Origin of the sequence: Stenotrophomonas sp. 1278 (assembly GCF_029892765.1) — a bacterium.
In the GTDB taxonomy this organism is placed as follows: Bacteria; Pseudomonadota; Gammaproteobacteria; order Xanthomonadales; family Xanthomonadaceae; genus Stenotrophomonas; species Stenotrophomonas indicatrix.
Map to the genome: position 1 here is coordinate 1 of NZ_JARXWD010000005.1, position 217360 is coordinate 217360.

Below are 217360 nucleotides of genomic sequence, written 5' to 3' on the forward strand. Positions count from 1 at the left end.
CGGTGTGGGGCTGCAGGACCGTTGGCGCCATGGATGGCGCCATCGAGCCCCCATGGATGGGTTAACGGCGTGTCCTGCAGCCCCACACCGCCCCGCCAAACCCACAGAAATCCAGAGCCGCTGTTGCTGTTGCAGTTGCTGTTGCTTCCAGCGGGTGCAGGGCAGCAAGCCCTGCAGAAAAGCACAACTAGGTCACCCAGCCCGCGATCACCAGCAGGGCCAGCACCGCCAGCCACAGCAGCAGCATCCGCCACACCAGGCTCATCGCATCCCGCAGGTCCGGCAACCGCTGCCACACCGGCAGCAGGCCCGCTTCGGTGTAATCGTGAGCGTCCTCGCGCAGCTCGGCATTGACGCTGGCACGCGCCACCGCACCCAGGAAACCAATGCCGCCGGCCAAGCGCTCACCATGCGCCTGGCGCCATGCCTTCCAGGCCGTGTCGAAGTTGCCGACCAGGGCCATCGAGAACGCCATCAACTGCGCCACCGGCCACTCGATCCAGCCCAGCAGCCGCTGTGCCAGCGCCAGCGGCTCCACCGGCACGCGCGCGCGCATCGGGCTTTCCGCCATCAGTGCCAGCAGGCGATAACCGAGAGCCCCCACCGGGCCCAGCAGCAGGAACCAGAACAGCACCGCGAACCAGCGCCGCAGGGCGTTGAGCACGGTCGCCTCGACCAGTGAAGGAACATCCTCGCGCAGGCTGCCTCCGGCCGACTGCAGGTTGCGTACCGCCGCCTGCCGGGTCGGCGCATCGTCGGCATCGATGATCGACTCGATGTCGCGGTCCAGATCGCGCGGGCCCCAGCACCAGGCCAGCACGGCCACGCCCAGCAGCAGCGCCGGAAGGCCGAACAGCACCCCGCGCAGCAGCCAGGCGACCAGCGCCATCAGCAGCAGTGGCGGTACGATCGCCAGCGCCACGCCGGCGGCCCCCTGCCAGGCCCGACCACCGCGCGCGTCCAGCCAGCCCAGCCAGCGCCGGAAGCCGTCGAAACGGCGCAGCGACGCGGCAGCGGCCGGGGCGACATGGCCAAGGGCCAGTGCCACCAACACGGCGACCAGGGTGGTGAACATGGCAGGTCTCCCTACGAGCGAGCGTTCGGCGTCGCTACCTTACCTGTCGCAGCGTCGCCGTCAGCGGTGAACCGTACTGTAACCGGCAGCGTGTTCAGGTGGCGGCAATGCTGGCGCCGCCGGATGCCGGTTGCTGGCGATACCAATGCTCGATCAGGCCCCGCGAAATGGAAATCGGCGGTGACAGACGGATGCCTTCTCCATCGTCCTCGACGTCACGCGCGAGGGCCGCGCCAACTTCCTCGGCGCTGAACCAGCGCGCGTCTTCCAGCTCGCCATCCACGGTCGGCACGTCGTCGTGTGCCTGCGCGCGGAATCCGACCATCAATGCGCCGGGAAACGGCCAGGGCTGCGAGCCCAGGTACTGGCAGGCGGTCACCCGCACCTTGCTCTCTTCGTGCACTTCGCGCGCTAGGGTCTGCTCGAAGGTCTCGCCCGGCTCGACAAAGCCGGCCAGCACCGAATAGCGGCGCGGCGCCCAGTTGGACTGGCGGCCCAGCAACAGCCGGCCCTGGTTTTCCACCGCGACGATCACGGCCGGGTCGACGCGCGGATAGTGCTCGGTCGCGCACTGCGGGCAGCGGCCGACGAAGCCCCCCCGGGCGAACGTCACGGCACTGCCGCAGACACCGCAGAAGCGGGTACGCGATTGCCAGTAGGACATGCCACGGGCGTAGCTGAAGGCGGTCGCATCGGCCACGGTCCACAGCAGCGCGGCCTGGCGCAGATCGAGCCGGCGTGGCGCGGTGACCGTCACGCTGGCCGCTTCCACCGAGAACCACGCCTGCTCGCCACGCAGGCCGAGGAAGATCGCAACACCTGGCCCGCCACCGACATCGGCGCCGGTCAACGCCAGCGGCTGGTCGTCATCACCGGTGAAGGCGGTACCGTCCTGGTCCAGGACAAGAATGCGCGCATCGGGCCACAGGCGCGCCAGAGCATCGGCGTCTTCGCGCATGGCATCGGCGCGCTCCAACGGTTCACCCACGAAGGCAAAACCGGAAAGCGGCGAAGGAGAATTGAGCATCCAGCTAGCCTGCCGACAATCACGGCAAGTGGCAAGCCGCAGACTGTGCAGAAACCCGCCTGTGGTTGCAGGAAAGGCCATCCACGCATGGCGTGGATCTACCGAAGGCAGCGCGCGGGGTGCATGCCCCACGCCCTGCAATTACATGCTGAAACTGCTGCCGCAGCCGCAGGTGGTCTTGGCGTTCGGATTGCGGATCACGAACTGCGCACCGGTCAGGCTCTCGGTGTAATCCACTTCGGCACCCATCAGGTACTGCAGGCTGAGCGGATCGACCAGCAGGGTGACCCCGCTGGTCTGCACCGCCAGGTCATCGCCGGCACGGTTCTCGTCGAACTCGAACCCGTACTGGAAGCCCGAACAGCCGCCACCCTCGATGTACACACGCAATGACAGGTCGGGGTTGCCCTCGTCCTGGATCAGTTCCTTGACCTTGGCCGCAGCGGCCTCGGTGAAGTTCAGCGGCCGATCCAGCGACTGGTAGTCGGGCGCGGCGGCCGGCGTGGCGCCGGGGAGGGAGACGAGCGTGTTCATGGGCTCAGCATGGGGGCGCCGGCGCTGGCTTTCAAGCCATCGCCTCGGCCAGCTTGCGGCGGGCGGCGGTGTCGCCCTTGCCGTCAGCGGACGCTTCGCCTTCCGGCGCCGGCAGGGCCTGCATCGGGGCGCTGGCATGGATCAGCCGGCCGTTCAGCTGGGCACCCGCATTCATTTCCACCACCTGGTAGTGAACATTGCCGTTGACCCGCGCACTCGGGGTCAGTTCGACCTTCTCGGTGGCATGGACATCGCCGTCCAGGCGGCCACTGATGACCACCACCTGGGCGCGGATCTCGCCTTCGATCACGCCATGCTCGGCGAGGGTCAGGGTCGCCGCGCTGGCGCCCTCCTGGGCAATCACCTTGCCGTGGATGCGACCTTCCACGTACAGGCCACCACTGAATTCCACATCGCCACGGATCACCACCTGGTTGCCGATCAGGGCATCCACCACCAGTTGGCCATCACGGCTGGATTTGCTGCTTCCGAACATCTGCCTACTCCCCTTTGCTGGCCGGTGCGCCGGCCTGTTTCCAGTCGAATACCTGCGTGGTGCCCCCCGCACCACTCCCCAATGTCACCTTCACCCGTTGCGGGGTGAAGTCAGCCGGCAGCATCACGCTGCCGGTGAGCTGCTGGAAGTACCGGAACGAGTAATCCTGTCCCGGCACCTTGCTGCGCTGGTGCAGCTCGTCCCAGCTGATGGTGGCCAGCTTGCCGTTCTTCACGCCTTCCACCGTGAAACGCATCTGCCCTTGGCTGATCGCTCCGCGGTTGAGGTTCTGGGTCAGCACCACGCTGTACTGCCAGGTGCCGGCCGATTCCGGGCTGAATTCAATCGAATGGGTGTTCAGGCCCTTGCGCTGGCTGGTCGAGCCCACCAGGCGTTCGTAGAAGGCGACGTCAGCGCGCAGGCCGGCGATCTCTTCATCGCGCTCGGCCAGCGAAGACTGCACTTCGTTGTTGGCGGCGCGGCTGATGCGGTCCGACGCTTCCAGCGTGGCCTGCTTCTGGCGCAGTTCGGTCAGCTGCGTCTGCAGCGTATCGGCGCGCTTCTCGGCAGCCTGCACGCGCTGGCCCTGTTCACCGCGCGGCGTGCCCAGCCAGCAGCCACCCAGCACCGCAAGCACCAGGCTCAGCAGCCAGATGCCGGCGATCACCAGCAGGCGACGGCGGTCGGCGGGTGGTTGCGCGGCACCGGGAAGGCGGACCTGCACGCGCATGGGAGGGCGGTTGTTCATGGGTAGTCTCCGTGGCAGCGCCGAAGCGCCGCCAGTACGGCCCCTGGGGCAAACGACGGGCTAGTGTATGACAGGAACGGCAGGTTTCCCCGGTGCCGGCCGGTACCGGGCGGTGGCATTCAGCCACTCCATGGTCGATAGTGTGGCACCCCGCACAGTTCCGCCGCCGGAGCCCGCCATGACCGAAGCCCACCTGTTCGTGATCGGCATCCTGCTGGCCTGGCTGGCCGGCATCCGCGTTTACCTCACCGTATTCGGCGTCGGCATCGCCGGCCTGCTCGGCTGGGTCGACCTGCCACCGGCGCTGCAGGCCACCGAGTCGTGGTGGGTGCTCGGCACGTCGGCGGCGCTGGCCATTGCCGAATTCTTCGCCGACAAGATTCCCGGCGTGGATTCAGCCTGGGACCTGGTGCAGACCCTGGCGCGCGTGCCCGCCGGCGCCTTCCTCGCGGCAGCGACACTGTCGCCCGATGGCGACCTGGGCACCGGTGCACTGGTCGCCGGCGCGGGCGTTGCGCTGGCCAGCCATGGCCTGAAGGCCGGCACCCGCGCCCTGCTCAACACCTCACCGGAACCGGCCAGCAACTGGGTCGCCTCTGCGGCCGAAGATACCGTGGTGATCGGCGGCTTGGCGCTCGCGCTGGCGCATCCATGGATCGCGCTGGTGGTGGTGCTGGCCTGCAGCCTGGCCGGCGCATTGCTGGTCTGGCTGGTCTGGCGCACCCTGTGGAAAAGCGTGCGCTGGTTGGCACGTGGCGGCAGCGACGACGGACAACGGCAACCGCGTACCGGCTGATCGGCAGGCTTGTCGCATAATGGCCGCGAACACCAGGAGCATCGATGGCCGCAAACGAATCCGCCGCGGGCCCCCGCCCGGGACGCGCTGAAACCCCTCCGGCCGATCATTGGCAACGTTGGGCCGCCCCCTTGGCCGCGGCAACGCCTGCCGAAGCAGTACCGGCGGTGTCAGGGGCACCCGCCCTGTCGGTGCCCGGCGACGGCGCCCGACTGGCGGCTCCGCCGCCCCTGCCCTCGACCGCGGCACTGCCCGAGGCGGGCAACAGCGACATCCCGCCTGTCGATGCCGACTCGCCCTACCGCGTGCTGATCGTCGAAGACGATCGTGCCCAGGCCCTGTTCGCACAGAGCGTGCTGCATGGCGCCGGCATGCAGGCGATCGTGCTCGGCGATGCCGATGGCGTGCAGCAGGCCATCCGCGAGCAACGCCCTGACCTGATCCTGATGGATCTGCACCTGCCCGGGCTGGATGGCATGCGGCTGACCGCGATGATCCGCCAGCAGCCCGGCATGCAGCTGCTGCCGATCGTCTTCCTCAGCGGCGACCCGGATCCGGAGCGCCAGTTCGAAGTGCTCGACTGTGGTGCCGACGATTACCTGAGCAAGCCGATCCGGCCGCGCCACCTGATTGCCGCGGTGGCCAACCGTATCCGCCGCGCACGCGCGCAGGCAGCGACCCTGCCCGGTGCCAACGGTGCACCGGCCACCAGCAACCCCGAAACCGGGCTGCCCACGCGCCACCACGTGCTGCAGCAACTCAACGCGACGCTGGCGCAGCACGACCGCGGTGGCGTGTTCTTCGTGGAAATCTCCAGCGCGCTGGGCCTGCGCGAGCGCTATGGCTATGCGGCCTTCGAGCGGCTGATGGTGCAGGCCGGGCAACGCCTTGCCGAGGCTGGCCATCCGCACCTGCTGGCGCGCCTGAACGACAACAGCTTCCTGCTGCTGGCGCGCAACGCCGATGAGGACAGCCTGGAAGCGATCGCCGGCACCCTGCGTGAGCAGCTGTCCGCGCGCGCCTTCGTGATCCGCGACGACGAGTCGGTACACCTGCGTGGCGTGGTCGGCTACGCGCCGCTGTCGCCGGGTTTCGACGATGCCAGCAGCGCCCTGGAAGCGGTCGAACGTACCACCCTGCAGGCACGCCTGCTCAGCGCCGGCGTGGCCGGCCACGTGCATCGCCAGGTCACGACCGAGCAGGAGCACCTGGCGTTGCTGGAAGGCCAGCTCGAGCTCGCTTACCAGCCGATCGTCGCCGTCGCCGGCGGCAGCAGCGCGCAGTACCAGTTGCTGCTGCGCCTGCGCCGGACCGATGGCAGCGTACTGACCGCCGGCCAGGTGATTCCGGCAGCCGAGGCGGCCGGCCGCATCGCCGACCTCGACCAGCAGGTGCTGGAGCATGCGATGGGTCTGCTCGACCTGTATCGCCACGCCACCCAGCCGCTGAACCTGTTCGTCTCGCAGTCGCTGCGTACCCTGCAGCGCGATGCCTTCGCCGACTGGCTGCTGGAATCGCTGCAGCAACGCCGCCTGCCCGGCAGCGCGCTGGTGATCGACGTGCGCCTGCCCGACGCGCTGATCCACACCGTGCCGTTGCAGCAGTTCTGCCAGCGCATGGCCAGCGTCGGCGTGCGCTTCTGCCTGAGCCAGTTCGAACCGGGCAGCGAAGCCCTGGCCCTGCTCACCCAGCTGCCACTGTCGTTCGTGCGCATGGCCGCACGCTTTTCCAGCAGCCACTCCAACCCCGATACGCGCGAAGAACTGCGCCGATCGATCGAGCAGGCGCATGCAGCCGGCCTGCAGATCATCGGCCAGCAGATCGAGGACCCGCAGGCAGCGGCCGCGATGTGGGTCGGCGGTGTCGATTACATCCAGGGCAACATGGTGCAGTCGGCCGGCAGCGACCTGAACTTCGACTTCCACAACGCGGTGCTCTGAGTGTCACCGACGGTCGCGCTGTTGGCGGTACTGGCGCTGGCCATCGTCGCCCTGCTGGTACTGGGCCTGCGATTGCGTTCGCGCAATCGCGCGCTGGCGGCACTGCAGCGCGAACGCATCACCCTGACCAGTGAACGCGACCAGCTGCGGCGCACCACCGAGCGCCAGGGCCAGCTGGAACATCAGCTGCTGCAGGCCAAGCAGGCTGCAGAAGCAGCCGTGCTGGCCAAGGGCGAATTCCTGGCCACCATGAGCCATGAAATCCGCACGCCGCTCAACGGCATCCTGCCCATGCTGGAGCTGATTGCCCGCGGCCCGCTCGGCGAAGACCAGCGGCAGATGCTGGCCACCGCCTCGGCCAGCTCGCAGCAGCTGCTGCGCATCGTCGATGACATCCTCGATTACTCGCGCCTGGAAGCCCAGGCGCTGGAGCTGGAGATCACCAGCTTCAACCTGCGCGAACTGCTCGACGGCGTGGTGCAGCTGCTGCAGCGTGCCGCCGAAGCCAAGGGCCTGACGCTGAGCCTGCAACTGGATCCGGCCGTGCGCCTGCCGGTACGCGGCGACCCGGTGCGCCTGCGCCAGGTCCTGGGCAACCTGCTGGCCAATGCCATCAAGTTCACCGCACGCGGCCAGGTGCAGTTGCGCGTGCAGCGGCTGGGCGAAGGCCCCGCCCAGCACCAGCTGCGTTTCGAAGTGGTCGACACCGGCATCGGCATCGATGAGGCCCTGCAGGCGCGGCTGTTCCAGTCCTTCAGCCAGGCCGACGCGTCCACCACCCGCATCTACGGTGGCACCGGCCTGGGCCTGGCCATCTGCAAGCGCATCACCGACCTGATGCATGGCGACATCGGCGTGCATTCCACCCCAGGCCAGGGCGCAACCTTCTGGTTTGAAATACCGCTGCTGAAGGTTCCCGGCGACCTGCCGGCGCTGGCCCGCTCGCCGGCAGCGCTGCTGCTGTACACCGCCGATGCACAGCTGCAGCCACGCGTCGAACGCATCGCCGCGCACCACGGCCTGCAGGTGCAGCCGCTGGCCAGCATTGATGAGGCAATGGAACGCCTGCGCGCAGCACCACGCCCGGGCCAGAGCACACCGGCATGGTTGCTGGTCGACGCGCGCCACCGCCGCAATGGCGAGGTGGCCCTGCAGCGCGCCTTGGCCGAGCGCGGTGCCGACGACGCACTGCAGGTGCTGTGGCTGCAGGATGATCCGGTTGCAGCACGGCCGCGCCAGCAGCAGCTGCTCAGCACATTCAACGATGCCGACCTGCACGCCCTGCTGGCCCAGCCAACAGCCGCTGCACGCCCGGCAGCCCTGCTGGCCAACGCCGAAGACGCCAGGCCGGCCGCCGCGCTGCCACCGCTGGATCTGCATGTGCTGCTGGTCGAAGACAACACGGTCAACCGGATGGTGGCCGAGCACCTGCTGCGGGTCTTCCAGTGCCGGGTGCGCAATGCCGCCGACGGCGAGCAGGCCCTCGCACTGCTGCGCGAAGGTGGAATCGACGTGGTGCTGATGGATTGCCAGATGCCGGTGCTCGACGGCTACAGCGCGACACAGCGCTGGCGCAGGGAGGAAGCCGAAGCGGGGCGCACGCGGTTGCCGATCATCGCGATGACCGCCAACGCCATGGCCGGTGATCGCGAACGCTGCCTGCAGGCGGGCATGGACGACTACCTTTCCAAGCCGATCACGCGTGAAGCGCTGCATGCGCTGCTGCAGCGCTGGGGCCGGATTTCCGTGGATCGCGGACATGCACCGCTGCCGGAACCCGTGCAACCTGCCGCAACCCCGAGCGTGCCCGACGGCGAAAGCCTGGACGATGAACGAACGCGCGCGATCCCGATTCCACAGCCGGTGCTTGATCGCAGTGTGCTGGATGAACTGCAGGCAGTGATCGGCGATGCCGCCGCGCAGATCGTAACGGTGTTCCTGGAAGACGCACCGCAGCTGGTGCAGCAGCTGCAGCAGGCGGCGCAGGGCAACGACATCGAACGCCTGCAGGCGCTGTCGCACAGCCTGAAATCCTCCAGCGCCAACGTCGGCGCGCTGTCGCTGTCAGCGGTGGCGCGGCGGATCGAACTCGAAGCCCGCAGTGGCAGCCTGCAGCGCCCTGCCGTGGCAGTGGCGCTGCTGGTGGCGGAGTTCGCCCGCGCGCGCGTGGCGCTGACCGGCTACCTCGCCGGCCAGGCCCGTTGAATCACTCTTCGAGCTTGCTCAGCAGGTACTTCGGCTCACCGATGCGCTCGATCAGCTCCAGCTGGGTTTCCAGCCAATCGATGTGCTCTTCCTCGGAGTCGAGGATCTTCACGAACAGCTGGCGGCTGACATAGTCGCCGACCGAATCGGCATAGGCCACGGCCTCGCGCAGGGTGACCACGCCATCGCGTTCCAGCGACAGATCGCACTGCAGGATCTCGGTCGGGTTCTCACCGATGCGCAGCTTGCCCAGCGCCTGGAAGTTCGGCAGGCCTTCAAGGAACAGGATGCGATCGGCAAGCATGTCGGCATGCTTCATTTCCTCGATCGATTCCTTGTACTCGTGTTCGGCCAGTTCCTTGATGCCCCAGTTCTTGAGCATCTTGGCGTGCAGGAAGTACTGGTTGATCGCGGTCAGCTCGTTGTAGAGGACCTTGTTGAGGAATTCGATGACCTTGGTGTCGCCCTTCATGGGGATGCTCCTGCACGCTGAAATCGCGGGCACTGTAGCGCCTTGCGCGCGCGCGTGAAGGAACGCGAATCGTGCGCATTGGCCACTGCGGCCAACAATGAAGACCAGGAGAGCGCGGCGTCAACGCGCCGCGAAACGACTCAGGCGACCTGCGCCAGGCCCAATACCGGCAACGGCAGATCGTGGGTGGCACGCGCCTTGGCCAGCAGTTCGCCGGCCATGTCCAGACAGGAACCGCAGGTCGCGCCGCATCCGGTGCGCATGGTCAGCTCGGCCACCGACGTGACGCCATGGCTGGCGGCTTCGCGGATCTGGTGGTCGGTAACACCGTTGCAGATGCAGACGTACACGGGCGGGAACCAGGGCAGCAGGCCAGTAGCGGCCTGGTCGCTATTCCAATGGAAACGAGAATGGTTGTCAATCAGAGACCTGAACCATTCTCGATACGGTTCAGAGTACCGTCGAATCCACCCGGTACGAGGCGGCTACAGGGACAACAGCCCAAGTGCCAGCACCGGTGTACTGAAGAAGACGATCAGCCACTGCACACCACCACCTGCCGCTCTCAGCCGCAGCAGGTAGTCCGCCAGGAACAGCGCACCCGCACAGGTCACGAAGGCGAGGCAAACGCCCAGCGCAAGCGGCATCCATGCGATGCCGCCGAGGACCACCACGCTCAACAACAGCCAGGGGAGGCTTGCCAGACGGACAGCCAGTTGCTGCCGGAAATACCCGGCTGACGTGCGTTGCGACCGTTCGGCCCGCTCTTTGCGCAACCTGCCCGTCAAACGGCTCCCGGTTCACCCTTTGCTTTCCGCGGCCAGTACCCGCCGCGCATGGGCGTGCGCTTCCTGGGCCTGTCGTGGCCGGCCGCGTGGCCTGGCATCCAGGCCTCGGCAGCGCTCTTGGGCATGGCGCTGATGCCCTGCCCCGCCACCCCCTGGGCCAACGGCGCCAGATGTCGCAGGGCGCGCGCATAGACGCCACGCTTGAACACCACCACATGCTCCACCGGATACCAGAAGTCGACCCAGCGCCAATGATCGAACTCAGGCGAGTCGGTATGGTCCAGGCTGACGTGGGCTTCATCACCGGTCAGGCGCAGCAGGAACCAGACCTGCTTCTGGCCGATGCAGACCTGGCGTTCATTGCGGCGGATGGCACGCGCCGGCAGCTTGTAACGCAGCCAGCCCGGTGTCGCCCCAAGCACTTCAACGTGCTCCGGCAACAGCCCGGTCTCTTCCTGCAGTTCACGATACATGGCCTCGACAGGCGTCTCGTCGGTGTTCATGCCACCCTGCGGGAACTGCCAGCCATCCCGGCGCACACGTCGTGCCCAGAACACCTGCCCGTCCTGCCGCATCAGCACGATGCCGACGTTCGGTCGATAGCCGTCCGGATCGATCACGATGCGGACTCCTAAGAAAATCTACTGGTTGGGACTATCCCATGCCGTCTGTCGGGCCACAAGCACGATACAAAGGTGTTGACAGTCCTTGTACACATCAGCAGAATAGCGGGCTCACCAAGGCTATGTAGCTCAGCCGGTTAGAGCACAGCACTCATAATGCTGGGGTCGGTGGTTCGAGTCCACCCATAGCCACCACGTTGAAGTTGTTTTTCAACGTGAAAAGTGAGAAAATAGTTACACGTTACATTGCCCCTTAGCCAAGCGGTAAGGCACCTGACTCTGACTCAGGCATCGGTGGTTCGAATCCATCAGGGGCAGCCAAATTAAAAAGAAAAAGGCCTGATCGAAAGATCAGGCCTTTTTCTTTTTAATTTGGTCACGCATCCCACCTTATCCCCGCACCTGTCGGCGCGCCCCCTTGAACAACAAGGGGCTCTCCTCCAGACAGAGACCGGGGTCGGGCATACGGACCATGGGTAGTGCCGGCCGCTGGCCGGCAACCTTGAAATGCGCAGCCCCAGAACGACAAAAGCCCGGCCGAAGCCGGGCTTTTGCTTTTCCATCCAGCGGGCTCCCGAAGGAACCCAACCAGGCGCGGTAAATCAGCGCTTGGAGAACTGGGTGGCGCGGCGGGCCTTGTGCAGACCGACCTTCTTACGTTCGACTTCGCGGGCGTCGCGGGTCATGAAGCCAGCCTTGCGCAGCTCGGACTTCAGGGTTTCGTCGTACTCGACCAGAGCACGGGCGATGCCCAGACGGATCGCACCGGCCTGGCCGGTGGTGCCGCCGCCAGCGGCGGTGACCAGGATGTCGAAGCTCTCGGTGTTCTTGGTCAGCTCGAGCGGCTGGCGCACGATCATGCGAGCGGTCTCACGGCCGAAGAACTCGTCCAGCGGACGGCCATTGACGGTGATGTTGCCCGAACCCTTGCGCAGGAACACGCGAGCGGTGGAGGACTTGCGGCGGCCAGTGCCGTAGTTTTGAGTGATAGCCATGATTAGATATCCAGAACCTGCGGCTGCTGTGCGGCGTGCGGATGCTCAGTGCCGGCGTAGACCTTGAGCTTGCGGTACATCTGGCGACCCAGCGTGCCCTTCGGCAGCATGCCCTTGACGGCGGTCTCGATCACGCGCTCCGGGTGGCGCTCAAGCGCCTGGGCGAGGGATTCGGTCTTCAGGTTGCCGATGTAACCGGTGAAACGGTGATACATCTTGTCCTGCAGCTTCTTGCCGGTGACGACAATCTTTTCTGCATTGATGACGACCAGGTAGTCGCCGGTATCAACGTGCGGGGTGTAGACCGGCTTGTGCTTGCCACGCAGACGGCGGGCCAGCTCGGTGCAGAGACGGCCCAGGGTCTTGCCCTCGGCGTCGACGAGGTACCAGTCGCGCTGGACGGTCTCGTTCTTGGCAGTGAAAGTGCTCATGAAGAACTCTTGGTTAGGTCGGGCTCATTGCGGCGAAGGACTCGCCGGAACTCTGCCACGCGTTGTGAAAGGTGGAGCGTAAGGGGCGGCATTGTACGCAGCTTGGCTGGCGGCTGCAAGCCGGCGCCCGCCCCGGGTTGGCAGGGGACCGGGGCCGGGCGAGAATCGGGCTTCCCCCGCTCCACGCCGTGCCGCCATGACCGTGCTTCGCCACACCACCCCGCTGGACCACCTTCTGACCGAGGCGCAGCGCGCCCTGGACACGGTGTTCGGCAACCCGCCGGCCAGCCGCCCCTATCCGGCCACGGACACCGGCGAGCCCGGTATGGACAGCGCCCAGCGTCGCCACGCGGCCGGGCTGATGCGCATCAACCATGTCGGTGAGGTCTGCGCCCAGGGCCTGTACTTCGGCCAGGCCGCGGTGGCACGCGACCCGGCGACCCGCGAACATCTGCTGGAAGCGGCCCAGGAAGAGACCGATCACCTGGCCTGGTGCGCCACCCGCCTGGGCGAGCTGGACAGCCGCCCCAGCCTGTTCAATCCGCTCTGGTACGCCGGCAGCTACACCATCGGCACCCTGGCCGGGCTGCGCGGCGACGGCTGGAACCTGGGCTTCGTGGTCGAGACCGAGCGCCAGGTGGAAGCCCATCTGGACGAACACCTGGTCGACCTGCCGGCCGGCGACCTGCGCAGCCGCGCGGTCATCCGGGTGATGAAGGAAGACGAGGCCCGGCATGCCGAACATGCCGAGCAGGCCGGCGCGCGCCGCCTGCCGTTCCCGATTCCGGGCGCGATGGCGCTGGCCTCCAGGGTGATGAAGACCATTGCCTACCGGCTGTAACCCGCATGAGGGTAGTGCCGGCCGCTGGCCGGCAACCCCGCATGGGTCGCCGCAGGTCATGAGGTTGCCGGCCAGCGGCCGGCACTACCGGGATTAATTGGGTGACACCAGCTTCAGGCCGATCACGCCGGCCACGATCAGGCCCACGCAGGCCAGGCGTGCCGGCGAGGCGCTGTCGTTGAACAGGTAGATGCCCAGCACCGTCACGCCCATGGCGCCGATGCCGGTCCAGATCGCATAGGCCGTGCCGACCGGAATGTTCTTCATCGCCTGGCTCATCAAGTACAGGCTGATCAGCGCCGACACCACCGTCAGGGCGGTCGGCACGGGTTTGCTGAAACCTTCGGAGTACTTCATTCCAAGGGCGAATCCGATCTCGAACAGACCGGCCAGCAGCAGGTAGATCCAGGGCATGGGTGGGGGCTCCTTACCTTTTTGGGAAAAACGAAACGGCCCGGTGTTTTCACACCGGGCCGTAGGTCGGTACATCGCCGTGGAACTGAAGATTGCGCCAAGCGCAGGCTCCACGGGGCGGGGCGTCCCGCCTGGGTGGCGATGCCTGCCGGCATCGCACATGGGTCACTCAGCCAGGTTGCGGCCGTGGAACAGCTCTTCGATCTCACGACGCAGCAGCGCTTCGATCTTCATGCGTTCCTTGAACGAGATGTTCTTGGCCTTTTCCTCGAACAGGTACTGGTCCAGGTCGAAGTCCTTCAGGTGCATCTTCGTGTGGAAGATGTTTTCCTGGTAGACATTGACGTCGAACATCTCGTAACGCGACTTGATGTTCTTGGCCAGGAAGTTCTGGATCGAGTTGATCTTGTGATCGATGTAGTGCTTCTTGCCCTTCACATCACGCGTGAAGCCACGGACACGGTAGTCCATGATCACGATGTCCGATTCCAGGCTCTCGATCAGGTAGTTCAGTGCCTTCAACGGCGAAATGACGCCACAGGTAGCCACGTCGATATCGGCGCGGAAGGTGGCAATGCCTTCCTGCGGGTGCGTTTCCGGATAGGTGTGCACGGTGATGTGCGACTTGTCCATGTGCGCGACCACGGCATCGGAAATCAACTCCTTGCCGGCCTGCTTCTTGTCGATCACCGGCTCTTCGGAGATCAGGATCGTCACCGAGGCACCCTGCGGATCGTAATCCTGGCGCGCCACGTTGAGGATGTTGGCGCCGATGATCTCAGCGACATCGGTCAAGATTTGAGTAAGCCTGTCGGCGTTGTACTCTTCATCGATGTATTCAATGTAACGCTGACGCTCCTCTTCGGTGCGCGCGTAACACACGTCATAGATGTTGAAGCTCAGCGCCTTGGTGAGGTTGTTGAAACCCTGCAACCTCAGGCGAGGCAACGGCTTGACCACGGCGGTCGATTCCTGTGTAAGAAGGGAAAGGGGGAATTATGCGGCATAAGTGTCTCCAGGGGGAACGTGAAGACGCTCAGGTTCTGGCACACTGTTTGCCCTTAACAATTGCGCTGGTTAAGCTCCGCTATCGACCCCGTGAATCCGTTCATGCGCAGAGGGAGCGCCCCTATCGTGTCAACCGTGCGCCTAGCTAGCAGCCCATTGGCCTTGGACATCGCAACAATCGACCGCTTCCTGGCACACAGCCACAGGCGGCGCTATCCCACCCGTACCGACGTCTTCCGACCCGGTGACCCGGCGGGAACCCTGTATTACGTCATCAGCGGCTCGGTTTCGATCATGGCCGAGGAGGAGGAGGACCGCGAGCTGGTGCTGGGCTATTTCGGCGCCGGTGAGTTCGTCGGCGAGATGGGCCTGTTCGTGGAGTCGGACCGCCGCGAGGTGATCCTGCGCACCCGCACCGCCTGTGAGCTGGCCGAAATCAGCTACGAGCGCCTGCATCAGCTGTTCCTCGGCCCCCTGTCGGCCGATGCCCCACGCCTGCTGTACGCGCTGGGCCAGCAGATCTCCAAGCGCCTGCTGGACACCAGCCGCAAGGCCAGCCGCCTGGCGTTCCTGGATGTCACCGACCGTATCGTGCGCACCCTGCACGATCTGGCGCAGGAGCCGGAGTCGATGAGCCATCCGCAGGGCAGCCAGCTGCGCGTCTCACGCCAGGAACTGGCCCGCCTGGTCGGCTGCTCGCGCGAAATGGCCGGCCGGGTGCTGAAGAAGCTGCAGACCGACGGCCTGCTGCACGCCCGCGGCAAGACCGTGGTGCTGTACGGCACCCGTTGACCACCCGGTGTCCGCCGGGCATGGCCCGGCGCTACCACAAGACCTGCGCCGGGAGCGCCGGGACATGCCCGGCGGACCGCCGTACGTGCGACGTACCATCGCATGTCCCGCACACCCGCTTCCGCTAGGCTCGATCCATGGAACTGAGCAGCGAATTCTGGTGGTTCATCCTCATCGGCCTTGGCGCACAGCTGGTCGATGGTGCGCTGGGCATGGCATTCGGGCTGGTTTCTTCATCGGTGCTGCTCAGCATGGGGCTGCCTCCCGCACAGGTCAGCGCCAGCGTCCATACCGCTGAGGTGTTCACCACCGGCGCATCCGGTGTGTCGCATCTGGTTGCAGGAAATGTCGACAAACGCCTTTTCTTCCGCCTCGCCTTGCCCGGCGCACTGGGTGGTGCACTCGGCGCGTACGTCCTGACACAGGTCCCTGGCGACCTGATCCGCCCGCTGATCTACCTGTACCTGCTGGTGCTGGCCATCATCATCCTGGCCCGCGCGGCCGGCCGCTGGATGCCCAAGGGCGAGATCCGCCGGGTGCCGGTGCTGGGTTTCTTCGCTGGCCTGCTCGATGCCAGCGGCGGCGGCGGCTGGGGCCCGGTGGCCACCTCCACCCTGCTCGCCCGCGGTGGCCAGGCCAGGACCACCATCGGCACCGTCAACGCGGCCGAGTTCGTGGTCACCCTGACCATTTCGGCCACGTTCCTGCTGTCGATGGGGGTGCAGCACCTGCAGATCGTCGCCGGCCTGTTGATCGGCGGCATGATGGCCGCGCCGGTGGCGGCGGTCCTGGTGAAGCGAGTGAAGGAACGCTGGGTGCTGGTCGCAGTGGGCGTGCTGGTGCTGGGCATCAGCCTGTTCCAAGTGGGCCATGCGCTGTTCGGGTACCTGGGCCGCTGACCGCCCGCCGGGCGTGGCCCGGCGCTACCCGCGTGGGCTTCGGTAGTGCCGGCCGCTGGCCGGCAACCTGGCACGCGTTTCCGCAGTTCATGAGGTTGCCGGCCAGCGGCCGGCACTACCGGGTCCCTGCCCGGCGGGCAGGCGGGATCGATTACGCCTTGTCGCCGCCGCGGTCCACGCAGCCCCAGTTGAGGATGCGGGTGCCGGCCGGCAGCACGCGGCGGAAGAATTCCACCTTGGCCGGCTTCGGGTTGACCACCACCGGCGCTTTCGCCGCCAGCAGCAGCGGAAGATCGGCGGTGCTGTCGGAATAGGCGATGTCGATGTCGCCGTAGCCGCGCTCGCGCAGCATGCGCATCTTCTCTTCGTTGTGGCAGTGTCGGGTCGGCCCTACCCCGCCCAGACGCGGCCCCACTTCGGTGCCGATCACCGGCACGTCCTGGTGAGCGACAAAGGCCAGGATCGCACGGGCCAACTCCGGCGGCGCACCGGTGGCCACCACCACGCGGTCGCCCTTGGCACGATGCGCGGCGAACACCTCCAGCGCCTGTGGCAACAGCTTGGCGCGCATCTGCGCCTCGTTGCGCAGCACGTAGGCGTCGATCACCTTGTTGAACTCACGCGCGCGGTGCAGCCCGAAACTGCCGATCCAGACATAGACCGAGATACCGGCACGGCGGGTCGGCAGCATCGCCACCATCGGCCCGGCGATCGGGGTGACCAGCAGCGCCGCCAGCATCCGCAGCGGGTTGCGCTTGATCAGCGAGGCGAACAGGTGGGTGCCCGAATCGCCGTCATACAGGGTGTGGTCGAAGTCGAAGACCACCAGCGGCGCATCCTCGCGCGGCGTTGGATAGTGCGTTTTCATGCTGCGAAGAATAGCTGACGCAGACCCTCACCCGGCTCTTCCACGCGCATGAAGGCCTCGCCGACCAGGAACGAGTGGATGCCGGCATCGCGCATCAGCGCCACGTCCTGCGGGCCGAGAATGCCACTCTCGGTGACCAGCAGGCGATCGCGCGGCACGGCCAGGCGCATGTCCAGCGTGGTCTGCAGCGACACCTCGAAGGTGCGCAGGTTGCGGTTGTTGATGCCGATCATCGGCGCCGGCACCTGCAGCGCACGCTCCAGTTCGTCGATGTCGTGCACTTCCACCAGCACGTCCATGCCCAGCGACATCGCCAGCTCGGACAGCGTGGCCAGCTGCGTATCGTCCAGCGCGGCGACGATCAACAGGATGCAGTCGGCGCCGAGCACTCGGGCCTCGTACACCTGGTAGGCGTCGATCACGAAGTCCTTGCGCAGCACTGGCAGCGTGCAGGCGTCGCGGGCCTGCTGCAGGTAGACGTCGGCCCCCTGGAAGAAATCCACGTCGGTCAGCACCGACAGGCAGCTGGCGCCGCCGAACTCGTAGCTGACCGCGATGTCGGCCGGGCGGAAGTCGGGGCGGATCACGCCCTTGGACGGGCTGGCCTTCTTCACTTCGGCAATCACCGCCGGATCGCCATTGGCCACCGCGGCCTGCAGCGCGCGCACGAAACCGCGCACCGGTGGCGCATCGGCCAGCGCGGCCTGCAGCTCCTCAAGCGGCCGCTGGGCGCGGCGCTGGGCTACTTCTTCGGCCTTGCGGGCCAGGATCGTCTGCAGGATATCGCTCATCGTCGTCGGGTCGGTGCTGGGGCGGTGAGGACGACCATTATCGGCCATCGGGTGGGTCAGGCTGAACCGCGCGCTCAGGCAACCAGCGCGCGGGTGGTATCGACATACTGCTGCAGGCGGGCACGGGCGCTGCCATCGGCGATGACCGCGCGGGCGCGGGCCAGGCCGTCGCCGATATCGCTGGCTACGCCGGCCACGTACAACGCTGCGCCCGCATTCAGGGCGACGATGTCCAGCGCCGGGCCCGGCTCGTTGTCGAGCACCGCGCGCAGCATGGCAATGGATTGCTCCGGGCCGTCCACGCGCAGGTTGCGGCTGGCCGACATGGTGATGCCGAAGTCTTCCGGATGGATCTCGTACTCGCGCACCTTTCCGTCGCGCAGCTCACCCACCAGGGTGCCGGCGCCAAGCGAGATCTCGTCCATGTTGTCGCGGCCCCAGACCACCATCGCACGCTCGGTACCCAGCTCGCGCAGCACGCGCGCCTGGATGCCCACCAGGTCGGGATGGAACACGCCCATCAGCACCGACGGTGCGCTGGCCGGGTTGGTCAGCGGCCCGAGGATGTTGAAGATGGTGCGCACGCCCATCTCGCGACGCACCGGCGCCACCACCTTCATCGACGGATGGTGGATCGGCGCGAACATGAAACCGATGCCGGTCTGTTCGATGGCCGCCGCCACCTGCGCCGGCTGCAGCTCGATCGCCGCGCCCAATGCCTCGACCGCATCAGCGCTGCCGGACTTGGACGACACGCTGCGGTTGCCATGCTTGGCTACGCGCGCGCCGGCGGCAGCAGCAACGAACATCGCGCAGGTGGAGATGTTGAACGTATGCGAGCCATCGCCACCGGTGCCGACGATGTCGACCAGGTGGGTGGTATCGGCGACCGGCACGGCCAGCGCGAATTCGCGCATCACCGTCGCCGCAGCGGCGATCTCGTCGATGGTTTCCTTCTTCACGCGCAGGCCGGTGAGGATGGCGGCGGTCATCATCGGCGAGACATCGCCGCGCATGATCTGCCGCATCAGGTCGACCATTTCGTCGAAGAAGATCTCGCGGTGTTCGATGGTGCGTTGCAGGGCTTCCTGGGGGGAGAAGCTCATCGGAATACTCCTTGGATCAGGCAGCCGGGCGCTGCAGGAAATTGCGCAGCAGCGCGTGACCATGCTCGGTGAGGATCGATTCGGGATGGAACTGCACGCCCTCCACCGGGAACTGGCGGTGGCGCAGGCCCATGATCTCTTCGATCGAGCCATCCTCGTTCTCGGTCCACGCAGTCACTTCCAGCGCATCGGGCAGGCTGTTCTTGTCCACCACCAGCGAGTGGTAGCGGGTGGCCTGGTAACCGTCCGGCAGGCCGGCGAATACGCCCTTGCCCTCATGGCGGATCGGCGAGGTCTTGCCGTGCATGATGTTGCCGGCACGGATGACCGTGCCGCCGTAGACCTGGCCGATGCCCTGGTGGCCCAGGCACACGCCGAGGATCGGCGTGGTCGGCCCCAGGCGCTGGATCAGCTCCAGCGACACGCCCGCTTCGTTGGGCGTGCACGGGCCGGGCGAGATGACGATGCGTTCGGGGTTCTGCGCGGCGATCTCGTCCACGCTCATCGCATCGTTGCGCACCACCTTCACTTCGGCACCCAGCATCTGCAGGTACTGCACGAGGTTGTAGGTGAAGCTGTCGTAGTTGTCGATCATCCACAACATGGTCAGGTTCCGTCGCTTATCAGGAAAATGGCGTACACGTTTTCGGTGTAGGTGATGGGGCCGGCTTCGATGGATTCGCGCGCGCGCGAGCCGGTTGTCTCGATGCTAGTCTGTGCAGGAGCCGGCGGGCTGGGCGGTGTGACCATGTCACCGCTGCGGGGCCAGTTGCCTGCCTGCACGCCGTAGGCGAAGTTCGGGGCCACGTCGGAGATGCTGTAGAGGCCGGTGATGCGCGCGCCATAGGCCGTGGCAAGGTGCTTGGCGGAGGCGCGTGTCTGCGTTGCCGCTTCGGCCTTGAGTTCGCCACGCAGTGCGGCTTCCTTCGAGTAGCCAGGCCGCATGCTGCTGATCTGCAGGTCATCGCTGGCATCGACCGCGCGCAGGAAGGCCTGCAGGTCGCCGGTGGTGCCGAAGCTGCCTTTCAGGCGCCGGCTCACCCGTGTCCCCAAGTATTCCTGCTTGCCCTGCACGCTGTAGCGGTAGTCCGGCTGGATGGTCAGGTTGTCCGCCACCACGCTTGCCGGAAGTGCATGGTTGCGCTTGAACGCACCCAGCACCGCATCGACATTGCCCTGCACGCGCGAGCGCGCTGTATCCGGCTGAAGATCGGTGGATTTGACCAGCAGTTCGACGGTGAACCGGTCCGGCATCACCGTTCGCGCGCCCTCGCCCTTCACCAGCAGGTGCGGCTGCGAGGGAATGGTGTTGGCCTGCGCCCAGGCAGACGGGGCCATCGTGGCCAGCAGCGACGACCACAGCAATGCGCTCAGCAGCTTCATGCGGTACTCCTTGTCTTGAACGGAAACAGCGAGAGGTGCTGCGGCGCAGGCCACAGCACGGCGGAACTCACAGGCCCTTGGCGGCCTGGGCGACGGCGCGGAACAGCGCGCGGCCCTTGTTCATCGTCTCGTCCCATTCCTTGTCCGGGTCCGAGTCGTAGACGATGCCGGCGCCGGCCTGCACGTACAGGCGGCCGTCCTTGATCACGGCGGTGCGGATCGCGATCGCGGTATCGGCATCGCCGTGCCAGCCGATGTAACCGATGCTGCCGGCGTAGACATTGCGCTTGATCGGTTCCAGTTCGCGGATCACTTCCAGCGCGCGGATCTTCGGCGCACCGCTGACCGTACCGGCCGGGAAGGTGGCGCGCAGCACATCGGCGTAGCTCAGGCCCGGCTGCAGCTGCCCGGTCACTTCGCTGACGATGTGCATGACGTGGCTGTAGCGTTCGATCACGAACTGCTCGCCCACTTCCACGGTACCGGCTTTGGACACGCGGCCGGCGTCGTTGCGGCCCAGGTCGATCAGCATCAGGTGCTCGGCGCGTTCCTTCGGATCGGCCAGCAGCTCGACTTCCAGCGCCTGGTCCAGTTCCGGCGTGGCGCCGCGCGGGCGGGTGCCGGCGATCGGGCGCACGGTCACTTCACCGTCCTGCAGACGCACCAGGATTTCCGGCGAGGAGCCGACCACCTGCAGGTCGCCGACATCGAGGAAGTACATATAGGGCGAGGGATTCAGTGCCCGCAGCGCGCGGTACACATCCACCGGGCGTGCCTTGAACGGCACGCTCAGGCGCTGGCTGAGCACCACCTGGAAGATGTCGCCGGCACGGATGTACTCCTTGCTGCGCTGGACTGCATCGACGAAGCCTTCGCGGGTGAAACCGGAAACGAAATCGGACTCGTCCAGCACGTCGCTGGTGAGTGGTGCCGGATAGCCGGCACCCGGCGCGCGCAGCCTGGCCGCCAATGCGTCCAGGCGCGCCTGCGCCTGCTCGAAGGCGCCCGCTTGGCGCGGGTCGGCGTGCACGATCAGGTACAGCCGGCCCTTCAGGTTGTCGAACACCGCCAGCTCATCGGAGTGCAGCAGCAGGATGTCCGGAGTGCCCAGTTCGTCGCGGCCGGCCGGCGATGCCAGGCGCGGCTCGATGTAGCCGATGCACTCGAACCCGAACCAGCCGACCAGGCCACCGGTGAAGCCCGGCAGGCCTTCCAGCTTCGGCACCGAGTGAGCACTGCGCAGCGCCTCGACCTCGGCAAACGGATCGGCCACCTCGCGGGTTTCCACCACCTGGCCGTCCTCGCGCACCGTCAGGGTGTGGCCGTGGAAGGCGTACACGCGACGTGCCGGCAGGCCGATGATCGAGTAACGACCAAAGCGCTCGCCGCCTTCGACGGATTCAAACAGGTAGGTATTGGGGCCGTCGGCGAGCTTCAGATAGACCGAAAGCGGCGTGTCCAGGTCGGACAGCACTTCGCGGACAACGGGAATATGGGTGTGGCCTTCAGCGGCCTGCTGCTGAAACTGAGCGTGCGAGATCAAGACGACTTTCCTTCCGGGACACAGCGTTATGGGGACGGACGACGGCAACAGGCCACCATCGCCACCAACGGCGTGCGGAAGAAAGGGTATGCGGGGTCGTCAGGCTGGACACCCAATGACTGTATCGCAGCTTTGGCCGCAGGGAAACCCTTTGGCGACGGGCGGTTTGCGCCGCCCTAGCCCATCCGCCGTGCCTGTTCCTGGGTCTCGTGCACCTGCTGCTGGGCCAGCGACACCCCCTGCGCCTGCTCGCGAGTGGCATTGATCGCGTCCATCTGGGCGGTGCTCGCGCTCAACGGCTGGGCCATGCCCGCCGCCACTTCGACGTGGGCATGGCGACGGTGCGCGGCGTTCAGGTCGGGCGTATCCACCGCGAAGGCGCGGCTGTGGTCGTCGCTGAGCACCACGTGGGAAATGGACTCCAGCCCCTCGCGCCTGGCCTGCACGGCCAGTGCGCCGGCGAGCTGGTCGCTCTGCAGGTCAGGCACCCGGTTGTGGGCGCGGTCCAGCGCGTGGACCCCGGTCTGGGCACCCACAAACAGGGGGTTGCCGGCATGGGAGGGATGGTCGATGCCGATCGCCTGCGCCGAGGGTTCGGCGGCAGGCTGGACGTGCGGGGGCCGCTCGACCAGTTTCCGGGCGGCGGCCTCCTGCTTGATCAGTTCCGAGTCCAGGCTGGGGATGACCGTCGGATCCATGCCATGGCGGGCGGTCGCCTCACTGAAGGCCGGCATCATTCCGCGGATGACGCGTTCGGACTTGTCGAGGTTGTGCAGCTTCGCTGCGTCCAACGCCAGGTTGCCGGTCGGCAAGTGGGTCGCAGCAGCAGCCCCGATGCCCACCGCAGCACCACCTACCGCGGACAGGGTGATCGGCGCCTTGTCGGTAATGCCCTTCACATGGGAGGCCACCAGGTCATAGCCGCGGTCAACATGGGCGCCGGCGGTGGCGAACCCGTTCTGCAGCTTGCCAGCGACCCATTGGCCGTCGTGGTTGATGGCGGCGGCCACGCGCTCGCCCGCCGCGCGCGTGCCTGCGGCATCGGCAAGGGCCTGCTTCGTCGCATGCTGCGCATGTTGCTCGCCGTGGTCACGGACGTCTTCGGCCTGCCTGGCAAGCCTGCCGGCGACGTTGTCCGCGCCCACCCGGCCAGCGACCCACGATAGTGCGGAGAGGCCATGGGAGCGGGTCTGCGATTCGACGCGGTGCAGGGTGGATTCGATGCTTCCGGTCAGTTCGCGCCCCGAAGCAACCACCGTGCTCGTCGCCCGGGTACCCAACTGCAGGCTGGCCGAACCCATGTTCACTACCTGGCCGATGACCATGCCCTCGGTCTTCAGCACGCGCTCGACGCCATCGCCCGTTCTGTCCAGCACCTGGGCAGTGGCAGCGCCCGCCCGCTCGACCTGCTCGCCGGCCAGGCGACCGCTACGCATGCCGTAGGCCGTGGCGTGCAGCACAGTGGACAACGGCCCCGCCAGTTCCGCCACCTGGCTGGGCGGCGCCACGTGCGGGCGATCGACGAGCGCCCCTTGCGCATCGCGGGTCTTGGGATCAAGCAACAATTCCAGGCGCCCTGCCGCGAGCGGAATATCGCGCAGCGCCTGCTGGCCCGGTTGGCTCGCCAGTTGTTCGATGAACTGTGCGGCGGAGGTCTGCGCCCCCGGGGGCAGCATCTCGCGCAGCTTTTCACCGACGACCTTCTGCATGGCCGGATCCTTCAGCACCATGCCCAGCTCGTTGGCAAGCACGCCGTAGCCACGACGCTGCTGCTCGCTCAGGCGGTGCATGCCGTTCTGCACATCGTTCAGCACTTCACCGGTGGTCTGGTAGGTGTGCACGGTCTGCTGCGTATCGAAGGTCGGCAGGCCGTTGTCCTTGGCGAAACGCGCCGGGGTGGCCGGATGCAGGCCGGCGGCGTTGAACGTGGTGGCACGTGCGCCGGTGACTGCGGACGCGGCGGATGCCATGCCGCCACCGAGGGAGTGACCGGCGATTTCGAAGCCACCGGGCAGGCGTCTGTTCATGGCTACGGCAAGTTCCATCGCGCGATCGTAGTAATCGCTGCGCATGCCGATGCCCTGCTGGCCGTTGTTGAGGAAATCCTCGCCGCCGGATTCACGTTTTCCATCGGGCGCCAGAGGGTCAACAATCTCACCCGTAGATCCCTTGTAGACCACGACAGGTTTCGCATCCTCGCCAAAGACGCGCTTGTCCGGGATGTAGATTTCAGCACGGAACCCCGACCTCCTCGGCTGAAGCATTTCCTTGAGTTCGGCGTCCGAGATGTTGATACCGGCCTTACGGAGTGCGTCGGGATCACTACTTGCGCGCGTCCATCCTACCGGGGGCTCTCCCTCGTGCTTCGCCGACTTATACACGTCAGCAGCCAGTCCCGCCATTTCACGCGCATGGTAGGTTTCCTGCAGGCGCTCGGCCTCTTCTTCATTCCCACTTTCGCGCAACTTCTGTACGAGAAGATTCTGCTCGTTGACTGCGCGCGCACGCGTCTCGTTCTCCGAACCACTCATGGCAAGCTCCATTGCACTTTGAAGTGCCGCCTGTTTCGCAGCACCTATGGATTACCAGAACCTTTTGCTAGTGTCACCTCATCAGCGAATCGATAGGAAAAACATGACCGTCATTCTTCACAATATGACGACAAAATTCCTCGCAAGCGCGGCATGGATCACACTTCTGCTTGTGATGGGGTGCTCTGGAACGTCTGCACATGATGCCGAAAACTATTTCGAGGGTGCTGCGTTACGACTCGCCATCGCTGCTGAAGACGGCGACGCCAATGCTATACACCACCTCGTAAAGGAAGAAGGCGTCAACCCGGACAAAGCGTTTTCAACGCGGGATGGAATCCCTCTGATTGCATGGCCGCTGCGGACCCGCAACATCGAGGGACTCAAAGCACTGCTCGATGTCGGAGCAGACCCCAATGCGCGTGAATCGAAACAGATGCACGGAGAACTGATCAGGTTCGACAACGCCATGGTCTACGCAGCAAAGATGGACGACCCTCGGTTCCTGGAATTGCTGCTGAAGCACGGTGGAGATCCCAACACACGAAACGTCAACAATGAAACGCTTCTCTTCCAAGCCTTCATCAGCGGGAACCAGTGGAAGAATGTCCAGACCCTGGTCAATCACGGCGCAGACGTGAATGGATCCAACCGCAGAAGCCTGGGAGACGACACTGTTCTGAGCTGGTACACGGGAAGAGGCGGATTCGACTACGCCTACTGGTTGCTGGAGCACGGCGCAGACCCCACCATTCCCGAGCACGTATCGGAAAGTTCGGGCAAATCTGCTCGGCAATTGATGGTCGAAGACATCTACTGGGAAATCACCACGCCCGACAACCTGCCGTGGCAGAAGAAGTGCCAGCAATGGCTGGCTGAGCGCAACATCCCCCGCCCGCCGATGCCCGAACACATCCGCAGGAAGCGCGAGGCCTTCAAATTCCCGAGCAAGGAAGAAGACATTCCGCTGCTCTGATTCCTGTCTCAGCTGCCGGAAAGCAGCACGCAGTCATCCGGCAGATGCATCCGCACCCTGCCCGCCACGCAGTCGATGCGGAAGCGGCGTGCCTGCACCGGTTCGCCGTCCAGGTTCAACGTCAACGGCTGCGGTGCGTCGATCTGCAGCCACGGCAGCTGCGCGCGCGTGGCGACACGTTCCAGCGCCGCCTCCTTGCCGCCGGTCAGCATCTGCCCAAGGGTGGCTGCGACTTCACCCTCCAGCTCCGGCACCACGGTGACGTCCAGCAGGCCGTCATCGATCAGTGCCTGGGGGCACAGCTGCTGGCCGCCACCGGCTTGACGGCCGTTGCCGATACCCAGCGCGATGAACCCACCTTCCCACTGGAAGTCCGGCCCGCTCAGGCGTGCGGTGATGGGTTCGATGCGGCCGAGCTTGGCGATACCGGTGATGACATAGGCCAGGCCGCCGAGCATCTTCTTCAAGCCGGCATCGGTTTCCACCGTGACCTGGGTGCCGAAGCCACCGCTGGCGAGGTTGGCGCACCACCATGGCTTGCCGTCGGCATCGACGCGCAGCAGATCCATGGGGCGTGGGTGGCCGCTGGCAACCAGTGCGAAGGCCTCCTGCGGCTCCACCGGAATGCCCGCAGCGGTGGCGAAATCGTTGGCGGTACCCATCGGTACCAGCGCCAGCGAAGGCAGCGCCTCAGCCGGCTCGTCGCGATGGGCCAGCGTCTCGGCCACCGCGCTCAGCGTGCCGTCGCCACCGGCCGCCACGATCACGTCCACGCCGTGGTCGATGGCCTCGGCGACATAGCGCTCGGCATCACCGTCTTCCCAGGTCACCCGCACTTCCAGCTGCACGCCGCGTTCGCGCCAGTGGCCCACGGCCTCGCGCAGGTCATCGTTGCCTGCGGACTTGCCGTTGAGGATCAGGCGCCAGCGGGGGGTGCTCATGCGGTGCTTCCAGGGAAGGGCGGCACAGGCTAGCAACCGCGCGTTCGGGGCCAGTGAAAGGCAGCGGCCACCGTTCAGGTCAGGGCGCTGGGCTCGCCCGCGCGGCATGTCATGCAGGTGTCATCGGCCACCGGGAGAATGGAAGGCCATAGCAGGGACGACGGATGGAGGCAGGATCAGCCTCCCACGCATGCAGCAAGGCCACGCCAGTGTTTGGCGTGGCCTTTTTTTTGCTGCGCGGCGCTGCATATCGGCTTACAGGTAAGCCTCGATGGGACCGTGCAGGAGGCAGCTGTCGAAGGCATTGATGCTGCACAACATCGCTTCATCAATTGCGTACTCCTGCAACAGAAGGTCGAGCGCCGGAATTCCGGTTACGAACCTGCGTCCCACCCGCGTCTGCGCGTCCTGCATGGCGTAGTCGTAGTCGAAGCCATAGGCGGTCTCGGTGAAGCGTGCGGCATGGGTGATCATGCGCAGCTCGTAGGTGTCTTGTTCGCCAGGAATGACATGGGCGAAGCAGCGCAACCCGGTGTCCACCGAAGCCAGCTCCGCTGCCAGCGCCCATCCCTTTTCAAGCGCCGCGAATGGCCGCGGTGGCGGTGATGGGTGGCGGCGACGCCAAAGCATCATGGCGCGTTCCACGTCATGGCCAGCGGCCTGCAGCTCAATGGCGGCCTCGGCGACCCCCAACCCTGTGCGGTGCCCGTAATCGGCCACGAGCTGATCAACCACCAAGGCGTGCGCCTGTGACAGGTCACCGCCGGCAGCCTCCAGCGCCTGCCTGCAGACAGCAATCGAGGCCGGCAGCCGCTGGCGGAGTGCGGCAATGGCGTATTTCATCGGCACACCAGTCGCCAGGACTCGGCCTACCCGGCGAATGCCTTCAGCGCCTCACCTTCCAACCGGTACACCGTCCACTCGTCCTGCGGTCTGGCGCCGGCTGCGGTGTAGAAGTCGATGGCCGGCGTGTTCCAGTCCAGCACTGACCATTCGAAGCGACCACAACCTTCAGCTACCGCCTGGCGGGCGATGTACTTCAGCAGCGCTTTGCCCGCGCCGGAGCCGCGTTTTTCCGGGCTCACGTACAGGTCTTCCAGGTAGATGCCCTTGCGCCCCAGCCAAGTGGAATAGTTGTAGAAATACACCGCGTAGCCGATGGCTTCGCCGTTCGCCTCGCAGACCAGCGCGCGGGCGGTGGCGTCGGCGCCGAACAGGCTTTCGGCGATGCCGATCTCATCGGTCTGCACCGACTGCTCGGCCTTCTCGTAGATCGCCAGTTCGCGGATGAACCGAAGGATCAGGCCGGCGTCGGTGACGGTGGCCGGGCGGATGTTCAACAGTGTCATGGGCGAAGAGGGAATGGAGGGAATTGAACGAGCTTAATCCCCTCCGTCCCCTTTTTGTCAGCGCGCTGCAGCGACGTTGGCGCGCATCTGCGCGATCACGTCCTGGTAGCTGGTCTTGGCGTTGAAGATGGCCGAGCCGGCGACGAACGTGTCGGCGCCAGCGGCGGCGATCTCGCCGATGTTGTCGGCCTTCACGCCACCATCGATCTCCAGGCGGATGTCACGGCCGCTGGCATCGATCTTCTGGCGCACCACGCGCAGCTTGTCCAAGGCCGACGGAATGAAGGCCTGGCCGCCGAAGCCCGGGTTGACCGACATCAGCAGCACCAGGTCGAGGTCGTCCAGCACCCAGTCGAGGATGTCCACCGGGGTGGCCGGGTTGAGCACGATGCCCGGCTTGCAGCCCAGCGAGCGGATCAGCTGGATGGTGCGGTGCACGTGGCGGCTGGCCTCCGGGTGGAAGCTGATGTAGGTGGCACCGGCCTCGGCGAAGTCCGGGATGATGCGGTCGACCGGCTCGACCATCAGGTGCACGTCGATCGGCGCGGTGACGCCGTGCTTGCGCAGCGCCTGGCAGACCATCGGGCCGATGGTCAGGTTGGGCACGTAGTGGTTGTCCATCACATCGAAATGGACCCAGTCCGCACCTGCGGCCAGGACGTTGTCGACTTCCTCGCCCAGGCGGGCGAAGTTGGCCGAGAGGATGGAAGGAGCGATGAGGCAGTTGGACATGGCCGGGGCCTTCGGAACGGGGAAAGGGGTCTCCCGCCCGCAGGCGGGGCAATGGGGTCAGCGCTTGCGCAGGGTCTTGATTCGGTCGTAGGCGGCGTTGATGCGCCGCGACTTCTGCTCGGCCTGCTGCTGCAGCTCGGGGGCGGCGCCGCCCAGCTTGTCGGGGTGGTACTGGGAGATCAGCTTGCGGTAGGCGCGCTCGACCTCGGCATCGGTGGCCTCGGAGGTCAGCCCCAGCTCGCGGTACGGGTTCTCCTTGTTCAGGCGGAACCAGTCGCTGTCGAAGGCATGCCCCAGCAACAGGCCGACCACCGCGCCGAACAGCGGATTGGGCCGGAACAGCAGGGCGCCGGCGATGAATCCGAGCAGTTTTCCGTACCAGCGCATGGCGCTCCGGGGTCGGCCGACGAAATGGACGCTCATTTTACGTCACAGCGGGCCCGGACCGCTTTACACTAGGCCGCCCGCTGGTCAGCGGGCCCGCCGGGTCCGTTGGGCAGCCGTATCGACGAAGCCCCAGGAGTGCCCGTGCCAACCACGCTGTTGCAATCCGATCTCCCCGGCCTGCCCTTGCGCCACCGCGGCAAGGTGCGTGACGTGTTCGATATCCCGCGCGAGCGGCTGCCAGCCGGGACCCCACCGGGGGACTACCTCTTGATGGTCGCCACCGATCGCCTGTCGGCGTTCGATGTGGTCCTGCCCGACCCGATCCCGGGCAAGGGCGAGATGCTCTGCCAGGTCTCCAACTTCTGGTTCGCCAAGACCGCGCACCTGATGCCCAACCACCTGACCGGCATCGATGTGGCCAGCGTGCTGCCCGAGGGCGTGGACGCGGCCCTGTACGCCAAGCGTGCGGTGGTCACCCGCAAGCTGAAGCCGGTACCGGTGGAAGCCATCGCCCGTGGCTACCTGATCGGCAGCGGCTGGAAGGACTACCAGCGCACCGGCAAGGTCAGCGGCATCGACCTGCCCGATGGCCTGCGCCAGGCCGAACAGCTGCCCGAGCCGATCTTCACGCCCTCGACCAAGGCCGCCGTTGGCGACCATGACGAGAACATCGACTTCGACGCGATGGTGAAGACGGTCGGTGCGGAGATGGCCGAGCGGGTGCGCGACGCGACGCTGCGCATCTACAAGTTCGCGGCCGATTACGCACGCGAGCACGGCATCATCCTGGCCGACACCAAGTTCGAGTTCGGTACCGACGCCGACGGTCGCCTGTACATCATGGACGAGATGCTGACGCCGGATTCCTCGCGCTACTGGCCTGCCGACGAGTACGAAGTGGGCACCAGCCCGCCGAGCTACGACAAGCAGTTCGTGCGTGACTACCTGGAGACGCTGGACTGGGGCAAGACCGCCCCGGGCCCGAGCATCCCGGCGGAGATCATCGAGCGCACCCGCGCCAAGTACGCCGAGGCGCTGCAGCGTCTGGCCGGGATCAGCGTCGACTGATCCCCCTGCGCCCCCGGCCCGCGTGGCGGGGGCGTTCTGAGTGCGGTAGTGCCGGCCGCTGGCCAGCAACCCCGCGAACCTGCAGCCAGGCATGGCCTGGCTCTACTGACGGTTGGTAGTGCCGGCCGCTGGCCGGCAACCCCGGCGAAACTGCAGCCAGGCATGGCCTGGCTCTACTGGCGGTTGGCAGTGCCGGCCGCTGGCCGGCAACCCCGCGAACATGCAGCCAGGCATGGCCTGGCTCTACTGCCGGCCCCGGCCGGGGTATGCTGGCCGCATGCAGACCACCACCGAGCTTGCGCGGCCGATCGACCGCTATTTCGCCAGCTATTCCGACGACCACCGCAATGCCATCAACCAGCGCATCCACGTGGTGGCGGTGCCGGCGATCCTGTGGTCGGTGGTGGCCCTGTTGTGGTGCGTGCCGCCGCTGATCACCTGGTTCCAGTACGGCATCTGGTCGGCGTTCGCGATGTTCAGCGCGTGGTGCTTCTACAACAAGCTGTCGCGTCCGCTGGGCATCGGCATGCTCATCCAGTTCTTCGTGTTCGGCTGCCTGTGCCGACTGCTGGAAGCAGAAATCGGCCTGCACAACCTGCGCTCGCTGGCCATCGGCGTATTCGTCGTCGCCTGGATCGCGCAGTTCATCGGCCACAAGTTCGAAGGCCGCAAGCCCAGCTTCCTGACCGACCTGACCTACCTGCTGATCGGCCCGGCGTGGGTGATGGCCAAGGCCTATCGCAAGCTCGACTGGCGCTACTGACCAGCGTCGCCGCGTCGACGCCTTCGTTTCCTGAACGGGCAGATCCCGTCACCGACACTGCACGGCGCGCCTGCCAGCCTGCCGCGGTGACCTCCTCACCTTGCCCCGCCCAGCGGCGCCGGTCCCTGTGCGACAGGGGCTGCGCTGTCCCTGCGTGGGCGTAGGGTGGACCTGCCCACCGGGTCCTGATGGGTCATCCGCGCGGCATGCTGCATCGCAGAAAAAATGAATCAGCGCACGTTACATGCAATTGATCGCTGTTCAATGGGTTTCGGCGACATTTGGCAGCCTGTTATGCTCCCTGACCTGCTCGTGAATCATGGATTCCCTGCATGCTCCCCAGCCTGCCCCTGCTGCTGGCCCTGCCGTTCCTCATGGCAGTGGCTGTCGCAGCCTTCCCCCGTAGTTCGCGCTCGACTGCTGCCTGGCTGGCGGCGCTGGCGCCGTTGGGCGGGCTGGCGATTCTCGCCTGGCTGACCCCATCGGTGCTTGATGGCCAGGTGGTGCGCACGATGGTTCCGTGGCTGCCGCAGATCGGCCTGGACTTCACCCTGCGCCTGGATGGCCTGGCCTGGATGTTCGCGGGGCTGGTGCTGGGCATCGGCGCGCTGGTGGTGCTGTATGCGCGCTATTACCTCAGCAGCCAGGACAACGCGCACCGCTTCTATACCTACCTGTTGCTGTTCATGGGCGCCATGCTGGGCATGGTGCTGTCGGGCAACCTGTTGCTGCTGATGGTCTTCTGGGAAATGACCAGCATCAGCTCGTTCCTGCTGATCGGTTTCTGGTCGCACCGCCAGGACGCGCGCGAGGGCGCGCGGATGGCGCTGGTGATCACCGGTGGCGGCGGCCTGGCGCTGCTGGCCGGCGTGCTGCTGATCGGCCGCATCGTCGGCAGCTTCGACCTGGACGTGGTGCTGGCCGCCGGCGAGCAGATCCGCGCCAGCGCGCTGTACCCCTATGCCCTGTTCCTGGTGCTGGCGGGCATCTTCACCAAGAGCGCGCAGTTCCCGTTCCACTTCTGGCTGCCGCACGCGATGGCCGCCCCCACCCCGGTGTCGGCCTACCTGCACTCGGCCACCATGGTGAAGGCGGGCGTCTTCTTGCTGGCGCGCCTGCATCCGGCATTGGCCGGCAGCGATCTGTTCTTCTACACGGTCAGCGGCATCGGTGCGATCACCCTGCTGATCGGTGCCTGGAACGCGATCTTCCAGCATGACCTGAAGGGCCTGCTGGCCTATTCGACGATCTCGCACCTGGGCCTGATCACCCTGCTGTTCGGCCTGTCCACGCCGATGGCGGTGGTCGCCGGCGTGTTCCACATCATCAACCACGCCACCTTCAAGGCCTCGCTGTTCATGGCCGCCGGCATCATCGACCACGAGACCGGCACCCGTGACATGCGCAAGCTGGGTGGCCTGCGCAGGCTGATGCCGTTCACCAGCGCGCTGGCGATCATCGCCTCGCTGGCGATGGCCGGCATCCCGCTGCTCAACGGCTTCCTGTCCAAGGAAATGCTGTTCGCCGAAGCGCTCTCGGCGGGCGGCACCGACACCATGCGCACGGCGGTGTCGATCGCCGCGCTGCTGGCTGGTGTGTTCGGCGTGGCCTACAGCCTGCGCTTCGTGCACGACACGTTCTTCGGCAAGGGCCCGCATGGCCTGGACCGCGTGCCGCACGAGCCGCCGCGCTGGATGAAGGTACCGGTGGAAATCCTGGTGGTGATCTGCGTGGCGGTGGGTATCGCCCCGGCCGTGACCGTGGCCCCGGTACTGCACGCTGCAGCCGCCTCGATCCTCGGCAGCGCGATGCCCGAGTACAACCTGTCGATCTGGCATGGCTTCAACCTGCCGCTGGCGATGAGCGCCGCTGGCGTGGTCGGTGGCGTGGCCCTCTACTTCGGCCTGCGCAAGCTGATCGATCTGCACGCGGTAACCAACACCACGCCCGGACGCAACGTCTTCCACCACCAGCTGGACCTGCTGTCGGCCGGTGCGCAGCGGTTGACCGCCGGCATCGCCAACGGCAGCCTGCAGCGCATGCTGCTGGGCCTGGTGCTGGTGGCGATCGTGGTCGCCGCCGCGCCCTACATCGCCAACCCGGCCTCGCCGGAATGGACCAGACCGCAGCCGATACCGCTGCTGGGCTGGGCGTTGTGGCTGGTGATGATGTCCTGCGCGGTGGCGACCCTGCGCATGTACAAGCAGCGCCTGCTGGCCGTGCTGCTGGTCGGCGGCGTCGGCCTGATGGTGGCGCTGACCTTCGTGTTCCTGTCCGCACCGGACCTGGCGCTGACCCAGCTGCTGGTGGAGATGGTGACCCTGGTGCTGATGCTGCTGGGCATGAACTACCTGCCGGCACAGTCCGGCCCGGAGCGGCCGCGCTGGCGCAAGCGCCGTGATGCGCTGATCGCGATCGTGGCCGGTGCCGGCCTGGGCGCGCTGGCCTACAGCGCGATGACCCTGCCGCCGAACACCATGGCCGGCGAGCTGCTTGCCCGCGCCCTGCCCGAGGCGTACGGCCAGAACGTGGTCAACGTGATCCTGGTCGACTTCCGCGGCTTCGATACCTTCGGCGAGATCACCGTGTTCGGCATTGCCGCATTGGTCGTGCATGCACTGCTGCGTCGCACGCGGATGGCGCCGGAGCAGATCATGCCCGGTCCGCCGATCAAGCTGCCGGTGCCGGCCGATCTGGCCCAGATCATGTTCCCGCTGACCCTGACGGTCTCCATCTTCCTGTTCCTGCGCGGCCACAACGCGCCGGGCGGCGGCTTCATCGCCGGCCTGGTGCTGGCGGTGCCGCTGCTGATCCAGTACGTGATCCAGGGCACCGCCTCGGTGGAGTCACGCTTCGGCTTCGATTACATCCGCTGCATCGGCACCGGCCTGCTGATCGCCATCCTCAGTGGCGCCGCGTCGATGCTGTTCGGCGTGCCGTTCCTGACCAGCGGCCACCTGGACCTGCACCTGCCGTTGATCGGCGATGTACCGCTGGCCAGCGCGATTGGTTTTGATATCGGCGTGTACCTGGTGGTGTTCGGTGGCGCGATGCTGATGCTGTCGATGATGGCCACCGTCAAACCCTCGCGGACGCGCACCGCGCGCAAGGGCGAGATCGACCTGCAACGCCGCTCGGCACGAACGGGGGAGATGCACTGATGGAACTGGCCCTGGCCTCTGCGATCGGCGTGCTGACCGCCATCGGCATCTACCTGCTGCTGCGCGCGCGCAGCTTCGATGTGATCCTCGGCATGACCTTCCTGTCCTACGCCACCAACCTGCTGATCTTCGCCGGTGGCCGCGTGGTGCAGGGCAAGGCGCCGGTGCTGCAGGAAGGCGTGGAGAGCCACCTGGGCAACTACACCGATCCGCTGCCACAGGCGCTGGTGCTGACCGCCATCGTCATTGCCTTTGCGATGACCGCCGTCAGCATCGTGCTGGCCATGCGCAGCCGCAGCGACAACCACAGTGACCACGTGGACGCGCACGAGCCGGACGACGATGCACCGCCGCGCCGGGGCGAGGACCGCGCATGAATCATCTGGTGATCCTGCCGATCCTGGTACCGCTGCTCGGCGCTGCGCTGTCGCTGTTCGTCGAACACCGCCGCTATGGGCCGAAGGTGCAGCGCGCCGTGGCGTGGACCGCACTGGGCGCGCTGGCGGTGGTGGTCGGCCTGTTGTTCGCCGACACCGCTGGCGGCGACATCCGCGTGTACCTGCTGGGTGACTGGCCGTCGCGCCTGGGCATCGCACTGGTGGCCGACCGGCTGTCGGCGTGGATGCTGCTGACCACCCTGCTGCTGGCCATCCCCTGCCTGCTGCATGCGTGTTCGGGTTGGGACCGGCGCGCACCGCACTTCCATGCGCTGTTCCAGTTCCAGCTGGTCGGCCTCAACGGCGCCTTCCTGACCGGCGACATCTTCAACCTGTTTGTATTCTTCGAGGTGATGCTGATCGCCTCTTACGGCCTGCTGCTCAGTGGCGGCCGTGGCCTGCGCATGCGCATCGGCCTGCACTACGTGGTGTTCAACGTCACCGCCTCGACCCTGTTCCTGATCGCACTGGGCCTGCTGTACGCCTCGCTGGGTTCATTGAACATGGCCGAGCTGTCGCAGCGCATCGCCGAAGTGCCGCCTGCGCAGCTGACCCTGGTGAAGGCGACCATGGGCCTGTTGCTGCTGGTGTTCTGTGCCAAGGCCGCGCTGATGCCGCTGTACCTGTGGTTGCCCGAATCGTATGCGCGTGCGCCGGCGGCGGTGGCGGCGCTGTTTGCGATCATGACCAAAGTGGGCCTGTATGCCGTGCTGCGCATCCAGATGCTGTGGTTCGGCGAGGATGCGGGGGCGATGGCCGGCTACGGCCGCGACTGGCTGCTGTGGGCCGGCGTAGCGTCGCTGGTGCTGGGTGGCCTGGGCGCGTTGGCCGCCGCGCGCCTGCGCGTGCTGATTTCGTATCTGGTGATCGTCTCGGCGGCCACGTTGTTCATCGCCTTCTCGGTGGGCACGCCTGAGGTGCTGTCGGCCGGCCTGTACTACCTGCCGCACAGCAGCTTCGTCGCCGCCGCACTGTTCCTGGTCGCCGACCTGATCCGACGCCGCCGTGGCGGCGCCAGCGACCGCAAGGAAGTGATCGCACCGATGCCCGGCAAGGAGACCCCGGCCGTGCTGTTCCTGATTGCGGCGGTGTCGGTGGCCGGCCTGCCGCCGCTGTCCGGCTTCCTGGCCAAGGCCGCGCTGTTGGCCGGCATGCCGGCGCAGTACACCGGCGCGGTATGGACCGCAGTGCTGGTCAGCAGCCTGCTGGTCATCATGGGCCTGACCCGCGGCGGCATCCGCCTGTTCTGGCGCGTGCCGCTGCCCGATCCCGATGCACCGCCACCGCGCAAGGCACCACTGCGTCGTGTGGAGCTGTTTGCGGCCTGCATCCTGCTGGCGTACGGCATCGGCATGACCTTGTTCGCTGCCCCGCTGATGCAGCACACCGACGCCATCGCCACCCAGCTGCTGCAGCCGGGCGACTACGTGCAGCAGCTGCGCGCGACCACGCCGGAGATCCGCCAGCCATGACCGCCAAGCGTTCCCCGATCCGCCGCCTGCTGCCCTCGCCCGCGCTGAGCGTGATGGTGGTGGTGTTCTGGCTGTTGATGTCCGACAGCTTCACGCTTGGCCAGTTCCTGCTGGGCCTGCTGCTGGGCGTGGTCATTCCGCTGTTCGCCGCGCGCCTGGACCGCGAGTTCGCCCGCATCGGCACCCTGCGGCCGCTGCCGAAGCTGCTGTTCGTGACCCTGTTGGACATCCTGATGTCCAACATCCGCGTGGCCATCCAGGTGCTGGGCCCGGAAAAGAACATCCACCCTGGCTTCATCTGGCTGCCGCTGGACATCGCCAACATCCACGGCATCGCCGCGCTGACCAGCATGATCACCCTGACCCCCGGCACGGTGTCGGCCGCCCTCAGCGACGACCGCAAATTCCTGCTGGTGCACGTGCTGCACCTGGAAGACCCGCAGGAGCTGATCGACACGATCAAGCGCCGTTATGAAGCCCCGTTGATGGAGATCTTCCCATGACTGGATTCCAGATCATCCAGACCACCCTGGTGGTGTGCATGCACGTGGTCGGCCTGGCCATGCTGCTGGCCACCTGGCGCCTGCTGCGCGGGCCGACCGTGCCCGACCGCATCCTTGCACTGGATACGCTGTCGGTGACCGCCATCGCCGAGCTGATGCTGTTCGGCATGTACCTCAATTCGGCGATCTACTTCGAGGCGGCACTGATCATCGCCATGCTCGGCTTCGGCAGCACCGTGGTGCTGAGCAAGTTCGTGCTGCGCCGGGACATCGTCGAATGATCACCTTCATCCAGATCGCGCTGTCGATCCTGCTGCTGTTCGGCTGCTTCTTCATCCTGGTCGGCGCACTGGGCCTGGTGAAGCTGTCCACCTTCTTCAAGCGCCTGCACGCACCGACCAAGGCCAGCACGCTGGGCGTGGGCTGCGTGCTGGTGTGCTCGGTGTGCTACCACATCTTCCTGGGCCAGGACCCGCAGCCGCGCGAGCTGCTGATCACCGTGTTCCTGTTCATCACCGCACCGATCAGCGCGCACCTGATGGCCAAGGCCGCACTGTCGCTGCTGATGGAAACGCGCCCCAGCCTGCCGGGCAACGAGCGTGCCGAAGACGAGCAGCTGCCCCCGCCGGAACCGGAGCGGGAAGAGGAAACCACCGCGCGTTGACGGTGGGTGCCGACCGTTGGTCGGCACGACCCCGGATAACCGCCAGTAGAGCCAGGCCATGCCTGGCTGCGAGTTCGCCGAAGTTGCCGGGCAGCGGCCGGCACTACCTCAGACCGGTGTGACCAGCGCGATTTCCAGCCCCAGCCAGGCCACGAACGCGCCCAGCAGCACCGCACCTTCGATGCGGCTGATGCGCAGGTCGCCGCGCAGCATCGGGTACAGCACCAGTGCGAAGGCCAGCAGCGCCGGCAGTTCCAGGCGCACGAACGAGGCTGGCAACGCCAGCGGCTGCAGCAGCCCCATCGCACCGATCACCAGCATCAGGTTGACCACGCTGGAGCCGAGCACGTGGCCCAGCACCATGTCGCCGTGACCACGGCGTGCTGCCGCGACCGCGGCCGCCACCTCCGGCAACGCAGTGCCGATCGCCACCGGCAGCAGACCCACCAGCAGCGGCGTCCAGCCCAGCGCGGCGCCGAAATCAGCGGCGGCACCGACCACCAGGCGCGCGCCCCAATACAACGCCAGTGCGGCAACCAGCAGGCGCAGTACGTTCAACGGCAGGCTGGTGCGGCTCAGGGCTGACTCGGCAATGATCGCCTGTACCTCGGCGCTCTCATGGCGTCCGCGACGCAGCAGCAGGAACTGCACCACCACGAACCCGGCCACCAGCACGCCGGCCTCCCAGCGCAGCAGGCGGCCATCGAGCCCGAACACGATCAGCAGCAGGCCCGCGGCCAGCAGCCCCCACCACAGCACGGCCTGCAGGCGCGCGCGCAGCAGCAACGGCGCGACCATCGCGGCCACCGCCATGGTCAGGCCGAGATTGACCACGCTGCTGCCGACGGCATTGCCCAAGGCCAGCTCCGGCTGGCCCACCACCAGCGCGCGGGCGTTGACCGCCAGCTCCGGCAGCGAGGTGGTGATACCCAGCAACAGCAGGCCTGCGGTGAATGCACTGGCGCCGAAACGCTGCGCCAGGCCGGACACGGCTTTGACGATGGAGTCCCCACCCAGGGCCAGCAACAGCAGGCCGAGCAGGAACCAGGCAATGGCAATAGCGATCATCGGGCGCTCCCCAGCGGTCGTGGCGCGATTCTACGCTCGGCCCACCCGCGGCGGGTGAGCCGAGGATGGCCGATCAGCCGCAGCCTTCGGCGTAGTCCACCTGCGGGGTCCTGCCGACCCGCCAGGCGCCGACCTTGCCGTCAGCGCCGAGGGCGAAATCGATGATCGCCGCTCCGTCCTGCGCCGGGCGCACGCGCAGGTGCTGGGCCTTGTCGTCGTACTTGTCAGGACCGACGTCGGCGCGCTCGGGATAGAGCACCTGCAGCTCGCCCAAGGTCATGCCGACCCGGCCGCCACCGGGAGCGACGATGGACGGGCTGCGTACGTCGTAGCGGACCAGCTTGCGCGCCTCGAACATCAGGCGCGGGTCTTCGGCCCCCTGCGGGCGCAGGAAGTAGCAGCCTTCATTGGCATCGTCGGCAGGCAGCGGCTTGCCCGTGGCGTCGGTACCCAGACCCTGCAAGGGGGTGCCGAAGCCACTGCGGACCTCGGCGATGCCTGCGCCCAGCGTGGCGCCGCCGAAGCCATCCAGGCGTGCCGGGCTGTCGCTGCGCGGATCCACCGGCGAAGCGGTGGCCAGGTCGGCGTCGGCGGGAACGGAGGCATCCTTCGCCGGTGCGGTGGCCGCCGGCGGCGCTGCCGGTGCGGCGGTGTCGGGACTACGGTTGCAGGCGGCCAACGACAACAGCAGCAGGCCGGCCATCGGGAGATGCTTCATCGGTGCGGATCCTTGGCACAGGGTGGGTGCACGCTACCGCAGCCGGCGTGCAGGCGCTGCATTGTCATCGCGGTTTCATCGCCCTCATTCAGGCTGGGCGAGCACCGACTTGGCTGTCCTCCCCATGCAACCGCGCAAGACCGACCTCGCCCGAACCGCGCTGCAGGCCCACCGCGCACCGCTGGACATGCGCCAGCGACGCCTGCTGATCCTGTGTGATGGCCAGCGCAGCATCGCCGAGCTGACCGCACTGCTTGGGCAGGACGCGGCAGTCATGGTGATCCAGCTGATCCAGGGCGGCTACCTGGTGACCGCTGCGGACGCACCCGCCTCCACGCCACCTGCGCCGGTTGCGATGACGGCTCCGCTGGCGCCGTCAGTCACGCCAGCGTCTGCGGCGCCGGTCGAGCGCCGCCGCTCGTTGGTCGCCGCGCGCATCTATGTGCTGGGAATCCTGGAGATGCAGCGGCATCCCAACGCAGCGGCGCTGTTCCGCGACCTGCAGCAGGCGCGTGCCGAAGGCGAGGTACTGCGGGTGATGCAATCGGCGCTGCAGGTGCTGCCGGCGCTGACCTCGGAAGGATACTGCCAGCGCGTGCGGCAGCGGCTGATGGAGGCGCTGCCGGTGGAGCATTGCAGCGCGTTCACGGCCATTGCCTGAACCGGTGAACAGCATCCACGCATGGCGTGGATCTACTGGGAAGCGCGATAGCGCACCCGCACATGGCGCGGATCCATCCGTGTGCGTGGTGCAGTAGATCCACGCCATGCGTGGATGCAGACGATCAACGGAAATTGTTGCGCAGGCCGTTCCAGCACTGCTGGTAATCGCCCTGCCAGTGGCTTGCTGCCAGCGCCTGCGCGGTCGGGCGGATCACCCCGCGGGTCTCGAACATGAAGGCCATGGTGTCCTTGATCACATCCGGCTTGGACAGGTCCGCATTGGAGGCCTTGTCGAAGGTCGGGGCATCCGGACCGTGGCCGCTCATGCAGTTGTGCAGCGACGCACCGCCCGGCACGAAGCCTTCGGCCTTGGCGTCGTAGGCACCATGCACCAGGCCCATGAACTCGCTGGCGATGTTGCGGTGGAACCACGGCGGACGGAACGTGTTCTGCGCCACCAGCCAGCGCGGCGGGAAGATCGCAAAGTCCATGTTGCTGGTGCCCGGGGTATCGCTGGGCGAGTGCAGCACCAGGAAGATCGACGGATCCGGGTGGTCGTGGCTGATCGAGCCGATGGTGTTGAAGCGGCGCAGATCATAGCGGTACGGCGCGTAGTTGCCGTGCCAGGCGACCACGTCCAGAGGCGAATGATTGATCGGCGCACGCCACAGGCGGCCGTCGAACTTGGCAATCAGTTCGAAATCGCCGTCGACGTCTTCGAACGCGGCATGCGGGGTCTCGAAATCGCGCGGATTGGCCAGGCCGTTGGAACCGATCGGGCCCAGGTCGGGCAGCTTCAGCAGTGCGCCGAAGTTCTCGCAGATGTAGCCGCGGCTCGGGCCATCCGGCAGTTCGACGCGGAAGCGCACGCCGCGCGGAATCACCGCGATCTGCTGCGGTTCGATCTTGATCACGCCCAGCTCGGTCAGCAGGCGCAGGCTGCCCAGCTGCGGCACGATCAGCAGTTCGCCGTCGGCGTCGTAGAAGTAGCGGCCGACCATGTCACGGTTGGCCGCGTACAGATGGATGCCGACACCGGCATGCGCGTCGGGCGAACCGTTGCCGCCCATCGTGTACAGGCCTTCGACGAAATCGGTGGGCAGTTCCGGCAGCGGCAGCGGGCTCCAGCGCAGCTGGTTCGGCGAAGCCGGCTGTGCACTGAAATCGCACTGCAGCTGCGATTGCGCGAAGGGAGTGAACTCACCGTGGGTAACCGCCGGACGGATCCGGTACAGCCAGCTGCGGCGATTGCTGCCGCGCGGTGCGGTGAATGCGGTACCGGTCAGCTGCTCGGCATACAGGCCATGGGCCACCTTCTGCGGCGAGTTCTGGCCGACGGGCAGCGCACCGGGCACGGCCTCGCTGGCGAACTCGTTGCCGAAACCGGACTGGTAGCCGCGGGCGGTGATGGAGGAAGACATGGGGGTTCCTGGAAGCCTGGGGAAAGCCGCCGGGCATGGCCCGGCGCTACCGGTGGAGAAGGTGCCGTTGTGGAAACCTTACAGCACGCCGCGGCGGATCTGGTCGCGTTCGATGCTCTCGAACAGCGCGGTGAAGTTGCCTTCGCCGAAGCCTTCGTTGCCCTTGCGCTGGATGATCTCGAAGAAGATCGGGCCGATGCAGTTCTGGGTGAAGATCTGCAGCAGCTTGCGCTGGTGGGTTTCCGGGTCGGCATCGATCAGGATCTTGTTCTTCGCCAGGCGGGCGACGTCCTCACCGTGGTTCGGCACGCGCTGGTCGATCACATCGAAGTAGGTCTCCGGCGTGTCGAGGAAATCCACGCCCTGCGCGCGCATGGCTTCGACCGTTTCGTAGATGTTTTCGGTGAAGCAGGCGATGTGCTGGATGCCCTCGCCCTTGTACGCATCCAGGTACTCGTTGATCTGGCTCTTCGGGTCGGACGATTCGTTCAGCGGAATGCGCACGATGCCATCCGGCGCGGTCATCGCCTTGGACACCAGGCCGGTCTTCAGGCCCTTGATGTCGAAGTAGCGGATCTCGCGGAAGTTGAACAGGCGCTCGTAATAGTCCGACCACTGCTGCATGTTGCCGAAGTACAGGTTGTGGGTCAGGTGGTCGATGAAGGTCAGGCCGAAGCCCTTCGGGCGCAGCTCGGCGCCGGCGATCAGCTCGTAGTCGCCATCGAAGATGCTGCCGGCATCGCCGTAGCGGTCCACCAGGTACAGCATGCAGTCACCGATGCCCTTGATGACCGGGGCGTTGACCGCCTTGCTCTCCGGCTTGAAGGCGATGGCTTCGGCGCCGTTGCCCAGCGCGGTCTGGTAGACCTCCGCGCCCGGCTTCTTGAAGCGGATGGCGAAGCCGCAGGCGCACGGGCCGTGCTTTTCAGCGAAGTCGGCGGCGAACGAATCGGGGTCTTCATTGACCAGGAAGTTGACGTCGCCCTGGCGATAGACGGTAATCGGACGCTGCTTGTGCTTGAGCACCGCGCTGAAGCCCATCTTGCGGAAGTACTCGTGCAGCTCGGCACCACGGCCGGCCGGTGCGGCGAATTCGACGAACTCGAAGCCGTCGATGCCCATCGGGTTTTCGAAGGTGGTGACCTGCATGCCGGGGTTGGGATGCGAGGCGGACGGGACTGCGGTATTCATGGCGTGGCTCCGAATCGGTGCCGCATCGGCACAAACCAGGTGCGGGCGGGGTTGGACCCGGCGAGAATGCAGGGTACGGACCCAACACTTATAGTTACACTTGAAACCACCAGCAAGGTGCACCGCAACATGAGCCCCGCCGATCCCGTTTCCACCCGCCTGCGTGCCTCCCACGTCCTGCTCGACCTGGAACAGTTCCTGCCGTACCGGCTGAGCGTGCTGTCCAACCGGGTCAGCGGCAACATCGCCAAGCTGTACGGCGACCGCTATGGCCTGGCCATTCCAGAGTGGCGGGTGATCACCATCCTGGCGCTGTACCCCGGGTCGTCGGCCAGCGAGGTCTCCGACCGCACGGCGATGGACAAGGTCGCGGTCAGCCGCGCGGTGGCCCGCCTGCTGGAGCGCGGTTTCATCAAGCGTGAGACGCATGGCGATGACCGCCGCCGTTCGGTGTTGGCGCTGTCGGCGGCGGGGTTCGAGGTATACGAAACGATCGCGCCGATGGTGATCGAGATCACCCGCAAGCTGATGTCGGTGCTGAGCGAGGAAGAGGAGCAGGTGCTGGAGAAGCTGATCCTGCGCCTGGCCGGCGATGGCCTGGAGCGGATGGGCGAAGGGGTCTGACCCCGGGGCGGCGCCCCCCGCCGCCGCTCTTGGTAGGTGTCGACCTTGGTCGACACATGGATCCACGCCAGGCGTGGATGATGTCGCGGGCTGCGCTGTGAGGGATCCGGCGCAGGCCATTGATGACGTGCAACGCGCGGTGTTCATGGCCCGCCGACGAACGGTCTTTCGGCCGGGTTCGACTCGACATGTCGCGTTTACCACCTGATGTTTCGGCATCGGGCCGGTAGAGTCCTGACCGACAGAGCGGCTGTATCGACATTCGCGTATCGAGTGGCATTGCCTATTGGACGGCGGGCTGCACAAGCCTGAGGGTGGGAACGCAGCGGCGCTCCGCTGCCGGGGTTGAAAGCCCGTCACTCAAACGCGTAACGACGCTGCAGCCATGGTGCCCATCTTACGGTGGGCGCCATTCTGCAGCCGGGTCTGCCCTATGGCGGGCGGTGCGTGGGGCCTCGAGCCCACCGTTTTCGCGTTTGAGCGGTCTTTCAACCACGCATCGCCTGCCGCCTTCCCGGCGGCCCGCTACGGAGCTTCGCCATGACACGCCCCCATCACCCCACCACCGGGCCCATCGACCGCGATGCCGACCTGCAGCGCATCGATGAGGCCTTGGCCACACTGGAAACCGTCACCGAGGCCTGGCTTGAGCATCATCGCCTGAAGGCCTGCCAGCCAGGCCTGCTGCTGTCGTTGAACCGGCTGCTTGACCTGACCAGTCTCGCCAAGGGCTATGCCAGTGCGTTGCGGGTGATTGCCGAACCCTGAGAGGCGGATGGAGGAGCATCCACGCATGGCGTGGATCTACCGCATCACGCACACGGATGGATCCGCACCATATGTGGGTGCGCTATGGCGCTTCCCAGTAGATCCACGCCATGCGTGGATGACCCACTCGATCAGCTCAGATGCTTGCGCCGCGCATGGATCCACGGCACCGCAAGCGCGCCGATGGCGCCACCGGCAAAGCCCAGCGATGCGGCGACAGTGGCCGCTTCTACCGCCCCGGGCAACGCCAGTGCGGCAGTGACCAGCAGCAGCGACGGCAGGCCGACGAAGGTGCCCAGGAAGAACGGCCAGCGCGGCGACCAGGTGTTGAGCTGCAGCAGGCTGACCGGCTGCCACGCTTCGGACGAGGCATCTTCGGCGATCTTCGCCACCACTCTGCCCAGATCCACCTCCGGCAGCAGCTTGCCTGGACGCGCGGCGGCAATCGCCTCGGCCACGGCCTCGACGGGCGGGAAGCTGCCCGGCCACGCCACCGGTGCGGGCACGCCATAGGCGGTCAGCAGCGGCACGCTCAGCCATGGCGCCACCAGCGGACGCAGCCTGCGCCGCCCATGCACACACCAGATCTGTGGCTGGCCGTGTGCGGTCACGCTGTACAACGCCAGCTCGCTCGGCGGCGGGTAGCCCAGCATGGTCACCCGGGCCGCCAGGCTGTCCTGGTCCATCGCACGCAGGAAGCCGGGACGGCTGCGCCCTTCCTGCATCCAGGCCAGGCCAAGCGCGCCGACCAGATAAGCCTCGGCGACATCCTTGCTGCCCGCGTTGGCGCGGTCATCGCTGGCCAGGTACCAGGCCAGTGACTTCGGTTCGGGCACGTCGGCCAGGCCCCAGCGGCTGTCGTCGCCCAGCACATGGCGCACCGGCAGGCGGGCCGGTGCGGTTTCACCACGCTCAGCGGGCTGCAGGAACGGCAGCACGCCCTGCACAAAACTGGACAGGTCGATCGCACGCACGCCGTTGCCGTGCCATTCCGGCGGCAGCAGGCCGGGCAGCTGTCCTTCGGCGGCGAGTCGATCCAGCCGCGCCTTCTGTTCCACCAGCTTCTGCACCGCGCCTTTCAGCACCACGTTGTCGGGCAGGGCGATCTGCGGCAGCCGATGCCGCGGCGGTGCCAACTCCAGCGTGTCGTCGCCGGTGCCGGCGTCATCCAGCAGGGCTTCCTGCGCAGGCAGGCTCACGCCATCGGGTGCCTCTCCTTCGGCCAACGGGCTGGCAGGTTCGGGCAGGCGTTCGGCGTGGTCGCTGTGCATGGGCGCTCCGGTCGCGCCGGGTGGCGCAGTGAGGTCCTTGCCATTAACGGCCGAAGGGTAATGATCTGTAGATCCACGCCACGCGTGGATGGCCGGGCAGCGCACCGTGGGCCGCCGGGCACTGTCCAGCGCTACCGGTCAGGCGCCCACTGCTTGAGGAACGCCATCACGCGTGCGGTCTGCACGGCATTGCCCTTGCGCATTGCTTCGCTGGGCTGCGGTGCCAGCAGGGTGCCGTCGGCATCGATCACCAGCAGGTGCGGGTGCTCGCCTTCGAGCGGCGGAAACTGGCCGAGGAACGCCGCGTTCGGGTTCTCGGCGCTGTCGTTGACCTTCACCCACACGTAGTGGGCATCACGGAAGCGGCGCAGATCGCCATTGCCTTCCACGGCTTCATCCAGCGCATGGCAGGGCTCGCACGCGGCGTTGCCCACTTCCAGGATGATGCGCTTGTTGCCGCGCTGGGCCTCGACCTTGGCCGTTTCCAGGTCGGCAACGGGATTGCGGGCCGGGTCGAACTGCGCGCCAAGCCCGGCAATGGCGGCGATGTCGGCCGCCGCCGGGGTGTTGCCCGAGGCCACCGGTTCGCTGGGGTCAGCGACCGGTGGCTCGGTGGGGCGGGTGTCGAGGGGCTGCGTGGGCTCGGGGGCCGCGGGAGGTTGAGGCTGCGAACAGGCGCCGATCAGCGCCGCACACACCACTGCCACCACTGCACCACCGAACGTTGTACGCATGCCCACTACCCTCTCATTACTTCACGCCATGCATCAGCTTGTTGATCAGCGGCGCGACCAGGAACAGGACCACACCCGAACCGATCAAGGCCCAGAATCCGAAGGTATACCCCTTCAGGGCCGATTCGACCGTCATGCCGCCTTCACCGCTGACCGCACCGGCAAAGATGCCCGACAGGTTGTTGCCGATGCCGGTGGACAGGAACCAGCCGCCCATGCCGAAACCGACCAGGCGCACCGGGGCCAGCTTGGTCACCATCGACAGGCCGATCGGCGACAGGCACAGCTCACCGACGGACTGGATGACGTAGACCATGAACAGGGTCCAGAACGGGATCTTGCCGTCCACGACCATGGTCGACAGGGCGAACATCAGCAGGGCGAAGGCAGCGCCGTTGAACAGCAGGCCGAGGCCGAACTTGCGCGGGATGGACGGATTGGCGCGGCCCAGGGCCACCCAGATCCAGGCGATGATCGGCGCCAGGGTGATGATCGCCACCGAGTTGACCGACTGGAACCACGCGGTCGGGAAGGTCCAATCACCCAGCTGGCGGTTGACGATGTTCTCGGCCAGGAAGGTGAAGGAGCTGCCGGCCTGTTCGAAGAACATCCAGAACATGACGTTGAAGGCGAAGATGATCAGCATGGCGATCACGCGGTCGCGCTGCACCTTGCCCTCGCGGATGCCTTCCACCAGCAGCAGCACGGCCAAGGCAGCGAACATCACGCCGAGGATCCAGGCCAGCGCGGTGGCGCCGGTGGCGAGCAGGAAGTAGGCCACCGGAATGGCGAACAGCGAACCGACCAGCACCATGACGATGCGGCCGAAGCCTTCGGCACCGGCCGGCGGTGCGCCGATGCCCTTCAGGCCGGCACGACCGATGTAGAACCACACCAGCGAGATCAGCATGCCCACACCGGAAGCGATGAACACGACCTTGTAGGACGGCATTTCCGAGGTACCGAAGACCTTGCGGGCCAGGTACTCGGTCAGCACCGGGGCGATCATCGCGCCGATGTTGATGCCCATGTAGAAGATGGTGAAGCCCGAGTCGCGGCGTTCGTCCTTCAGGCCGTACAGCTTGCCGACCATGGTCGAGATGTTGGGCTTGAACAGACCGTTGCCGACGATGATCGTGGCCAGGCCGAGCTTGAAGATGTGCTCCTGCGGCAGCGAGATCATGAACAGGCCGACGGCCATGATGATCGCGCCGGTCAGGATCGAGCGCTGGTAACCCAGTACCCGGTCGGCCACGTAACCGCCGAAGATCGCTGCGGCGTACACCAGCGCCAGGTAGGCGCCGTAGATGCGGCTGGCGTCGCCTTCACCGGCGGCATTGCCGTTGTAGAACTGGGCAACGATGTACAGCACCAACGCCCAGCGGATGCCGTAGAACGCAAAGCGCTCCCAGAACTCGGTCATGAACAGCATCCACAACGGGCGCGGGTGGCCCATCGTGGTGTTGAAGTCCGGCAGCGCCGGCTCTGGGGTGTTCGCAGTGGCGTTTACGCTCATGCGGAATTCCTGGTTCGGTGGATGGAGGCACGTCCGATGTGCGGTGAAGCAACGCGCGAGGATCACCGACTTCTGGCGTTCACGTCAAATACACGCCGTTTGAGGCAGGTCGCAGCCTGCTCGCTGAACTTGCATCTGAAACGATCCAGCCAGCCGCGGGCGGCCAAGCTGAATGGGGATCAGGCCAGATCCGGCGGGGGCGCGGCCTGCAGGGTGGTGCGTACCTGGAACAATTCAGGGAAGAAGGTCAGTTCCAGCGCCTTGGCCAGGAAGCCCACGCCGGACGAGCCGCCGGTGCCGCGCTTGAAGCCGATCACCCGCATCACCGTGCGCATGTGGCGGAACCGCCACAGCTGGAAGGCGGTTTCCAGGTCCACCAGGTCTTCGCACAGCGCGTACTCGCGCCAGTAGCGGTCGGTGTCCTGGTAGATGCGTTCGAAGACCGGCTGCAGGCTGTCGTCGGCCACGTGCGGCTGGGTCCAGTCGTGCGCCTCGTACACCGCCGGTACGGCGTGGCCGAAGCGGGCCAGGTACTTCAGGAATTCCTCGTACAGGCTCGGCGCCTCCAGCACGGTGCGCAGTTGCGCCTGCCCGGCCGTGTCGTGCTCGAACACCTGCAGCATCTGCGCGTTCTTGTTGCCCAGCAGGAACTCGATGTAGCGGTACTGCAGCGACTGGAAGCCCGAGGACGGACCCAGCACGTCGCGGAAGCCCATGTACTCGGACGGGGTGAGCGTTTCCAGCACCGACCACTGCTCGGTCAGCTGGCGCAGCACCTGCTTGCTGCGCGCCAGCACCTTGCGGCACTGCCAGACCTCATCGCGCTGCAGGAAGCCGATCGCCGCACCCAGCTCGTGGCCCAGCAGCTTCAACCACAGCTCGGAGGTCTGGTGCTGGATGATGAAGAGCATCTCGTCGTGATGCGGCGGGTTGGACAGCGGCTGCTGCGCGCTGAGCAGCTGGTCCAGCCGCAGGTAGCCGCCGTAGGTCAGCCGCCCCTGCAGATCGGTGTGGATACCGGCTTCGAGATCGCGTTGGTTGTTGTCGACGGACATGGGCGGGACCAGATCGGGGGCGGCAAGGGTAGCGCGTTGCCGCCGCGCTGGCAGCCGCGATGACCGTACCGGGGCGTGCGGTAGGCCTGTGGAACGGTGGTTGCGCGTGGAACCGTTTGCGCCGTTCTACTGGCGCTCAGCCCAGCGTCGTTTGTGATGCTTTGCAGCAATGGCTGAATACGTTGAAGTTATTGGCATCATGCGCCCGGAAGGGGGTACAAAGGCCGGTGGGCTGTGCTGCGCCGCAGGACGGCTTTTTCGTACGCATTCCTTAACATGGCGATTCATATCATTTGTAACTTCTCTGTCGAAGGTGCAGTACGCAATGACGGTTGCCGCTGAGTTCAAGATCGAATACCTGCAGTATCTGGACACGGACGGCACGCTCGTCCGCGATGACCTGCCCGAAGCCCTGCGCGACCCACGCGCGTTGCTGCCGATGTTCAAGCAGATGCTGTTCGTGCGCGTGTTCGACGGCAAGTCGATCGCGCTGCAGCGCACCGGCAAGCTGGGCACCTACGCGGCCTGCCTCGGCCACGAAGCCGCGCATGTCGGCATCGGCGCCTCGATGCAGAAGGACGACGTGTTCGCACCGTCCTACCGCGAGTACGGCGCGATGTTCATGCGTGGCGTGCGCCCGCACGACGTGCTGATGTACTGGGGCGGCGACGAGCGCGGCAACGACTACGGCGGCAATGCCGCCAAGGACTTCCCGTTCTGCGTGCCGATTTCCACCCAGTGCCTGCACGCCGCAGGCGCTGCGCTGAAGTTCAAGCTCAACAAGGAACCGCAGATCGCAGTGGCCGTATGCGGCGACGGTGGCAGTTCCAAGACCGACTTCTACGCGGCCTTGAATTCGGCCGGTGCCTACAAGCTGCCGCTGATCCTGTGCATCGTCAACAACGGCTGGGCCATCTCGGTCCCGCGTTCGGCGCAGACCGGTGCCGAGACGCTGGCACAGAAGGGCCTGGCCGGCGGCCTGCACTGCCTGCAGGTGGACGGCAACGACCTGATCGCGGTGATGACCGCCATGCTGCAGGCGCGCGAGCGTGCGCTGGCCGGCGACGGCGGCACCGTGCTGGAGTTGATGACCTACCGCCTGTCCGACCACACCACCGCCGATGACGCGCGCCGCTACCGCGACGACGCCGAAGTGAAGGATGCCTGGCAGCGCGAGCCGATGCTGCGCCTGCGCAAGTACCTGACCAACGCCGGTGTCTGGAGCGAGGAAGAAGAAGCTGCCTGGACCGCCGAGTGCGGCAAGCGCGTGGACGAGGAAGTGAACCTGTACCTCAACACGCCGGTGCAGCCGGTCGAGGCGATGTTCGATTTCCTCTATGCCGACCCGCCGCAGGACCTGCTGGCCCAGCGTGCCCAGGCGATCGCCCTGGAGCAGCGCCATGGATGAGATCAAGAACGGCGCGTCCAGCGCGCATACCAACGCCGCCGACAGCGCTGCCGTCGCGCGCGGAGAACAGAACATGACCGACACCCCGATCACCCTCATCGAAGCCATCACCCAGGCGCTGGCCTGGGAGCTGGAGCACGACAAGTCGGTGCTGGTGCTGGGCGAAGACGTGGGCGTCAACGGCGGCGTGTTCCGCGCCACCGCCGGCCTGCAGCAGCGCTTCGGCGCCGACCGCATCCTCGACACCCCGCTGGATGAAACCACCATCGCCGGCCTCACCATCGGCCTGGCCGCACAGGGCATGAAGCCGGTGGCCGAAGCGCAGTTCGATGGCTTCATGTACCCGATGGTCGACCACATCATCTGCCACGCCGCGCGCCTGCGTTACCGCACTCGTGGCCGCCTGCACTGCCCGATGGTGCTGCGCGTGCCGTGGGGTGGCGGCATCCGTGCGCCGGAGCACCACAGCGAGGCCAACGAAGCGATCTTCACCAACGTGCCGGGCCTGCGCGTGGTGCTGCCGTCCTCGCCGCAGCGCGCCTATGGCCTGCTGCTGGCCGCGATCCGCGAGCCGGATCCGGTGATCTACATGGAGCCCAAGCGCATCTACCGCCAGTACAAGGAAGTGGTCGTCAACGACGGCGAAGCCCTGCCGCTGGACGTGTGCTTCGTGCTGCGCGATGGCACCGACGTGACCCTGGTGACCTGGGGTGCGCAGGTGAAAGAAGCGCTGGAAGCGGCCGACAAGCTGGCCGGCGAAGGCATCAGTGCCGAAGTCATCGACGTGGCTACGCTGCGTCCGCTGGACTTTGCCACCATCGCCGAGTCGGTGGCCAAGACCGGCCGCTGCGTGATCGTGCAGGAGGCCCCGAAGACCGCGGGCTTCGGCGCGGAAATCGCCGCACGCCTGGCCGAGGAATCGATCTACGACCTGCTGGCTCCGGTCGAGCGCGTCACCGGTTACGACACCCACATTCCGCTGTTCCGCCTGGAGATGAAGTATCTGCCGAGCGTGGAGCGGATCGTGGCGGCGGCCAAGCGCGCGGTGGCGGCAGGCTGACATGCGGGCCCGCCTTCTCGGGGCTTACCGCAGCCAGTATCCCAACCCGCTCCGGTTCCGCACCGGCCAGATCGTCGAAGTAGGTGTACGTGACGAGGAATGGCCGGCGTTTGCCTGGGTGCGCACCAGCGATGGGCGCGCCGGATGGGCACCGGTAGCGTGGTTGCAGCTGTTGGACGATGGTCGCGCCGAAGCCCTGCGCGACTACGACGCCCGCGAGCTGGATGTGGAGAACGGCGAGATGGTCAAGCTTCATCACGAACACGGCGGGTGGTGGTGGTCCGAGCGCGCCAATGGCGCGACGGGCTGGTTGCCTGCCCGCGAACTGGAACTGCTGGAAGAGAACTGCAAATGAGCCAGACCAAGAACTTCAACCTGCCCGACCTGGGCGAAGGCCTGCCGGACGCGACCATCGTCGAGTGGTTCGTCAAGGAAGGCGATGTGATCAAGCTGGACGAGCCGCTGGTCTCGATGGAGACCGCCAAGGCCGTCGTCGAAGTGCCCTCGCCGTTCTCCGGCACGGTGCTGAAGCTGTCCGGCGCTGCCGGCGACATCATCCCGACCGGCGCGGTGCTGGCCAGCTTCGCGCTGGACCCGAACCTGCCGCAGCGTGCTGACGGCCAGGACACCGGCCACAGCCACGGCCATGCCGCTCCGGCTGCCGCCGCAGCTCCGACGCCGCCGCCGCTGCCCACCGCAGCCGCCCCGGTAGCTGCAGAAGAAGCCAAGCCGGCTGCCGCCGAGCGTGATGACGCCGGCACCGTGGTCGGCGCGATGCAGAGCTCCAACGCTGTGCATGCCGAACAGGCGCTGGCCGTGGGCGGCGTCAAGGCCGTGCCGGCGGTGCGGGCCACCGCCCGCAAGCTGGGCGTGGACCTGAGCCGCGTACGTGCCACCGGCGCCGATGGCGCGGTGACCATGGCCGACGTCAAGCAGGCCGCCGCCGACGGCAGCGCGAAGATTGGCGCGGCTCCGGCAGCGGTTGCTGCACCGGCTGCCGCCGCGCCGGCGCCGGCCCAGGTGCCCGCACCGGTACAGTCCGACGCACGCACCCCGCTGTCCGCTGCCGGCAAGCCGATGCGCACCCAGCCGCCGGGCGTGGTCGCCAAGGGCCAGCCGGAACCGCTGAAGGGCGTGCGCCGCAACATGGCCCGCGTCATGGCCGATGCGCACAGCAAGGTCGTGCCGACCACGCTGAACGACGACGCCGACATCCACGCCTGGCTGCCGGGCAACGACGTCACCGCGCGCCTGGTGCGCTCGATCGTGGTCGCCGCGCAGAAGGTGCCAGCGATGAACGCCTGGTTCGACGGTGAAGCGTTGACCCGCACCCTGCACGCGCAGGTGGACATCGGCATCGCCGTGGATACCGACGACGGCCTGTTCGTGCCGGCCCTGCGCAACGCCGACATGCTCGACGCGCGTGGCATCCGTGAAGGCGTGAACCGTCTGCGCGAGCAGGTGGAAGCGCGTTCGATCGCGGCCTCGGAGCTGAGCGGCTACACCATCTCGCTGTCCAACTTCGGCATGTTCGCCGGCCGCTACGCGACCCCGGTCGTGGTGCCGCCGTGCGTGGCCATCGTCGGTGCCGGCCGTGCCCGCCACCAGATGACCCCGGTGATGGGCGGCGTGGAAGCGCACAAGGTCATTCCGCTGTCGGTGACCTTCGACCACCGCGCCGCCACCGGCGGTGAAGCGGCCCGCTTCCTGCGCGCGATGATGGACGACCTGGCGCTGGCCAGCTGACCGGTAGGTGCCAACCTTGGTTGGCACATGAGTTGAAAAAACGCCGGGCAATGCCCGGCGTTTTTTTGTGCCTGCTCCACTATGTCGCCTGGCCATGCTCGGCTGCTTTTCAGTAGATCCACGCCATGCGTGGATGAAGGCATGAAACAAGCCGAGCTTGGGCTCTGCTATACAAATTTCCTGGATCAATCGCGCGCAACCATGCCCTCGGCGCGGCTGTAGACACGCAGCCGGTGACCATCGGGGTCGACACCGACGAAGGTGTAGCCGAATTCCAGCGTTACCGGCGCCTGGGCGATCTGCACACCGAGTGCGCGCCAGGCATCGTGCAACTGCCGCACTTCATCAGGATTGGCCACCACCATCGCCAGCTCGGCTGCACCGCCCTCCGCATCCACTGGCGGCTGCACGTCATCGCGCTGCCACAGGCCGAGCGCGGCGCCATCGCCGAGCAGGAACAGGGCAAAGCCGGGCGACTGTTCGACCGGTGCCGTGCCGAGGATGCCGCTGTAGAAGGTGGCGCTGGTGGCAACGTCGCGCACGTACTGCAGCAGGGTGCTTGGCTTGAACATGGGAAAGCTCCGTGGTTGGGAGCGGCCATGGTGGCCCTGCCCTGCTGACAGATCCTGTCAGCAGCGTCGACCCTGCTCGACTGCCTTTGCTCTGGCTTTGGTAGGTGTCGAGCTTGCTCGACTGCTCTCCGCGAAGAGCAAGAGCGTCGAGCAAGCTCGACACCTACCAAAGCCAGAGCAACGACCAGAAGCGGTCGAGCAAGCTCGGCCTCGTCACGAACGGTCCAGCCAATCCGGGGCGATGCCCTGCGCCTTCTGCCAGCGCCGCAACAAGGTCGCGCGTGGCACCAGGTAGTGCTCTTCCAACGCACGCACATGGCGAATGCGATCCAAGCGGAAATGACGGAAGTCTTCGCGGCCCTCGCACCACGCCGCCAGCATCGGCACTTCATCGAAGTACCCCAGTGCGAACGGCCAGACCACGCGCTCGGTACGCCGGCCCTGTGCATCTTCATAGGCGAACTGCAGCCGCTGCTGCGTGCCCACCGCTTCGCGTACGGCCTGCAGCCGCGCCGGGGGTACCTTGGCCGTCGTTCGCGATGGGCCCACCCGCAGGCCGCTGTCACGCAGCGCATCGCGTCGCGCCGCCGGCAGCACGTGCGCGATCCGCGCCAGGGCATCACGTGCAGCCTCGGCCAGGGCCGGCTCGGTGCGTGCCGCCACCCAGCGCAGGCCGAGCACCAGCGCGTCGATCTCGGCCGGTGGCAAGGTCAGCGGCGGCAGCACATCGCCCGGTTCCAGCTGGTAGCCGACACCGGCTTCCCCGCGCAGATCGGCGCCCTGCTCGCGCAGCGTTTCAATATCGCGGTACAGCGTACGCAGGCTGATGCCCAGTTCTTCGGCCAGCGCCTGCCCGGCCACCGGCCGGCGGTGGCGGCGCAGCACCTGCAGCAGCTGGTTCAGGCGCAGCGCGCGGGACATCAGCCGACCAGATCGCGCGACGGCACCACGCGCTCGCCCGGCTTCGCCGCCAGCGCCGCATCCACCAGCGCGTGGGCTATCACCGGTGCCGGATTGATCCGCCAGGCACGTGGCAACACCGGCCCCAGCACACCCAGCACCTGCAGCGCGAAGTGTTCGCCACGGCGGACCTCCTGCCGCTCACCGCCGATCAGCCCTGGCCGCACCAGCGTCAGCGACGGGAAACCCAGCGCGCGCAGGTCACGCTCCAGCTCGCCCTTGACCCGGCTGTAGAAGATCGACGAACGCGGGTTGGCGCCTGCGGCCGAGTTCAGCGCGAAGGCCTGGGCCCCCTGTGCAAGGGCCAGGCGGGCGAAGGCCAGCGGGTAATCGTGGTCGATGCGATGGAACGCCTCGCGGCTGCCGGCCTGGGCGATGGTGCTGCCCAGGGCGCAGATCACCGCGTCCACCCGGGCCCAGTCCGGCGCATCGGGCAGCCGGGCGAAGTCGAGCACCGGGTTGTGCAGTTTCCCGTGCGGCACAGTCAGCGGGCGACGGCTGGGCGCGACCACGGCGCTGCAGCGGGGGTCGGCCAGCAGCTGCGACAGGGCGTGGCCTCCGACCAGTCCCGTCGCCCCCAGCAACATCACACGCATACCCACCTCCACTGCGGCATCCTGTCGCCCATCCTATCGGTTCAAGCCACCGCCGGTTGCGCCGATATGCTGTGACCAGCCCCCCTGCCATCCCAGGATGCGTTCCATGACGGACCAGCCCGACCCCCGCCCTGCCCCCGGCACCGCCATCGGGCCGCCTGCGCGCGTGCGCGCGGTGGTCGATGACGGGCGCGGCGATCGGGTGGTACTGCAGGGCGGTAGCAGCGTGGCGTTGCAGCAGCTGTTTGCCGGGGCCGATGCCCCCGAGCCGCTGCTGGCCGCCTTCGCCAATGGCATGGCCACTCTGCCGGGTGAGCTGGGCGACATGGGTGATCGCCTGCAATCGGCGCAGGCCAGTGCCGACTGGCCGCGCTATGGCCGGGCGATGCGGCAGCTGATCGATAAATACATCCGCACCATCGACCAGCACTCGCCCGATGGCCAGCCCGACAGCCTGCGCCTGTCCGAGCAGCTGCGGTTGCTGCTGGGCGGCGCGGTGGTCGCGCTGCTGCAGCACGATCCCGACCTGCGCGAGCAGGCGCAGGCCCTGGCCGTACGCCTGCGCCAATGGCAACCGGGCGCGGCACTGGAACCGATCGAACAGGGCGCGCGCGAGCTGGGCCACCAGATCGGCGTGCGCGCCGAAAGCTGGCAGGAACAGCAGGCGTTGTTGCTTGAGTTGTTCGCCCTGCTGCTGGAGAACGTCAGCGAGCTGCTGGATGACCGCAGTTGGCTGCAGGGCCAGATCGCCGCCGTGCGCCAGCTGCTGGCCGGGCCGCTGGAAGCCGAATCGGTCGAGCGCACCCGCGCCGAGCTGCGCGAAGTGATCTACAAGCAGGGCCTGCTGCGGCAGGGAATCGACGATTCGAAAGCGGCCATGCGTAGCTTGATGGGCGAGTTCATCGAGCGCATGGATGGCATGGCTGCCAGCACCGGTGAATACCACGACCGCATCGGCAGCTACGCGCTGCAGTTGCGCGAGGCGCGCAGCATCGCCGACCTCAACCACCTGCTGCAGGAAGTGATGCAGGACACCGGCAAAGTGCAGCAGCAGGCGGCGCAGGCGCGCGATCACCTGGCCAGCGCGCGGCAGGAAGTGGAACGCGCCGAACAGCGCATCAACCAGCTGGAGCAGGATCTGCGCGCGGCCGGCGATCTGGCGCGTATCGACCCGTTGACCCAGGCCCTGAACCGGCGTGGCCTGGATGAACTGCTGCAGCGCGAGCTGGCCCGCGCCGCACGCAACCACTCGCCGCTCGGACTGGCGGTGATCGACCTGGATGATTTCCACCAGACCAACGACGAACACGGCCATGCCGGCGGCGACGCGCTGCTGCAGCACCTGGTGGCGGTGTGCCGCCTGCTGCTGCGTGCCACTGATGGCATCGCCCGGCTGGGCGGCGACGAGTTCGTGCTGGTGCTTCCCGAAACCCCCGGCGCGGACAGCATGGCCACGGTGCAGCGGCTGCAGCGCTCACTGGCGCATCGCGTGCTGACCCTGCAGGAGCGGCGCATCCCCGTGCATTTCAGCGCGGGCCTGGCGCAATGGCAGCCGGGAGACGATGCCGATACGCTGCTGCGGCGCGCCGATGACGCGCTGTACGCGGCAAAGCGCCAAGGCAAGAACCGGGTACACGCGGGCTAGCTCGCGGGTAGGTGCCAACCTTGGTTGGTGCTTGCGGGAATAAAACCGCCGACCAAGGTCGGCCTCACCCGGGCAAGGCACCGGAAACCGCTGGGTAGGTGCCAACCTTGGTTGGCACGCGCGGACAACAAACCGCCGACCAAGGTCGGCCTCTACCGGGCAGCGGGCCGGCGCTTACTTGCCGCGCAGCTTCTGGAACCCGGTCACCGCCGCCAGCACGATGGCACCGGCGATGATGCCGACCACCATGTTGCCCAGCGCGTTGACCAGCCAGCCCCACTGGCCTTCGCCGCCCAGCGCCTGCACCGCGTGGTGCAGCGCCGGCACGTTGTGCACCAGGATGCCGCCACCAACCAGGAACATCGCTGCGGTACCGGCCACCGACAGGAACTTCATCAGCCACGGTGCCGACACCAGCAGGCCACGGCCGACTGCCGCCAGCGCCGCGCCCTTGCGCGACAGGTACAGGCCCAGGTCGTCCAGCTTGACGATGCCGGCGACCAGCCCGTAGACGAACACGGTCATCGCCAGCGCGATCACCACCAGGGTGCTGACCTGGTTGATGAACGACGCCGTGGCAACCACGCCCAGCGACAGCACGATGATTTCGGCCGAGAGGATGAAGTCGGTGCGGATCGCGCCCTTCACCTTGTCCTTTTCCCACGCGACCATGTCCACCTGCGCATCGGCCAGCGCCTTGCGCCGCTCGGCCTGGTGTTCGGCGTCCTCATCGGCGGAATGCAGGAACCGGTGCGCCAGCTTCTCCACGCCCTCGAAGCACAGGAAGGCGCCGCCGATCATCATCAGCGGCACGATCAGCGGCACGTTCCAGCCGCGGCTGTGCAGCCACGCTTCCAGCGCGCTGATCGCCAGCGCCGCCGGCACCAGGATCACCTTGTTCACCAGCGAGCCCTTGGCCACCGCCCACACCACCGGCAATTCACGGTTGGCGTTGACGCCGGTTACCTGCTGCGCGTTCAGCGCCAGGTCGTCGCCCAGCACGCCGGCGGTCTTCTTGGCGGCGACCTTGGTCAGCACCGAGACGTCGTCGAGCAGGGAGGCGATATCGTCAAGCAGGGCAAACAGGCTGGCACCGGCCATGGGGGATCCAGTAAAGGGAATGAGCGGATTCTGACCGATCCGGCGCCACCTGCGGTAGCGGGTTCACCACGCGCCCACCGGGCGGCAGGGACACTGGAAGCGTAATCCGGTCCCGCCGGCGGCGGGATCACGGACATCGGGTCGTCGTCTTCGAGGAGTGTCGTTTGAGCAATCCGTCCACCGCCACAGGCAATCCGCCGCTGATCAGGGGCATGAACCGGCGCAGCCAGATCCTGCGCCTGCTGATGCGCTACCGCCATTCCGGCGTGTTCTCCGGCATGAACCTGGACGCTGCCGGCAGCCACACCGACGTGCCACCGGACGGCAATCCGGAGCAGTTCGTCAGTGACCTGGAAGCGCTGGGGCCCACCTTCGTCAAGCTGGGGCAGATGCTGTCGACCCGTCCGGACATGGTGCCGGTGGAGTTCGCCACCGCGCTGGAGCGCATGCAGGAGAAGGTGGCGCCGATTCCGGTCGAACGCATCCACGCCATCGTCGAGCAGGAGCTGGGGGCGCCGGTGAACAAGCTGTTCGCCGCATTCGACCCACAACCGCTGGGCTGCGCATCGATCGCCCAGGTGCACCGCGCAGTGCTGCACGACGGCCGCGAGGTGGCGGTGAAAGTGCAGAAGCCCGAGGTGGCCGCGCAGCTGCGCTCGGATCTGGAAGTGCTGCGCAGCTTCGCCCTGGCCGCCGACCATCTGACCCAGATCGGTCGCCGCGTGCGCCTGCGCGACTGGCTCAACGAATTCGCCAAGACGCTGATGCAGGAGCTGGACTACCACGCCGAGGCCGAGAACCTGTCGCGCTTCGGCCGGCACCTGAAGCCGTTCCGTCGCCTGTGGATTCCGCAGCCGCTGTGGGACTACAGCAGCCATCGCGTGCTGACCATGGAACTGGCCACCGGCGTGCGCGTGGATGCCATTCCCGATGTGCGCCGCACCGAACAGGCGATGGACCCGCTGGCGGCGGCGCTGATCCGAGGCTATCTGGACCAGATCTTCGTGCACGGCGAAATCCACGCCGACCCGCACCCCGGCAACCTGCGGGTGATGCCTGATGGGCGCTTGGCCATCTTCGACCTGGGCATGGTCGCGCACATGCCGCCGCGGCTGCGCGAGCGCCTGCTGAAGATCCTGTTTGCCGCCGTCGATGGCCGCGGCGAGGAAGTGGCCGACGACCTGATCAGCATCAGCACGCGGCTGGAGGCATTCGATGAGGAGCGCTACCTGCGCGAGACCGGCCAGCTGATCGCACGCTATGCCGCCAGCGCGAACTTCTCCGAAGGGCGCGTGGTGCTGGACATGGTGCGCATCGCCACCTCGTCCGGATTGCGTACGCCGCCGGAGCTGAGCCTGCTGGGCAAGGCGCTGCTCAACCTGGAAACCGTATGCCGCCTGCTGGCACCGGATCTGGACACGCGCCGCATCGTCGAACGCCAGCTGCAGCACGTGATGCGCGCGCGCCTGAAAAAATCGCTGTCGGCCGCCAACCTGGCCAGCGAGGCGATGGAGCTGCAGCAACTGCTGCGCGACGGGCCGCGCAAGCTGTCGGACATCATGGCGCTGCTGGCCGAGAACCGCCTGCAGATGAAGGTGACCGGGCTGGAAGAATCGCGGCTGATGGAGAACCTGCAGAAGATCGCCAACCGCGTGGCCGCCGGCATCATCAGCGCCGCGTTGATCATGGCGGCGGCAATGATGATGAAGATCGACACCGGCTGGCATGTGCTGGGCTATCCTGCCATCGCACTGGTGCTGTTGCTGATCGGCGTGGTGCTTGGGCTGGGCATCGTGACCAGCGCATTGTTGTTCGATCGCCGTGCGCGTTCGCGCGAGGAACGCGGGCATCGATAGTGTCGCATCCACGCTCGACGTGGATCAGCGAAAACAGTGCATTCATGCAGTTTTTTAATGCAATCGAGCGTGAGTTTTCACGCTCGATTTACGTTCGCAGCGTGATATCGCACGCACGATTTCAACAAACATTTCAGTCAGGTTCGTGCATGCACTATCGGGTCATCGGCCTGTCATGCAGATGTGCTTGCAGCAGCGCCGGTCGGATGGACACGCGTCGGTACGACGTCCATCGCCACCCCGTCACTGCCGAAGCTGCCTATGCTCTGGATTCTGCTGCTGTCGCTGTTGCTGCTGTCCTGGTTGTTCCTCGCGTCCGCAAAATGGGTGTGGTGGAAAGCAGGCTTGTTCTCGCTGTTGCTGCTGGCGCTCAGTGCCTGGTGGCTGATCGACAAGCTGTCCGGTGACGGACTCAACGCCGCCACCCTGTACCACCTGGGTGCGGACATGGAAGGCGCCGGTGTCGCCGACTTCAAGGGCTATATCGCCGGCTTCATCGTGCTGGCCGCCGTGTCGCTGCTGCCGCTGTTCGCTACGCGGGTGAAGCGTTGGCGCCGCCCCACGGCCGGTGGTGCGTGGTTTGCCGGTTTCGCCGCGCTGTGGGTGGCCACGATCATGATCAGCCCACTGGCCCGCGATGGCCAACGCCTGTACCAGCAGCTGCGCCCGGTGGATTTCGCCCGTATCGCTCCCGAATACCAGGTGCCCACGCAGGCCCTGCAGCGCCCACGCAACATCGTCTGGATCTACGGCGAGAGCCTGGAGCGAACCTATCTGGATGAGGCCGTGTTTCCCGGCCTGATGCCCAATCTCAACCGCTTGGCGGCCAGGTCGCTGGATGTGCGCGGGCTGGCCTCGGCCGAAGGCGGTGGCTGGACCATCGCCGGCCTGGTGTCGTCGATGTGCGGCGTGCCGCTGACCACCTCGCAGGGTGATGAGAACAGCATGGACCGCATGGGCAGCTTCCTGCCCAAGGCCGTGTGCCTGGGCGATTACCTCAAGCAGCAGGGCTACACCAACCATTACCTGGGTGGTGCCAACGGCCAGTTCGCCGGCAAGGGCCAGTTCCTGGCCAGCCACGGCTTCGATGAAGTGCATGACCTGGCGTGGTTCAAGCAGCAGAAGAAGATCGGCCGCATCCACTACTCGGCGTGGGGCGTGCATGACGACGTGCTGCTGGACACCGCCTACCAGCGCTTCGAGCAGCTGTCGCGACAGGATGCGCCGTTCATGCTGACCACGCTGACCATGGACACGCACCATCCGGCCGGGCACCTGCCGGTGGCCTGCAAGGGCGAGCGCTACCAGAGCCAGTACGGCAACATCGGCATGCTCAATGCGCTCAAGTGCACCGACCGCCTGATTTCGCAGCTGGTCGAACGCATCCAGGCCAGCCCGTACGGCAAGGACACGTTGATCGTGATCGCCTCCGATCACCTGGCCATGCCCAATGACCTCAGCCATATCCTGACCAAGCAGAAGCGCGAGAACCTGCTGATGTTCCTCGGTGATGGCGTGGCCCCGCGCCAGCTGGCCGCCGAAGACGGCTCGACCCTGGATTCCGGGGCCACCCTGCTCAGCCTGCTCGATCCGAACCTGCAGACGATGGGCTTTGGCCGTTCGCTGCTGGACGACAAGCGCGCGCCGAGTGCCAGCGCCGCGGCACGCCGCGATGGCGGCCGCGACTATCCGCAGTACCTGGCCTTCGCCCGCTCGCTGTGGCTGGGTGAGCCTACGCGGCAGCTGAAGATCGACGGCGACGACCAGGTGGTGGTGGGCCTGCAGCACGTGCAGCCGCCGGTGCTGCTGGAATACGACAAGGACTGGGACCTGAAATCGGTGTATCTGGAAAACACCTCGCGCCAGTTCGACGATGCCGACCCGGACAACACGCTCGCCTACGTTGATCGCTGCACCGCGTTCGAGGATGGCTCGGCCGACGGCGACTGGTGCGCGCTGCTGGTGAACCGCGACAACGGCATCAAGCTGTACCGGGACGGCCAGCTGCGCAACGGCATCGACGTGGATGCACCACTGGATGCCTTCCAAGGCCCCCGCCCCAGCGTGCGCCAGGCACACATGATCACGCAGAAGGGCCGCCGTACCCGCGCCGGCCAGTACATGCTGCAGCTGGTGGCGAGCACGCGCCCGGATCGCGGTTTCTGGATCGAAGCGGTGTCCTCGCAGCGCAAGGTGGTGTTGGCCCAGCAGTGGGTGCAGCCTGATGCCGATGGCAAGATCAACGTGTCATTCGGGCTCGACCACGAAGTGGATGATCTGGAAATCCGCGCGTGGTTGAACCATGCCGAGAAGCTGGCGGTGGATACCTTCGCACTGGTGCCCTCGCGCGGCCGACCGCGGGGGTAAAGGGGGTTCGGCAGGGCTGCGCCCTGCACCTGCCGAAGCAGTAGTGCCGGCCGCTGGCCGGCAACCTCAACGGCAACAGCCGAAGCAACAGCAACAGCTGGGGTTCCGTGGGGTGGCGGAGCGGTGTGGGTTGGCAGGACACGCCGTAAACCCGTCCTTGGGGGCTCGATGGCGCCATCCATGGCGCCAACGGTCCTGCCCACCCACACCGCCCCGCCTCTGACAGATTCCTGCAGCTGTCGGTAGGTGTCGACCTTGGTCGACACTTCTGTCAGATATGGAAATCAATCCGGGGTCAGATCCGTTTTCTTGCGGAAAACGGATCTGACCCCATCTGCATGAAATCGAATATTTCGATAGTTCATTGAAGAGCATCCATGCATGGCGTGGACCTACGTGTCGACCAAGGTCGACACCCATCAACAGCAACACAGAACACCGTTCCGACAGTTCGCGGGAATCTGTCGAAGGCGGGGTGGGTCCGGTTGCGGGGGTGTCCGCGGCATGGATGCCGCGGCCAAGCCCCCAAGGACGGGTTTACGGCGTCCCCCGCAACCGGACCCACCCCGCCATCCCACAGGAAACCCGCTTTTGCTGTTGCTGTTGCTGTTGCTCCTGAGGTTGCCGGCCAGCGGCCGGCACTACCGCTTCGGCGGGTGCAGGGCGCAGCCCTGCCGACCCACCCTCTTACTGCGGCGGATCGCGGGTGATGTGGATGTCGGTCGGCGTGGACAGCGGGATGTTCCGCTCGGCCAGGATCTGCAGCAGGCTGAAATACAGATCGCTGCGCGTGCCATACACCTGCCGCGGGCTGGCCACGTAGGCGAAGCTGTTGATGGTGATCTGGCCGCCAGCGATGCTGTCGATGTACACCGACGGCGCCGGCTGCTGCAGCACCGTGTTGTGCGCACCGTAGGCATCCAGCAGCGCCTGCCGCAGTCCCGCGACATCGGTGCTGGCCGGCACCGCGAACTGGATCTGGATGCGCCCCTGGTTGTTGCCCATCGTCATGTTGCGGATGGTCTTGGTGATCAGTTCCGAGTTGGGCACGATCAGCGTGGACTTGTCGCTCACCTGGATCTCGGTGGAACGCACGTTGATGCGGCGGATGTCGCCTTCCTGATCGCCCAGCTTCACCCAGTCACCGATCTTCACCGGCCGCTCGGTCAGCAGGATCAGGCCGGAGACGAAGTTCTGGATGATTGCCTGCAGGCCGAAGCCGATACCTACCGAGAGCGCACTGACCAGCAGCGCCAGGTTCTTCAGGTTCAGGCCCATGGCGGTCAGCGCCCACAGCGCCACCAGGATGATGCCCACGTAGCGGGTGATCGTGCTGATTGAATTGCGCGCGCCCAGGTCCAGTTCGGTCTTGGGCAGGTAGGTGTCGGTCAACCAGCGCTGCAGCAGCTGCGTCAGCCCCAACCCGACCAGCATCACCAGCAGGGCGATGGCGATACGCGCAGGCTTGAGCGTGATGTCGCCGATGGAAATGCCGTTGGCCAGCGAAGCGACGCGCTCGACCACCGAGCCAATGTTGCCGAACGGTGCCGCCAGCGCCAGCAGCGCGATCAACACCACGAACGTGCGCAGTACGGCGGACAGCAGCACACCGGCCTGCTCCAGCCGCGACACGCTCAGGCCGGTGCTGAGCAGGATGGTCTGGCCGACCTTGCTGTCGGCGTTGAGCAGCCAGGTGGAGAAATCGTCGACGAACTTGAACAGCAGCGTCGCCGCCAGCACCACGATGCTGCCGCCGATCAGTTGCTGGTTGACGAACTTGGCGAAATTCACATACCCCATCAAGGTGGCGATGATCGCGGCCACCACGGCGATGTTGCCGGCCACCCGTGCCAGCACCAGCCAGCTGCTGCGCCGCACCGGAACGGCCGCACCCTGGCCGTCGGCCTGCGCTTCCAGCTTCGCCTCGGCCTCGGCGGTCTGGCGCCGATGCAGGCGCGCCAGGGTCACCAGCATGGCCATGATCAGACCCAGATAGGTCAGCGCGATCACGCCGTCCAGCGCCACCGTAGTGACGTCGCTGGTGCGGGTGGCTTGGTCGACAGCCACCAGCACCGTGCTCAACCAGGCCAGGGCCGCCGCACCCCAAGCGTATTTGCGCAGCTTCAGCGCGGCGGTGTCATCGAGATTCAACAGGCGCCATGACGGGCGCTGGGGCACCAACATGCAGGCGCTGAGCGCGGCAATGAAGGCTGCGCGGAAGGTGGCAGTCTCAATCCCCTCGGCCACCACCTGCAGGCGCGGTGCGATCGCATTGATCGCATCCAGTGCCGCCATCAGCACCACCACGGCGTAGCCGGGCAGCAGCGTACCGACCAGCAGCAGCCACATGGCGAGCCCGGAACGGCGCAGTCGGCCGTCAGGCGCACGTTCGGATGCAGCAAACCGCCGACCCAGCGCGCGCAGCCACAGGCGCAGCGGGAACATCATCACCAGTGCAGCTGCCACGCCCAGCAGCAGGGTGCCCCAACCATGGGTACGGATGCCGGCGACCAGCGCGTCCCGGCCCATCTGCGCCAGCGGGGCGACGCGTGCGATATCGATCGGCAAGCGCTCGGCCACCTTGGTCCACAGCGCAGGAGACAGCGGCGAGGCCACCTTCTGCCCCAGTTCCTCCGTGCGCTGTGCCGTGCGTTGCTGGTCGATGTCGGCCGCCATCTGCTGGGCGCGCACCGCGCTGGCCTTTGCCTGCGCCATTGAGGCCATCAGGCCATCGCGCTGGCGGGTAACGGTCCGCCGTTGCGTCACCAGCTCCGGCGGCTCGGTGGTCCCCTCGGCGGGCGTACCCAACTGCGCCAGCTGTTCGTCGAGCCGATCCAGCTGCGGCTGCAGCGCTTTCTCCAGGGCTTCAGCATCGCGTCGCGCCTGCGAAGCCTCCTCGGACAGCATCGACAGGGTTTCCACCGCTGCAGCATCAACACGCTTGCGCTCAACATCCTTCAGCGCGCTGTCGATCTGCGCCAGCTGCTGCTTGGGCGTGGGGTCGTCATCCTGGGCCAGCGCCGGCACAGCCAGCAGCAGCGTGCAGCACAACAGCAGGGCCAACCAGGGGCCACGCACCAGGATCGTTCGGAAGAAGGAAGACAAGCCAGCCACACCGTTTTGCGCGGACCACCGCGCCTGCGCGCGACTATACGGCAGGTACTGTAAACGGCGGATGCGCAGGCGCTGGCCGCTGGTTGCGGCTCAGTACTTCAGGCGCAGCTCTTCCACCTGCGGCTGCTGCAGCGCGTACCAGTCCTGGAATTCTTCCTCGGTGATCTCATCCGGCGCATACACCGCGATCGGGTGCCAGGCGTGGTCGGTCGGCAACGGCTGGCGCGGCCCGGCGCGCAGGCTGTAGGCCACGCCTTCGTAGTCCACCAGATCGTCCACCTGCGGCCACTGCTCGCGGGCGAACTGGGTTTCACTCTTCAACAGGATCACCTGGTACATCGGCACCTCCACTTCGGTTGGATCGGAAAAACGCGGCGCTGACGGAAGCATACCGCTGCGCCGATGACGGCACGCGCTCCGCCCGGGCGACGGAATGTTCTGGACATGGCCCTCGCCCCGGCTTCACCCGCCCGTGGCAGTGTCCTCGGCATCGTGGAGGTCCTCTCCTGCCACGCCTGACAATGACCGACCTGCCTCCCCTGAAGACCGTCACCGACCTCAAGCTGCCCCGCTACCTGGGCACCTGGTACGAGATCGCCCGCCTGCCGATGCGCCACGAGCCGGAGGGCTGCACCGACGTGTCGGCCCATTACCAGCTGCTCGACAACGGCAACGTGGGCGTCACCAACCGCTGCCGCATGGACGGCGAGATCGAGGAAGCCACCGGTGAGGCCTGCGCGATCGACAACGACAGCGCGCGGCTGGAAGTCAGCTTCCTGCCCAAGGGCCTGCGCTGGCTGCCCTTCGCCAAGGGTGACTACTGGGTCATACAGGTGGCGCCGGACTACAGCGTTGCCCTGGTCGGCAGCCCGGATCGCAAGTACCTGTGGCTGCTGGCACGTGAGCCCCGGCTCGATGCCACCGTGCAGGAACATTATCTGGCCAGCGCGCGCCTGCAGGGCTTCGATCTGTCCGAACTGATCCTGACCCCGCATACCGGCCACCCCACCGCCTGAGCACGAACCCGCATGGACCTGAAAAGTGGTTACCCGTGGTGGTCGGTGTGCAACGGCCTGATCCAGGCGTTTCCGCCGCTGGAACAGGATCTGCAGTGCGATGTGCTGGTGGTCGGTGGTGGCATCACCGGCGCGCTGACCGCCGATGAGCTGTCGGCCCATGGCCACGACGTTGCGCTGATCGAGCAGCGTGACATCGGCTGGGGCAGCACCGCAGCCAGCACCGCGCTGCTGCAGTACGAGATCGATACCCATCTGCTGGAGCTGGCCTCGCAGTATGGCCAGGACGCTGCGGCACTGGCCTACCAGGCCTGTGCGGACGCGATCCCTGCATTGGGCGAGGTCGCGCGCGGCCTGAAGGACGTCGACTTCAAGCAGATGGACAGCCTGTACCTGGCCAGCCGTCGCCGCGACGTACCGCGGCTGATGGCCGAAGGCGAGGCGCGCCGTGGCATCGGTCTGGATGCGCGCTGGCTGGACCGGGATGCGCTGCAGGAACGTTTCAGCGTCGATGCCGGAGGCGCCCTGCTGACCCGCCAGGCCGCACGGGTTGATCCCTACTGCTTCACTTACGGGCTGCTGCGGCGGTTGCAGCGGCGCGGCGGCACTGTGCATGACCGCACCGTGCTGCATGCCCTCACCCCCACCGCGCGCGGCGTAACCGCCCGCACCGAATCCGGCATGCAGATCCGCGCCCGCCACGTGGTGCTGGCGATGGGCTATGCCAACCAGCAGTGGCTGGACCCGCGCGTGGCCCGCAACCGCAGCAGCTATGCGTTCATCACCGACCCGATCAACGCCGATGAACTGGGCTGGCTGCAGCGCACGATGGTCTGGGAGAGCGCGCGCCCCTACCTGTACCTGCGTGCCACTGGCGACCGCAGGCTGTTGGTGGGCGGGCTGGACGATGCCATCGATATTCCCGCCCGCCGCGATGGCCGGGTGGACAGCAAGGCCCGCAAACTGATGAAGCAGCTGCTGCAATGGTTCCCGCACCTGCAGCCGACCCCGGCGTTTTCATGGGCGGGCACCTTTGCCGAGACCGCTGACGGCCTGCCGTTCTTCGGGCCGCATGCGCAATGGGGACCCCGGGTACAGTTCGCCATGGCCTATGGTGGCAACGGCATCACCTATTCGATGATCGGCGCCGGGCTGCTGCGGGCACGGATCGAGCGGCGCCGGCACCCGCTGCAGGACCTGTTCGGGTTCGGGCGGTTGTAGCGTGAAGCCAGGCATGGCCTGGCTCTACCGCAAACGGGCGCCGACAGGCATCATTCAAGCAACGCCTGCTAGCGTCGGCCTGTACCGCCGCGTGCTGCGCGGCCCCTCTGCGCTGGAGTGCCGTCATGATCCGCCCCCTGACCCTGCTGCTGTGCCTGGCCGCCCTGCCCGGGACCGCGTTGGCGCAGTCCGCCGCCGGCGCCACCGCGCCGCAGGCGTCCGGCCTGGACCTGTCCGTGCCGCAGACGCCGATGCGCTATCTCAACGATCCGACGCTGCAACAGGATCCGCCCGGTACCTTCTACGGCGACAAGACCGGCCCGCGCGTGCACGGCGACGGCAGGATCGCCGACGTGCAGGACGACAAGGTCAAGGTCTCCGGCAGCTTCACCACCGGCATCGGCTATGCCAAGAATTACGGCAACACCCACTACAACGCCGCCACGCTGAATCTCAGCAAGAACTACACCAACGATGAAGGCAAGACCCGTGGGGTCAACGTCAACATCCACGTGAGCGAAGGCAAGGGCCCGGGCTTCTTCGGGCCGTACGGCGGTGGTGGGTATTACGGTGGTGGCCCGGGCTATTGGGATTACCCGCCGCCTTACGGCTGGTAAGCCCCGCGTCGGGCCTGGGCCGACCAAGGTCGGCCTCTACTGGTAACAGCGGAAGGTAGCGCCGGGCCATGCCCGGCGGCCTGATGCGTCCGCTGCGCTCGCCGGGCATGGCCCGGCGCTACCAGCGACACGCCCCATCCCGAAGCAGGCGTCAATCCAGCCAGCCATCGCGCTCGCTGTGCAGGATGCGGCCGTCATGACCGCTCAGGCGCACTTCCACCTTCTGGTTGCGGGCATTGCGCGCTTCCAGCGACCACGTCGCACCATCGCGTTCCAGCGAATGGATCTCGCGCAGGCCCTGCGACTGCGCCTTGGCCAGCACCTGCTCGGTGCTCAGCTGCGCACGCCCATCGTGCTCGTCGAAGATCTCGCCGGTCTTCGGGTCCACATACACCTCGCTGAAACGACCATCGGCACGGCTGACATCGGCTTCCCACAGGCCATCATCACGCTCGATCTCATGGATCTGGGTGTAGCCGGCCTTGCGCAGGGTCTGTTCGACCTGGGCCATGCCCAGCGGTGCAGCCTGTACGGCGGGGGCCACGGCCAGGGCGACAACGGTGGCGAGGGTGAGCGACTTCAACATGGGGGTTCTCCTGTTCGGTGCCGGACCATCCCGGCAACGCCACGATGCACGGCGTGGTTAACAGCGGCCTAGCCGGCGCTGTTAGCCAACCGTTAGTCGGCCGCGGCACACTCGCGCCTGTCACTTGTTCCCCATGCTTCCAGCCACTCACGTGCCGATCCTGCCCTCCCTGTCCCTGCTGCTGGCCCTGGCCAGCGCCCCGACCGCCGCCGGCCCTGCCCAGGACCCGGCGCAGCAGGTCGCGCGCCGCGCGGTGCAGCAGGGCCGCTACGTGCCGCTGGAAGGCGTGGTGCGCGATGCACTCAAGCGCCACCCCGGCCAGCTGCTGGAAGTGGAATTGGACGATGGCGTGTACGAAGTGGAGATCCTGCGCGCCGACGGCGTGGTGGTGGAGCTGGACTATGATGCGCGCAACGGCAGGCTGTTGAAGACGGAGCTGGACGACTGATGCGCATCCTGTTGGCCGAAGACGATGCCGCATTGGCCGAGCGCCTGCAGCCGCTGCTGGAGCAGGCCGGTTACGTGGTCGAGGTGGTGGCCGATGGTCGCCAGGCCGAGGAGATCGGCCAGGTGGAGGACCTGCAGGCCGCCATCGTCGATCTGGGCCTGCCCGGGCTGGACGGCCTGAGTGTGATCGAACGCTGGCGCGGCAACGGCCGCGACTTTCCCGTGCTGGTGCTGACCGCACGCGGGCGCTGGCATGACAAGCTGGCCGGCTTCGACGCCGGCGCCGACGACTACCTGACCAAACCCTTCCAGGCCGACGAACTGGTGCTGCGCCTGCGCGCGCTGATCCGCCGCAGCCACGGCCATGCCAGTCCACGGTTGCAGTGCGGTCCGCTGCAGCTGGACGTCAATGCCGGGCGCTTCGACCTGGATGGCCAGGCGTTGGCGCTGAGCCCGCAGGAATTCCGCCTGCTGAGCTACTTCATCCACCACAGCGGCCAGGTGATCGGCCGCGACCGCCTGGGCGAACATGTGTTCAATGGCGGTCACGACCCGGATTCGAATGCGCTGGACGTACTGCTGGGGCGGGTGCGCCGCAAGCTCGGCACCGACCTGATCCAGACCGTACGCGGCCAAGGCTGGCGGTTGGCCGCGCCGTGAGCCGGCAGCCGTCATTGCGACGCCGGCTGCTGCTGGCCGGTGGCATCGGCCTGCTGCTGGTCTCGGCACTGGCCAGTGCGCTGCTGGGGGAACTGTTCAAGCGCAGCGCGCGCGACCGCCTGGACAACGAACTGCAGCAGGACATGCTGACCCTGCTGGCGCAGGCCGAGATCGATGCCGATGGCCAGCTGCAGCTGCGCCAGGAACCCAACGATGCGCGCTTCCAGCGCGTGTTCTCCGGCGCGTACTGGCAGATCGCCGATGGCAGCGGGAAGGTGCTGCTGCAGTCACGTTCGTTGTGGGACGAAACGCTGCCAGTGGCCGCCACTGGCACGGCCGAACGCAATCTGCCGGGCCCGCTGCAGCAATCGCTGCGCGCGCGCGTGCAACCGGTGCGCCTGCCCCGCGCCAACCAACCCTATGTCGCCGTGGTCGCCACCGACCGCAGTGCCCTGGATGCGGACGTCGCCGCGTTCCGCCAACGCAGCGCAATGGCGTTGGCCGTGCTGGTAGCGGCGTGGCTGGCGGTACTGGCCAGCCAGGTGCATTTCGGCCTGCGGCCCCTGCAGCGTCTCGGTGCGCAGCTGGAACGCGTGCGCCGCGGCGATGCACAGCGCATCGATACGGCCGGATTGGGCGCTGAAATCGCGCCGCTCGGCGAGGAGCTCAATACCCTGCTCGACCACCAGCAACGGATGGTGGGCCGCGCCCGCACCAGCGCACAGGATCTGGCGCATGCGCTGAAGACACCGCTGAGCGTGCTCGCCGCTGAAGCCGATGGCGAGGGCCGCGCGTGGCGCGCAACGCTGCGCGAACAGGGCGCACGCATGCAGGCCAGCGTTGATCGCTATCTTGCCGCCGGGCTGACCGCCGACCATCGCGAACGCACGCCGGTGGCCACGGTGGCACAGGCGCTGTGCGGGCTGATGGCGCGCGTGCATGGCGACCGTGCGCTGCAGTTCCAGGCCGAAGGCATTGCCGACGACCTGCAGTTCGCCGGTGCCAGCGCCGACCTGGAAGAGATGCTCGGCAACCTGCTCGACAACGCCGGCAAGTGGGCACAGCGGGAGGTGACGGTCACTGCGCGCGTGGACGACGAACAGTTGCGCATTGATGTGCGCGACGACGGTCCGGGGCTGGCAGCCGAGGCACTGGCGCAGGTGACCCAGCGTGGCGTACGGCTGGATGAGCGCGAAAACAGCAGTGGCCTGGGCTTGGCCATCGTGGGTGATATCGCCGCCAGTTATGGTGGACGGCTGGCGCTGGAGAATGCACACCCGGGATTGCGCGCCACGTTGTGGTTGCCGATGGGGTGACGCGCCGCTGCGCTCGCCGGGCATGGCCCGGCGCTACCCGATCATGCGCGCGCCGACAGGTGTCGACCGTGGTCGACGCGCATCAAGAGCGCCGACCAAGGTCGGCATCTACCAAGCCTCAGCGGTGATGCATCCACCAGCAGTCGATGGCATCGAGCACGATGTGGATCATCAAACCGATGCCCACCAGCCGCGTTTTCTTCGGCACGCACAGTCCCGCATACACGGCAATCGCCGGTGCGGTATGCAGCGGGTGGAAGCCGATGCTGCAGCGGTTCGGGGCGTAGATTGGATCGGCCAGCAGGTGGTCCAGGTCGATGATCCAGCCCAGCAGCAGCAACAGCCACGCCGAGGCGAAGCGCTTGCGCCAGAACAGCCATGCCAGCAGGGCTGGCACGGCGGCATGCAGGAACAGATGGAAGATCGCGCGGGCGCTCATCAGCACCGGTAGCGCCGGGCCATGCCCGGCGTTCCCGTCCCCCTCAGATCAGCGGTTCGTCGGACAGGTAGGTGTAACCGGTCAGGCCCGCTTCCAGCGCTTCGGACAGTTCCTGCGCGCGCTCCGGCGACAGGTCCGCCGATGCCACGCGTTCGGCGTAGGCCGCACGCAGGTCATCCAGCTTGTAGCCCACGTAGTCCAGCATCACGTCGGTGGTATCGCCGCGACGCTGCTGGGTGATGGCGTAGCCATCGGCATCGGCCAGCACTTCCACCGCGTCGGTATCGCCGAACAGGTTGTGGATGTCGCCGAGGATTTCCTGGTAGGCACCGACCATGAAGAAACCGATGCGGTAGCTTTCGCCGTGCTTGATCGCGTGCAGCGGCAGCGAGCTGTCCAGGCTTTCGTTCTCGACGTAGGTCTTGACCATGCCATCGGAATCGCAGGTCATGTCGGCGATGATGCCGCGGCGATCCGGCGCCTCGTTCAAGCGCTCGATCGGCACGATCGGGAACACCTGGTCGATCGCCCACGCATCGGGAATCGATTCGAACACGCTGAAGTTGACGAAGTACTTGTCGACCAGGCGCTCGTTCAGTTCATCCAGCGCCGGGCGATGGCTCTTCTCGTCGTAGCTCAGGCGCGCACGCACGCCATGGGCGATGGCATAGAACAGATCGTCGATGCGCGCACGCTGCGGCAGGTCGATCTGGCCCAGCGCATAGCTGGACAGGCCTTCGGCATGGAAGTGCTGTGCTTCCTGGAACAGTTCCACCGCCGGACGCACGTCCAGTTCTTCGTGGATCTCGCGCAGGTGGCGGATCGAGGCCGGCTCGTCGTCGTGCTGGTCCGGCACGCGGCCTTCCTGCGCCTGTTCCACTTCAGACACGTTGGCGATCAGCACCGCGTGGTGCGCGGTCATCGCACGGCCACACTCGGTGACGATGCGCGGCGGGGTCAGGCCGTGTTCTTCGCAGGCATTGGCCAGCGGCTGCACGATGTTGCTGGCGTACGAATTGAGGCCGTAGTTGATCGAGCAGAAGCTGCGCGAACGGGTGCCTTCGTAGTCCACGCCCAGGCCACCGCCCACGTCGACGTGGGTGATCTTCGCACCCAGCTGTGACAGCTCGACGAAGTAACGGGTGGCTTCGCGCATGCCGTTGGCGATGTCGCGCACGTTGGAGATCTGCGAGCCCATGTGGAAGTGCAGCAGGCTCAGGCAGTCGGCGTATTCGGTATCGCGCAGCGACTTCCACAGGTCCAGCAGCTGGCGCGGGGACAGGCCGAACTTGGCCTTGTCGCCACCGCTGTTCTGCCACTTGCCGGCGCCCAGCGAGGCCAGGCGCATGCGCACGCCCAGGCCCGGCTTCACGTCCAGCGCCTTGGACTCTTCCAGCACCAGCTTCAGCTCGGACGGCTTCTCGATGACGATGAAGGTCTGCAGGCCCAGCTTGCGGCCGATCAGGGCCAGGCGGATGTACTCGCGGTCCTTGTAGCCGTTGCAGACGATCAGGCCACCCGGGCGCGACAGCGCCAGCACGGCCATCAGTTCCGGCTTGCTGCCCGCTTCCAGGCCGAAGCCCTCACCGTGGTGGCTGGCCAGGGTGCCGGCCACGCCGCGGTGCTGGTTCACCTTGATCGGGTACACGGCGGTGTAGCCGCCCGGGTAGTCCCAATCCTGCTGGGCCTGGGCGAACGCCGCCTGCAGCTTGCCCAGGCGCTGGCCGAGGATATCCGGAAAGCGCACCAGCAGCGGCAGCTTGGCACCGGCCGCGCGCGCGGCATCGACCACCTTGGGCAGCGACACCACCGGGCCATCCGCCCCGGTCGGTCTCACCACCATGTGCCCGGCCTGATCCACGTCGAAATAGCCATCCGCCCAGTGCGGGATCGAGTAGGTCTTGCGGGCTTGGTCGAGGGACCAATCGGTCATTGCAGTCGGCCTTGTGGCAAATAAAAGGGGGGGCATGATAACGCCTATATGCCCACAGGTTCGTTATCATGCGCGCCCGCGCCCGTGGCAGGTCTGAACCTGAACGGGCCGATCCGTCCGGATGCGTGGCACCCCGCCTTCAGCCCGGCTCCATCCCCTCCGAACAGGAATGCTTTCCCATGACTGACAACAGCAACTGGTACATCGAACACTTCGAGCGCACCGGCTCGGCCATCGGCTACCGCATCACCGGCAAGCTGGACGAAGTGCAGTCGCCGTTCCAGAAGATCGAGATCTTCCAGACCACCGACTGGGGCAACCTGATGACCATCGATGGGGCCATCATGCTGACCAGCAAGGACAACTTCTTCTACCACGAGATGATCAGCCACCCGGTGCTGTTCACCCACGCCGCGCCCAAGCGCGTGGTGATCATCGGCGGCGGCGACTGCGGCACCCTGCGCGAAGTGCTCAAGCACAAGGGCGTGGAGAGCGTGACCCAGTGCGACATCGACGAGCAGGTGACGGTGATGGCGCGCAAGCACTTCCCGGAACTGTGCGATTCCAACGACGACCCGCGCGCCGAGCTGATGTTCGACGACGGCGTGGCCTACATGGCCAACTGCCCGGCCGGCAGCGTGGACGTGGTGATCGTCGATTCGACCGATCCGGTCGGCCCGGGTGAAGGCCTGTTCAACAAGGCGTTCTACGAGAGCTGCTTCAAGGCCCTGAAGGACGACGGCATCCTGGTGCAGCAGTCCGAGTCGCCGCTGATGCAGCTGGAGCTGATCAACGAAATGCGCACCGAGATGGGCAAGGCCGGCTTCGGCTCGTTCAAGACCCTGCCGTTCCCGCAGCCGTGCTACCCCACCGGCTGGTGGAGCGTGACCCTGGCACGCAAGGGCGACAGCAGCTTCGACTTCCGCCAGGCCGATTCGGCCGCCAAGACCTTCGACACCCTGTACTACACCGCCGCGCTGCACACCGGCGTGCTGGTGACCCCGCCGTTCGTGAAGGCGGCGCTGAAGTAAGGCGTGCCGACCAACGGTCGGCACCCACCCAAAGAAGAACCCGCGCTGGCGACAGCGCGGGTTTTTTCGTTTTCCGGTAGCGCCGGGCCATGCCCGGCGGCCGTTCGCTTACAGCGCCCAGATACCGGCGATCACCGCCACCACCAGGCCCCACTTGATCACCTGATAGGCCACCACGCTGCGCTCGCGCAGCGCCTTGGCCTTCAGCCGCACCTTGTAGACGCTGCCGAAGGCCTTGTTGACGCCACCGGTCGGGTCGCCCGGCAGGTTCGGCGAGGCGCCACCGGCCAGCAGCGTGGACGCCACCAAGCGGTTGAACAGGCCCGGCAGGCCGAAGCGCAGCGGGCGGGCGATATCGCAGAACAGGATCACCCGGTCATCGGGCGTCTCGTTGTGCGCATGGTGGATGTAGGTTTCGTCGAACATCATCCACTCGCCGTCGCGCCAGCTCTTCTTGATGCCGTCCACTTCGATGTAGCAGGCATCGTTGTTGGGCGTGGTCAGGCCCAGGTGCAGGCGCAGCGAACCGGCGAACGGGTCGCGGTGCGGGCGCAGCTCGCTGCCCGACGGCAGCTGCGCGAACATCGCCGCGCGCACGTCCGGCAGCGATTCCAGCAGCGCGGTGGTCTTGGGGCACATCGCCTTGGCCGACGGGTGCGAAGGGCCATACCACTTCAGGTAGAAGCGCTTCCAGCCGCGGCGGAAGAACGAATTGAAGCCGGCATCATTGAACGTGCTGGAGGCAGCGATCGCCTGCGCATCGCGCAGCGCCAGTGCCTCGTCGCGGATCATCTGCCAGTTCTGCCGCAGCGGCTCCAGCTGCGGGAATTCCTTGCCCGGGTCCAGGAACGGCGTGGTCGGCACCTTGGAGAACATGTACATGACCACGTTGATCGGAGCCATGAAGCTGGAGTGGTCCAGCAGCTGGCGCGACCAGCGCGCACGGACCTTGCCACGGAAGTGGATGTACAGCACGCAGGACACGAACAGCGCCGCAAGTACGATTTTGATGATCAAAGCACTTTCCTCCAGCACGCGCCGGACAGGGAAACAGGGCGATGCGGCCGCAGGGCCGGCATCAGTGGGGGAACGCGGCAGGAGACGGGGACGTGCCGGGTGGGTGCGGCCGTCGATGTCGCGTGTAACAGCTTATGGTCGGCAGGCCGTGCGCCGGGGTCAAGCCAAGCGTGCGTGGGCCGCAGCGCCGCGCCGCGAGCGCTGCCGGACGCATCTGCAAGCTATTGAAATCAAATTGCTTTTCGCAAAGTGAGACAGAATTGTCCGAAAAAGCGCGACGAACTGTTCCAGCCACGACGCCGACATTTCTCCGACAAATCGTGGAATAGCGAACTTGCCGGTACTAAAATTGGCTTAACGAAAGTTTAGCCAGTTCCCCCCGTCGTACCGGTTCGCTTGACGCTTCAGCGCCGCCCACCGGGTCGCCCGAGACCCCACATGATCCCTTCCATCACTCCCTCCCCGTCCTGCGGCGATGACGCCGTGGCGCCGCTGCTGCTCAAGCGCGGCGAGCGCTTCCTCGCCCCCGATGTCTACCGCACCTGCCTGGACGGCCGTCCGGCGGTGGTGAAGGACTACTCCCGCTACCGTGGCACCCCGGTGTCGCCGATCGCCCGGCTGATGGTGCGCCGCGAGGCGCGCATGCTGGAGCGGCTGGGCGGCTGGAAGCACGCCCCGGCCCTGCTCGGCACCCTCGGTGGCCTGGCCCTGGGCATGGAATTCATCCCCGGCCAGACCCTCAGCACCGCGCAGGCCGTGGGCAATGAAGTGTTCGAACAGCTGCAGCACGCGCTGAGCCGCCTGCATGCCGCCGGCATCACCCACAACGACCTGCATGGCACCAACGTGGTGGTCAGCGCCGGCGTGCCGGTACTGCTGGATTTCACCTCGGCCTGGCGCGTACCGCGCTGGCTGCGCCGCAACCCGCTGAGCCGGCAGCTGAGCCGCAGCGACATGAAGAACCTGCTGAAGATGCGCCAGCGCGTGACCGGGCAGGCGCCGAGCCCTGCGCAGGCGGCCATGGTGGCCGACCCCGGTTGGGTAGCGGCTGTGCGCCAAGGCTGGAAGCGGTTCTACAAGTGGGCCAAGCGCCGGTAACCACCGCCCTGCTTCACCAGTGGGGGTCGAGCTTGCTCGACCGCTCTTCGTTCCGGCGACGCAAAACCTCGCCGGTCCCGTCCCTCTCGGCGGCTTACAACGCGTCCGCGTCCAGCTCACCGGTACGAATACGCACCACGCTGCCCAGGTCGTACACGAACACCTTGCCATCGCCGATCTTGCCGGTGCCCGCCGCTTTCACGATGGCTTCCACCACCACGTCCACCTGATCGTCGGTCACCGCCACTTCCAGCTTCACCTTCGGCAGGAAGTCGACCACGTACTCGGCGCCACGGTACAGCTCGGTATGGCCCTTCTGGCGACCGAAGCCCTTCACTTCCGTCACCGTGATCCCGGTAACCCCACGCTCGGCCAGCGCTTCGCGCACGTCGTCGAGCTTGAACGGCTTGATCACCGCCATGACCATCTTCATCATCTATCTCCTGTATTCCGGCGTGGAGGATAGCGCCTGAACGCGGCCGGTGCGAAACCCACAGCGCCTGTCCGGCGGGCCGAGGCCAGCAGTATCCTTAGCCCCGAACAGCCGTGGCCGCGCCGGATGCGCAGGCCCACCACCCCACGGAGCACCCCATGATCGACCTGAACCAAATCGATGACCTGGCCCGTCGCCTCAGCGACCTGGTGCCGCCGGGCCTGCGCGAATCGCGCGAAGAACTGCAGGCCACCTTCAAGAGCGCGCTGCAGGCGGGGCTGGCCAAGCTGGACCTGGTGACGCGCGAGGAGTTTGAAGTGCAGCGCGCAGTGCTGCTGAAGACCCGCGAGAAGCTGGATGCACTGGAAACGGCGGTGCGCGAGCTGGAAGGCCGCGGCAAGGCAGAATGAAAAAAGAGGCGCACCGCGCCTCCCACTTACAGATTATTTCCCTGAAGGGGCCTTGCCGCAAGGCCCGCCCGGCGCCCTAGACTCGCCGGCCTGTCGATCCGGCAGGACAGGTAGGGGCAGTGCCGATGGCACAGGACACCGAATGGACACCCGTTTCGCATGACACCTGCGACCAGGTTGCCGGGCCGTTCTATCACGGCACCCGCGCTGATCTCGCGGTGGGCGAGCTGCTGAGCGCGGGCTTCCGCTCCAACTATCGCCACAGCGTGGTGATGAACCACATCTACTTCACCACGATTGCCAAGGGCGCCGGGCTGGCTGCAGAGATGGCCCGAGGTGAGGGGCGACCGCGTGTGTATGTAGTGGAGCCGACCGGGCCGTTCGAGGACGATCCTAATGTGACCAACAAGAAGTTTCCCGGGAATCCGACGCGGTCGTATCGGAGTGCGGAGCCGTTGCGGGTTGTTGGGGAGATTACGGTGTGGGAAGCCTACGATGCGGAGTTCGTTCGGCAGTTGAGGGAGTTTGTTGCTTCGGGGAATGGGGAGATCATCAAGGGATACGGACTACAGTCCTCATCCACTTAAATGGAAGATTCCGGGCGCGCCAGCCGACTCAGCAACCGGCGCATCTGCTCGGAGACGATACGGCCATCATCTGACCATTTTGGCGAGCGCAGACAACTGATCTTTAACGGTCAGCACGGAAACCTGAGCAATCGTTCTTGGCGTGTCCGTCTTCAATTGAGCCTCCAGTGCGTTTGCTAGGGATTCGTAGAACGGCGCTTCTTCTTGTAGGTATGATCGGACGTTTGATACTCGATGCGACCTACGAATCGCCCTTGAGAGTCGATCTGTGGCAATTGGAGCACCCGCGATCAGTTCAGCGGCGTAGGAGTTCGGATCAACGTCAGTAAACATCCCCACACTCTCGATCAGGCCCGGAACCTCCTGCGAAGGATCAGCCAGCTGAGCAAGCATTCTTCTATTCTGATCAGCAACCTCCCGTAGTTCGATTTGGGTGGCGAGTGCCTGCACGGTGTCCCAGATCGGCAAGCCGCCCGCGCCGTGATGCTCCGACAAGAACTCAAGGCCGGCTTGATCACAAGTCATCTGGGACGCGTCGTAGCTTGAAAAGGCGGCCCGCATTTCAAGATCGAAGTCAGACTCTGATTGCGCGATGAATCCCATACTTCGAAAGTGTCGCAGCGTGCGGTAGAGCTCTATAAGGTCCACTAGGTCGCCAACTATACCTTCTTGAATCAGGGCTCTAGCCTCACCTATTGCAAACTGGAGGTCCTGATCGGACATTTGGCTATAGCCATTGAACGTGGCCTGTAGTGCGCGGGCCTTCGGCATGGAATTCGGAGCATGAAGACCAAAGTCCTCTGCGATCGTCGCAGTATCAGCCTCGGTGCCGTCTATCAGATCCGCGAATGCCTTTGACTTCGGCCAGTTCGCCGCCTCATCCGCCAATCCGCATTCTTGCAAGAGAAGCGCTGCACGTCCTATTGCACCATCTGACCCGGTCCGTGCACTGTTTCGGTTGACATGGGTCTGAATTGCCACCTCCATGCCGCCGATGCGGAAGACCGAAGCCGCGACGCTGCGCTCTGCTGCGTTTCGGCTTTCAGAGAAGGTCCAGAAGCAGACGGCACTAAGGAGAGGAGCAACGTTGTTCAGATCTGCAGGGCGAATATCAGTGATCAGAGCTGCGGCCTCCATGAGGAAGTAGCGCACTGTTCGAAGGTTCGAGGTGCCAATAGCGCTTAACAAGCTATCAATGTAGTTGATATGACGTGTCAGGAGATCCCGTGTCCCCTGATCTTCCAGTCCATTGATCACCTCCCTGCTAAAGGCAGCCAAGTCGGGCGTAACCGCTATTGTCCGGCCAACAATTCGCTCCTTGGATACCCCAAATTCGTCTCCGAATTTCTCTAGAGCGTTATTTTCATCAGCCAAAAGCACGCAATGAATGCGGGCTCTGTCCAACAGGTTGACGATGAATCCGAAGAGAACCGAGAAGTCCCCGGCAAACCTTTCTATGTCATCCAGACAAACCACGGTCTTCCCGGAGGAGAAATCGGACTTCAGCTTGATGTCATTCGGCTCAATCTTGACTGTCCGCAGAAGTGCTCGGCCGATAACGGAAGCGGCTTCCCTCATCGCCTCACTGCCTATACCACTGAGTGAGGCTTGGAATAGCGCTGATTCAAGCTGCTCTTGTGATACAAGTCCTGCTACAGACAAGGTAATGGGCTCTCGACCAATGTCCCCAAGCGAGAGCGCAAAATGGTGCCAATGATAGGACTTGCCACTCCCCCAGGGTCCATTCATCAGAATTGCATGACCAGACGGGGGGGCGATCAGATACCTCCTCAGGGACTCCATGCGAATTCTGACCCGAGACCAAGTGGCGAGTCTAAATCTTGACGCGGCCAGCCCCATCAGGGCAACTACTTCGTAGGCAACTGTGCTGCTACACGCATGTCTAGAAGCCATCCACATTGTCGCAGCCGGTTCGGCAAGGCGATTTAGAACCGACCCTAGTTAAGAGCGATCCACTCCTAGCTTGTTCCAGCTAACGCGTCTCTGTTCCGTTCCAAGCACGCGCCTCCGTTGACGCCCCGCTGCCATCCAAGCGCTGACGTTTGTAACGCACTAATTGGCCCGGTTCTCATGCTGATCTTGGCTTGGGTGAACCGTCAAAACCCATCGATCAAGCTCGCTTGAGTTTTCCGCCTATAACTTCATAGCGCTGCTCAAGTTCTGGACCAAATTGGCCAGGGCGACAGTACCAAACGGCACCATTGACACACTCAGACAGACGCGCCGCATCAGCGGCGAGTTGCTCGAGGTCCTGCGGCGGCTGTGGTTTCAACTCGTATTCGACGCCAGCCCCATGGGCCCTCACGCGCATTCTGGCAAGCGGGTGAGGTCCCTCCTCACCGCCCGTGACAGTGCTCATCCAACCATCATGCATGAGTCTATTTCGGACTTCGATTAGGTCTGTAAGTTCACGCCGCAACTGCTTTAGGACTGTTTTGTCACCAATGGTGAGCTTGTCACCCCAATGAGAATAAAAAACTGAGAAGAAAGAAGACATTATTGGGTACGCAGTACGATCTGCGAGCGCAGCCTGAACTAGAAGTCGAGCAGGGCCGCTGGCACCAATCAATTGAATCGTAGAGGATTCTAGCGACCCAAGAACACCTGAAAAAGCGACAACGAAACGCCCTAGAGCGGTATACGTGGCCTGATCGACTTCCCTCTGAGCTATCGCCATATGATCCCCGTAAACGCCCTGTGTTCCCAAAGAGATAATCTATGCACCGTCAAGGACAGCCCTTATGCCTTATACACCAACTTCCGATAGGGAGTTGACGTGGCGCAAGCAGGGGACGCCTGAGTGCGGCTAGCAGGCCGATGAAGAACGCAAGCCTCAACTCTACTGCGGGGTCCATTTTTTGCTTAATTGTGAGACCGTACAGATAGTTACTCAAGACTGAAAGCGAATGATGGCGCGGCTGATAACGCCCTATGGACCCGGACGTCCGCTGTGGGCTAGAGGCGGGCACCGAAGAGAAGGAGGCAGACTGGACTGAGACAACAGGCCCCGTTCCATTTACCTTTTCCTAACCTCAAAAGATAGTGTTCTCGCACCCACAGTCAGGTTCCCAATGCCCGCACTCGACCAGAATAACATTGCCGGTGCACAGCAAGAAGTACAACGACTTCTCGGCCGATGCATTCTGCGCCTGCAGCAGTACGAGCAATTGCTGAAGTCTATGCTCGCCGTGAGCAGCTTCTCGGGTACCCCGGAAACACTGCCACTCGCCTTGGATAATCGTAGGGCTGAGATCAGCGGCAAAACAATGGGCACGCTGGTCGGCCGCCTGATGACCGAGTACGTGATGAAGGAAGGCGGCGAATTCCCCGACGACGTTCCGGTTTCGCAGCCGGATTCATGCTTTCTCGCTTTCCGGATGCAGACCAGTCTTCCAGATGAAGCGCATGCGGCCCTCCAAGCCGATCTACGCGAATTGGTGGGAATGCGTAACGCACTTGTCCACAGCTTCATCCAGGAGCACGACCTCCAGACTGTCGATGGATGCCTGCAGGCCCAAGATGCGCTCAGCGGCTTTTACACCAAGATCGACCAACACCTCCAGCAACTGCATGCCCTTGCTGAGAATATGGACGAGTCAAGAAGAGCGTTTGCGGAGTTGATGCAATCACCCGAGCTCCAAGAGCTTGTGCGTAATGGCATCGCGCCTGATGGACAGGTCCACTGGCCCATCGCGGGTATTGTCAGTGCGCTGAGGCAAGCCTTCCGAGAACGGTCCATCAATGGCTGGGTGAATCTGGACACAGCTGCTCGTTGGGTTTCCGAGCATCATCCGGAACAGACCCCGAAGAAGTACGGCTGCGCCCGCTGGCGGCATGTCATTCACGAGGCCGGGCAGTTCGAATTGCGCCATTTCACTCACGATGGACAATTCGGGGCGTGGTTCCGCGAGCGCGTCAGTTCGAAGGGTTAAAGAGGCACTTCCGCCAGCAGCAGCCATGGCAGCCGCGAGCCGTTACCGACTGAACGATGTCGCATTTGCCGCACCCTGCATCTTTGGCAGAAGGTTCTGACGACTCCGTTCCAGAAGTGCCGTTTTCCTAGTACAGCAAGGCTCTCGCCTCTTCCCGCGCTATGCCAAAATGCCAAAAACGTCTCGGGCTTTGGCGGCATTGACCCACCCCCTTGGCATTTCCAACAACATCAGGCAACTCTGGTAGAGCCACCGACAACGGGTGGCCGGGCGTCGAAAACCCGAGTTCTAGGGATGTTGTTTTTACGCTTGTCAGCCGGCACCGCCACGCGTGGTGCCGGCTGGCAATCCGTCTGCCGGCTATGGCGGGCGGTGCGTGGGGGTCTTGTACCCGCCGGTTTGTCCCTAGCCCGGTTTTCGAGCCACGCATCGTCCGCCACCTTTATCGGTGGCGGCTTCTGCCTGCATGCACGGAGCCAGCCATGACCACGCCGCACTCCCCTCCCCCGCGCCCCAACCAGGAAGCACCCTCGCCCTCGCCCGCTCCTGCTCTCGACCCCAACAGCCTCATCGCCATCCTCCACAGCATCGGCGCCGGCGCTGCGGCCGATGGCCAGCCCTGGCCCGAACGCCACCACCTGCGCAGCCGGCAGATGCAGTTGTCCGACGCCGACTGCGCGCTGACGGGCCAGCGCATCGTGCAGGAGATCCTGCTGGCGGCCGAACGCACGCGCCAGAACGGTGAGCCCGACCAGTACGTGGGCGACCGGGTGATGGAAGGGCTGGTGATGGCCGACATCGCACTCACGGCCTTCATCCACGAACGGGTGCGGCCAAGAGACTGAGGGCGCACTTGTGGGCGTGACGTTCTGTTTTTGTGCGGGGTGATGAATGAAGAAACACGGCCTTGCCGCGGCGGCGGTGTGCATCGCGGTGTGCATCGCGGTGATCGGCGCGGTATGGGCGGGGTGGCCCGAGCCAGCGGGCGATCAGGTGTGGGCGTACCAGAAGCTGCAGCCAGCCGACTACCGGCAGCTGCACAGTGATGCACTCGGCTTCGTGACCGCCAAAGCAGATGAGGGCTTTGAACTGCACACGCGCTATGCCGGGGTGACGTCCTTCGAGATCCGCTGCAAGGGCGTCCTGGTGATGGACGTGGAGAATGCCCCCTCACGCGTGCTGATCCGGGTGCCCGCCGATGCACTTACGCGGGCACCGGATATCGAGCGCCTGCGCCTCAGTTTCGAGCGATGGTTGGACTACCACCAGAGCCAGGGCGCGTTGCTGGTGCAGAGTGCAGGAACATCGTGGATCGAAGCGCTGTTTGGGCGCTTCAGTGGGGCAGTGCCTGATGAGCAGCGTTGCTTGTTGGGGACCGCGGGCAGCCCTTGGTCGCAATCCCTCTAGCCGCTCCGCCAACGACTCCCGATCGCAGCCCGCAGAGTGCTCGTCGCACCATCGTGCGTCCTCTGTCCACCCTCCACAGACCATCAGATTGGGCTCCGTCGCATTAAACGAATTGCGACGCCGTCATTGATCAGATTCGCGTCCGGCCAGAGGCTGACCTCTCCGGGTACGGGACAAACCCAGCGCCCCACGTAGCAATCCTGCCGTCCAGTGACGCTGGCCCGATGCTCGACCATCAGGGGCAGCGCCGACATCATGGGCGGTCCGTACTGACGGAAACGGAGCCGTCTTCCCTCAGCCGGACGCTTACATACACATCTGGCGGAGGTATCCGATGGATCGACGCCCCCGCAGGAAGGATCTCCCAGCTGGTGATCGAACCGCAGACTGTTTTATGAATCAACCTGCGACTGTCCAACCCCCGCCTGGAAGGCTCGGCAACAACCCCTTCAGGGGGTGGCGATCAAAGCCCTTATAGGCAGCGCAGGTCTTTCCGGTCTGACCCATGGGATACGTTGAACTCTCCACCTCGTCCCTGCACCCCAGCAGGCCCAGGATGAGCGAGAGGATGGTTGGTATCCGAATGCATCGCATTGCCGGTTACTCCTTTCCTCCACTGCCGTGTTACACGCCTTGTCCATCGCAGCGCCTCCGAGTCGCCATCGCGTAGCCGTAAGGAACGGTGCTTTGGCGCGAGCACTGGCCGGATGACAGACCCGTCCGGGTCAGGCGCTACGCAGGATCGCCACCGGGGCCTCTTTGGCTGCTCGTCGGGCCGGAACAAATGCTGCGGCCTGGCCCAACAGAAGCACGGTCAGTACGCCAATGGCGAGAAATGGCGCCTCGATCCTGGCTACCTCGTAGTACCGGGCCACGGCCATGTTCAGGCCGATGGCCAGTACGGTGCCGACAACAGACCCGGTGGCGGTGAGAATCAGGTTCTCCACCAGGAAGTACCGGAGGATGTCGGATTTCCGGGCGCCCAATGCGCGCCGGATACCGATCTGACGATACCGCTTGCGAACCCAGAAGCTGGCCAGTCCGTACACGCCCGTAGCCGTTACCACCAACAGCGCCAACCCGGAGCTCAGGAACATGATCGCCATGGTCTGATCGTGGCGGAAGTAGTCGGCGCGCAGTTCCCGGAACGAGGTGCTGCGGGCGATGGTGCGGTTTGCGTCGCGCTGCGACAAGGTCGCCTCACTGGACGCAATCACATCCGCCACTCGCCCATCCGCGGCACGGATGGCGAACATCACGCGAGGCCCGTCCGGAATCAGCGGCAGAATGAGTGACATGTCATTGTCTGCATCGGTCTTCAGAACAGGCCGGGAAAGCGTCTTGACGATGCCGACCACCTGGATGGGGTGCTGCGCATCGGCATACAGGAACTTGCCGACTGCGCCGCCCTCCGGAAACAGCTTGTCTGCCAGTGCCTGCGAGACAACGGCCTCGCTTGCCTTGTAGAGCCCGGCATAGTCGGCGCTGGCTTCCATCGGCACGAACGCTCCCGCAGACAGGTCACGGCCGGCAACAAGGGTCAGGCCCAGCACCTTGGCGGCAGGCGACGATGCCGTATAGACAGTCGGTTCGGCCTCTACGATGCCGGAAATGTCATTGCCTTTAAGCGGCTTGTTGGTGAACCCGGCCGACCAATTGTGCTGGGCAAGCGGAAGTGACTCTGCTGCGATTACCTGTTCGACGCCTGGTTGCTGGCGGATGGCCTCCAGGTCGGTCCTGATCGAGGCTGCAGGGTTGGCTGCTGCAGGCCCCAGGTATTCGGTCTCGATGACGCCCAGGTTCGCCTCTTCCAGGCCCGTCTTGTAGGTGAGGGTTCCCAGCCGCTCGGACAGCAGAAACGCAAGGTTCGTCACGCACGCCGTGGCAACCAGCACCTGCACCAGGAGAATGGACGCGATGAAGCGGTTGCGGGTGAGCGCGCGGACGATAAGGGGGACTTCTGCAATGCTCATTCTGACGCCTTGATCTGCATGGCCAGACGGCCTGAGGTAGCGCGCAGCGCAGGGAAGAACGCAGCGATGACACTGGAGACACACGCCAGGCCCACGGTGAGAGCGGCCATGCTCAGATCCATGTTGGCCAGCGAGGCGTAGTCTTCCGGCTGCATCCGCACAAGGTAGAGGCCGGCCTCTGCAACGATCAACCCTACCGCCCCGCCCAAGCCGCCGATGATCAGTGCTTCAGTGCAGAGCTGATAGATGACGTCCTGCCGACGCGCACCCAGCGCCCGACGGACCGATATTTCATGGGACCGGCGGATGAAGCGGGCGAAGATCAAGGCACTCATGTTCAGCAGGCAAACGATCAGGAACCCCAGGCACAGCGCCAGCTGCAGCTTCACCTCGTTGGGGATGATGCGATGCTCGACCAGGAAGTCCTTCAGGGACACCATCCGCGGTGCAGTTGTCCTGTCAAACCTTCCCGCCTGGTGCTGTGTACGTGCGTAGTTGCCCAGGAAGCGCTCGTACTGCTCGACACTGGCCGCGTCAGGCAACTCGGCCCAGAACTGGACCCATGATGTGCGGGCGTCCTGCAGGCGATTGAGGGGCTTGTCACTGCTCCATGAGAAGACGCTGCTGGACACCGCCATCTGCATTTCCGCTGCAACACCAATCGGGATGAAGAAGTCTTCGCGCCCCTTGAAGACATCCTGCTGAAGGTCCGTATAGAACCGGGGGCGCGGGCTCCACGGACCGGCGACACCGACCACCCTGAATGCCTGGCCGCCAAGCCGGACGGTGGCTCCCACCAGGCCTTCACTGCCCAGACGAGCAGCCAGATCCTGGCCCAGCACGACAACCCGGGCGTGGGCAGCATCATCTTCACGCGTCCAGGCCCTGCCCTGCGCCATGGGAATGCCAAACATGGCGAACGCATCTGCAGTGACATACTGCCCCTGCGTGAAGAATGGAATCTGCACGCTGCGCTGCGCATCCACTAGCAGACGGGCAGACGCCAGCGCGGTCTGATGGGAGGCGGGGGCCTGCCGAAGCAGGTTCTGCGCATCCACCCAGGTGAGAGCCACGCGCGGGTCCATGCCCGGCCTGACGTCGTAGGACGTGGGAAGCGCGTCAATGAAGGGGTGATAGAGATGCTCGCTCCGCCCCGGCAGTGGATCCCACGTCATTGTCCGCACGACAGTCAGCATTGTCATGCTTGCGCCGATGCCCAACCCCAGCGCCAGGATCAGCGCGGCGCTCATCCCCTTGGTTTCCATAAGCCTGGTGCGGGCCAGCGCAAAGTAATAGCCGAACATATACATCTCTCTAATGCAGGAAGGTGGCCGCAGTCGGAATCACGTCCACCGGTTCAATCGAGATCCACGCTGTGCTGTTCTGCGCCCTGTCGCAGGCTTCCAGCAGATGCATCAGCCGGAAGCGCGAGCGTTGGACCATACGCAGCAGCGCGTCAATGTCCTGCTCGCTGCGATCCTTGATGAACGCCCTGGGTATCTTATTCTGATTCAGGCCGTCCACAACGGCCTCCAGGGTCAGGTAGCTGAGCCGCTGGGTGGAGGCACTGTCGATGAAGATCGAAGCGCTTTCCGCCATGCGCGGCAGAAACGCCGCCAGCAAGGCTTGGATGCTGTCCTGGGAGTGGTTGAAGTCGGAGAAGACCATGTCTATTCCGCCGTCAAAGGCGGGGGCCTGGGCAATCTCGGCAAAGCCGATCTCCTGCCAATTGGCGACAACGTGATTCTCGACCCCGGCCCACTGGAATACGTGCTGCAGGAAAGCGGGATAGTCCTGCCCCATCTCCCGCAGTGAATCGGCAAGCGGCCCCTGCAGGCCCTCGACAAACCTGATGCCTGGCTCACTGGAGAAGTGCGAGCCATTATCGTAGGTGTGAATGACACCGCTGCCGTTCTCCCGCAATGCACCGGCCATCCAGGCCGCAGTGACGCCAAAGCCGGTGCCCAGTTCGACCACGATGCGCGGGCGGGTCCGCTTGACCAGGCTGTACAACAGTACGCACAGGTCCTCGCTTCCGTAGACCCAGCCCATGGACTCGCGCAGCGAGCTCAGCTTCTCAAGCAGCATTCACACCTCCGGCGCCGCCGGTAAGCAACCACGCGTCCAATGCATCCTGCACCGCGGCATCGACGGCGACAGAACGAAGGTAGGGCGAGAATGCGTGGAAGGTGACTGCCTCGTCCGTCACGTACAGGAGCATCTCTCCTGCTTCGGCACGGAAGGCCTGTGCAGCTGCTCGCGTCAGCTGCCCGCACACAGCATCATCGACCTCAACGCTTTCACGGGGAAAGTGGATTCCGTTGTAGTCCCGCCCAAGGAACCAGGCGATCACGGGGACGCCCTTCGGCCTGGACACGTGGAACTGATGCCTGCGGCGCTCTTCGTCATCAAGCTGCCGTTCCTGTCGCCAGTCAAAAAGCGACCAGACCGACTTCTGCATGGGGTCCTCAATGCGGGACAGGTCTGGTTCTTCGTAGCCAAAGCTATAGGCGAAGTCAGGCGTATTCGCCTCGGGAAGAGCGCGTTCGAGTTCAAACCACTGCACATTCAGCGGGGCCAGACACCGGGATACGCCGCGCGTGCCGGTGTCGTGACAGAGGCTCACCCCCAGCGCCAGAAGCGGCTGCAGGCGGATATGGAACCAGCGGGCGTCCACGCCGTGCTCGGCCAGGAACCGTTCGACCTGCGTTCCTTCCAGGGAGAAGACCCGGTTCACCACTTTGGTTCCGCGGAACAGACTTTCAAGATGCGCACCTGGGCTCAGCCGGAGAACCTCAGGCCAGGGTTGACCCTCCATTACTGGTATCAGCTCATCAATGTGTATGGCGGGGACACCCGTGGCCAGCGCCCGCAGCGCGACCGGGTCAAGGTGATCCGCGTGGATGACGACTGTTCTGCTCATTGCTGCCACTCCCCGTAGCGATACTGACGCTTCATCTCGGCCTGCATCTGATCGATCATCTGCCCGACCTCGCCATTGATGGCGTCCTTGGTCATCAACCGACCGCTCAGATCCTGCTCGATCAGGAAGCCGGCGGCGCAGACGGCCAACCTGCGCTGGACGTGGCGCTTGGCGACTTCACCCAGGCCCGGAGAGATCTCAAGATGACGCTTGAGCAGGCGATGACACACGTAATAGACGAAGACCGCGTGGATGTAGGAGGAGTTGGGAATGGGATTGCCGGACCACGGAGACACGACACGGTGCTGGTAGTCATTGGCAACGAAGAACCCGTTGGCAAGCTCCCACGCGGCCAGATAGTTGTGCGTGCTTTCATGCATGATGCTCTCCATGCACGCCTCAACCAGAAGCTCAGGGTTATGCGTGTTCAGCAGCCGAATGGAACCCGGCTGCCTCGGCACATGCTCCGAGCCGTAGCGGCCGGCTTCATCGGACGTGACTTCTGCCGACTTGCGCACGGTGATCCGCCGGACGAAGTTGCGGATGAGAAGGCCGTACATGGGTTCTGACCGATCAATCGCCGCCAGCGCCTCTGCCAGCTTTCGCGAGACATGCTCACGCTCCGCATCGGTCAGCGGCAGGCACGGTTGGCTGAGCACCCCAGAACGCGGCTCATGGTGCCGCGCTGGCGGGCTCTCGAGGTCCAGCGCGATACAGTCACCCAGCTTCGGCAACTGCCGAAGGGTCCACACGCCCGTGGCATCCTTTTCCGCAACGCAGTCTCCAACCGGGCTGTAGAGCTGCCACTGCCGCGCCTCTCTCAGATATCTGCCGGTCCGCCCCTGCGCCAGCTCGGCGATCGACTTCTCCCGAGCGATGATGTCGTGCAGCGCGCCAAGCGCGCGGGCCTGTTCCTCTGCCCTCTCCTGCTCGTCAGCTCCGGCCTCCAGCCTGCCCTTGCGCGCGGACTCCAGGCACAGATACTGCTCGCAGAACTCGGAACTCAGCAGTACGCGAGCCTGGCGATCGGACCCGATTGACTGGTACATCTGATGCATGGCACGAGCCGTCGTCCCGTACCGCGGGTCGGCAAGCACTTCCTGCAGTCGCGCTTTCATCCTGCGCAGTCTTGACCACAGAATCCCCTCGACGACGGCCTCCATATGCTCCGTCGTATCCGCGATCTCCATCAAGCAGGCCGGGCTGCTCACGTCGGGAGTTTGCAACTGGGTAATCGCATTCACTTTTCTGCTCCATGCAGTGCTCGCCGTCCTTGCCACCTACGACTGTCCGGCACCGACTTGAAAGAGGATTACTGCCACATGATGGGCAGACCCGCAATCGAGCTGCTGTGCAGAGCACAGCAGCTCGAATCACCATTGCGTCTGCGTGCAGGTGACCACCAGCGGCAACAGGCCCCCCGCTCGCGTGCTTCCGGCCTCAGACGTTGAAGCGATCGGCAGACATCGCGGTCTGTTTCTCGATGGCCGCTTCATGGTGGTGGTGCGAGCCGAAGGAGTCGTCGTGATGCCCCCCGGCAACCAAGGCCTCCAGACGATTGCCCGTGGCGACCTTCTCGAACTCGTCCATCGACAGGTCATTGACGACGGTCAACGACGTTGCGCTTTCAATTGCCGGCTCCAGCTGGGCGCCAGAAATCGGCGATGCGACAGCCCCACCGACGGCCGCACTGCCGATTACCAGCATGGTGAGCGCAGAAAGGGTTTTGGCCGTGCTTCGGTTGTCTTTCATTTCCAGTTCCTTTTGATCGGGTGGGCGAGCTCAGACGTCGAATCGCGAGTTGGAGATGGCAGCGACGGATGCCATTTCCTTCTTGGTGGCCTCGTGATGGTGGTGGGACCCGATCGAGTCCGAATGGTGGCCGTCTGCCAGCATCTGTTCCTGGGCAGTGGAGAACTCGCTGTTGCGAAGCAGGTCCAGATCAGCCTCGATGGACGTCAGGGCGTTCAGTTCAGCACCCGCAGAGGTCACCTGCGAGTGAGCCGGTGCCGCCGACGCTGCTGCGGTGCCCGCAATGATCAGCGTAAGAGACGAGAGGGCCTTTGCTGCGATTCGATTGCTCATTGAAACACTCCATGTAATCGGTTGGAAAAACAAGCTTCCCGCAGTGCAGTACGAATCCGCACTGCGGGCATCGATTACAGGCAGACACATTGCATTCACACAAACGTTACGCTGTGTCGTGCACAGCACAGTGCGAATGCTCATTTTTGTGGTTGATGAACCTTGTTTGACTCTGGGGTGACAATTGAGCAGACTCGAAGCCAAAACCTCCTCACCAGGGTCGCGTTGCGAGTCAGGGGCTCTATATGGATATGGAATTCGACACGCTCTCTGCCCGGATCCGCTTTGCCCGGATCAGCAGCGGTTTGTCGCAGACCGACTTGGCCAAGGCGCTGAGCGTCAACCGCGCTACCGTCGGACACTGGGAACGAGAGGAGAGTTTCTCTCCTACGATCGACCATCTGCAGGGCATGGCCCGCATCATGAATGTGAGCGTGTCCTGGCTTGTAGCCGGCGAGCAGATGAAGCGCACCGGTGAGACCGTTGGCACACGCTCGAGCCTTGAGGCCAGGATGGTGGAGCTTTCAAAACACCTTCCGATGTCTTTCCTGCTTCACCTCCTGGCGCTGATGGAAAGCGCAGAGACGTATATCTAGTACGTGCAGCTGGCACGCGGGGTCTCATGGACCTAGGCCAACGATCTCTTCAGAGAATTAACAGGACGCGGCCGGGAATCTGGCTCAGACGTTAAATCGAGAGTCCGACGGGATTGCGACGTCCGTCAGATTGCGAGTGTCAACGCCCGTATCGTGGTGAGGATGACACGTGTCAAGCGAGTCCGAATGGTTGTGGGCAACGAGAGCCCCGTCCTGGTGAGCGGAGAATTCGCTGCTGCGAAGTGCGTCCAGGTCAATCGCCGTCAGGGCATTCAACCCTGCTTCTGCAGTGTTCACCTGCGAATGAACTGGAGCGGCCGACGTCGCCGCAGTGCCCGCAATGATCAGCGTGAGGGAGGAAAGTGCCTTTCCTGCAATTCGATTGCGCATCGCAACGCTCCGTGTACTTGGTCAGGGACATTTTCAGTTTCCGAGCGCACCTGCATTCCGACAAATGTCGCGCTGTGCTTGGCACAGCGGACTGGGTCGGCATGTTTTGACAAGATTCCTTCCCAGACCCGCGGGCAAGAACATGACTTGCCTGTCGAACCCAAGGGCGTTCTGCGAACACGAATCCATCGATGTGGATCGACGAAACCGTTTTCGGAATCGATGACATCGGCACCGTCAAGCACCTCCGTTGGCACTCACCCCCGCCAAAGGAGGTGCTCCTGCCACCCTTCAACAGCCCCGAGGCCTATCATTCGAACTTCGTTCGTCAGGCCGGCCGAGAGACGGGCATCAATCCGGGTTCCCAGGCAGCGTTGTGAAGCGTGGTGGTTCATTACCTTACGACCAGGTTAGTGTCAGCTTCCGGCCAGTAGCGGCCATGCGTAAACGTCATGAGTTGAACCGCAAAGTGGCCTTAGATCGAGAGAACGCCCAAGCTCGACCAGTAAGCCTCCCCCTCGTGCGAGACAGCCTTGCTGTGCCAGTGTCTGCCCCCCCCCTCAAGGCTTCGTAGTGCCCAATTTCCGCGCTGGACAGTGGGCGCCAGCTGGTTCCGCGGCGAAAGCCGCTTGCAACCTCGACGCCAAGAGGGAACCGCCGCAGGGTGTCCTCTCGAAATTCCCGCTTCCCCCCAATGGTCGGAATCCCCCTAGTCGCACCACCTGAAAGTCCCGATGGTGGCCCGAATGTCGCCCCCTCACCATCAAGCGCCCCTCCGCAGGAATCCACACATGAGCCTGGCGCTGGTCCACAGCCGTGCCCGCGCCGGGGTCGATGCCCCGCTGGTGCGGATCGAAGTGCATCTCTCCGGCGGCCTGCCGGTCACCCAGATTGTCGGCCTGGCCGAGACCAGCGTGCGCGAATCACGCGAGCGCGTGCGTGCCGCCCTGCTCTGCGCGCGCTTCGACTTCCCGCAGCGGCGCATCACATTGAACCTCGCGCCCGCCGACCTGCCCAAGGAAGGCGGTCGCTATGACCTGGCGATTGCCTTGGGCATCCTCGCTGCCAGTGGCCAGGTCGATCCGCAGTCGCTGCTGCAGTACGAGTTCATCGGCGAGCTGGGCCTGACCGGCGAGCTGCGCCCTGTGTCCGGCGCGCTGCCCGCCGCCATTGCCGCCGCCGAAGCGGGGCGAATCCTGATCGTGCCGCCAGGCAACGCTGCCGAAGCCGCCCTCGCCCAGCACGCCGATGTGCGCGTGGCGCGCACCCTGCTGGAATGCTGCGCCGGGCTGGGCAATCCACGCCTGCTGCCGCAGGTGGAACGCGTGGACACTACGCCGCTGCCGCTGCCGGATCTGGCCGATGTCCGCGGGCAGGCGCTCGCACGCCGAGCGTTGGAGGTGGCCGCCGCCGGTGGCCATCATCTGTTGCTGATCGGCAGCCCCGGCTGCGGCAAGACCCTGCTGGCCTCGCGCCTGCCCAGCCTGCTGCCGGATAGCGAAGAGATCGATGCCCTGCAGTTGGCGGCCATCACCTCGGTCAGCGGCGAAGGACTGGACCCGAAGCGTTGGCGACAGCGGCCGTTCCGCGCGCCGCACCACAGTGCGAGCGCTGCGGCATTGGTGGGCGGCGGTAATCCGCCCTGCCCCGGCGAAATTTCGCTGGCGCACCACGGCGTGCTGTTCCTGGATGAACTGCCGGAGTGGAACCGCAGTGCGCTGGAAACCCTGCGCGAGCCACTGGAGTCTGGCCACATCCGCATCTCCCGTGCAGCGCGCAGCGTGGTCTACCCGGCACGCTTCCAACTGGTGGCGGCGATGAACCCGTGTCCCTGTGGCTGGGCCGGCGACCGCAGCAACCGCTGCCTGTGCAGCGACGAGCGCATCACCCGCTACCGCGCACGGGTATCGGGCCCGTTGCTGGACCGCATCGACCTGCACATCAACGTGAGCCGCATGGATGCGGTGGAGCTTCGCGAGAGCACGCCGCTGGGCGAGCCCAGCGCCAGCGTACGTTCGCGGGTGGAAGCGGCACATGCGCGGCAACAGGCGCGCGGTGGCCTCAACGCGCACCTGCCGCCTGCTGCCCTGCGCGCGTGCACGCGCTTGAGCGAAGCCGACCAGGACCTGCTGGAACAGGCCATCGAGCGCCTGCAGCTGTCGGCGCGGGCGATGCATCGCATCCTGCGCGTGGCACGCACCATTGCCGATCTTGCCGAAAGCGAGACCATCCAGACCACACACTTGGCGGAGGCCATTGGCTACCGGCAGCTGGACCGGGGCAAGCCAGGTGCATAGCACTCTGTTGCATGCACGAAGGAATCAGATTCATCTGATATCTGCCATGCCACCTGCGCCCTGACCATTTCCGCGAGCCCATACACAAGGAGACGCGGTTTTGCTCAGGATGCTCATCATGGGCGGGCAGGAGGCCGCCCGTCAGCGGATATCACGGACGATAGGACGGCGCGGCCTGATCCGCATGGAATCGATCTACAGCGTGGACAGCGGCCTGTCGGTGCTGGAATGGCGCAACTACGACCTGGTGGGAACGTTCCTTGCGGCCGGCCTCGGCACGCGCCTGCAGGAATCGTTCGTGCTGCGCGATGCGAAGGTGCAGCTGGTGCTGTTCGGCATGGGGCTGAGCGAGGAAGTCGCCAGTATCCGCCTGCGCCTGCGCGCGCAGGGCCTGCCGTCGCCGATTCTGGTCCGGACCGACTTTGACAGCTACGACGAGTCGCTGTTCTGGCGATCGCTGACGTCGCACATGATCCTGCCGTCGGTACTGGAGGGCACTGGCCCCCTCCCCGCCGTGGGCGACGCGTGCGACCATGCAGGACCCAGTCCCTAGCGGTGCCTGTCTTGCCAGGTGCCCGCCCAGCCATACATGAGCACTCCCCAGCCGCCGCACCTGCCGACCTCCGATGCGTCCACCCCGCTGACACCTGCGGCAACCGGCGGCGGCGGGCCTCTGGGTGAAACGAAGATGCGCGAAATCGCGGTGCGGATCTCGCAGTACTTCCGCGATTTCCTTGAATCGGATTTCAAGCGCGCGCAGGCACCGCGGCGCCGCATCGTGCTTACCAGCGATTCCGGCTTCCGCGCGGGCATGCGCACCGCGCCGTATCCGGCGTTGGACAAGGAGCTGTGGAAGCTGCTCAGCCGGCCCTCCGGCGAGGAGCTTTCGTTCACCATCGGCCCGCGCAGCTATACCCGGCCGATCAGCGCGACGCTGCGCCGCATCGTCGAAGAACAAGTGAACGCCATCACCGAGACCGCCATCGCCACGGTGCGCGTGGCCGTGCTGGACAAGGCGCGCGCCAGCATGGCCGGCGCGCTGGAAGACCCGGAAGCCTGGGTGGAATCGGTGCAGGGCGCCCTGGTCGATGCGATGTGCGTGCAGGTGGTGCGGCCGCTGATCGCGCATCTGGCCGGCCCACTGCAGGGCCAGGCGTACTGGGTGATGGATTCGCTGCACGCGGCCGAGTCGGACCTGGTCACCCGCTCCGTTGTCGATCTGTACCAGACGCTGCCGGAGGTGCTGGCGCGCCTGCTGGCCACCGGTGATGAACTGCCGCTGCAGCAGGCCTGCGAGCACCAGCTGACCCGCGACGGCACGATCAGCGCGCTGATGGCGTTCTTCGAGAACTTCGTGGCGGCCGACGCCTTCCATGAGTTCCGCGACCTGGAAACCTATGTCGCCACCGGCGATGGTCTGCAGCTGTATCTCTACGTGGGCACGCTCAAGTACGCGGGGGTGCAGTACCCGGTGTTCTACCTGCCGCTGGACGTGGTGCGGGCCAAGGATGGTTCGGGTTACACCCTGACCCTCAGCAACCGCCTGTTCGCCAACCGCCGCGCGATCGACTTCGTGCTGCAGGAACTGGCCGCGGGCATGGCCCGCGAGTGGGTGTCGCCGATCCAGGAGCGCATCCAGTACCTCGACCCGGCACAGAGCCTGTTCGAAGTGGCGGCGTCGCTGTTCCGGCAGGTGGCCAACGCGGTGGATCTGGGCGGCGACGTCTCGCTTTCCTCGTCTGCCAGCGAGGCATCCACCGCCACCGTTGCGCTGTCGCCTGCCCTGCACCTGGCTGCGTTCGAGCGCGCCGACGAAGCGCTGTTGAATGATTTCGAGGAGATCATCGACCAGGCCCGCAATGGGGGGTCGAAGCTGGTGGATCTTTTCCACGGCATGGTGGAAGGCGTGCTGATGCGCAACCCCGAGCCCATCGGGGAACGGGTGGAATCGGCCTGGGATGCGCTGCCGCTGGTGGAGCGCATGGTGTTCGATTCGCCCATTCCGTTGAACGAGGAGCAGCGCAAGATCCTGCTGGCCGTGCGCGAGCCACAGGGCCGCATCGTGGTGGTCGAAGGCCCGCCTGGCACCGGCAAGTCGCATACCATCACCGCCATCGCCGCCGACTGCGCCTTCAACAAGAAAAGCTGCCTGGTGCTGTCGGACAAGACCGAAGCGCTGGACGTGGTGTACGACAAGCTGTCCGATGCGATGAGCCGGGTTCGCCATGATCGCGATTTCCCCAACCCGATCCTGCGGCTGGGCCAGCAGGCGGCCAACTTCAAGCGCCTGACTTCCACCGGCACGATCAGCCAGATTTCGGCCTTCGCCAAGGCGATGAAAGCCAACCAGCCCGCCCTTGAGAGCGAGCGCCAGGACACGGCGCAGACACTGCGGCAGGCCATCTCCACTACCGTGCAGACGCTGGGGCGTGTATCGCTTGCTGCAGTGAAGACCATGCACGAGCAGGAAGCGGCGCTGGGCGAGCGCGCCCCCGCGGTGCTGCAGCAGGTACACGCGGTGATGGATGCCAACGTGCTGGCTGAGCTGGAAGCGGTGACCGCGCAGGCGGACGCACTGGAAGCCTATCTTGCCGACCTGTTCGGCAGCACCGACTACACGCCGGCGTCGCTGGACGAACGTATCCGCCGCGATGCGGTGACCACCGCCTTTCTTGCCGACCGACCGGTTGACGGCTGGGCGCTGTTCGAGTCGTTGGATGCCGAGCAGATACGGCTGCTGGGCACGCTGTTGCTGCAGTACCAGCAGCTGAAGATGCCGCTGCTGGGCTATCTGCTGCGTGGCAATGCGGTGCGCGGGCTGGAGCTTCAGCTCAACCAGCTCGGCACCACCCGCCCGCTGCTGCTCAAGCAGGATGCAGCTGCCCTGCAGGACATCGTGCAGGGCGCAAACGCGCTGCGCATGAAGCTGGAGGCCGAAGGCCTGGGCACGCAGCTGCCGGCCAGCTATCGGCAGATCGCCCACGGCGCCGCGCCGGGCCCGGGTGCGGCGGTTGCACGGCAGGCGATGACCCTGCTGGCGCGGCTCAATCCGGCCATCGTCGAGGCCCTGCTGGCCGAGCCGAAGGACGACCCCGCACTGTGGGCGCTGACCCTGCGCTTCCTGCAGGGCTGGATGGCCACGCGCAAGGCCTTCGTCGACGCGCCGCAGTACGACTATGTGGGCACCAAGACCAAGCTGGAGCGCCTGAACACCTCGGTGATGAATGCCCATGTGGATGGGCGCCTGATCAGCTTCATGGATCATCACCGCGCCGATGCGCGGGCGTTGGCGGGCGTGATCGCCAACCGGCAGAAATTCCCGGTGGACAAGTTCGAGAGCGTGCGCGAGTCGTTCCCGGTGATGATCGCCAGCATCCGCGAGTTCGGCGAATACATGCCGCTGGCACCGGACCTGTTCGACGTACTGGTGATCGACGAAGGCTCGCAGGTCTCGGTGGCGCAGGCGCTGCCGGCGCTGCTGCGCGCGCGCAAGGTGGTGGTACTGGGCGATTCCAAGCAGTTTTCCAACGTCAAGGCCGCCAACGCCAGCATCGCGCTGAACGACAAGTACCGCTCGGACCTGGTCAACTATTTCCGCACCAACGTCAGCCAGCAGGCCGACGTGCTGGAGCGGTTGGCCATGTTCGATGTGAAGCGCTCGGTGCTGGAGTTCTGCTCGCTCTCGGCCTCGTACTCGGTGATGCTGCGCAAGCATTTCCGCAGCTATGCGGAACTGATCGGGTTCTCGTCCTCCACCTTCTACAACCACCAGCTGCAGGCGCTGAAGATCCGCAGCCGGCCGCTGCAGGAGGTGATCCGCTTCAGCCAGGTCGATGCCAGTGGGCACCGCACCAGCCGCAGCACCAACGACGCCGAAGCGGCCTTCATCGCCGAGCGCCTGGTGGAACTGCTGGATACGGATGCGCCGCCCACGGTGGGCATCATCACCCCGTTCCGCGAGCAGCAGACGCTGTTGTCCAAGACGCTGTTCAACCATCCGCGCGGCCGCGAGTTTGAAGAGCGGCTTCGGCTGAAGGTGATGACGGTCGACTCCTGCCAGGGTGAGGAGCGCGGGCTGATCTTCTATTCGATGGTGGCGACTGCCGGCCAGGATGCGCTGAACTACATCTTCCCGGTCAGCCTGAGCGGCGCGGTGGATGCGGTGGAAGACAAACTGAAAGTGCAGCGCCTGAATGTCGGCTTCTCCCGTGCGCAGGAGGCGATCTGGTTCGTCCATTCGATGCCGGTGGATGCGTTCCGCGGCGCAATCGGCAATGCGCTGCGTTACTACGCCAGCCAGCTGGACCGCCCCGCGCCCAACGCCGCGCAGACCGATGCGCGCAGCCCGATGGAATCGAAGGTGCTGCAGTGGCTGCGGCAGACGCCGTTCGTGCTTGCCCATGGCGATGCGGTCGAGATCATTCCGCAGTTTCCGGTGGGTGACTACCTGCGCCAACTTGACCCTACCTATCAGCACCCGGCGTGGCGCGTGGACTTCCTGGTGACCGTGCAGACCGTGCGCGGCGCGCTGCAGATCGTGATCGAGTACGACGGCTTCGAATTCCATTTCCGCCGCGACAAGCCGGTGCATGTGGGCAACCACGAGCGCTATCTGGTGGAGGCCGACGTCGAGCGCCAGCTGACCCTGGAAAGCTACGGCTACCGCTTCCTGCGCATCAACCGGTTCAACCTCGGCAGCGACCCGGTGCAGACACTGTCCGACCGGCTCTATCGCCTGATTGAAGTGGCCGGCACGGAGATCCGCTCGGCAGCGGTCGACCAGGTGATCGAGCAGGTGCAGGGGCTGGAATCGAAGGAGAAGAAGGTCTGCAGCCGCTGTGGGCAGATCCGCAGCCAGGAAGAGTTCTTCGACCCTGACCTGCGCGCCGGTGCCGGCGGGGTGGGACGGATCTGCATGCCCTGCAAGGCGGGCTAGGCGGTGCTGCCGGGTGCCAGCGTGCGCACGGCCACCGCCGCCAGCCTGCGGCTGACCAGCGTGTAGAGTTCTTCCAGTTCGGCCGCGCGCGCGTCGGTCATGTTGGTACCGAACAGTACCCGCGACAGCGCCGCCTTGTGGGTGTCGGCGGGATAGCGCGCCCGCGCCCGGTACACGGCCTGCAGCACCAGCCAGGCCAGGCGGAACCCGCCCCCGGGCAGGGGGCGGACTACGCGGTCATAGACCTGCCAGAACTGGTATTCGGCCTGCAGGTCGACCGCCGGTGCTGCGAACGGCACCGGACGCGCACGTCCATGGGCGCGCCTGCGGACCGGAGGGAAACGGGGGTTGTGCTGTGCCATGCGTACAGGATGACCCAGCAACATTGTGGGAACCTTGCGTTGGTGCCGGAATATCAGTGCTGATTGTGCAAAGTGCGGCGGATGGCCCGCTTGGGTGGAGCGATTTCGCCGGGCATGGCCCGGCGCTACCGGATTGCGTGCGGCGAAGGGCCACGCTTGGGTAGATGCCAACCTTGGTTGGCAAGGCGCGTCGGCGCCGGAGGGATTTCGCCGGGCATGGCCCGGCGCTACCAGATTGCGTGCGGCGAAGGGCCACGCTTGGGTAGATGCCAACCTTGGTTGGCAAGGCGCGTCGGCGCCGGAGCGATTCCGCCGGGCATGGCCCGGCGCTACCAGATTGGGTGCGGCGAAGGGCCACGCTTGGGTAGATGCCAACCTTGGTTGGCAAGGCGCGTCGGCGCCGGAGCGATTCCGCCGGGCATGGCCCGGTGCTACCAGATTGGGTGCGGCGAAGGGCCACGCTTGGGTAGATGCCAACCTTGGTTGGCAAGGCGCGTCGGCGCCGGAGGGATTCCGCCGGGCATGGCCCGGCGCTACCGGATTGCGTGCGGCGAAGGGCCCCGCTTGGGTAGATGCCAACCTTGGTTGGCAAGGCGCGTCGGCGCCGGAGGGATTTCGCCGGGCATGGCCCCGCGCTACCCAGCATGCCGCGAAGTGCATCCACGCATGGCGTGGATCTACCTAGAAGGTTATCGAGGTGCTGAACATCACCTGCCGGGGGGCGCTGCGCTGCAGGGTCTGGTAGTCGCCCGAGAACGACGAGCCGGCGATGGTGGCGGTGCCGATGTTGTTGCGGTTGAACAGGTTGCTTACGTCCAGCCGCAGTTCCAGCCCCGGCAGCAGGCTGTCCGGGCCCAGCGTGTAGGCCGTGTACGCGTTGACCTGCCAGAACGTCGGCACGCGGATGTCGTTTTCATAGGTGAAGGGCTGCCGCAGGTATGAGGTGCTGGTGGCACCGAAACGCCAGTCGCCGAAGTGCGCGGACAGGTCGCTGACCAGCGACAGCTGCGGGTAGCCCGGCTGCGCGTTGCCCTTGATCGGGTACACGGTATCGCCCACCACGAAATCGTTGTCGTAGTACGAGCGCGCCAGCGCGATGCCCTGGTAGAACTGCAGGTGGTCGGTCAGGTCGGCGGTGATGCCGAGGTCGGCGCCGATCACGTGCATCTTCGGCATCAAGCGCACTGTGTTGATCTGCGCGAACTGGGTGCCGATGGCCGCCGACAGCAGGCGGTTGCGGATGTCGTTGTAGAACACATCACCGGTCACGGTCAGGCGGTCGAAGCGGTGGCTGGCGCCCACGGTCAGGTTCCAGTTCTTCTCTGGGCGCAGGGTGCCGGCCACGCGGTCGAACTCTTTCTGGTCGCTGATGGTCCAGGCCGACGCGGTATAGCCGATGTTGCCGCGCTGGGCCACGCGATAGCCGTTCATGGTGTTGACCAGGTCGATGAAGGCATCGGTCCGCTCGGTCGGGCTCCAGTACAGCGACACGTGCGGCAGGAAGTTGCTCTTTGCGCGCAGCGTGCCGGACACCGGCCGCTCCGCTGCATCGCCGATGCCGCCACCGGTGGTGGTGAAGTCCACGGCCTTGAAGCCCAGCCCCAGCACCAGCGTGTCGGTAACGGCGTAATTGTCATGCAGGTAGAACTGCCGCGAGCGGGTCACCCAGCTGGATGCGTTGTCGGTCTGGAACGCCGGCCCGTACACATCGAACGGCCCGGTCGCCTTCAGTGGTTTGCCCTGCCCCAGCAGCGGCTGCTGGTACCACTCGGTCTTCGCGGCCGCCTTGCTCTTCTCCTGCCAGAAACCGGTGGTGAGGGTGTGCGCACCGGTCTCGAACTGCAGGTTGAACATGCCACCGAGGCGATTGAGGTGCGGCGTCTGCACCTGTTCGGAGAAGGGCGCGCCGTTGGGCGAGGGCACGGTCGGGTCGGTCAAGGTGGCCTGGGTGTGGCTGTTGGCGTTGTACAGCTGCACGTTGCCGCTGAGCGCGGGCGTGATCTGGAAGCGATGGTTGATCGACGCGACGCGGTCGCGGGTCACCTGGCCGGTGTCGTAGGGAATCAGTTCGGACAGCTCCCCGCAGCTGTAGGCGCCGCAGGACGTGTCGGCGTTCTCCGGCGAGGCCACGTAGTACGCCCATGCATAGTCCGGATAGAAGCTGTCGGCCTTCCAGCCCAACTTGCGGATCATGTCGAAGGAGATGTTGTTGTAGCCCCACACTGCGGCCTTGCTGTCGGACAGGAACACGGTGAAGTCACCCCACGCCACATCCTGCTGGGCCTTCAGGTCACCGCGCAGGAACTTCTGGGTGCCGGCGCCCTGGTACTTGTCGGCCGACACGCGCTGCAGGTCGACCAGCAGCTTCGGGCCGTGTTCGCCCAGCTGGCCGCTCTGGCCCGAGACCGTGGTGACCCGTGTGTTGTTGCTGCCCACGCCCTGCTTGATACGCAGGCTGGGGGTGTCCTGCAGGTCGCGCAGGCGGTACTCGAGGCTGCCGCCATTGACGCTGCTGGAGAACACACTGACTGGTGCACCGCCCGGGCTGACCGTGATCGAACCGATGCCATCGGGCACGCCGACGTTGACCACGCTGGTGCCGGTAAGCGAGAGGAAGCCGTTGTCGTTCAGCGGCACGCCTTCGAAGGTGATGCCCATTTCATTCATGCGGAAACCGCGCACGAACAGGCTGGTGGCAGAAATATCCAGGCCGAGACCGTCGGTGGCGGTGTAGCTGGCACCCGGCACGTTCTTCAGCATCGACAGGCCGTTGTTGCCGGTCACCATCGCATCCAGGTCGATGGCATTGATGACGTAGCGGTTCGGGCCCACGACCTGGGTGGGGGCAACGGCCGCGCCGCGTGGGGTGGCGATGACCTGCAGCGCGTTCAAGGTGGTGGGGGTGTCGTGCGCGGCGTCGGTGGATTCGGCAGCGTGCAGCGGTGCAACGAGGGCGGTGCCGATTGCCAGGGCAAGAAGCGTAGGTGGAGTGTTCATGGCCAGATCCAGGGTGCAGGGAGAAGAGGACGCAGGCGCACGCCCAGCGCGATGCAGCGCCGGATGGCGATGCAGTGGCTGGTGACGCGATTGCGTTGAAGGCGGGAACGGCGCAGCGCGCGCGCCGGTCAGCGGCAGACGAAGACGATCAGCTGCCGAACGATTCGATGGTGTGATTTCGACGTGCGGAAGTGTTGCATCGGACCGCCACATCCGCCATTGCACCGTGGGAAAGCGCGGCTATACGCAGGTATCGCTTTCGATGCCGCGCTATCACCTGCACGTTGCAGCGTGATGTCTGTGCGCTCGGTCAGCCTTTCGACTATTCGTTCCTGGCTCGACTTGCGCCGCCCTGGATGCTGAATGATCATGTCGGCGGCGGCCGCGCGGATATCTGCGATGCCTTCCGCACGCACTGCCATGCAAGGCTCCGACGCGTTAACTCGACACTTCAAAGGACGAACGTCATGTTGAATGGATTGAAACCGCTCGCCGCAACTGCACTTTGCCTGCTCGGCCTGTCCGCCTTCGCCGAAAATGCCGCTGCTGCGCAATGGGTCGACAGCGGCCGCACTGCGTACTTCAAGCAAAGCCCCTTCTCCAGCGCATGGGAACACACCTGCACGACCGGCGGCACGCCGATCCAGGACTTCCCGGGCACCTGCGCCAACGATCCATTCAGCGGCTGGACGAGCAACTACAACGCCGCCAGCGCATCAGCCAACAACCAGCTCAATGCCTGCCACTTCGACTCGCAGAAGCTCGGCTCGGCCTGCTACGGCCTGGCGTACGCGATCAATGGGCAGGTCTACGCTGGCGGCCTGCCTGCCGGCTGCAACGTCGGTGCCCGTGCGGTGGTTGTTTCGACCCGCATGGAAACGATCGAGATCCAGAACCATGAGCTCGATGTAGAGAGCGTCCAGTCGGGCAACGAGTACGTCTGCCAGTAAAACCGTTGGTGGGACGCCGCCACCGTGCGTGGCGGCGTCCTTCTTCGTATTGCCGGCTTCTTACTGCAGCACGAAGCGCTCGATCGCCCTGGCCACGCCTTCATCGGCGTTGGTGGCGGTCTCGAAGCGCGCGGTAGCCTTCACCGCATCGATGGCATTGCCCATCGCCACGCTGGTGCCGGCGTACTGCAGCATGGTGAGGTCGTTCTCCTGGTCGCCGATGGCCATCACGTTGGCGCGGTCGATGCCCAGGTGCTCGGCCAGCTTCTGCAGGCTGGGCCCCTTGCCGGCGCGGTGGTCGAACACTTCCAGGAAGAACGGCGCGCTCTTCAGCACCGCGAAGCGCTCGGTCAGCGCGGCTGGCAAGCGCGCGATGGCGGCATCCAGCACGTCCGGTTCGTCGATCATCATCAGCTTGATGAAGGACATGCCAGGGTCCATGTCGGCCACGCGGCGGTACGACAGTGGCATGCGCGAAAGATGCGAGTCGGCCACGGTGTAGATGCTGATGTCCTGGTTGGGCGTGTACATGCGCTGCGCATCCAGTGCCTGGAAGTGCACGCCGATATCGCGGGCGACCTGTTCGCAGTACACGAAATCGTCGAAGCTGAGCGGATACTCGACCACGGTTTCGCGCGGGCCGATGCGCTGCACCAGGCCGCCGTTGCAGGCGATGCAGTATTCATCGTCGCCCTCGATGCCAAGCTCATGCAGGAACGGCGCCAGCCCTGGAACCGGGCGGCCGCTGGTCAGCACGATGTGCACGCCCAGCGCGCGCGCCTGGGCGATGGCCTGCTTCACGCGCGCGGTGAGCTTGTGGGCGGGGTCCAGCAGGGTGCCATCCATATCGATGGCGACCAGTTCGATGGTCGATTGCCTGCGACCCATGTCCATCATCTTCAACCAGTGCGGGGGACGCCCATTTTAGGCCAGGCCGCCTGGCAACGCCGGCCTCATGCATCGTTCACCTCTGCGCGGCGCTGGCCGGGGATACTCGTGGGGCCTGTGCGTCCCCCACCGCAGGACGGCCCTATCGACCGCCCTTCCCTGGACACTCTTTCGACGCATGACCTACCAAGCGCCCGACGCCACTGACACCGCCCCGCTTGCCCAGCAGATTGAAGACCTGATCGACGGCCTGCCCGGCGACCATATCCGCGTCGGCACGCTGCTGCATGCGCTGGGCGACGAAGGCCTGATGCTGGTGGTGATCCTGCTGTCGGCGATCTTCCTGATTCCGGTATCGATTCCCGGGCTGAGCACGGTGTTCGGTGCGTCCATCCTGCTGATCGGCCTGAGCCGCGTGCGCGACCGTCCGTTGTGGGTGCCGCAGCGATTGGCCGACAAGCAGATCGCCACCGACAAGCTGAAAGCCAACCTGGGCCGTGCCCTGAAATGGGTGCATCGGATGGAGCGGTTGTCCCGGCCGATGCGGCTGGCAGCGATGGTGCGCTCGAAGAAGATGATGCGGTTGAACAACCTGGCGCTGGTGTTCGCCACGATCCTGCTGATGCTGCCGGCCGGGCCGATTCCCTTCAGCAACACGCTGCCGGCGCTGGCGCTGATGTCCTTTGCGATCGGCTTCATCCAGCGCGATGGCGCGGCGGTGGCAGCCGGCTACGGCTTCGTGGTGGCGTCGGTGGTGTACTTCGGTGTGCTGCTGGGCGGCGTGGGCTTTGCGGCCGAATCGGTGTTCAGTGGCTTCCGCAGCGGGTCATCGGCGCTGTAGAGCCGAGCATGGGCTCGGCTCTACAGCACGGGTGATGCGCGGGCAGCCGGCTACTTCGCCGACACCCGCCACACCACGTCGCCCACATCATCGGCGACCAGCAGCGCGCCCTCCGCATCGATGGCCATGCCCACCGGCGCGCCCATCAGCGTCTTCTCGTCCTTGGACGCGAACCCGCTCACTACCGCTTCCGGGCGGCCGGCCGGCTTGCCGTCCTTGAACGGCACGTACACCACTTCGTAGCCGCTCAGTGGCGAGCGGTCCCAGCTGCCGTGCTCGCCGATGAAGGCACCGCCGTGGTACTTCGCCGGCAACGCCTGGCCGGTGTAGAACAGCAGGCCCAGCGGTGCCACGTGCGAGCCGATGGCGAAGTCCGGACGGATTGCCTTGGCCACCAGATCCGGCCGCTGCGGCTGCACGCGCTCGTCCACATGCTGGCCGTAGTAGCTGTAGGGCCAGCCGTAGAAGCCGTGCTCCTGCACCGAGGTGAGATAATCGGGCACCAGGTCGGCGCCGATCTCGTCGCGTTCGTTCACCACCGCCCACAGCTTGCCGGTGCTCGGCTCCCAGTCCAGGCCGGTGGGGTTGCGCAGGCCCGAGGCGTAGATGCGGCTGCCGCTGGTGGCCACGTCCACTTCCAGCACCACCGCGCGGCGGTACTCGACGGCCAGGCCGTTCTCGGTGATGTTGCTGTTGGAGCCCACGCCCACGTACAGCTTGCTGCCATCGCGGCTGGCCAGCAGTTCCTTGGTCCAGTGGTGGTTGATGGTGCTGGGCAGGTCGGTGAACTCGCTGCCCTTGTCGGACATGCGGGTTTCGCCCGGCACGTAGTGGTATTTCATGATGTTGCCGGTGTTGGCCACATACAGCGTGTCACCGATCAGCTGGATGCCGAACGGCGAGTGCAGGTTTTCGATGTACACGTGCTGGGTCCAGGTGCCGGTGCCCGGCGCGCGCCGCAGCAACGTGACCCGGTTGCCGCCCTTGCCGGCCTTGCCCGAGCGCGCCTTCACCTTGCCGGCGATCCACTGCTTGGGCGTGGTGACCGGCTCTTCGCCGGGACCGTTGCCTTCCACTACCAGTACGTCACCGTTGGGCAGCGACAGCAGCCGGCGCGGGTGCTGCAGGTTGGCAGCGATGCGTTCGATCTTCAGGCCGTCGGCCACCGACGGTGCCTGGCCCTCGGCCCAGCCCACGCCCTTGGGCACCTGCATCGGCGGCAACAGGTAGTTCTCGGGTTTGGGCAACGGCGGTTGCGCGCCGGACTGGTCGGCCGGGTGGTACTCGGCCTTGCCGGCACAGGCGACCAACGCCAGGGACAACGAGAGCACGCCCACGGCGGGCAGGATGCGCTTAGCCATGACGGGCTCCTTGCAGCACCGGCTGCTGCAGCGAAAGCACGATGAAGCCGAGCGCGATCAGTGCCACCGTCAGCGCGGAGAGGATGGTGCCCGGCACGGCCGCCGCATAGGCGTCGCGGCTGTGCACGAAGGCGTTCCAGACGGCCAGCACGATGGCGACCAGGTTGAGCAGGAAATCGAGGCGGTCGGTGCCGGTGGCGGCGCCGTTGCGGCGCCAGACCGCGAACAGATTGATCAGCCGCGGCAGGATGGCGATCAGCAGGCCGAAGGTGATCAGCCACGCCGCCGACTTGCCCCACATCACTTCAGCGGTGTTGAGGTAGAGGATGTCGAAAATGAGGCCGGCCACGAAGAAGCCGAACGGTATCGGATTCAACAGGCTGAAGAGTGTTGTGCCGAGGCCGCGATGGGCCTGGGCGACGGGGTTGACCATGGTCGTGCTCCGTTCGGGGAAGGGGTGCACGGGCTGTAGTAGCACAGGGGGGCGGGAGGGGGTGCGATGATCTGGGCATCGGATGGCCTCGACGCTATGGCGATGCCCAATGCGAAGTCCGCACGACGTGGCCAGTGCCATCCAGCTCCACCGACCACGCCTCGATATGGGGCAGGAATGGATTTTCGTACCACAGCCGTTCCACGCAGGTGCCACTGCATGGGGTGCTGGCATAGCGGGAAAACCGTTGTCCACGCGGCTCTGTGACATCGGGTGCGCCCAGCGCATCGATGACGGCCTCTCGACGGTCCCCGGGCTGCAGGGAAGCGATGCCGCGCTCGGCCAGGATGGAAGTAGCCGAGCATCCCGCCACGTAAAACACGGCTGCCATCGCCAACAGCCACGCCAGGTTCTTCACGTCTGCGCCTCCGCATCCAGCTCCATGGCAGCGTCCCGTATCTCATGGAATGGCAGCATGGTTTCGAAGCCGAATTCGTGTTCCATGCTGGTGCGGACCAGGCCGCCAATGCCGTACCAGCTGGTATTGGCGTGCACATCGATGCCATGCCAACCGCCCCCTGCCAGCAGATCCAGTGTCTGCGCCCGGGGCATCTTTGTGCTTTCCTCCCGCAGCAGCGCGCGGCGGTGCCGTTTCATCAGCAGGCGCAGCTGCTTCACCGTGGTGATGTTGAATGCGCTGAGCTCCGGCAGCAGCTCGGCGATGTCGGCATCGGTCCAGTAATCGTGGCGACGGTGATACATCGACAGCACCACCTTGCGGATGGTGGCCACGGTGAGTGGGGCCAGATCGGCGCGGGCGCGGGCATTGGGGCGTTTCATCCGGTGTCCTCCGGGGAGCCTGGGCATGGTGGCATGGCGGTGGGGTTCCGGTGCGGGTGGATTGTGCCAACCAAGGTTGGCACCTACCGGGGCACCGACCAGAGCGGCGCAGTCGTCATTACAAGGCGGCATAAGTGTTTGTGACGTATTTGGCACATCCGCACATCGGCTGCGTGAAGAGGTAGGGGGTTGTTCGTTGTGTCGCGTTTGGCTCGTTGCGATGGGGCAGATCCGCCCCGCCGTCCTGCCATGCCGATTCACAACAGAAGGATTCGTGTATGAAGCGACACACGCAACGCTCCGCGCCACCGCGCTCTGCGCGCCTGGCCCTGGCCACTGCTCTGGTACTGGGCAGCCTGGCCGTTACCGCCCAGGCGCAACAGGCCGACCCACTGGCGGGTATCCAGTGGCATCTGCTCAATACCGGGCAGACGGTGCCAGCCGATACGCTGCCGGTAGCCGGCAACGATCTCAACGTCGATGGCCTGTTCCGCAATGGCATCCGTGGCCAGGGCGTGGTGATCGGCATCGTCGATGACGGCCTGCAGATCGCCCACCCGGACCTGGCCGCGAACGTGGCGGCGGTAGCGGGCAAGAACTTCGCCAACGGCTCCAACAATCCCACGCCGTCCAATCCCGATGCTGACAACCACGGCACGATGGTGGGCGGCATCGCCGGTGCCGTGGGCGCCAACAACCTGGGCGTGCGCGGCGTAGCCCCGGCGGCGACGCTGAAGGGCTTCAACGTGCTGGCCTCCAATGCGCAGGGCAACCAGCAGAGCAACATCGAATACGCCTGGTGGGATGGCGCCGAGTCGGCCGATGTGCAGGTGTTCAACAACAGCTGGGGCGCGGGCCCGGGCAACCCCAACCTGCCCGTGGCCTACAGCCAGAACACGGTGAGTTCGTACGAGCAGGCACTGTCGGGCACACGCGGTGGCCGCGGCGGCATCTACGTGAAGTCGGCCGGCAACAACTTCAACAACGCCTCGATCAGCCAGACCCAGGACGTCTGCACCACCGATACCAAGAACCGCAACACCGGCTGTGTGCCGGCCGGCCGCGATCCACGCAACAACCTGTTCAACGTGATCACCGTGGGTGCGGTGCGCGCCGACGGCGTGCGCTCGTCGTACTCGTCCACCGGTTCGGCACTGTGGGTGTCGGCCTTTGGTGGCGAATACGGCCTGCAGGCGCAGTACGCACCGAACCTGGTGGCACGTGCGTACGATCCGGCCATCGTCACCACCGACGTGACCGGCTGCACGCAGGGCAGCAACAAGAACAACAACCGCCAGAACACGCTGGACAGCAACCTGTCGGCGATCGACAGCACCTGCAACTACACCGCCAAGATGAACGGTACGTCGGCGTCGGCGCCGATGGTATCGGGCGTGGCGGCGCTGGTGCTGGAGGCCAATCCAAACCTGTCCTACCGCGATGTGAAGTACATCCTCGCCACCACGGCCACCCGCAACCATCCGAACCAGCCGGCGGTGACCCTGTCCGACGGCCGCACGCTGGTGCCGGGCTGGACGGTGAATGCAGCCAACCGCGCTTACAGCAACTGGTACGGCTTCGGTGTGGTCAACGCGGCGCGCGCCGTGCAGGTCGCCGAGAACTTCCAGTCGCTGGGCCCGCTGCTGGATACGGGTTGGCGCACCACCACGCGCACGGTGGCCATCGGCAACACCTCCGCCGCCGCCGCGCGGTTGACCTTCCAGCTGGCCAATGGCGCACGCAACATCGAGTCGGTGCAGCTGGGCTTCCGGGTGAACCACAGCAATACCCGCCAGCTGCAGTTCGTGCTTGTTTCGCCCAGTGGTACGCGCAGCGTGGTGCAGCCGGCCTTCACCGCCATCGGTTCGGGTACCAATGGCGTGCAGCGCAACTTCACCAACTGGGATCTGCTGTCCAGCAATGCCTTCCTGGATGAAAGTGCCACCGGCACCTGGACGCTGGAAGTGACCGACATGGGGCAGGCCGCGAATGCTGCATCGCGCGGCAACCTCGAATTCTTCAAGATCCGCGTTCTGGGGCACTGATGATGAAAACGACCATTCTGTTGAGCACGCTCGCCTTCGCGGCGATGACCTCCCCTGCCTGGGCACAGAGCTCGGGGCAGACCCCACCGGCACGGAGCCTGTCCACCGTGGATGCACAGGAACTGAGAGCTTCGGCCACCGGCCGTTCGTTCGACGTGGGCGGCACGCGTTTCCAGCTGTCCCCGTCGACCACGGTGCAGCAGGCTGCGGGCGGCCAGTTCCGGATCACGCCGCAGGCGGCGGCCACCACCAGTTCGCGCAGCAAGCGTTCGCTGGATGGCGCGGCAGCAGCCGGCGCTGATGCCGGCGCCGGCAAGTTCGCCGCTGCGGTGTCCAACGATGGTGCGCCGGTGGTGGCGACCTCGCGGGTGAAGGTGTTCTTTACCGATGCGGCATCTGCACAGCGCGCGGCGAAGGCCACTGGCGGCACCGTGGTGAAGGTGTCCAAGGCTGCCGGTCTGGCCATCGTCGAGTACCCGTCGGTGAACGCGGCGCTGGATGCGAGCACCCGGCTGCTGTCGACTGCGGGCGTGCGCGCGGCCGAGCCGGACGTGGTGCAGTGGGAAGAGAAGAAGTGATCTAGGGCGTTGCGTGGTGCCCCCGGCCGGTTGGCTCTCCTGGCCGGCCGGGGGATTGGCGAGCGGGAGGGCGTGCCGACCAACGGTCGGCACCCACCACAATCCAATGGCACCTGCCAGATTCATTCATCGCGTGTCGACCAAGGTCGACACCTACCAGGGCGATGCGTCGTTCAGCGTGCGGCGACGCTCGCGCTGTGCGGCAGCTTGCACGCCGCCAACGCTTCACTGCCCGCGGCCGGATGTTCCGGCTCCAGCAGCAACCGCTGTACGTCCGAGAACAGCTGCTCCACCGGCATGCCGTAGGGCGCGAACAGGCGCAGGCGACCTTGGCGGTCGAACACGTAGCCGCCGGCGATGTGGCTCATCGTGTAGGTGTCCGGCAGCTGTCCGGGCTCTTTCTCGTAGAACGCCTTGAAGTCACTGGCCATCGCCGAGAGCTGTGCCTCGTCACCGACCAGTGCCATCGCCTTCGGGTCGAACGCGTGCACATAGGTGTGCGCGACTTCGGGGGTATCGCGCGCCGGATCGACGCTGACAAACACCACCTGCAGCTGGTCGGCATCCTTGCCCATCAGGTGCTTGACCTGGCTCAGTTCGACCATGGTGGTCGGGCACACGTCCGGGCAGCTGGTGAAGCCGAAGAACAGGTAGGTCACCTGCCCCTGCAGGTCCTTCGGGCCACGCAGGGTGCCGGCGCTGTCAGGCATGGTCCAGTGCTGGCCCAGTTCCTCGCAGGCGATGTCCTTGGAATAGAAATCCATGCGCGACTGCGCACTGCAGCCGGCCAGCAGGCCGAGTGCGAGGCCTGCGGCAAGCAGCGGCAGGCGCAGGGAACGAACAACGGAAGCAACACGCATCACGGGTACCACCAACACGAGGTGGGCGCGGTCTCGGTCAGGCCTGCCCTGGGGGAAGAGAGGGCTGAGGTGCCAGGGCGATCGCGCACTCCTTGCCGATCGCCCCGGCCACGGTCAGTTGATCATCATGTGGTAGTGCATGCTCCAGATGATCCAGATCGACAACGCGACCACGATGAACAGGATCACCAGGGTGAACACGAAGCTGGCGAGGTTCCAGCCACCTTCGGACTTGCGGTCCATGTGCAGGAAGTACACCAGCTGCACCAGGATCTGCGCGACCGCGAAGCCGACCAGCAGGAACAGCGTGACCGGCCGTGACAGCACCGGGTTCATCACCAGCGCGAACGGCACCACCGTCAGCAACGCGCACAGCACGAAGCCGATCAGGTAGGACTTGGTGGAACCGTGCGCATTGCCGGCGCGCGAGGTTTCGACGTGGGCCATGTCAGAAGGCTCCGATCAGGTAGACGAAGGTGAAGACGCAGATCCACACCAGGTCCAGGAAGTGCCAGAACAGGCTGAGGCAGGACACGCGGGTGATGTTGGTCGGGGTGAGGCCGCGGCGATACACCTGGTGCATCACCACCGCCATCCAGATCAGACCGCTGGCCACGTGCAGGCCGTGGGTGGCAACCAGGGCGAAGAACGCCGACAGGTAGGCACTGGTGCTGGGACCGGCGCCTTCATGGATGAGGTGCGAGAACTCGTACAGCTCCATGCCGATGAACGAGGCGCCGAGCACGAAGGTCACGCCCAGCCAGCGCAGCACCGCCGCCTTGTCCAGGCGGTGCATGGCCAGCACGGCCTGGCCATAGGTGATGCTGGACACCAGCAGGATGAAGGTCTCGGCCATCACGAACGGCAGCGAGAACAGTTCCTTGCCGGTCGGGCCGCCGGCGTAGGCGGTGCTGAGCACCGCGTACGAGGCGAACAGCGAGCCGAACAGCACCAGGTCGGACATGAGGTACACCCACATGCCGAACACCTTCATGCCGCCCTGTTCGTGGGCGTGATCGTGCTCATGATGGTCGTCGTGGACCAGCGCATCGCTGTCCAGTTGCGGACGGGTCAACAGGTTCATGCGCCTGCCTCCTGCAGCTTGGCGTGGTTGGCCGCTTCGGTACGCGCCACCTCTTCGGAGCTGACGTAGTAATCCACGTCCTCGTTGTAGGAGCGCGCGATCAGGGTGGCGATCATCGCGATGAAGCTGGCACCGGCCATCCACCAGATGTGCCACACCAGGGCGAAGCACAGCACCAGGATCCAGACGTTGAGGATCAGCGGCACACCGGTGTTCTTCGGCATGTGGATCGGTGCGTACTTCTTCGGCGGTGGCGGCAGGCCACGCTTCTTCGCTTCGTGGAAGGCGTCCAGCTCATCGGCCTTGGGCACCACCGCGAAGTTGTAGAACGGCGGCGGCGACGGCGTGGCCCATTCCAGCGTGCGTGCATTCCACGGGTCGCCGGTGAGGTCGAGGTTGCGCTTGCGGTCGCGCACGCTGACGTAGATCTGCACCAGCATCAGGATGATGCCCGCGAACACGAACAGCGCACCGATGAAGGCGGCGATCAGGTACGGCGTCCACGCCGGGTTGTCGTACTGGTTCATGCGCCGGGTCATGCCCATGAAGCCCAGCATGTACAGCGGCATGAAGGCCAGGTAGAAGCCGATCACCCAGCAGGCGAAGGACCACTTGCCCAGGCGCTCGTTGAGGGTGAAGCCGAACACCTTCGGGAACCAGTAGACGAAGCCGGCCAGGTAGCCGAACAGCGCACCGCCGATGATGGTGTTGTGGAAGTGCGCGACCAGGAACAGGCTGTTGTGCAGCAGGAAGTCCGCGCCCGGGATGGCCAGCAGCACGCCGGTCATGCCACCGATGGTGAAGGTGACCAGGAAGGCGATGGTCCACAGCATCGGCACGCTGAACTCCACGCGGCCGCCGTACATGGTGAACAGCCAGGTGAAGATTTTCACGCCGGTGGGGATGGCGATGATCATCGTCATGATGCCGAAGAAGGCATTGACGCTGGCACCGGAGCCCATGGTGAAGAAGTGGTGCAGCCAGACGATGAAGGACAGGATGCCGATCGCCAGGGTGGCGCCGACCATCGACTTGTAGCCGAACAGCTTCTTGCGCGAGAACGTGGCGGTCACTTCAGAGAAGATGCCGAACGCCGGCAGCACCAGGATGTACACCTCCGGGTGGCCCCAGGCCCACACCAGGTTCACGTACATCATCGGGTTGCCACCCAACGTGTTGGTGTAGAAGTTGAAGTCCAGGTAGCGGTCCAGGGTGAGCGCACCCAGGGCTACGGTCAGGATCGGGAAGGCGGCGATGATGATCACGCTGGTGACCAGCACGGTCCAGGTGAACACCGGCATCTTCATCAACGTCATGCCCGGCGCACGCATGCGCAGGATGGTGATGAACAGGTTGACGCCGGTCAGCAGGGTACCGATGCCGGAGGCCTGCAACGCCCAGATGTAGTAATCGACACCGACCCCGGGACTGAACTCGATGCCCGACAGCGGCGGATAGGCGACCCAGCCGGTCATCGCGAATTCGCCAACACCCAGCGAGATCATCATCAGCGCAGCGCCGACCACGAAGATCCAGAAGCTGAAGGCGTTGAGGAACGGGAACGCCATGTCGCGCGCGCCGATCTGCAGCGGCACGATGATGTTCATCAGGCCGACCACGAACGGGGTGGCCACGAAGAAGATCATGATCACGCCGTGCGCGGTGAAGATCTGGTCGTAGTGTTCCGGTGGCAGGAAGCCATCGCTGCCCGGCCCGGCCGCCGCCAGCTGTGCGCGCATCATCAGTGCATCGGCGAAGCCGCGCACCAGCATGACCAGCGCGACGACCACGTACATGATGCCGATCTTCTTGTGGTCCACCGTGGTGAACCAGTCGCGCCAGAGCACGCCCCACAGCTTGAAATAGCTCACCGCGCCGAGCAGCGCGAGGCCGCCCAGCACCATGGCTGCCAACGTGACCACGACGATCGGCTCGTGCAGCGGCACGGCCTCCCACGTCAATTTACCCAACATGTTCGTTACTCCTGGGAAGCCTGGGCACCGCCGGCAGCGCCCGCCGGGGTTGCAGCAGCGGTGTTCTCACCGACGCCGATGAACTGGTCGATGACCTTCTTGAACAGCAGCGGTTCGACGCTGGAGAAGTGCTGCACCGGCGCGTTCTTCGACGGTGCGGCCAGCGCCTTGAACTGCTCGAAGCTGAGCGCATCCGGCGCGCTGCGCACCTCGGCCACCCAGCGATCGAAGTCTTCGTTGCTGCTGGCGGTGGCGATGAACTTCATGTTCGAGAAGCCATGGCCGCTGTAGTTGCCGGACATGCCACGGAACTGGCCGGGCTCGTTGGCGATCAGGTGCAGCTGCGTGCGCATGCCGGCCATCGCGTAGATCTGTCCACCCAGCTGCGGGATGAAGAAGGTGTTCATCGTCGAGTTGGAGGTGATGTTGAACGCCAGCGCGCGGTTGGCCGGGAAGTTGAGCTGGTTGACGGTGGCGATGCCCAGGTCCGGGTACACGAACACCCACTTCCAGTCGGTGGCGATCACGTCCACGTGCAGCGGTTCGCCGGCCACGTCCAGCGGCTTGTACGGATCGAGCTCGTGGGTGGACTTCCACACGATCACCGCCAGCACCGCGATGATCAGCAACGGCACGCCCCAGACCACCACTTCCACCTTCGTGGAGTGCGACCAGTCCGGCGTGTACTTCGCCTTGGTATTGCCGGCGCGGAAGCGCCAGGCGAACACGAAGGTCAGCACGATGGCCGGCACGACGACGATCAGCATCAGGCCGATGCAGATCAGGATCAGGTCGCGCTGTGCGATCCCGACCATGCCCTTCGAATCCAGCAGCACCCAATCGCAGCCCGTCAGGGCGATGCAGGCCAGGGCGACCAGCGCCAGGCGGATGCGGTTCCAGCAGATATTCATTGGTGGTCAACCCTGTTGAAGATGCGCGCTTGACCGGCTCGCCTGCGCGCAGCGCCCGGGCGTGGAGCGGCTACACTGTGGGTACGAGGTCGCCTACAAACAGGCGAGCCACTCCAATCAAGCCCATACAAGATACAGCATTGTATGGAATTGTGCATCTGCACGTATGGAAAAATCCGACCGATGACGCCTCCTGCTGCCGGCCGCCGCCTGAAACACCCCAACCGGACTTGGGTCCGCCCGTTCCGTGAGGGCGCAGGACCGCTGTACCTGCAGATCGCCCAGCAGGTGCGTGAGGCGGTGGACGATGGCGTGCTGCGCCCGGGCGATCGCCTGCCGCCGCAGCGCGACCTGGCCCAGCAGGTGGGGGTGGACCTGACCACGGTCACCCGCGCCTTCGCCGAACTGCGCCAGGCCGGCCTGCTGGACGCGCAGGGCGCGGGCGGCACCTTCATTGCGATGTCCGCCGGCAACCGCAGCACCTCGGTCGACCTGAGCATGAACATCCCGCCGCTGCTGGGCAGCGCGCCGTTCGCACAGGGCATGGAGGCCGGTTTCCAACACTTGGGCCAGCAGCTGGGCCAGGGCGAGCTGATGAGCTACCACGTCGGTGCCGGCAGCCGCGACGACCGCGCTGCGGCCGTGCAATGGCTGGCGCCGGTGCTCGGCCCGGTGGGCGCCGAGCGGGTGGTGATCTGCCCCGGCGCGCAGACTGCGCTGTGCGCACTGATCCTGGCCCGCACCCAGCCGGGCGAACTGATCGCCGCCGAGCAGTTGACCTATCCGGGCCTGCTGGCCGCTGCGCGCGTGCTGCAGCGGGGCGTGGTGCCGGTGGCGATGGACGCCGAGGGCATGCTGCCCGATGCCCTGGACGAAGCCTGCCAGCTGCGCCGGCCGCGCCTGCTGTACCTGGTGCCGACCATCCAGAACCCGACCACGGCGACGATGTCGGCGCAGCGCCGGCAGGCCCTGCTGGCGGTGGCACGGCGGCACGAACTGACCGTGGTCGAGGACGATCCCTACTGGCTGCTGGCCGGCGATGCCGCCCCGCCGCTGGCCGCGCTGGCCGACGGTGGCTGCCCGGTCTACTACATCTCCACCCTGTCCAAGTGCCTGGCCCCCGGCCTGCGCACGGCCTACCTGGTGGTGCCGGGCGGCGAGCCGATGGAGCCGGTGCTGGACGCCCTGCGTGCGATCGCGCTGATGCCCACCCAGTCGATGGTGGCCGTGGCCTCGCACTGGATCCGCACCGGCCAGGCGCAGGCGATGGTGCAGCGCTTCCAGCAGGAACTGCGCGAGCGCCAGGCCATTGCTGCCCGCTACCTGCCCGCCCGCCGCCAGGCCCACCCGGCCGGCCTGCATGTGTGGCTGCCGTTGCCGCCGCGGCTGGACCAGTACCGGCTGATCCAGGCGGCACAGGAACAGGGCCTGGGCATTGCCAGCTCCGACGCCTTCAGCGTGGAGGAACCGCCACCGGGCAACGCCATCCGCCTGTCGCTGGGCGGTGCGGTGGACCAGGAGGCACTGGCCGGCGCGCTGGCCAAGCTGAACGAGATCCTGTCCGAGGCGCCCGACGCGCGGCATTCGGCGATCGTCTGAGCCATCCCGTGGGCCATGCCCATACAAGATGATATCTTGTATGCAATGTATGGACGGAGGATGTGCCGCAGATGGCCGCCGACAAACTGAAGTTCCACCTGGTGATGGCCGGCTGCGGCGGGTTCGTCGTGCTGATGCTGGCCGCCCTGGCCTGGGTCTGCCTGCAACCGCAGACCGTGGATGTGCAGGCCGCCGAGCGCCACGCCATTGAACAGTGCCTGCAACGCAGCGAGGACGCGGCGCGCAGCGAGATCCAGCGCCGCGCCCAGGCCGACTCCTGCCGCGAGATGCGCAAGCAGTACGTGCACAAGTTCGGCGCGGACGGCTCCTGATGGGCGCAGCCGCGCCGCGCCCACGCCGTTCGATGCTGCCGGTGATGATCGCCCTCGCCTGCCTGTTCATGGCCGGCGTGGCGGCGGCACTGTGGCAGTACTTCGGCTATGGCGAGCAGTCCACGTTTGCCGAACAGGCCATCGTCTTCGATGACTCGCAGCTGCGGTTGCCGGCGGAACTGGCCGGTAACACCGGCCGCATCCGCGTGGTGCATTTCTGGGACCCGGCCTGCGGCGTGTGCAACCGGGAAACCGGTGCGCACCTGAGCTACCTGATCAGCATGTATCGCCGCGCCGGCATCGACTTCTATGCCATCCGCCGCCCCGGCACCCAGGGTGAACTGCCCGAGCCGCTGCGCAGCAAGGTGATCACCCTGCCGACCATCGACGGCATCGGGAACATTCCGGCCAGCCCGGCGGTGGCGATCTGGGACCGCCAGGGCCACCTGGCCTATGCCGGCCCGTACAGCATCGGCATGGTCTGCAATTCGGCCAACAGCTTCGTCGAACCGTTGCTGGACAAACTGGTGCGCGGGGAAACCGTGCGCCCGAAAGGACTGCTTGCCGTGGGCTGCTACTGCCCCTGGCAGGCCCAGCGCTGAGGACGCGCGATGACATCACCGACGCTGGCTGGCGCAGCCGCCACACACAACAACGGCGGTCACCTGTCCGAACCGACCGATGGTTATGGACAGGCTCCCGCCGTTGGAAGCAACGATACGCCCCGACATCCTCCGTACATGCCGCGACCCGATGTCGCAGGGCCTGGCGTTGCAGGGCTGGGCTGGGTGCAGGACGTGCACGTGCACAGCGGCCCGATCTACCTGCGCATCGTCAACACGCTGGAACGCACCATCAATCGCGGTGGCCTTGCGCCCGGGCAACGGCTGCCCTCGCAGCGCGCACTGGCGCAGCAGCTCGGCGTGGATCTGACCACGGTGACCCGTGCCTTCGATGAAGCACGCAAGCGTGGGCTGATCGAAGCACGCGGGCCACAGGGCAGCTTCATCGCGCCGCCCAAGGCGGGCTTTGACCAGGCCGTCGATCTCAGCATGAACGTGCCACCGGTACCCGACGCCGATGCACTGGCGGAAATGCTGCGTCGAGGCGCAGCGGCGGTGCTTGCGCGCAGCAATGCGCCGAACCTGATGACCTATCACCTGGGCGGTGGCAACCCGACCGACCGCCACGCGGCGGCGCGCTGGCTGCAGCCGATGCTGGGCACGGTTGACGACGCACGCCTGCTGCTGACCGAAGGCGCGCAGGTGGCGCTGGCGGCGATCCTGCTCAGCCAGGGGCGCGAGGGCGATGCGATCCTCTGCGACCGGTTGGTGTATCCGGGTCTGCTGCAGGCCGCCGCCGCACTGGGACGGCGGCTGGTCACGGTGGAGGGCGACGAACACGGCATGTGCCCGGAGGCGCTGGCCCGCCGGGCGCGGGAATGTGGCGCGCGATTGGTCTACCTCAACCCCACCTGCCAGAACCCGACGGCGCTGACCGTGCCCACCACGCGGCGCGAAGCGTTGGCGCGGGTGCTGGAGCGCGAAGGCCTGCTGGCGATCGAGGACGATCCGTACTGGCACCTGGCCGTCACCGCGCCCATTCCGCTGGCGACGCTGGCACCGCGACACGTGTTCCATGTGGCCACGCTTTCAAAGGTGATCAGCCCTGGCCTGCGTACCGCGTTCGTGCAATGCCCGGGCGCCGCCCATGCCGAGGCGATGGCCACCGCACTGCGTGCCACGCGGTTGATGGGTCACCCGCTGGTCTCCGCACTGGCCAGCCAGCTGCTGCTGGATGGCTCGGCGCAGGCGCTGCTGGCGCAGGTACGCGAGGAAGCGCGCGAGCGCACTCGGATGGCGCGGTATCTGCTGGCGCCCTCGTTGCTGGAGCGCGCCGATGGGCTGCATGCGTGGTGCCGGGTGCCAGCGCCGTGGACCGACGCCACGCTGGTGCGTACGGCGCAGCTGCAGGGCCTGGCGATCGCGCCTTCATCGGCGTTCTGTCCGCCGGGCGCAACGTTCGCGAGCGGGGTGCGGCTGTCGTTGGGATTGGCTGCGGACCGGCGGCAACTGGAAAACGCGCTGCGGCGGATCGATCGGTTGTTGTTGTCCGATGCGCTGCCGGCGATTGACCGGTAGTGGAAGGGCATCCACGCATGGCGTGGATCTACTGGGCCTGTTCCGGTAGATGCCAACCTTGGTTGGCAATGCCCGTTCACGCCATGCGTGGATGGGTGTTGCACCTGGTAGTGCCGGCCGCTGGCCGGCAACGGCATGCACACTACGGTCATGAGGTTGCCGGCCAGCGGCCGGCACTACCCCAGCGCGGCCAACGCCTGCACCAGCGCATCCATCTGCGCGGGGCGGGTGAACACCGATGGTGTCACCCGCACGCAGGCGCCGGAGTCCAGGCCATCGCGATGGGTGGTGAATATCCGATGTTCATCCAGCAGCCGTTTCTGCAGCGCCAGGTTGTCTTCCACCGAGGCATGGCCACGCAGGCGGAAGCTGGCCAATGCACTGGTCAACGCCGGATCCGGCGAGGACAGCACCTCGATATGCGCCATCTGCCGCGCCGCCACCCCCCAGCGCTCACGCAGGTAGCGCAGCCGCGCCTGCTTGTTCGCTGCGCCGATGCGCTGATGCAGCGCGATGGCCTCCGGCAGCGCCAGATAGGCGGCGAAGTTGACCGTGCCGGTGTGCACGCGACTGCCCACGCGGCCGTCGTCGGTCTCGCCCATGTACGGATCCAGGTCGGCCACGCGTCCTTTGCGCACGTACATCGCGCCCACGCCCACCGGTGCGCCGATCCACTTGTGCAGGTTGATGCCAACGAAATCGGCCTTCAGGTCCGGCACCGCGTAGTCGATCTGGCCAAAGCCATGTGCGGCATCGACAATCACATCGATGCCGCGCGCCCGCGCACGCTCGGCGAGCTCGGCCACCGGCAGCACCAGCCCATGGCGGTGGCTGACCTGGGTCAGCAGTACCAGTTTCAGGCGCGGCAGGCGCGCGAACGCCTCATCGTAGGCCTGCAGGATCTGCTCATGGGTGGGCACCACCGGCAGTGCGATGCGCTCGACCTGCACGCCACGACGCTGCTGCAGCCAACGCATCGCGTTGATCATGCTGTCGTAGTCGATGTCGGCGTACAGCACCTGGTCGCCCGCGGCCAACCGGTTGTAGCCGCCGATCAGCGCGAGCATCGCTTCGGTGGCGCCACGGGTCAGCGCGATCTCGTCGGCGCCGACGCCAAGCATGTCGGCCACCTGCCGATGCACGGCCACGTACTGCGCCGGGAACGCGTGGCGACCGTACCAGGCATTGCCCCGGTTCACTTCGGCGGTATGCCGCTGGTAGCTGGCCAGGGTCTGCTTGCCCATCGCGCCCCAGTAGCCGTTCTCCAGGTGGTTCACTTCATCGGTGATGTCGAAGTGGCTGGCGACGGCGGCCCAGTACGACTCGTCACGGGCCAGCACATCCGGCGTCGTGGAAGGTGCAGGAATGTCCATCGGCACAGCGTAGCGCGCGGCCGTCGGAGCAGCCAGCGCGGCAAGCGCCGCACTGGCCGGCAGCAGCGCGCCGGCACGCAGCAGGGAACGGCGGCGGCTGTCCATCAGAAGGTCAGCCGGTACTGCGCGTACACGTTGGCGCCGTCGGTGTCGTACGGCGCGTTGCGCGAATAGATCAGGCCACGGCTGGCCTGGAACGTGGCTTCGTCCGGGTAGCGGTCGAACACGTTGTCGGCGCCCACGCGCAGGCTGTGGTGTTCGTTGATGCGATAGCCCACGGCCAGGTCGAGGAAGGTCATCGCACCGAACTGCTGGTAGATATCGCCGGTGGCATTGCCGGTGGAGTCGGTCCACTTGCCGTAATAGCGCACGCGTGCCATCAACGACCACGCGCCGATGTCCCAGCTGCCGGTGAAGCTGCCCTTGTGCTCGGGCAGGCGGTCTTCGAACAGCACGCGCTGGGTTTCGTTGGTAGCCACCGAGGTGCTGCCGTTGTCGACGCGGGTCTGGTTGTAGTTGTAAGCCAGGGTCAACGTCATCCGCCCTGCGCCGAGGTCGCGCAGGTAGTTGCCAACCACATCCACGCCGGTGGTGGTGGTGTCGAAATCGTTGGTGAAGTAGTTCACCGAGGTATAGCCCAGCGGGTTCGGCGTGCCGGCCGGAATGGCGAAGCTGGCCGACTGGCTGAAGCGGTCGCTGAGCGTGATCCGGTAGACATCGACCGACCCGGACAGGCCCAGGTCGGTGCGCCAGGTCAGGCCCAGCGAGGCCGTACGCGATTCTTCCGGGGTGAGCGGCTTGGCACCCAGCAGCTGCGCCAACGGATCGCTGGGCGACAGGCGGCCGCTGGTGAAGATCTGCAGCGTGCGCGTGTCCAGGCCCTGGGTGGTGCTGGTGGTGTTGAGCTGGGCCGGCGTGGGCGCGCGGAAGCCGGTGGAGAGCGTGCCGCGCAGCGCCACGTCCGGGGTGATCGCAAAACGTGCCGACAGCTTGCCATCCACCGTGCTGCCGAAGCTGGAGAAGTCTTCATAGCGACCGGCCGCGCCGATGCTCCAGCGCTCGCCCAGCGGCACTTCCATGTCCACGTAGGCGGCCTTGCTGCGCTGGCTCCACTGCCCGGCCTGGCTGGCCGAGAAGCCCGGCGCGCCGTTGGAATTGGCTTCCAGGCCCGCCGCAGCGCCACGGCCCACCGCATACGAGGCCGGGTCACCGGCGCGCACCTGGTAGGTCTCCTGGCGGAACTCGGCACCGAAGCCGACGTTGACCGGCTTCGACAGCGCAGCCACGTCCCATTCGTAGTTGAAGTCCGCATTGGCGTTCTTCTCGGTCTGGGTCAGCCGGCCGAGGTCGAAGGAGGTCGGGCTGTCCGGGCCCAGCGAGGCGTTGATGGAGTTGCCCAGGCTGTAGTCGATGGCATTGCGGCCATACGAGGCGCTCAGGTCCCAGCGCAGCTTGGGCGTGATCTCACCCCGCAGGCCCGCGACCAGCTGCAGGTCGTTCTGGGTGTTGCCGTACTGCGGGCTGAAGCCCACCGGATACAGCGAGCGCAGGTTCCAGCCCGGGAAGATGCTGGTCGTACGGTACGCGCCGGTGGTGGTATCGGGGTTGCGCCAGTTGAAATCGCTGACGCCGTCGCTGTGGCTGTACAGGCCGAAGGCATACAACTCCAGGGTGTCGCTGGCATTGGCCTTCAGGTGGAAGCCCACGCGGCGGCTTTCCAGCTCCGGCTGGCCCCAGCGCTGCACCGGGTTGGGCACGTCCAGTTCGGGATGCGCGGCCTGGAAGGCGATGGCGTCGGGACGCTGGCGCGTGCGTGAGGTGGCGTCGGAGTTGGACGATTCGGCGAACAGGGCGAGGCTGCCGTAGTCACCCAGCGCCCAGCCGGTGCGCGCACTGAAGTCGCGCGAGCCGCCATCGCCCTGCGCGTACTGCGAATAGCCCGCAGTGATCTCGGTGCCCGGGCTGTCCTCCAGGATGATGTTGATGACACCGGCGATGGCATCCGAACCGTACTGCGCCGACGCGCCATCGCGCAGCACTTCGATGCGCTTGATGGCGCTGGTTGGAATCTGCGCCAGGTCGGCGGCCTGTGCGCCGCGGTTGCCAAGCAAGGCACTGCGATGGAAGCGGCGGCCGTTGACCAGCACCAGTGTCTGGTCCGGTGACAGGCCACGCAGCGTGGCCGGGCGCACGAACACCTGGCCATCGGCCATCGGCAGGCGCTGCACCACGAACGAAGGCACCAGCTGTGCCAGCACGTCCTTCAGGTCGGTGGAGTCGACCGACTGGATGTCCTGCTTGGTGAACACGTCCACCGGCGCCAGGGTTTCAAACTGGGTGCGGTTGGAGGCACGGGTACCGGTGACCAGCATCGCATCGAGCTGGGTGGGCGCAGCGGCGTTGCCACTGCTGCTGGTGCCTGCCGTTCCGGCATCTGCAGCGATCGCGCCTCCTGCGCTGACCAGACCAAGGGCGAGGAGGATGGAACGCGACAGCTTCGAACGATGCACGGCAGGACTCCGGGAAGGCACGACAGGGCCAGGTGGGACCTGGACAAGGCGCGCAGTCTCGGGGCGGGATGTGAAGCAGCGATGACGTGGAGACGACAGTTGCGACCGCTGGAGGTGCAGCCGCCGCCCATGCCGGGCTCTGTGCTATCCGGAAGTGTCGTCGTCGAAGCCGAAGACGGCGGGCCGCGCCGTGCGCAGCGGGATGAACAGCGCGATCGCGAAAACGAACAGGAAAGGCGCGGAGAGGATGGCAGTGTCCTCGGTTCCGAAGGCAATCAGGTTCACCTGCAGTTGGCCGATCCACTCAAGGTCCATGAGCACCAGCACAAGGCCACCGATGGTCGGGCACGGCAGGCCGCCATGGCCTGCCATCAACAACGTTGGCGCCAGCAGTGCTGCCAGCAATGAGAACATCACCCGGTACAGCCAAGGGTCCCCGCGCCAGCGCGGTGCCCGCCGCCACATGAGCACCAGCAGCGCCAGTGGCAGCAGCGCCGGCAGCAGGGCAATCGCAATGATCATCACCATGCGGCGATCTGCGCGGTCTGGCTGATAGCGGTGACTTCCGGCATGTCCCTGGCCTCGATCGTGTCCATGAAGACCGCATTGTTGCCGGTGCAACGGCAAACGCAAAGCCCTGCCGGCGCAAGAACTGCTAAGCGCCCCACCCCGTCGATCCGGTACGCTGCCCGGCATTCGAACGAGGGACAGCGCGATGAGCGCAGCCGGCAAAGCGTTGTGGTACATCGAAAGCCATGCCGACAAGCCGCTGGCGCTGGCCGACATCGCGGCAGCCGCCGGACTGTCGCCCTTCCACCTGTCACGCCTGTTCCAGGCCCGCACCGGCACCTCGGTGGTGCGTTACCTGCGCGGACGCCGCCTGACCGCCGCCGCGCAACAGCTGGCCAACGGTGCCGGCGACATCCTGCAGGTGGCGTTGGCAGCCGGTTACAGCACGCATGCCGCGTTCACCCGTGCCTTCTGCGAGCAGTTCGGGCAGACCCCGGAGCGCGTGCGCGAGCGGGGCCTGCAGGAACTGGCACTGGTGCACGCGATCCGCCTCGACGACGCGCCACAGGCCTGCACCGAGGCGCCCAGGCTGATCGACTGCACGCCCTTCCAGGTGGCCGGCATCGGCATGCGCCACAGTCGCGACAGCGGCGGTGCGATTCCCGGGCAGTGGGCACAGCTCAACCGCGAATGGCCAACACCGGCGCCGGTCAGTTTCGGTGTGTGCTGCAACAGCGACGACGAGGGTGGCTTCGACTACATCGCAGCCTTGCCAGTGAACGCACTGCCATCGGTGCCTGCACACTGGCAGCGGGTGGATGTGCCTGCGCGCCGTTACCTGGTGGCCTGGCATGGCGGCCATATCTCCACCATCCGCTCGACCTGGTTCTGGCTGCTGGACCAGTACCTGCCGGCAAGCGACCTGCACCTGGCCAACGCGCCGGATCTTGAACGCTACGACACCCGCTTCGACGAGCATACCGGCCATGGCGGCGTGGAGATCTGGCTGCCGGTCGATCACCGTCCTGACTGACCCGGAGAAACCGATGATGCGCGCGACACGATGGATGTTGACACTGCTGCTGGCTGCTCTGGCGCCGATGGCGATGGCGGCCGCTCCCACCATTGCCGGTGAACGTCATGGCGTGACAACGCTGAAAAGCGCGGCGATCCGCGATAGTGCGCAGCGCGAGGTGCTGCGCTTCACCGTGTGGTACCCGGCAATGCCAGGCAGCGAAGAAACGCCGCTGACCATCGGGCCACCGGATGCGCCGTTGTTCGAGGTGGGCCGCGCGGCGAAGGATGCCCCCACTGCCGGCGGGCGCCTGCCAACCCTGTTGCTGTCGCATGGCAATGGCGGCACCGCGCGCATGATGGGGTGGCTGGGCACCGCGCTGGCGCGGGCCGGCTACCTGGTGATCGCCGTGGACCACCCCGGCAACAACGGCGCCGATGAGATGACGCTGGCCGGCAGCGTGCTGACCTGGCTGCGCGCCGACGACCTGAAGGCGGCGCTGGCGGCCGTGCAGGCCGACCCGCAGCTGGGGCCACATGTTGATGCGTCGCGGCTGGGCGTGGTGGGTTATTCCGCTGGCGGCTTCACCGCACTGCTCAGCGCCGGCGCACGGCCGGACATGACACGGCTGCTGGCGTTCTGCCAGGCGCACCCGGACGACGGCGTGTGCAGGCCGCAGCAGGAAGCGGCCGCGCATACGATGGCGGCGCGTCTGGCTGCAGCGGCGTCTCCACAACTGCAACCGTACGTGCAGCATGCACAGGATGATCGTTCGATTGCCGGCGTGCGCGCGGTGTTCGTGCTGGCGCCCGCCATCGTGCAGGCGTTTGCACCGGAGCAGCTGAAGGCGTTGCGGCAGCCGGTGATGATCGTGCTGGGTTCAGCGGATGAAGTGGCGCCGCCAGCGACCAACGGTGATGTGGCGGCGGCGCTGATTCCGAAGGCAACGCTGCACGCGCTGCCCGGTGTCGGCCACTACGATTTCCTGTCTGCCTGCACGCCACTGGCAGATGAGCGGCTGCAGGCGCTGTGCATGACTGCGGTACCGAAGGAGCAGACGCATGCGGTGGCGGTGGAAGACGCGGTGCGCTTCTTCGGGGAAGCCTTGCGCTGAAGACAGTCGAGCACGGCTCGATGCCAGGTCTGGCAACAACGATTCGTTGCACAGGTGATGACGCGGCGCAAAGGTGCGCGGGACTACACTGCACCCAGCGCTCCACGGAGGATCGATCATGCGCCTGTTGCATCTTTCTCTGCCGGTATCCGATGTTGCCAACGTCGCCGCGTACTTCCGCGACGTGCTGCAGCTGGAGGTGGCCGGCGACCAGGTCCGCATTGGCTGGAGCACGATCCAGCTGCAACCGGCGAATGGCCGTCCGGTAGGCGGCGTGCACCTTGCCTTCAATGTGCCGGACAACCGCTTCGCCGACGCCATGAGCTGGCTGCGTGCACGCACGCCGTTGCAATGCAATCCGGAAGGGCTGGACTACTTCGCATTGGAAAGCAGCTGGCAGTCGCAGTCGGTGTATTTCACCGGACCCGATGGCCTGATCCTGGAACTGATCGGCCGCAGGCGCTTGCCGGCCAGCGACCGCACTGGCGCCTTCCATGGCAGCGAATTGACCTGCCTGAGCGAGGTTGGCCTGCCCAGCCATGATGTCGATGCGGTGCGTGAAAAAGCCAGCCAGAGCTTCGGCCTGCGGCCGATCAGCCCGCCGTCGCCCCAGTTCGCGCCGATGGGTGATGACGAGGGCCTGTTGATCGTGGTCGCTGCCGATCGCCGTTGGTTCCCCGAGCAGAAGGACCTGCCCAACGCGCAGGGCCTGCAGCTGCAGGTGGCCGATGTGAGCGGCAGCGGCGAGCTGCACGATGCCGCGCTGGGCTGGCGGGTGCAGGCGGCCTGAGTTACCAGCTGCCCGAGGCGCCACCGCCTCCGCTGCGGCCACCACCACCGGACCAGTCGCTGGAACTGCTTGAGGACGCACTGGACGACGAGGTGCTGGACGAGGAGCGGTAGCCTTTGGACGACCCCCGGCCGCCGCGGTTTTTTTCGCCGGGCAGCAGAGTGAACACCCAGATGAAGTACAGGAACAGCGTGCCCATGCTGGACACGATCGCCGCCAGCACGCGGGCGTTCTCCTCGCCGGCACGGTCGATGGCCAGCAGCGCGCCCAGCGCATAGCCACCGGTCAGCAGCACCAGCACCACCAAGCGGATGGCGAAGCTGTTGCGGTTCTTCCGCCAACGCGCGCGACCGGCCTGCACCAGGAAGAACACCAGCATGGCGGCGATGCCGACCGCCAGGTTCAGCAGCGTGTGCAGCGCAAGGCTGGGCGGCAACTGGCCGCGTACCAGCATCACCGCGAAGAAGCCGGTGCTGACGGCCAGCATGCCGTACAGCACGATGCGTACGCCGCCGCTGCGACGCCAGCACCAGCCCAGCAGGGTTGCCACCGGTACGGCGGGCAGCAGCACGAAGACCAACGCCGGCAGCACGTGGCGCGGCAGCAGCAGCGACGCAGAAAGCCCCCCCGCGGCGATCACCGCCGTCACCAGCAGCGGTCTGCCCCATGCAGGCAATGTCGGCCACGTTGACCTGGGCATCGCCGCATTGGCTGCCAGTGCCTTGCGCCGCCGCTCGCGGCGGTTACCGATGAAATCAGCTTCGGTCCTCGTCGCCAGCAGACGCGGCGGCGATCGCCACAGACCGGCCAGGAAGCCCGCCAGCAACGTCAGCGCGACGACTGAATCCCCCGTGCGCCAGTCCGCGGGCAACACGTTGCGTGCCGGCGTATCTTCCCAGGGCGGCAATTGCTCGCCGTCGACCAGCGCAACCAGCACGTGGGTGCCATCCAGCACGCCCTGGTCCAGGTCTCCCTCGCGCAGCCGGGGCACGATCGCCTTGTCGATGATGCGCGCGGCATAGGCATCGGGAATGGTGCCTTCCAGGCCATAGCCGGTCTGGATGCGTACACGCCGATCCTGCACCGCCACCAGCAGCAGTACGCCGTCATCGACGCCGGCGCGGCCCAGCTGCCATTGGTCGAAGACCCGCTGCGCATAGGCTTCGATGCCTTCCTCGCCAACGCTGGGCACCACCAGCACCTGCAGCTGCGCGCCCTTGCGTGCCTGCAGCTGCAATGCCTGCTCGCGCAGCGCGGCGCGGGTGCTGGCGGACAGCGCATTGGCGGTGTCCACCACCGGGTCATTCAACGCTGGGACCGGGGCTGCCGCCAGCGCCAGCAGCGGCAGCAGGCAGAGCAGCAGTGCAAGCCATGCCCAGTGCCCTGCGTTGCGCCACTGCCGCACCCGCCTCATGGGGCTGCCGCGCTCTGCACGTGCAGAGCACGACGTGGGGCCGACCCGTTGCTCGGCAATGACGGTGGTACACATGCTTCGGAACGGCATCCGTGTATTTCCTCACTCCGGAAAGGGAAAAGCCGGCCGGGTCGCCCCGGCCGGCCTCCTTTACCACACACCTCTTGTCAGGCAGCGGTCAACGGCCCATGGCCACTCGCTGCTGCTCGTCCTGTACGTGCTGCTGCGAGGGCTCATGCTTGGCCAGCAGTGCAGCACTGGTCTCCTGCACGCTTGGCGCCGTCTGGGTCATGTCCACCGCAGTGCGGAAGCCGGGAACGGTGCCCATCACGAATGCCTTGCCATCCTGCAAGGTCACGCCCTGCAGCTTCTCCGGCGAATCGATGCCGGCGGCCTTGGCCTGGGCAGTCACATGGGCGGCCATCTCGTTGCAGATCATGCCCGGCATGTGGCCGCGGATCGCGTTGTGCAGCGGCGTATCCGGATGCGCCTTGTCGCCCAGTTGCGGCCCTTTCGGCGCCGCCTCGGCTTGGCTGCGGCCTTCGGCCAGCTTGCCCAGCGTGGCCGGACCGGCCACGCCGTCGGCGGAGAGGCCCTGCTGCTTCTGGTAGGCAGTCAGCGCATCGCGGGTATTGGCACCAAAGTTGCCATCCTCGCTCAGCCGGTTGCCGTGGCTGTCGCGCACGCCCAAGCGGTTGAGCTCCTTCTGCATGGCAGTCACTTCCTCGCCCTTGGCGCCCTGGCGCAGTACACCGCCGTGGTCGCCATCGTGCGCATGGCCACCCTTGCCGGTTTCCTTCAGCTTGCCCTGGTCCCAGAAATCCTGCGGGCTGACCAGCTTGCCGTGCGGATCCTTCAACTGGTAATGCACGTGCTGGGCATACTGCCCTGCACCACCGGGGCCACGCCCACCCATGGTGCCGATCGGTTCGCCGGCCTTGATCGGCTGGCCCTCCTTCACCTGGGTCGACTGCAGGTGCAGGATCTCGTGCGAGTTGCCCTGCGCATCTCTGATCTTCACCGTGCCGTAGTCGCCACCGACAAAGGTCACCGTGCCGGAAATCGGCGCATTGACGGTCGGATGCTGCAGGTTGCGGCCGTGCTGGCCACCGACGTAGTTGAAGTCGGTGCCGCCGTGCGGCTTGTGCGCACGGTGTTCGCCGAACTCACCGGTAACGTGCGGCTTGACCCCGTTCTGCGGGGGCAGCATCACCTGCATCGTCTGCTCGAAGTTGCGGGTCTGGCCTTCAGCATGTGCCGCTGCCGGCTTGGCCTGCGCCTGTGCAGCGGCGCCCACGGCGGCTGCGGTCTGGCCACCATGGGACTGGCCGTGGGTCTGCGCCAGGCGCTGCTCCACGAACTGCTCGTACCTGTCCACGTATGGCATCACCTTCTTTTCGGAAAGGTTGAGGCCGCCGTAGTCGCGGGTCGGACCATCGTGATGGTACTTGTAGATGTATTCCTCGCCCTGGCCGCGCTTGTGTGCCAGGTTGCGGTTGTCAATGTAGTGGTCAACCAATGCATCGGACTGGGCGCCGACGTCGAAGCGGTTACGGTTGTTGAGGTGGTAGTGATTGCCGGTCTTGTCGATGAACTGGCCCAGGCCCGAGGCCGAGGTGGTGCCTGCGGCAGCATCGGGGTTGAATCCCGATTCCACGCGGGCGATGGCCAGTACGTGTGCGGTTTCGCGCGGGGTCAGTCCCTTCTCGCGCGCCGACTCGATGAGCGTGTCGATCACCCGTGACTGCACCTCCGGGGTTGCATCGCCCCACCGGCGGGAGTTCCCGTGCAGGCGCCCGTCGCTCTGGTCGATCGGCTCGCGGTAGTGGCTCCACGATTTGATGCGGTCACTGCTGTAGGCCGCCCCGCGGGGCTGGACCATGTCCTGGTAGATGTCTGCCATGTCTGTGCTATCCATTCTATGAAAAAGGGAATTTCCTTAAGGGGTACTGCTCCTGGTACTTCCGGTGTTGCGGTACTGCGCTCGCAGCGCACATGCGACGTCCTGCCGCTGCGCTCAGTCTTCGATGTAGTTCACCTCCGGGTGCTTGATGCCGAGCGTGTCGATCAGCTTCTCGTACTCGTCGTTGTTGGGCTCCTGCTCATCGCCTTCCGTGCCACGCAGCGGCGGCGTGCTGTGGGTCAGCTGGCGGCCACTGGCGTCGTACAGGTAGTACCACTCGCAGAAGCTGCAGCCGAACGGCAGTTCACCGTACTGCACGACGAAATACGGCGTGCCGCTCCGGTCCTGCACGCAGGCCAGGCCGACGGCGGTGTAGCCGTCCATTTCCTTGGGTACGGCAATGGCCTGGCGTGTGCCGTCCTTTTCGATTTCCAGCGTGGTCAGCCGGGAAGCGTCCGTGTCTTGGGTGGGCAGGGCCGCCAGGTGCAGGCGGGTGCCTTGGCAATCGATATGCATGCCGGTCTCATCGCGCGTAGGGGAGGTGGGAAGGGATGCGGCCGCGGCGGCAGGTGCGGCCGGCGTCGTTGCCGGGTTCGAAGAAGCAGGGGTCGCCGCCGGCGCGGATGCCTCCGGGCCGCTGCAGGCAGCGAGCATCAGGGCCAGCACGGGGGCAACGGGAAACAGGCGCATGCGATGCTCCTTGGGGTGAACCACGCGACCCCCGCAGGCGGTCGCGCGGAGGATCAGATCGATTCGTCCTCACGCTTGACCAGCTGCCAGCACGGCTTCTGGGCAAAGGTGTAGGTCTGCTGGTCGCTGGTATCGGGAGTGCGCATCTGCACCTGCACCTGTCCGTCAGGCAGACGGGTGACCTGCATCTGGCGACCCTGCCGCTGCAGCGTGGCCGGATCCGGCATCACCGGCCATTCGACCTTGGCCAGTGGCACTTTCTCCTCCACCTTGCGCGGCTCCGGCTCGGCTTCGGCATCGATGTGGCTGTCCAGCAGCGGATCGGCCGTGGACGTTTCCTGCAACGCGATCTCGTTGCCGAAGTGCTTGAGGAACTCGTCGAAGACCGGATGGGGGCAGTTGCCAGCGGCCTCTGCCGCGGTCGTGGCGCCCGGTGCGACGGGCGTCGTGGCTGCAGCCGTGCTGGTCGGAGCGGGTGCGGCGGCATCAGCGGGGGCAGCCTGCGGGGCGGGCTTGCAGCCCGACAGCGCAAGCCCCAACGCAAGGGCAAGCAGGGCAACGGGGCGAAGCTGGTTCACGGGATCCTCCTGATTCCGGGCGGTCGCGCGCGGTTCCGGCGCGGTAGGGAGGCAAGGATAGCCATGCCTTTGTCAATTCAGTTTCAACACACGCTGTCAGGAATATCCCGACACTCAGAAATGAGATGGATATCACATTACTATTGAAGCCGTCGTCGTCGCGGCTGCCGCTAGACTACCCCGCCCCCCCGCTTTGACCCTGGCCCGATGCGCGTATTCCTGCTTGTCTTATTCCTGCTGGTACCTGCGCTGTGGCCCTGCTCGGTGGCCGCGTTGGAGGTGTTGGAGGTCCAGGAAGGCGACCTGCTGTTCGTCACCGCCGGCCATGGCGGCCTGAGTGCGGCCATCGACGATGCGACCGGAAAACAAGGCGCGCCCAGCTTCGACCATGTCGCGCTGGTGGCTTCCGCACCGCAAGGCTGGGAGGTGCTGCACGCCGATGAAGAGGGCTCGCGCCGGCAGACGCTGGAACAGTTCCGCGAGGACGCGAAAGGCAAGCAGCGGCAGATCGTGGTCTATCGCCTGCGTGCGCCGCCGGACAATGCCATCGCCGATGCCGTGGCCACCGCGCGCACGATGCTGGGCAAACCGTACAACACTGCCTACGTGTTGAACGACGACAGTTACTACTGCTCGGATTTCATCGAGCGCGCGTTCCGTGCGCACCATGTGTTCGCACTGCAGCCGATGAACTTCCGCAACCCGCAGACCGGTGAGATCTCCCGGCACTGGGTTGATCTGTATCGCGGCATGGGCATGGAGGTACCGCAGGGCCTGCCCGGTACCAACCCCAACGACATGGCTGCAGCACCGGTGCTGCAGCGGATCGGCGTACTGGAATAAGCGAAGCCCCGCGCGGGGCGGGGCTTCGTCGGTGATGGATGGCGGCTGCCAGGATCACTCTTCCTCGTCCTGCCCGCCCTGCTGCTGGTTCTGGTTGCGCTTCTGCTGCTCCTGCTGCTGTTGCTGCTGCTGGTCGCGGCCGCGCCCCTGCTGCTGATCCTGCTGGTTCTGCTGGCCCTGCTGCTTCTGGTTCGGGTTCTGGTTCTGCTGTGCCATGTCCGATCTCCAAATGCCACGCGCGGAATGCGGTGGACGGGGCCATCGTCGGCAGCGATTGGTTAACCATGCGTTGTGAGCGGGCTACACCCATGTGTACGTGCGTGAATGAACCGGCGCCAGCCCTTGCGGCACTAGCGACTGAAGGATTCATGCGGGTTTGGCATGTCGTCATGCTGCAGCCGGAAACGAACGCATTCAGCGTGCCTGCCCGCCGCGGCGCGCGCAGCGGCGGCCTACGCCCATGGTCCCATTTGCAGCATGCAGGGCCGCCGCCTATCGTCGGAATGACGTCACCCCGGAGATGCGCATGGCCCGCGACACTGCAGCACGCCCCACCTACGAACAGGCACTGGCCGATTTCAGCATCGAGCGCGGACAGCGACAGTTGCACGGTGACCTGCAGACCGGCATCAACGCCTGCGTGGAGTGCTGCGACCGCCACTGCGGCCGCAACGCGCTGGCGCTGCGCTGGGCGGACGCCCACGGTGCCCTGCATCGGTACACCTTCGAGGACCTGCGCGATGCCTCCGCGCGTGTTGCCCAGGTGCTGGCCGCGCAGGGCATCGGCAAGGGCGATGTGGTGGCCGGCCTGCTGCCGCGCACACCGGACCTGCTGGCGACCATCCTCGGCACCTGGCGGGTGGGTGCGATCTACCAGCCGCTGTTCACTGCGTTCGGCCCCAAGGCCATCGAAACACGGTTGAAAACCGGGCGCACCGCATTGGTGGTGACCGACAGCGCAAACCGCAGCAAGCTGGACGAGGTCAATGGCTGCCCCCCGGTCGCCACCCTCCTGGCACCGGAGCAGACACTACGTGCCGGCGACATCGACTGGACCGCACGCACCGCCGATGCCACACCTGATTTCGCGCCGGTGATGCTGCGCGGCGATGCGCTGATGGCACTGCTGTCCACCTCCGGCACCACCGGCAGCCCCAAGGGCGTGCCGGTGCCGCTGCGCGCATTGCTGGCCTTTGCCAGTTACATGCAGTTGGCCGTGGACCTGCGCCCAGAGGACGTGTTCTGGAACATCGCCGATCCCGGCTGGGCCTACGGGCTGTATTACGCCGTGATCGGCCCGCTGCTGCTGGGCCAGGCCACCACCTTCAGCGAAGCCGGTTTCAGCGTGCAGGGGCTGAACGACATCGTCACGCGGCTGGGTGTCACCAATCTTGCCGGCTCGCCCACAGCGTACCGGCAGATCATCGCCGCCGGACCCGAGGCCAGTGCGGCCATCAACGGCAAGCTGCGGGTGGTGAGCAGCGCCGGCGAACCGCTGAACCCGGAGATCGCCCGTTGGTTCGCCGCCCATCTGGGCACCACGGTGCTCGACCACTACGGCCAGACCGAGACCGGCATGGTGGTCAACAACCACCACGCACTGGACCACGCCGTGCGGCCGGGATCATCGGGCTTTGCGATGCCCGGTTACCGCGTGGCGGTACTGGACGATGCCGGCAACGAACTGCCGCCGCGCACGCCCGGCATCCTCGCCGTGGACCTGCAGCAGTCGCCGATCATGTGGTTCACCGGCTACTACGGTGCCGACACACCGGCGCTGGGCGATCGCTACTACCTCACCGGTGATTCGGTGGAATGCGAGGACGACGGCTCGATCAGTTTCATCGGCCGCTCGGACGACCTGATCACCTCGTCGGGCTATCGCATCGGTCCATTCGATGTGGAGAGCGTGCTGATGGAACACCCTGCGGTGGCGGAAACGGCGGTGATCGGCGTACCCGATCCAGAGCGCACCGAGATCGTCAAGGCGTTCGTGATCCTGCGCGCTGGGTTCAGCGGCAGCGACACGCTGGCGCAGGAACTGCAGCAGCATGTGCGACGCCGGCTGTCCGCCCATGCGTACCCGCGCCAGGTGGCGTTCGTGGCGGAACTACCAAAGACGCCCAGTGGCAAGCTGCAGCGCTTCCTGCTGCGCAAGGCCGAGATCGAAAAACTGGCTCCGGCTGGCTGAGGGTCTCCGGGGTCAGAGCCCGTCCTTCGAAAGGGATCTGACCCCACATGACCCCGTGCTTGCGCTACGGCATCACCGGCGGCACGTAGGCCAGGGTCATGCCCAGCAGCCACAGCAACCCCAGCACCAGCGGGATGTGCACCAGCAGCTGGATGAACGTGAAGCCGACGATGTCGCGGGCCTTCAGGCCGAGCACGCCCAGCAGTGGCAGCATCCAGAACGGATTGATCAGGTTCGGCAGCGCTTCCGCCGCGTTGTAGACCTGCACCGCCCAGCCCAGGTGCGCCTTCAGCTCGTTCGCGGCCTGCATCACGTACGGCGCTTCGATGATCCACTTGCCGCCACCGGACGGTACGAAGAAGCCCAGCACCGCCGAGTACACGCCCATCACCAGCGCGAACGTATCGGTGCTGGCCACCTGCACGAACAGGCTCGACAGCCGGTGCGCCAGCGTCTCACCGTCGCCACCGGCAGCGTGGGTGAGGATCATCGCGATGCCGCCGTACAGCGGGAACTGGATCAGCACACCGGTGGTGCTCGGTACCGCCTTGGCCACCGCGTTGAGGAAGCTGCGCGGGCGCCAGTGCAGCAGCAGGCCCAGCGAGATGAACATGAAGTTGTAGGTGTTGAGGTTGGCGATCGCGCTGACCAGCGGCTTGTTGGCGAACTCGTTGAACAGCCAGCCGAAGGCCAGCAGCGAAAGCAGCACGGTCAACAACGGGCTGTACTCCAGCCACTCGCCCGGACGGGTGCGGCGCTGCAGCGGCTCCGGTTCGGCCTGCGCCGCGCCGGGGAAATCTTCGGCGGTACGCGCACTGCCGGCAGCCGGCGCGGTCAGCCAGGCGATCAGCAGCGAGACCACGATCAACACCGAGGTCAGCGCGATCGACTGCCACAGGAAGATGGTTTCGGTGAACGGCAGCACGCCGGTGATCTCCACCAGCCCCGGCGGCATGCTGGCCGGGTTGGCCTGCAGCTGTGCCGCCGACGAACTCAGGCCCATCGCCCACACCGCGCCCAGGCCCAGGTAGGCCGAGGCACCGGCAGCCCGATAGTCCATGCGCAGCTCGGTGCGGCGGGCCAGCGCGCGCACCAGCAGGCCGCCGAACACCAGCGAGAAGCCCCAGCTGAGCAGCGAGGCCAGCATGCTGACCAGGCCGACGTACACCACGGCACCACGACCGGTGCGTGGCACCCGGGCCAGGTAGTCGATGAAGCGCGCGACCACCGGTGCAGTGGCTACCGCATAACCACCGATGACCACGAAGGCCATCTGCATGGTGAAGGGAATCAGGCTCCAGAAGCCGTCGCCGAAGGCACTGGCGGTAGCCTGCGGGGTGGCGCCGAAGCTCATCGCCGCCAGCGCGACAATGACCACGCCCAGCACCGCGAACACGTACGCATCGGGGAACCATTTTTCCGCCCAGGCGGCCGAGCGCAGCGCAGCGCGCGCCATCCAGCCGTCCTGTACTGCTGCCGTCGAGGCCATCGCCTACCCTCCCAGGTTCGATGGCCTGATTCTGGGCGGTGGGGTGCGGGCTGTCAGCCACCTATTGGTCGTAGGTGGCCGCCCGCCGGGGATGGCCCGGCGCTACCAGTTCGGCCGAGGATTCCGACCCGTGCACATGGCGCGGGGTAGCGCCGGGCCATGCCCGGCCGCCTTCTCAACGCAGCGCCAGATCCACGGCGATACCGGCAAACAGCGCGGCACCCACCCAGTTGTTGTGCAGGAAGGCCTTGAAGCACGGCCCACGCTCGCGGTTGCGGCAGATCCAGAACTCGTACACCACCAGCAGCGTCGCCACCGCTACGCCGGCCAGGTAGTACCCACCCAGCCCGCCGCGCACGCCCACCAGCGCCATCGTGGCCAGGAACAGCGCGTACAGCACGCCCTGGATGACCAGGTCCAGGTCGCCGAACAGGATCGCAGTGGAGTGCGAACCCATCTTCAGGTCGTCTTCGCGGTCGACCATGGCGTACCAGGTGTCGTAGGCGGTGGACCACAGGATGTTGCCGGCATACAGCAGCCAGCCCAGCATCGGCACCTCGCCCTGCACGGCGGCGAAGGCCATCGGGATGCCCCAGCCGAAGGACATGCCCAGGTAGACCTGCGGCAGATGGGTGTAGCGCTTCAGGTAGGGATAGCTGGCCGCCAGGAACACGCCGATGAAGCTCAGGGCGATGGTCAGGCCGTTCAGGGTCAGCACCAGGCCGAAGGCCACCAGCATCAGCACCGCGAACAGCGCCAGCGCCGCACGGCCGCTGATCGCACCAGTCGCCAGCGGTCGCGCCTTGGTGCGCTCCACGTGCGGGTCGAGCCAGCGGTCGGCGTAGTCGTTGATGACGCAACCGGCCGAGCGGGTCAGCCACACGCCTGCGGTGAACACGAACAGGGTCCACAGCGGCGGCAGGCCGCCAGCAGCCAGCCACAACGCCCACCAGGTGGGCCACAGCAGCAGCAGCGTGCCGATCGGGCGATCGGCGCGCATCAGGGACCAGTAATGCCGCCAACGCGGCGTCGGCGCCGGATGCGGCGCGGAAAGGGGGGTATCAGCCATGACACTAGGATACTCCTGTGCCTTCGGACCGACTTTGCCGGCGGGGGGAGATTTGTGCGGCGAAACTGGATAGAATGCCCATCCCGCACCGCCTCATTGCGTTGCGATGCCCGCCCCGGCCCTGGCCGACGGCGCGGCGGTTCCACCACGCGCTCGTAGCTCAGCCGGATAGAGTAGTGGCTTCCGAAGCCATTGGTCGGGGGTTCGAATCCCTCCGGGCGCGCCATCTTCCCTCAGTCTTCCGTCCTCGCCTGCCACCACGGCATGGCGCGCTGGTCGTGGGTTCATTCGGCTTCCCGATCCCCCGCTGCGGCTCCGTTGCGCTGAGCTGGAAGGGAATCGAGCGGTAGGCGGAGCCCTGCGCGTCGCGGACGATGATCGAGAATTCCTCCCCAGCGCTGGTCGCGCCGGGCAGAAACGCGCCGTCGCCGTCGAACAGCACCGTCACCGGTTAGCCGGGCACGATGGACGTCCTGCTTGGTCATGCTGCAGATCCTCCATTGATGTTCCGCGTGCCGATTACTGGATGACCCGGCAGCGGCGGCGAGGCACCTGCACACTGCCGCTGCTCAACTTCTTAGCGCACTACAGCGCCGCCGAGCATCGACCGAACACGTTGGCGGGCTTCTCCCGCAGGCTCACGGCAACCACCCGGTGTTTCTGCTCGCCGCAGCCCCCCATGACCCCATACATGATGAGAAGTCCCTTGTCGTTGACGTAGCCGATGAACCTGCCATTACCTTCATCCGAAGCGGTCCTGACGAGATAGACGCTCTCCCCGGGGGCTGGCTCCAGGCCACTCAACGGCATTGAACCAATCTTCCCTTCAACCTCTGATGCCGATACTGCGACTAGTGAGCTCTTCAACATCCACTCCGCTATGGCGGCTTCACTATCCGGATCAAGCGTAGAAATGCGGTCAAGCGGCAGAGTCGTTGAATTGCCAGGGAAGATCGCGTCGGATGAAACATCTACCCAGTCCGACCTCCATTCCGTGTGTTGAAATTTGTTGATGCTGCACCCGCCCAGCATTGGCAAGACCAGCAGCGCTGCGCGCAAGATGCTAGCCACCGGCCCTTTGATGATGTCCCTTGCTGGGGCACCTGGAATCTCCCTGCAATTGCCGCGCCACAGAGCGGCCAGATGCCCGCTGGTGGGCGGACCCACCCGAACGGAATCACTCGCCGATACCCGGCCACGGTGCGTCTCATGCATGCCATGCCACTCCTAATTTTCCACACCGGACGTCACTGCGAGTCTATCCGCCAGCCCAGGGCCAGGATGTCGAGTGAGCTGGCAGTGGTACAGGTTTCGATGCGGAAGCACTGAAGCCTTGGCAGCAACACACCCGAGGCCGCCCAGCGCCGTCTGCCATCGGCCAGTAGCTTGCTGTCCTCATCGACATATGCGCGGTCGATCGTGTCCTCACCCAGGACACCGAAGTTGAGCGCCAATCGTGCGCCGCGGCATTCAAGGAACACCACCCGCGCATTGCGCCCGTCGGGCCAGCGCACGTGGACCACTACTTCATCCTGGATGCCCGGATTGCTGCGGTCTACGGACACCGCAGTCAAGATGGCGTCCGACCAGGGCAGTGCGTTGAACTCAAGGATCATGCGGGGTACCTCCTTCCTGGCTCTGGCAGCACGTTGGCATAGGTCCATCTCCCGTCCAGAGCCAGCGCTCGCCTCATGCTCGAACGTTTCGACTTGTTTGATGGAGCACCAGTTGCCAATGCTGTGACATGAGGCATGCAATTTCGGCACCGATCGTCGCTTCGATGAGGACAATGCACCCCGTCCCATCGAGTTCATGCGGGTCCGCAGGGTCCACTCCAAGCAGGGCACACGCACGATCAAACTCGAATGATGCTTCGCGCTCAGTGAAGACACTCAGGTCCAGAATGATGTTCTGCATCGAGAAGCCATCGATACTGAGGCGGACAATGTCATCGAAGATGACCTCATGCACATATCTTCCGCATTCCGTGGACAGAGAGAGTGCAAGACGGCGGCGATCTTCAATGCGGAGTCCATCAATGTGCAGATCATGCAGACAGCTCATGCTCCGTCCATCTGGATTTTCGATGTTCAACAGACAGACCTCCTCAACTGAAAAGGAAGATCATGCTGTGACGCTGCTTTGAGCGCGCGCGCCAAACACACTGCGGTACCAATAGGCGTCACTGCGCCTGAACCAGGTCGAGAAGGCTTCAGAATCGAAAACTTTGAGCTGTTCCATGGCAATACGGTAGCGCTGGAAGAAAGCCAATATGTCACGTAGCACCTCGGCATCCACCCGTCGCTTGTCGACCTGGATGTAGATGATCCGGCCCCGGCCAACCACTTCCATGACGCACTCCATCTGATCCAGCCAGCCGAAGAATTGCGCTTCGTCCCGTGGGGAGTAGAACACCACACTATCGGCCTGCAGTTCCACCTTTTCCATTTTCATTGCGCGACCCTCTCCAGTCGAACGATTGCACTTATCATGCCTCTTGTCGGCTCGGCAATATGTGGGTGCCAGCTCGCCGAGGGGCCATACTCATTGCGATGCTTCTAACACGTGTGTGCTCATCGATGGGTGTCGTCAGCGTCGTCCACACTCGGGAACTTCCCCCGGCGTGCTGGGAATCAGCCTGACCGGGCGGCACGCTGTACTCGCCGCCAGACCTCGTCCGACATGAAGTTCTTCCACGTTCGGCCAAGCAGCTCACGAACAGAAGGGTGCTGCTTTGCCAGGCTCTCCAGCTTCTCGATCTCTGCCTCGCCATGGGCCACCAAGTAGTCCTCCAATGGTCCGGCAGCGAGACTGGATAGCAGAGGTGCATCCACATCCATCTGCCTGACGGCCTCAATGAATTCCCATCCTCCGTCGGCATCCCGCTGAATGATGTCATCGACAACATCCAGCACCTGCATGTGCGATTGCCGCTCACTGGCGCCCATGGGAAGTCGATTGAACTGAACCCATGCTTCGGCGATCGTCTGCGGTCCACCATGCGGCCTTCCGGCTGATTCAATACTTTTATTTCGATGCATCCCAGATTTTCCCGGTTGAGAGGCCAAGCGAACAGCTTCACCCCACTACAGGAGGATAGATTTCAACTGAGACACCAAGGCTCAGTTCAAAAATTCTTTTGAGCAAGCTGTGATCAAGCTCAAAACCTCCCAACGCTTCCGTAAAGAGACTTACATAGAACTCCGCCTTCCCACCGCCACCGACAATCTCATCCAAGAACCGAGCCTTGGCGGACAGCACATCGCACCACCTACGCAGCTCCTCGTCCAACTCAACACTCGCCTTGCGCACGAGCTGCATTGAAACGTACGTTTCCTCGCACAGGCTCCCATCCGAAGATGGCGGGCGTGGATCGCCCACTGTCCTTGAGAATCTGGGCGTCAGACCGAACTCCAACGCGATATCAGACGCCCGCATGGAGGGGTGCCAGATCCGCAGCGAAATATTCGTTACCTGAATAGACATGAGAGGCGTGGAAGGGTCGCGCTAAATGCTGAGTACCATCTGCAACCCGTTCTGCAAAACGATCTTTGCGCGATTGAGGTCACATTGATCATCGCCACCGGGTAGCCGCCAGTCAGATTGATGAAACCGTTGTAGACGTAGGTGAGGGGCAGCCGCTTAAGATCGGCCACCTTCAGGACCTGATCCTACGCTCAACTGGATAGCGCGAAACAGGGTGTGGAGCACGCTACTTCTTTGAGGTCTCAATCGGCGTGCCCGTCGCACCGTCTTGGGTCTGGGTCAGTCGGCCGAGCGCGTCATAGGCGTACTTGGCTAGCACTTCCGAGCCCGCACCGCTCTTCAATTCGGTGATCGAACCGACGGAATCATGGCCATCCCATCAGAAATGACGACAATTCTTTTGGATCAATTATTTCTTGCCGACTTTGTTATCCATACCAGGGGCCCGCCCAAAACGTAAAGGACAGCTTTCAGCACCTCGAAGATCTTCTGGCGCCCGCTCAAGGCAACGCTCGCTGAATACTTCTCCCGAATCGCGCGCCTCCTGCGTGCGACGCCAACTTTAGCGTCGCTTCGCGAAGTCGAAATCGTTCGTTTTGATTTACTTACCATCAGCCTCATCCATTCCCCGAGCAACGGCCAAGCTCAGAATTTTTCCGGGAACGATCAGCAGCAGCATATATCCACTCAGAAGGAATGGTATGGATTGCCTCTCAATGCTGCCCTGGAATCCAGCCGCAAGAATAGCCAGTGTTCCAGCCATCCCGACAGCAGACACCCATCTCCTTGATAATGTGACATTTATCTCGTGCTCGCCCCCATTCATCAGTGGAGCCACACTTTTCAAGACTAGGAACACCACAACCAAGTTCAGCATCAGCCCAGCGATAACAAGAATGAACATTTTCCAACCTGTCAATGGTGGAAACAGCACGCTCATGAAATCAAGCGACGCCAGAACGAAGCATGTCATCAATCTGCTCTTTGTACTTTTCATCATTTGACCTTGCACCAGCACTCCTCAGCCGCTTCGGCGAATTTCATCGCTTCGACGCCCAAGCTTAGCAAGCCCAAATTGCGTCCAATGACTCGAAAAAGCTGATTTAGGCTCTTGTTAGCTTGGATGCCCGTTCTAATTTGAGATTGTTCTCTAAGATTCCTTCCCCATCGATCAAGTTCCTGAAGCCTTGCGTTGGCAGCGGCATCTGCCCTCCACGTGTGCACCTCAGTCGCCGCTGCAGCCGTGCTCATCACCGCAGAGGCTGAATCCAGAGAATGGGCACCCTCAGTGAACGCTTTGATTGTTCCAACTCCGGGCGTCAGATTTAGAGCAGAATCGAGGATTGCCGCCTCCACGCACGCGTCAGAGGCCCGAGGCTCACCCCCGATGTACGCCCCCATGGGTCCAACGCTCTGCAAACCCTCTGGATCAGAGTAGCTCACCGGATTGCCATGTACATAGGCATAGGTGCTTACGCCCCCTTCCAACCCAATCGGATCGCTCTGCGAGTACCGCCCCACTCCCGGGTCGTATTCCCGCTGGTAGTTGTAGAACAAGCCACTCGCATCGGTGGCCTGCTGGCCCGGGAAGCGCAGCGCCAGATCAAACACCACGCCATCCCCATCGGGATCATTGGCCGGCGCCTGATCGCCAAACACCTCACTCTTGTTGCTCCACTCCCAGATCGCAACATCACGCAACGGGTCGATCACTACGCGCGGTGTCCCCAGGTGATCGGGCTGGATGTACGCCAGCTCCGGCACGCCCGAGGCTGGTGTCTGGATCAACGCCACCGGGTAGTTGTCCAGCCAGATCGCCTGTTGCTGCGCTTGCCCGGTCGTCGAGTAGTTGCCGACCCACTGCCCGGGGCTTCGTCATAGACAGTGACCTACGCATCGCCACTGGCTGGCACACATTGCCTGCGGCATCTTGGTTGCGCGCCTGAACGTGCACGGCATCAGGCGATGGCCGTCAGCCGGATAGGGTGTAGCTCGCCGTCCCCGCCGACGTGGCCAGCGAGGTGCGGTCACCGGTGGCGTCGTAGCCCGTCGCACCGTCCTGGGTTTGGGTCAGTTGGCCGAGCGCGGCGCGCTATGGATACCCCAGCACACCCCGCAATGGAAGCGCTTAGACGCACATCTATTCCGCCTTCGCTCGCCGAAGCCGAAGCAAGCCGACAGACCCAACTTTCCACATAACAAAAGCTATGGCGAGGGAGATCACAACGAATGCCAGACCTGCAAATCCATACCGACCGCCCTGATTCGAAAGGTCAATTACAACAAAAATAAGCATTACTAGATTAGCAGTAGCTATAAGGCAAGCCACCACCCTCATCGCCCAGAAAAACATGGTGTAGTAAGCCTGAAGAAAATTCTTCCATCCAGTCATATCAAGGACACCCGCACCCTTTGCCAGTTGGCGTAGCCATCTGCCCTGAGATCGTATACCCGGATCCAGTCATTGCACCAAATCCAACACCAGGAAGCGGTGGGATGGAGATGGATCCACCACTCATCTTATCTCTTTCCATATCTTCCAACGAGAAGAGGCGACGCAGCCAAGCCCAGTTGTCGCCCTCCTTATTTCCTTCCAACAGGTTGGTGGATCCTTGAACGGAGCCGCCAATGGACGGCCCCCAGCCGCCGGCCACTTCAGAGTATCGATAAACGCCCCAAGATCTGTCTGGCAACGGGCCAGAACTCTCCGAGGCACTTATTGATGTACCTGCACCTAGATACGCCCCCCCGCCAAGCATTCCGCTTATCTGCAATGAACCATAGATTTGGTAGCAGGAAACATTGCCCAAATTTTTTGGAATCGATACCCCGACGTTTATCGATCCAGTCACTGCCACACCTGGGCCAGCCCCCCCCGCCGAACCCCCAACCCCGACTTGCTTATTCAATCCCAAGGGGTCCGTGAATTCGACGGAGTTGCCTGTAGCGTAAATAAAGGTCGACACTCCCCCCTCCAACCCAATCGGATCACTCTGCGAGTACCGCCCCACCGCCGGCTCGTACTCCCGCTGGTAGTTGTAGAACAAGCCACTCGCATCCGTCGCCTGCTGGCCCGGGAAGCGCAGCGCCAGCTCAAACGCCACACCGTCCCCGTCCGGGTCATTGGCCGGTGCCTGATCGCCAAACACCTCGCTCTTGTTACTCCACTCCCAGATCGCGACATCGCGCATCGGGTCGATCACCACACGCGGCGTACCCAGGTGATCGGGCTGGATGTACGCCAGCCCCGGCACGCCCGTGGCGGGTGTCTGGATCAACGCCACCGGGTAGTTGTCCAGCCAGATCGCCTGATGCTGCGCTTGCCCGGTCGCCGAGTAGTTGCCGACCCACTGCCCGGCTTCGTCATAGACAGTGATCTGCGCATCACCACTGGCTGGCGCACGCAGCACGCGCTCACCGCGGTGGTTGTAACCGTAACTCTCCACGACAGCAGCACCCTGCTTCACCGCACTCATGCGATTGGCATCGTTGTAGGCGAACGTCTTGCTGCCAATGCTGGTGGTGTTGCCTGCGGCATCCTGGTTGCGCGCCTGACCGTCCACGGCAATCAGTCGATGGCTGTCAGCCGGATAGGTATAGCTTGCGGTCCCGGCCGACGTGGTCAGCGAGGTGCGGTTGCCGGTGGCGTCGTAGCCATAGGTTTCAATCGGCGTGCCCGTCGCACCGTCTTGGGTCTGGGTCAGTCGGCCGAGCGTGTCATAGGCGTACTTGGCCAGCACTTCCGAGCCCGCACCGCTCTTCAGCTCGGTGATCGAGCCGACGGGATCGTAGCCGTAGCCCAGTGACAGACCGCCCGCCGCGGGGTCATGCACCGCCTGCGGACGGTAGTCCAAATCCAGCGGGCGCTGCAGCTGGCGGCCGTTTCCGTAGGTCCAGCCGGTCGCCGGCCCGAAGGCTGCGTGGGTCACGTTGTTGACCACCACCTGCCGGGCCTGTCCCGGGCGGGTCAGGCCAATCTGGCTGATCCGCCCCTGGGCGTCGCGCACATAGTCGGCGACGCTGCCGTCCGGGTAGGTCAACGCGGTCAGGCGACCGGACTTGCTGTAGGCGTAGCGCAGCGTGCTGGCTACACCGTTGATCGTCTGCACCTTGCGGGTGACCTGGCCAAAGCGGTCATGGCAGTACGCGGTGCTGCCATTGGCGTGCAGCACCTGGCCCAGGCGACCCTTGGCGAAACGCTCGTCGCTGGCACATACGGCTGGTGCGGTGTCGTAGTGATAGCCCACGTCCAGGTTGGGATCCGGATAGGCAATGCCGACCAGTCGATTGAGCGCGTCGTAGCTGTAGGTGGCGGTCACGCCGCGCGCATCAGTGCGAGTCTTGCGGTTGCCAGCGGCGTCAACAGTGAAAGTAGTGTTCCCGCTGTCGGGGCTGACCTGTCCGGTCAGATCACCAAAGCCGTTGTAGGCGTAGGTGGTGTGCAGGCCCTTGGGATCGGTCACCTGGGTGACCTGATCCAGCGCGTTGTACTGGCTGCGGATTTCCGCGGCAACACCGCCCACGTCCTGCAGGGTCTGCGCCAGCCGGTTCAGCGGATCGTACTGCTGGGTCGTCTCACGCTGCAGGGCATCGGTGACCGACTGCGGATTGCCATTGGCGTCGTACGCAAAGCCGGTGGCATTGTTGCCGGCATCCTTCAGCGTGGTCAGCTGCCCGAGTGTGTTGTAGACACGGGCCAGCGTGCGGCGCAGCGTGCCATCCGCATCGACCGTGTTCTCCTGCAGGCGGTTGCCGGCGTTGTCCAGAGTGTAGTGAATGGTGTTGTCGGCACTGTCGGCAATGTCCGTCAGCCGCTGCGCGGCGTCGTAGACGTAAGTGACGCTGCTGCCGTCGGGTTCGGTGGTCCGTTGTACCTGGCCAGTCGGCCAGTAGCTGATCTGTGTAGCCCGGTCCTCGGCTGTGGTAGCACCGCGCACGGTGACGGAGGTCGGCCAGCCGCGGGCATGGTAGGTGTAATCGGTGACCACGCCGTTGGCGTCCTTCGCCGACAACGGCCGCCCGAGTGCGTCGTAGGCCAGGGTCTCGACCGTCTGGCCCAGCGCATTGGTCACGCTGCGCAGGTCGCCCTTGCGATAACTGCAGGCACCACTGGTCGCGCATCCCGCGTCGTCCGCGGTGTAGTAGGCATAGGTGGAGACATCCGCCACATCACTGCGCGGGCCATCCACGCTACGCAGCAGTCCCACCAGCGGGCACTCCGGGCCCTCTGCCTCACAGTAGGTCTGCGTGGTGATGCGGGTGTCACCGGTCACCATGTCGCGCACGGTGATGGTGGTTGGCTGGAGGCGCGCATTGCGTGCGATGCGAATCTCACGGTTACCGACGGTCTGCTGCACCAGCCGATTGCTGTCCATGGCGACGCGCGTCTCGCTGACGCGCTGATCCGGAGTACCGGCCGCTTCGGTGGTGGTGGTCACGCTGACGGCGCCTACGGCAGCATCGCTGGCCTCGGCATAGGCGTAGCTGGTGACGACACCACGACGATCGGTCACCGACTGCAGCCGACGCCGGAAATCGGTGCCCTCGGGCAGATAGGCGCGAGTGGTGCTGCCGTTGCTTTCGGTGATGCCATTGACCTTGCGCGGAAGGCCGCTGGTACCGCTGGCAGTCAATGCGTAGGTGCTCTGCTTGCCCAGTGCGTCGGTGACGATGGTGGTGCCTGCCTGGGTGTACTCCAAGCGCACGCCATCAATGCCCACGTCGGCCTGACTGCAATCGCCGGAATGGCGGCTGCAGGTGACCCGCCCCTTGGCGTCGTAGCCGAACCAGCTGTAGCGACGGGTGTCTTCGGCGGTCACGCCGGTCAGATAGGCCGGGAAGCGGGCGTCCTCATAGTGATACGTGCGGCTGGCACCGTCTGCGTAGGTCGCGCTGATCAATTCGCCGGCGGGGGAGTAGGCGTAGCTCACCACAGGCTGGCCGGCAACCACCAGGGCCGAGATCAGTGAATCGTCGCCCTGCACCAAGTACTGGACGTCCACGCGCCGACCGGTTGAATGGGTGATGCTGAGCAGGCGGCCACGGCTGTCGTGTGCATAGATCAGCGACGTTCCGTCTTCGAAATCGCGGCGCTGCATCAAGCCAGCGGCATCAAAATGAATGCGCTCTCCGGCACGTGAAAGTTGCCAGTTGGTGCCCTGCTGGACCGCGCGATCGCCGCTTCCGTCCATGGCTTCGTAGCTTGCCCCCACTTTCTGGAATGCGGTCTGCCCGCCATCGGCGCCGATCAGCCCAACTTTCAGTTCAGGGCTGGGAGGGAAGGTGGCGTCGTCTATGCCTGCGGTAAGCCGCAGATTGTGGGAATGGGTCCAGCCCGTACCCAACGCGCCGCCCGCCGTGCTTGTCAGGGAGTGATAGTGGCGTTCGAAGCTCACCCATCCAAGGTTGAAATCCGGCTCAGGCTGGGATTTATCGCCAGTGGTCGGATCACACGGGTTACCAACAGGACACTGCTGCGGCGGCAGCGGCGCGCTTGTGTAGGAGAGCATGGGCGACATGTGCGGCTCGTCCTGCCGGACCAGAGAGCACATCTGCAGGGCCTCATTCCACGTCAGGGACGGTCGATTCGGACAAAGCGCCGTTCTGGCCCGGCGCACATGCTCCCACCCCACTATCGACGAGCATTCTTGAGTGCTCTGGTGATAGAAGTTCAAGGTGTAATGAAAATCTTTCTCCTCGTTGGTGACGCTACCGTCGTCGCCCCTGCCAAGTCCAAGGAGCTCCACCCAAGGATCCTCCGTGAGGGTAGTCGCCGGGCACTGCGGGTCGCTGACGCGGGTAGCGAGGATCACGCTACGAATCTGATCTTCGGATGAGTACTCCTGCCCTGAGTGGGTGTAGACCCAGTCGGTAGTAACGATCTTCTCGGGTCTCACCCGGTAATCGTAGATGACCTTCTTTCCAAGGACGCGTTGGCGTTTGACATGCCAATCGAAGGGTTTGTCCTTCTCGTACTGGGAAAAGAGCGACTTGATGTCCTTCTGCACCGCCGCTTCGGTGGCTCGCGGCTGGCCCATCGACAGATAGCTCTCCCACTTCTTCTGCACCTCCTGCGCCTGCACCGCAGTGGTACCCACGCACCCCAGCGCGGCCATCGCCAGCACTGCGCACGACAGACCCTTCAATCGCTTCAACATCCCTGTTCTCCTTCCTGGACGGTTACCGCACCGGGAGGAACGAAGGCGCTCGGGCAGCCATTGCCCTTTCCCGCCCTGCTTCGGATCGTCCCTGTTCCGGATTGCGGCGTGGCCGCATGGGGACGTTATCTCCGATGTGGGTTACGCATTCAAGTCAGAAAGTGTGGAACCGGTTGAATTTCAGAGTTTTCTGATAACCGCCAACCATCGATAGCGGCCCGAAGATACAAAAACGCCGGGCAGTGCCCGGCGTTTCCGTCACAGCGTGGAAGGGTGTAGACCTCAGTACTTTCCGTCAAACGCAAAAATCGGCTTGCGCTTCTGCCACAATCCCGCAGTGAAATCGGGGAACTCCAGCGTCTGGAAACTGTTGGCGATCGACTGCTCGCTCAACGGGGTAATCGCGCTCCACGTCACTGCGTCGTAGATGTCGATCGGCATCGGCGCCTTGGCCTTCAGCGCTTCCACGAACGCATGGATCACGAACCAGTCCATGCCGCCATGGCCGGCGCTGGCAGCGGTATCGGCATTCTGCTTCCACAGCGGATGTTCGTACTGGTCCTGGTACTTCTTGAACTCTTCCCACTGGTGCGGCGGGCTGCGGCCTTCGATGTGGATCGAATGGTTCACGTCCATCCACAGGCCCTTGGTGCCCTGCACGCGGAAGCCCATCGAATACGGTCGCGGCAGCGAGGTGTCGTGCTGCAGCAGGATGGTCTCGCCGTTCTCGCAGGCCAGCGTGGTGGTGACGATGTCGCCGAGCTTGAACTTCACCCTGGTGCTGGGGTGGGTGGTGCCGCCGCTCTTGGCTACGGTGTATTCGTGCAGGCCACGCGCCTTGGTGGCGAATGCGTTGATGTGGGTGAAACGGTTGCCGCGGTTGATGCCGGTATACATCGCGCACGGGCCGATGCCGTGGCTGGGGTAGAGCTCACCATTGCGCTCCACCGAGTGTTCGGTGCGCCAGCGTGCTTCGCTCCAGCCCTTGGGGCCGAATTCCACGCCGCTGTCGTAGGGCTGGTTCGGGTCGCCGGAGTTGAACTTCACCCCGCGCAGGTCGTGCTGGTAACCGGCCTGCAGGTGCACCAGTTCGCCGAACAGACCCTGCCGCACCATCTGCAGGGCCGCCATCACGTCACGGCGGTAACAGACGTTCTCCAGCAGCATGTACGGGGTGCCGGTGCTCAGCTGGGTCTTCAGCACATCCCAGTGGTCCTGCAGGGTGATGCCGGCCACCACTTCGCAGCCCACGGCCACGCCGGCCTGCATCGCGGCAATCGCCATCGGTGCGTGGTACTCCCACGGCGTGGCGATGATCACGCCATCGATGCCCTTCTGCTCCAGCAGGCGCTTCCACGCGTTGATGTCGCGGTCCTGGCCGTAGGTCTTCGGCGCGGGCTTGCCCGCCTTGCTGACCATCTCCACGGCGCGGCCGAGCATGATCGGCTCGATATCACACAGAGCAACGACCTCCACGTCGTCGCGGCGTACCAGTTCCTTCAGCAGCACCAGGCCGCGCATGCCGGTACCGATCACGGCCAGGCGTACCTTGCGGCCACGTGCCCATGCCGGGGTCTGCGGCAGCAGGCTGCTGGCGGCGACAGCGGCGCTGGCCGCGATGAATTCCCTACGCTTCATGGCAAACACTCTCCTCTTGAAGGCGCGCCAGCCTGGGCCGGCGCGCCTGGTCACGCAAACGGAATTACTTGAACCGGTAGCCGATGGTCACACTGTAACCACGACCGAAGATGGTGGCGTAGTCACTGGAGTCACCCAGGAAGCTGTTGGGATCGTAGAACGGCAGGCGGTTGAACAGGTTCTTGACGGTGAAGCTCAGGTTCCACGCATCGTCCGGGCGCCAGGTGACGCTCATGTTGGCGGTCCACCACGACGGTGCACCATCGCACTTGCTCTTTTCCAGGGCCAGGTAACCGCCGGTGCAGGTTTCCTTGTTGTTGCTTTCTTCGTCGATCTGGTCGGTGGCCCACTTGGTGCCGCCCACGTAGTTGACGAACATGCTGGTGGTGACCTGCTTGTAGGTCCAGTCGGCATTGAGCGTCGCACGCAGGCGCGGGTTGTTGTAATAGCCCACCACGTCGCCGTAGTACCAGCCGTTCTGTTCATCCATGTAGAAGCGGTTGCGGTTGGCGATGGTGGCGGCCAGGCCGATGTTCAGCCCGCCCCACTCACCCAGCGAGAAGCGGCTGCGCGCATCGATGTCGAAGCCATCGATCAGGGTCTTGCCGCGGTTCTTGTACTGGCCCACCACGCTAGCCACGTTGCCGGCCGAGTAGCCCGGCAGCGTTCCCGGGCAGCTCACACCGCTTGCCGGGTCGGCGCACATCGCCGCCAGCTGCGCCAGATTGGCGCGGTCGCTGTCGGTGATCGGCGAGCGCGACGAGGAGATGATGTCTTCGGCGCGGCGGTAGTCCGGGGCAACGATTTCGTTGTCGCGGTAGATGAACCAGTAATCGGCCGACACCGACAGCCAGCTGGCCGGCTCGTAGACGAAGCCCAGCGTGGCGATCTTCGCCTTCTCCGGCTTCAGGTTCTGGTTCGGCTGGGTCATGCGGGCCACGGTACGGCTGCAGTCCACGTTGAGCAGGCTCTTGCCCAGGTCGACATCACCGCCGCGCTGCGATTTCAGCAGCAGGTTGGCGATGGCGTTGGTCTCGGCGCAGCGCAGTTCATCACGGTAGCCGCCCAGCTGCGCGTACACGCCGCCGTTGCCGGACTCGGCCAGGCTGGGGGCGCGGAAGCCGGTGGAATAGGTACCGCGCAGCATCAGCTGGTCGAATGCCTGGTACTTGAAGCCGATCTTCGGCGCGACGTTGGCGCTGAAGTTCGGGTACTTGTCCACGCGCACGGCCGCGTCCAGCTCCAGCTTCTCGGTAATCGGCGCCACCGTTTCAGCAAACAGCGCATAGGTGTTGCGCGCGCCATCGAACCACGAGCCACCCTGCTGGGTGATCAGGCCGGCGGCCGCGTCGGCGTTGCCGGGGGTGTAGAAGGTTTCACGGCTGGCGTTGAAACCGAACGCGGCGCGCATGTCACCGGCCGGCAGCTGGAACAGCGGGCCTTCGATCTTGCCGTCCAGGGTATGCAGGCGCGTCCACGACTGGATGTCGAAGGTCGGGAAGGCGCCGCGGATCAGTGCGGCGTTGGCCTCGCTGATCTCACCGAACTTGTACGCCGGATGATCGGAGATGATCACACGACCCGTGCCCGGGTCGATGCTGTAAGGACCGAAGGCCTTCTCGAAGCCCTTCACGTTGACGTTGATCGTCTGGTAGGTGGTCGAGTGCGTGCCGGCGGTGGCGAACGCGGTTTCCCAGTTCCAGTCACCGACGTTGCCGCGCGCGCCGGTCAGCACGCGGTAGCTCTTGTCGGTGTTGCGCTGGCCGAAGTAGTTGGCGCCGGCATCCTGCAGCAGGTACTGCAGGCCGACCACGCCACCCATCATGGCCTTCAGCTCGGGGCTGGCGTGGTTGTACTCGTTGTTCGGGCCCAGGAACGGATACAGGAACTGGTTGACGTTGTTGCCGGTATCGCGCGAGAACCAGCTGGTCGGGTTGCCGGTGGTGGTGCCGTAGCTGCGCGGGGTGCCGCCGTTGGCACGCAGGTCGATATCGGTATATGTGGCCTCGGCGAAGATCTCGGTGCTGTCGCCCACCAGGAAGGTGCCGTTGAGGTAGGCGGTGTTGCGCTCGGATTTGGCGCCGGCGTCGATCTCGTTGTTCATCCAGGTTTCCCAGACGCAACGCGGGCCGGCCGCTTCACTGGTCAGCACGTTCTTGCAGCCGGGCGCGGCTTCCTGCACGCGGCGGCCGGTCACCGGATCGAACGCGAAATAGCTGCCCGGGTTGAACTCACCCGGCTTGCTGCCCACGCCCAGGCGCAGGTTGTTCAGGTAGTTGGGGTTGTTGACGTAGTACTGGTCCGGGCGCTTGTCATAGAAGTCGGCCAGCGGAATCGCGTCGCGGCGGTACATGTTCACCGCGCCGTAGATGTTGAAGCGGTTCTCGGTGAGGTCACCGAAGCCGGCGGTGATGCTGGCCTGGCGCTCGCCGTAGGAATCGATGCGCGAGGAGGTGTCGTTGGTGAAGCTGATCTCCGCGCCCTGGAAGTTGCGCTTGGTGATCACGTTGATCACGCCGGCCACCGCGTCGGTGCCGTACACGGCCGAGGCGCCGTCGGTCAGCACTTCCATGCGTTCGATGGCGGCGGCGGGAATCGCATCGATGTTGACGAACTGGGTCTGGAAACCCGCCGGCGCACCGTAGTACGACAGGCGGCGGCCATTCAACAGCACCAGCGTGCCCTGTGCGCCGAGGCCGCGCAGGTTGGCCTGCGAAGCGCCGTCGGAGCCGGTGAACAGCGAGCGCGAATCCTGCTGCGCTGGCCGGGCGGCCGGCAGGTTGTCGAGCACCTGCAGCAGCGTGCGCGCACCCATGTTCTGGATGTCCTGCTTGCTGATCACCTGCACCGGCGAGGCGGTTTCAACGTCGGTGCGGCGGATGTTGGAACCGGTGACCTCGATGCGGGCCAGGTCGGTGGCCTTGTCCTTGCTCTCCTGGGCGAAGGCAGGAACGGCGACCGACAGCAGCACGCCGGCGATGGCCAGCGACAACGGTGCGATCGAACGACAGGGGGGGCGGTGGTGGCGGGCGGGCAACATCGGGGTTCTCTCCTGGCAGGGGTGCGGCGCGAATGGTGGATCGGCGGGCAAAACGCTCCCGGGCCACGGCTCCCACCGTCGTGGTGAAGCCGTAGTCGGAATGGGCGGGGGAGGAGCGGTGTTACGTGGCGGTCATGGGGCGACGATGCTGGCGGAGTCGCCCTCCTGGCCGATCAGCACGGCGTTGGCCCAGTTGGCACAGACCTGGGCGGGTTGGCTGCCCTGCGCACCCAGCGTGCGCAGGCTCAGGGTGGAAAAGCCACGGATGTCCAGCTCCGGCTTGACCACGCCGGGCGCCTTCACCAGGCCGCTGTCATACAGCAGGCGGTTGTCGCCCCAGACCTGGAACTGCAGGCCACCGGCCGTGCGGCAGGCGTCGTCAATGCCGAGGTCGGCACGCAGCAGGCGCCATCCCCCCTGCAGGCGCAGGTCGATGCGGCTGTTGGCGGACACGCCCAGGCCGCGGCGGAACTGCAGGCCGTTCATGCGCATGCCGGCGTCGCCGGTGAACGCCTTGTCGGCGTGCACCTGGCTGGCCAGCGCGGCCGGCACCGGCAGCTCGGAGAGATAGCGCTGCCGGGCCGGTCGCTCCGGTTCCTGGTGTTCGAGGATGTGGAAGGTGGACAGCGCAATCGGGCCGACGTCGCGCGGTTGCAGCGCGTCGAAGGCACGCGCACTGCCCTGTGCAGCGGTCACCATCGGATCGGTGCTGGAGGCACCATCACCTTCGGGGTTCTGCACGCTCAACACGCGGAAGCGCAGCAGGCGGCCGGCGTGGGCCGGGAAGTCGATGCGCTGCGTGCCTTCCTTCAGCTGCAGGTGGCCGCGGGCAATCGGTTCACCCCACTCGCCGTTGCTGTCGCCCAGGTACACCTCGTAGTCGCGCACCTGGCCGTGCTTCCAGTTCTTGTCGTTGCGCGGCGCGATGTCGATGCCATCGATCATCTTCCGTTCGCCGAAACCGATCACCCACTCATGGGCACCGGTGCGCACGGCCTGGTTGCGCACGCTGCGGAACCAGGTGGCCGGATCATCATCGAAGGCATTTTCCAGCGCATGGCCGGGTTCTTCGGCCGGGCGGTTGACCACCAGCAGGCTGTCGGCCGGCAGTTCGCGGCCCAGCACCGGTGCAGCCGGATAGGCATCGTCGGCGGCCGCTGCGGCGACGGCGAAGTCCAGCTGCAGCTGCAGCGGCTGGCGGATGTCCTGCGCCGCGGTGCGTACATGCAGGGTGCCGCGACGCTCCTTGGCATCGAAGTACCAACCCTCGCTGGCGCTGTTGAATGCGGTCGCGTCGGCCAGCGCCGGCAGCGCGCGGCCCGCGGCCTGCACCGCACGCGGCGCCTGCCGGCTGAGCACGCGCAGGCCATAGCGGCGCTGTGCCAGCTGGCCGTTGTACTGGCCCTGTACCGCATCGATCTGTACCTGCACCGGGCCACTGCCCCGTGCCGGCGCCTGCACACTGATCCGCTGCGTGCTCGATTCGCCCTGCTGGTAGCGGCGGGTGTTGCCGTCATCTTCGTACAGCGTGTACTGCGAATCACCCTGCGGGTACAGGTCGAAGGTCACTTCATCGAGCGGTTTCTCGCCGTCGAACAGCATCGACGGGTACATCGGCAGGATCGCACCGGCACGCACGAACACCGGCAGGGTGGCCAGGTCCACTTGGCGGTCCAGCTGGCGGCCATCGGCAGCGGCCTGCACGCGGCGGCCATCCCAGTAGTCGATCCAGCCGCCGGCGGGCAGGTGGATGTCGCGGCGCCAACCACGGCTGGCGGCCTGGCTGCGGTACACCGGTGCAACCAGCAGGTCGCGGCCGAGCAGGAACTGGTACTTGTAGGTTTCATCCTGCGCGTGCGGATCGCGCGGGTTGTCCCACATCAGGCCACGCACCGGCGGTGCACCGGTCTGTGCGGCCTCATGCACCAGCCCATACATGTACGGAGTCAGGCGCATCTTCAACTTCAGGTAATCGCGGTTGATGCTGCGGTAGGGCTCGTCGTACCACCACGGGTGCTTGCGCGCATTCGACGACCAGCCACTCATGCCCATCAGCACCGGGGTGAACGCCTTCCACTGCAGGTCGCGGGTGAAGGTCTCGGCGCTGCCGCCGAAGATCGCGTCCACATCGCCGCTGGCGTAGGCCATGCCGGACAGGCCCGAACCCACCAGGGTCGGTACATGCCAGCGGATGTAGTCCCAGCTGCTGCTCTGGTCGCCGGTCCAGGCCACGGCATAGCGCTGGATGCCGGCCCAGCCCATCACCGTCCACAGGAACGGGCGCGAATCGGAATTGTCGAGGATGCCGTTGAATGCCTGGCGGTTGGCATCCATCGCGAACTGGTAGCCCTTGCCGGTCCAGGCCACGTCCAGTTTCTGCACGCGGCTGCCGGCCTTGCCTACTTCCCAGGCGATCTTGTCGACGCCGTTCTCGGTCCACAGGCCGGTGCGGAAGCCGTACCCGGCCAGGCCCTTCACCGTCTCCGGCAACTGCTTGTAGCCGCAGCCATAGCCATCGTTGGGCAGGATCCAGCCGCCGGGCATGTCATTGGCGCGGTACTGCTTGGCCACGCTGTTGATCACATCCGGCGTGGTGCCGGTCGGGCCGTCGCTCCAGCCCTCGGGCACGGTGCCGGGCTTCTTGCTGTTGTCGCCGTCGTTGTAGCAATCGGCATCGCCGTAGGACAGCGCCCAGCGCGCGACCATGTTCGGGCGGCCGGTCAGCTGGGTGTAGCGCTCGATCAGCTTCGGCAGATCGGCGCCAACGAAGTAATACGCATCGAAGCGGTCTTCGCGATGCAGCAGGGTGGCCTGGTCGCTCTGCCGCAGATCGTAGCTGCCATCGCTCCACGTATTACGCAGCATGCCCCAGCCACGGCTGCTCAGCAGCATCGGTGCCGGGCTCGGGCGATCCCCCTCTTCCCAGCCGCCGGAGTACGAGACGTCCAGTTCGCGGCCCTTGAACTGGTAGCGGCCGTTCTGTTGGCCACCGCCGTAATAGCCTTCATCGGCCTGCGAGGACAGCACCTGCACGCTCTGCGCGGCATCCAGGTCCAGCGGCTGCAGTTCCTGCCACAGCGCGGTGGGCTGGCCGTTGTCCAGACGCTCCAGGCGCAGGCGCAACGGCTGCCGCTGCACATGCAGCACGAGTGCAGCGGTACGCACGCGGATCTCCTGCGCGTCTTCTTCCAGCTGTGCCTGCACGTTGGCCTTGGGCTGCGGCAGCACGATCGGCGCGGCCTTGTCACCGGCACCGGTCAGCTTGCCGTTGCGGCCGGCCTGTACACGGATGATGTCGGTGGCCGGCAGTTCAATGCGGATGCGCGTGCCGTTGTCGGTCTGCAGGTCCCAGCCATTTACACCGTCGGTGCTGGCACTGGCGCTGACCGAGCGCAGGTTGCCGACCGGTGCGGCCTGGGCCGACAGGGACGCCGACAGCAGTGCCGGCAACAGGGCCAGCAGCAGTGGCGAACGACGAACGCAGATTTCCACACGGACTCCCAACCCGTTCACCGGGCGTTTCGAAAGCGGTTGGGCCGACTCTAGGGCAGCGATTCGAAAGATGTCAACAAATTGAAAGGAAAAAGGAAGATATATTTGGATGAAACGAAAGTTGTTGCGGCGCAATACTTTGTGTAATCGCTTGCAGGCGCCTGTTAAGCATTGTGCGATACGGCATCCGGCGGTTTCTTTCGTTTCCAGAGTGATGCCGCGCGAGGAAAGTCATCACCGCGATATCTTTCTTTTTACTTTCGGTATTTGACATTTCGAAAGAAAACGCAGATGGTGCGCTGGCCCAACTGGAACCTCCGAATGGACGTCACCCTGCTTTCCGATGTGTCCGCCTGGCAGCGCCGCGGCGGAGCCGATACCGCTACCGAAATCGCCCAGCAGCCGGCGCTGTGGGAAGCCCTTGCACAGGATCTGTCGCGTGCCCGCGACCGCCTGCAGGCCTTCCTCGGCGACAGCCTCAACGACCCGAACCAGCGCGTGCTGTTCACCGGCGCCGGCAGTTCCGGCTTCATCGCTGAAATGGTGGCCGATGCCATCAACGCGCAGTGGCCGGCCGAGGTGCGCGTGGTGCATACCACCAGCCTGCTCACCCATCCTGCGCTGTACCTGCAGCGCGATCGTCCGACCCTGCTGGTGTCGTTCGGCCGCAGCGGCTCCAGCCCCGAAAGCGTTGCCGCCGTCGACCGTATGCGCAGTGACGTGGACGATGCGCGCTTCCTGGACATCACCTGCAATGCCGAGGGCGAGCTGGCCCGCCGTGGCGCCGGCCGTGCCGACACCTGCACCCTGCTGATGCCGTCGGCCAGCTGCGACCGTGCATTCGCCATGACCAGCAGCCTGACCTGCATGCTGCTGGCGGCATTGACCGTGTTCGACCGTTCGCCGTGGGATGCGCGCATCGCGCGCCTGCAGCAGATTGCCGGTCTGGCCCGCGAAGGCCAGGCCCAATGGGATGCAGCTGTGGCCGCGCTGGCGCAGCGCCCGTTCAACCGGGTCATCTACCTTGGCAGCGGCCCGCTGGAAGCGCTGGCGCGCGAGGCTGCGCTGAAGGTGCTGGAGCTCACCGCCGGCCGCGTGCTGGCGCTGGCCAACACCCCGCTCGGCTTCCGCCATGGACCGAAGTCCACGCTGGACGGCAGCACCCTGGTGGTGGTGCTGCGCAGCGTGCAGCCGCTGGCGCGCCGTTATGAGCAGGACCTGCTGGAAGAACTGCGCCGCGACGGCGTCGCCGGCCAGGTGCTGTCGATCGGCCCGCATTCGGATATCGGCGCCGACGATGACTACACCCTCACCGTGCCTGCCCTGGATGACCCGTGGCTGGCCCCAGTGTGGCTGGGCTTTGCGCAGCTGTACGCGCTGCAGCGTTCGGCCGCACTCGGCCTGACCCCCGACAATCCGTTCCCGGACGGCACCGTCAACCGCGTGGTCAAGGGTGTCACCATCCACCATGGCTGAGCTGATCGCCAACGCCTGCTACGGCATCGACATCGGCGGCACCAAGATCGAACTGGTGGTGTGCGATGCGGCGATGCAGGTCACCTGGCGCCGCCGCGTGGCTACCCCGCAGGGTGACTACGACGGCTTCCTGCAGGCGGTGGTGACATTGGTTGCTGAAGCCGATGCTGCGCTGGGTCGCAGCGATGCGGCCATCGGCATCGCCCTGCCCGGCGTGCGTGATCGTCGCAACGGCCGCCAGCTCAGCGCCAATGTGCCTGCGCTGACCGGTCAATGCGTGGCGGCTGATCTGCAGGCACGCCTGCAGCGCCCGCTGCATTTCGGCAACGACCTGCAGTGTTTTGCGCTCTCTGAAGCGCACGGTGGCGCCGCCGATGGCTACCCCAGCATGTTCGGCGCCATCCTCGGCACCGGTGCCGGTGGCGGCTTCTGCCTGCAGGGGCGCCTGCTGTCCGGCTTCAACGGCCTGGCCGGCGAATGGGGCCACTGGAGCGTGCCGGGCCACCTGCTGCAGCGCCATGGCCTGCCGCTCATCGATTGCGCCTGTGGCCTGCAAGGCTGCGTGGAGCGCTACGTGTCCGGGAGTGGCCTGGCGATGATCGAGCGCCACCTCGGTGGCAACGCTGCCGATGCCAGCGTGGTGGTCGCCTTGGCCGAGGCCGGCGATGCGCGTGCACGGCAGGCGCTGGACATCCATCGCGACCTGCTCGGCCACAGCCTGGCCGCCCTGGTGCTGGCGCTGGACCCGCACGTGATCGTGCTCGGTGGCGGCCTGTCCCAGTACGCACCGCTGTACCAGCTGTTGCCGGCGGCCATCGCCGCGCATCTGTTCAACGGCGTGCAGGTGCCACCCATCGTGCCGCCGCGCTTCGGCGATGCCGGTGGTGCACGCGGTGCCGCCCTGCTGGCCTGCCAACCCTCGTTTTCCTGATGTCCGGAGCTTGACCATGTCCCCGTTGCAGACCCTGCTTGCCTCCCACCGCGCCGGCCACAACGTCGGCCTGTACAGCGTCTGCTGCAGCAACGAACAGGTGCTGCGCGCGGCCATGCACGTGGCGTTGGCGCACGATACCGTGCTGCTGATCGAAGCCACCTCCAACCAGGTCGACCAGTTCGGCGGCTACACCGGCATGACCCCGCCGCAGTACCGCGACTACGTCGGCACCCTGGCCGATGAGGAAGGCTTCCCGCGCGAGCGCTTGATCCTCGGCGGTGACCACCTTGGCCCGAACGCGTGGCAGAAGCGCCCGGCCGCCGAAGCGATGACCCATGCGCGCGTGCTGATCGAGGCCTACGTCGCCGCTGGTTTCCACAAGATCCACCTGGACTGCAGCATGTCCTGCGCCGATGACCCGGTGCCGCTGCCCGATGCCATCGTTGCTGCACGTTCGGCCGAGCTGGCCGAGATCGCCGAGCGCACCGCCGCCGAGCACGGCCTGCCGCCGCCGGTCTATGTCATCGGTACCGAAGTGCCGATTCCCGGTGGCGAAGCCTCGCTGGCCGGTGGCCTGCAGGTGACCACCCCGGCCGCCGCTGCGCAGACCCTGGCCATCCATCGGCAGGCCTTCGATACCCCGCTGCTGCGCGATGCATGGCAGCGTGTGCTGGCCATGGTGGTGCAGCCGGGCGTGGACTTCGACCACAGCAGCGTGCACGAGTACGACGCGGCCGCCGCCAGCGAGCTGGCCGACTTCCTCGAACAGCAGCCGCGCATCGTGTTCGAAGCGCATTCGACCGACTACCAGCGCGAAAGCGGCCTGCATGCCCTGGTGCGCGACCATTTCGCCATCCTCAAGGTTGGCCCCGCGGCCACCTTCGCCTACCGCGAAGCGCTGTTCGCACTCGCTGCCATCGAAGCCGAGCTGCTGCCGGCCGCGCAGTGCTCGCGCCTGCCGCAGGTGCTGGACGAGGTGATGGTGGCGCTGCCGAAGTCCTGGCAGTCCTACTACCAGGGCGACGAAGCGACCCTGCGCCTGCTGCGCAGCTATTCCTTCAGTGACCGCTGCCGCTACTACTGGGGCGAGCCGGCGCTGGTGCAGGCCGTGCAGACCCTGTTCGCCAACCTGGAACTGCACGCGCCGCCGCTGGTGCTGCTCAGCCAGTACCTGCCGGAGCAGTACCGCGCCGTGCGCGAGGGCACCCTGGCCAATACGCCTACCGCCCTGGTGCAGCATCGCATCGGCCTGTGCCTGGGCGAATACGCCCGCGCCTGCAGCGCCAACCAGGCAGGAACCCGCAAGCACAACGCAAGTCCGGCTGCCGCCGATCTTGCGAACGGCTAATCTCTACCTTTCCCTGCGAAACCGAGAATGGCCATGCGCAACACCCGCTCCCGCCGGCAACAGATCCTGCAGCTGCTGATCGAGCACGGCTCGGTGCAGGTGGCCGATCTGGTCGAGCGTTTCGGCGTGTCGGCGGTGACCATCCGTGCCGACCTGACCCACTTCGAATCGCAGGGGCTGGCCACGCGTACCCACGGCGGCGCCACCCTGGTGCGTACACCGCCGCAGGAGCAGGACATCCATGAAAAGGATGCGCTGAACCTGCCGCTGAAGGATTCCATCGGTACGGCAGCCGCGCGCCTGGTGCAGGCCGGTGACAACATCATCATCGACTCCGGCTCCACCACGATGACCCTGGCCCGCCATCTGCGCGAACACCGCGATGTGACGGTGATGACCAACGGCCTGAACATCGCCTGGGAACTGGCCAACGCCGCCGGCATCACCGTGTTGCTGACCGGCGGACTACTGCGCCAGCAATCGCTGTCGCTGCAGGGCAGCCAGGCCGAAGCCAGCCTCAACTCCTACAGTTTCGACACGCTGTTCCTGGGCGTGGATGGCCTGGACCTGCAGTTCGGCCTGACCACCCACGACGAAGCCGAAGCCCGCCTCAACCACCGCATGGTCGAACGCGCGCGGCGCATCGTGGTGCTCACCGACGCCTCCAAATTCGGACGCGTCAGCCTGCACCGCATCGCCCGCCTCGATCAGATCCACGCCATCATCACCGACGCCGGCATCGACGACGCGACCCGCGAGGGGCTGCAGCGGCTGGGCATCGAAGTGATCATCGCCGAGCCCCCCGCATGACCGATATCCGCTCCCTGCACGGCCGCATCCTCACCCCGTTGGGCTGGCGTCGCGGCCAGGTCCAGTTCGATTCACACGTGCGCCAGCTGCAGGTAGATGACCACAGCGGCGGCGATGACCCGCAACTGCCGGTGATCCTGCCCGGCTTCATCGACCTGCACGTGCATGGCGCGGCCGGCGTCGACCTGATGCAGGGCGGAGACGTGGCCCGCACCATCGCCCGCACCCATGCGCGCTTTGGTACCACCACGCTGCTGGCGACCACCATGACCGCTGGCCTGGACGAGATCGAATACGCGCTGCAGGGCGTTGCGGCAACGATGGCAGCGCCCGATGCCGATGCCGCCTGCATCGCCGGTGTGCACCTGGAAGGCCCCTTCATCAGCCCGCAGCGGCTGGGCGCACAACCCAATCGTACGATCGAGGCGACGATGGCGCTGGTGCGGCAGCTGCACGCGCTGGCACCGATCCGGGTGATGACGCTGGCGCCGGAGATCGGCGAGCACACCGCGCTGATCCCCGCGCTGTCCGCACTCGGCATCCGCGTGCAGCTCGGCCACAGTGCCGGCACCTACGAGGAAGGCGTGGCCGCATTGCAGGCCGGCGCTTCCGGTTTCACCCATCTGTTCAACGGCATGACCGGCGTCGACCACTACCGGCCGGGCATCGCCGCCGCTGCCCTGGCGCATGCGCAGTACGCCGAGATCATTCCCGACCTGCAGCACATCCATCCCGGCGTGATCCGCCTGGCCGCACGCGCAATTCCGCGCCTGTATGCGGTAACCGACGCGACGGCCGCCACCGGCATGCCCGATGGCGAGTACGCACTGGGCGAGCAGCGCGTACACAAGTGCGGCGGCTGCGTGCGCCTGGCCACCGGCTCGCTGGCCGGCAGCGCGCTGACCATGGACCAGGCGCTGCGCAACCTGGTGCAGGTGGGTCTGGATCTGGCTGACGCATCGCAGCGCGTGTCCACCTTCCCGGCCGATTACCTGGGCTTGAGCGATCGCGGCCGCATTGCGCCCGACGCCCGCGCCGACCTGGTGGTGCTGGATGCGGAGCTGCGCCTGCAGAAAGTGGTGGTGGGCGGTCGATTGATCGATCTGGACTGACACACGCCATGCGGCCCGGATGCCGCACTCAAGGCGCGCAAGCGCATTGCATCAGCCACGCACCATCCCGTTAGTCCAGGAACGAGCCGATGACCGCAGCCACTGCACCTGCCGTACCCGCTTCCACCGCCCCGCGCTGGCCCGTACGTTACCTGCTCTTCATCGGCGGCCTCGGTGGCCTGCTGTACGGCATCGACATCGGCATCATCGCTGGCGCCCTGCCCTATCTTGAAGCCACCGCCAGCCACGCCTGGCAGCTCAGCAGCCAGCAGCTCGGATTTGTCGTCGCTGCGGTGCTGCTGGGCAGCGTGCTGTCCTCGCTGTTCGCCGGCATGATCGCCGACCTCATCGGCCGCCGTGGCGCGATGCTGCTGGCCGGCGTGCTGTTCACCGCCAGCATCCCGATCATGGCACTGGCCTCGGGTTACACCCCGCTGCTGCTGGGGCGCCTGCTGCAGGGTGTCAGCGGCGGCCTGATCGGCGTGGTCATTCCCCTGTACCTGGCCGAAGTGCTCAGCCCGGAACGGCGCGGCCGCGGCGCGGCGATGTTCCAGCTGCTGCTGACCGTCGGCCTGGTGCTGGCCGCGTTGATCGGCCTGTACCACGCCCATGCCGTGGACGCTGCCGCAGAGTCGGTGCGCTCGCTGCCGGTCGCGCAGCAGGCACAGGAGCTGTTCACGGTGAAGGACCACGCCTGGCGCACCATCTTCTGGACCTGCCTGGCACCGGGCCTGCTGTCCTGCGCCGGCATCTTCTGGCTGTCCGAATCACCGCGCTGGCTGGTGCGTCGTGGCCGCATCGATGATGCGCGCCGCAGCCTGCAGCGCGTGCTGCCCGCTGCCGACGTCGAGCCCACCCTGGCGCAGATCCAGGCTCCGGAATCGAGCAGCAGCAGCGGCAAGCGCGACCCGCTGCTCAGCCGCCGCTACGTGGTGCCATTCGTGTTGGCCTGCGTGGTGCTGGCCTGCACCCAGGCCACCGGCATCAACTCGGTGCTGGCCTATGCGGTCAACATCCTCAACCAGGCAGGCCTGTCCGGCTCGGTGGCCAACGGCGCCGACGTGGCGATCAAACTGCTCAACGCGGTGATGACCGTCGCCGCGCTGCTGCTGGTCGACCGCAAGGGTCGCAAGTTCCTGCTGATGCTGGGCAGCGGTGGCATCTGCGTGGCCCTGCTGGCCGCAGCAACGCTGTTCTTCCAGGCCGAACGGGGCCGCGCCGACGTGCAGCCGCACCTGCAGGCCGCAGTGAGTGGCGATGGCCTGCAACTGGTACTGGATGACGCGCAGTGGCAGCATCTTGCCGGTGGCGTCGACCGCGAGGGCCGGCCGCTGCAGCTGACCGTGTCCTACGCCTATGGCGACTTCACCAACGTGCGCGCGCTGCGCAGCGACAACCTGACCGACCGCGAGCTGCGCATCGAGCGCGCCGGCACCGTGCAACCGGACAGCGTCATCGGCGCGTTCTTCCGCACGATGCACCTCAATCCGTTCGCCGACCCGGCCAGTGCCGCGCAGGCACCGCTGCGCATCGAGCAAGCCCGTATCGGCCCGATTCCGCCGCCCGCGCATGGCTGGGCCGTCGCTGCCTGCATCCTGGTATTCGTGGCGTTCTTCGCAGTTGGCCCAGGCGTGTGCGTGTGGCTGGCGCTGTCCGAGCTGATGCCCAACCGCATCCGCTCCAACGGCATGAGCATCGCGCTGCTGATCAACCAGTTCGTGTCCACCACCATTGCCGCCATCTTCCTGCCGACGGTGGGACACTACGGCTACGCCAGCATGTTCCTGTTCTGGGCGGGCTGCACGTTCGTGTTCTTCCTGGTGGCCGCATTCTGGCTGCCGGAAACCAAGGGGCGCTCGCTGGAAGAGATCGAAGCCGGGTTTGCAGGAAAGCAGCGCTGATTCAGCGCTGCTGTGGCGGCGCAGGGCCGCCGTGCGCGATGTAGCGCGCCATGTCGTGCACTTCGGCCACGCTCATGTTGGTACCGGCCACCTGCATGGACTCGCCAAAAGGGCCCGCTATGGTGGCCACGGACAGCACGTGGTCATCGACGGTAAGCGCCACCTGCTTGCCCACCAGGGCCTCGGTCGCGTGCAGCAACCGGCCGGCGGACTCCTTGCGGAACGTCAGTTCCAGTACGGACTGGTGGGCGGCGTCCAACGCCGCTCGCACGTCGACGATATCGGCACTGGTGAGCATCGGCGGCGCTTTCACGGCGATGCTGCGCCCTTGCCACTGCAGGGTAGCGCGGCCATCGGGATCGACCTCACGCATCTGCACCTGCACCCCCTCCCGCGGCGGATGCCGTGTCTCCGCCGGAAGCACCCGGTTGCAGCCCGCCAGCAGCAACACCGCGAGGCCGCCGCCGAGCAACGCCCATCTGTTCCAGCCCCGCATCAGCGCAGCTTCCTCAGCTTGAACGCCACCAGCACCTGCAGCACGCCGTACAGCAGGCTGCCGATGCCGATCCACAACGTGGTTACCGCTACGCCGGCATACGGGTTGGCCGCGAACAGCAGGCCCAGCACGATGGCCAGCACGCCGCTGAGAATCAGCAGCCACTCACCCTGGATCTGCCTGCGCACGCGGATGGCGAAGACGATGCGATAGATGCCTGCCACCAGCAGCCATGCCGCCAGGAACAGCACCAGCACGCTGGCGGTGGCCAGTGGATTGATCACCGCCAGGATGCCGAAGCCCAGCGAGGCGACCACGTACAGCAGCAGCCAGCCACGTGAGGCGCCACTACCACCGGTAATCAACGCCAGCAGGCTGATGACGCCTTCCACGATCGCCATCACACCCAGCGTCCACGCCAGCGCGATGGCCGCTGACATCGGCCAGCCGATCGCGATGATGCCGAAGCCCAGCGCGACCAGACCGTACAGCAGCAGGATCCACCAGCTGCGTCCAACGGCCGACAACAAGGGAGACAGAGGGGAATTCATGACCACTCCTTCGATCCGGGTTCGCGAACATCCTAGACCTACGGAATGAAAGGTGCGATCACGGCACCCGCGCACAGACCCATGCCCGCACATCTTCAGCCCCCACCAGCCGCAGCGTCTCGGCGACTTCCAGCACGGTGCTGCCGGTGGTCATCACATCGTCGACGATGGTCAGCCGCGCGGGGACGGCACCGCGCACATCGAAGGCGTCGAACAGGTTGTCGCGGCGCTGCTCGGCGCTGCGTTCGGACTGCGGCGCGGTATGACGGCGACGGTACAGCCCGCGCCACCTCGGCGTCCGCAGCAGCCGGCACAGCTCGGCTGCCTGATCATAGCCGCGCTGGCGCAGGCGTTTGGGATGCAGCGGCACTGGTACCAGGGGTGGGCACGACCATGGCGGCGGGTTGCGCAGCATCAACTGCGCAAGCAGGCGTCCGGCAGCCAGGTCCTGGTGGAATTTGTAGCGGACCAGCAGTTGATCGATCGGCGGCAGGTACAGCAGGCTGGCGTGGGTAGCGGTCTGCGGCGGAGGCTCGTCACGGCAGGTGCTGCAGATGGGCAGGGCTTCCTCCGGTAGCGGCAGCGCGCAGCGAAGGCAGGCGCGACCCGCCCACGGTAGATCGGCGAGACAGGCGACGCAGAGGTCGAAGGTGTCGTGGCCGGGCTCGCTGCAGACCAGGCAGCGCAGGGGCAGCAACAGGCGAAAGGCCGCCTGTAATGGTTCACCAAGGGCAGAAGGCAGTGGGAAGCGCATGCCGCAGCATCGCCCTGCAAGCGCAGGCTGCCCATCGGTGAAGGGGCTGCCTGCATGTCAGTACAGGGAGCGTTGGCCGATGGGGGCTGCACCTTGCCAGGCCGTAGACCTGCATCGCACCTGCTACCGCGCGCTTCCATCCACATACGGCCGGAACTGCAGAACCAGCACTGGCCGATCCTGCGCCAGCTATCATCAGGATGGGCGCGGTTGCCCTGGATGGACCTCTACTGCATGGACGGACTGACGCTGGTCAAAGCAACTGCGCAGGACGCAGATGTGGTCTTCAGATTGATGCAGCTGTATTACTTCGAAGCCTCTGCCTGGAGTGGTGAGGAGATCCTTGCCGATGGTCTCTACGACTGCGCACTTGCCGATGTCCGGGCCCGCCTGCAGGAAGAGCCGGAGTGGACCCGTCTGCTCTGGCTCGATGGCCAGCTGTGTGGATTCGTCCAGGTGGATGAAGTCGAGTTCCAGGGGCGGCGCCTGCCAGAGTTGGCCGATCTGTTCATCCTTCCAAAGCATCGGGGCAAAGGCATCGCGTCCGCAGTGGTCGCAGAGCTTGTGCGGCCTAAGTCGGGGGAATGGCTGCTGGCCACATTCCGCAAGGATCATGTGGCGCACGCATTCTGGGAACGGAATCTTGCAAGGATGGGCATGGCGTACAGCGTCCCAGCCGGGTCAGAAGGAACAGACTTCCGCCTGTTCCTGATCAGGGCGATATGACGATGGGGAGCCCCCCCAGCTCCCCGGTCAGCACTCGCCCGCGCCAGGATGGCCAATAGGACGGTGCAACCACGCAAGGGCTTGCCCTGCTCCTGGCGGCGGCAGCCCAAGGCTGGACGTGGCTGGCTTGGGCTCACCGGGGGTCAGCCGCACGCAGCGGATCGACCACCGTGAATTCCCCTCAAAACTCGATCCCATTGGCTGCACGCTGGCAGGCAGGCAGTCCCAGCGCGATACGCGTTCGCCCGATCGTGGCCGCGATCTCCTGTTCAAAGCCAGCCCCTGACTCCAGGCAATGCAGCAGCCCGACAACCCTCTGCTTCAGCTCAACGGCCCATGGCACGTCATTTGGATCGGCGATCACTTCTGTAAACAACAACCCACTGCGTTCGACCTCACCCGCCAACCCCGCCAACACCGCCGAGTGGTACGTGTTCCATAGCGTGGGCGATGCATTGGCAGTGGTCCACGCCAGCGCGTGGGCGATCGAGGGGAAGCGATCGCGCAGCGCAACGACTTCCTGCGCTGCATGCCTGGCCAGCAGCGTGGCCTCCGCCGAGAACTGCTCCTCGTCGATGAATTCGTGGAAGGTTCCCACTCTGTGCCCGGCGTCGAATGAAAGGAAGTCCTTCTCATGCCAGAGCCAGCACGCTCCAACATTCAGATAGCTTCCCTTCCGTCCCGAAGAGGGCTGGAATTCAACCACGCCGATCCACCATACCTGGTCGTCAATCCAGATTCTGGAGCGTCCCTTCTGCACGCAGCCCAGAGGGCGCAGCACCGTTCTGGCTGCAGCGTTGATCATTCGAGAGTGCTGAGCGGTCGACATCGAAGGCATCCTTGCGCTTGCGAACGTTCGCGGAATCGTACTAGAAGGAACGTCGGCCAGCATCATTGAATCGGCGAAGAACCCGCCCACTCGTCCCTTCAACATTGCTGGTCGTCCGCTTCATACGAAAGCGCAGAGACGTTGGTGAAACCAGAAAGGGGGCCGGCTGCGGGCACCGCGCACAGGAGTGCGGTGGTGTGCGCAGGGTGACACTTCCGCAAACGACACTGGAAGCGGGTGAATCAATGATCCTGCCGATTCACTCCATCATGCGCTCTCGCCAACGGCGCTTCTCCACGGTCCGGATGTTGGGCTGCGCGCGCAGTACATCCAGATATCGAGAAAGATGAAGCAATTCATCGTCGCAACCATCACCAGTGAACTCCCGCACCTGTATCAGATTTCCGTAGTTCTTGGCGTACTTGCTGGGAGTGTCGTCAATGCCGATCATCTGCTCCAGCGCAAAGCCTAGACGTTTCAGTTTGGCCAGGCGCTTCTGGCTGGTGTAGCCACCGGTCTCCCAATCACGCGCAGTACTGCAACGCTGGGACGACCACAGGAACTCCAGCGTGCGCCCTGGCATCAACCATGCCACCAGTGGCTCGGCATACAGACTGCCGGAAGATGTCCACACCCCTACGTTGAAGTGCGCGAATGCGAAATCCAGGAAGTCGTCAACGTAGGGCCGCTTGTAGACGTGATAGCCCACCACTTGAGTGTCAGCAGGACGGTGCAACTGACGCGCACTGGCATGAACCAGCGTTTCATCGAGATCGAGCACCAGGAGCTTTCGGTCAGTTGTGGGCATGCTTCCGGTCTGGTCTCGTTCCACGCTCAGCGGCATCGATAAAGGAAAGGTATTCGACAAGGTAGCGGCTGGGTCCGCCGCCTTTCAACAACATACCCCACAGCGTCAGCAGCATGCTGGACGCCCTGGGCCTACCCACACTGGTGGCGAGATGCCTGGTGGCAGCACGACTGGGGGACTAGTTGCCTAGGCTGAGATACCCGTCCGCTGCTTGACAGGCTGCCGGGATGTCCGGACCCTTCGCGGCATGACAATCGACGTCGAACACCTGAGCCTGCGCGAACTGAACGCCCTTGTGACTGCTGCCGAGCAGCGGAGGGCGCTGGTTGCCAGCCGCCGCCCCGTGGCCGTTGTCCGTCGCAAGCTGATCGCCTTCGCCGCGCAGTGCGGCTACACGATTGAAGAGCTGCTCGGGGCTGCGCCCGCCGAGGCCGCTGCACCGGTCCGCAAACCTGCCACACGGCGCAAGGCAGGCAAAGTGGCGGCCAAGTACCGCGACCCGGACAACAAGCGCAATACGTGGTCGGGCCGCGGCCGGATGCCGCGCTGGCTTGCCGAGAAGACCAAGCATGGCCGCAGCCCTGCCGATTTCCTGATTCCCGGGCTGGGCCGGTCCGACGTTCGAAAGTCCAGCGCGATCGGGCAGAGAACCGTCTTCAAGCAGAGCTGACCCGTGGGTGCTCGGCGCACGGAGCGGACGATCGCCGTGGCACCAACGCGTGCATTTCCAGGTCGGGCGGTGCAGGCAGCTCTATCGCATCGTAGCGACGGCCGTGGCCTGCAACTCCATCCAGCCGCTCACTCCTCGCCCAGGGCCACCGGCAGCGGCACCTTGCGGATCAACTTGAGCGCGCGTCCTTCCAGAACGTAGAAGAAGGCGAAGTTGCCGGTCCTGGCATAGTTGTCGTCGAACTCCCCGCCCTCGGCCACTACCAGCGCGCTGTGCGGATCGACCTTGACCACCATCGGGCCAAGCTCTCCGCCCAGCGATGGGGTGGCCAGCTTGCCGGTGCGCTTGCTGACGAAGGTCATCGAAACACAACTGGTTCCGCATCCCCATCCCACCAGCGTGTACTCGCCGGCAAAGCCAACCTCTCCGTCCTTCAGGGCTGCTGACAGGCGTGTCCTGAACATGCGGGCGCGCGGATCGCTGAGGTCCAGCGATGCGGCCGGTCCGCTATGGATCTTTGTTACGGGGTAGTCAGCGAACCTGGGATTGCCGCCTTCACCATTGAAGATCGCCTCGCGGATTCGCGCGTTTTCTGCGACCTGTGCGGCAGTCGGACCAATGGAACTTGCAGCATCCGTGGCATCCGGGGCGCTTGCCTGCATCGCCTGCACCTGCGTCACTGAGCAAAGGGCCAGTCCTGCGCCGGCCATGGCCAGCAGGATGACCAGCGATGTGCGACTTCTGGACATGCTCATCTCCTCAAGACGCCTTATCGCTCTGCACATGCTTCGGCGGCAAGCGAGCAGATCTGCACGACAGCCGCGACCTGCGGTGTCTTTCCCACGTGCCCGCAATCCTGCAGCCAGATCAATGCGTGCTGCCCCACCTTGAGATCGGTTTCATCGATGCCGCCGCCATAGACGGTCCACAAGCCGGTGCCGTCGTTGACGATGGTGCGGTGAACCGCGCCTGCGCGGGTCTGGACCGTCAGCTGGCGATCGCGGACCTTCACGATCGTTCCCGTCACCGAGGGCGGCGAGGGAGCGATGTCACCGCCGTCGGCGACCGGCAGCACGCACTGCGTCGCTGCAATGGCAACGACGGGAACGGTGGTCAGCATCAGGGCAGTGGCAATCGCCGTCGCCTGCAGCGCGTTCGCCGCCACGACCTTCAGTACCGCAATCAATGAGGTGTTCATGGCAATCCTTTGCGTGAGCACCCAGTCTAACCCTCGTCCGCACTGTAAACTTACATAAAATCAAAATAGTTGACAGCGCACTACGGCCCACCCAGACTGCGCCCTCGCTCCAGCCCTTCCAAGGTCCCGCCATGGCAACCGCCATCCGCCACGACTGGCACCACGACGAACTGCAGGCGCTGTTCGACCTGCCTTTCCCGGAACTGCTGTTCCGCGCCGCCGCCGTCCACCGCGAGCACTTCGACCCGACCCAGGTGCAGGTCTCCACGCTGTTGTCGGTGAAGACCGGTGGCTGCCCGGAAGACTGCGCGTACTGCCCGCAGGCGCAGCGCTACAGCACCGGGGTCAACGCACAGAAACTGATGGACACCGATGCGGTGCTGGCCAAGGCCCGCCAAGCCAAAGCGGCCGGTGCCTCGCGTTTCTGCATGGGTGCAGCGTGGCGTTCGCCGAAGGACCGCGACATCCCCAAGGTGGCGGCGATGATCGCCGGGGTGAAAGCGCTGGGCCTGGAAACCTGCGCCACGCTGGGCATGCTCAGTGGCGAGCAGGCGCGCGCGTTGAAGGACGCCGGCCTGGACTACTACAACCACAACCTCGATACCGCGCCGGACTACTACGAGTCGATCATCCACACCCGGCAGTACCAGGATCGCCTGGATACGCTGGGCCATGTGCGCGATGCGGGGTTGAAGACCTGCTGCGGCGGCATCGTTGGCATGGGTGAAACACGCGCGCAGCGGGTCGGCCTGCTGCTGGCGCTGGCCACCTTGCCGGCGCATCCCGATTCGGTGCCGATCAACAAGCTGGTGCAGGTGGCCGGCACGCCGCTGCATGGCAGTGCCGAGCTGGACCCGTTCGAGTTCGTGCGCATGATCGCCGTGGCCCGCATCGCCATGCCGCATTCGATGGTGCGGCTGTCGGCCGGCCGCGAGGCGATGAGTGATGAGCTGCAGGCGCTGTGCTTCCTGGCCGGCGCCAACTCCATCTTCCATGGCGACAAGCTGCTGACCACCGGCAACCCGGAGAGCGAGCGCGACATGGCCCTGTTCGCACGCCTGGGCCTGCAGCCGATGGCGGTGCAGGTGGACGCCGACGGTCATGACCATGGCGGCACCGTGCATGCCGATATCAGCGCCGATGGCCCCGGCTGCGGCTGCGCCCACGCGGCCTGAGCCGGCGGCCAAGCAGGCGTCGCGGCAACGCGCTACCCTAGCCGCCCCGTCGCCGCATCCAGCCGCCATGGCACGCCCCGACCTGACCGCCCGCCTCCAAGCCCAGCGCGCGTTGCGCGATGCACAAGGCCGTCGCCGCCCGCGGCGCACGGTCACCCGTCGCGATGGTGTGCGCCTGGAAGTCGATGGGCGCTGGCTGACCGGCTTCTGCAGCAACGATTACCTGGGCCTGGCCCAGCAGTTCAGCGTGGTCAACGCACTGCAGGATGCCGCCGCGCGCGAAGGTGCCGGTGCCGGTGCTTCGCACCTGGTCTGCGGCCACCACGCGCTGCACGACGCATTGGAACGCGAAGTGGCCGAGTGGCTCGGTTACCCGCGTGCCTTGCTGTTCGGCAGTGGCTTCACCGCCAACCTGGCCGTGCAGCAGGCGCTGCTGGGCGAAGAGAACGATGTCTGCGTGCAGGACAAGCTCAACCACGCCAGTCTGCTCGATGCCACCCGGCTGGCCGGCGCGCGCCTGCGCCGCTACCCGCACCTGGACGCGGAAGGTGCGATGCGCCAGCTCAAGCATGCGCCCGATGGCGCAGCGATGCTGGCTACCGACGGTGTCTTCAGCATGGATGGCGATATCGCGCCGCTGCGTGCGCTGTCGCTGGTCGCGCGCCTGCAGCAGGCGCTGTTCTACGTGGACGATGCGCATGGCGTGGGCGTGCTCGGCGATGGTCGTGGCGCGGTCGCCACCGCCGGCCTGGGCGTGGACGATGTGCCGCTGCAGCTGGTCACCCTGGGCAAGGCGCTCGGCGGTTCCGGCGCGCTGGTGCTCGGCCGCGAAGACCTGATCGAGCACCTGGCCGAAACCGCACGCCCCTACATCTACACCACCGCCATGGCGCCGGCGCTGGCGGCATCCGCACTGGAAGCGGTGCGCCTGGCCCGCCGCGATCATTGGCGCCGGGCGAAGCTGGCCGATCTGATTGCCCTGTTCCGCAGCGAAGCGCGACGTCATGGGCTGGATCTGATGGCATCGGAAACGCCGATCCAGCCGCTGTTGTGTGGCGACGACCACACTGCCATGGCGATGTCGCAGGCGCTGGAGCAGGCCGGCTGGCTGGTCGGCGCGATCCGCCCCCCGACCGTGCCGGAAGGCAAGGCGCGCCTGCGCGTCACCTTGTCCGCGCTGCACACCACCGAGCAGGTACGCGGCCTGGTCGAAGCCATCGCCGTTGCACGCGACCGCGTGGCCTTTGCCGCGCGCGAAGTGCTGCCGCCGTCGTTGCCGGCGCTGGCCTGAGTGATCGTGTAGTTCCCCATGCATATTGAAGTGACCGGCCATGGGCCGGACCTGGTACTGATCCACGGCTGGGCCCTGCAGGGCGGCGTGTTTGCGCCGCTGGTGCAGCGCCTGGCCGATCGATTCACGCTGCATCTGGTCGACCTGCCCGGCCATGGCCACAGCCGCGACGACAGCACCCCGCTGCGCCTGCCGTTCGTGGTCAATGCCATTGCCGCAGCCACGCCGCCAGCGGTGTGGTGCGGTTGGTCACTGGGTGGCCTGTTCGCGCTGCACGCGGCGGCCACGCTGCCGAAGGTGCGCGGTCTGGCGATGATCGCCGCCACGCCGCGCTTCGTGCGCGGTGATGACTGGCCGCATGCGGTGGAGCCATCGGTATTCGAGCAGTTCGGTCGTGACCTCGCGCAGGACTTCAGTGGCACCCTGGAACGTTTCCTGGCACTGGACGTGATGGGTTCGGCGCATGCCCGCGAGGAACTGCGCACCCTGCGGCAGCGCCTGGTCGAACGCGGAGCGCCCACCGAACGCGCACTGCGCGAGGGCCTGCAGCTGCTGGAGAGCACCGACCTGCGCGGTGCCCTGCCCGCACTGGGCAAGCCCAGCCTGTGGATTGCCGGCCAGCGTGACCGTCTGGTCTCGCCGGCGGCGATGCAGGCCGCTGCCGCGCTGGCGCGCCGGGGCCAGTCATTGACCGTGGGTCATGGCGGCCACGCCCCCTTCCTCGGCCACGCCGATGACGTTGCAGCCGCCCTGCGACACTTCGTTGCCGGCCTGTCACCGGCCGATGGCGGACAATGAGCCTTCCTAAGCTTGTGCAGGACTGACGCATGGATCTGGGCATTTCCGGCCGCTGGGCACTGGTCTGCGGCGCCAGCAAGGGGCTTGGCCTGGGCTGCGCGCGCGCATTGGTGCGCGAAGGCGTGAACGTGGTCATCGTCGCCCGCGGTGACGCTGCACTGCAGGCCACGGCTGAAGAACTGCGTACGCTGCCCGGTGCCGCTGAAGTGCGGGCGATCGCCGCCGACGTCACCACAGAGGCGGGCCGCGCCCAAGCGCTGGCCGCCTGCCCGCAGGTCGACATCCTGGTGACCAACGCCGGCGGTCCGCCGCCGGGCGACTTCCGCACGTTCGAGCGCGACGACTGGATCGCCGCGCTGGACGCCAACATGCTGGCGCCGATCGCGCTGATCCGCGCCACCGTGGACGCGATGATCGAGCGCGGCTTCGGCCGCATCGTCAACATCACCTCGTCATCGGTGAAGGCACCCATCGACGCGCTGGCGCTGTCCAACGGCGCGCGCAGCGGCCTGACCGGCTTCGTCGCCGGGCTGGCGCGGCGCACCGTCGTCCACAACGTCACGATCAACAATCTGCTGCCCGGCCAGTTCGATACCGACCGCCTGCGCGCCAACTTCGCCCACGCCGCCGGCCAGGACGGGGACGTGCAGGCGGTGGCCGAACGCCGCCGCCAGCAGATCCCCGCCGGCCGTTTCGGCACGCCGGACGAATTCGGCGCCGCCTGCGCCTTCCTGTGCAGTGCACAGGCCGGTTACCTCACCGGGCAGAACCTGCTGATCGACGGCGGCGCCTACCCCGGTACGTTCTAAGAGACTTCTGCAATGCCGTCCCACTTCGATGCCCGCCATGTCCGCCGCGCCTTCGCCCGCGCCGCCACCAGCTACGACGCTGCCGCCGCCCTGCAGCGCGAGGTGCAGTCGCGGCTGCTGGAATCGCTGGACTACCTGGAGGCACGCAAGCCGGAGGTGGTGCTGGATATCGGTGCCGGCACCGGCCATGCCAGTGCGCTGATGAAGAAGCGCTGGCCGAAGGCGCAGGTGATCGCGCTGGACGTGGCACTGCCGATGCTCGACCAGGCCAAGCGCCAGGCCGGCTGGTGGAAGCCGTTCCAGCGCCTGGCCGCCGATGCCACGGCGCTGCCGTTGGCCGACAACAGCGTCGATGTGATCTTCAGCAACCTGTGCCTGCAGTGGGTGGACGACCTGCCGGCGGTGTTCGCCGGTTTCCGCCGCGTGCTCAAGCCCGGTGGGCTGCTGGTGTGTTCGACGTTCGGGCCGGAAACGCTGGTCGAGCTCAACGAGGCCTTCGCCGCCGCCGACGACCGCCCGCACGTGAGCCGCTTCGCGCAGATCGCCCAGTTCGGCGATGCGCTGATGATGGCCGGCTTCCGTGATCCGGTTCTGGACCGCGACCTGTTCACCCTGACCTACGACGACCTGCCCTCGTTGATGCGCGAGCTGCGCGCGATGGGCGCGACCAACGCACGGGTCGATCGCCGCCATACGTTGACCGGCCGGGGGCGGTTCGCGGCGGCAGCGGCGGCGTACGAACCGATGCGCCGTGCCGATGGCAAGCTGCCCAGCAGCTGGGAAGTGATCTACGCCCATGCCTGGGCGCCGGATCCGGGCGCGCCGATCCGCGAAGGTGGGCATGACATTGCTTCCGTGCCGGTGTCGGCGATCCCGATCCGGCGCAAGCAGACCTGATTCGAAGGCGCCGCCGGGCATGGCCCGGCGCTACCAGGCGCGCGTTATGGGTAGCGCCGGGCCATGCCCGGCGAGCGCAGCGGCAGCCGCTCAGGTATTGGCCGGTGAACTCAACGGCGGCCGTACCAGGTCGCGGTGGAAGAAGTAGATCTCCTGCACCAGGAAGCGCCAGCTGGTATGGAAGCTGCGGAAGCGCGTGCTGGGCGTGGACGAGGCCAACGCCTGGATGCCCAGCGCCTTGCTCAGGCGCAGCGCGCGCGCCATGTGCAGCGGGTCGCTGACGATGATCACCGAATGCAGCTTGCGCTGGTCCATCAGCCGCTTGGCCTCGACCAGGTTCTGCACGGTATTGCGCGAGGCGGTCTCGATGAGGATCGCCTCATCGGGAATGCCGTGCTTGAGCGCATAGCGCCGGGCCACCTGCGATTCCGAGAAGCGCGCACCGGTGCCGCCGTAGCCTCCGGTAAAGATCAGCAGTGGCGCGTAGCCGGCGTCGTACAGATCCAGGCCGTGGCGGATGCGCTCTTCAAACACCGGCGAGGGCTTGGCATCGTAGGCCGCCGCACCCAGCACGATGATCGCGTCCGCCTTGGCCGCCTGGTCGCGCTCGCCGACCCAGACGATCCAGGCGGTCACGCCCAGCAGCCAGATCACCAGCAGTACGAACAACCGCCACACCCAACCGAGCAGGCCGGTACGTTCGCGATGGCGGCCGCGGCTCATGGCGCTCCCCAACGCAGGGCAGGCAGATCGACATTGCCGCCGGATAGCACCAGTCCAACGCGCAGGCCGGCGAAGCGCGCGGGCTGCGCAAGCACCGCTGCCAGCACGATCGCCGAGGACGGCTCGACCACCTGCTTGAGCACGTCCCACAGCAGGCGCATCGCCGCCACGGTGGCGGCATCGTCAACCACGATGACCTCGGCGCCCGCAGCCTGCAGCAGCGCGAAGTTGGGTGCGCCGATCAGCGTGCGCAGTCCGTCGCAGATCGTGTCCGGGGTAAATGCCTCCTGGCGCTTGCCGGTCGCCAGCGAACGGGCGGTGTCGTCGGCACCGGCCGGCTCGGCCAGCACCAGCCGTGTGCCCGGGCTGGCGTGCTGCAGGGCCAACGCGGTGCCACTGGCCAGGCCACCACCGCCCACCGGCACCACCAGCACGTCGAACGGCCCCTCGCTGTGCAGCAGCTCCAGCGCGGCCGTGCCCTGCCCGGCGATCACCGCGGGGTTGGTGTACGGATGGACCAGAGTGGCGCCGGTATCGGCCTGCACCTTGGCGCAGGTGGCCTCGCGGTCGGCAATGGTGGCCGGGCAGCGCCAGAGGGTGGCGCCATGCCGGGCGATATTGGCCAGCTTGGCGGCCACGGCCCCTTCCGGCACCACCACATGGCAGGGAATGCCCCGTGTGCGGGCAGCCAGCGCCAAGGCGGCACCGTGATTGCCGGAGGAATGGGTCACCACACCGGCACCGGCGTGGTCGGCGTCGAGCGACCACACCGCATTGCACGCACCGCGGAACTTGAACGCGCCGCCGCGCTGCAGGTGCTCGGCCTTGAACGCCAGTTGCGCACCGGCCAACGCATCCAGCGTGCGCGAGCGCAGCACCGGGGTCACGCTGGCATGGGGCGCGATCCGCGCGGCGGCGGCGAGGACGTCATCAGCGCGGGGCAACAGTGAATCGCTCATGACGCAAGATTAACGTATGGCCCCGCGCTGGCGAGGGCGCCATCGGTCATGCCAGCATGCATGCCTACACCGCCATTCATCCTGGCCGGCGGAATTAAGGGCTGATTCAACGCCGGCGGCTGAAGCTGCCTGCATACCCGTCCTCTGGGGGGACCCATCATGAAAACGCGCCTGATGCTTGCCGGTGGCCTGCTGCTGGCCCTGACCGGTTGCACCACCTATGACTATGTCGGTGGCCGCGGCGGTGGCTACTACCACGGTGCGCCGTCGGTGGAGTACCGCTACCCCTATGGCTACCCGGCCGACTACGGCTATCCGTATTACGGCGGCGGTGGCTATTACGGCTATGGCGGCCCGTACTACCAGCGGCCGATCTACCGCCCGCCGCACCACAACCACCGCCCGCCACCGCGTCCCGGCAACGGCGGCGAAAACCGCCCGCCACCGCCGCCGCGCCAGAACAATGGCGGCTCGCCCTGGCGCAACATGGATTCGATGCGTCGACCGCCGCAGCCTGTACAGCGGGTCGAGCGCCCCTCGCCGCCGCCGCAGGCGCGTCCGGCCCCGGCTCCGCGTGCGCCGAGGATGAACAGTTCCCCCTGGCGTGCCATGGATCGTGAGAGATAGCGCACAGTTGACGCTTGTTCCATCTTGCATTTCACACGGTCCAAGCCTCAATCTACGCAGGTGGTGACGGCCAGCGTCACAAAGTGACAAAAGCGTTAAGGGCCCGTCCCAAACAGCTCTACGTCGATATCCGACAGGAACATCTGGATCCCCCCTGTTCCGGCCCTGTCGGATGTCGGCACCTTTAAAGACGAACGGCCCCGCACTGCGGGGCCGTTTGTTGTTTGGGACACCAGGGCGCGCGGGCAGTAGATCCACGCCATGCGTGGATGCCGCGTTCCCAGCCGCCCCAAAAAACAGGGCCGGACAGTCCCCCGACTGCCGGCCCCTCTGCTTCCCCACCGTGCGCCTGTACCGGCCCCTGTTCCAATTCCGGTCACCAGCGCCTGCGGCGCCAGCCACGGTGGGTGCTATTGGGTTATCTGCAAAAATCCTGCCAACTTTAGGGTTGATTTCGACGCCGGCCGGCCGGCGCCAACGTCCCTGCCCCGATTGGCGCTAAAATCGCCACCCCGGCGCCGTCTCCGGCTGCGCCTGCCCCTTGCTGAACAGCCCCCATGATCGATTCCTTCCATCGTTACGACGTCATCGTCATCGGCGGTGGCCACGCCGGCACCGAGGCCGCGCTGGCTGCGGCCCGTACCGGCGTGCGCACCCTGTTGCTGACCCACAACATCGAAACGGTGGGGGCGATGAGCTGCAACCCGGCCATCGGCGGCATCGGCAAGGGCCATCTGGTCAAGGAAATCGACGCCCTCGGCGGTGCGATGGCGCATGCCGCCGACCGCGCCGGCATCCAGTGGCGCACCCTCAACGCCTCCAAGGGCCCGGCCGTGCGCGCCACCCGCTGCCAGGCCGACCGCAACCTGTACCGCATGGCGATCCGCGCCATCGTCGAGGGCCAGGCCAACCTGACCGTGTTCCAGGCGGCGGTGGATGACCTGGTCATCGAGGGCGACCACGTGCGCGGGGTCATCACCCAGACCGGCCTGCGTTTCGATGCCGAGGCCGTGGTGCTGACCGCCGGCACCTTCCTGGCCGGCAAGATCCACGTCGGCCCGACCCAGTACGCAGCCGGCCGCATGGGCGATCCGCCCGCTACCACGCTGGCTGCACGCCTGCGCGAGCGGCCGTTCCAGGTGGACCGCCTGAAGACCGGCACGCCACCGCGCATCGACGGCCGTTCGCTGGACTACAGCGTGATGGACGAGCAGCCCGGCGACACGCCGCGCCCGGTGATGTCCTTCCTCGGCTCGGTGGATGAGCATCCGCAGCAGGTCAGCTGCTGGATCACCCACACCAGCGAGCAGACCCACCAGATCATCCGCGACGCCCTGCACCGCTCGCCGCTGTACAGCGGCCAGATCGAAGGCATCGGCCCGCGCTACTGCCCCTCCATCGAGGACAAGGTGGTGCGCTTTGCCGAGAAGGCCAGCCACCAGATCTTCGTCGAGCCCGAAGGCCTGGGCATCGTCGAGATCTATCCCAACGGCATTTCCACCTCGCTGCCGTTCGACGTGCAGCTGGAGATGGTGCGCAGCATCCGTGGTTTCCAGAACGCGCACATCACCCGCCCCGGCTATGCCATCGAGTACGACTTCTTCGATCCACGCGGGCTGAAGGCCTCGCTGGAAACCAAGCTGGTCAACGGCCTGTTCTTCGCCGGCCAGATCAACGGCACCACCGGTTATGAGGAGGCTGCCGCACAGGGCCTGCTGGCCGGCCTCAACGCCGCTCGCCAGGTGCGTGGCCTCGAGGGCTGGTGCCCGCGTCGCGACGAAGCCTACCTCGGCGTGCTGGTGGATGACCTGATCACCCACGGCACCAACGAGCCGTACCGCATGTTCACCAGCCGCGCCGAGTACCGCCTGCAGCTGCGCGAAGACAACGCCGACCAGCGCCTGACCCCGGCCGGCCGCGACATGGGCCTGGTCGATGATCGTCGCTGGCGTGCCTTCGAAACCAAGCAGGCTGCCGTAGCCGCCGAGCGCACGCGCCTGGGTGCGCTGTGGGCCACGCCGGCCAATGCGCTGGGCCGCGAAGTGCAGGAAACGCTCGGCGTGGCGGTCAGCCGCGAAACCAACGTGCTGGACCTGATCAAGCGCCCCGAACTGGATTACGCGCAACTGATGCGGGTGCCCTCGCTCGGCCCGGCCGTGGCCGATGGCAAGGTGGCCGAACAGGTGGAGATCGGGGTGAAGTACGCCGGTTACCTGGATCGCCAGCGCGAGGAGATCGAGCGCCAGCAGCGCCATGAAGCAACGCCGATCGCCGGCGATTTCGACTACGCCATCGTGCGCGGGCTGTCGGCCGAAGCGCTGCAGAAGCTCGAGCGCGTGCGTCCGCAGACCATCGGCCAGGCCCAGCGCATTCCGGGCATGACCCCGGCGGCAATCTCGCTGCTGCTGGTGCACCTGGAGCGCGCACGGCGCGGACGCGTGGCATGAAAAAACGGTAGTGCCGGCCGCTGGCCGGCAACCCGATACACCTTCGGCAGAACCTCTGCAGTTGCCGGCCAGCGGCCGGCACTACTGGCAGGGCTGCGTGCTGCACGCGGTATCATCATCGCGATTGCCCCGCTCTTCCGGAGATGCCGATGACCCCGCTGCGCCCCTTCCGCGACAAGATGCCGGTGCTCGGCCAGCGCGTGTATGTCGATCCGGCCTGCACGATCATCGGTGATGTCGAACTGGCCGATGACGTATCGATCTGGCCGGGCACGGTCATCCGTGGCGACGTCAATTTCGTGCGCATCGGTGCACGCACCAACGTGCAGGACGGCACCATCATCCACGTCAGCCACCACAGCCCGTACAACAAGGCCGGCTACCCGACCCTGATCGGCGAAGGCGTCACCGTCGGCCATGGCTGCATCATCCACGCCTGCAGCATCGGCGATTACAGCCTTATCGGCATGGGCGCGTGCATCCTCGACGGTGCCCGGGTCGAGCGCCATGGCTTCGTCGGTGCCGGTGCGGTGGTCGGCCCCGGCAAGGTGGTGGGCGAGGGCGAGCTGTGGGTGGGCAACCCTGCCCGTCCGGCGCGCACGCTCAGCGACAAGGAGATCGAGTCGCTGCACTATTCGGCCGACCACTACGTGCGGCTGAAGGACGAATACCTGGGCTGAGGCCGCCTCGCCGATGGCCGGGCTCTGCTAAAGTCTGGGCCCGACCAGGAACCGTCGAGACCCCCATGCCCGTGGCTGCACGCCGGAGAGGACTCCAGCGCCCACTTCGGCGGCCATCGCGCTGATGGCCGCGCCGATGCTCGATACCTACCGCGAGGTGGTAACGCCGGAAGGCGTGCCGCTGCAGTTGCCTGCGGCGGGCCCGATGCCGCGTGCGCTGGCCTGGCTGATCGACCTGGCCGTCCGCTTCGGCGCGCTCACCGCGCTGTCCATTCCGCTGGCCCTGCTCGATGAGTTCGGCCGCGGCCTGTACATGGCGCTGATGTTCCTGCTGATGTGGGCCTACCCCATCGTCTGCGAAGCGCTGTGGGGCCGTACCCTCGGCAAGCGCGTGCTGGGCCTGCGGGTGCTCGCGCAGGATGGCGCGCCGGTGGGCTGGATGGCCTCGATCACCCGCAACCTGCTGCGCACCGTGGACATGCTGCCTTTCGGCTACGCACTGGGCCTGATCAGCAGCCTGTTCGATCCGCATGGCCGCCGCCTGGGCGATCTGGTTGCCGGCACGATGGTGGTACATGCACCGCCGCATTACCTGCCGCCGCCGGCCACCATCGACAGCGCGCTGGCGCCGCCGCAACCGCTGCGGCCGGAGGAACAGGCGGCGGTGATGGCCTTCGCCGAGCGCGCGCCACGCCTGTCACCCGCACGCCAGCAGGAACTGGCCGGCATCGCCGAGCCGTTGACCAGCGCGTCCGGCCAGGTCGGCGTGCTGCGCCTGTATGCAATGGCCAACTGGTTGCTGGGACGACGATGAAGCAGGAGCAGTTCGTCGCCCGCCATCAACAGGAATGGCATGACCTGGAGCAGTGGCTGCAGCATCGCGCCGGTGCCTCGCGTCGGCGCCGGCGCAGGCCGGGTGCGGAAGAAGCCGGCGACGTCAGCTTCCCGCAGCGTTACCGACGGTTGTGCCAGCAGCTGGCGCTGGCCCGCGAACGCGGCTACAGCCCGCAGCTGGTGCAACGCCTGCAGCAGTTGATGCAGCACGGCCATGGCGTGCTGTACCGCACGCCGCCGACCCGCTGGCGGCGCGCGCTGGAATTCCTGGTTGCTGATTTCCCGCTGCTGGTGCGCAGCCAGGCGCGCAGCATGTGGGCGGCACTGGCGATGTTCGCAGTGCCGGCGCTGGCCTGCTTCGTGCTGGTGCAGGTGTACCCGGACAGCATCCACCTGCTGATGGACAACGGCCAGATCGCCGAGATGGAGCGCATGTACGATCCATCGGCCGAGCGCCTGGGCCGCGACAGCGGCACCGACTGGATGATGTTCGGCTACTACATCATGAACAACATCAGCATCGCCCTGCGCACCTTCGCCAGCGGCCTGTTGGCGGGGTTGGGCACGCTGCTGGTGCTGCTGTTCAACGGCATCACCATCGGCGCGGTCGCCGGCCACCTGCAGCACATCGGCCATGGAGGCCCGTTCTGGCGCTTTGTGGCCGGCCACGGTGCGTTCGAACTGACCGCGATCGTGATTGCCGGCGGCGCCGGCCTGCAGCTGGGCATGAAACTGCTGGCTCCCGGGCGGCGGCGCCGAGTGGATGCGTTGGTCGAAGGCGGGCGCATCGGCGCGCGGCTGTGCCTGGGCGTGGCCTTCATGCTGCTGCTGGCCGCGTTCGTGGAAGCGTTCTGGTCCTCCATCGCCGACATTCCGGCTGCAGTGAAGTTCAGCGTGGCCGGGGTGCTGTGGGCCGGCGTGCTGCTGTGGCTGTGGCGCGGTGGACGCGGAGGTGGCCATGCGGATTGACCATCTGGACGTGGTGCTGCGCGCGCGCAGCAGCTGGGAAGCGATGGAGCTGGGCAGCGCGCTGGCCCGCCGCCACGCCCGCGGTGTGTGGGGCAGCTGGCTGCTGGCCAGTGCACCGTTGTTCGTGCTGTTCAATGCACTGGCCTGGTGGCTGGATGCCTTCGGCTGGGCGTGGCTGGCGATGTGGTGGTGCAAACCGTTGTTCGAACGCGCACCGCTGTACGTGCTCTCGCGCGGCATCTTCGGCGAACGGGTCGGCCCGCGCGATGCGCTGCGCGCACAGCGGCAGTGGGGCGGCAGCGGCTTCTGGGGCTATCTGGGCTGGCGCCGTTTCAGCGGCCTGCGCAGCCTGTGCCTGCCGGTCAATCTGCTGGAGGGCAATGCGCCCGCCCAGCGTGGCCCACGCCGGCGTGCAGTCGCTGCCGGCGCTGCGGGCCCTGCGCTGGTCTTGGCGGTTATCTGCCTGGCATTCGAGCTGGTGCTGGTGGTGGGCGCGATCGCCACTATCTTCATCTTCATCCCGCTGGAACTGCTGCCCGAATCCTGGCGCGCAGCGTGGGCGATGGTCAGCGTGGAGGCGCCTGCGTGGGCCAAGCTTGGCCTCAACCTGTTGTGCTGGCTGGCGGCGGCGCTGATCGGGCCGTTCTACGTGGGTGCCGGCTTCGGCCTGTACTTGAACCGACGCACGCAGATGGAAGCCTGGGACGTGGAGATCGCCCTGCGCCGCCTGCGCGAACGCCTGCTGCCGGTCGCCTCTTCGTTGCTGCTGCTGTTGTGCCTGGCGCTGCCGTTGGCGCCCGTGCACGCACAGGTCGCCGACACGCCGGACGCCGCGCAGACCACCACGGCCAGCGCCGATGAAGACGCAGAAGCGGAAGACGCTGAAGAAGCGGCCACTGCGGAAAACGATCCGGCCAATACACCGGCGCTGATCTTCGGCGACACGCCGGTGGATACCGCTGGCTTCCGCCAGGCCGTGAACCGCGCCTACGAAGATCCGTTGCAGCGGCCGACGCGGCAGGTCAGCCGATGGAAGCCGATCGAAGACGCCGCCGAGAAGCAGAAAGACAAGAAAGAGCTGCAGAAGGACAGCAGCAGCAACGCGGACCGTACGTCGCGCAAGAGCGGCCAGTTGTGGCTGGCTCGGCTCGCCGAATGGGGCCTGTGGGGGCTGCTGGGGGTCCTGCTGCTGGTGCTGCTGTTGACCGCGCGGCTGTGGCTGCCGTGGTTGCGCGGTTCCGGCCGCCGCAAGGAAAAGCAGGCACCGCAGATCACCGAAGAGCAGGTGGAAATGCCGGTGGTGCTGCCGCCGGATGTGGCGACCCAGGCCGGGCTGCTGTGGGACCAGGGACGGCCGCGGCAGGCACTGGCGCTGCTGTATCGCGCCAGCGTGCGCACGCTGGTGGAGCGCACCGGCATCGCGTTGCCGCCCGGTGCCACTGAAGCACAATGCCTGCGTGCCTCGCGGCGCATGTCCGACAGCACCGACCGTGAACTGTTCGCGCTCATCGTGCGCATGTGGCAGTACGCCGCCTACGGCGGGCGCCTGCCTAGCCGCAGCGATTTCGACGCGTTGGCCAGCACGCTGCGCCAGCAGTACGGGTGGCAGGCATGAGCCCGCGCCTGTTCTGGTCGTTGCTGCTCGGCGCGCTGGTCCTGCTCGGGGTGCCGCTGACCATCCTGTTCCTGCGCACGCACGAAAAGGTGACCGAGACCATCGTGCTGCCGCCGCAGGGCGAAGCCAGCTACAACCCGCTGTATGTGCTGGGCCAGGCGCTGCGCGCCGACGGCATCGAGGTGCAGTCCCGGCAGCGGCTGGACCTGGCACAGATGCCACTGGCGGCCACCGATACGGTGGTATTGCTGCAGGACACCGCCGACATGCCGCCGCGCACCGCACAGGCCCTGCTGGGCTGGGTCGGCACGGGTGGCCATCTGCTGCTGCGCACGCAGCCACCGGCCGAGGACGATGCCAGCAGCACGCAGGGCCCCCTGCTGGACAGGATCGGCGTGGACAGCCTGTTCCATGGCAGCGACTGCCAACCCTTCCACGTAGTCGATGATCCCAGCCACGTCGAGTTCTGCGGCGGCCGGCGCTTCAGCCTGGGCTTCCAGGCCAACGCCACGGCCGAGCGCCGCTGGGGTGGCCAGGAAGGACTGGTGTTCGCGCGCCTGCCGCACGGCAAGGGCCGCATCGACGTGCTGGCGGACATGGACGTCATGCGCGGTGAAGGCCCGTCCGCATCAACACGCCGCCGCGCGGTCGACGCCGATGCCGTTGCCCGCGATGGCCTGCATGACCTCTCCCACCGCGACCTGACACGCTACCTGCTCGATCCCAACTATGGGCGCGGCACGATGTGGCTGGTGTACGGCAGCCGCCCGCCCTCGCTGGGCGCGCGCATCTTCTACCAGGGCTGGCCGCTGTGGGTGCCGCTGCTGCTGGCGATCCTCGGCTGGCTGTGGTCACGCGCGCAACGCTTCGGCAGTGCCCTGCCCGCGCCGGTGGTCGAACGCCGTTCGTTGCTGGAGCACGTCCGCGCCAGTGGCGAACTGCTGCTGCGCTTCGGCCATGGCACGCGCCTGTACCTGGCCGTGCAGGCGCTGTTCCTGCACCGCCTGCGCCTGCGCGCGCCCGTCGCTGCGGCACTCGACGGTGCTGCGCGTGACCAGGCCATCGCCGCAGTGCTGCAATGGCCCGTCAGTCGAGTCGCCAGTGCACTCACTCCGCCTTCGCCGCATGATTCCTCCGCCCTGCGCGAGCGCATCCGCTTGCTGCTCCAGATGAGATCCCTGCTATGACCGATGCCCCTGAACTTCCGGCGGCCGCCACCGCCCGCCTGATCGAACGCGTCGACGCCATCCGCCAGGCCGTCGGCCATGCCTTCATCGGCCAGGCCGATGTGCTCGACCAGATCCTGGTCGCCCTGCTGGCCGGTGGCCACGTGCTGATCGAAGGCGTGCCCGGCCTCGGCAAGACCCTGCTGGTGCGCGCGCTGGCGCAGGCACTGGAACTGGACTATGGCCGCGTGCAGTTCACCCCCGACCTGATGCCCAGCGACGTCAGCGGCCATGCGGTGTACGACCCGAAGAGCGAGAGCTTCAAGATCCGTCGCGGCCCGGTGTTCACCAACCTGCTGCTGGCCGACGAGATCAACCGGGCCCCGGCCAAGACCCAGTCCGCGCTGCTGGAGGTGATGCAGGAAGGCCAGGTCACCATCGAAGGCAAGGCCTTCACCCTGGCACCGCCGTTCATGGCGCTGGCCACGCAGAACCCGCTGGAACAGGAAGGCACCTATCCGCTGCCGGAAGCGCAGCTGGACCGTTTCCTGCTGAAGGTGCTGATCGACTATCCGCAGCTGGAGGACGAGAAGCGCATGGTCGCGGCGATCACCAGCGGCCGTGCCGCCAGTGATTTCGACCTGAGCCAGGTTCCGCGCGTGCTCGGTGCCGGCGAACTGCTGGCGTTGCAGCAGGCCACCGCGGCAATCACCGTGGATGACGAAGTGATCGACTACGCGGTGCGCATCGTCGCCGCCACCCGGCAGTGGCCGGGCATCGCCGTCGGCGCCGGCCCGCGCGGCAGCATCGCCCTGGTGCGTGCCTCGCGCGCGCAGGCGGTGCTGGCCGGTCGTGACTTCGTCACCCCCGATGATGTGCGCGACATCGCCCGCCCTGCCCTGCGCCACCGCATTGCATTGGCACCGGAGCTGCAGATCGAAGGCCAGGGTGCCGACGACGTGCTGGGTGCGCTGCTGGCCAAGGTGGAAGCGCCGCGCCGATGAGGCCTGCGCCGCTGCTGCTGGCGTTGTTGTTGGCCTGGGCTGCGCTGGGCGGCGTGGTGCTGGCCGGGCTGCTGCCACGCTGGAGCTGGGCGCTGGCCGGCGCACTGGTTGCGGTGGTGGCACTGGTTGATCTGTGGCGGCAGCGGCGACGACCATCGCCCAGCGTCGAGCGCGACGTGCCCGAGGCCCTGGCACTGGGCGTGCGCCGCGAGATCGGCCTGCGCCTGCAGTCCGGGCAGGCCATGCAGGTACAGGTATTCGATCTGGTGCCAGGCGGTTGGCCACTGGAATCACTGCCGCAACGCGTGCAGTTGCGGGCGGGCCATGCCAGTTCGCTGCATTACCACGTGCAGCCGCAGCAGCGCGGTCGCTTTGCCTTCGAAGGCGTGCAGCTGCGCATCCGCTCGCCATGGCGGTTGTGGTGGCAGCAACGCACGCTGCCACCGGCGCTGGAGGTGCGGGTCTATCCCAACTTCGTGCCACTCACCCGATTTGCGCTGTTCAGTGCCGACCAGGCCTCGCGACTGGTCGGTGCACATGTGAAGCGCCGCCGTGGCGAAGGCACCGACTTCCACCAGATGCGCGAGTACCGCATCGGCGACAGCCTGCGCCAGCTCGACTGGAAGGCCACCGCCCGCGCCCGCAAGCTGATCTCGCGCGAGTACCAGGACGAGAAGAACCAGCAGCTGCTGCTGATGCTCGACAGCGGCCGGCGCATGCTGGCCAGCGAAGGTGGGCTCTCGCATTTCGACCATGCGTTGAACGCCTCGCTGGTGGTGGCCTACCTGGCATTGCGCCAGGGCGATGCTGCCGGCCTGTTCGCGGTAGGCGGCGAGCGTCGCTGGGTGGCGCCGCAGCGCGGCATGGACACGGTGCAACATCTGTTGCGCGCCAGCTATGACCTGCAGCCGCAGGCCGTGGCCACCGATTACCTGGCTGCCGCCACCGAGGTCTCACTGCGCCAGCCCCGGCGCGCGCTGGTGATGCTGGTCAGCAACGTGCGCGACGAGGACATCGAAGACCTGCTTGCGGCGGTGCGCCTGCTGCAGCGCCGTCATCTGGTGTGCGTAGCCAGCCTGCGCGAGCGCGAGCTGGATGCTGCGCTGGAAGGCGAGGTGCACACGGTGGAAGATGCCGCGCAGGCCGGTGCCGCCGCGCTGTACCTGCAACAGCGTGCGCAGGCGCATGACGCGCTGCGTGCCGAACGGGTGATGGTGCTGGACGTCACGGCCGATGCCCTGCCCGCCGCGCTGGTGGAGCGCTATCTGGCGGTGAAGCGCGAAGGGCTGCTGTAACCGGTAATGCCGGCCGCTGGCCGGCGGATCACCACAACCGCCGGGCATGGCCCGGCGCTACCGACGCTCGGCCTTGGTAGATGCCAACCTTGGTTGGCACACCATCAACGACGCCGACCAAGGTCGGCCTCTACCCACAGCGGTTGCCGGCCAGCGGCCGGCACTACCCCTGCAGCAAGCGCTTCTGCAACCGCTCCACCGCGCGCTGCAGCAGCACGCGATGCCGTGCCAATTTCATCCACTGCGGCAGCCGCGAGAACATCGAGCGATGATGCCCTTTGGTTTCACGCAGTGTCGCGACAGCGTACTCATGAAGCGCCTGCAGATGCTCGGCGTTGTAGGCCCAAAGCAGACCTGCGCGGGTCGGCTCCACCAGATGCAGCGGAAGGCCGAAATGTGGATCGGCCGGCTCGGCATCGCGCAGCGGGGTGGCCGACACGTCGACATCGCTGCTGCGCCCACATTGCCCACATCGCGCGGGAAAGGTGGCCGGCGAACGAACGCCCGACGCGATCCGGCGATGCACGTACAGCCATTGGTGCCCGCAGTACCCGCACGGCCGGCGTCCCTGCATGCACACCGCGCCCACCCAGTCGCCACTGTCCAGCGCAACGCTGCAGCCGGTGCAGCGGAAGCGCACCGTCCAACGGTAGGGCTGCCAGCTCGCCAGCACCCAGCCCGGCGTATCGCAGCGGTGGCAGCGCACCGCGATGCGGTCGGCGAACGCATTCAGGCCGCGACCATCGTCGAAATGACGGCCCGGCACGGGTGCAGGACGCCCGCGCCGACCGGGCGGGCGCCGCACCGCCATCAGACGTAGATCCGCGTCGGCGCTTCGTCGATGATCGCGTGCGGCACGAAGCGCGCGCTGTCGCGGGTGATCGCGCTGTCGTCCTCGCGGATGCCGATGCCGCAGGCGTGGTCGCCGATCACCCAGCTGCCGATCAGCGGGTAACCGCCTTCGAAGCGGGTGAGCGGATGCGCGCGCTGGAGAATCGCCGGACCGTCGTAGGGGCCATCACTACGCTGCGTGCTGCCGTCGGCCAGGTGCATCTCGATGTTGGCACCTTCGCGCGAGAACAGCGGTTTGCGCACCCAGCCCGATGCCAGCGCGCTGCCGTCATCGAAGTGTGCTTCCAGCAGGTTCGGGTGACCGACGTTGCGCTGCCACAGCAACGGCAGAATGCCCTTGTTGCTCAACACCGCCTTCCATGCCGGTTCCAGCAGCTGCACGCCCGACCCCGGCAGCGCACGACCGAATTCCTCGGCCATCAGGTCTTCCAGCGGGTACAGCTTGAACAGCGTGCCGATCACCGTATCGTCCAGCGCGGTGAAGCGCCCGTCTTCGGACAGGCCGATGTCCTCGATGGCGATCGCCTGCCCGTGCAGGCCCGTCTGCGAAGCGCAGTCGCGCAGATACTCGACCGTACCGCGGTCTTCGTCCGAGCTGCCCACCGCACTGAAATACAGCGGCGGCGGCAGCTGCGTGGCCAGTTCGCCGAAGCGTTCGACCAGGGCTTCATGGATCGCGTTGAACTGGTCGGCGTGCTGCGGCAGGCGGCCGGCGTTGCGCTGGTCCTCCAGCCACTGCCACTGGAAGAAGCTGGCTTCAAACAGCGAGGTCGGCGTGTCGTAGTTCAGTTCGTACAGCTTGGCCGGGCCGGTGCCGTCGTAGGCCAGGTCCAGGCGCCCGTACAGGTGCGGCCGGCGCTGGCGCCAGCTGTCGGCGATCCAGTCGCGGTAATGCGCGGGGATCGCCAGCTGGTCCATCAGGCGCTCGCTGGCGATGACATCGCCGACCAGGTCCATCGCCATCTGGTGCAGTTCGGCGCTGGGGTCTTCGATGTCCTGCTCGATCTGGCGCAGGGTGAACGCGTAATACGCGCTTTCATCCCAGTACGGCTGGCCGTCGATGGTATGGAAGCGGAAACCGGCTTCCTCCGCGCGCGCCCGCCACTGGGCGCGCTCGGCAATACGGATACGTTGCATGGGTCGATCAGCCGCCGACGCTGCTGCCGCTGCCGCGCGCACTGGTGCTGCCAAAGCCGCTGCGGCTGGCGGTCACCGCACGGTTCGGTTCGCTGCTGACCGGGGCCAGCCCGGCCTTGCCCGCGCCGATGCCGCTGGCGGTGTTCAGGCCGCCGCTGCCACCCGGGGCAGGACGCGCCCAACCGGCGCTCTTGTCCTGGTAGGCCGGCGCCGAAGCCGGCGCCTGCGGGGCCAGGCCACCGCGGTTGCTCAGCATCTGCGACATGAAGAAGCCCATCATCATCGGACCGATGAACGAGGTGCCGGCCGAGGTGTGCTGCTGCACGCACTGCTCAGGCTTGTAATCCTGTTCGCAGGCTTCCTTGGTCGCGTACTTCGGCGCTGCGTCGGCAGACTTCTTCTGCGCCTCGGCAAACGCATTGCGGCACGCCGAAGGATCAGCGGTAGCCGCGGTGCAGGCCTCCACCGAGGTATACAGGCCTTCCTGCACCTGCACCTGCTCTTCCTTCTGGCAGGCAGTGAACAGCAGCGGCGCAGCGCTCATCAGCAGCAGCGCGGTGGTGCGGGAACGTTTCATGGCCTCATGCCTTCAAGTCGGAACAATGCCCCATCATGCCAAATCCGGGCCAACAACCGGAATCGGCAAAGTAGGAAAGATGAACGGAATTTCATTTTCGTTGTCATCTCCCTCGATCCATCCACGCATGGCGTGGATCTACTGGCCCACGGCCACCTGTCGGAGGCGGGGTGGGTGCGGTGGCGTCCCCTGCCGCCGGACCCACCCCGCCATCCCAAGGAATGCAGGCTTTTGACGTTGATGTTGATTCGGCAGGTGCAGGGCGCAGCCCTGCCGGACCGCCTCCGGTGGTTGCAGCAGCAACCGAAAAAATTGGCCATGATCAACCGACCCCCACGTCGTACGGCCCGCCCGTTCCGCCAGCCATGCCCGAATACCGCTCCCGCACCTCCACCGCCGGCCGCAACATGGCCGGTGCCCGCGCCCTGTGGCGTGCCACCGGCATGAAGGATGGCGACTTCCACAAGCCGATCATCGCCATCGCCAACTCCTTCACCCAGTTCGTGCCCGGCCACGTGCACCTGAAGGACCTTGGCCAGCTGGTCGCGCGCGAGATCGAACAGGTCGGCGGCGTCGCCAAGGAATTCAACACCATCGCCGTGGACGACGGCATCGCCATGGGCCACGACGGCATGCTGTACTCGCTGCCCAGCCGCGAGATCATCGCCGACGCCGTCGAATACATGGTCAACGCCCACTGCGCCGATGCGCTGGTGTGCATCAGCAACTGCGACAAGATCACCCCCGGCATGCTGATGGCGGCGCTGCGCCTGGACATCCCGGTGGTGTTCGTCTCCGGCGGACCGATGGAAGCCGGCAAGACCAAGCTGTCCGAGCACAAGCTGGACCTGGTCGACGCGATGGTCGTCGCTGCCGATGACAGCGCTTCGGACGAGAAGGTCGCCGACTACGAGCGCAGCGCCTGCCCCACCTGTGGCTCGTGCTCGGGCATGTTCACCGCCAACTCGATGAACTGCCTGACCGAAGCACTGGGCCTGTCGCTGCCGGGCAACGGCACCACCCTGGCCACGCATGCCGACCGCGAAGCGTTGTTCCGTCGCGCCGGCCGCCTGATCGTCGAACTCTGCCACCGCTGGTATGGCGGCGAAGACCCGCGTGCGCTGCCGCGCGGCATCGCCACCCAGGCCGCGTTCGCCAACGCCATGACCCTGGACATCGCCATGGGCGGCTCGACCAATACCATCCTGCACCTGCTGGCCGCCGCGCAGGAAGGCGAGGTCGACTTCGACCTGACCCACATCGATGCACTGTCGCGGCGCGTGCCGCAGCTGTGCAAGGTGGCACCGAACACGCCGAAGTACCACATCGAGGACGTGCACCGCGCCGGTGGTGTGTTCGGCATCCTCGGTGAACTGGATCGCGCCGGCCTGCTGGATACCTCGGTGCCGACCGTGCACAGCGCCACGCTCGGTGAAGCACTGGATCGCTGGGACGTGATGCGCAGCGACAACGACACCCTGCACACCTTCTTCAAGGCGGGTCCCGCCGGCATTCCCACCCAGGAGGCCTTCAGCCAGGCCACGCGCTGGCCGTCGCTGGACCAGGATCGCGCCGAAGGCTGCATCCGTGCGCTGGAACATGCCTATTCGCAGGAAGGCGGGCTGGCCGTGCTGCGCGGCAACCTCGCCGTCGACGGCTGCGTGGTGAAGACGGCAGGCGTGGACGAATCGATCCACGTGTTCGAAGGCAATGCGCGCGTGTTCGAAAGCCAGGACGCCGCCGTGGCCGGCATTCTTGCCGATGAAGTGAAGCCCGGCGACGTGGTGGTGATCCGCTACGAAGGCCCGAAGGGCGGCCCGGGCATGCAGGAGATGCTGTACCCGACCAGCTACCTGAAGTCGAAAGGCCTGGGCAAGCAGTGCGCACTACTGACCGACGGCCGATTCTCCGGTGGCACCTCGGGCCTGTCGATCGGCCACGTTTCGCCGGAAGCGGCCAGCGGCGGTGTGATCGGACTGGTGGAGGATGGTGACCGCATCCGCATCGACATCCCGGCGCGGCGCATCGACCTGCTGGTGGAGGAGGCGACGCTGGTCCAGCGCCGCGCCGACGCCGATGCACGGGGCTGGAAGCCGCGCGCACCGCGCCCACGCAAGGTCACCAGCGCGCTGAAGGCCTATGCCCTGCTGGCCACCAGCGCCGACAAGGGCGCCGTGCGCAACACCGCCCTGCTGGGCGACTGAAGACCGGTAGTGCCGGCCGCTGGCCGGCAGCCTCCCTCGTAGTCCGCTAAGGTATCCCAACATCACCGACACGGAGGTTGTGATGACGTCACTTTTCCTCGCACTGGCCGTGGCCATGGGCGCGAGCGCCGAACCGCCGCAGGCCCCTGACTGCAGCTACGACCGCGCGGCGATGCTGGCGATGGAACCGGGCATGTTCGACCAGGACATGGACGGGGGCTGGCGCCCGCTGGCCGATCGCGGCTGCACCCAGGAAGCCGCGGACCTGCTGGCCGCGTATGCGGCATTGCCCAAGGCGACGGGCAACACCACCCTCGTCTGGCACGAAGGGCAGCTGCGCGCGGAGCTTGGGCAAACCGCGCAGGCGATTGCGCTGATGCAGCGCACCTACAAGCCGAAGGACACCGACCCCGGCTACTGGAACGCCTACGTGGACGGCACGATCGCGTTCCTGCGGCGTGATCGCAGCGGACTGGAAAAGGCACGTGCCGCGCTGGTCGCGATACCGACGCCACCCACGATGGCGGAGAACATCAAGAACGGTCGTTTCCACTTCACTACCAAAGGCGGGCAGCAGGTGGATGCCCCTTGGCCGCCGAATCTCGATGTGCTCGATGCCTTCCTGCGCTGCTTCGACCGCGATTACCACAATGCGATGGGCAACCCGGCCTGTCGGAAGCCGGAAAGCGGTTGAGGCTCTCCGCCGGGCATGGCCCGACGCTACCAGTGCGGGCTCAGCCGATGGTGCGCTTGAACGGCGGCAGCGCGTCGATGATGCGCTTGCCGTAACGGCGGGTCAGCAGGCGCGAGTCGAGGATGATCACCCGCCCGGTGTCGGTGGAGGTGCGGATCAGGCGGCCGGCGAACTGGGTCAGCGTGCGCAGCGCATGCGGGATCGCGATCAGGTTGAACGCATTGAGCCCACGCGCTTCCACCCATTCGCTCAGGGTGGCGGTCTGCGGATCGGTCGGCACCGCGAACGGCACCTGGGTGATCACCACCGTGGTGCAGGCCTCACCGGGAAGATCCAGGCCTTCGCCGAACGAGTTCAGCCCGAACAGCACCGAACCCTCGCCGGCGGCGACACGGCGCAGGTGTTCGTCGATCATGCGCGTCTTCGACATCTCGCCCTGCACCAGCACCTGCTTGCGCTTGGCGGCCGGCATCAGGCCCGCCACCTTCTCCATCTTCCAGCGCGAGGTGAACAGCACCATCGAGCCCTTCGTCCAGTCCAGTTCCTTGCCGATGTACCGTGCCACTTCGCGCGGATGGCCTTCGCGGTCATCGGGCGTGACCGGAAACGGCGGCACGATCAGCTCGGCCTGGTTGGGCAGGTCGAACGGCGAGGACAGCGAGACCATCTCGGCGGTTTCGGGGATGCCGTTGTCGATCGCCAGCGCCTGGAAGTCGCCGCCACCGGTCAGCGTCGCCGAGGTCATCACCACCGAATCCACTTCATCCCACAACAGCTTGCGCAGCACGTGCGCGGCCGACACCGGCGAGCCATGCAGCACCAGGTCGCCATCGCGGGTGGCGGTCACCCAGCGCGCCATCGGGGGCGCGCCTTCCTTGTCTTCGCGGCGCCAGACCTGCCACAGGTTGTACTGCTGCTCGATCATCTCCAGGGCCATGCCGAGGTTGCGCTGCAGGCGCTCGCGCGCCGGATCGTCCGGCTTGCCCTTGGCGACCTGCGCGGTGGCCGCGTGCGCCCAGTTGTAGAGGCTGCGGGTATCGTCGGCCAGCGCCTCGATCGGCTCGCGCCAGGCCTCGGGCAGGCGTCCGTTGGCCGCGCGCCACATCGGCTCCTCGTCGGCCGGCGCCGGCATCCATACCGCCTCGACGTGGTCGCGGAACGCACGCAGGCCCTTGGCCACGTTGCTGGCCGCGTCGATGGCTTCGTTCGGCAGAAGGTTGCCGAGGCGATCCTTGTCGACCGCGCGGTAGGCACCGGCGATCAGGATCTGCAGGCGGCCGGTGCGCTTGGCCATTTCATCCAATGCCAGGCTGGCCGCGCCCTGGTCGATGGCCACGTTGCCCACGTGGTGGCCTTCGTCGAGTACCAGCAGCATGTCCGACGGCGCGGCGATCATCGGCTGGCCGTTGTCGCTGTCACCAATGGACAGCGCCGACAGCAGCAACGCGTGGTTGGTGACCACGATCTGCGCATCGCGCACGGTGTTACGCGAGCGCAGTACCGCGCACTGCGCCGAGTACGCGCAGCGTCGCCCCGCGCAGCCTGAGGCCGGCGTGGTGATGCGGCTACGCAGACCGGGGCTGATGGTTTCCGGTGCGTTGTCGATGTCGCCGTCCCAGCTGCCGCTGGTGAAGGCCACGGTGAGGCGCTTGGCGATGTCCATCTCGATCGGCGCCAGCGGGCGGTCGAACAGCGGCTGCTCGTCCTCGAACATGCCGTTCTGCGCGCCCTCGCCGTGCGCCTCGGCGGCGTTGCGCGTGCACAGGTAGCGGGTGCGGCCCTTGGCCAGGGCAACGGTCGCCTCCAGGCCGGTGGCCTTGAGGAAGTTCGGAATATCGCGCTCGACCAGCTGCGACTGCAGCGCCACGGTACCGGTGCTGATCACCAGCTTCTTCTTGCTGGCCAGGGCAATCGGCACCCCGGCGGTCAGGTAGCCCAGGCTCTTGCCAACGCCGGTCGGCGCCTCGACCACGCCCACGCCACCGCTGGTGGACAGCGCACGCGACACCACGCCGATCATCTGGCTCTGCGAGCGGCGGGTGGAGAAGCCGGGGGTATTGGCCTGCAGCGTCGTGTACGCCTTGCGGATCGCGTCCTTCAAGGTGTCATCGAGCTTGCGTGGAGCGGCGACGGTTTCGGTCACGCCAGAACTACCGTAGCGGGGTCAGGCCGGCCATTGTCGCATGGCCGGCCACGGGCTCCGAGGCGCGGGCGCTGAACAGGGTCAGCCGCGTCGCACGATGGCTGGATGCACGCCCCGCAACGCTACCGACGCGGCCAAGGCCGCCATCGGAGTCAGGGTGTAGCGGCGCGCAGCCGCAGCAACCGTACCAGCGCCCAGACCAGCAGGACCGTGCCGACGGCATCCAGCATCGCCAGGCCGAAGTGCACCACGCCCAGCACGGTACTCAGCTGCGAGATCGCGCCGAAGTCACCGTTGCTGACCATCCACATCGGCACCAAGTTGGCCAGCAGGCTGCCCATGCTGGACGCCAGCAACAGCAGCAGGCCGGTCAGCGCGCCGGTACGTGCCGGATCGCGCGGCGCGCCCATCACCCAGACCAGGCCAACGCACAGGGCAATCAGCACCGGCAGGCGCACGCCGACCATGGTCAGCAGGGAGACCATCAGAGCCTGGGTATCCATCGATCAGTCCTGCCCGGCGAAGGCGCCGGCACCGGCGCGCAGCTGCTGGTAGACCTCGTCGGTCTGCGGGCGTACGGCATGCCACTGCAGGAAGCTCTCCGCCGCCTGCTCGACCAGCATGCCCAGGCCATCGACCGTGTTGCGGCACTGCGCGGCGCGCGCCCAGGCCAGGAAGGCGATGGCGGCCTCGCCGTAGTTCAGGTCGACGGCCGTGGTCATCGAATTGACCAGCGACAGCGGCAGCTTGAACTCGGCGTCGCGATCGCGGCCGGCCGAGGTGGCGTTGAGGATCAGTTCGAAATCACCGAGGTCGCGCAGATCGTCCCAGTAGCGGCTGAGCGCGCGGCCCGGCTCGCCCATGGCATCGATCAGTTCATCGGCACGTTCCGGCGTGCGGTTGACCACCACCAGTTCGGTGATGCCGGCATCCAGCAGCGCCGGAGCGACGCTGCGCGCCGAACCACCGGCGCCCAGCAGCAGCACGCGGCGGCCGCGCAGGTCCAGGCTGTGGCGGTCGGTGAGGTCACGCACCAGGCCAATGCCATCGGTGGTGTCACCGTGCCAGCGGTCGCCCTTGCGCAGCAGGGTATTGACCGAGCCGGCGCGGCGCGCGCGTGCGGTCAGCGTAGTGCACACCGAGAACGCCGCTTCCTTGTGCGGTGAAGTGACGTTGGCACCGACACCGCCTTCGGAGGCGAACGCCTCCAGCCCGGCCAGGAATGCGTCCGGGGCGAGATCGATGCTGCGGTAGTCGAGGGAGATGCCTTCCTGGCGACCGAACGCCGCATGGATCTGCGGCGACTTCGAGTGGGCGACGGGGTGTCCGAAGACGGCGTAACGATCGGTCATGGAATCCTCAAGCTGGCTAGACTGGTGCTCTTTCGTGCATGGACCTGGATGATGCGTATCGCCCCGACCCTGCTGGTGCTCGCCGCCAGTCTACTCTCTGCCCCGGTGGCGATGGCGTTGAACGAGTACGGCATCGAAGGCATGGGCGTGGTCTCCACCCGTGCCGATGAAGGCCGGGCCACGATCAGCGCCGATGGCCAGCGCATCGTCTTCGCCCGCCGTGGCGAGGCCGGCTGGGGGCTGTGGCAGGCGAGCGTGGTCGACGGCCGCTGGCAGCAGGCGCAGGCGTTGCCGCTGGCGGTGTCCGGCGAGGTGCGCGATCCGTATTTCAGCCGCGATGGCCGCTGGCTGCTGTTCGCCGCAGGCCGCGAGGGCCGGTCGGGGCTGTACCGGGCGGCGATCGCCGCCGATGGCAGCATGAGGGCGCCGCAAGCGCTGGCAGGCGATGGTGGCCGCCATGAAGAGCGCGGGCCGGCATTGAGCGCGGACGGGCGACAGCTGCTGTTTGCCCGCCAGCAGGGCCGTGGTGCCGGCTGGGACCTGTTCGTGGCCTCGTTGGACGCGCAGGGCGTGCGAGGCCCGGCGACGGCATTGCAGGCATTGAACAGCCCCGCCGATGAAACCGATGGCGACTGGCTGGGCAGCGCTGGCGCGGTGGCCTTCAGCCGGGGCAGCGGTGACACCGCGCAGGTCTGGACCAGCGGTTGTGCATGGACGGGCGCTGCGCTGCAGCCGATCGGACTGTCGTTCAACCAGGCCAGCGGCTGGACCGGCGCGCCGGTGGTCGACAACGCCAAGCCGGGCGAAATGATGGTGGCCAGCAGCGCGGCGAAGTCGCCCCGCGCCGGTGGCGTGGATGTATACCGGCTGGCCGTGCCGAAGGTGGCGGCAGTGCCCGGGTGCATGCAGTAGATCCACGCCATGCGTGGATGAGCGTTTGGTGGATACCGACCGCCCCCCCGCTCCGGTAGGTGCCGACCTTGGTCGGCACAGAAACAAAACCGCCAACCAAGGTTGGCGACTACCAGTAGATCCACGCCATGCGTGGATGGCCCGGGTCCCGGGCCACGGCGCTCAGCGCGACAGCACCTTCGCGCGCTGCTGTTCGTACTCCGCTTCGCTGAGCTGGCCGTTGTCCTTGCGCCGGTTCAGGGCGGCCAGTTCGGCCTGCACGCTTTCCGGCACGGCCTGCTCGCGGGCGACCCGGGCCGCAGCGGAGAGCTGCTCGGGCGGGCGCCGCGCGGCGCGCCAGGCAGCAACGAACACGCCGACGATGATGGCCCCGAACACCAGCGTACCGGTGCCCCAGATCAACCATTGCATCCAACCCATTTCAGGTCCCATCGCGTGTTCCTCCGTCCGTCGTGGGCGCTATTGTCAGCGCTCGCGCAGCCAGCGCGCCACCTGCGGCGCGAAATAGGTCAGCACGCCATCGGCGCCGGCACGCTTGAAGCCCAGCAGCGATTCCAGCACGCAGGCGCGTTCGTCCAGCCAGCCGTTGGCGAACGCCGCCTTCATCATCGCGTACTCGCCACTGACCTGGTAAGCAAAGGTCGGAACCCCGAAGGTTTCCTTCACCCGCCGCACCAGGTCCAGGTACGGCATGCCCGGCTTGACCATCACCATGTCCGCGCCCTCCTCCAGGTCCAGGGCGATCTCGCGCATCGCCTCGTCACCATTGGCCGGGTCCATCTGGTAGGTCTTCTTGTCGGCCTTGCCGAGGCTGGCCGCGCTGCCCACCGCATCGCGGAACGGACCGTAGAACGCCGACGCGTACTTGGCCGAGTAGGCCATGATGCGCACGTTGAGGTGGTGGTCGGCGTCCAGCGCACGACGGATCGCACCGATGCGGCCATCCATCATGTCCGACGGCGAAATGATGTCCGCGCCTGCCTCGGCATGCGACAGCGACTGCTTGACCAGCGCTTCGACGGTGATGTCGTTGAGCACGTAGCCCTTGTCATCGATGATGCCGTCCTGGCCGTGCGTGGTGTACGGATCCAGAGCCACGTCGGTCATCACCCCCAGCTCCGGGAAGCGCGACTTCAGCGCGCGGATCGCACGCTGCGCCAGGCCGTCCTCGGCCCACGCCGCCGAGGCGTCCAGCGACTTCTGCGAGGCATCCAGCACCGGGAACAGGTCGATCACCGGGATGCCCAGTTCCAGCGCTTCCTCGGCCACCTTCAGCAGCTCTTCGATCGACAGCCGCTCCACGCCCGGCATCGACGGCACCGCCACGCGACCGGCCGGTTCGTGCACGAACACCGGATAGATCAGGTCGTCGGTGGTCAGCGTGTTCTCGCGCATCAGGCGGCGCGAGAATTCGTCATGGCGCATGCGCCGTGGGCGGTAATGGGGATGAGGCATGGCAGGCTCCGGGGAGTGGCTATTGCAACAGGTAGCCCTGCGGCAGCAGGGGTGCGGGCAACGGGCGTTCGCCGAGGGCGTCGAGCTGGTCGATCTCGATGGTGCGCACCAGCGCGTCCAGCGGCAGGTCGTTCGGCTCCAGGCCGAACGGGTCTTCCATTTCTTCACCCAGCTGGTCCAGGCCGAAGAAGGCGTAGGCCAGCACCGCCGACAGCACCGGCGTGGCCCAGCCCAGCGAGCTGGCCAGGCCGAACGGCAGCAGCACGCAGAACATCCACGCGCAGCGGTGCAGCAGCAGGGTGTAGGCGAACGGCAGCGGGGTGGTCAGGATGCGTTCGCAGCCAGCCTGGATCGAGGACATCGCGTGCAGGCGCTCTTCCAGCTGGACGTAAAGAATGGAATCGAGCGTGCCGGCGCGACGGGCCTGGGCCAGTTCGGCGGCGATCATCGCCAGCAACGCATCGGGCACGTTCTCGCGCTGGGCGAGCTGCCCGCGCTGTTCCTCGTCCAGCCATGGCACCGCCGCCAGCGCGACGTCGCGGGCGCGCAGGCGCGCGGCCAGTGCATAGGCGAAGGCGGTGGTCAGGTAGCCGAGGCGCTGGCGGCGCGGTGCGTCGTCGGCCAGCAGCACCTGTACCTGCCGCGCCAGCGAGCGCGATTCGAACACCAGCTGGCCCCACAGCTTGCGGCCCTCCCACCAGCGGTCGTAGCAGGCGCTGTTGCGGAAGCTGAGGAAAATCGACAGGACCAGGCCGAGCAGGGTGAACGGGGTGACCGAGACACGCTCGATGCCGATCGGCGGCGCCAGTTCCACCACCGCGGCGACCGCGATGGACAGGATGAGGATGGCCAGCACCTTCGGCGCGATGGCCGGAACGATGGAGCCACGCAGGATGTACAGCAGTTGCCAGCCGTGGGGACGGGAACGAATGATCATGGGAGCAGCCGCGCAGGGCGCGGTTCGACAGGCACGCGGGGGGCTCGCGCAGCCGCCCATTCTACTCCCTGCCCGGCCGGCGGCCGTGTCCCTGCGACGCCCGGTCGCACCGGCCCGGCCGGCTCAGATCACGCCGCCGCCCAGCCCCAGGCGCAGGATGCCGACCACCACCACGATGCCGTTCAGGATCAGCCCGGTCCACGCCCGGCCGCGCTTGCTGGGGTGGGTGAACAGGATGCCGAGCGCGGCGATGATCGCGCCGACCGCGGCGAACGGGATCAGGAACCAGTTGCCCCAGCCCAGCAGCGGTATCAACGCCAGGATCATCCACAGCAGCGCCAGCACGCCCCACAACAGACTGATCACACCCATAGCGCCCTCCCGTGGTTGTTCATGCGCCAACCATAGCCGTTCCCGGCAGCGCCGCCTACCGCCGTTGCCGTCAGCCTCACCGGCCCCGTGCTAGCGTGCGGCCATGGGTCGAGCCCCGATGTTGGCGCCGATTCAGAGTGCCCGGCTGATGATCCGAACCAGTCCTACAGGGGTATACGCCATGAACATCCGTTGGGTCGCCTTGGCGGCCATGCTGCTGACCGTTGCCGGTTGCGCCAGCACCTCCAAGGTCATGCTGGGCCGCGCCCGCGCGCCGATCGATCCGTCCCAGGTGCAGATCTATTCGACGCCGCCCGCCGGTTCGCAGGAAATCGCCCAGCTGGAATCGTCTTCGGCGGTGGGCTTCGGCACGCAGGGCCAGACCGATGCCGCGGTGGCTCGCCTCAAGCGCGAAGCGGCTGCACTGGGTGCCAACGGCGTGATCCTGATGGGCGTGGGCAGCAGTGGCTCGCCGGTCGGCATGTCGGTCGGTGCCGGCAGTTACGGTTCGCACGTGGGCGGCGGCGTGGGCATCGGCATACCGACGACGCAGAAGCGCGCCGCCGGCGTGGCGATCTGGGTACCGGATCCGGCGCCGCCGGCACGCCTGCCGACGCAGACGATCACCCCGCAGCGCTGAGCGGCAGCGTCACCGCGGGTAGCGCCGGGCCATGCCCGGCGTCTCTTCCGCTGCGCTCGCCGGGCGTGGCCCGGCGCTACCGGTACTTCGGAACGAACTGCTGCTGCACGGCTTCGGCCAGCTGGTCCGGTGGCAACAGGCCCTGGTCGAGCAGGAAGTTGTTGAACGCCAGGCGGTCGAACTTCGCGCCCAGTGCCAGCTCGGTCTGCATGCGCAGTTCGAGGATGCGGGTGTAGCCGTAGAAGTAGCTGCCCGCCTGGCCCGGCATGCGCACCATGTAGCGGTCCAGTTCCTGGGTGGCCATCGCCTTGGACAGACCCACCTGCTCGATCAGCACGCGCTCGCCGTTGGCACGGTCGGTCAGGCCGAGATTGAGCATCGGGTCCAGCATCGCGCGGGCGGCACGCAACAGGCGGAACTGCAGCGCGATCATCTGCCCGTCCAGCGGCTCGTACGGCACCATCTCCGCCTCGGCATACAGCGCCCAGCCTTCCACGTTCACCGAATTGAACGCGAACATCGTGCGCGCCAGCGACACGCCACGCTCGACCATCGCGGTGAACTGCAGCTCGTGGCCCGGGCGGCCTTCATGCGCGCTCAGCGTCCAGGCCGCGGAACCGAAGTTGAAGTCGTCGTACTGCGCACCCGCACCGGCAGCCGGGTTGCCCAGCGGCAGCACGAAGGTGCCCTGCTGCCCGGTGTTGTTGACCAGCGGCGCAGGCAGGAAGTGCGGTGCCGGGCTGGCAGCGCTTTCGGCGGCCGAACCCAGGCGCATCTGCATCGCGCGCTGCGGCACGTCGACGATGCGGTGTTCGCGGATCAACGGATCGATGGCATCGATCACCTTGCGGTAGTGGCCTTCAAGCTGGTCATCGGCAATTTTCTCGCCCTTCAGCGCGCGGATCACCGCCACCGGGTCGCTCGGATCACTGACCTTCAGGCCCTTCTCTTTCACCACCAGCGGTGCCAGCTGGCGCATCGCCGAGCGGGTTTCCATGAACTCCAGCTGCGCGCGCTGCATCAGCAGCTTCGGGTCGATATCAATGCCGACCTGCTTGAGCTGGTAGGCGTACAGCGGAGCCGGCAGGCGCGCATCGGCACGTGCCTTCGGCAGCACCTCCTTGCGGGTCCATGCGGCGTAGTCCTTCATCTGTGCGGCAAGCGCCTTCATCGCCTCGTCGGCACCAGTGACCTGGTACTTCTTCAGCAACGACTCGATGCCGGTGATGTAGGTCTCGACGTTGTCCAGCGACTGCTGCACTTCGATCTTCGTCGGCTGCAGCAGCGTGCTGTCCTTCAACCGCTCTTCGTAACGCTGGCGGGCCAGCGTGGTGAACGCGGTGCCGCCCGGCTGCAGGCCCGCATACGCCTTGAGGCGATCGACCGCCTTGGCCCGGCGCTCGGCCGGCACCTGGTCGGACAGCAGCAGGTTGAGGCCGCTGAACACGCTCTGCGGCGCATCACGCCACGGCAGCAGGTACTTCTGGTTGAGCTCGCTGCCTTCGATGCTCTGGTTGGCGGCGGCGATCATGATCTCCAGGTCCTGGCGGACGTTGGGATCCTTCTCGCTGACCAGCTTGGCCTTCAGTTCGTCGCGGGCCTTGGCCATCGCGGCGCGGTAGCGCTGGTCGTTGTCCGGGCCGAGGTCGGCGACCTTGTCGTCGTAGCCGGGCACGCCGAAGAAGCCGGTCTCCTCGGGCTGGAACGGCCCCTGCGCATCAAGCAGGATCTGCGCCAGTGCATTGCTGCGCGCGACCCAGGCCGGGCTGGCCGGCGTGGAGGCCTTGGCGGCCGGTGCGGCCAGGGCCGGTGGGGCCGACAGCAGCGGGGCGGCGGTCAGGGCCAGGGCGATGGCAAGCGCGATCGGCTTCATGGAGCACTCCAGGACAGGGTTGCCCGCACCCTACGCGCTCACGGCGGTGGCGACAATCGGCCGGAGGTCACGCCATCTACAGCGCTGCCGTCAGCGCGCATTCGCCACGATCGCGACAGGCCTGCAGTTCGCATTCGCCGGCCGCCTCGGCATCATCCAGCGCGCTCAGGTCGAAGGTCTGCTTGTCTTCGGCCAGCACGTACATCACCGGGTAATCCCACACGTCGTCGCTGCGGGTGCCCTTCACGAACAGGCGGCCGTGCGCATGCGGCCCTTCCAGCGCCACGGTCAGGCCAACGTCGCGCTCGCCGTTGATGGCGGTCTGCATGCTGCCCAGCGGCAGCGTGCCGGCCTGCAGCGGTTCCCCGAATACCTGCACCAGTTCGACGCTGCAGCCGGCGCGGCGCATGGCCTCGCGCATCGGCGCACTGTCGTGCGCGGCCTCGGTCCAGCGCAGCACGCTCCAGGCGATGGCGCCGCCCAGTGCGGCCAGGAACAGCAGCACCGCCAACGGCATCGCCCAACGCCAATGCCGGCACCACCAGCCGGAAGCCAGGGTGGAGGGCGCAGGAATCGGCGGCGGCAGGGTCATGGGCGGGCTCCTTCCCGGATGATGATCAAGGTTTCAGGCAACGCCCCAGGAAAGCTTCGGCAACGCGGTAGCGATGCAGTGCGTCGGCACCGGACAGGCCGTGCTTGGCACCGGGGTAGGTCATCAGTTCAAACGGCTGGCCGCGCTTCTGCAGCGCGCTCATCAGGCTGGTCGAATTGGTGAACAGCACGTTGTCGTCGGCCATGCCGTGGATCAGCAGCAGCGGCGAGCGCAGGCCCTCGATGTGGGTCAGCACGCGTGCTTCGCGGTAACCGGCGTCGTTGCGCGACGGCAGGTCCATGTAGCGCTCGGTGTAGTGGCTGTCGTACAGGCCCCAATCGGTGACCGGTGCGCCGGCCACGCCACAGGCGTAGCTGTCCGACGCCTTGGCCAGCAGCATCAGGGTCATGTAGCCGCCGTTGGACCAGCCCTGCACGCCGATGCGCGCCGGGTCCACCCACGGCTGCTGCTTCAGCCAGGCCACGCCGCGCAGCTGGTCGGCCACTTCCACTGTGCCCTGCTTGCCATACAGCGCGCCACCGAAGTCACGGCCGCGGCGCGGGGTACCGCGGTTGTCCAGCGAAAACACCACATAGCCCTGCTGGGCCAGGTACTGGTTGAACAGATGGTCGCCACGGCCAGGCCAGCTGTCGGTGACGGTCTGGCTGGCCGGGCCGCCATACACGTACACCGCCACCGGGTAGCGCTTGGCCGGATCAAAGCCTGCCGGCTTGATCACGCTGTAGTTCAGCGGCGTCCTGCCGTCGGCCGCGGTGAGCGTGCCGAATTCGACCGGGCGCTGCGCGTCGCGGTAGCGTGCATACGGATGCTTGGGATCGGCCAGATCGTTCTCGACCAGGGTGGCGATCTTCTCGCCATTGGCGCGGAACAGTTCGATCTGCGGCGGCGTGCTGCTGTTGGACCAGCTGTCCACGTACACGCTGGCGTTGCGCGCGAAGCTGGCGCTGTGCATGCCTGGCGCCTTCGACAGGCGCTGCGGCTGGCCACCCTGCAGCGGGACGGCGTAGATCTGGCTTTCGCGCGCCGATTCGATGCCGGCACGGAAGTACGCCAGGCCGGCCTTTTCATCGACCGCCAGCAGTTCATCCACCGACCAGTTGCCGTGGGTCAGCGCGGTGGCCTTGCCCTTGCTGTCGATGCGGTACAGATGCTGGAAACCGGTGCGCTCGGACGACCACAGCACGCTGCCGTCATCGAGGAAACGCAGGCTGTTGTGCAGCGGCACCCAGGTCGGGCTGGTCTCGTGGGCCAGCACGCGCTGCTGGTTCGAGGCCAGGGTGACTTCCACCAGGTCGAGCTTCTTCTGGTCACGCGACTGGCGCTGGAAGCTCAGGTGCTGCGGATCGCGCCAATCGACGCGGGCCAGGTAGATGTCCTGTTCCTTGCCAAGGTCGATCCACTGCGTCTGCGCATGTTCGGCCGGCGAGATCACGCCCAGCTTCACCTGCACGTTGGCATCGCCGGCGGCCGGGTAGCGCTGTTCGATCACATCGGTGCGGTCGGCATAGACCTCGTAACGCTTCTGCACCGGCACCGGGCTTTCATCGATGCGGGCGTAGGCGATGGCCGAATCGTCGGGTGCCCACCAGTAACCGGTATGGCGATCCATCTCCTCGTCGGCGACGAATTCGGCGATACCGTTGCCGATGGTCGTGCTGCCATCCCCGGTCAGCTGCATCTGCTTTCCGCTGGCCAGGTTGATTACCCACAGGTTGCGGCCGCGGATGAAGCTGACGAAGCCGCCCTTGGGCGACAGCTTGGCGTCGGTGGCAAAGCCTTCGCCGTGGGTCAGCTGGCGCACCGCGGCCTTGCCTTCCTGCTTGAGGTCGTACAGGTACAGCTCGCCGCCCAGCGGGAACAGCAGGCGCTGCGCGTCCGGCGACCACTGGTAGTCGACGATGCCGGTCATGGCGGCGATGCGCTGGCGCTCGCGGCGGGCCTTTTCCTCGTCGCTGAGGGTTTCGGTGCCGGGCAGCACCACCTTCGAATCCACCAGCAGGCGGGTCTGGCCGCTGCCGATGTCATAGCTCCACAGGTCCAGCTGGTTGCGGTCGCTGTCCTTGCCGCGCAGGAAGGTCACGCGCGAACCATCCGGCGCCACCTTCGGCTTCATCAGGGTCGGGCCGGACAACGGCAGCGGACCGGTGATGGCTTCCAGGGTGAGTTTTTCAGCGTGGGCGACGGTACTGGTGGCAAGCATGAGGGCGAGCGAGGCGAACAGATGGCGCATGGAGGGTCCCGGCAAACGGCAGGTCCGCCACCGCGACAGGCGCGGGACGGTCAGCGTCCATCCTAACCAAGGCGGTGCAGGAAGACAGCATGACCTTCTGCCCATGGCAGGGACCGAGCAAAGCACATCCGCCGGGCATGGCCCGGCGCTACCGTTGGCGGGCTGGGTAGCGCCGGGCCATGCCCGGCGAGCGCAGCGGCCTGCGCTGAATCCTCAGCGCTTGCCGAACAGGTGCCTGCGCTCTTCGTCGCTGAGCGGCTTGCCTGCGTCCGGGTTGACCTGCTGGCGCAGCGCATAGGCGCGCTGGGTCGCCGGGCGGGCGGCGATGGCCTGGTGCCAGCGCTTGAGGTTCGGGAACGCGTCGAAGTCCGCCGGCAGCTTGTCGTAGGCGCCAACCCACGGGTAGCTGGCCATGTCGGCGATGGTGTACTCCTCGCCGGCCAGGAAGGCGTGCTCGGCCAGGCGCTTGTCCATCACCCCGTGCAGGCGGCGCACTTCATTGTCGTAGCGCTCGATCGCGTACGGGATCTTCTCCGGCGCGTACACATTGAAGTGGCCCATCTGCCCGCTCATCGGGCCCAGCCCGGCCATCTGCCAGAACAGCCATTCCAGGGTGGTGACGCGGCCACGCAGGTTGGCCGGCAGGAAGCGGCCGGTCTTCTCGGCCAGGTACAGCAGGATCGCACCGGACTCGAACACGCTCTGCGGCGCACCGCCGTCGGCCGGGGCGTGGTCGACGATGGCCGGCATCTTGTTGTTGGGGGAAATGGCCAGGAATTCCGGCTTGAACTGGTCCCCCGAACCGATGTTGACCGGATGGATGCGGTACTCCAGGCCGGCTTCTTCCAGCAGCAGGGTCACTTTGTGGCCGTTCGGGGTAGGCCAGTAATACAGGTCGATCATGGCGGCGGCTCTGGGGTACGGAAAGGAACCTGAAGTCTAGTGCGTGCGTTGGCTTGGCACCGTCATGGCGGGCCGGTAACCTCGCCTCTCCCCCGAAACGCAGCATCCTCCGCATGAGTGCAAACCGACCGCTACTGTCCCCGCTGTCCAGCCTGATCTTCGCTACCCGCTGGCTGCAGCTGCCGCTGTACCTGGGTTTGATCGTTGCCCAGTGCGTTTACGTGTTCCTGTTCGGCAAGGAACTGTGGCACCTGATCTCGCACTCGGTGTCGATGGGCGAGCAGCAGATCATGCTGATCGTGCTGGGCCTGATCGACGTGGTGATGATCTCCAACCTGCTGGTGATGGTGATCGTCGGCGGCTATGAAACCTTCGTCTCGCGCCTGCGCCTGGAAGGCCACCCGGACCAGCCGGAATGGCTGAGCCACGTCAACGCCAGCGTGCTGAAGGTGAAGCTGGCGATGGCGATCATCGGCATCTCCTCGATCCATCTGTTGAAGACGTTCATCGCCACCGGCGCGCTGGGCGGTATCCCGCTGTGCACCCCGGAGCAGATGAGCGTGGCTGCCGCCAACATCGGCGTGGCGCGCTGCTCGATGCTGACGGCCGACGGCGTCCTCTGGCAGACCATCATCCACTGCGTGTTCATCCTGTCGGCCATCGGCATCGCGTGGACCGACAAGCTGATGTCCGGCAGCCACGACAAGGCTGAGAGCCACGGCAAGTCTGCCGTCCATTGATCCCAATCCCGGTGGCGGTACCTGTGCCGCCACCGGCCCGCTACGCCTGCCCTTGTGCGCAGGTGAGGCCGGGATGCTAGATTGCACCCTCGCTACAGGCGACGGTGACGCTGGGAAACGTCCCCCGCCACGCCCGGACCTTGCGTCCCGGCCATGCGTATCTACGTTTTTCGTAACGTCGTCTTCTTAGAGGGGAGCAGGATGTCGCACGTCGCAATGATCGCTGCCGCGCGCCGGTGGTTGCCGGTCGCTCTGGCTTTGGCCCTGGCTGCCTGCTCGGGCAAGGATGAAACACCGGCTCCGGCCGCGCAGGGCGCCGCCGCTCCCGCCGCTGCAGCACCAGCCGCACCGGCAGTGGCCGCCAAGGTGCAGTCGATGGGTACCGAGCAGCTGCGCGAATCGGCCAGCCAGGCACTGCGCGAGAACCGCATGTACGCCCCGGCCGGCGACAATGCCATCGAGTACTACCTGGCACTGCGCGACAAGACGCCGGACGATGCCTCGGTGAAGAGCGCGCTGACCGATCTTCTGCCGTACACCCTGATCGCCGCCGAGCAGCATCTGGGCCGCGAGGATTTCACTGAAGCGCAGCGGCTGGTCGCCCTGATCGAAAAGGTCGATGCCTCGGCCCCGGCCCTGCCGCGCCTGAAGGAAGGCCTGACCAAGGGCGTGCAGGTTGCCGCCAAGCGCACCGAAGACGAGACCGAGAAGGTCAAGAAGGACGCTGAAGACCGCACCAAGCAGCTGGCCGAGCAGCAGCGCCTGACCGAACAGCGTGCCAAGGAAGCCGAAGCGGCCAAACAGATTGCTGCGCAGCAGGACGTTGCCCGCCGTGACAGCGAGCGCCAGGAGGCCGAGCGCCAGGCTGCCGCGCGTCGCGATGCCGAGCAGAAGCAGCAGCAGGCCGCTGCGCAGCAGGCCAACGCCGCCCGCCAGGCCGCGACCGCCGCTGCGCCAAGCCTGCGCCCGGTCAGCACGCCAGCCCCGCGTTACCCGGCCGAAGCACTGCGTTCGGGTACCTCCGGCGAAGTCCTGGTGGAGATCACCGTCGGCACCGACGGCTCGGTGACCAATGCGCGCGTACTGCGCGCCACGCCATCGCGTGTCTTCGATCGCGAAGCCCTCAACGCGGTCAAGCGCTGGCGCTTCGAGCCGGTGACGGCCCCGGTCACCACCCGCCGCACGCTGGTGTTCGCACCGGGCGGCTGATGCCCAAGGCGGTAGCGCCGGGCCGCGCCCGGCGGTTCTGGAGCAAGGCCCGGCATGTCCGGGCCTTGTGCGTTTCAGGCTGCGCTGTCGATCAACCGTTGCAGCGCAGGATCACGCGCGGTCAGCACCTGGAACAGGCCCAGCGCGTGCAGCCCGGGCAGCAGGCTGCGCAGATCGGCTTCGGCGGTGGCACGGAGGTCGGCATCACGGGCCGGGTCCTGCCACTCCCGCACGGTGGCGAGAAAGGCGCCGACGCTGCCCTTGCGCACGGTGAGGCCGTTCACCTGCACCTCGTTCCGGTGGTCGGGAAGGATGTCGTGCGGCTGCATGGCGTGCTCCTGAGAGGTGGACGCCCAGTGTCGACGCTCGCCATCGACCGTTCTGCCGTATAACTGCCAATGGATATGGCAGAACAGACATTCCAGACACCACTGATCGACCCTGCGTTGGCTGAGGCCAGCGGCGGGCCGGCCCTGCTCGGCACGCAGCTGGCGATGCCGGGTTCACGGCGCACCGCCCGGCACCAGCACGCGCGCGGGCAACTGCTGGGTGCCCACACCGGCCTGTTGCGGATCGAGGTGGGCGACACCCACTGGCTGCTTCCGGCCGGCCACGTGGCGTGGCTTCCGCCACAGCATCCGCATGCACTTTCCAGCATCGGCAGCTTCGATGGCTGGAGCCTGTACTTCAACAAGGAGTCCTGCGCGGGCCTGCCCACCGCACCGCGCATCTTCCAGCCCAGCGACCTGCTGCAGGTGGCGGTGCCGCGGGCACTGCACTGGTGCGGGCAGGCGTTGGATGCGGGGCAACAGCGCTTGGCTGGGGTGATCATTGATGAGATCGCCGCCGGCACGCCATTGCCGCTGGCACTCCAGCAACCCAGCGACCGCCGCCTGCGCCGCATCGCCGCCGCCCTGGCACGTGCGCCACATGACACCCGCACCGTCGAGGACTGGGCAGTCGCCAGCGGCCTGTCCAGTCGCAGCCTCGCCCGCCGCTGGCAGGCCGAAACGAACATGACCCTGACCCGCTGGCGGCAGCGCCTGCGCGTGCTGCTGGCCCTGCCGCGATTGCTGGCCGGTGAACCCGTCACCACCGTGGCGCTGTCATTGGGCTACGACACGCCCAGCGCCTTCATCGCGGTATTCAAGCGCGAGATGGGAGTGACGCCGGCGCGGTATGCAGACGGAAACGCTTCACAGCGCTGAAATGCACGAGGCCCGGCATGACCGGGCCTCGTGCCACATCCACCGGGCATGGCCCGGCGCTACCGGCTCCACTCAGCCGGAAATCGCCAGCCGCTCGTTGTGGTAGCGGCGCACGGCGGCGAACCACAGCACAGCGGCCAGCGCCAGGCTGGCGCCGAGGTAGATCGCCCAGATGGTCGGGCTGATCACCTCGTGACGGATCACCTTCAGCAGCATCTGGTTCTGCGACAGGAACGGCACCGCGTACTGCCACAGCTCGCTCTTCACCGGGTAAGCCATCAGCGCGTAGCCGGGCAGCATCGGCAGCAGCACCAGCCAGGTCATGTGGCTCTGCGCTTCCTTCATGCTCTTGGCCGCGGCCGAGAGGAAGGTCAGCAACGAGGTGCCGATCAGCAGCATCGGCACCATCACCAGCAGCATCTGCAGCATCGAGCCGATGTTCATGTTGAGCTGCCGGCCGACGTTGCCGGGCGCGATCTGTGCGCTGGCCTTGAACGCGATCAAGGTCAGCAGCAACGAGGCGAACCCGACCACGCAGGCGGCGGCGATCTTGCCGCTGACGATGGCACTGCGCGACCCCGGGGTCGCCAGCAACGGCTCCAGCGATTGCCGTTCGCGCTCGCCGGCGGTGGCATCCATCACCAGGTACGCGCCGCCGATGAACGAGGTCAGCGTCAGCAGCACCGGCAGCAGCATCGACAGCATCATGCCGCGCTTGGCCTCGGCACTGGCCATGTCCTGGGTGGCCACATCCAGCGGTCGTGCAACCTGTGCGTCGACGCCGCGCGCCATCAGCCGCAGCGCACCAACCTGGCCGTTGTAGGTTGCCAGGGCCGCCTGCAGCCGCGCACTGGGCACTTCGGCGGCACGACGGGTGCTGTCACGGATCACTTCCACCAGCGCAGGCTTGCCATCGGCCCAGTCCTTGCCGAACTCAGGGCTGATGCGCAGGGCCACGTCGATCTCCTGCGAGCGGATCGCTTCGGCCAGATCCTTCGGTGCCGGCGCGGCGTTCAATCCCTGCGCCGCCAGGAAGCGCACCAGGTTCGGCGCATTCTCCGCACCGATGGTCGGAATCTGCAGCGGCTGTTCGATCTGGATGCGCACGCGGCTTTCAGCCAGCTTGCCCATGCCCAGGATCAGCAGCGGGTACAGCACGGGGCCGAACAGCAGGGTCAGCAGCAGTGTGCGGCGGTCACGCGAGAGGTCGCGCAGTTCCTTGCGCATCACCGTCATCAGGGTCGACATCATGCTCATGCGTGCAGGCCCTCTTCGCTGCCGATCAGTTTCACGAACGCATCTTCCAGGTTGGGCTCGCCGGACTGCGCGCGCAGTTCATCGGCACTGCCGGCGGCCATCACCGTACCCTTGGCGATGATCACGATGTGGTCACACAGCGCACCGACCTCCTGCATGATGTGGCTGGACAGGATCACGCAGCGCCCTTCCTCGCGCAGGCCCAGCAGGAAGCGGCGCAGCGCGCGGGTGGTCATCACGTCCAGGCCGTTGGTGGGCTCATCAAGGATCACGTTGCGCGGGTCGTGCACCAGCGCGCGGGCAATGGCGGTCTTGGTGCGCTGGCCCTGCGAGAAGCCATCGGTCTGCCGATCGAGGATGTCGGCCATGTCCAGCGCATGGGACAGCACTTCGATGCGTTCGCGGATGCGCGACGCCGACAGGCCATGCAGCTCGCCGAAGTAGGCGATGTTCTCGCGTGCGGTCAGCCGCTTGTAGACGCCACGTGCATCCGGCAGCACGCCGAGGTGGCGACGCACTTCCACCGGATCGCGGGCTGCGTCGATGCCATCGACGGTGATGCTGCCTTCATCGGGCGTCATCAGCGTGTACAGCATGCGCATGGTGGTGGTCTTGCCGGCGCCGTTCGGCCCGAGCAGGCCGGTGATGCGGCCATCCTCGGCGCGGAAGCCGACATCGGCCACCGCCTGGATGCGACCGGTGCGGGTATTGAAGGCCTTGTGCAGGTTGTCGGCGACGATCATGGGGCCCATCCGTTGAACGAGGTGAACGCCGGCACGTAGCTCAGCGTGTCCAGGCAGCTGGCATCCAGCGCCTTGGCATCGGTGGTGTCGATGAACTGGCCGAGCAGGCGTGGCATGCAGCCGGCGGTGAGGGTGCCGTGGCCTTGGCCGCGGGCAACCAGCGCGCGTCCCTTCGGCAGGCCCTTGAGCACCTGTTCGGCGTAACGCGGCGGCGTCACCGGGTCCAGTTCGCCGGACAGCAGCAGCACTGGCAGGTCGCTGTTCAGCGGCACTGCCGCAGCCGCCACAGCCGGTTGGTGCGGCCACACCGGACAGGCGGCGAAGAACGCGCGCGCCACTTCCGCGCCGACCAGGCTGTCGCTGCTTTCGACCGGCGGCTGGTAGCGCGGAGCATCTTCACTGCAGATCACCGACCACTGCATGCCGCGGTTGATCTGGAAATCCATGCTGCGGGTCGCACCGCGCGCCAGCGACGCCAGTGGTGCATAGCGCCCCTGTGCCGCTTCATCCAGCACCAGCGGCAACAGCGAGGAGTACTGCGGTACGTAGGAGAAGGCGAACGCCAGGCCGACCACGCTGTCCGGGGTCAGCACCTCCTGCCGCGGTGCGTTGGTGCCGGGGTCGCGGTAGTCGACCGTGACCGGCGCGCGGCGCAGGGTTTCCACCACGCTGCGCAGCTGCGCACGGGTGTCGACCGGGAAGCGCTTGCTGCAGACAGCATCCCTGCGGCACTGCTCGGACTGCAGGGTGATCGCGTTGTCGAAGGTCGTGGCGAAATCGCCGCCGACCACCAGCTCGTTCGGTACCACGCCATCGATCACGATGCTGCGGGTGTGCTGCGGGTACGCGGCCGCGTAGCGCTGGGCAACGCGGGTGCCGTACGAGCCACCGACCAGGTTCAGCGTGTTGGCGCCCAGCGCCTGGCGTACCGCGTCCAGATCGGCGATGGCTTCGGCGGTGGTATAGAAGCGCGGGTCGGCACGGCCCTTCAGCGACGCAGCGCAGCGCTCGGCGTACTCGCGCAGCAGCGCCTCGCTGGGCGCAGCGTCTTCATCCATCGGCAGCTCCTTGCCGTCCGCGCCCAGGCAGCTGAGCGGATTGGAGCCGCCGGTGCCGCGCTGGTCGATCAGGAAAATGTCGCGCTGCTTGCGCACCTGGCGCAGTGCCGTATCGACGATGACGGCCACCTCGCTGGCCGCCTGGCCAGGTCCGCCGGCCAGGAAGAACACCGGGTCCGGCAGGCCCGAACCGCTGTTGCCCGACTCCAGCCAGGCCACGCGCAGATCGATCCTGCGGCCATCCGGCCTGCTCCGGTCTTCGGGCACCTGGAACGTCGCGCACTGCGCCTCGACGTTGGCATTGGCGCCTTCGGTGGCCAGCGTGCAGGGGCGGAAATCGATCTGGCCGTAGCGGCGGCTGGGTGTATCGCCCGCGCCGTCGGACCCTGCCTGCGGCGGTGCACTGCAGCCGGCAATCAGCATGCTGGCCAGCAACCCGGCCCGCGCGAAATGGTGTCTTTGCATCGTGCGTGATTCCCCTGGGGATGTTCCTGTCCACCACGACGGTGTGCCGCGGCAGATGTGACCAATCGAATGTGACCCAACTTACACGCGCCGGACGCTGGCGGCGACAGGCGGATGTCCTGGGCCGGCGTCGGCACGGCCACCAGTCGGTTGCGACCCCCGGCCTTTTCCCGGTACAGGGCGGTATCGGCCAGCGCGATCAGGTGGCGGAAAATGGCGAGCAGGCGGCCCGTGGCGCCGGCAGAATGCGCGCAGAACCGGGAGACACTCCATGCATCCGTGGCAACTCAGTGGCATCGACCACCAGCCGTTCGAGGCGCTTTTCGAATCCAGCGACGATGCGCTGGCCGCGCGGGGAATCGTGCGCCGGCGCGCCGGCGACAGCGGCGGCTACCCCTGCAGGGTCAGCCTGACCGACGCGCCTGCCGGTGCAGAACTGCTTCTGCTGCCCTACACACACCTGGCCACGCATTCGCCATACCGCGCCTCGGGCCCGATCTTCGTGCAGCGCGGTGCAACCCGCTGCGTGCTGCCAGCGGGCGTGGTACCTGCCTACGTGCAGCGGCGGCTGATCTCGGTGCGCGCCTATGACAGCGCGGACTTCATGCTGAGCGGCCTGGTCTGCCAGGGCACCGAGGTTGCCACGCACCTGGACCGGCTGTTCGCCGATACAACGGTGGCCTTCGTGCAGCTGCACAACGCAGGACATGGATGCTTTTCGTGCCAGGTGAATCGGGTCGGCCCCCCGCGGCAATGACGTTGCACGGGAACGTGATCGTCGCCGCGCCGCAGGCGTGACCGCCAGCGTGTTCGTTCAGTGTGGCGTGAAGCCTGCGGGAAGGGCTTCACACACGTAGTCACGGATCGGCATTGACGTGGTTTCCCACTGCGTATTGCAGCTCGATACTCGCGGCGGTACCGCTCATCGTCCGTCGCCCGATACGGCGTGGGTGCTGCGGTCACCGCTCCCTTCGACGACCACAAGGATGCGCCATGTCTCTGCGATACACCCCATTGCTGTTGGCCACCGTCTTCGTTGGCGCCGGTGTTGGCGTTGCCGGCAACGCCGCTGCACACGGCACGATGATCACCCCGGTCAGCCGCGTCTATGCCTGCTTCCAGGGCAACCCGGAGAACCCCACCAACCCGGCGTGCGCGGCCGCCAAGGCAGTGGCCGGCTCGCAGGCGTTCTACGACTGGAACGGCATCAACCAGGCCAACGCCAACGGCAACCACCAGGCCGTGGTGCCCGACGGCAAGCTGTGCAGCGGCAACAACCCGACCTTCCGCGGCCTGGACCTGGAGCGCAGCGACTGGCAGACCACACCGATCCAGCCCGATGCGAACGGCAGGTTCACCTTCGTGTTCAAGGCGACCGCCCCGCACGCCACGCGCGACTGGAAGTTCTTCGTCACCCGCGCCGGCTGGCAACCGGGCAGCCCGCTGCGCTGGGCCGATCTGCAGGAATTCTGCTCGCTGGGCAACACGCCGCTGTCGGCCGATGGCACCTACAAGCTGCAGTGCACGCTGCCGCAGCGCAGCGGCCAGCATGTGATCTACAACACCTGGCAGCGCGCCGATTCCACCGAAGCGTTCTATACCTGCATGGACGTGCGCTTTGAAGGCGGCGGCGGTACCACCCCGGTCCCGCAGTGGCAGGATGCCGGGCCGGTGACTGCACGTACCGAGCTGCCGGTGGGCACCACCCTGGCGCTGCGTGTGTTCAATGCCAACGGCAACGACGTGGAACGCGTGGAAGCCACCTTGGCCGCAGGCCAGACCACGCCGGCGCAGTGGCCATTGGCGCTTGCGCGCAAGGTCAACGCCAGTGCCCAGCACGCGCGCGTCGGCGTACTCAGCAACGGCGCGATCACACCGACCGCCTCGGCCACCGACAACCGCGTGTACCTGAAGGACGGCAACCGCTTCCAGCTGGACACCAAGGTGCCAGATCCGGGTACGCCGTCACCCGGCGGTGATTTCGACCATGTGTATCCGGCCGGTATCGGCAGCTACGTGCCCGGGCAGACCGTGGTGAAGAGCAGCGACGGCAAGCTGTACGCCTGCCGCCCGTTCCCGGAAGGCGCGTGGTGCAACGTCAATGCCGAGGCGTACCGGCCGGGTGTGGGTTCGGCCTGGCGCGATGCCTGGGTGCCGTACTGAGTGACTGAGTGACTGAGCGGGGGCGGCGCGCGCGTGCCGCCCCGCTTCTGCAATGGGGCAGAGGCAGGCCTGCGGGTCCGGCTTGAAGTGTTAACCCGTTCGCGCAGGCACTGCACATCCCGTCGCAGCCTGCAGCTTTTCGGAATCGTTGAATGGTTGGCGCTGTGCATCGTGAGGAGACTCGCTGGACCTTCCACCGTCCACAGGACCCCATCATGCAACCGCTCAATCGACTTGCTCTCGCGGTGGCTGCCATCGCCAGCCTGGGCGCCTCTGCCAGCGCGCTGGCACACGGCACCATGTCCAAACCCACCAGCCGGGTGTACGCCTGCTACCAGGGCAATCCAGAGCAGCCGACCAACCCCGCCTGTGCTGCGGCCAAGGACATCGGCGGCGCACAGCCCTTCTACGACTGGGCCGGCATCAACCAGGCCAATGCCAATGGCAACCACCAGGCAGTCGTTCCCGACGGCGAGCTGTGCAGCGGTGGCAACAGCAAGTACCGCGGCCTGGATCTGGACCGGTCCGATTGGTCGACCACGCCGATCCGCGCCGATGGCAACGGCCGTTACACCTTTGAATTTCTTGCCTCTGCCCCGCATGCCACCCGCGAATGGAAGTTCTACGTCACCCGCGATGGCTGGCAGCCGGGCAGCCCGCTGCGCTGGGCCGACCTGCAGGAGTTCTGCACGCTGGGCGACGTCCCGTTGTCCGCGGGCGGTGTCTACAAGCTGGACTGCCCACTGCCCCAGCGCAGCGGGCAGCACCTGATCTACAACACCTGGCAGCGCTCGGATTCGGCCGAGGCCTTCTATACCTGCATGGACGTGCGTTTCGAGGGAGGCGGTGGCGTCGAGCCGCCACCGCAATGGCAGGATGCCGGTCCGGTCACCGCCCGCGGCGCGCTGGAAGTGGGCACCACCCTGACCCTGCGCGTGTTCAACGCCCAAGGCAACGATCTGGAGCGCCCGGAGATCACCCTGGCCGCCGGCCAGACTGCGGCGAACCAGTGGCCGCTGGCTCTGGCCCATGCGGTCAACGCCAGTGCACAGCAGGCGCGCGTTGGTGTGATGGACAATGGTGTGATCAGGCCGATCGCCTCGGCCACCGAGAACCGCGTCTATCTGAAGCCGGGTCATCGGTTCCAGCTCGACACGCGCGTTCCGGATCCGGTCGATCCTGTGGATCCACCGCCGGGTGGCGACTACGACTTCGTGTACCCGGCCGGACTTGGCAGCTACAAGCCCGGCGAGACCGTGGTGAAGGGCACCGACGGCAAGCTGTACGCCTGCCGCCCGTTCCCGGAAGGCGCGTGGTGCAACGTCAACGCCGAGGCCTACCGGCCGGGCGTGGGTTCGGCCTGGCGCGATGCGTGGGTGCCGTACTGAGGCATGGTCCCGGGGGCGGCGTGATGCCGCCTCCGGTGCGTGGGGTTGCCGGCAAGCGGCCGGCACTACTTGCTGCTGACGTACTTCTCGCGGCGGATCTGCGGATTACCCAGGCCCGCCGCCTTCAGCGCTTCGGCGCAGGCGTCGACCATGTCCGGGTTGCCGCACAGGTAGGCGATGTCGGTGGCCGGGTCCGGTGTGAACGCCGCCAGCGCCTGCTGCACATAGCCATGGTGTACGTCCGGGTGCGGCTCGGCCGGCAGTTCCCGCGACAGGCAAGGCACATAACGGAAGTTCGGGTGCTTTTCAGCGAAGCTGTAGAAGTCTTCGCTGTACAGCAGTTCCCCCGGGCTGCGGGCGCCCTGCAGCAGGACCACCTGCACGCCACGCTCGGCCATCGCCGTTGCCAGCAACGGCAGCATCGAGCGGTACGGGGTGACGCCGGTACCGGTGGCGATCAGCAGGTAGCGGCCGTTGTGGTCGCCGGGGTTCAGGCAGAACCGACCGTAGGGACCGGACGCGCTGACCTGGCCGCCGATGTCCAGCGCCTCGAACAGCGCCGTGGCGGCGCCACCGGGTACGAAGCTGACCGCGATATCCACCGCCTCGCCTGGCCCCAGCGCGTGGTCATGGATGGTCGCCAGCGAATAGCTGCGCTTGGTTTCGGTGCCATCGGCGTAGCTGAAATGGACCTGGATGAACTGGCCAGGCTGGAAATCCAGCGGCTGGCCGTCGTCACGCACGAACTGGTAATGGCCGATGGAGGGCGCCAGCATGCGGCGGTCGACCAGTTTGATGGGGAATTGGACAGGCACGACTTTTCGGGACAGTGTGTAGCCGGGGCAAGCCCTCGGGGTCTTCTATAATAGACCTTCCCCGCCCCTCTCCAGCGCCAGCCCATGGGCGCGAAGGCTTCGAGCTTGGCTTCCCTGAACGATACGGCGCCCGCCCTGCGCGTGCGCGACCTGCGTAAAACCTATGACAACGGCACCCAGGCCCTGAAAGGGGTCTCGCTGGAAGTGGCCCCGGGCGACTTCTTCGCCCTGCTGGGCCCGAACGGTGCCGGCAAGTCCACCCTGATCGGCATCATCAGTTCCCTGGTCAACCTCAGCGAGGGCCAGGTGGAAGTGTTCGGCAGCGACCTGGTGCGCAACCGCAGCGCCACCATGCGCCTGATCGGACTCGTGCCGCAGGAGATCAACTTCAACCTGTTTGAAAAGCCCTTCGACATCCTGGTGAACTACGCCGGCTTCTACGGCGTGCCGCGCGCCGAAGCCGAGCAGATGGCCGAAGTCGAGCTCAAGCGCGCCCACCTGTGGGAGAAGGCGCAGGTGATGAGCCGCACCCTGTCCGGTGGCATGAAGCGCCGGCTGATGATCGCACGCGCGATGATGACCCGGCCGCGCCTGCTGATCCTGGACGAACCGACCGCTGGCGTGGACATCGAGATCCGCCGCGACATGTGGCGGGTGCTGAAGGAGATCAACGCCGCCGGCACCACGATCATCCTCACCACCCACTACCTGGAAGAGGCCGAGCACCTGTGCCGCAACCTGGCCATCATCGACCACGGCCAGATCGTCACCCAGGGCCCGATGCGCGAACTGCTGGCCAAGCTTGACGTGGAAGGCTTCCTGCTGGACATCGACGGCACCCTGCCCGCCCAGTTGCCGGTGATCGAGGGGGCAACCCTGACCGCCACCGACGGCCATACGCTGGACATCGACATGCCACGTGCGATGGACCTCAACCGCGTGTTCGAGGCACTGAACGCGGCGGGCATCCGCGTGCGTTCGATGCGTACCAAGAGCAACCGCCTGGAGGAACTGTTCGTGCGCCTCACCGGCAACCAGGAGACGTCCGCATGAGCAGCACCCCGACCCCGGTCCTGACCGACGGCCAGCGCAACCGCATCGCACTGATGACCATCGTGCGCCGCGAAGTCGCCCGCATCATGCGCATCTGGGGCCAGACCCTGGTACCGCCGGCGATCACCATGACCCTGTACTTCCTGATCTTCGGCGGCCTGATCGGTTCGCGCGTGGGCGACATGGGCGGCTACACCTACATGCAGTTCATCGTGCCGGGCCTGGTGATGATGAGCGTGATCCAGAACAGCTACGGCAACATCAGCTCCTCGTTCTTCGGCGCCAAGTTCGGCCGCCACGTGGAAGAGCTGCTGGTCAGCCCGATGCCGAACTGGGTGATCCTGTGGGGCTACGTGGCCGGTGCGGTGCTGCGCGGCCTGATGGTAGGCGTGATCGTGCTGATCATCGCGATGTTCTTCACTCCGGTGCGCATCCCGCATCCGCTGGTGACGCTGACCACGGTGATCCTGGGCGCGACGATCTTCTCGCTGGCCGGCTTCATCAACGCGGTGTATGCGAAGAAGTTCGATGACGTGGCGATCGTGCCGACCTTCATCCTGACTCCGCTGACCTACCTGGGCGGCGTGTTCTATTCGGTGGAGCTGCTGCCGCCATGGGCGGAGGCGGCCACGCACGCGAACCCGATCTTCTACATGGTCAACGCGTTCCGCTATGGCCTGCTGGGCAGCAGCGATGTGCCGGTGGTGGTGGCGTATGCGCTGATGATCGGTTTCGTGGTGGTGCTGACGGCGCTGGCGCTGTGGTTGTTGCGCCGTGGCGTGGGCATGCGCAGCTGAGGATGTTCTGCAGGGCCTGCGGCCCTGCACCCGCGGTGGTAGTGCCGGCCGCTGGCCGGCAACAGCAACAGCAACAGCAACAGCAACGTCAACGTCAAAAGCGAGATATCCGTGGGATGGCGGGATGGTGTCGGGTTGCGGGGACGCCGCAAGTACGTCCTTGTAGGCTTGGCCGCGCCATCCATGGCGCGGACACCCCGCAACCCGACACCACCCCGCCTTCGACAGTTTTTCGCTGCTGTCGGAACGGCGTCTGTGCTGCTGTTGGTGGGTGTCGACCCTGGTCGACACAGTAGATCCACGCCATGCGTGGATGAAGCATTCGCGATGGAGCCGAGCATCTGCTCGGCTCTTTTCGTTTGTGAGCTGATGGATATAGATCCATCGGAAAGATGATCGCGAGGAACGAGCGAAGCGACCCGCTGTTGCTTTTGATTTTCTTCTTTGTTTTCCGTGGTGGACGCACACGGAAACCGTCAGGGGTCGGGGGGGGGGGGGGGGGGGGGGGGGGGGGGGCCCGGGGGGGGGGGGGGCCCCCCCGGGCCCCCCCCGGGGGGGGGGCCCCCGCGGGGGCCCCCCCCCCCCCC

The 217360-nt window shown here is 66.1% G+C and carries 204 protein-coding genes, 3 tRNA genes and 1 pseudogene; 93 read left to right on the plus strand and 115 right to left on the minus strand.

Going from position 1 to position 217360, the window contains the following annotated elements; genetic code table 11:
• Nucleotides 1-187: 187 nt before the first annotated feature.
• The 5 genes from ampE to M2299_RS06675 all read right to left on the minus strand — a co-directional run bounded on the left by ampE (nucleotide 188) and on the right by M2299_RS06675 (nucleotide 3880).
• Entirely contained in the window at nucleotides 188-1075 is an 888-nt protein-coding gene (gene ampE, locus M2299_RS06655; protein WP_100437002.1) for a regulatory signaling modulator protein AmpE, read from the minus strand.
• 94 nt (nucleotides 1076-1169) lie between these two features.
• On the minus strand, nucleotides 1170-2102 hold the full coding sequence (gene nudC, locus M2299_RS06660) for an NAD(+) diphosphatase (protein ID WP_280884089.1): 933 nt from the start codon (nucleotides 2100-2102) through the stop codon (nucleotides 1170-1172).
• 141 nt (nucleotides 2103-2243) lie between these two features.
• Nucleotides 2244-2636: an iron-sulfur cluster insertion protein ErpA gene (gene erpA / locus M2299_RS06665; RefSeq protein WP_025874631.1), complete on the minus strand. Its 393-nt coding sequence runs from the start codon at nucleotides 2634-2636 to the stop codon at nucleotides 2244-2246.
• 31 nt (nucleotides 2637-2667) lie between these two features.
• Nucleotides 2668-3132, minus strand: coding sequence for a polymer-forming cytoskeletal protein (locus M2299_RS06670; protein ID WP_025874630.1), 465 nt, complete (start codon nucleotides 3130-3132; stop codon nucleotides 2668-2670).
• A gap of 4 nt (nucleotides 3133-3136) precedes the next feature.
• Nucleotides 3137-3880, minus strand: coding sequence for a DUF6776 family protein (locus tag M2299_RS06675; RefSeq protein WP_025874629.1), 744 nt, complete (start codon nucleotides 3878-3880; stop codon nucleotides 3137-3139).
• Nucleotides 3881-4058: 178 nt separating this feature from the next.
• On the opposite strand from M2299_RS06675, the gene M2299_RS06680 reads away from it, so the two are divergent.
• Genes M2299_RS06680 through M2299_RS06690 form a run of 3 tightly spaced genes read left to right on the plus strand, consistent with a single transcriptional unit; the run spans nucleotide 4059 to nucleotide 8821 of the window.
• Nucleotides 4059-4676 (plus strand): DUF4126 domain-containing protein, encoded by a 618-nt coding sequence (locus tag M2299_RS06680; protein WP_025874628.1) that lies wholly within the window; start codon nucleotides 4059-4061, stop codon nucleotides 4674-4676.
• Between the two features lie 44 nt (nucleotides 4677-4720).
• Nucleotides 4721-6616 (plus strand): EAL domain-containing protein, encoded by a 1896-nt coding sequence (locus tag M2299_RS06685; RefSeq protein WP_280884090.1) that lies wholly within the window; start codon nucleotides 4721-4723, stop codon nucleotides 6614-6616.
• Nucleotides 6617-8821: a hybrid sensor histidine kinase/response regulator gene (locus tag M2299_RS06690; protein WP_280884091.1), complete on the plus strand. Its 2205-nt coding sequence runs from the start codon at nucleotides 6617-6619 to the stop codon at nucleotides 8819-8821. It abuts the gene before it with no gap.
• 1 nt (nucleotide 8822) lies between these two features.
• Here M2299_RS06690 and bfr read toward each other — a convergent pair whose 3' ends face one another.
• The 4 genes from bfr to M2299_RS06710 form a co-directional block, all read right to left on the minus strand.
• Nucleotides 8823-9293, minus strand: coding sequence for a bacterioferritin (gene bfr, locus M2299_RS06695; RefSeq protein ID WP_025874625.1), 471 nt, complete (start codon nucleotides 9291-9293; stop codon nucleotides 8823-8825).
• Between the two features lie 140 nt (nucleotides 9294-9433).
• Nucleotides 9434-9643, minus strand: a complete 210-nt coding sequence (locus tag M2299_RS06700) for a bacterioferritin-associated ferredoxin (protein ID WP_032951724.1) — start codon at nucleotides 9641-9643, stop codon at nucleotides 9434-9436.
• A 135-nt stretch (nucleotides 9644-9778) separates the two neighbouring features.
• A complete protein-coding gene (locus M2299_RS06705; RefSeq protein ID WP_243378180.1) occupies nucleotides 9779-10069 on the minus strand; it encodes a hypothetical protein in 291 nt (96 codons plus the stop codon).
• 8 nt (nucleotides 10070-10077) lie between these two features.
• The gene (locus M2299_RS06710; protein ID WP_025874624.1) at nucleotides 10078-10701 is read right to left on the minus strand and encodes an RNA pyrophosphohydrolase; all 624 of its coding nucleotides are present in this window, start codon (nucleotides 10699-10701) and stop codon (nucleotides 10078-10080) included.
• Nucleotides 10702-10822: 121 nt separating this feature from the next.
• Here M2299_RS06710 and M2299_RS06715 point away from each other — a divergent pair.
• Nucleotides 10823-10899 (plus strand) — tRNA-Met (locus tag M2299_RS06715).
• A 52-nt stretch (nucleotides 10900-10951) separates the two neighbouring features.
• Nucleotides 10952-11025: transfer RNA gene (locus tag M2299_RS06720), tRNA-Gln, on the plus strand.
• A gap of 281 nt (nucleotides 11026-11306) precedes the next feature.
• On the opposite strand, the gene rpsI is transcribed toward M2299_RS06720, so the two are convergent.
• Together rpsI and rplM are read right to left on the minus strand one after the other, a co-directional pair.
• Nucleotides 11307-11699, minus strand: coding sequence for a 30S ribosomal protein S9 (gene rpsI, locus M2299_RS06725; protein ID WP_005411311.1), 393 nt, complete (start codon nucleotides 11697-11699; stop codon nucleotides 11307-11309).
• Between the two features lie 2 nt (nucleotides 11700-11701).
• Complete coding sequence (gene rplM, locus M2299_RS06730) at nucleotides 11702-12130, minus strand: 50S ribosomal protein L13 (RefSeq protein WP_025874623.1); 429 nt, start codon at nucleotides 12128-12130, stop codon at nucleotides 11702-11704.
• A gap of 196 nt (nucleotides 12131-12326) precedes the next feature.
• On the opposite strand from rplM, the gene coq7 reads away from it, so the two are divergent.
• Nucleotides 12327-12971 carry a 2-polyprenyl-3-methyl-6-methoxy-1,4-benzoquinone monooxygenase gene (gene coq7 / locus M2299_RS06735; RefSeq protein ID WP_280884092.1) on the plus strand — a complete coding sequence of 215 codons (645 nt, stop codon included), beginning with the start codon at nucleotides 12327-12329 and terminating at the stop codon, nucleotides 12969-12971.
• A 93-nt stretch (nucleotides 12972-13064) separates the two neighbouring features.
• On the opposite strand, the gene sugE is transcribed toward coq7, so the two are convergent.
• Together sugE and speD are read right to left on the minus strand one after the other, a co-directional pair.
• Nucleotides 13065-13385 carry a quaternary ammonium compound efflux SMR transporter SugE gene (gene sugE, locus M2299_RS06740; protein ID WP_025874621.1) on the minus strand — a complete coding sequence of 107 codons (321 nt, stop codon included), beginning with the start codon at nucleotides 13383-13385 and terminating at the stop codon, nucleotides 13065-13067.
• A gap of 165 nt (nucleotides 13386-13550) precedes the next feature.
• Nucleotides 13551-14345: an adenosylmethionine decarboxylase gene (gene speD / locus M2299_RS06745; RefSeq protein ID WP_025874620.1), complete on the minus strand. Its 795-nt coding sequence runs from the start codon at nucleotides 14343-14345 to the stop codon at nucleotides 13551-13553.
• Between the two features lie 150 nt (nucleotides 14346-14495).
• On the opposite strand from speD, the gene crp reads away from it, so the two are divergent.
• Entirely contained in the window at nucleotides 14496-15185 is a 690-nt protein-coding gene (crp, locus tag M2299_RS06750; RefSeq protein ID WP_025874619.1) for a cAMP-activated global transcriptional regulator CRP, read from the plus strand.
• A gap of 137 nt (nucleotides 15186-15322) precedes the next feature.
• Nucleotides 15323-16084, plus strand: a complete 762-nt coding sequence (locus M2299_RS06755) for a sulfite exporter TauE/SafE family protein (RefSeq protein WP_025874618.1) — start codon at nucleotides 15323-15325, stop codon at nucleotides 16082-16084.
• Between the two features lie 151 nt (nucleotides 16085-16235).
• On the opposite strand, the gene M2299_RS06760 is transcribed toward M2299_RS06755, so the two are convergent.
• The 7 genes from M2299_RS06760 to M2299_RS06790 all read right to left on the minus strand — a co-directional run bounded on the left by M2299_RS06760 (nucleotide 16236) and on the right by M2299_RS06790 (nucleotide 24306).
• Nucleotides 16236-16952, minus strand: a complete 717-nt coding sequence (locus tag M2299_RS06760) for a haloacid dehalogenase-like hydrolase (RefSeq protein ID WP_025874617.1) — start codon at nucleotides 16950-16952, stop codon at nucleotides 16236-16238.
• Nucleotides 16949-17743 carry an indole-3-glycerol phosphate synthase TrpC gene (trpC, locus tag M2299_RS06765; RefSeq protein WP_229290362.1) on the minus strand — a complete coding sequence of 265 codons (795 nt, stop codon included), beginning with the start codon at nucleotides 17741-17743 and terminating at the stop codon, nucleotides 16949-16951. The genes M2299_RS06760 and trpC overlap by 4 nt, the downstream gene beginning before the upstream one ends.
• Before the next feature lie 74 nt (nucleotides 17744-17817).
• The gene (gene trpD / locus M2299_RS06770; protein ID WP_280884093.1) at nucleotides 17818-18849 is read right to left on the minus strand and encodes an anthranilate phosphoribosyltransferase; all 1032 of its coding nucleotides are present in this window, start codon (nucleotides 18847-18849) and stop codon (nucleotides 17818-17820) included.
• Between the two features lie 16 nt (nucleotides 18850-18865).
• Nucleotides 18866-19453 (minus strand): aminodeoxychorismate/anthranilate synthase component II, encoded by a 588-nt coding sequence (locus tag M2299_RS06775; protein WP_280884094.1) that lies wholly within the window; start codon nucleotides 19451-19453, stop codon nucleotides 18866-18868.
• A gap of 2 nt (nucleotides 19454-19455) precedes the next feature.
• Nucleotides 19456-20232: an SIMPL domain-containing protein gene (locus M2299_RS06780; protein WP_033832400.1), complete on the minus strand. Its 777-nt coding sequence runs from the start codon at nucleotides 20230-20232 to the stop codon at nucleotides 19456-19458.
• A 67-nt stretch (nucleotides 20233-20299) separates the two neighbouring features.
• Entirely contained in the window at nucleotides 20300-21775 is a 1476-nt protein-coding gene (trpE, locus tag M2299_RS06785) for an anthranilate synthase component I (protein WP_099785640.1), read from the minus strand.
• Between the two features lie 176 nt (nucleotides 21776-21951).
• On the minus strand, nucleotides 21952-24306 hold the full coding sequence (locus tag M2299_RS06790; protein ID WP_280884095.1) for an XVIPCD domain-containing protein: 2355 nt from the start codon (nucleotides 24304-24306) through the stop codon (nucleotides 21952-21954).
• A 103-nt stretch (nucleotides 24307-24409) separates the two neighbouring features.
• Between M2299_RS06790 and M2299_RS06795 the strand changes: the two genes are divergently transcribed.
• A complete protein-coding gene (locus M2299_RS06795; RefSeq protein WP_280884096.1) occupies nucleotides 24410-25282 on the plus strand; it encodes an ankyrin repeat domain-containing protein in 873 nt (290 codons plus the stop codon).
• Between the two features lie 8 nt (nucleotides 25283-25290).
• Here the strand turns inward: M2299_RS06795 and yegS are convergent, their stop codons facing one another.
• The 5 genes from yegS to M2299_RS06820 all read right to left on the minus strand — a co-directional run bounded on the left by yegS (nucleotide 25291) and on the right by M2299_RS06820 (nucleotide 28691).
• The gene (gene yegS / locus M2299_RS06800; protein WP_059065388.1) at nucleotides 25291-26223 is read right to left on the minus strand and encodes a lipid kinase YegS; all 933 of its coding nucleotides are present in this window, start codon (nucleotides 26221-26223) and stop codon (nucleotides 25291-25293) included.
• A gap of 255 nt (nucleotides 26224-26478) precedes the next feature.
• On the minus strand, nucleotides 26479-27066 hold the full coding sequence (locus tag M2299_RS06805) for a hypothetical protein (RefSeq protein WP_280884097.1): 588 nt from the start codon (nucleotides 27064-27066) through the stop codon (nucleotides 26479-26481).
• A 26-nt stretch (nucleotides 27067-27092) separates the two neighbouring features.
• Nucleotides 27093-27572 carry a GNAT family N-acetyltransferase gene (locus M2299_RS06810; protein ID WP_099785650.1) on the minus strand — a complete coding sequence of 160 codons (480 nt, stop codon included), beginning with the start codon at nucleotides 27570-27572 and terminating at the stop codon, nucleotides 27093-27095.
• Nucleotides 27573-27629: 57 nt separating this feature from the next.
• Nucleotides 27630-28304, minus strand: a complete 675-nt coding sequence (rpe, locus tag M2299_RS06815) for a ribulose-phosphate 3-epimerase (RefSeq protein WP_025874606.1) — start codon at nucleotides 28302-28304, stop codon at nucleotides 27630-27632.
• A 57-nt stretch (nucleotides 28305-28361) separates the two neighbouring features.
• Nucleotides 28362-28691 carry a DnaJ domain-containing protein gene (locus M2299_RS06820; protein WP_025874605.1) on the minus strand — a complete coding sequence of 110 codons (330 nt, stop codon included), beginning with the start codon at nucleotides 28689-28691 and terminating at the stop codon, nucleotides 28362-28364.
• Nucleotides 28692-28832: 141 nt separating this feature from the next.
• Between M2299_RS06820 and M2299_RS06825 the strand changes: the two genes are divergently transcribed.
• The 8 genes from M2299_RS06825 to M2299_RS06860 all read left to right on the plus strand — a co-directional run bounded on the left by M2299_RS06825 (nucleotide 28833) and on the right by M2299_RS06860 (nucleotide 36759).
• Nucleotides 28833-29759: a phosphoribosylaminoimidazolesuccinocarboxamide synthase gene (locus tag M2299_RS06825; protein WP_049467558.1), complete on the plus strand. Its 927-nt coding sequence runs from the start codon at nucleotides 28833-28835 to the stop codon at nucleotides 29757-29759.
• A gap of 277 nt (nucleotides 29760-30036) precedes the next feature.
• On the plus strand, nucleotides 30037-30522 hold the full coding sequence (locus M2299_RS06830) for an Mpo1-like protein (RefSeq protein ID WP_099785652.1): 486 nt from the start codon (nucleotides 30037-30039) through the stop codon (nucleotides 30520-30522).
• A 332-nt stretch (nucleotides 30523-30854) separates the two neighbouring features.
• Nucleotides 30855-33683 (plus strand): monovalent cation/H+ antiporter subunit A, encoded by a 2829-nt coding sequence (locus tag M2299_RS06835; RefSeq protein WP_032976643.1) that lies wholly within the window; start codon nucleotides 30855-30857, stop codon nucleotides 33681-33683.
• A complete protein-coding gene (locus M2299_RS06840; RefSeq protein WP_025874601.1) occupies nucleotides 33683-34060 on the plus strand; it encodes a Na+/H+ antiporter subunit C in 378 nt (125 codons plus the stop codon). Before M2299_RS06835 ends, M2299_RS06840 begins: the two co-directional genes overlap by 1 nt.
• Nucleotides 34057-35592 (plus strand): monovalent cation/H+ antiporter subunit D, encoded by a 1536-nt coding sequence (locus tag M2299_RS06845; RefSeq protein ID WP_088101786.1) that lies wholly within the window; start codon nucleotides 34057-34059, stop codon nucleotides 35590-35592. The genes M2299_RS06840 and M2299_RS06845 overlap by 4 nt, the downstream gene beginning before the upstream one ends.
• Complete coding sequence (locus M2299_RS06850; protein WP_280884098.1) at nucleotides 35589-36095, plus strand: Na+/H+ antiporter subunit E; 507 nt, start codon at nucleotides 35589-35591, stop codon at nucleotides 36093-36095. Before M2299_RS06845 ends, M2299_RS06850 begins: the two co-directional genes overlap by 4 nt.
• Nucleotides 36092-36376: a K+/H+ antiporter subunit F gene (locus M2299_RS06855; protein WP_025874598.1), complete on the plus strand. Its 285-nt coding sequence runs from the start codon at nucleotides 36092-36094 to the stop codon at nucleotides 36374-36376. Before M2299_RS06850 ends, M2299_RS06855 begins: the two co-directional genes overlap by 4 nt.
• The gene (locus tag M2299_RS06860; RefSeq protein WP_025874597.1) at nucleotides 36373-36759 is read left to right on the plus strand and encodes a Na+/H+ antiporter subunit G; all 387 of its coding nucleotides are present in this window, start codon (nucleotides 36373-36375) and stop codon (nucleotides 36757-36759) included. Before M2299_RS06855 ends, M2299_RS06860 begins: the two co-directional genes overlap by 4 nt.
• Nucleotides 36760-36867: 108 nt before the next feature.
• On the opposite strand, the gene M2299_RS06865 is transcribed toward M2299_RS06860, so the two are convergent.
• Both M2299_RS06865 and M2299_RS06870 read right to left on the minus strand, forming a co-directional pair.
• Nucleotides 36868-37827 (minus strand): sodium:calcium antiporter, encoded by a 960-nt coding sequence (locus M2299_RS06865; RefSeq protein WP_280884099.1) that lies wholly within the window; start codon nucleotides 37825-37827, stop codon nucleotides 36868-36870.
• Between the two features lie 73 nt (nucleotides 37828-37900).
• On the minus strand, nucleotides 37901-38545 hold the full coding sequence (locus tag M2299_RS06870; RefSeq protein WP_025874595.1) for a hypothetical protein: 645 nt from the start codon (nucleotides 38543-38545) through the stop codon (nucleotides 37901-37903).
• A 124-nt stretch (nucleotides 38546-38669) separates the two neighbouring features.
• Here M2299_RS06870 and M2299_RS06875 point away from each other — a divergent pair, with 124 nt between their 5' ends.
• Nucleotides 38670-39206 carry a hypothetical protein gene (locus tag M2299_RS06875; RefSeq protein ID WP_280884100.1) on the plus strand — a complete coding sequence of 179 codons (537 nt, stop codon included), beginning with the start codon at nucleotides 38670-38672 and terminating at the stop codon, nucleotides 39204-39206.
• Between the two features lie 124 nt (nucleotides 39207-39330).
• Here M2299_RS06875 and hmgA read toward each other — a convergent pair whose 3' ends face one another.
• On the minus strand, nucleotides 39331-40629 hold the full coding sequence (gene hmgA / locus M2299_RS06880; protein WP_280884101.1) for a homogentisate 1,2-dioxygenase: 1299 nt from the start codon (nucleotides 40627-40629) through the stop codon (nucleotides 39331-39333).
• Nucleotides 40630-40707: 78 nt separating this feature from the next.
• Entirely contained in the window at nucleotides 40708-41820 is a 1113-nt protein-coding gene (gene hppD, locus M2299_RS06885; protein ID WP_170919610.1) for a 4-hydroxyphenylpyruvate dioxygenase, read from the minus strand.
• Between the two features lie 129 nt (nucleotides 41821-41949).
• On the opposite strand from hppD, the gene M2299_RS06890 reads away from it, so the two are divergent.
• Together M2299_RS06890 and M2299_RS06895 are read left to right on the plus strand one after the other, a co-directional pair.
• Complete coding sequence (locus M2299_RS06890; protein WP_049467584.1) at nucleotides 41950-42444, plus strand: MarR family winged helix-turn-helix transcriptional regulator; 495 nt, start codon at nucleotides 41950-41952, stop codon at nucleotides 42442-42444.
• Nucleotides 42445-42984: 540 nt separating this feature from the next.
• On the plus strand, nucleotides 42985-43212 hold the full coding sequence (locus tag M2299_RS06895; RefSeq protein ID WP_033832409.1) for a hypothetical protein: 228 nt from the start codon (nucleotides 42985-42987) through the stop codon (nucleotides 43210-43212).
• Nucleotides 43213-43343: 131 nt separating this feature from the next.
• Here the strand turns inward: M2299_RS06895 and M2299_RS06900 are convergent, their stop codons facing one another.
• From M2299_RS06900 to M2299_RS06915, 4 genes are all read right to left on the minus strand, one after another.
• A complete protein-coding gene (locus M2299_RS06900) occupies nucleotides 43344-44483 on the minus strand; it encodes a hypothetical protein (RefSeq protein WP_280884102.1) in 1140 nt (379 codons plus the stop codon).
• 131 nt (nucleotides 44484-44614) lie between these two features.
• Nucleotides 44615-45217 carry a thioredoxin family protein gene (locus M2299_RS06905; RefSeq protein WP_033832411.1) on the minus strand — a complete coding sequence of 201 codons (603 nt, stop codon included), beginning with the start codon at nucleotides 45215-45217 and terminating at the stop codon, nucleotides 44615-44617.
• Between the two features lie 16 nt (nucleotides 45218-45233).
• A complete protein-coding gene (locus tag M2299_RS06910; protein WP_033832413.1) occupies nucleotides 45234-46733 on the minus strand; it encodes an oligopeptide:H+ symporter in 1500 nt (499 codons plus the stop codon).
• Between the two features lie 179 nt (nucleotides 46734-46912).
• The gene (locus M2299_RS06915; protein ID WP_025874586.1) at nucleotides 46913-47788 is read right to left on the minus strand and encodes a tryptophan 2,3-dioxygenase family protein; all 876 of its coding nucleotides are present in this window, start codon (nucleotides 47786-47788) and stop codon (nucleotides 46913-46915) included.
• 325 nt (nucleotides 47789-48113) lie between these two features.
• Here M2299_RS06915 and pdhA point away from each other — a divergent pair, with 325 nt between their 5' ends.
• From pdhA to M2299_RS06935, 4 genes are read left to right on the plus strand one after another with little or no spacing between them, the layout of a single operon-like run.
• On the plus strand, nucleotides 48114-49196 hold the full coding sequence (gene pdhA, locus M2299_RS06920; protein ID WP_180831878.1) for a pyruvate dehydrogenase (acetyl-transferring) E1 component subunit alpha: 1083 nt from the start codon (nucleotides 48114-48116) through the stop codon (nucleotides 49194-49196).
• Entirely contained in the window at nucleotides 49189-50256 is a 1068-nt protein-coding gene (locus tag M2299_RS06925; protein WP_025874584.1) for an alpha-ketoacid dehydrogenase subunit beta, read from the plus strand. Before pdhA ends, M2299_RS06925 begins: the two co-directional genes overlap by 8 nt.
• 1 nt (nucleotide 50257) lies before the next feature.
• A complete protein-coding gene (locus M2299_RS06930; protein ID WP_025874583.1) occupies nucleotides 50258-50611 on the plus strand; it encodes an SH3 domain-containing protein in 354 nt (117 codons plus the stop codon).
• On the plus strand, nucleotides 50608-52002 hold the full coding sequence (locus tag M2299_RS06935; RefSeq protein ID WP_099843957.1) for a dihydrolipoamide acetyltransferase family protein: 1395 nt from the start codon (nucleotides 50608-50610) through the stop codon (nucleotides 52000-52002). The genes M2299_RS06930 and M2299_RS06935 overlap by 4 nt, the downstream gene beginning before the upstream one ends.
• Before the next feature lie 185 nt (nucleotides 52003-52187).
• Here M2299_RS06935 and M2299_RS06940 read toward each other — a convergent pair whose 3' ends face one another.
• The 3 genes from M2299_RS06940 to M2299_RS06950 form a co-directional block, all read right to left on the minus strand.
• On the minus strand, nucleotides 52188-52574 hold the full coding sequence (locus M2299_RS06940; protein ID WP_099785668.1) for a VOC family protein: 387 nt from the start codon (nucleotides 52572-52574) through the stop codon (nucleotides 52188-52190).
• 213 nt (nucleotides 52575-52787) lie between these two features.
• Nucleotides 52788-53495, minus strand: a complete 708-nt coding sequence (locus M2299_RS06945; RefSeq protein ID WP_025874579.1) for a YafY family protein — start codon at nucleotides 53493-53495, stop codon at nucleotides 52788-52790.
• Complete coding sequence (locus M2299_RS06950; RefSeq protein WP_280884103.1) at nucleotides 53495-54130, minus strand: NAD-dependent dehydratase; 636 nt, start codon at nucleotides 54128-54130, stop codon at nucleotides 53495-53497. Before M2299_RS06950 ends, M2299_RS06945 begins: the two co-directional genes overlap by 1 nt.
• Nucleotides 54131-54236: 106 nt before the next feature.
• On the opposite strand from M2299_RS06950, the gene M2299_RS06955 reads away from it, so the two are divergent.
• Nucleotides 54237-55775: a GGDEF domain-containing protein gene (locus tag M2299_RS06955; protein WP_032976627.1), complete on the plus strand. Its 1539-nt coding sequence runs from the start codon at nucleotides 54237-54239 to the stop codon at nucleotides 55773-55775.
• Nucleotides 55776-55949: 174 nt separating this feature from the next.
• Here M2299_RS06955 and M2299_RS06960 read toward each other — a convergent pair whose 3' ends face one another.
• Nucleotides 55950-56876: a DUF808 domain-containing protein gene (locus tag M2299_RS06960; protein ID WP_025874576.1), complete on the minus strand. Its 927-nt coding sequence runs from the start codon at nucleotides 56874-56876 to the stop codon at nucleotides 55950-55952.
• 212 nt (nucleotides 56877-57088) lie between these two features.
• On the opposite strand from M2299_RS06960, the gene M2299_RS06965 reads away from it, so the two are divergent.
• Together M2299_RS06965 and M2299_RS06970 are read left to right on the plus strand one after the other, a co-directional pair.
• The gene (locus tag M2299_RS06965) at nucleotides 57089-58732 is read left to right on the plus strand and encodes an AarF/UbiB family protein (RefSeq protein ID WP_223483053.1); all 1644 of its coding nucleotides are present in this window, start codon (nucleotides 57089-57091) and stop codon (nucleotides 58730-58732) included.
• Nucleotides 58733-58993: 261 nt separating this feature from the next.
• Nucleotides 58994-61099, plus strand: coding sequence for a phosphoglycerol transferase I (locus M2299_RS06970; RefSeq protein ID WP_280884104.1), 2106 nt, complete (start codon nucleotides 58994-58996; stop codon nucleotides 61097-61099).
• A 687-nt stretch (nucleotides 61100-61786) separates the two neighbouring features.
• Here the strand turns inward: M2299_RS06970 and M2299_RS06975 are convergent.
• Together M2299_RS06975 and M2299_RS06980 are read right to left on the minus strand one after the other, a co-directional pair.
• A complete protein-coding gene (locus tag M2299_RS06975; RefSeq protein WP_280884105.1) occupies nucleotides 61787-64213 on the minus strand; it encodes a DUF3772 domain-containing protein in 2427 nt (808 codons plus the stop codon).
• A 90-nt stretch (nucleotides 64214-64303) separates the two neighbouring features.
• Nucleotides 64304-64552, minus strand: coding sequence for a hypothetical protein (locus tag M2299_RS06980; protein WP_025874572.1), 249 nt, complete (start codon nucleotides 64550-64552; stop codon nucleotides 64304-64306).
• 182 nt (nucleotides 64553-64734) lie between these two features.
• Between M2299_RS06980 and M2299_RS06985 the strand changes: the two genes are divergently transcribed.
• The 3 genes from M2299_RS06985 to M2299_RS06995 all read left to right on the plus strand — a co-directional run bounded on the left by M2299_RS06985 (nucleotide 64735) and on the right by M2299_RS06995 (nucleotide 67067).
• Nucleotides 64735-65229, plus strand: a complete 495-nt coding sequence (locus tag M2299_RS06985; RefSeq protein ID WP_025874571.1) for a lipocalin family protein — start codon at nucleotides 64735-64737, stop codon at nucleotides 65227-65229.
• Nucleotides 65230-65241: 12 nt separating this feature from the next.
• Nucleotides 65242-66450 carry an FAD-dependent oxidoreductase gene (locus tag M2299_RS06990; RefSeq protein ID WP_280884107.1) on the plus strand — a complete coding sequence of 403 codons (1209 nt, stop codon included), beginning with the start codon at nucleotides 65242-65244 and terminating at the stop codon, nucleotides 66448-66450.
• 125 nt (nucleotides 66451-66575) lie between these two features.
• A complete protein-coding gene (locus M2299_RS06995; RefSeq protein WP_025874569.1) occupies nucleotides 66576-67067 on the plus strand; it encodes a hypothetical protein in 492 nt (163 codons plus the stop codon).
• Between the two features lie 151 nt (nucleotides 67068-67218).
• On the opposite strand, the gene M2299_RS07000 is transcribed toward M2299_RS06995, so the two are convergent.
• Nucleotides 67219-67653, minus strand: coding sequence for a PepSY domain-containing protein (locus M2299_RS07000; RefSeq protein WP_025874568.1), 435 nt, complete (start codon nucleotides 67651-67653; stop codon nucleotides 67219-67221).
• 157 nt (nucleotides 67654-67810) lie between these two features.
• On the opposite strand from M2299_RS07000, the gene M2299_RS07005 reads away from it, so the two are divergent.
• Genes M2299_RS07005 through M2299_RS07015 form a run of 3 tightly spaced genes read left to right on the plus strand, consistent with a single transcriptional unit; the run spans nucleotide 67811 to nucleotide 70076 of the window.
• Complete coding sequence (locus M2299_RS07005; protein WP_025874567.1) at nucleotides 67811-68101, plus strand: PepSY domain-containing protein; 291 nt, start codon at nucleotides 67811-67813, stop codon at nucleotides 68099-68101.
• A complete protein-coding gene (locus M2299_RS07010) occupies nucleotides 68101-68760 on the plus strand; it encodes a response regulator transcription factor (protein WP_280884108.1) in 660 nt (219 codons plus the stop codon). The genes M2299_RS07005 and M2299_RS07010 overlap by 1 nt, the downstream gene beginning before the upstream one ends.
• Nucleotides 68757-70076, plus strand: coding sequence for a sensor histidine kinase (locus M2299_RS07015; RefSeq protein ID WP_280884109.1), 1320 nt, complete (start codon nucleotides 68757-68759; stop codon nucleotides 70074-70076). The genes M2299_RS07010 and M2299_RS07015 overlap by 4 nt, the downstream gene beginning before the upstream one ends.
• 118 nt (nucleotides 70077-70194) lie before the next feature.
• Here M2299_RS07015 and M2299_RS07020 read toward each other — a convergent pair whose 3' ends face one another.
• Both M2299_RS07020 and speA read right to left on the minus strand, forming a co-directional pair.
• Complete coding sequence (locus M2299_RS07020) at nucleotides 70195-70515, minus strand: DUF6122 family protein (RefSeq protein ID WP_033832425.1); 321 nt, start codon at nucleotides 70513-70515, stop codon at nucleotides 70195-70197.
• A gap of 43 nt (nucleotides 70516-70558) precedes the next feature.
• Nucleotides 70559-72448, minus strand: a complete 1890-nt coding sequence (gene speA / locus M2299_RS07025) for an arginine decarboxylase (RefSeq protein ID WP_025874563.1) — start codon at nucleotides 72446-72448, stop codon at nucleotides 70559-70561.
• Nucleotides 72449-72627: 179 nt separating this feature from the next.
• Between speA and speE the strand changes: the two genes are divergently transcribed.
• A complete protein-coding gene (gene speE, locus M2299_RS07030; RefSeq protein ID WP_025874562.1) occupies nucleotides 72628-73479 on the plus strand; it encodes a polyamine aminopropyltransferase in 852 nt (283 codons plus the stop codon).
• Between the two features lie 108 nt (nucleotides 73480-73587).
• On the opposite strand, the gene M2299_RS07035 is transcribed toward speE, so the two are convergent.
• Complete coding sequence (locus M2299_RS07035) at nucleotides 73588-74493, minus strand: aspartyl/asparaginyl beta-hydroxylase domain-containing protein (RefSeq protein WP_280884150.1); 906 nt, start codon at nucleotides 74491-74493, stop codon at nucleotides 73588-73590.
• A gap of 441 nt (nucleotides 74494-74934) precedes the next feature.
• Here M2299_RS07035 and M2299_RS07040 point away from each other — a divergent pair, with 441 nt between their 5' ends.
• Complete coding sequence (locus M2299_RS07040) at nucleotides 74935-75594, plus strand: RIO1 family regulatory kinase/ATPase (RefSeq protein ID WP_032951715.1); 660 nt, start codon at nucleotides 74935-74937, stop codon at nucleotides 75592-75594.
• A 94-nt stretch (nucleotides 75595-75688) separates the two neighbouring features.
• Here the strand turns inward: M2299_RS07040 and M2299_RS07045 are convergent, their stop codons facing one another.
• Nucleotides 75689-76027 carry a P-II family nitrogen regulator gene (locus M2299_RS07045; protein WP_025874559.1) on the minus strand — a complete coding sequence of 113 codons (339 nt, stop codon included), beginning with the start codon at nucleotides 76025-76027 and terminating at the stop codon, nucleotides 75689-75691.
• A 158-nt stretch (nucleotides 76028-76185) separates the two neighbouring features.
• Here M2299_RS07045 and M2299_RS07050 point away from each other — a divergent pair, with 158 nt between their 5' ends.
• Nucleotides 76186-76437 carry an accessory factor UbiK family protein gene (locus tag M2299_RS07050; protein ID WP_025874558.1) on the plus strand — a complete coding sequence of 84 codons (252 nt, stop codon included), beginning with the start codon at nucleotides 76186-76188 and terminating at the stop codon, nucleotides 76435-76437.
• Nucleotides 76438-76562: 125 nt separating this feature from the next.
• Nucleotides 76563-77024, plus strand: coding sequence for an NAD(+)--rifampin ADP-ribosyltransferase (arr, locus tag M2299_RS07055; RefSeq protein ID WP_280884110.1), 462 nt, complete (start codon nucleotides 76563-76565; stop codon nucleotides 77022-77024).
• A gap of 66 nt (nucleotides 77025-77090) precedes the next feature.
• On the opposite strand, the gene M2299_RS07060 is transcribed toward arr, so the two are convergent.
• Nucleotides 77091-78773 (minus strand): hypothetical protein, encoded by a 1683-nt coding sequence (locus M2299_RS07060; RefSeq protein WP_280884111.1) that lies wholly within the window; start codon nucleotides 78771-78773, stop codon nucleotides 77091-77093.
• 1343 nt (nucleotides 78774-80116) lie between these two features.
• Here M2299_RS07060 and M2299_RS07065 point away from each other — a divergent pair.
• The 3 genes from M2299_RS07065 to M2299_RS07075 all read left to right on the plus strand — a co-directional run bounded on the left by M2299_RS07065 (nucleotide 80117) and on the right by M2299_RS07075 (nucleotide 82384).
• The gene (locus M2299_RS07065; RefSeq protein WP_280884112.1) at nucleotides 80117-80977 is read left to right on the plus strand and encodes an OST-HTH/LOTUS domain-containing protein; all 861 of its coding nucleotides are present in this window, start codon (nucleotides 80117-80119) and stop codon (nucleotides 80975-80977) included.
• A gap of 482 nt (nucleotides 80978-81459) precedes the next feature.
• Entirely contained in the window at nucleotides 81460-81822 is a 363-nt protein-coding gene (locus M2299_RS07070; RefSeq protein ID WP_280884113.1) for a hypothetical protein, read from the plus strand.
• 46 nt (nucleotides 81823-81868) lie between these two features.
• Nucleotides 81869-82384, plus strand: coding sequence for a cold-shock protein (locus tag M2299_RS07075; RefSeq protein ID WP_280884114.1), 516 nt, complete (start codon nucleotides 81869-81871; stop codon nucleotides 82382-82384).
• A 725-nt stretch (nucleotides 82385-83109) separates the two neighbouring features.
• On the opposite strand, the gene M2299_RS07080 is transcribed toward M2299_RS07075, so the two are convergent.
• The 7 genes from M2299_RS07080 to M2299_RS07110 form a co-directional block, all read right to left on the minus strand.
• Nucleotides 83110-84357 (minus strand): FtsX-like permease family protein, encoded by a 1248-nt coding sequence (locus tag M2299_RS07080; protein ID WP_223486880.1) that lies wholly within the window; start codon nucleotides 84355-84357, stop codon nucleotides 83110-83112.
• Nucleotides 84354-85667 (minus strand): ABC transporter permease, encoded by a 1314-nt coding sequence (locus M2299_RS07085; RefSeq protein WP_223486882.1) that lies wholly within the window; start codon nucleotides 85665-85667, stop codon nucleotides 84354-84356. Before M2299_RS07085 ends, M2299_RS07080 begins: the two co-directional genes overlap by 4 nt.
• Nucleotides 85668-85671: 4 nt before the next feature.
• Entirely contained in the window at nucleotides 85672-86445 is a 774-nt protein-coding gene (locus tag M2299_RS07090) for a class I SAM-dependent methyltransferase (RefSeq protein WP_280884115.1), read from the minus strand.
• The gene (locus M2299_RS07095; protein WP_280884116.1) at nucleotides 86435-87280 is read right to left on the minus strand and encodes a hypothetical protein; all 846 of its coding nucleotides are present in this window, start codon (nucleotides 87278-87280) and stop codon (nucleotides 86435-86437) included. Before M2299_RS07095 ends, M2299_RS07090 begins: the two co-directional genes overlap by 11 nt.
• On the minus strand, nucleotides 87277-88524 hold the full coding sequence (locus M2299_RS07100; RefSeq protein ID WP_280884117.1) for a hypothetical protein: 1248 nt from the start codon (nucleotides 88522-88524) through the stop codon (nucleotides 87277-87279). The genes M2299_RS07095 and M2299_RS07100 overlap by 4 nt, the downstream gene beginning before the upstream one ends.
• Before the next feature lie 196 nt (nucleotides 88525-88720).
• On the minus strand, nucleotides 88721-89032 hold the full coding sequence (locus M2299_RS07105; RefSeq protein WP_099843991.1) for a hypothetical protein: 312 nt from the start codon (nucleotides 89030-89032) through the stop codon (nucleotides 88721-88723).
• A gap of 30 nt (nucleotides 89033-89062) precedes the next feature.
• Nucleotides 89063-89365: a hypothetical protein gene (locus tag M2299_RS07110; protein WP_100437026.1), complete on the minus strand. Its 303-nt coding sequence runs from the start codon at nucleotides 89363-89365 to the stop codon at nucleotides 89063-89065.
• Nucleotides 89366-89610: 245 nt separating this feature from the next.
• Between M2299_RS07110 and M2299_RS07115 the strand changes: the two genes are divergently transcribed.
• A complete protein-coding gene (locus M2299_RS07115) occupies nucleotides 89611-89961 on the plus strand; it encodes a helix-turn-helix domain-containing protein (protein ID WP_099843995.1) in 351 nt (116 codons plus the stop codon).
• An 84-nt stretch (nucleotides 89962-90045) separates the two neighbouring features.
• On the opposite strand, the gene M2299_RS07120 is transcribed toward M2299_RS07115, so the two are convergent.
• Nucleotides 90046-90351, minus strand: coding sequence for a hypothetical protein (locus M2299_RS07120; RefSeq protein ID WP_133119701.1), 306 nt, complete (start codon nucleotides 90349-90351; stop codon nucleotides 90046-90048).
• A gap of 191 nt (nucleotides 90352-90542) precedes the next feature.
• Between M2299_RS07120 and M2299_RS07125 the strand changes: the two genes are divergently transcribed.
• The 4 genes from M2299_RS07125 to M2299_RS07140 all read left to right on the plus strand — a co-directional run bounded on the left by M2299_RS07125 (nucleotide 90543) and on the right by M2299_RS07140 (nucleotide 97584).
• A complete protein-coding gene (locus M2299_RS07125) occupies nucleotides 90543-90731 on the plus strand; it encodes a hypothetical protein (protein ID WP_100437027.1) in 189 nt (62 codons plus the stop codon).
• A gap of 411 nt (nucleotides 90732-91142) precedes the next feature.
• Nucleotides 91143-92648, plus strand: a complete 1506-nt coding sequence (locus M2299_RS07130) for a YifB family Mg chelatase-like AAA ATPase (RefSeq protein WP_280884118.1) — start codon at nucleotides 91143-91145, stop codon at nucleotides 92646-92648.
• 100 nt (nucleotides 92649-92748) lie between these two features.
• Nucleotides 92749-93201, plus strand: coding sequence for a hypothetical protein (locus M2299_RS07135; protein WP_158684169.1), 453 nt, complete (start codon nucleotides 92749-92751; stop codon nucleotides 93199-93201).
• Between the two features lie 36 nt (nucleotides 93202-93237).
• A complete protein-coding gene (locus tag M2299_RS07140; RefSeq protein WP_280884119.1) occupies nucleotides 93238-97584 on the plus strand; it encodes an AAA domain-containing protein in 4347 nt (1448 codons plus the stop codon).
• Here M2299_RS07140 and M2299_RS07145 read toward each other — a convergent pair.
• A complete protein-coding gene (locus M2299_RS07145) occupies nucleotides 97581-97883 on the minus strand; it encodes a hypothetical protein (protein ID WP_223486888.1) in 303 nt (100 codons plus the stop codon). The two genes, M2299_RS07140 and M2299_RS07145, sit on opposite strands and share 4 nt — an antisense overlap.
• Nucleotides 97884-98627: 744 nt before the next feature.
• On the minus strand, nucleotides 98628-100943 hold the full coding sequence (locus M2299_RS07150) for a TonB-dependent receptor (protein WP_280884120.1): 2316 nt from the start codon (nucleotides 100941-100943) through the stop codon (nucleotides 98628-98630).
• Nucleotides 100944-101227: 284 nt separating this feature from the next.
• Here M2299_RS07150 and M2299_RS07155 point away from each other — a divergent pair, with 284 nt between their 5' ends.
• Complete coding sequence (locus tag M2299_RS07155) at nucleotides 101228-101893, plus strand: hypothetical protein (RefSeq protein WP_223486892.1); 666 nt, start codon at nucleotides 101228-101230, stop codon at nucleotides 101891-101893.
• Nucleotides 101894-101953: 60 nt separating this feature from the next.
• Here M2299_RS07155 and yidA read toward each other — a convergent pair whose 3' ends face one another.
• Complete coding sequence (yidA, locus tag M2299_RS07160; protein WP_280884121.1) at nucleotides 101954-102787, minus strand: sugar-phosphatase; 834 nt, start codon at nucleotides 102785-102787, stop codon at nucleotides 101954-101956.
• A gap of 172 nt (nucleotides 102788-102959) precedes the next feature.
• On the opposite strand from yidA, the gene M2299_RS07165 reads away from it, so the two are divergent.
• The gene (locus tag M2299_RS07165; protein WP_025877405.1) at nucleotides 102960-103622 is read left to right on the plus strand and encodes an exopolysaccharide biosynthesis protein; all 663 of its coding nucleotides are present in this window, start codon (nucleotides 102960-102962) and stop codon (nucleotides 103620-103622) included.
• A 50-nt stretch (nucleotides 103623-103672) separates the two neighbouring features.
• Here M2299_RS07165 and M2299_RS07170 read toward each other — a convergent pair whose 3' ends face one another.
• From M2299_RS07170 to M2299_RS07185, 4 genes are all read right to left on the minus strand, one after another.
• Nucleotides 103673-104983, minus strand: coding sequence for a sorbosone dehydrogenase family protein (locus M2299_RS07170; RefSeq protein WP_059065442.1), 1311 nt, complete (start codon nucleotides 104981-104983; stop codon nucleotides 103673-103675).
• Nucleotides 104976-105416, minus strand: coding sequence for a DUF2231 domain-containing protein (locus tag M2299_RS07175; protein WP_100437031.1), 441 nt, complete (start codon nucleotides 105414-105416; stop codon nucleotides 104976-104978). Before M2299_RS07175 ends, M2299_RS07170 begins: the two co-directional genes overlap by 8 nt.
• A 94-nt stretch (nucleotides 105417-105510) precedes the next feature.
• Nucleotides 105511-105834 (minus strand): hypothetical protein, encoded by a 324-nt coding sequence (locus M2299_RS07180; RefSeq protein WP_099844008.1) that lies wholly within the window; start codon nucleotides 105832-105834, stop codon nucleotides 105511-105513.
• On the minus strand, nucleotides 105831-106256 hold the full coding sequence (locus tag M2299_RS07185; RefSeq protein WP_223486898.1) for a hypothetical protein: 426 nt from the start codon (nucleotides 106254-106256) through the stop codon (nucleotides 105831-105833). The genes M2299_RS07180 and M2299_RS07185 overlap by 4 nt, the downstream gene beginning before the upstream one ends.
• Nucleotides 106257-106534: 278 nt before the next feature.
• Here M2299_RS07185 and M2299_RS07190 point away from each other — a divergent pair, with 278 nt between their 5' ends.
• Together M2299_RS07190 and M2299_RS07195 are read left to right on the plus strand one after the other, a co-directional pair.
• On the plus strand, nucleotides 106535-108301 hold the full coding sequence (locus tag M2299_RS07190; protein ID WP_280884122.1) for a S8 family serine peptidase: 1767 nt from the start codon (nucleotides 106535-106537) through the stop codon (nucleotides 108299-108301).
• Complete coding sequence (locus M2299_RS07195; protein WP_140228281.1) at nucleotides 108301-108879, plus strand: DNA breaking-rejoining protein; 579 nt, start codon at nucleotides 108301-108303, stop codon at nucleotides 108877-108879. The genes M2299_RS07190 and M2299_RS07195 overlap by 1 nt, the downstream gene beginning before the upstream one ends.
• A gap of 173 nt (nucleotides 108880-109052) precedes the next feature.
• Here M2299_RS07195 and M2299_RS07200 read toward each other — a convergent pair whose 3' ends face one another.
• From M2299_RS07200 to cyoA, 5 genes are all read right to left on the minus strand, one after another.
• Nucleotides 109053-109739, minus strand: a complete 687-nt coding sequence (locus M2299_RS07200; RefSeq protein WP_051501687.1) for an SCO family protein — start codon at nucleotides 109737-109739, stop codon at nucleotides 109053-109055.
• A 114-nt stretch (nucleotides 109740-109853) separates the two neighbouring features.
• On the minus strand, nucleotides 109854-110186 hold the full coding sequence (gene cyoD, locus M2299_RS07205; protein WP_025877422.1) for a cytochrome o ubiquinol oxidase subunit IV: 333 nt from the start codon (nucleotides 110184-110186) through the stop codon (nucleotides 109854-109856).
• A 1-nt stretch (nucleotide 110187) separates the two neighbouring features.
• Nucleotides 110188-110823 carry a cytochrome o ubiquinol oxidase subunit III gene (gene cyoC / locus M2299_RS07210; RefSeq protein WP_080149637.1) on the minus strand — a complete coding sequence of 212 codons (636 nt, stop codon included), beginning with the start codon at nucleotides 110821-110823 and terminating at the stop codon, nucleotides 110188-110190.
• Nucleotides 110820-112796 carry a cytochrome o ubiquinol oxidase subunit I gene (gene cyoB, locus M2299_RS07215; RefSeq protein WP_025877427.1) on the minus strand — a complete coding sequence of 659 codons (1977 nt, stop codon included), beginning with the start codon at nucleotides 112794-112796 and terminating at the stop codon, nucleotides 110820-110822. Before cyoB ends, cyoC begins: the two co-directional genes overlap by 4 nt.
• Before the next feature lie 5 nt (nucleotides 112797-112801).
• Complete coding sequence (gene cyoA, locus M2299_RS07220) at nucleotides 112802-113707, minus strand: ubiquinol oxidase subunit II (RefSeq protein ID WP_080149635.1); 906 nt, start codon at nucleotides 113705-113707, stop codon at nucleotides 112802-112804.
• 183 nt (nucleotides 113708-113890) lie between these two features.
• On the opposite strand from cyoA, the gene M2299_RS07225 reads away from it, so the two are divergent.
• The 4 genes from M2299_RS07225 to M2299_RS07240 all read left to right on the plus strand — a co-directional run bounded on the left by M2299_RS07225 (nucleotide 113891) and on the right by M2299_RS07240 (nucleotide 117779).
• The gene (locus tag M2299_RS07225) at nucleotides 113891-115306 is read left to right on the plus strand and encodes a PLP-dependent aminotransferase family protein (protein ID WP_049466404.1); all 1416 of its coding nucleotides are present in this window, start codon (nucleotides 113891-113893) and stop codon (nucleotides 115304-115306) included.
• Nucleotides 115307-115377: 71 nt separating this feature from the next.
• Nucleotides 115378-115638, plus strand: a complete 261-nt coding sequence (locus M2299_RS07230) for a hypothetical protein (protein WP_025877432.1) — start codon at nucleotides 115378-115380, stop codon at nucleotides 115636-115638.
• The gene (locus M2299_RS07235) at nucleotides 115638-116240 is read left to right on the plus strand and encodes a DUF6436 domain-containing protein (RefSeq protein ID WP_099785736.1); all 603 of its coding nucleotides are present in this window, start codon (nucleotides 115638-115640) and stop codon (nucleotides 116238-116240) included. The genes M2299_RS07230 and M2299_RS07235 overlap by 1 nt, the downstream gene beginning before the upstream one ends.
• A 9-nt stretch (nucleotides 116241-116249) precedes the next feature.
• Nucleotides 116250-117779, plus strand: a complete 1530-nt coding sequence (locus M2299_RS07240) for a PLP-dependent aminotransferase family protein (RefSeq protein WP_223486905.1) — start codon at nucleotides 116250-116252, stop codon at nucleotides 117777-117779.
• A 176-nt stretch (nucleotides 117780-117955) separates the two neighbouring features.
• Here the strand turns inward: M2299_RS07240 and M2299_RS07245 are convergent, their stop codons facing one another.
• The 3 genes from M2299_RS07245 to M2299_RS07255 form a co-directional block, all read right to left on the minus strand.
• Nucleotides 117956-119257, minus strand: a complete 1302-nt coding sequence (locus M2299_RS07245) for an aminotransferase class V-fold PLP-dependent enzyme (RefSeq protein ID WP_280884123.1) — start codon at nucleotides 119255-119257, stop codon at nucleotides 117956-117958.
• Nucleotides 119257-121662, minus strand: a complete 2406-nt coding sequence (locus M2299_RS07250) for a TonB-dependent receptor (RefSeq protein ID WP_280884124.1) — start codon at nucleotides 121660-121662, stop codon at nucleotides 119257-119259. The genes M2299_RS07245 and M2299_RS07250 overlap by 1 nt, the downstream gene beginning before the upstream one ends.
• Before the next feature lie 144 nt (nucleotides 121663-121806).
• Nucleotides 121807-122190, minus strand: a complete 384-nt coding sequence (locus tag M2299_RS07255; RefSeq protein ID WP_280884125.1) for a hypothetical protein — start codon at nucleotides 122188-122190, stop codon at nucleotides 121807-121809.
• A gap of 187 nt (nucleotides 122191-122377) precedes the next feature.
• Between M2299_RS07255 and M2299_RS07260 the strand changes: the two genes are divergently transcribed.
• The 3 genes from M2299_RS07260 (at nucleotide 122378) to M2299_RS07270 (ending at nucleotide 125091) form a co-directional block, all read left to right on the plus strand.
• Nucleotides 122378-123205 carry an AraC family transcriptional regulator gene (locus M2299_RS07260; RefSeq protein WP_140225291.1) on the plus strand — a complete coding sequence of 276 codons (828 nt, stop codon included), beginning with the start codon at nucleotides 122378-122380 and terminating at the stop codon, nucleotides 123203-123205.
• Between the two features lie 16 nt (nucleotides 123206-123221).
• Nucleotides 123222-124301, plus strand: coding sequence for an alpha/beta fold hydrolase (locus M2299_RS07265; protein ID WP_280884126.1), 1080 nt, complete (start codon nucleotides 123222-123224; stop codon nucleotides 124299-124301).
• 118 nt (nucleotides 124302-124419) lie between these two features.
• On the plus strand, nucleotides 124420-125091 hold the full coding sequence (locus tag M2299_RS07270) for a VOC family protein (RefSeq protein ID WP_280884127.1): 672 nt from the start codon (nucleotides 124420-124422) through the stop codon (nucleotides 125089-125091).
• 1 nt (nucleotide 125092) lies between these two features.
• On the opposite strand, the gene M2299_RS07275 is transcribed toward M2299_RS07270, so the two are convergent.
• From M2299_RS07275 to M2299_RS07290, 4 genes are all read right to left on the minus strand, one after another.
• On the minus strand, nucleotides 125093-126505 hold the full coding sequence (locus M2299_RS07275) for a TPM domain-containing protein (RefSeq protein ID WP_280884151.1): 1413 nt from the start codon (nucleotides 126503-126505) through the stop codon (nucleotides 125093-125095).
• Nucleotides 126506-126683: 178 nt separating this feature from the next.
• Nucleotides 126684-128408: a peptidoglycan-binding protein gene (locus M2299_RS07280; protein WP_099844025.1), complete on the minus strand. Its 1725-nt coding sequence runs from the start codon at nucleotides 128406-128408 to the stop codon at nucleotides 126684-126686.
• 114 nt (nucleotides 128409-128522) lie between these two features.
• Nucleotides 128523-129098 (minus strand): hypothetical protein, encoded by a 576-nt coding sequence (locus M2299_RS07285; RefSeq protein WP_223483019.1) that lies wholly within the window; start codon nucleotides 129096-129098, stop codon nucleotides 128523-128525.
• A 53-nt stretch (nucleotides 129099-129151) separates the two neighbouring features.
• The gene (locus M2299_RS07290) at nucleotides 129152-129676 is read right to left on the minus strand and encodes a hypothetical protein (RefSeq protein ID WP_059065466.1); all 525 of its coding nucleotides are present in this window, start codon (nucleotides 129674-129676) and stop codon (nucleotides 129152-129154) included.
• Between the two features lie 207 nt (nucleotides 129677-129883).
• On the opposite strand from M2299_RS07290, the gene M2299_RS07295 reads away from it, so the two are divergent.
• Nucleotides 129884-130519 (plus strand): YiiX/YebB-like N1pC/P60 family cysteine hydrolase, encoded by a 636-nt coding sequence (locus tag M2299_RS07295; RefSeq protein ID WP_099844029.1) that lies wholly within the window; start codon nucleotides 129884-129886, stop codon nucleotides 130517-130519.
• 54 nt (nucleotides 130520-130573) lie between these two features.
• On the opposite strand, the gene M2299_RS07300 is transcribed toward M2299_RS07295, so the two are convergent.
• The gene (locus tag M2299_RS07300; protein WP_164745118.1) at nucleotides 130574-130735 is read right to left on the minus strand and encodes a hypothetical protein; all 162 of its coding nucleotides are present in this window, start codon (nucleotides 130733-130735) and stop codon (nucleotides 130574-130576) included.
• Nucleotides 130736-131045: 310 nt separating this feature from the next.
• Between M2299_RS07300 and M2299_RS07305 the strand changes: the two genes are divergently transcribed.
• Nucleotides 131046-132710: an AMP-binding protein gene (locus M2299_RS07305; protein ID WP_280884128.1), complete on the plus strand. Its 1665-nt coding sequence runs from the start codon at nucleotides 131046-131048 to the stop codon at nucleotides 132708-132710.
• Between the two features lie 64 nt (nucleotides 132711-132774).
• On the opposite strand, the gene M2299_RS07310 is transcribed toward M2299_RS07305, so the two are convergent.
• Together M2299_RS07310 and ubiA are read right to left on the minus strand one after the other, a co-directional pair.
• A complete protein-coding gene (locus M2299_RS07310; RefSeq protein ID WP_280884129.1) occupies nucleotides 132775-134199 on the minus strand; it encodes a TIGR00366 family protein in 1425 nt (474 codons plus the stop codon).
• A gap of 175 nt (nucleotides 134200-134374) precedes the next feature.
• Nucleotides 134375-135268 carry a 4-hydroxybenzoate octaprenyltransferase gene (gene ubiA, locus M2299_RS07315; RefSeq protein WP_080149621.1) on the minus strand — a complete coding sequence of 298 codons (894 nt, stop codon included), beginning with the start codon at nucleotides 135266-135268 and terminating at the stop codon, nucleotides 134375-134377.
• Nucleotides 135269-135417: 149 nt separating this feature from the next.
• On the opposite strand from ubiA, the gene M2299_RS07320 reads away from it, so the two are divergent.
• Nucleotides 135418-135494 (plus strand) — tRNA-Arg (locus tag M2299_RS07320).
• Between the two features lie 359 nt (nucleotides 135495-135853).
• Here M2299_RS07320 and M2299_RS07325 read toward each other — a convergent pair.
• The 12 genes and pseudogenes from M2299_RS07325 to M2299_RS07380 form a co-directional block, all read right to left on the minus strand.
• Nucleotides 135854-136483, minus strand: coding sequence for a hypothetical protein (locus tag M2299_RS07325; protein ID WP_280884130.1), 630 nt, complete (start codon nucleotides 136481-136483; stop codon nucleotides 135854-135856).
• A 32-nt stretch (nucleotides 136484-136515) separates the two neighbouring features.
• Nucleotides 136516-136884, minus strand: a complete 369-nt coding sequence (locus tag M2299_RS07330; RefSeq protein WP_093819373.1) for a hypothetical protein — start codon at nucleotides 136882-136884, stop codon at nucleotides 136516-136518.
• Between the two features lie 73 nt (nucleotides 136885-136957).
• Nucleotides 136958-137362 (minus strand): hypothetical protein, encoded by a 405-nt coding sequence (locus M2299_RS07335; RefSeq protein WP_133119363.1) that lies wholly within the window; start codon nucleotides 137360-137362, stop codon nucleotides 136958-136960.
• A gap of 30 nt (nucleotides 137363-137392) precedes the next feature.
• Nucleotides 137393-137722, minus strand: coding sequence for a hypothetical protein (locus tag M2299_RS07340; protein WP_099785759.1), 330 nt, complete (start codon nucleotides 137720-137722; stop codon nucleotides 137393-137395).
• A gap of 179 nt (nucleotides 137723-137901) precedes the next feature.
• Nucleotides 137902-138309, minus strand: coding sequence for a DUF6869 domain-containing protein (locus tag M2299_RS07345; RefSeq protein WP_157804429.1), 408 nt, complete (start codon nucleotides 138307-138309; stop codon nucleotides 137902-137904).
• Between the two features lie 37 nt (nucleotides 138310-138346).
• Nucleotides 138347-138589 (minus strand): hypothetical protein, encoded by a 243-nt coding sequence (locus M2299_RS07350; RefSeq protein ID WP_099844037.1) that lies wholly within the window; start codon nucleotides 138587-138589, stop codon nucleotides 138347-138349.
• Nucleotides 138590-139355: 766 nt separating this feature from the next.
• Nucleotides 139356-139751, minus strand: coding sequence for a hypothetical protein (locus M2299_RS07355; RefSeq protein WP_157804431.1), 396 nt, complete (start codon nucleotides 139749-139751; stop codon nucleotides 139356-139358).
• Nucleotides 139752-140170: 419 nt separating this feature from the next.
• A pseudogene (locus M2299_RS07360) lies at nucleotides 140171-140840 on the minus strand (RHS repeat-associated core domain-containing protein); the annotation flags it as partial.
• 307 nt (nucleotides 140841-141147) lie between these two features.
• On the minus strand, nucleotides 141148-145911 hold the full coding sequence (locus M2299_RS07365) for an RHS repeat-associated core domain-containing protein (protein WP_280884131.1): 4764 nt from the start codon (nucleotides 145909-145911) through the stop codon (nucleotides 141148-141150).
• Nucleotides 145912-146193: 282 nt separating this feature from the next.
• The gene (locus M2299_RS07370) at nucleotides 146194-147549 is read right to left on the minus strand and encodes a Gfo/Idh/MocA family oxidoreductase (RefSeq protein ID WP_117311663.1); all 1356 of its coding nucleotides are present in this window, start codon (nucleotides 147547-147549) and stop codon (nucleotides 146194-146196) included.
• A 64-nt stretch (nucleotides 147550-147613) separates the two neighbouring features.
• Nucleotides 147614-150589, minus strand: a complete 2976-nt coding sequence (locus M2299_RS07375) for a TonB-dependent receptor (protein WP_032976876.1) — start codon at nucleotides 150587-150589, stop codon at nucleotides 147614-147616.
• A gap of 132 nt (nucleotides 150590-150721) precedes the next feature.
• Nucleotides 150722-154081: a TIM-barrel domain-containing protein gene (locus M2299_RS07380; protein ID WP_280884152.1), complete on the minus strand. Its 3360-nt coding sequence runs from the start codon at nucleotides 154079-154081 to the stop codon at nucleotides 150722-150724.
• A 321-nt stretch (nucleotides 154082-154402) separates the two neighbouring features.
• Between M2299_RS07380 and M2299_RS07385 the strand changes: the two genes are divergently transcribed.
• From M2299_RS07385 to M2299_RS07410, 6 genes are all read left to right on the plus strand, one after another.
• Nucleotides 154403-155557 carry an SIS domain-containing protein gene (locus M2299_RS07385; RefSeq protein WP_280884132.1) on the plus strand — a complete coding sequence of 385 codons (1155 nt, stop codon included), beginning with the start codon at nucleotides 154403-154405 and terminating at the stop codon, nucleotides 155555-155557.
• Nucleotides 155550-156488, plus strand: a complete 939-nt coding sequence (locus M2299_RS07390; RefSeq protein WP_100437046.1) for an ROK family protein — start codon at nucleotides 155550-155552, stop codon at nucleotides 156486-156488. The genes M2299_RS07385 and M2299_RS07390 overlap by 8 nt, the downstream gene beginning before the upstream one ends.
• 16 nt (nucleotides 156489-156504) lie before the next feature.
• Nucleotides 156505-157839: a D-tagatose-bisphosphate aldolase, class II, non-catalytic subunit gene (locus M2299_RS07395; RefSeq protein WP_100437047.1), complete on the plus strand. Its 1335-nt coding sequence runs from the start codon at nucleotides 156505-156507 to the stop codon at nucleotides 157837-157839.
• 33 nt (nucleotides 157840-157872) lie between these two features.
• Nucleotides 157873-158649 (plus strand): DeoR family transcriptional regulator, encoded by a 777-nt coding sequence (locus tag M2299_RS07400; protein ID WP_032976943.1) that lies wholly within the window; start codon nucleotides 157873-157875, stop codon nucleotides 158647-158649.
• Nucleotides 158646-159761 (plus strand): amidohydrolase family protein, encoded by a 1116-nt coding sequence (locus tag M2299_RS07405; RefSeq protein ID WP_280884133.1) that lies wholly within the window; start codon nucleotides 158646-158648, stop codon nucleotides 159759-159761. The genes M2299_RS07400 and M2299_RS07405 overlap by 4 nt, the downstream gene beginning before the upstream one ends.
• A gap of 89 nt (nucleotides 159762-159850) precedes the next feature.
• The gene (locus M2299_RS07410) at nucleotides 159851-161662 is read left to right on the plus strand and encodes an MFS transporter (protein ID WP_280884134.1); all 1812 of its coding nucleotides are present in this window, start codon (nucleotides 159851-159853) and stop codon (nucleotides 161660-161662) included.
• Between the two features lies 1 nt (nucleotide 161663).
• Here M2299_RS07410 and M2299_RS07415 read toward each other — a convergent pair whose 3' ends face one another.
• From M2299_RS07415 to M2299_RS07425, 3 genes are read right to left on the minus strand one after another with little or no spacing between them, the layout of a single operon-like run.
• On the minus strand, nucleotides 161664-162158 hold the full coding sequence (locus tag M2299_RS07415; RefSeq protein ID WP_280884135.1) for a hypothetical protein: 495 nt from the start codon (nucleotides 162156-162158) through the stop codon (nucleotides 161664-161666).
• Entirely contained in the window at nucleotides 162158-162709 is a 552-nt protein-coding gene (locus M2299_RS07420) for an HdeD family acid-resistance protein (RefSeq protein WP_025877483.1), read from the minus strand. Before M2299_RS07420 ends, M2299_RS07415 begins: the two co-directional genes overlap by 1 nt.
• Nucleotides 162710-162767: 58 nt before the next feature.
• Nucleotides 162768-163463, minus strand: a complete 696-nt coding sequence (locus M2299_RS07425; protein ID WP_280884136.1) for a ComF family protein — start codon at nucleotides 163461-163463, stop codon at nucleotides 162768-162770.
• A gap of 234 nt (nucleotides 163464-163697) precedes the next feature.
• On the opposite strand from M2299_RS07425, the gene M2299_RS07430 reads away from it, so the two are divergent.
• On the plus strand, nucleotides 163698-164189 hold the full coding sequence (locus M2299_RS07430; protein WP_280884137.1) for a GNAT family N-acetyltransferase: 492 nt from the start codon (nucleotides 163698-163700) through the stop codon (nucleotides 164187-164189).
• A 181-nt stretch (nucleotides 164190-164370) separates the two neighbouring features.
• Here M2299_RS07430 and M2299_RS07435 read toward each other — a convergent pair whose 3' ends face one another.
• Both M2299_RS07435 and M2299_RS07440 read right to left on the minus strand, forming a co-directional pair.
• The gene (locus M2299_RS07435; protein WP_238492707.1) at nucleotides 164371-165018 is read right to left on the minus strand and encodes a hypothetical protein; all 648 of its coding nucleotides are present in this window, start codon (nucleotides 165016-165018) and stop codon (nucleotides 164371-164373) included.
• Between the two features lie 259 nt (nucleotides 165019-165277).
• Nucleotides 165278-165799 carry an HAD family hydrolase gene (locus tag M2299_RS07440; RefSeq protein ID WP_157804433.1) on the minus strand — a complete coding sequence of 174 codons (522 nt, stop codon included), beginning with the start codon at nucleotides 165797-165799 and terminating at the stop codon, nucleotides 165278-165280.
• A 274-nt stretch (nucleotides 165800-166073) separates the two neighbouring features.
• On the opposite strand from M2299_RS07440, the gene M2299_RS07445 reads away from it, so the two are divergent.
• On the plus strand, nucleotides 166074-166496 hold the full coding sequence (locus M2299_RS07445) for an H-NS histone family protein (protein ID WP_025877491.1): 423 nt from the start codon (nucleotides 166074-166076) through the stop codon (nucleotides 166494-166496).
• 128 nt (nucleotides 166497-166624) lie between these two features.
• Here M2299_RS07445 and M2299_RS07450 read toward each other — a convergent pair whose 3' ends face one another.
• Nucleotides 166625-167206: a hypothetical protein gene (locus M2299_RS07450; protein WP_223486937.1), complete on the minus strand. Its 582-nt coding sequence runs from the start codon at nucleotides 167204-167206 to the stop codon at nucleotides 166625-166627.
• 59 nt (nucleotides 167207-167265) lie between these two features.
• Nucleotides 167266-167694 (minus strand): hypothetical protein, encoded by a 429-nt coding sequence (locus M2299_RS07455; protein WP_099844067.1) that lies wholly within the window; start codon nucleotides 167692-167694, stop codon nucleotides 167266-167268.
• A 131-nt stretch (nucleotides 167695-167825) separates the two neighbouring features.
• On the opposite strand from M2299_RS07455, the gene bioB reads away from it, so the two are divergent.
• The 5 genes from bioB to bioC all read left to right on the plus strand — a co-directional run bounded on the left by bioB (nucleotide 167826) and on the right by bioC (nucleotide 172664).
• Nucleotides 167826-168869: a biotin synthase BioB gene (gene bioB / locus M2299_RS07460; protein ID WP_280884138.1), complete on the plus strand. Its 1044-nt coding sequence runs from the start codon at nucleotides 167826-167828 to the stop codon at nucleotides 168867-168869.
• Between the two features lie 67 nt (nucleotides 168870-168936).
• Nucleotides 168937-170160, plus strand: a complete 1224-nt coding sequence (gene bioF, locus M2299_RS07465; RefSeq protein ID WP_032976863.1) for an 8-amino-7-oxononanoate synthase — start codon at nucleotides 168937-168939, stop codon at nucleotides 170158-170160.
• A gap of 18 nt (nucleotides 170161-170178) precedes the next feature.
• Complete coding sequence (gene bioH, locus M2299_RS07470; RefSeq protein WP_280884139.1) at nucleotides 170179-170958, plus strand: pimeloyl-ACP methyl ester esterase BioH; 780 nt, start codon at nucleotides 170179-170181, stop codon at nucleotides 170956-170958.
• Between the two features lie 29 nt (nucleotides 170959-170987).
• Nucleotides 170988-171767, plus strand: coding sequence for an SDR family oxidoreductase (locus M2299_RS07475; protein ID WP_059065512.1), 780 nt, complete (start codon nucleotides 170988-170990; stop codon nucleotides 171765-171767).
• 12 nt (nucleotides 171768-171779) lie between these two features.
• Nucleotides 171780-172664, plus strand: a complete 885-nt coding sequence (bioC, locus tag M2299_RS07480; RefSeq protein ID WP_025877501.1) for a malonyl-ACP O-methyltransferase BioC — start codon at nucleotides 171780-171782, stop codon at nucleotides 172662-172664.
• Between the two features lie 90 nt (nucleotides 172665-172754).
• Here the strand turns inward: bioC and M2299_RS07485 are convergent, their stop codons facing one another.
• Nucleotides 172755-173387: a YdcF family protein gene (locus M2299_RS07485; protein WP_025877503.1), complete on the minus strand. Its 633-nt coding sequence runs from the start codon at nucleotides 173385-173387 to the stop codon at nucleotides 172755-172757.
• Complete coding sequence (locus M2299_RS07490; RefSeq protein WP_025877505.1) at nucleotides 173384-174346, minus strand: pyridoxal-phosphate dependent enzyme; 963 nt, start codon at nucleotides 174344-174346, stop codon at nucleotides 173384-173386. The genes M2299_RS07485 and M2299_RS07490 overlap by 4 nt, the downstream gene beginning before the upstream one ends.
• 159 nt (nucleotides 174347-174505) lie before the next feature.
• On the opposite strand from M2299_RS07490, the gene M2299_RS07495 reads away from it, so the two are divergent.
• The 9 genes from M2299_RS07495 to M2299_RS07535 all read left to right on the plus strand — a co-directional run bounded on the left by M2299_RS07495 (nucleotide 174506) and on the right by M2299_RS07535 (nucleotide 184983).
• The gene (locus M2299_RS07495; RefSeq protein ID WP_099844075.1) at nucleotides 174506-174973 is read left to right on the plus strand and encodes a hypothetical protein; all 468 of its coding nucleotides are present in this window, start codon (nucleotides 174506-174508) and stop codon (nucleotides 174971-174973) included.
• A gap of 557 nt (nucleotides 174974-175530) precedes the next feature.
• Nucleotides 175531-177420, plus strand: a complete 1890-nt coding sequence (gene mnmG / locus M2299_RS07500) for a tRNA uridine-5-carboxymethylaminomethyl(34) synthesis enzyme MnmG (RefSeq protein WP_080149610.1) — start codon at nucleotides 175531-175533, stop codon at nucleotides 177418-177420.
• A 149-nt stretch (nucleotides 177421-177569) separates the two neighbouring features.
• Entirely contained in the window at nucleotides 177570-178100 is a 531-nt protein-coding gene (locus M2299_RS07505; protein WP_059065523.1) for a gamma carbonic anhydrase family protein, read from the plus strand.
• A 124-nt stretch (nucleotides 178101-178224) separates the two neighbouring features.
• Complete coding sequence (locus M2299_RS07510; protein ID WP_032976856.1) at nucleotides 178225-178914, plus strand: RDD family protein; 690 nt, start codon at nucleotides 178225-178227, stop codon at nucleotides 178912-178914.
• On the plus strand, nucleotides 178911-179903 hold the full coding sequence (locus tag M2299_RS07515) for a stage II sporulation protein M (protein ID WP_033832487.1): 993 nt from the start codon (nucleotides 178911-178913) through the stop codon (nucleotides 179901-179903). Before M2299_RS07510 ends, M2299_RS07515 begins: the two co-directional genes overlap by 4 nt.
• Nucleotides 179893-181518 (plus strand): DUF4129 domain-containing protein, encoded by a 1626-nt coding sequence (locus tag M2299_RS07520; RefSeq protein WP_280884140.1) that lies wholly within the window; start codon nucleotides 179893-179895, stop codon nucleotides 181516-181518. The genes M2299_RS07515 and M2299_RS07520 overlap by 11 nt, the downstream gene beginning before the upstream one ends.
• The gene (locus M2299_RS07525; protein ID WP_280884141.1) at nucleotides 181515-182705 is read left to right on the plus strand and encodes a DUF4350 domain-containing protein; all 1191 of its coding nucleotides are present in this window, start codon (nucleotides 181515-181517) and stop codon (nucleotides 182703-182705) included. The genes M2299_RS07520 and M2299_RS07525 overlap by 4 nt, the downstream gene beginning before the upstream one ends.
• The gene (locus tag M2299_RS07530) at nucleotides 182702-183688 is read left to right on the plus strand and encodes a MoxR family ATPase (protein ID WP_025877520.1); all 987 of its coding nucleotides are present in this window, start codon (nucleotides 182702-182704) and stop codon (nucleotides 183686-183688) included. The genes M2299_RS07525 and M2299_RS07530 overlap by 4 nt, the downstream gene beginning before the upstream one ends.
• Nucleotides 183685-184983 (plus strand): DUF58 domain-containing protein, encoded by a 1299-nt coding sequence (locus M2299_RS07535; protein ID WP_025877522.1) that lies wholly within the window; start codon nucleotides 183685-183687, stop codon nucleotides 184981-184983. The genes M2299_RS07530 and M2299_RS07535 overlap by 4 nt, the downstream gene beginning before the upstream one ends.
• A 163-nt stretch (nucleotides 184984-185146) precedes the next feature.
• On the opposite strand, the gene M2299_RS07540 is transcribed toward M2299_RS07535, so the two are convergent.
• The 3 genes from M2299_RS07540 to M2299_RS07550 are packed head-to-tail and all read right to left on the minus strand — an operon-like array spanning nucleotide 185147 to nucleotide 187549.
• Complete coding sequence (locus M2299_RS07540; protein WP_059065526.1) at nucleotides 185147-185794, minus strand: hypothetical protein; 648 nt, start codon at nucleotides 185792-185794, stop codon at nucleotides 185147-185149.
• Nucleotides 185794-186972 carry a glutathionylspermidine synthase family protein gene (locus M2299_RS07545; protein ID WP_280884142.1) on the minus strand — a complete coding sequence of 393 codons (1179 nt, stop codon included), beginning with the start codon at nucleotides 186970-186972 and terminating at the stop codon, nucleotides 185794-185796. Before M2299_RS07545 ends, M2299_RS07540 begins: the two co-directional genes overlap by 1 nt.
• A 7-nt stretch (nucleotides 186973-186979) precedes the next feature.
• On the minus strand, nucleotides 186980-187549 hold the full coding sequence (locus M2299_RS07550) for a DUF1190 domain-containing protein (RefSeq protein WP_280884143.1): 570 nt from the start codon (nucleotides 187547-187549) through the stop codon (nucleotides 186980-186982).
• Between the two features lie 365 nt (nucleotides 187550-187914).
• Here M2299_RS07550 and ilvD point away from each other — a divergent pair, with 365 nt between their 5' ends.
• Nucleotides 187915-189753: a dihydroxy-acid dehydratase gene (ilvD, locus tag M2299_RS07555; protein WP_025877530.1), complete on the plus strand. Its 1839-nt coding sequence runs from the start codon at nucleotides 187915-187917 to the stop codon at nucleotides 189751-189753.
• Nucleotides 189754-189835: 82 nt separating this feature from the next.
• On the plus strand, nucleotides 189836-190447 hold the full coding sequence (locus M2299_RS07560) for a hypothetical protein (protein WP_099844085.1): 612 nt from the start codon (nucleotides 189836-189838) through the stop codon (nucleotides 190445-190447).
• Between the two features lie 40 nt (nucleotides 190448-190487).
• Here M2299_RS07560 and dinG read toward each other — a convergent pair whose 3' ends face one another.
• The 3 genes from dinG to aroE all read right to left on the minus strand — a co-directional run bounded on the left by dinG (nucleotide 190488) and on the right by aroE (nucleotide 193942).
• Nucleotides 190488-192590: an ATP-dependent DNA helicase DinG gene (dinG, locus tag M2299_RS07565; protein WP_025877533.1), complete on the minus strand. Its 2103-nt coding sequence runs from the start codon at nucleotides 192588-192590 to the stop codon at nucleotides 190488-190490.
• A gap of 152 nt (nucleotides 192591-192742) precedes the next feature.
• Nucleotides 192743-193093: a hypothetical protein gene (locus tag M2299_RS07570; RefSeq protein ID WP_088101842.1), complete on the minus strand. Its 351-nt coding sequence runs from the start codon at nucleotides 193091-193093 to the stop codon at nucleotides 192743-192745.
• A 3-nt stretch (nucleotides 193094-193096) separates the two neighbouring features.
• Nucleotides 193097-193942: a shikimate dehydrogenase gene (aroE, locus tag M2299_RS07575; protein ID WP_033832490.1), complete on the minus strand. Its 846-nt coding sequence runs from the start codon at nucleotides 193940-193942 to the stop codon at nucleotides 193097-193099.
• A gap of 48 nt (nucleotides 193943-193990) precedes the next feature.
• Here aroE and M2299_RS07580 point away from each other — a divergent pair, with 48 nt between their 5' ends.
• Nucleotides 193991-194854 (plus strand): hypothetical protein, encoded by an 864-nt coding sequence (locus M2299_RS07580; protein WP_280884145.1) that lies wholly within the window; start codon nucleotides 193991-193993, stop codon nucleotides 194852-194854.
• A 162-nt stretch (nucleotides 194855-195016) separates the two neighbouring features.
• Here the strand turns inward: M2299_RS07580 and M2299_RS07585 are convergent, their stop codons facing one another.
• From M2299_RS07585 to M2299_RS07600, 4 genes are all read right to left on the minus strand, one after another.
• The gene (locus tag M2299_RS07585) at nucleotides 195017-195286 is read right to left on the minus strand and encodes an SHOCT domain-containing protein (protein WP_025877541.1); all 270 of its coding nucleotides are present in this window, start codon (nucleotides 195284-195286) and stop codon (nucleotides 195017-195019) included.
• A gap of 33 nt (nucleotides 195287-195319) precedes the next feature.
• Nucleotides 195320-196309, minus strand: a complete 990-nt coding sequence (gene hemB / locus M2299_RS07590) for a porphobilinogen synthase (protein WP_025877543.1) — start codon at nucleotides 196307-196309, stop codon at nucleotides 195320-195322.
• A 19-nt stretch (nucleotides 196310-196328) separates the two neighbouring features.
• Complete coding sequence (locus M2299_RS07595; protein WP_218788169.1) at nucleotides 196329-197246, minus strand: bestrophin family ion channel; 918 nt, start codon at nucleotides 197244-197246, stop codon at nucleotides 196329-196331.
• 123 nt (nucleotides 197247-197369) lie between these two features.
• Nucleotides 197370-197618: a hypothetical protein gene (locus M2299_RS07600; protein ID WP_032952021.1), complete on the minus strand. Its 249-nt coding sequence runs from the start codon at nucleotides 197616-197618 to the stop codon at nucleotides 197370-197372.
• 181 nt (nucleotides 197619-197799) lie between these two features.
• Between M2299_RS07600 and M2299_RS07605 the strand changes: the two genes are divergently transcribed.
• On the plus strand, nucleotides 197800-198258 hold the full coding sequence (locus tag M2299_RS07605; RefSeq protein WP_025877548.1) for a hypothetical protein: 459 nt from the start codon (nucleotides 197800-197802) through the stop codon (nucleotides 198256-198258).
• Nucleotides 198259-198334: 76 nt separating this feature from the next.
• Here the strand turns inward: M2299_RS07605 and M2299_RS07610 are convergent, their stop codons facing one another.
• The 4 genes from M2299_RS07610 to M2299_RS07625 all read right to left on the minus strand — a co-directional run bounded on the left by M2299_RS07610 (nucleotide 198335) and on the right by M2299_RS07625 (nucleotide 203877).
• Entirely contained in the window at nucleotides 198335-200131 is a 1797-nt protein-coding gene (locus tag M2299_RS07610) for a DUF885 domain-containing protein (protein WP_280884146.1), read from the minus strand.
• Nucleotides 200132-200207: 76 nt separating this feature from the next.
• On the minus strand, nucleotides 200208-200723 hold the full coding sequence (locus M2299_RS07615) for a cytochrome c oxidase assembly factor Coa1 family protein (protein WP_080149602.1): 516 nt from the start codon (nucleotides 200721-200723) through the stop codon (nucleotides 200208-200210).
• A gap of 25 nt (nucleotides 200724-200748) precedes the next feature.
• On the minus strand, nucleotides 200749-202974 hold the full coding sequence (locus M2299_RS07620) for a DPP IV N-terminal domain-containing protein (protein WP_099844091.1): 2226 nt from the start codon (nucleotides 202972-202974) through the stop codon (nucleotides 200749-200751).
• 213 nt (nucleotides 202975-203187) lie between these two features.
• Complete coding sequence (locus M2299_RS07625; RefSeq protein WP_280884147.1) at nucleotides 203188-203877, minus strand: glutathione binding-like protein; 690 nt, start codon at nucleotides 203875-203877, stop codon at nucleotides 203188-203190.
• A gap of 113 nt (nucleotides 203878-203990) precedes the next feature.
• On the opposite strand from M2299_RS07625, the gene M2299_RS07630 reads away from it, so the two are divergent.
• Together M2299_RS07630 and M2299_RS07635 are read left to right on the plus strand one after the other, a co-directional pair.
• Complete coding sequence (locus tag M2299_RS07630; protein ID WP_099844095.1) at nucleotides 203991-204617, plus strand: TIGR00645 family protein; 627 nt, start codon at nucleotides 203991-203993, stop codon at nucleotides 204615-204617.
• A 201-nt stretch (nucleotides 204618-204818) separates the two neighbouring features.
• Nucleotides 204819-205826 carry an energy transducer TonB gene (locus tag M2299_RS07635; RefSeq protein ID WP_025877557.1) on the plus strand — a complete coding sequence of 336 codons (1008 nt, stop codon included), beginning with the start codon at nucleotides 204819-204821 and terminating at the stop codon, nucleotides 205824-205826.
• Nucleotides 205827-205900: 74 nt separating this feature from the next.
• Here M2299_RS07635 and M2299_RS07640 read toward each other — a convergent pair whose 3' ends face one another.
• Entirely contained in the window at nucleotides 205901-206155 is a 255-nt protein-coding gene (locus M2299_RS07640) for a hypothetical protein (RefSeq protein WP_099844097.1), read from the minus strand.
• A gap of 75 nt (nucleotides 206156-206230) precedes the next feature.
• Here M2299_RS07640 and M2299_RS07645 point away from each other — a divergent pair, with 75 nt between their 5' ends.
• Entirely contained in the window at nucleotides 206231-207034 is an 804-nt protein-coding gene (locus tag M2299_RS07645) for a helix-turn-helix transcriptional regulator (RefSeq protein ID WP_099844099.1), read from the plus strand.
• A gap of 72 nt (nucleotides 207035-207106) precedes the next feature.
• On the opposite strand, the gene M2299_RS07650 is transcribed toward M2299_RS07645, so the two are convergent.
• The 3 genes from M2299_RS07650 to M2299_RS07660 are packed head-to-tail and all read right to left on the minus strand — an operon-like array spanning nucleotide 207107 to nucleotide 210557.
• Nucleotides 207107-208291 (minus strand): ABC transporter permease, encoded by a 1185-nt coding sequence (locus M2299_RS07650; RefSeq protein ID WP_059065550.1) that lies wholly within the window; start codon nucleotides 208289-208291, stop codon nucleotides 207107-207109.
• Nucleotides 208288-209034 (minus strand): ATP-binding cassette domain-containing protein, encoded by a 747-nt coding sequence (locus M2299_RS07655; protein ID WP_025877565.1) that lies wholly within the window; start codon nucleotides 209032-209034, stop codon nucleotides 208288-208290. The genes M2299_RS07650 and M2299_RS07655 overlap by 4 nt, the downstream gene beginning before the upstream one ends.
• Nucleotides 209031-210557, minus strand: a complete 1527-nt coding sequence (locus tag M2299_RS07660) for an alpha/beta fold hydrolase (RefSeq protein WP_280884148.1) — start codon at nucleotides 210555-210557, stop codon at nucleotides 209031-209033. Before M2299_RS07660 ends, M2299_RS07655 begins: the two co-directional genes overlap by 4 nt.
• Nucleotides 210558-210828: 271 nt before the next feature.
• Here M2299_RS07660 and M2299_RS07665 point away from each other — a divergent pair, with 271 nt between their 5' ends.
• From M2299_RS07665 to M2299_RS07675, 3 genes are all read left to right on the plus strand, one after another.
• Entirely contained in the window at nucleotides 210829-211314 is a 486-nt protein-coding gene (locus M2299_RS07665; protein WP_100462044.1) for a DUF1203 domain-containing protein, read from the plus strand.
• A 236-nt stretch (nucleotides 211315-211550) separates the two neighbouring features.
• The gene (locus tag M2299_RS07670) at nucleotides 211551-212720 is read left to right on the plus strand and encodes a lytic polysaccharide monooxygenase (RefSeq protein ID WP_025877568.1); all 1170 of its coding nucleotides are present in this window, start codon (nucleotides 211551-211553) and stop codon (nucleotides 212718-212720) included.
• 215 nt (nucleotides 212721-212935) lie between these two features.
• Nucleotides 212936-214108 (plus strand): lytic polysaccharide monooxygenase, encoded by a 1173-nt coding sequence (locus tag M2299_RS07675; protein WP_280884149.1) that lies wholly within the window; start codon nucleotides 212936-212938, stop codon nucleotides 214106-214108.
• 65 nt (nucleotides 214109-214173) lie between these two features.
• Here the strand turns inward: M2299_RS07675 and M2299_RS07680 are convergent, their stop codons facing one another.
• Complete coding sequence (locus tag M2299_RS07680) at nucleotides 214174-214923, minus strand: ferredoxin--NADP reductase (protein ID WP_080149594.1); 750 nt, start codon at nucleotides 214921-214923, stop codon at nucleotides 214174-214176.
• Nucleotides 214924-215007: 84 nt separating this feature from the next.
• Here M2299_RS07680 and M2299_RS07685 point away from each other — a divergent pair, with 84 nt between their 5' ends.
• Nucleotides 215008-215976, plus strand: coding sequence for an ABC transporter ATP-binding protein (locus M2299_RS07685; protein WP_051501690.1), 969 nt, complete (start codon nucleotides 215008-215010; stop codon nucleotides 215974-215976).
• Nucleotides 215973-216773 (plus strand): ABC transporter permease, encoded by an 801-nt coding sequence (locus tag M2299_RS07690; RefSeq protein WP_025877578.1) that lies wholly within the window; start codon nucleotides 215973-215975, stop codon nucleotides 216771-216773. Before M2299_RS07685 ends, M2299_RS07690 begins: the two co-directional genes overlap by 4 nt.
• The last annotated feature ends 587 nt before the right edge of the window (nucleotides 216774-217360 follow it).

Coding starts and splice junctions, on each gene's coding strand:
- M2299_RS07130 (WP_280884118.1), top strand. CDS start 91,143: ATGAGCCTGGCGCTGGTCCACAGCCGTGCCCGCGCCGGGGTCGATGCC.
- M2299_RS07050 (WP_025874558.1), top strand. CDS start 76,186: ATGATCGACCTGAACCAAATCGATGACCTGGCCCGTCGCCTCAGCGAC.
- pdhA (WP_180831878.1), top strand. CDS start 48,114: ATGACGGTTGCCGCTGAGTTCAAGATCGAATACCTGCAGTATCTGGAC.
- M2299_RS07120 (WP_133119701.1), bottom strand. CDS start 90,351: ATGCGCAATCGAATTGCAGGAAAGGCACTTTCCTCCCTCACGCTGATC.
- M2299_RS07365 (WP_280884131.1), bottom strand. CDS start 145,911: ATGTTGAAGCGATTGAAGGGTCTGTCGTGCGCAGTGCTGGCGATGGCC.
- M2299_RS07230 (WP_025877432.1), top strand. CDS start 115,378: ATGGCCGCCGACAAACTGAAGTTCCACCTGGTGATGGCCGGCTGCGGC.
- M2299_RS07675 (WP_280884149.1), top strand. CDS start 212,936: ATGCAACCGCTCAATCGACTTGCTCTCGCGGTGGCTGCCATCGCCAGC.
- M2299_RS07255 (WP_280884125.1), bottom strand. CDS start 122,190: ATGGTGATGATCATTGCGATTGCCCTGCTGCCGGCGCTGCTGCCACTG.
- M2299_RS06820 (WP_025874605.1), bottom strand. CDS start 28,691: ATGCGCTGGTACGGAAAACTGCTCGGATTCATCGCCGGCGCCCTGCTG.
- bioF (WP_032976863.1), top strand. CDS start 168,937: ATGGCACGCCCCGACCTGACCGCCCGCCTCCAAGCCCAGCGCGCGTTG.
- M2299_RS06990 (WP_280884107.1), top strand. CDS start 65,242: ATGGACCTGAAAAGTGGTTACCCGTGGTGGTCGGTGTGCAACGGCCTG.
- M2299_RS07125 (WP_100437027.1), top strand. CDS start 90,543: ATGTGGATCGACGAAACCGTTTTCGGAATCGATGACATCGGCACCGTC.
- yidA (WP_280884121.1), bottom strand. CDS start 102,787: ATGGACATGGGTCGCAGGCAATCGACCATCGAACTGGTCGCCATCGAT.
- M2299_RS07165 (WP_025877405.1), top strand. CDS start 102,960: ATGACCTACCAAGCGCCCGACGCCACTGACACCGCCCCGCTTGCCCAG.
- M2299_RS07400 (WP_032976943.1), top strand. CDS start 157,873: ATGCGCAACACCCGCTCCCGCCGGCAACAGATCCTGCAGCTGCTGATC.
- M2299_RS07175 (WP_100437031.1), bottom strand. CDS start 105,416: ATGGTCAACCCCGTCGCCCAGGCCCATCGCGGCCTCGGCACAACACTC.
- M2299_RS07045 (WP_025874559.1), bottom strand. CDS start 76,027: ATGAAGATGGTCATGGCGGTGATCAAGCCGTTCAAGCTCGACGACGTG.
- coq7 (WP_280884092.1), top strand. CDS start 12,327: ATGACCGTGCTTCGCCACACCACCCCGCTGGACCACCTTCTGACCGAG.
- M2299_RS07615 (WP_080149602.1), bottom strand. CDS start 200,723: ATGACCCTGCCGCCGCCGATTCCTGCGCCCTCCACCCTGGCTTCCGGC.
- M2299_RS07515 (WP_033832487.1), top strand. CDS start 178,911: ATGAAGCAGGAGCAGTTCGTCGCCCGCCATCAACAGGAATGGCATGAC.
- erpA (WP_025874631.1), bottom strand. CDS start 2,636: ATGAACACGCTCGTCTCCCTCCCCGGCGCCACGCCGGCCGCCGCGCCC.
- M2299_RS06670 (WP_025874630.1), bottom strand. CDS start 3,132: ATGTTCGGAAGCAGCAAATCCAGCCGTGATGGCCAACTGGTGGTGGAT.
- M2299_RS07420 (WP_025877483.1), bottom strand. CDS start 162,709: ATGAATTCCCCTCTGTCTCCCTTGTTGTCGGCCGTTGGACGCAGCTGG.
- M2299_RS07185 (WP_223486898.1), bottom strand. CDS start 106,256: ATGAAACGCCCCAATGCCCGCGCCCGCGCCGATCTGGCCCCACTCACC.
- M2299_RS07530 (WP_025877520.1), top strand. CDS start 182,702: ATGACCGATGCCCCTGAACTTCCGGCGGCCGCCACCGCCCGCCTGATC.
- M2299_RS06780 (WP_033832400.1), bottom strand. CDS start 20,232: ATGAAGCTGCTGAGCGCATTGCTGTGGTCGTCGCTGCTGGCCACGATG.
- M2299_RS07525 (WP_280884141.1), top strand. CDS start 181,515: ATGAGCCCGCGCCTGTTCTGGTCGTTGCTGCTCGGCGCGCTGGTCCTG.
- M2299_RS06680 (WP_025874628.1), top strand. CDS start 4,059: ATGACCGAAGCCCACCTGTTCGTGATCGGCATCCTGCTGGCCTGGCTG.
- M2299_RS07595 (WP_218788169.1), bottom strand. CDS start 197,246: ATGATCATTCGTTCCCGTCCCCACGGCTGGCAACTGCTGTACATCCTG.
- M2299_RS07060 (WP_280884111.1), bottom strand. CDS start 78,773: ATGAATGGACCCTGGGGGAGTGGCAAGTCCTATCATTGGCACCATTTT.
- M2299_RS07585 (WP_025877541.1), bottom strand. CDS start 195,286: ATGGGACCTGAAATGGGTTGGATGCAATGGTTGATCTGGGGCACCGGT.
- M2299_RS07495 (WP_099844075.1), top strand. CDS start 174,506: ATGAAAACGCGCCTGATGCTTGCCGGTGGCCTGCTGCTGGCCCTGACC.
- M2299_RS07405 (WP_280884133.1), top strand. CDS start 158,646: ATGACCGATATCCGCTCCCTGCACGGCCGCATCCTCACCCCGTTGGGC.
- M2299_RS06775 (WP_280884094.1), bottom strand. CDS start 19,453: ATGTTGTGGATGATCGACAACTACGACAGCTTCACCTACAACCTCGTG.
- M2299_RS07330 (WP_093819373.1), bottom strand. CDS start 136,884: ATGATCCTTGAGTTCAACGCACTGCCCTGGTCGGACGCCATCTTGACT.
- M2299_RS07385 (WP_280884132.1), top strand. CDS start 154,403: ATGGACGTCACCCTGCTTTCCGATGTGTCCGCCTGGCAGCGCCGCGGC.
- M2299_RS07620 (WP_099844091.1), bottom strand. CDS start 202,974: ATGCGCCATCTGTTCGCCTCGCTCGCCCTCATGCTTGCCACCAGTACC.
- ilvD (WP_025877530.1), top strand. CDS start 187,915: ATGCCCGAATACCGCTCCCGCACCTCCACCGCCGGCCGCAACATGGCC.
- hmgA (WP_280884101.1), bottom strand. CDS start 40,629: ATGTCTTCCTCCATCACCGCCCGCGGCTACCAGTCCGGTTTCGGCAAC.
- M2299_RS07140 (WP_280884119.1), top strand. CDS start 93,238: ATGAGCACTCCCCAGCCGCCGCACCTGCCGACCTCCGATGCGTCCACC.
- M2299_RS07065 (WP_280884112.1), top strand. CDS start 80,117: ATGCCCGCACTCGACCAGAATAACATTGCCGGTGCACAGCAAGAAGTA.
- M2299_RS06830 (WP_099785652.1), top strand. CDS start 30,037: ATGCAGACCACCACCGAGCTTGCGCGGCCGATCGACCGCTATTTCGCC.
- M2299_RS07190 (WP_280884122.1), top strand. CDS start 106,535: ATGAAGCGACACACGCAACGCTCCGCGCCACCGCGCTCTGCGCGCCTG.
- M2299_RS07600 (WP_032952021.1), bottom strand. CDS start 197,618: ATGGGTGTGATCAGTCTGTTGTGGGGCGTGCTGGCGCTGCTGTGGATG.
- M2299_RS06875 (WP_280884100.1), top strand. CDS start 38,670: ATGCAACCGCGCAAGACCGACCTCGCCCGAACCGCGCTGCAGGCCCAC.
- M2299_RS07580 (WP_280884145.1), top strand. CDS start 193,991: ATGATGCGTATCGCCCCGACCCTGCTGGTGCTCGCCGCCAGTCTACTC.
- M2299_RS07545 (WP_280884142.1), bottom strand. CDS start 186,972: ATGCAACGTATCCGTATTGCCGAGCGCGCCCAGTGGCGGGCGCGCGCG.
- ubiA (WP_080149621.1), bottom strand. CDS start 135,268: ATGGCTGATACCCCCCTTTCCGCGCCGCATCCGGCGCCGACGCCGCGT.
- rpsI (WP_005411311.1), bottom strand. CDS start 11,699: ATGGCTATCACTCAAAACTACGGCACTGGCCGCCGCAAGTCCTCCACC.
- cyoC (WP_080149637.1), bottom strand. CDS start 110,823: ATGAACCTGTTGACCCGTCCGCAACTGGACAGCGATGCGCTGGTCCAC.
- M2299_RS07510 (WP_032976856.1), top strand. CDS start 178,225: ATGGCCGCGCCGATGCTCGATACCTACCGCGAGGTGGTAACGCCGGAA.
- M2299_RS06870 (WP_025874595.1), bottom strand. CDS start 38,545: ATGAAGCATCTCCCGATGGCCGGCCTGCTGCTGTTGTCGTTGGCCGCC.
- M2299_RS07660 (WP_280884148.1), bottom strand. CDS start 210,557: ATGCAAAGACACCATTTCGCGCGGGCCGGGTTGCTGGCCAGCATGCTG.
- M2299_RS06795 (WP_280884096.1), top strand. CDS start 24,410: ATGACCGTCATTCTTCACAATATGACGACAAAATTCCTCGCAAGCGCG.
- M2299_RS07650 (WP_059065550.1), bottom strand. CDS start 208,291: ATGAGCATGATGTCGACCCTGATGACGGTGATGCGCAAGGAACTGCGC.
- M2299_RS07685 (WP_051501690.1), top strand. CDS start 215,008: ATGGGCGCGAAGGCTTCGAGCTTGGCTTCCCTGAACGATACGGCGCCC.
- M2299_RS07605 (WP_025877548.1), top strand. CDS start 197,800: ATGAACATCCGTTGGGTCGCCTTGGCGGCCATGCTGCTGACCGTTGCC.
- M2299_RS07520 (WP_280884140.1), top strand. CDS start 179,893: ATGCGGATTGACCATCTGGACGTGGTGCTGCGCGCGCGCAGCAGCTGG.
- M2299_RS06835 (WP_032976643.1), top strand. CDS start 30,855: ATGCTCCCCAGCCTGCCCCTGCTGCTGGCCCTGCCGTTCCTCATGGCA.
- M2299_RS07245 (WP_280884123.1), bottom strand. CDS start 119,257: ATGGACAGCCGCCGCCGTTCCCTGCTGCGTGCCGGCGCGCTGCTGCCG.
- M2299_RS07310 (WP_280884129.1), bottom strand. CDS start 134,199: ATGGCCTCGACGGCAGCAGTACAGGACGGCTGGATGGCGCGCGCTGCG.
- M2299_RS07305 (WP_280884128.1), top strand. CDS start 131,046: ATGGCCCGCGACACTGCAGCACGCCCCACCTACGAACAGGCACTGGCC.
- M2299_RS07110 (WP_100437026.1), bottom strand. CDS start 89,365: ATGAGCAATCGAATCGCAGCAAAGGCCCTCTCGTCTCTTACGCTGATC.
- M2299_RS07350 (WP_099844037.1), bottom strand. CDS start 138,589: ATGCAGCTCGTGCGCAAGGCGAGTGTTGAGTTGGACGAGGAGCTGCGT.
- M2299_RS07550 (WP_280884143.1), bottom strand. CDS start 187,549: ATGAAACGTTCCCGCACCACCGCGCTGCTGCTGATGAGCGCTGCGCCG.
- M2299_RS06905 (WP_033832411.1), bottom strand. CDS start 45,217: ATGCGTACAACGTTCGGTGGTGCAGTGGTGGCAGTGGTGTGTGCGGCG.
- M2299_RS06955 (WP_032976627.1), top strand. CDS start 54,237: ATGACGGACCAGCCCGACCCCCGCCCTGCCCCCGGCACCGCCATCGGG.
- M2299_RS07225 (WP_049466404.1), top strand. CDS start 113,891: ATGACGCCTCCTGCTGCCGGCCGCCGCCTGAAACACCCCAACCGGACT.
- M2299_RS07390 (WP_100437046.1), top strand. CDS start 155,550: ATGGCTGAGCTGATCGCCAACGCCTGCTACGGCATCGACATCGGCGGC.
- trpD (WP_280884093.1), bottom strand. CDS start 18,849: ATGAGCTTCTCCCCCCAGGAAGCCCTGCAACGCACCATCGAACACCGC.
- cyoD (WP_025877422.1), bottom strand. CDS start 110,186: ATGGCCCACGTCGAAACCTCGCGCGCCGGCAATGCGCACGGTTCCACC.
- M2299_RS07540 (WP_059065526.1), bottom strand. CDS start 185,794: ATGGCGGTGCGGCGCCCGCCCGGTCGGCGCGGGCGTCCTGCACCCGTG.
- M2299_RS06755 (WP_025874618.1), top strand. CDS start 15,323: ATGGAACTGAGCAGCGAATTCTGGTGGTTCATCCTCATCGGCCTTGGC.
- M2299_RS06895 (WP_033832409.1), top strand. CDS start 42,985: ATGACACGCCCCCATCACCCCACCACCGGGCCCATCGACCGCGATGCC.
- yegS (WP_059065388.1), bottom strand. CDS start 26,223: ATGAGCACCCCCCGCTGGCGCCTGATCCTCAACGGCAAGTCCGCAGGC.
- M2299_RS07275 (WP_280884151.1), bottom strand. CDS start 126,505: ATGAGGCGGGTGCGGCAGTGGCGCAACGCAGGGCACTGGGCATGGCTT.
- M2299_RS07285 (WP_223483019.1), bottom strand. CDS start 129,098: ATGCGCCTGTTTCCCGTTGCCCCCGTGCTGGCCCTGATGCTCGCTGCC.
- cyoA (WP_080149635.1), bottom strand. CDS start 113,707: ATGAATATCTGCTGGAACCGCATCCGCCTGGCGCTGGTCGCCCTGGCC.
- M2299_RS07450 (WP_223486937.1), bottom strand. CDS start 167,206: ATGGCCGGCGCAGGACTGGCCCTTTGCTCAGTGACGCAGGTGCAGGCG.
- M2299_RS07355 (WP_157804431.1), bottom strand. CDS start 139,751: ATGAAAAGTACAAAGAGCAGATTGATGACATGCTTCGTTCTGGCGTCG.
- M2299_RS06675 (WP_025874629.1), bottom strand. CDS start 3,880: ATGAACAACCGCCCTCCCATGCGCGTGCAGGTCCGCCTTCCCGGTGCC.
- M2299_RS06995 (WP_025874569.1), top strand. CDS start 66,576: ATGATCCGCCCCCTGACCCTGCTGCTGTGCCTGGCCGCCCTGCCCGGG.
- bfr (WP_025874625.1), bottom strand. CDS start 9,293: ATGAAGGGCGACACCAAGGTCATCGAATTCCTCAACAAGGTCCTCTAC.
- bioH (WP_280884139.1), top strand. CDS start 170,179: ATGCATATTGAAGTGACCGGCCATGGGCCGGACCTGGTACTGATCCAC.
- M2299_RS06805 (WP_280884097.1), bottom strand. CDS start 27,066: ATGAAATACGCCATTGCCGCACTCCGCCAGCGGCTGCCGGCCTCGATT.
- M2299_RS07200 (WP_051501687.1), bottom strand. CDS start 109,739: ATGCGTGTTGCTTCCGTTGTTCGTTCCCTGCGCCTGCCGCTGCTTGCC.
- M2299_RS07105 (WP_099843991.1), bottom strand. CDS start 89,032: ATGAAAGACAACCGAAGCACGGCCAAAACCCTTTCTGCGCTCACCATG.
- M2299_RS07560 (WP_099844085.1), top strand. CDS start 189,836: ATGACGTCACTTTTCCTCGCACTGGCCGTGGCCATGGGCGCGAGCGCC.
- M2299_RS07240 (WP_223486905.1), top strand. CDS start 116,250: ATGACATCACCGACGCTGGCTGGCGCAGCCGCCACACACAACAACGGC.
- M2299_RS07020 (WP_033832425.1), bottom strand. CDS start 70,515: ATGAGCGCCCGCGCGATCTTCCATCTGTTCCTGCATGCCGCCGTGCCA.
- M2299_RS06760 (WP_025874617.1), bottom strand. CDS start 16,952: ATGAAAACGCACTATCCAACGCCGCGCGAGGATGCGCCGCTGGTGGTC.
- M2299_RS07375 (WP_032976876.1), bottom strand. CDS start 150,589: ATGTTGCCCGCCCGCCACCACCGCCCCCCCTGTCGTTCGATCGCACCG.
- M2299_RS06915 (WP_025874586.1), bottom strand. CDS start 47,788: ATGTCCGTCGACAACAACCAACGCGATCTCGAAGCCGGTATCCACACC.
- M2299_RS06965 (WP_223483053.1), top strand. CDS start 57,089: ATGAACCGGCGCAGCCAGATCCTGCGCCTGCTGATGCGCTACCGCCAT.
- M2299_RS07260 (WP_140225291.1), top strand. CDS start 122,378: ATGAGCGCAGCCGGCAAAGCGTTGTGGTACATCGAAAGCCATGCCGAC.
- M2299_RS07455 (WP_099844067.1), bottom strand. CDS start 167,694: ATGAACACCTCATTGATTGCGGTACTGAAGGTCGTGGCGGCGAACGCG.
- M2299_RS06810 (WP_099785650.1), bottom strand. CDS start 27,572: ATGACACTGTTGAACATCCGCCCGGCCACCGTCACCGACGCCGGCCTG.
- M2299_RS07485 (WP_025877503.1), bottom strand. CDS start 173,387: ATGAGCCGCGGCCGCCATCGCGAACGTACCGGCCTGCTCGGTTGGGTG.
- M2299_RS06850 (WP_280884098.1), top strand. CDS start 35,589: ATGACCGCCAAGCGTTCCCCGATCCGCCGCCTGCTGCCCTCGCCCGCG.
- M2299_RS07195 (WP_140228281.1), top strand. CDS start 108,301: ATGATGAAAACGACCATTCTGTTGAGCACGCTCGCCTTCGCGGCGATG.
- M2299_RS07270 (WP_280884127.1), top strand. CDS start 124,420: ATGCGCCTGTTGCATCTTTCTCTGCCGGTATCCGATGTTGCCAACGTC.
- rpe (WP_025874606.1), bottom strand. CDS start 28,304: ATGTCCAACTGCCTCATCGCTCCTTCCATCCTCTCGGCCAACTTCGCC.
- M2299_RS07075 (WP_280884114.1), top strand. CDS start 81,869: ATGAAGAAACACGGCCTTGCCGCGGCGGCGGTGTGCATCGCGGTGTGC.
- M2299_RS07095 (WP_280884116.1), bottom strand. CDS start 87,280: ATGAGCAGAACAGTCGTCATCCACGCGGATCACCTTGACCCGGTCGCG.
- bioB (WP_280884138.1), top strand. CDS start 167,826: ATGGCAACCGCCATCCGCCACGACTGGCACCACGACGAACTGCAGGCG.
- sugE (WP_025874621.1), bottom strand. CDS start 13,385: ATGCCCTGGATCTACCTGCTGCTGGCCGGTCTGTTCGAGATCGGATTC.
- M2299_RS07490 (WP_025877505.1), bottom strand. CDS start 174,346: ATGAGCGATTCACTGTTGCCCCGCGCTGATGACGTCCTCGCCGCCGCC.
- M2299_RS07445 (WP_025877491.1), top strand. CDS start 166,074: ATGACAATCGACGTCGAACACCTGAGCCTGCGCGAACTGAACGCCCTT.
- M2299_RS07300 (WP_164745118.1), bottom strand. CDS start 130,735: ATGGCACAGCAGAACCAGAACCCGAACCAGAAGCAGCAGGGCCAGCAG.
- nudC (WP_280884089.1), bottom strand. CDS start 2,102: ATGCTCAATTCTCCTTCGCCGCTTTCCGGTTTTGCCTTCGTGGGTGAA.
- hemB (WP_025877543.1), bottom strand. CDS start 196,309: ATGCCTCATCCCCATTACCGCCCACGGCGCATGCGCCATGACGAATTC.
- M2299_RS07645 (WP_099844099.1), top strand. CDS start 206,231: ATGGCAGAACAGACATTCCAGACACCACTGATCGACCCTGCGTTGGCT.
- M2299_RS07410 (WP_280884134.1), top strand. CDS start 159,851: ATGACCGCAGCCACTGCACCTGCCGTACCCGCTTCCACCGCCCCGCGC.
- M2299_RS06865 (WP_280884099.1), bottom strand. CDS start 37,827: ATGATCGCTATTGCCATTGCCTGGTTCCTGCTCGGCCTGCTGTTGCTG.
- M2299_RS07170 (WP_059065442.1), bottom strand. CDS start 104,983: ATGGCTAAGCGCATCCTGCCCGCCGTGGGCGTGCTCTCGTTGTCCCTG.
- M2299_RS06970 (WP_280884104.1), top strand. CDS start 58,994: ATGCTCTGGATTCTGCTGCTGTCGCTGTTGCTGCTGTCCTGGTTGTTC.
- rplM (WP_025874623.1), bottom strand. CDS start 12,130: ATGAGCACTTTCACTGCCAAGAACGAGACCGTCCAGCGCGACTGGTAC.
- M2299_RS06845 (WP_088101786.1), top strand. CDS start 34,057: ATGAATCATCTGGTGATCCTGCCGATCCTGGTACCGCTGCTCGGCGCT.
- M2299_RS07430 (WP_280884137.1), top strand. CDS start 163,698: ATGGACGGACTGACGCTGGTCAAAGCAACTGCGCAGGACGCAGATGTG.
- M2299_RS06685 (WP_280884090.1), top strand. CDS start 4,721: ATGGCCGCAAACGAATCCGCCGCGGGCCCCCGCCCGGGACGCGCTGAA.
- M2299_RS06890 (WP_049467584.1), top strand. CDS start 41,950: ATGAGCCCCGCCGATCCCGTTTCCACCCGCCTGCGTGCCTCCCACGTC.
- M2299_RS07475 (WP_059065512.1), top strand. CDS start 170,988: ATGGATCTGGGCATTTCCGGCCGCTGGGCACTGGTCTGCGGCGCCAGC.
- M2299_RS07655 (WP_025877565.1), bottom strand. CDS start 209,034: ATGATCGTCGCCGACAACCTGCACAAGGCCTTCAATACCCGCACCGGT.
- M2299_RS06960 (WP_025874576.1), bottom strand. CDS start 56,876: ATGGCCGGTGCCAGCCTGTTTGCCCTGCTTGACGATATCGCCTCCCTG.
- M2299_RS06940 (WP_099785668.1), bottom strand. CDS start 52,574: ATGTTCAAGCCAAGCACCCTGCTGCAGTACGTGCGCGACGTTGCCACC.
- hppD (WP_170919610.1), bottom strand. CDS start 41,820: ATGAATACCGCAGTCCCGTCCGCCTCGCATCCCAACCCCGGCATGCAG.
- M2299_RS06840 (WP_025874601.1), top strand. CDS start 33,683: ATGGAACTGGCCCTGGCCTCTGCGATCGGCGTGCTGACCGCCATCGGC.
- arr (WP_280884110.1), top strand. CDS start 76,563: ATGGCACAGGACACCGAATGGACACCCGTTTCGCATGACACCTGCGAC.
- trpC (WP_229290362.1), bottom strand. CDS start 17,743: ATGAGCGATATCCTGCAGACGATCCTGGCCCGCAAGGCCGAAGAAGTA.
- M2299_RS07345 (WP_157804429.1), bottom strand. CDS start 138,309: ATGCATCGAAATAAAAGTATTGAATCAGCCGGAAGGCCGCATGGTGGA.
- M2299_RS06950 (WP_280884103.1), bottom strand. CDS start 54,130: ATGCGTGTGATGTTGCTGGGGGCGACGGGACTGGTCGGAGGCCACGCC.
- M2299_RS07625 (WP_280884147.1), bottom strand. CDS start 203,877: ATGATCGACCTGTATTACTGGCCTACCCCGAACGGCCACAAAGTGACC.
- M2299_RS07085 (WP_223486882.1), bottom strand. CDS start 85,667: ATGTATATGTTCGGCTATTACTTTGCGCTGGCCCGCACCAGGCTTATG.
- M2299_RS06790 (WP_280884095.1), bottom strand. CDS start 24,306: ATGAGTGGTTCGGAGAACGAGACGCGTGCGCGCGCAGTCAACGAGCAG.
- M2299_RS07505 (WP_059065523.1), top strand. CDS start 177,570: ATGACCCCGCTGCGCCCCTTCCGCGACAAGATGCCGGTGCTCGGCCAG.
- M2299_RS07340 (WP_099785759.1), bottom strand. CDS start 137,722: ATGAAAATGGAAAAGGTGGAACTGCAGGCCGATAGTGTGGTGTTCTAC.
- M2299_RS06855 (WP_025874598.1), top strand. CDS start 36,092: ATGACTGGATTCCAGATCATCCAGACCACCCTGGTGGTGTGCATGCAC.
- ampE (WP_100437002.1), bottom strand. CDS start 1,075: ATGTTCACCACCCTGGTCGCCGTGTTGGTGGCACTGGCCCTTGGCCAT.
- M2299_RS07040 (WP_032951715.1), top strand. CDS start 74,935: ATGATCCCTTCCATCACTCCCTCCCCGTCCTGCGGCGATGACGCCGTG.
- M2299_RS07665 (WP_100462044.1), top strand. CDS start 210,829: ATGCATCCGTGGCAACTCAGTGGCATCGACCACCAGCCGTTCGAGGCG.
- M2299_RS06930 (WP_025874583.1), top strand. CDS start 50,258: ATGCGGGCCCGCCTTCTCGGGGCTTACCGCAGCCAGTATCCCAACCCG.
- M2299_RS07395 (WP_100437047.1), top strand. CDS start 156,505: ATGTCCCCGTTGCAGACCCTGCTTGCCTCCCACCGCGCCGGCCACAAC.
- M2299_RS07610 (WP_280884146.1), bottom strand. CDS start 200,131: ATGAAGCCGATCGCGCTTGCCATCGCCCTGGCCCTGACCGCCGCCCCG.
- M2299_RS07265 (WP_280884126.1), top strand. CDS start 123,222: ATGCGCGCGACACGATGGATGTTGACACTGCTGCTGGCTGCTCTGGCG.
- M2299_RS07635 (WP_025877557.1), top strand. CDS start 204,819: ATGTCGCACGTCGCAATGATCGCTGCCGCGCGCCGGTGGTTGCCGGTC.
- M2299_RS07090 (WP_280884115.1), bottom strand. CDS start 86,445: ATGCTGCTTGAGAAGCTGAGCTCGCTGCGCGAGTCCATGGGCTGGGTC.
- M2299_RS06985 (WP_025874571.1), top strand. CDS start 64,735: ATGACCGACCTGCCTCCCCTGAAGACCGTCACCGACCTCAAGCTGCCC.
- M2299_RS06910 (WP_033832413.1), bottom strand. CDS start 46,733: ATGAGCGTAAACGCCACTGCGAACACCCCAGAGCCGGCGCTGCCGGAC.
- M2299_RS07235 (WP_099785736.1), top strand. CDS start 115,638: ATGGGCGCAGCCGCGCCGCGCCCACGCCGTTCGATGCTGCCGGTGATG.
- M2299_RS06900 (WP_280884102.1), bottom strand. CDS start 44,483: ATGCACAGCGACCACGCCGAACGCCTGCCCGAACCTGCCAGCCCGTTG.
- M2299_RS07415 (WP_280884135.1), bottom strand. CDS start 162,158: ATGCGGGGCTGGAACAGATGGGCGTTGCTCGGCGGCGGCCTCGCGGTG.
- speE (WP_025874562.1), top strand. CDS start 72,628: ATGACTGACAACAGCAACTGGTACATCGAACACTTCGAGCGCACCGGC.
- speA (WP_025874563.1), bottom strand. CDS start 72,448: ATGACCGATTGGTCCCTCGACCAAGCCCGCAAGACCTACTCGATCCCG.
- M2299_RS07000 (WP_025874568.1), bottom strand. CDS start 67,653: ATGTTGAAGTCGCTCACCCTCGCCACCGTTGTCGCCCTGGCCGTGGCC.
- M2299_RS06925 (WP_025874584.1), top strand. CDS start 49,189: ATGGATGAGATCAAGAACGGCGCGTCCAGCGCGCATACCAACGCCGCC.
- M2299_RS07690 (WP_025877578.1), top strand. CDS start 215,973: ATGAGCAGCACCCCGACCCCGGTCCTGACCGACGGCCAGCGCAACCGC.
- M2299_RS07280 (WP_099844025.1), bottom strand. CDS start 128,408: ATGGCAGACATCTACCAGGACATGGTCCAGCCCCGCGGGGCGGCCTAC.
- M2299_RS07070 (WP_280884113.1), top strand. CDS start 81,460: ATGACCACGCCGCACTCCCCTCCCCCGCGCCCCAACCAGGAAGCACCC.
- M2299_RS06860 (WP_025874597.1), top strand. CDS start 36,373: ATGATCACCTTCATCCAGATCGCGCTGTCGATCCTGCTGCTGTTCGGC.
- M2299_RS07370 (WP_117311663.1), bottom strand. CDS start 147,549: ATGAAGCGTAGGGAATTCATCGCGGCCAGCGCCGCTGTCGCCGCCAGC.
- aroE (WP_033832490.1), bottom strand. CDS start 193,942: ATGACCGATCGTTACGCCGTCTTCGGACACCCCGTCGCCCACTCGAAG.
- M2299_RS07435 (WP_238492707.1), bottom strand. CDS start 165,018: ATGTCGACCGCTCAGCACTCTCGAATGATCAACGCTGCAGCCAGAACG.
- M2299_RS07630 (WP_099844095.1), top strand. CDS start 203,991: ATGAGTGCAAACCGACCGCTACTGTCCCCGCTGTCCAGCCTGATCTTC.
- M2299_RS07115 (WP_099843995.1), top strand. CDS start 89,611: ATGGATATGGAATTCGACACGCTCTCTGCCCGGATCCGCTTTGCCCGG.
- M2299_RS07570 (WP_088101842.1), bottom strand. CDS start 193,093: ATGGATACCCAGGCTCTGATGGTCTCCCTGCTGACCATGGTCGGCGTG.
- M2299_RS07535 (WP_025877522.1), top strand. CDS start 183,685: ATGAGGCCTGCGCCGCTGCTGCTGGCGTTGTTGTTGGCCTGGGCTGCG.
- cyoB (WP_025877427.1), bottom strand. CDS start 112,796: ATGTTGGGTAAATTGACGTGGGAGGCCGTGCCGCTGCACGAGCCGATC.
- M2299_RS07295 (WP_099844029.1), top strand. CDS start 129,884: ATGCGCGTATTCCTGCTTGTCTTATTCCTGCTGGTACCTGCGCTGTGG.
- M2299_RS07640 (WP_099844097.1), bottom strand. CDS start 206,155: ATGCAGCCGCACGACATCCTTCCCGACCACCGGAACGAGGTGCAGGTG.
- M2299_RS06945 (WP_025874579.1), bottom strand. CDS start 53,495: ATGTCCCGCGCGCTGCGCCTGAACCAGCTGCTGCAGGTGCTGCGCCGC.
- mnmG (WP_080149610.1), top strand. CDS start 175,531: ATGATCGATTCCTTCCATCGTTACGACGTCATCGTCATCGGCGGTGGC.
- bioC (WP_025877501.1), top strand. CDS start 171,780: ATGCCGTCCCACTTCGATGCCCGCCATGTCCGCCGCGCCTTCGCCCGC.
- M2299_RS07425 (WP_280884136.1), bottom strand. CDS start 163,463: ATGCGCTTCCCACTGCCTTCTGCCCTTGGTGAACCATTACAGGCGGCC.
- crp (WP_025874619.1), top strand. CDS start 14,496: ATGCGCAGAGGGAGCGCCCCTATCGTGTCAACCGTGCGCCTAGCTAGC.
- M2299_RS07150 (WP_280884120.1), bottom strand. CDS start 100,943: ATGAACACTCCACCTACGCTTCTTGCCCTGGCAATCGGCACCGCCCTC.
- M2299_RS07010 (WP_280884108.1), top strand. CDS start 68,101: ATGCGCATCCTGTTGGCCGAAGACGATGCCGCATTGGCCGAGCGCCTG.
- M2299_RS06980 (WP_025874572.1), bottom strand. CDS start 64,552: ATGTACCAGGTGATCCTGTTGAAGAGTGAAACCCAGTTCGCCCGCGAG.
- M2299_RS07080 (WP_223486880.1), bottom strand. CDS start 84,357: ATGAGCATTGCAGAAGTCCCCCTTATCGTCCGCGCGCTCACCCGCAAC.
- M2299_RS07670 (WP_025877568.1), top strand. CDS start 211,551: ATGTCTCTGCGATACACCCCATTGCTGTTGGCCACCGTCTTCGTTGGC.
- M2299_RS07325 (WP_280884130.1), bottom strand. CDS start 136,483: ATGCATGAGACGCACCGTGGCCGGGTATCGGCGAGTGATTCCGTTCGG.
- M2299_RS06935 (WP_099843957.1), top strand. CDS start 50,608: ATGAGCCAGACCAAGAACTTCAACCTGCCCGACCTGGGCGAAGGCCTG.